The sequence below is a fragment of the Leisingera methylohalidivorans DSM 14336 genome, from assembly GCF_000511355.1.
Taxonomy (GTDB): domain Bacteria; phylum Pseudomonadota; class Alphaproteobacteria; order Rhodobacterales; family Rhodobacteraceae; genus Leisingera; species Leisingera methylohalidivorans.
This window is the reverse complement of the sequence record NC_023135.1, coordinates 1,632,706-1,858,280: the sequence shown is the minus strand read 5'-3', so window position 1 is coordinate 1,858,280 and position 225,575 is coordinate 1,632,706. Positions and strand designations below refer to the sequence as shown.

Sequence of the window (225,575 nt, the reverse complement as noted above, 5' to 3'; positions counted from 1 at the left end):
GTTCCAGCGCCGCCCGGGCCATGGCAATCATCCCGGGGTTCATGAACGGTTCGCCGCCAGTAAAGCCGATTTCCCGGATTGGCCAGTTGCGTTCCCCGATCTGGCTGAGATAACTTTGCACTTCGGCCTCGGACAGGTAGACCAGCGCGTCATTGGCGGGAGAGCTGAGAATATAGCAGTTTGTGCATTCGATATTGCACAGTGTGCCAGTGTTGAACCAAAGGGTCTCCGGATCGCTGAGCGGCACCGAAGCGCGTGTCTGACCACTTGCCGTCACAAAGGCGTCTTGAAACTTGCCCAGGTTCGCAACTGGTTTTTGCAGGTCTTTCATGCGGATATCCTTTGGGGCAGTTCCTTTCGCGGGAAGCTACCTTATACTATGCCGGAATTGAAAGCAGCCGGGCGGGCACATGACAGGGATGTGAGCGGCAGTGTGCTGCGCCTGCACCGGCTTAGACAGGAAGAATAAGAATGGTTTCGCGTGTGATACCGGTCGACCCGTTTGACCTGGTGATTTTTGGCGGCACAGGCGATCTTGCGCAGCGCAAGATCCTGCCGGCCCTGTTCCGCCGGCATTGCGCCGGCCAGCTGACAGGGGCTGAGCGGATCATCGGGGCGGCGCGCACTGATTTGTCCAATGCTGAATACCGCACAATCGTGGCCGAAGCGGTGCGCGTGAACGCAGGGGCCAAGGCGTGCAGCGGCGGGGCGCTGGCGGCTTTTCTCGAGCGGATCAGTTATGTCGCGCTGGACGCTCTGGGGGAGGCGGGCTGGCAGGAGTTGAGCCGCCAGTTGCGGCCGGCCGGTGAGGCGCCGGTCCGCATGTTCTACTTCTCGGTTGGGCCAGGCTTGTTCGGGCCGCTGGCAGAGAAGCTGCACAGCCATGGGCTGGCCAATGCGGATACGCGGATTGTTGTCGAAAAACCGTTCGGCCGGGACCTGGTCTCTGCGCGGGAGCTGAACCGGACGCTCGCCAGCCATTTCGATGAAGGCCAGATCTACCGGATCGACCATTATCTGGGCAAGGAAACGGTTCAGAACCTGATGGCTGTCCGTTTTGGAAACATGCTGTTCGAACCGTTATGGAACAGCCAGTATGTCGATCACATCCAGATCACAGTGGCGGAAACGGTCGGCGTCGAAGGGCGCGAGGAATACTATGAACGGGCCGGCGCCATGCGCGACATGATGCAGAACCACCTGATGCAGTTGCTGTGCCTGATCGCTATGGAACCGCCGGCCAAGTTTGACCCTGATGCGGTACGCGACGAAAAGCTGAAAGTGATCCGCGCGCTGGATCCGGTAGAGCCGCACCACATCGTGCGCGGCCAGTATCAGGCGCGCCTGGACCCGTCAGATCCGCATCCCTCCTACCGCGGGCTGGTTTGCAATCCGCGCAGCAGCACCGAAAGCTATGTCGCGCTGAAGGCGCATATCAGCAACTGGCGGTGGGCAGGCACGCCGTTTTATCTGCGCACCGGCAAGCGGCTGGTAAACCGGTCCTCGGTGATTAACGTGATGTTCAAGGACGCGCCGCACTCCATTTTCGGGGCCGAGGCCGGGCGCCATGCCAACCACCTGAAAATCCGCCTGCAGCCCAACGAAGGCATCACTTTGAGCGTGACAATCAAAGAACCGGGGCAGGGCGGAATGCGGCTGGTCGACGTGCCGCTGGACATGAGCTTTGCGGAGGCGCTGGGGCCTGAAGGCGGCGATCCGCCTGACGCTTATGAACGGCTGATCATGGATGTTGTGCGCGGCAACCAGACGTTGTTTATGAGGGGGGACGAGGTTGAGGCGGCCTGGGCCTGGACGGATCCGCTGATTGCGGGCTGGAAGTCCCGCGGCGATGTGCCTAAACCCTATGAGAGCGGCAGCACCGGACCTGGCGATGCCGATTTGCTTATGCGCCGCGACGGGCGTGAATGGAGAGGGATAAACCCATGAAATTCAACGAATACCCTGATCAGGATATGCTTGCGATCGAAGTCGCAAATGAAATTGCCGGCGATCTGAAAACCCATCTGCTCACCCATGATGCGGCCTCTTTCGCGGTGCCCGGCGGCACCTCCCCGGGGTTGATCTTCGACGCCCTTTGCGCAGCCGATATTGAGTGGGGCCGGGTACAGGTGATGGCCACTGATGAGCGCTGGGTGCCTGCAGACAGCGCGCGTTCCAATGCCAGGATGATCCGCGCTCGGCTGCTGCAAAACCGGGCGGCTGCGGCGCACTTGCTGCCGTTTCATGTGCCGGAGGGGCAGCCCGAAGAGGTGCTTGCGGAATTGGAAGCCCAGGTTGTTCCGCAACTGCCGCTGTCCGTGCTGCTGTTGGGCATGGGCGAGGACATGCACACCGCCTCGCTGTTTCCCGGCACCGATGGGATCGAGGCCGCGCTCGCTGCCGATGCGCCTGCTCTTATCGTCATGCGGCCGGACAGCCAGCCTGAAGCACGCATCAGCCTGACAGCACGGGTGCTGGATTCCGCCATAGCCAAACATTTGGTGATTTTCGGCGACGCCAAACGGCGGGCGCTTGAACAGGCGATGACATTGCCGCCGGAAACTGCACCGGTCCAGGCCGTAATGTCCGAGGTAACCGTGCATTGGGCGCCTTGAATTCAGGAAAGATTGATATGTTCAAGGACTTGAAGTCGCTGCGTTCCCAGCAATGCAGTGAGAGTATTTCCGAGTTATTTGAAGACGACCCGAACCGCGCTGACATGTTCAGCGTGCGGTTTGAAACACTTCTGTTCGACTACTCCAAGACACAGATCACTGCCGCGGTGCGCGACGGGCTGATAGAATTGTGCAACCGGCAGAATGTAGCCGGGCGGCGTGAAGCCATGTTTGAAGGCGGAAAGGTTAATGAAACTGAGCAGCGTGCTGTGCTGCATACAGCGCTGCGGGACCCCGGCGGTCCTGAGCTGATCGTCGACGGAGAGGACATCCGCGTACCTCTGCGCGCGACGCTCGGGCGGATGGAGCGTTTGGCACGGCATGTGCGTTCAGGCAAACTGGCAGGCCCTGGCGGCCCGTTCACCGATGTTGTGAACATCGGCATCGGCGGTTCTGACCTGGGGCCGGTCATGGCGGCGCTGGCGCTGGCACCGTATCACGATGGGCCGCGGTGCCATTTCGTGTCCAACGTCGACGGCGCTCACATTCACGATATTCTGCAACGGATTGATCCAAAAACTACTTTGGTGATTGTCGCCTCCAAAACTTTTACCACGGTTGAAACTATGACCAATGCCGCGACCGCGCGGCGCTGGGTCGAGTCCGGCGGCGGTGACCCTGCGCGCCAGTTCCTGGCGTTGTCGACATCCGAGGAGGAAACCGCGGATTTCGGCATTCCGCGGGAACATGTGTTTGGATTTGAGGACTGGGTTGGCGGGCGTTATTCGGTTTGGGGCCCGATCGGGCTGAGCTTGATGCTGGCGGTCGGCCCGGATCATTTCCGCGCCTTCCTGGCAGGCGGTAAGTCGATGGATAATCATTTCCGTGCAGCGCCTTGGGAACAGAACATGCCGGTGATGCTGGCCTTGACCGGAGTGTGGCACAATCAGGTTTGCGGCTATCCGACCCGCGCCGTGCTGCCCTACGACCAGCGGCTGCGGCGCCTGCCGGCCTATCTGCAGCAGCTGGAAATGGAATCAAACGGTAAATCTGTAGCGATGGACGGCTCGCCTTTGCCCCACCCGTCAGGGCCTGTCGTATGGGGCGAGCCGGGCACCAACGGGCAGCATGCCTTCTATCAACTGCTGCATCAGGGCACCTCCGTCGTGCCTGCGGAATTCCTGGTTGCAGCCAAGGGGCATGAGCCGGAACTGGAGCAGCATCACCGGTTGCTGGTGGTAAACTGCCTGGCCCAATCCGAAGCTTTGATGCGCGGACGCAGCCTGGATGAGGCCTGTGCGCTGATGCGGGCTGCCGGGTTTGCGGGCACCGAACTGGAGCGCCAGGCGCGCCACCGGGTTTTCCCGGGCAACCGGCCGTCGACCACGCTGATCTATCCGCAGCTGACGCCTTATGTGCTGGGCCAGATCATTGCGCTCTATGAACACCGTGTGTTCGTCGAAGGCGTGATTCTCGGCATCAACTCCTTCGATCAATGGGGTGTAGAGCTGGGCAAGGAACTGGCGAACTCTCTTTTGCCGCTTCTGGCGGGGGTGAACGGTGACGCGGGAAAGGACGGGTCCACCCGGGCCCTGCTGGACTTCGTGCGCAAGTTCAAGGCCTGAGGCAAGTGTATGTGCAGGCGGGGCCGGCCAAGCCCCGCCGTCAGTTCAGGGCATTGTCACACTGCTGGTAATGGTGTTGACGAATTTGCCGGTTTCCGGATCTGTCAATGAGGAGAAGCGGCCGCCGCCGTCAGCATCAGACCAGTGCCCGGTGCCGCCAGTCAGTTTCCAGCTGCCGGTCAGGGCTCCGGACGGATCCATCGACTCAGCGGTCCAATGCAGCACAACCTTGTCACCGGCGCTGTCGGTGAAGGCGCAAATGCCACCGCCGCCAACGCTCCCGGACGCAACCTCGACCGCTCCGAAACACGGCCCTGCCGCCCCGTTCATCGGGTGGCCGGCATCTGCCATTTCCACATTCTCATAGGAGCTGCTGATTTGCATCACCAAGTGCCCGGCGGCAATTTCTGTGACAGAGCTGGTTGAGATGCCCGTTCCAGTGCCTGCCTGATCCCAGGTCGTGCCCGCAATTCCGTTTCCTGCGCTGAAGGCGCAAAACAGTGCCATTAACAAACAATGCCGTGTCATTCTGGTACCCTCGCAAAACTGTCCGCCTGCACCGCGCAGACGCGCCGCGTCAGGCTAGCACAATTCTGCGAAATCGCACGCTGGTGGCTGGAGAGGGGCGGGGCCATCTTGGCATTGCAACTTTCAGCGCGTGAATGCGGCCGGAAATGCCGCCGCATTCAGAATATCAGATCCCGTGCTCCGCACACATCCTGACCATCGAAATCAATTCTCATTTCAGCAGCCGGATCCACGTCCAGGTTGATTTTCAAGAGTGAACGGGAGGAATCGAAACTGACTTCACCCGTGCCGGAGAATTCGGGTTCCCGTCCTACCCACAGGAGCTCCTGAACCCCGGACGCATCCCGGTCGCCGCCGATTTCGCTGAGATCGACCCTATCACCCTGCTTGCGGCTGAAATTGAGCCTCCCCCAGAGAAGCGGTCCGCGCCTATGATTGGGAAATCGGAGGGCCATAGATGGCGATTAAGAGACCCAAGCCAGAAGAGATTGTCGTGAAGTTGCGGCAGGTTGAAGTCCTGATGGGACAAAGCATGCCCCGGATTGATGCAATCCGTCAGACCGGCGTGACGGAGCAAACTTATTATTGCTGGAAGAAAACGTACGGCGGAATGGGCGCAGAACAACTGAAGGGCCTGAAGCGGCTTCAGCAAGCGAACCAGCGTCTCCGCCGGGCTGTCCCGGATCTGACGCTGGGCAAGCTGATCCTGCCGGAAGCCGCACGGGGAAACTTCTGAGCTCCTCGCGTCGCCGTTCCTGCATCACTCATGCGCGCAGCCGGATGCCGGTTTCAGAGCCTCGCGTTGGCCGCGTCCCGGGCCGGCACCGGTCCACACAGCGGCGATTGCCTCAGGGGCGTGAAGACGCGGGGCGGCGCTGACCGACCTGTTCCTTCTACGCGGCGTGGCTGCCTGCATCCGGTCGGACACCGGCCCGGAGTCTATCGCTGAGGCTGTCAGAGATTGGATCAAAGCTGCGGGGGAAAGACCGCCTGCATCGAGCCAGGATCGCCGCGGGAGAACGGATTTTGCGAGAGCTTCAACGGGCGGATGCGCCCCGCTCGGCAGCATGCTTTGCATGCGCCTGACGGGTAATGGACGATCTGCTGACCGGGGAGGTCTTCTACGCGCTGCGGGAAGCCCAGATCATCATCGAAAGCTGGAGAAAGCACCGCAACACCAAGCGACCGCACAGGGCCCTGGTCTGCCGCCCGCCGGCCCCGGAAACCGTCCTCCCGATGGAGCAACGGCCAATCATGCACTAACTTTCAATTTGGACCACTCAAGTGGGGCTGCTCATAGCGACCTGCAAACATAATCGGTTCGACCTGCAATCACCGTGATTTTCGGCCCGAATTATTTGCATCTATTGAAGGGGCCAAACCCGGTTTATTTGCGAATGAGCCCAGGTTATTTGCAACCAGCTTGCAATCATCGGACTGAGCGCAGATTACCTGCGAACGATAGGCCGATTGGAGAACACGGCCTCTGCCGACTGGACGAATGCCAGTGTCAACGGCGGCGCAAAATCCTGCCATTGGTGCGGAGCAAAGTAAGGCTCCGGAGGCGGCCGTCTGATCGCGGCGACGATCCGATGATCAGTCCGGCTGTATCTCCGGCTTGAATTACTACCCGCAAATCGAGGTGCTTTCCACCGCTGATGGTGTTCGCCGCCGGAACGGGGGCGGTTTGTCTGGCCTGCTGTTAAAGACGGCAAGGTCAGCCTGACGCCTGCGCAGCGTTCAATGCTGCTGGAACGGATCGACTGGCGGGTGCGGCAGAAGACCTGGAAGCCGCTGACCGCCGGGAGTAATCCCGCAATTGCAGAGCCGTAGGATTCCCATCCCTCCATAGCCGGGGTATATTCCGGTCCATGCTAGATGCGCCCAATACACTGCCTTCCGATCCTGGCGAACTCCACGAGACAGCGGAAGGTTCGCTTGACCTGGTGAAGGCGCATGCACTTAGGGTCGCCAAGCTGGAACGCCAGCTTGCGGGGCATAACCGGCTCCGGTTCGGATCAAAGCCGGAAAGTCTGGATCAGCTTCTGCTCAGGCTGGAGGAAGAAGAGACGGCGGCAGCGCAGGTTGCCGGCGAAGATGCTCCTGACGGCGATGCTGAGGGGCAGGAGGCCAAACCCAAGCGCAAACCGCCGCCGCCGCCGCCGGAGATGCCCCGGATTGATCAGATTCTGACGCCAGGCGAAGACTGCAAATGCGGCGGCAAGCTCCGAACCATTGGCGGCGATGTGACGGAAGAACTGGAATATGCGCCTGGCCGATTTGTGGTCAACCGCATTTTCCGACCGCGCATGGCTTGCCGGGATTGCGAGCGGACCGTTCAATCAGCACTGCCATCACGCCCGATTAAGCGTGATCGGCCCGGGCCGGGCCTCTTGGACCATGTGCTGGTCAGCACATATGCGGATCATTGTCCGCTGTACCGGAAGTCGCAAATCTACGGGCGGGAAGGGATCGACCTGGACCGCTGCACGCCGGCGGATTGGGGTGGCCGGTCTGCGGCGCTGCCGGCACCAATGGCTGATGCCATCGGCCGTCATGTGCGTGCTGGCCAGACCATCTTTGCGGATGACATCCCGAACAAAATGCGGGCCAAAGGCACTTGCACCACGGCGCGCATCCGGACCTATGTCCGTGTGGATGCCAAAGGGACAAAAGGGGCGGAACTCTCCGCCCCAAGGTGAACGAGGGAATGGCGGCCCGCGTCAGAAGCCGTAGACCAGAGACACGCCTAGCTTGTTGTCGGTGCTTTTCAGGCCCGGCAGCGGGTCGCTGTCCCATTCGGTCCGGTAGGAAACACGGGTGGACAGGCGGTCGGTCATCCTGAAGTTAACGCCCAGATCGTTGGTCACCACAGTGTCCTCGTCCGAGAAAAGCACGTCCGTGTCCATGGTTAGATAGGTGTTTTCGCTGAAAGCGAAGTAGTAGCGCGACGCGGCAATGCCTGCCACTTCCGTGCTGTCATTGCGCAACTGGTCCTCGATATAGCGCACGCCGGGGCCAGCCTGAACCCGCCAAGTCTGGGTGGGGGTGTTGATCACCCGGTAGCCGGGGCCGAAGCCCAGGAAGCCGTCCAGCCTGTTGGAGTCGAAATCGTCGTAGCGAACCGAACCCAAGCCAAAAAGGTAGAACTCCTCTGTCATGTATCGGTTAACTTCATAGGTCAGGAAGATCTCTTCCTTGTTGCGCACGTCGTTGTCTTCCGAGAACTCGCCGGCAAATCCCAGTGTATGGTTCCAAGGGCCGTTGCCGTAGCGCAGGCGTCCGGCAAAGTTTAGATCGGCTGTATCGGTGTTGCCGCTGGTGCCGGAGAAGCCGAGTGCGGCGCTTCCGGTCCAGCCCTGGGCGTACTGGTTGATGCCGAAGCGGTCTTTGTCGCTGCCTTCTGCCAGATCGTCGCCGGCATCTTCTTGAATGTCGTCGATGCGGTCGTCCAGATCTTCAATCCCGACGATTGCCCCCTGCGCGAAAACAGGAGCGGCCACGAGCAGAGCCAAGATCGATACGGCCAGAATGTTGCGTGCTTGCATGGGTCTATCCTTTCCCAATCAAGTGATCCGTCCCGGATGGTCGGGGGGCATCACTGCATGGACAGCAGATAGGAACTGCTGATGTATTGGAAAAATTTAGAATAATTGTAGATAAAGCGAATATTATTCACTTTAAAAGCTGTTCTCAGTGTTTCCAAGCACTTCGACAATGTCATTGGTGCTGATGTCGCGCAGTTCGGCGATGACGGCGTGCTGTTCGGCCTCAATGCGTGACTTTAGTACCACAAGTGTGGCTTCGGCGTTGGCCCGGACCTCGGGATCCAGGTCATCGCGCCAGATGGACCACACCGGATAGGGAAACCGCGGCGTGTCGGCAACCAGGTGGAGGCGGCCCTCATCGAGGTATTTCTTGATATAGCGCGCGGGCAGATAGGCGGCGGCCCGGCGCGACACGATGTACTCCGCAGCAAGGGCACCTAGCGACAGGCTCAGCCCGGGGTTGGTCAGCTCGGGCAGTTCCAGCGCGTGGGCGTGGACGAACTCCGGCCCCCAGTCGACAAAGACATAGTGGGGGACAATCTCCTCAAAGGAGGCCGGCCAGGAGGCCGCCAGCACCAGATCCTCCTCGATCACCTTGCGGGCGGTGAGACCGGGCCGCAGCTGCGGGCTGTACATCAGGCCGATCTGCACCACGCCTTCGATCAGGAAGCGCACGATGCGGTCCGGCATGCCCAGCTCGGCCCGGATGTTCAGCGACGGCATTTCCTGCTGCATAGAGTCGATCCAGCGAAATCCCAGCCGCGGCCACAGCGAATACTGTGCGCCGATCGTAAGCGATTTGGTATAGCCTTCGGGCACTCCGACCTGCTGGCGCGCCTCCTCCCAGATCTTGATTAGCGACAGCGCGTAGCGTTCAAACTCGCGCCCCGCCGGCGTCAGCTCAGCACCGGCCTTGGAGCGGGTGAACAGCTGCTTGCCCAGGGCTTCCTCCAGCCGCTGCACCCGCAGGCTGACCGCTGACTGGGTCACGAACAGCCGCTCGCTTGCATTCACGAAAGACCCGGCGGAAGCAACTTCGAGGAAGGTTCGGATCAGGGAAATGTCCATCAGGTCAATCCATAAAGTTTTCTTGCCTCAAGCACATTTTATATTCGCATTCTGCCTGAAAAGCTCTCCCCGATTAGAAACTATGGAGGCGGATCGTGGCAACAGATGCCCCGCTGAAGACTGTTATAGCAGCGATGCTCCGACACAGCGGCCCCGGGGCTATCCAAGCCCAGGACTGCGGCGCAGTACTGTTCCTCAAGCACCTGGCTGCGCCCACCGATGGGCGGGCTAATCCGTAGCTGCAAAGCTGATGGGGATTGGTTCGTGCATGTGATGTTCCGGCCACAATTTCGAACCCTTTCGGTGAAGAATAACAACACATTAAAGCGCCGTGCTCCGGCTTCATTGCAGGCCGGGCAGTGATGGCAATTGCCAACGAGGGGATGCTGTTTTTTGTTTCGGCCGGGTCAGGCCGCTGGGTCAAGCCGAAGATGCCGTGGAGGATCTGAGAACGCAATTTATGGATGATCTGATGTTATGTGGAGATGAAACCATCTGACGTGCCGGTGTTGCGCGTTTGTTAAAGCTGACAGTTGCGCTCCCGTGTCAGACCAAGCACCCGGATCAAAGATCTGCCACCGGACCAAAGGCAACAAACGCAAAAAGCAGCCAATGGGAAAAAGCGTGCGATTTGAATGCCTGCATTCTGCGCCTCGCTGTCACCGGTGCAGAACACAGTATCAACCGCGGCTGCCACGACTTTCTGGATGTCCGGTTCCGGGAAAGTGGCTTTGGCGATGCGCAGCCGCAGAAGAATGGACCGCCACCGAGACGACGCCCGTTTCAACAGCTCCACCGCATCCGGCCGGTCCTGCAATGAGAGGCTCACATCCTGTCCTTGGCCGCCGCGCTTGTGCGCCGCAGGCAGGGTGCCGGGGCGGAGGGTCCAGACATCTTCGGGCAGGGCCGGGCTGGTGACAGGGGCGAGGGTAGTGCTCTCGGATGCAATCGCCTCGGCATCTCTGATCTGCTTCTCGCCGAAGATCAGCAAACTGCAGATCGCAGCTTATGCCCGTGTCCGGGTTTCGGGGGCGGGCTGCACGGCACGGCATACCCCGCTACGAGTTCTTCTTTGCCCCGACATTCACCACAGTCTTGCCCTTGGTGAAGTCGGCTGTCGCGACGATCTTCTCCTTAATTTTCTTGGGCTTCTTCGCTTCACGGTTGCCGCGTTTCTTATCACCTTTTGACATTTGATTTCCTTTCAAGGTCCGTTGGTTGCGGTTGTGTCCCAGAAGTGATCCTGCTGCTCCCGGTTCTGATCAGCCCGCCAGCCGGATGAGCTTGACTGCTGAACCTCGCGTTTGGTCCGAAACTGGCGATCCCATCGCGGCGGTTGTCCGGGGCTGTAATTGTCATTGGCCAAGCTGCATCACGGTCGCCGGACCGAGTTCCCGCCTGCGATAATCTGATTGATCAGGGCGGCGACTGTCCGGTGCATATCGGCGTCAGAGTCAGAACCGGCAGCGTTCTCGTGGCTCGCGGCGGCGTCGCGTAGAACACCGACGACCTCATGCTTTGGCAATAGATCGTGGTCGCTTATGGCAAGCAGCAGTGCCTCGCAAATTGTTAGAGCCGCGATGCCAGCGTATTCAGTTTGCTCGGGCATATTGGGCCCTCCTTCTTTGCCTCGCTCATCAAACCGCAGGAGGAGGCCGATGAACTTGGTCATCCTCGCAGAAATTGCGCTATGCTGGACTGATAGAAAGCAGTCCCTGGCCGGTTTTGTGAAGAAAGCCGTGCCGCGCCGGTTCGGGAGGGGCCATGAACGCCATCGAAAACAGCCCGCTCGCCAGAAAGCTGATGGCCTTCGTCGCGCTGTCGGCGGGCGAGCTTGCGGTTCTGGAGCGCTTGCACCAGCGCCGCAGAACCTTTGCGGCGGGACGTGACCTTGTGCATCAGGGGCAGCCGGAGCAGGCTGCCTACATTCTGTCGGAGGGCTGGGTCTGCTCCTACAAGATCCAGCCGGACGGGTCGCGCCAGATTGTCGATTTCCAGATCCCGGGCGACTTCCTGGGCCTGCGCAGCGTTCTGCTTCAGGCCTCGGACCACAGCATCGAGCCGATCATGCAGATAGAAGCCGCAGAAGTTCTGGCAGACGACCTGATAACGGCTTTTGCTGAAACCCCGCGGCTGGCGATGGCCATTCTTTGGGCCGCTTCACGGGATGAGGCGATGGTGGTCGAGCATCTTGTCGGACTTGGGCGGCGGGACGCGGATGAGCGCATGGCGCATTTCCTGCTGGAACTCGGTGCTAGGCTTGAGCTGGTTGGGATGGGAAGCAAATCGGGATATGACTGCCCTCTGACACAATACCATCTTGCCGACGCGCTGGGATTGAGTGCGGTCCATGTGAACCGCGTCCTGCGGCAGCTGCGTGAGGACGGCCTTGCCACTTTCCGCGCGGGCAAAGTGACCTTCGACAACTATGACCGTCTGGTTGCATTGGCCGAATTCGACCCCGCCTATCTGGATCAGGCCAGGCCTTTTTTGAAATGAGACGGGCCGCGCGGCATAGCACGGCCCGCCCGGCGCTTAGGCCTGATCGCAGGAGTTACCCGAGCGCGAGCTTCGCGGCGCCGAGCTCTTTGTTCATCTGGGTATGGTTCTTGGCCGTCTGCGCCTTTTCAGCGGCCCGGAAATGCTTCAGGGCAGTGTCCTTTTTGGGCCCGGCAGGTGCCTTGTCGCAGGCGGCCTTGACCGAAGTCATCGTCAAGGCAGGTCTGTTTACTTCGGTTGTCATTCGGTTGTCCTTTCATTGTCTCCCGAGAAACAGAAGCGCGGATTGCGGGCAGCCCTTCTGAGAGCCGGCAGGCCCTCCGCGCTTCTCTGCTACTCGGAAAAAACACACCGGCGCGAGTTTGGCCGGCAGGGATCACCTAGCCTGTTTCCTGGCCTCTCCGCACTGACGCAAGTTAGCGCGGACTTCCGCTGCAGGCCGGTATCCGCCTGCGTCTCAGCTCACCGGGGTCTGCTGGTGCGACATGCGGATCCATGTTCCGTTGTCGCGCAGATAAGCGGAGGCACATAGTGCCGTAAGAATCGGCGCTGCCGCTTTTTCAGCTGAGACCCGGTAAGCAAGAACGGCAAGATCGCCACGCCGACGCAGGCTTCGGCCAGTCATCTCAACCGAGCGCCAGGGCGTTTTCCGTTTCAGGCGTTCCCAGATCTCACCGCCCTGAAGAATGCCTTCAGGGTAGGGGAATATCATGACGGCGTCCTGCGCGGTTGCGGCGCGCGCACCGTCCAATCCTCCGGTCCAGAACCGTTCTTCCAGGTCCCATAGAGCTGCTTCATCGCGCATGGCTGGTTTCCTCTTGGATCAATAAGCGACACAGGCCTGAACGCTGGGAAACGCCCGCGCCGGACCCACCGATGTCCTTTCCAGTTCAGGCGCCCGGCTATCCGGATCCCGCGGCCTGCTGCATAAGGCGAAACACCTGCCGTCCGGCCGCATTCAGACTGCGGACTGCCCAATCATACTATGGCTGAACAAAGACTTTGCTTATGCAGATCAGCATCGGAGCGGCGGTGTCTCTGGCGGGCAGTTTCAAGCGCCAGCAACGGCCTCCATGCTCAAAATATTCTGCAAGCGCTAACATCGGTCAGCGCAGGCCTTCTGCTGAGGGCTTAGAGTTATTCTAAACGCTAGGCCTTAACGGGACCTCGCTGCGGAGTGTCCTGCCGCGGGTAGCGCGGGCCAAGACACGCAATGAATACAGGACCAAATGAACATGCGCTCGTCAAGAACGGTAGTGACATTCTTCCATGCATTCACTCTGCCGGGGTACACGGACTGTCTTCCGGCCGGGCAGTACCAAGTTGTCGCCGAGGAAGAGCTGATCCAAGGGCTTAGCTTCGAAGCCTACCGAAGGACGGCAACCTATCTGGAGATCCGCAACAGGGGCGGGCAAGCGGGCCGGACCGAGCTGCGCCCGGTCTCCGAAAGCGGCCTGGAACTGGCGCTTAGGCGCGACCGGGACTTGACCCGGAACAGCAATGACAGCGATGCGGAGCTTTCTCCGCAGGAGGACTTGAGATGAACACACCCAAATGGTTGAAACCCGGCATTTACGGCGCTCTGGCCGGTGCGGTTATGATTGCTGTCGCAGGCTTTTCCTGGGGCGGCTGGGTGACCGGCAGCAGCGCGACCCAAATGGCCAGCTCCCTGTCCCATGACAAAGTGATTGAGGCGCTGGTACCGGTCTGCCTCGACATTGCCAGAACCGACACCAACCGCGTTGCAAGACTGACGGAAATCCGAGAGGCCTCCTCCTACAAGCGGAGAGAAATTGTCATGGCTGCGGGCTGGGCTACAGTTCCGGGTTCCCAATCACCTGACCGTGACCTCGCGCAGGCGTGCATGGGCCATCTGGACCTGGATGCATCGTAACCCATTGAATAAATGCCCCGCTGAAAGGTGTTCCGCGTCTGCGGCGGGAAATGCGCCGCTTCGTTCCGGCACCTGCGTCCTGAGCCTTATGTTTGCTGCTTTGATGGCGGTTTCCTCTCACAGCTCCATGCTGCCGGCCTCTCAGATCAGACCCGGAAATGCCCATGCCAAAGGGTTCGGAGGCGGCTGGGACTGCGACCCGTCTTACCGGCTTGAGGATGGCAAATGCGTTGCCGTTCCGGGGCCCCGCAACCGGTATCGGGCGAACCGGAGCTGTGGCGCGGGGTGGGGGGCTGACACAATAGAAATAGTGGCGGAAGCCACTTTCCGGGGAAGCCCGGAGTAACGCGGGCAGCTTTTGAACAGAAACAGCCGCAAGCTGATTTCCTGCCTCATCACTGGCTTGAATCTGTTGCGGGCAACCAAAGGAGAAAACCATGTCTTTCAGAGAATTTCTGGCCAAAATAGCGGCCTTGCTGAAATTGAAACCCGCTGCGAAGCAAAAGAATAAACCCGGAAGCAACGAGCCCGCGATGAGCCCGCAAGAGCCCAGGCCGGCCCCCCGAAAGAACAAAAAGGTCCGTCCGGAGGGGTGATCTTTCCTCGCAAACGGCAGGGATGAGGTTGCGCCAGCAAATGTGGAAGGCGCTCATGGACAATCTGACAAGCAAGACCATCGCGGTGTTCTTGCGGCCCTTCACCGTGCCGGGGTTTGACGAAACCCTCCCGGCAGGAGAGTATGACATCGAAACCGAGCTTAGTGCGCCTCCTGGCCACCTTGATCCTCAGGCTTGGAAGGCCTCGGTCCAGATACATCTGCACCCGCGCACCTCCTACCCCGGGCTGGAGCGGAGCCTGACCGTTTCGCTGGCCGAACTCGAAGCCGCGCGCGCGAAAGACAAGCTCTCCGGAATGGATCTTTCAAAGTTCTTCCTGGAAGAAATGCTGGCTGACCCGATGGTGCGCCTTGTGATGGAAGCCGACGGTGTGTCCGAAACGCAGATCCGCCAGTTGTATTCCGGTTTGCATATCGCAGAGTCAGCCAGCGGATTTCCGGACCATGACGCAGCGCGGGAACCGCAGAGCGATCTTCAGGAAAGGCTGTCAATCCAAGCGGCCGAAAACGAAGGCATGCCCAGCCGGGCGGAGCGCCCCTCCCGAAAGCATGGCAGTCCGCCAACAGAGCCGCCCAGAGCGAGGCAACCCTGCCATGAACGATGATCCGGTCGGCCTCGACAGCCGGCGCAGCAATGAAAGCAGGATGGCAACCGGTTTCCGGCGCCATTCCCTCAAGACTTTCGCAGCCGATCAGAAAGCGCTTCACAGGCGGCAGGACAAATTAGAGGCCCAGTTTGCCGCGGAACCTGCTGCCAGCTGGCATCAGGCGGCAATCAAAGCGCAGCACCCGACCGGATCATGTTCCCAGCAAGTTCGACCTGATCGGCCTTAACCGCTGGCAGAAAATCCCGCCGTGAAAAGTGTGACGCCATCGGCAACCTCCTTCAGAGCTTGTCGAAATATAGCGTGAAGCACGTCAGCGCTGCACCAATTCTGCGCCGGACCCAATTTCGCATGCCGGTTCACAGGTCAGTAAAAGAGTACCGCTCTACAGCGGCATCTCCGTACTCCGTCCACAAACTCATCATTCAAGTCGGTTGCCGCTCCACAATGAAAATGATACTTTTTGCCAATAGCCAAAAACATGCGGAAAATTGGAGATGCCCGACTTCGACGGATGCGGCCGAAGTTCTCGCCAGGCTCTATGTCCGCGGCTTCGGCGGCAAAGCCTCCGGCCGCTACAGGATCCCGCGAAAACTGCTCCAGAAACTTTGCGGAAAGCGTCGGCTTTATGAGGAAGACATCATGTCGCTGGCGCGTGTGCTGCTGGAGAAAGGCTATGTCCTGATTGATATGGACAGTTTTTTTCGTGATTATGAGCGCCAATTCCTTCGCAAACTTCCGGCGGGCCGGCAATGAAGTGCTGCCGTCACTGGCCGCGGCAGAGTAACTTCCGACCCGCGGCGGGCTGCGCTGAGTGTCCGGATGGGGGTGACATGGATAGAGAACAGCTCATTGCCTGCCCCGTTTGCGACGTGCTGCACCACTATCAGGATGTGGCGGCGCACACGGTGGCCAGATGCGCCCGCTGCGGCACTGTGCTGGCGGCCCCCAGATCCGGCGCCATGACCCGGATCGCGATGCTGTCGCTGACTGCGCTGATCCTTCTAACCGCCGCAGCCGGTTTCCCCTTTCTGGAGCTCAAGGCCCAGGGCTTGTCGCACCGGGCCTCGGTGATGGATGCAATGATGGCCTTTTCGCGCGGGCCGATGGCGCCCTTGTCGCTGGCAACCGGTTTCTTGATCGTGCTGCTGCCTGCTGCGCGCTACAGCGCGCTGATCTACACCTTGGCGCCGATGGCCCTGGGCTGGCGCCCTGCGCCGCGGGCCGCCGCCGTCTACCGCTGGGCGGAGAAACTGAAGCCCTGGGCCATGGCCGAGATTTTCATCATTGGCGTGGCGGTGGCCCTTGTCAAAGTGTCCGGCCTCGCGCAGGTCGGGCTCGGGCCTGCCTTCTGGGCCTTTGCGGCGCTTCTGGTGGTGACAATTCTGACCGACAACTCGATTTGCAGGCTGACTGTATGGAAAACCCTGAAGACGCGCAGCGCTTCCTGACCGCCGCCGCGGCCGGGTTGGCTGGCTGCCGCGCCTGCGGCACCGCGAACCCGGGCGGCGCGCGGGCCTGCACCTGCTGTGGCAGCACCCTGGCCCCTGCCGGGGTGGCCAGCCTGCAGCGGGTCTGGGCTTGGCTGGCTGCCGGGATGATCACCTATGTTCCCGCCAATCTCTACCCGATGCTGCGCACCACCACCTTCGGCCGCAGCTCGGAGAACACGCTGATCGGCGGCATTGCCGAATTGTTCAGCCATGGCTCCTATGGGGTCGCATTCATCGTGTTCTTTGCCAGCATCGTAATCCCGGTCGCCAAATTCCTGGCCATCGCCTATCTGGCGGTCTCTGTCGGCAGGCCCGCGGCCCTTGGCAGCCATGGCAGGCTGGTGCTCTATGAGATAGTCGAATTTATCGGGCGGTGGTCAATGATTGACGTCTTTGTCGTGGCAATCCTGACCGCCCTGGTTCAGCTGGATTTTGCCGCTGCCGTCACGCCGGGGATTGCGGCGGTCAGTTTTGCATTGTCGGTTGCCTTCACCATGATGGCAGCCCAAAGTTTCGATCCGCGTCTGATTTGGAAAGCGGCAAAGCGAGAAACAGAATGAGCACGCCTGAACCCGCCCAGATGGACATCTCTGCGCAGCGCCCATCGCCCTGGCGCAACCTTTCCTTGGTCTGGCTGGTGCCCCTCGCGGCACTGGCAGTTTCGCTCGGTGTCGCCTGGAAAGCCTATTCCGACCGGGGCGTTCTGATCAGCATCACATTTAAAAACGCCTCTGGCATTGCCGCCAATGAAACGACGGTGCGCTACCGCGACGTGGTGATCGGCCAGGTCGAAAACGTGGGGTTTGCCGAGGACCTGAGCAAGGTTTTGGTCTGGGTCCGCATTGACAAGAAGATTGCCCCCTTCCTGGATCAGGATGCCGTCTTCTGGGTTGTGCGTCCCGAAGTGAGCACGCGCGGCATCTCGGGCCTTAGCACCGTTTTGTCCGGCGTTTACATCGAAGGCGCCTGGGATCAGGATCGGGGGAGCCCCGAAACCAGCTTTGAAGGCGCTGACCGGCCGCCGCTGGTGCAGCCGGGCCGCGGCGGGCAGCGGATCACATTGCGCACCAACGACGGACGGATGATCTCTGAGGGCGCTCCGGTGCTTTTCCGCGGGATTGAGGTTGGCCGTCTGGAACGCCCGCGGCTGACAGTCAGCGGCGACAGTATTGTTGTTGATGCCTTCATCGAGGCCCCGCACGACCGGCGGATCAATTCCGCTACGCGTTTCTGGGACAGCTCCGGCTTCTCAGTTTCAATTGGCGCCAGCGGACTGTCGCTTGACGTGGACAGCATCGCCTCGCTGGTGGCCGGCGGGATTGAGTTTGACAATGTGTTCGATGGTGGCCGCCCGGTCAGCTCTGGCGCCGTTTTTGATATCCATACCGACGAGGCCGCAGCTCGCCGCACCGCCTTTGCCCGCGCGCTGACCGGCGGCGTCGCCGTTTCGGTTGCCTTCGGCGAGTCGGTCGCGGGCCTGACCAGCGGTGCTGCGGTCCAGCTGGGCGGTGTCAAAGTCGGCGAGGTCAGCAGCCTGAACGCTGCTATTCAGAGCGGCAGTAATGAGGCGGAGGTGCGGCTGATTGCCGAACTGCAGCTTGACCCGTCGCTGATGGGCCTTCCGCCCGGGGCGGGGGAGGCTGAAGTACTGGACTTTCTGGAACAGGCGGCAGCGGGCGGGCTGCGGGCCCGGCTGGCTGCTGCCGGGCTGTTCAGCTCTGAGTTGATTGTGGAACTGGTTACCTTGGAGGATGCTGAACCTGCACAGTTCAACCGCGATGCGGAACCCTTCCCCGAACTGCCCAGTGCGCCCTCCGATCTGCCCGATTTCACAGCCACCGCCGAAGGCGCATTGGAACGCATCAGCGAGCTGCCGGTCGAAGAGCTGATGGCGCAGGCCATCGCCACTCTGGCCAGCATCGAAGCCCTCGCCTCCGCTGACAGCACCCGCCAGACGCCTGTGGCGGCGGTGGCCTTGCTGGAGGACACCCGGGCGCTGGTCGCGGATCCGGAGACCCGGGCGCTGCCCGGCGAGCTGCGTTCAGCAGTGGCTGACCTCCGCGCAATTCTGTCAGAGCTGGAGCAAGGCAGAGCGGTGGCCAACCTGACAACAGCACTGGAGCAGGGCGGCCGGGCTGCTTCCAGCCTCGCTGCGGCATCGGAGGAGTTGCCCGCGCTGGTCAGCGACTTCCGCTCCCTGGCGGACAAAGCCAATGCACTGGAGACCGAAGAGCTGATCCGTTCCGCCAGCCAGCTGATGAAAAGCGCAGACAGCATGATCGATTCGGAGGGCGCCCGGGCGCTGCCCCCGGCCCTGACCAGTGCGCTGGATGAAATCCGCCTCACCCTGGCGGAGCTGCGCAGCGGCGGGCTGGTGAGCAACGCCAATGCAACAATGGCCTCTGCCCGCGGCGCTGCCGACGCTGTGGCGGCGGCAGCTGAAGGGTTGCCGGCTCTCTCCGCCCGGCTGGAAAGGCTGGTCGCACAATCTGAGGCCTTGATCACAGCCTACGGCGCCCGCTCGAACTTCAGCTCCGAAACGCTGGATGCCTTGCGGGAAATCAAATCGGCTGCACGTGCGGTCTCCCAGCTTGCCCGAAAGATCGAAAGGCAGCCAAATTCCCTTCTGTTTGGAAAGTAAGATGATAAAAGCCCTGTCTTTGACGTTGCCCCTTGCTGTGTTGGCGGCTTGCGCTCCGGCCAATGATGCCCGCTATCTGATCACTGCGGACCCCGGCGAGAAGGTAGCCAACCTGCGCTCCCGGACGATCGAGGTGCGGCTGATCTCACTCCCTTCCTATGCCGCAGCGTCTGATATCGTCGCCGAAGGCGGCGGCGGAGCCCTGTTTGCGCTTGGCGGCGCACAATGGGCCGATGACCCGGCCCGCGGCATGGCCGCGGCCCTGGCCCGCGGGCTGGCTGAACGAACCGGCGCCTCTGCTGCGATAGAACCCTGGCCGCTGAACACCGGCCCCGACGCGCGCCTGGATGTGCGAGTGGACCAGGCCTACGCGCGCGCCGACGGAGTTTTCGAACTGACAGGCCAGTTCGCGGTTTCCTCGCCCGAAGGCACAGTGCGGGAATTTGTGAAGCGTTTCGACATCCGGACACCGGTCAGCGGTCAAGGGCCATCCGCCACCGCAGATGCGCTCGCCAAGGCCCTGGCAGAGCTCGCCCGGCAGATTGCGCTGGCAATGTAACAACCTCCTGCGCTCCGGTTACATGGAGGCCACCTCAGCGATCTGCCAAGGTTCCATTACCAGCGGCCCGGCCGGGAGGGGCTGCTTCTTTTCCAATCGGGCTGAAAAACTTTGGCACACTTTATCCAAAGCAGTCTTCCGGAGGTGATCGTCAGACTGCCGAATAACCGCTGGAGAGCCATAGCAAACAGGATCGCGGCCTCCTTGCTGAACGATAATCAGTTTTGAGGGGAGCGAACGTATGTTTGATGCCGGTCGCCTCTGTCAACTTCAAAAAAGGCGCTGCTCAGGCCGGTCAAATGATTTCATCTTCGTAGAACATCGGATCATCCGTAAGCTGCGTGTTCAGGTCCTCCACGGCATCTTCCGCTTGAACCATAGAGCTGACCCGGCCCAGGTGGAAAACAGCGTCTCCCTCATTGACATTCGGCATCACCGCCCGGCCGGCAATGATGCCGGAAAATGGCGCCTCAATGTGCTTCTCCACTTCACCGAATGGGTCTGAAATCGTAGCCAGCAGCTCGCCTGTACGAACCAGTTCGCCGTCAGCTTTGTAACTGCGGATCAGCCCACCCATCGGGGCACGCAGCCAGTTGCTTGAGGCGCAGAATTGCGCCGCAGCCTTGGGCTTGGATACCCCCTTGGCCGAGATCATTCCCATGTGGTGCATGACCCGAAGGATGCCTGCAACGCCAGCCCGGACCGAAAACTCGTCAAATCTCAGCCCTTCGCCAGCTTCAAACAAAAGAATGTCTTTTCCGGTGCCTTTCGCTGCCTGCCGCAAGGATCCGTCCCGCAGAACCGATCGCATGACAATCGGCGCACCGAAAACCTGGGCCAGGCTTTCCATTTTGGTGTCGTCAGGCGAGATCCGCACCTGCGGGTAGTTTGTGCGGTGTATGGCTGCCGAGTGGAGGTCAATGCCCAGATCTGATTTTTCCACAATTTCAGACATGAACCGTTGGGCCAGCCGCGAGGCAAGCGAACCACCGGAACTGCCTGGGAAAACCCTGTTCAGATCCCGGCGGTCAGGCAGATAGCGTGAGTGATTGATGAAGCCGAAGGTGTTCACGATCGGCACCGCCAGAAGGGTGCCTTTGAGCTTGGCAAGGCCCGGCATGTTCAAAACACGCCGGATGATTTCCACTCCGATCACCTCATCGCCATGAATGCCGCCGCTCACAAACAGGGTGGGCCCTGCGCGTCTGCCGTGCAGAACATGCACCGACATGGTGACCGGGGTATGGTCCGACAGCACGCTGACAGTAAGGTCAACCGTTTGGCGGCTGCCTGCAGCGATCCGGCAGTCTTCGATGCAGAAATCAGCGCGTGGCATCATCCCTTTCCTTTGGTTTTAGTTGCTCCTTTTTTCGCATTCTTCTCGAGATATTCTATCATCATACCTGCAATATCCAGGCCGGTGGCTTTCTCCACGCCTTCCAGACCAGGAGACGAGTTGACCTCCATGATTACCGGACCGTGATTTGCCCGGAGCATGTCCACGCCGCAAGCATTGAGCCCCATGGTTTTGGCGGCCCGGACTGCTATTGCGCGTTCTTCGGCCGACAGTTTCACCAGTTGCGCGGACCCGCCGCGATGCAGGTTTGACCGGAACTCGCCCTCGGCACCTGTCCGCTTCATTGCCGCGACAACTTTGCCGCCCACGACGATGGCGCGGATGTCTGTGCCGCCGGCTTCCTTGATGAATTCCTGCAACAGGATGTTCACGCCCGCCCCGCGGAATGCTTCCACCACTGATTTGGCAGAACGATCGGTGTCGGCCAGAACCACGCCAATTCCCTGGGTGCCTTCAAGGAGCTTGATGACGATAGGAGCCCCGCCTGCCAAGGCAAGCACCTCCTCTGTCTGTTTCGGGTCATGGGCAAAAGTGGTGACCGGAAGCCCGATCCCGTCGCGTGCCATCAGCTGCATCGAGCGGAGCTTGTCCCGCGACCTTCCGATGGCGACACTTTCATTCAACGGGTAAACCCCCATCATCTCGAACTGGCGCAGAACCGCCGTTCCGTAAAACGTGACGGATGCCCCGATCCTCGGGATGACTGCGTCATAGCCAGTAAGATTTTCACCGTTGTGGTAGACTTCAGGCTTGCGTGAGGCGATGTTCATATAGCAGCGCAGAGTATCAATGATGTCGAGTGTGTGGCCGCGCGTTTCAGCCGCTTCTTTAAGGCGCTGATGGGAATACAATTTGGGATTGCGCGCCAGCATTGCGATTTTCATTCTGTGTACTCCTTGTTGTTACTCCGAGGGGTGGATCAGGAAAAAGCGGCGGATCAGCCTTCCTGACCGCGCGGCAACCCGCGCCCGGAGATCATGCCCAGGCTTGCCCAGGCTCGGAGCACCCGGTGGCAGCTGCGTCTGATGACCCTCCCATCAGCTTGCTCTGCATCTGAGAACGGCAGCACGAGAGTCCGGTCGATTTCTCCCGAGGCCAATACTGAAGGTAGAACGCTCAGCAGGTTGTCCAAGGCTTCGATCCGGATCAGCACCAGGATTCCCCGTATCCAGGACAATGTTGGGATCGCCAGCAGCCTGTCGAACACATGCTCGGACGCTGGGCAAATGCCCGCGACGACAACTTGCGGGCCTGATGATGCGCCGACTAGCCGGTAGCCAACCACCGCTCCATCCGCTGTTGCGGTCAAGGCCTCGACATAGCCGTGACCTGCTTCCGCCAGTTTCTTCCAATTGGACATGGGTAAGCGCTTGCGTATTGGAAGTGCTGAAAAACCGTCACGGGCCTCGGCCCGCCTGCCATCGCACGGAACGAAGCTGTACGGGCCGCACAATACCTGGGCCGCGCCTTATGGCGACGGTTGACTGGATACCAGCGCCGGCGCCGCGCCGGGATATGACGAGGGTCTGAAAATGATCCGGGGGAACATTTTCCCGGCGATTGGATGCACTGTATCAAACGCTCGCCCAAAGCCTCATGGCGCGGGGCTTCGACAGGCAGGTCGCGGAGCTTCAGCTCCGCATCGCAATGCTCAACCGGTACACAGCTCTCGGCATACCAGATACCTTGGCCGTAGGTTAAGTCTGTCCAGGCAAAGGGGTGGCACGGCCTGCAGCAGATTTATGCAACAAAGCCGGCAGGCATATCCGCTGAATGGGATGTTTGGGCGGCCTGGGGTCATCTGCCACGCAGACTGCAACCGTCCAGACTGGTGGCCGGCGCGCTGCAGTGCCGCAAGGCAGCAGTGAGCTCAGAGGCGGCTTAGCTATCCTCGGCTTCTAAACTTCAGCGCCTTCTCGGTTGGAGCCTGCGATACATCAGACGAAGCCCGAGGAGCTGTTCGCTTGATCTGCATCAACGAAGCCGAGCACTGAATCCCTTACTATCTATCTGGATTTGAAGGGGGATCGGAGTATGATTACGAATATCTTGGTCGCAACAGACGGCTCTGACACGGCGGGCCGCGCTGTTGATCTGGCGGCAGAAATTGCCTCCAAGCTCGGCGTTCCACTAACTGTGGGCCACGTGTTGCAACACGGTGCCCGGGCGGAGGAGCTGAACCGGATGGCTGAGGCAGAGCACCTGGTTCGTCACACTGCCACTGAGGCAAGACTGAATATAGCCAACATCCCGTCGAACATGGACGCTCTATTCACCGGCACGCTCTCCGGTGCCGATAAGGAGCGCGCAATTGCAGTTATGGGCGAAGAAATCGTGGCCTGCGCTGCGCACCGCGCGACAGACAAGGGCGCGAAGGATGTCTCAACCCGTGTAGTAAACGGAGATTATGACAAAGGCATTCTAGAAATGGCCAAGGATGCCGGAGCAGATACGATTGTGATCGGCCATCGGGGTCTTGGCAGACTGCAACAGATTTTCCAGGGAAGTGTTTCCCAGAAGGTCAATCAGCAGGCTGAATCTACGGTCGTAACTGTGCGGTGACCGGCTGTGTTGCAGCGGTTTTCAAGACCGGTTTCCAAGGCTGAGCTTGCGGCGTGACTGACGCGTGTCACCTGAAGAAGACTGGCTGAGCGATGAAAAAGTCACGGTCGGCCGGTCATGTTAATCTTAGCCACGTCACTTGCAGCGAACCCCGGCTGCCACCTAATGGCCATTGAAAAGGAGAGCTTGCATGGAAGACCTTGTAAAACTGGGGCATGAATTTGTTCAGGCGATGCGGAATCGTCGTGGCATAGCGCATGTTGACGGGATCTATTCCGAAAACGCGCAATCAGTAGAGGCGGTTGTGCCACCCGGGCGCGATGTGCGGATCGCCAAGGGGCGGGCCGCAATAAGGGGGAAGCGTGAGGATTGGGCAGCAAACCATGACATCAAACGCCTCGACGCGGACGGGCCTTATGTCCATCCACCCAACCGGTTCGCTGTCCGCTTCCAAGCCGAGGTGACGCAGAAAGCCACCGGACGGCAGATGATCCTGAGCGAGATCGCGCTTTATACAGTCGAAAATGGCAAGATCGTCCATGAAGAGTTCTTCATGCTGCCGAAATAGGCAAAACGCGCGTGGTAGAGTTGCAAGCCATCCACTGACAGCCGCCTTGGAAAGCAGGGGCTGAAGTGAAGGACACTGAAAGCGCTTCCAGTAAAAAACGTGTCGGCTCTGGGGGGATATTCTCTGCCGATGACTGCTCGGTCCCGCAGTGTGTGCGTTTACTGGGGGTGGAGCCTCGCAGTCGCGGCAAACGGCAGGAACGGCGGGCTGCGCCGCAGTATATCGGCGCCGGAGATCCGGAAGATCAGTAGCCCAGCCGTGCCTTTGCAAAAGTCGCAACCCGCAGCACAACTGACTTAAGATGATGGTTAGACTGCATCTGCAGCGAAAAGGGAGCTCTTGCCCGCGTAACTGCCCTTCGTGAATAGTGGTTTTCGGGTGCTTCGCCCCGCGATCTGAATAATGGAGGCAAGGTCGAAGTTGAAGCGCGACAAAAAAGGGACCGTGAAGACCAGGATCGGTGATGCAGTAATTCTCTTGGCCGGGCTTGGCGTCTTGGTTCTGTTGTTAAGGAGCGTCTACCGTTTCGCCTTGCCTTTGATCCAATGAAGGAGTGCGCAGGATGGCTGAGCCGAAACCTGATATTGTTGAAATGCTAAGACGCCGCTCGCTGCTTACAAACGTGGCTGGTGGCTCGCCGCTGGATGATCCTCACCTTACAAGCGAAGCCGCTGATGAGATTGAGCGGTTACGCGCAGCGCTTGCTGTTGTACGCAAAGAGCTTGAGCTTCTGACGGGTGAGAACCCGGAATTGCGGGAAAATGCGCGGACTGTTGTCGAGGCGGCAATCAAGGGCAAATAAAGAGCAAGCGATCCGAAGAAGGAGGGGGCGGAGTTACCTGAGCGCCTTGCTGGCTGCAGCCCACCAGTTCTGGGCATAGCGGGGCCTGCTGTTGCCGCGCATGTTGCCGGGTGTCACCCGTTCCTCCTGGCAGTCTGCAACGATAACGCCAAGTGCCTGCGGCAGGTCCGTCCCGCCGCCGGCTATCTTCACAAACCTTTCCTTCTTATAGCGCCCGCAGCGGCTGCAATAGCTGCAGAAGACTTCGACCGTTGGCAGAGGGCAGTCTTCGGCGCGCATTTTATCAGCTGATGTTTGTACACCGTTTGTTCCGCTTTGCGCTTTCACGTTTCGTTCTGGCAATGTCCTTTGAAATTTCCTGGCTAAGCGCCATGAAATCATTGATTGTTCGTTGGTTTTGGATTCTGGCGCCGCAAGGCGTGGGGGGGCAAGTCCCTTCATCCGCACCATTCACATCTTCAGCGATCAAACGCGAGTGCTTCCGCTTATAGGCGGGAGAACCTGACTGCGGTCCTATTGCGCTTCCCGTCAGGGATTTCCCCCGGTTCGGAAGGGAATGTTATATACTTGCTCCGGGCAGGCCGCGGGCAACGGCTGCTGTGTGTGTTCACCAGTTGTCAGATGCAAAGGAGGATAGTCGTGAGACGTCTTCTTTCAATTTCAGCAGCGGCTGCGGCCGGGCTGTACGTCCCGGGGCAGCCGGTTTCAGCGGAACTGAAATACTCCAACAATTCCGGCGGCTCCGTCGAGATTTACGGTCATTTGAACCCGGCCATCATTTCTGTCGACGACGGCCGGCAGACCGAAACAAATGTGCTGGACAATGATCTGTCCCGCTCCAGGATCGGGTTGCGGCTGATGCAGCCGTTCGGCAGCAATACCTTCGGGGTCCGGTTCGAAACCGGGCTGGGCTTTCCGAATTCAACGGAAGTCAACCAGTTCGGATCGAACTGCAGCGGCTGGACCCGGGCCGGCCTGCGCCACGTGGATTTCTGGCTGGAAGGGATCTGGGGCAGGTTTTCCGCAGGGCAGGGCAGCATGGTCGCCGACGGGGCGGCTGAGACGGACCTGTCTTATGCCGGCACTGCGCTGTACTCTTATACCGCTGATGCCAATGCCGGGTTTATGATCCGGGATACAGCCGGAGCGCTGAGCGGGCCGGCCGCGGCCAGCGCTTATGACAATCTCGATGGGTCCCGCCGGGGCCGGATCGGCTATGACACACCGGACTTCAACGGCTTCTCTGCCGGGGTTGCCTGGGGGAAGAATGTTCTCTCTTCAGCGGATGATGCGGATTATTATGACATTGGCCTGTTGTACGGGCAGGATTACGGCTCAGCCGCCTTCAGCGCCTCATTGGCGTATCAGGTGCGCGACAATGCCGGGGCTGAACGGTCGGATGTGCTGGGCGCGGCCTCGGTGCTTCTGGTCAATGGCCTCAGCTTCACAGTTGCGGGCGGCACCCGGGAGAATGACGCAGCGGGCGCCAGCGACCCAAGCTATTACTACGCCAAGACCGGCTGTGAAAACCAGTGGTTCAACTGGGGCAAAACCGGTGTCGGCGTGCATTACCATGACGGCGAAGATTTCAATGTCACCGGGTCCAGCGCCAAGGGCTGGGGGGGCGGGGCGGTCCAGAAGGTCGAGAACCTTAATACCGATATCTACCTCACCTATCAGGTGTATGAATATGAGGACGCGGCAGCGACCTATCAGGATCTGACCACCTGGGTTCTGGGCGCGCTGGAAATTCTGACCCTGCGCGGCGCTGCGCATTGAAACACCGCAGTTGACCGCGGCGTTTCTGCCGGTGTCGGCCGCGTCGGCCTGTGCAAAAATGACTGTACTGCTGAGCGTATGCGCAGGGTTGCGGAAATTGCATGGCCCCTCTGAGTCCGGCGCGCGGCTGAATGTGATCTTTTTCACCTAACACATTGTCCGTAAGCGGCTTCTTGCAACCCCTCAATGTGATCAGGCGGAAATCCGCCTATTCTTTTTCCCTGGTCTGAGCTTGAGTTTTCAACCCTGAATAGCCGAAAAAACCCGTGATAGCCCCTGGTTCAGGCAGCGGTCTCAGGGATGGAGAGGCGTGCTGCAGACGGAACAGGAGACTCGAGGATTATGAGCACAAAAATTGCAGCGTGCGCAGGTGCGGCCACTTTGGCAGCAGCGCTGGCAGCCCCGGCATTTGCGGGGCCGGCTTACACCAATGACACCGGCGGCAGCTTCCGCTGGTACGGGCAGTTCAACCCGTCGTTCCAATCTTTTGACGACGGGCAGGAAGACTTCAACCGCCTGACCGACAACGCCGCGTCGAACTCGCGGATCGGCTTCTGGCTGGAGCAGGCCTATGGCGAGAACACCCTGCGCTTCAACTTCGAAACCGCCTTCGGATTCCGCAGCTCGGACGGCGTGAACCAGCTGTCCACCGGCGACAACGTCAGCTGGGACCGCACCAACATCCGGCATGTTGATTTCCAGTTCGACACCGCCCGTTACGGCCGCTTCTCGGCAGGCCAGGGCTCGATGGCAACTGATGGCATCACCGGCGCCGACTTCTCGGGCACCGGCCTCGGCGCGTCCAACGCCGTTGCGGATTCCGCCGGCGGCTACGCGTTCCGCACCAGCGCGGGCGCACTCAGCGGTGTTGATATCGGCGATGCCTTCTCCGATCTGGACGGCGGCCGCCTGGGCCGGGTCCGCTATGACACGCCGGAGCTCGCGGGCTTTACCCTGTCGACCTCTTACGGCACTGACGTCTTGAAGGATGCAAACGACCGGGAAAGCTATGACATTGCCGTGCGTTGGGCCAATGAAGACGCTGCCGGATTTGCGCTCGACAGCGGCATCGGCGCCTCCTGGACCGAAGAAACCGGCAAGGCCGACCAGCGTGACATCTCCGGCTCCTTTGCGGTGCTGCACAAGGCGACCGGCCTGTCGCTGAACCTGGCCGCGGGCGAGCGCGACATCGCGGGCACCTATGCCTATGCCAAGCTGGGTTATAAGGCGGATCTGATCGCGGCCGGCTCCACTGCGTTCTCGGTCGACTACTACGACGGCTCGGACATGGTCACCGCAGGTGACAGCGCCGAGTCCTGGGGGGTGGCCGCGGTCCAGAAGATCGACGCGCTGAACGTCGAAACCTATCTGGCTTACCGCGACTATTCCTATGCTGATACCAGCGCTGCAACCTATCAGGATGCCAATGTGATCCTGGCCGGCGCACGCTGGAAGTTCTGACCCTCCCTCTCTCGGTTTCAGAACGGAAACACGCCCCATTGCGGGCGTGTTTTTCTTTGCGCGGGCCGGAAATCCGCGCGATTGCGTGCGAAACCGGCAATGCCTCTTGCGCCGGGGCGCCGGGGGAAATAGAAGACCGCAAATTGTCTGGGGGCGCCTGCGCGCACGCGCCCCGAATCTCTATGGGGTATAGGATGCAGGTCACCGAGACGCTGAACGAAGGTCTGAAACGCGGCTACGCCATCACCGTCACGGCTGCCGAGCTGGACGAGAAGGTCAACGAAAAGCTCGTCGAAGCGCAGCCGGAAGTCGAAATGAAAGGTTTCCGCAAGGGCAAGGTGCCGATGGCACTGCTGAAAAAGCAGTTCGGCCAGCGCCTGATCGGCGAAGCCATGCAGGAAGCCGTCGACGGCGCCATGAACAAGCACTTCGAGGACAGCGGCGACCGCCCGGCGCTGCAGCCCGACGTGAAGATGACCAACGACGAATGGAAAGAAGGCGACGACGTTAACGTCGAGATGTCCTATGAGGCACTGCCGGAAATCCCCGAAGTCGACTTCTCCGGCGTTGAGCTGGAAAAGCTGGTTGTGAAGGCTGAAGAAGAAGCCGTCACCGAAGCGCTGACCAACCTGGCCGACACCGCCAAGGAATTCGAAGCCCGCGAAGACGGTGCGGCTGCGGAAGACGGCGACCAGGTTGTGATCGACTTTGTCGGCCGGATCGACGGCGAAGCCTTTGAAGGCGGCGCAGGCGACGACTACCCTCTGACCCTCGGCTCCAACTCCTTCATCCCCGGCTTTGAAGAGCAGCTGATCGGCGCCAAAGCCGGTGAAGAAAAAGACGTGACCGTGTCCTTCCCGGAAGAATACGGCGCCGAGCACCTGGCCGGTAAGGAAGCCGTGTTCTCCTGCACCGTGAAAGAGGTGAAAGCCCCGAAAGCGGCCGAGATCAACGACGAGCTGGCCACCAAATTCGGTGCGGACGACCTGGACGCGCTGAAAGCCCAGATCACCGAGCGTCTGGAAGCCGAATACGCCGGTGCTGCCCGCGCAGTGATGAAGCGTGCGCTGCTGGACAAGCTGGACACTCTGGTTTCTTTCGATCTGCCGCCGTCGCTGGTCGAAGCGGAAGCAAAGCAGATCGCACATCAGCTGTGGCACGAGGAAAACCCGGAAGTCGAAGGCCACGATCACCCCGAGATCGAAACCACCGACGAGCACAACGCCCTGGCCGAGCGCCGGGTGCGCCTGGGCCTGCTGCTGGCCGAGCTGGGCCAGAAAGCCGAAGTCGAAGTGACCGACGCCGAGATGACCCAGGCGATCATGGCGCAGGCGCGTCAGTATCCGGGCCAGGAACGTCAGTTCTTTGAGTTCATCCAGCAGAACGCCCAGATGCAGCAGCAGCTGCGCGCGCCGCTGTTCGAGGACAAGGTTGTCGACCACATCATCGAACAGGCGAAAGTCACGGAGAAAGAAATCTCCAAGGACGATCTGCAGAAAGCTGTCGAGGCGCTGGACGAGGAATAATCCTCTCTGCTCTTAACGTTACAAAAAGGCCGCCCTTGGGGCGGCCTTTTTTGTTCGGCCCGGCGCTAGAGCACACTCCGTTCCAGCGGCCATAAAAGAACGGATAGACGGCCAGCCGGATCCAGAAGAACAGGTTCAACCCGAACAGGCAGGCCTTGGCCGGATGAAACAGCGCAGCGCCGGAACCAGCGCCTCTTGGCTGACCGGATAGACAGAGAAGCGGACCACATCCTGCAAGGCGCGGCCAGGGCGCCGCACCGGTTTCACGCTCCGCGTCCGTCCGGCATAGACGCCGCAAATCACCAGATGCCCGGCGGGACAGGCAATCGCCTGTTCCTGGCTGGGTTCCGGTGGCAGCCATCCCGCTGCGGGAGGTGCAGCAGGGACAGCATGATATCAGGAGAACGGCGGTCCGCCAGAGTTCTGCGAAAGCCCCGGCTGTTTCACGGCGGCAGGCTCCCGCCCGTCCTTGAGGCCTGTCTGCGGCAGGCACCGCGTCCCGTTGGGCCGGGCAGCGCCCTGCCGGGCGCTGCGACCGCCTGCAGCGCCCGGAAATCAGGGCCGCAGGCCGGTTTCCTTGAGCATGCCGCGGCGCTTGGCCTCGTAGTAATAGCCGCGGGAATAATGTTTGACGGCCTGGGTCTGGCTGCCGTCCGCGATCAGCCAGGCGCCGCGCAGATATTTGACGGAGTATTGCAGGTTGGTGTCAGCATTCAGCAATTCCTTGGGCTTGCCCCGGAAACCCATCGAGCGCGCGGTGGCAGGGAGGATCTGCAGAAGCCCGTAATAGGGCCGGTTCACCGCATGCGGCCGGTGGGTGCTTTCGCGCACCGCCAGCCGGTGCACCAGGCTGCGCGGCACCTCGTAATGATCGGCCCAATAATTGATCTTCTGCCGAAGTTCGGGCGTTTCATTGGGGTAGAGCGGCGGCGCCTGCCGGGCCACCTCGGGCGGCGATACCGTGCCTGCGCAAGCCGTCAGCACCGCGGCGGCCAAAATTGATATCAGAATGTTACGGCGCGTCATGCGGCCTCCGAAGGTGGTTGCTCGACCGCAGCTTACCCGCATCGCCGCGGGCTGCAACGGCGCCGCGCTGCCGCCGCACCGCCACCGGCAGGGAACCGCCAATCCCATTGGATTTCTGCCGCGCAACCGGGCCCGCGCTGCCCGCATCCGACTGGATCCAACTTTAATCATTCGACATTTGTTAAATATGGTTCCCTACAACATATTGGGTATGTCCATTGAGGCAGCAACCATCCTCAGGGCAGTTAGCCCCTTACGCCTGCGGGGCTGCTGACCAAATCGGGCAGAGGGGGCCGCGGCTGTTTCCCAACTTTTCCGCGGTCCCTATAATCTCCGGACTATCAATGTGCCCCCCCTGCACCCGCCGGTAACGCACAGGGTGCCGGACCCGCAGATCACCGGGCGGCCGCAGTTCTGCAGGCAGTTGAGGACCATCGGGCTATGGCTGCCCGCACCCTCGATCGTTCCGGATAACCGGCCGGTGACAGCGCCTGCAGCAGATCCTTAATTGCCCGGGTGCTTTGCCGTACTACGGTGGTTCCTGGCGGCTTAGGGCCAGCTCCGCGCCGCAGCGCGTTACAACCGGCCTGTCGAAAGGCGCGCAGTTTGCAGCCCTTGAAACAGTCTGCCGGTTTCCGGACTTTCAGCCCAGAGGCTGTCCGGCATATGTCGCGCAGGACCGCGGTTCCTCCTGCGAGGGGCTGCGCCCGGCAGAACCCGCCGGCGCGAATAGCCCGTTTCCAGGTTTGATCATCCCCTGCGGAACCAGATCGGAAATCGCCTCGGTTTTGAAGGCGGGCGTGTCGAATCTGTGCCCGCGCAGCAGCCGGAACAACAGCCGGCGCCGCAAGGCCAGCTCTTCCTGCTCCAATGCATTGTCCATATCACGTCCCCATTTTGGTCCTTCTCCCGGAACCATTCTGCCAAAGGAGGGCAAACGGGAGGTTTATGGGGCAGGTGTATGTGCCTACAACTTAGATCACCTTTTCAAACTTTTCAGGCAAAAAAGAAAAAGGCCGCTCAATCGAGCGGCCTTTTCCGGGTTTCCCTGATCCGGCTGGATCAGTTGGTTTCTTCGCCGGCGGCGTCAGCAACCGGCGCGCCGTCTTCGTCGTCAGACGCAGCGGAACCGATATCGTCGAACAGTTCGGAGATCTCGAATTCAGCAGCGGCTTCCTCTTCGGCGGCCAGCTCCTGGATCGATTTACCCGATGCCTGCAGTTCAGCTTCTTCAGCCGAGCGGGCAACGTTCAGGTTGATAACGGCTTCGACTTCCGGGTGCAGTTTCACGGAGACAGTGTGCAGGCCGAGGTATTTGATCGGAGCGATCAGGGCGACCTGTTTCTTGTCAACGGAGAAACCGTCCGCGGTTGCAGCATCGGCTGCGTCGCGCGGGGTGACCGAGCCGTACAGCGCGCCCGCGTCCGATGCGGAGCGAATCACGATGAACTGCTGGCCGTCCAGCTTTGCTGCCAGAGCCTCGGCCTCTTTCTTGGTTTCCAGGTTGCGCGCTTCCAGCTGCGCTTTCTGGTCCTCGAAAGATGCGATGTTGGCTTCGGAAGCGGTTTTCGCCTTGCCCTGCGGCAGCAGGAAGTTGCGGGCGAACCCGGGCTTCACGTCAACGACGTCGCCCATCTGGCCCAGCTTTGCAACGCGTTCAAGAAGGATAACTTGCATGTGCTTATCTCCTTACTTCACGGCGTAGGGCAGCAGGGCGAGGAAGCGGGCGCGCTTGATCGCACGGGCCAGCTCACGCTGCTTCTTGGCCGAAACGGCGGTGATGCGCGAAGGCACGATCTTGCCGCGCTCAGAAATGTAGCGCTGCAGCAGACGGGTGTCTTTGTAGTCGATCTTCGGCGCGTTGTCGCCCGAGAACGGGCAAACCTTGCGGCGGCGGAAAAACGGTTTGGCTGCCATGATTTAGCGTCCTTTTCTCAAGCTAGGATCAGCGGCGTTCGCGACGGGTGTCGCGTTCGTCGCGCTTCTGCATCTGGACCGAAGGGCCCTCGCCATGCTCGTCGACCTTGATGGTCAGGACGCGCATCACGTCGTCATGCAGACGCATCAGGCGTTCCATTTCCTGGATGGCGCCGGCAGGGGCGTCCGTCTTCAGGAAGGAGTAGTGCCCCTTGCGGTTCTTGTTGATCTTGTAGGCCATCGTCTTGACGCCCCAGTACTCCTGCTCGACCAGCTTGCCGCCGTTGTCGGACAGAACAGCACCGAAATGTTCGATGAGGCCTTCAGCTTGCGAGTTGGACAGGTCCTGACGCGCAATCATGACATGCTCATAGAGTGGCATGCGAACTCCTGTTTGTGTCTAGGCGCATTTCATAGAACGGGCATCAAAGCTTCCGCTGCCCGGTCACGAGAGGCTGCGCGGATCGAAAATGTCGCGGAAGCAGGGCCTCCTATACAGGCTGCGGCCGAAAGAGCAAGGCAAAAGGGCGGTTCCACGCCTCCGCCCGCCGCGGCCGCCGCAGTTCCGCAAGGCCGCCGCATTGAGGCCCCGAAACAGGTCCTTGCCTCTTAACGAAGCCTGAACGCGGCGAACAGCCGCAGCGCCGGATCGTCCGGAACGGGCCGGTTCAGAAAGGCCAGCTTCAGAAAGGCCAGCTTTAGAAAGGGCAGTCTTATGGCAGTGACATATCAAACCCCGCCGCAGGTGACCCGCGCCCCGGTGGCCGATGCCCTTGATGCCGTGGCACGCGCGGTGCCGCTGCGCCTGCGGCGGGAAGCAAACTGGACGCTGCGTTTGGCCCTTCTGCGGATGCTGGGGGCGGCAATGATCCTCAGCTCCACCGGGCTGTGGCTGGTTCCGGTTGCCGGCGCTGATCCAGAAGTGAACCTGATCCGGTTCGGCATCTCGGTGGTGTTTCTTCTGACCGGGCTGGTGCTGATGACGGCGCATGATCCCGGCAACCGGTCCGAGGCGTGCTTTGACCCGGTGCGCTGCGAGCTGCGGGTGCTGCAGACCGGCAGCCGGGGCCGTCCCCGCACCGTCTTGCGCCGGAGCTATGACACCCTGGGCGGGGCGCGGCTGACAGCGGTGTCGGTGCAATGGCATAAGACCGGCGGCAGCCTGCTGATCGAGCTGCCCATCGGCTCCGCCGCAATGCGCAGCCAGCTGCGCGACCAGCTCAGCGGTGCGGTGCGGATCCTGACCTGACCCGCATTCACGATTGCGCGAGGCACTTCGGCCGGCCGGTCCGGCGGGTTTAGTGTTCGCCCGTTCACAGGTAGTGTTGGTTTTTGCGGGCTTCCCTTCCGGGGGCATGCGCCGCATCTTTTGCCCCATGATTTATTCTGACGGAGCCTTCCTCATGAAAACGACCCTTTTCGCTGCTGCCCTGGTTGCTGCTGCCGCAACCGGCGCTGCCGCCGCCCCAGAAAAATACGTGCTGGATGCCGCCCACAGCCAGATCCTGTTTGATTACAATCACCTGGGCTATTCTACCACTTACGGCATGTTCGCAGGCTTCGAGGGCGAGATCATGTTCGACCAGGAAGATCCGGCGGCCTCCAGCGTGTCGGTGACCCTGCCGCTCAGCATGATGTTCACCGGCTGGCAGGCCCGGTTCGACCACTTCATGACCAAGGATTTCTTCGAGGCAACCGAGGACGAGACCGTCAGCTTCACCTCCACCGCGATCGAGGTGACCGGCGATAACACCGCGAATATCACCGGTGATCTGACCCTCAACGGCGTAACCAAATCCGTGGTGCTGGATGCCAAGCTGAACAAGGCCGGCGAGCACCCGATGGCGAAAAAGCCCTGGGCCGGGTTCGATGCCACCACCACGGTGCTGCGCTCGGACTACAACCTGGGCCAGTTCGCGCCCTTCGTCAGCGACGAGGTGAACATCAAAATCTCGGTCGAAGCGATGAAGGCCGACAGCTAAAGCGCAACCGCCGCTTTGAAAGACGTGCCGCCAGCTCCCCCGGAGCTGGCGGTTTTTTGTTGCCCGGCCACCAAACCTGCCACCAAACCTGCCGTCAGCCCGGCCGCCAGCCCTTCCAACAGGCCTTTCGCCAGCCCGGCCATGGGTCCGGTGCGGCGCCTCCCCAAAGCGTGACCTGAGTTCATTGGTGTTTTCCCGGCCGCTGCGGCAGGCTTAAACCGGCCCCTCCGGCCGCCTATGAAAGGAGGCATCATGTTTCGCCTAGGCCACTTCGTGTCAGCCTGTGCGGCATTGGCCCTCGCTGCCAATCTGGCGTTCGCAAGGCCGGCTGCCGCCCATGATTCAGGCCGCGATGCGGCCCGCACCATTGCCGGGCTGATCGCTCTCGGTCTCATCGTCAAAAATCTGAATGACCGCAATGACCGCCACCGCGGCTATACCCAGTCGTACCAGCCGCGCAGCTATTACCGGCCTTATCGGGGCCACGGCCATTACGCGGGCCGCCACCGGAACCATGACCGCGGCATCCACCGCCACCGTTCCCGCCACGGCGGCTATTACCGGCATCGTCACTGACACTGACTGTGACAACCGGATGCGGCAAAAGCTGTTGAGCAGCACCAGGCCGCCCCGAAACGGCACAGCGCCGCGCGTCAGCGCGGCGCCCGGCCCAAGGCTGGAAAGGGGATCAGCCCGCTGATCACCGCCAGGCGCGGGAGCGCGCCGGCGGTGCGGATCAGTCCGCCCGTACCGCCTCCAGCTCCACCGGCACGTCCACGGCAAACCCCAGCGAGCTTTCATCCGGCAGGCTTTTGCCAATGCCGAAATCAAGCCGGTTCAGGGTCAGCGTTCCAGCCATCTTTGCGGTGTTCCCCTCCAGCTCCAGATCAAAGGGCAGGGTGACCGGCACTGTCTGGCCCTTGATGGTCAGGGTGCCCGCCGCCTGATACCCCTCAGCCAGCTTTTCGATATCCGCCTTGAACAGGGCGGTCGGGAAGTTGGCGCTGTCAAAATAATCCGCCCCCATCGCCTGACCGGCAACAGACCCCAGTTCCAGCGAGGCGATCGCCACGGTCACTTCCACATTTCCCGCCGGACCCGGCGCGGCAGGTTCTTCAAAGCTGATCACCGCATCCCACTCGCCGAAGCTTCCGGAAACGACGCTGCCCATCTGGGTGACGGACAGGCCCAGGGTGCCGGACTGCACAGCCCAGCCGCCCCCGGCCGCAGGGCCTGCAGCCACGACAGGGGCAACGGTGCCGTCCGCCCCCGATTCCCGTTCCTTGGCCTGGCGTTGATCCTGGCCGCCATAGACACCGATCATTGCACCGCCGCTCAAGGCACCGGCCCAGACCGCCAGCGCCGCCAGCAAAGGCACCAGGCTGTGGGTTTGCGCGGGCGGCTGCGGCAGGTCCGCGCGGCCCGGCAGCATCCGGTGCAGCGTGGCGTCGCGGTCGATCACATGATGCTTCAGCGCCCCGGCAATATGCAGCGCCAGCGAGGCCCCCAGCGTCCAGACCAGCACCCAGTGCACGCCGCCGAAGAAAGAGGCCGCCACCTCGGACTTCGGCACAAACGGCAGGCTTTGCCCGAACGGCCACCAGATCGGCGCAAAGCCCGTGGTCGCGGCGTGATGGATCCAGCCCGACAGCGGCACCGCCACCAGCGAGCCGTACAGCAGCCAATGCACCATCTCCGCTGCCAGCGCTTCGGCCTTGCGGTCCGGGTGCAGCAGGCCGGGCTTCGGCTGGCTCAGCGCCCACAGGATCCGCAACAGTGCGGTAAAGAACACGGTGACGCCCAGCGTCTTGTGCAGCGAAAACAGCAGCGTGGCCCGTGCGATCACCGCCTGGCTGCCGTCAAACCCCGGGCTCTGGATCTCCTGCGCCAGCCCGTTGGCGAAATACCCCAGCGGAAAGGCCGAGAAGATCAGCAGCGCGGTCAGCCAGTGGAAGGTCTTGGCGATGCTGCCGTATGAGGAAAACGAGTTGGCACGGGGCATTGGGGGCATTTCCTGGTCAGGTTCCGGTTGCCATATACCTAGCGAAGGCAGGCGCTGATGCAACGCACGCCTCTGTCATGCCGCGCACAGCATTGGTGCGCAAAATGCGGCTTTGCTTGTACGCAGGGGAAAGGCCCGCTAAATCAGGCAAAACGTTAAAACAGACGAGGTCTTCAATGACGATCGCATTTGTGTTCCCGGGACAGGGTGCCCAGACCATCGGTATGGGCAGGGCGCTGGCCGATGCCTATCCGGCTGCCAAAGCCATCTTTGACGAGGTGGATGACGCATTGGGCGAAAGCCTGAGCCGGCTGATCTGGGAGGGGGACATTGAAACCCTGACCCTGACCCAGAACGCCCAGCCCGCCCTGATGGCCGCTTCAATGGCCGCCATGCGCGCCTTGGAGGCCGAAGGCGTCACCATTGAAAAGGCATCCTTCGTGGCCGGCCATTCCCTGGGCGAATATTCGGCGCTGGCGGCTGCGGGGTCGATTTCGGTGGCCGACACCGCGCGCCTTCTGCGCACCCGCGGCCTGGCGATGCAAAGTGCTGTGCCGGTGGGCGAGGGCGCCATGGCCGCGATCCTCGGCCTGGACCTTGAAACTGTGCGCGCCGTGGCGGATGAGGCCGCGCAGGGGGACGTCTGCCAGGCGGCGAACGACAATGACCCTACCCAGGTGGTGGTTTCCGGCACCAAGGCCGCGGTTGAGCGCGCCGCGGTGATCGCCAAGGAAAAGGGCGCCAAACGCGCGGTGATGCTGCCGGTCAGCGCCCCGTTCCACTGCGCCCTGATGCAGCCCGCTGCCGACGCCATGGCCGAAGCGCTGGGTGGTGTCGAGATCAAATCCCCCGCAGTGCCGCTGATCGCCAATGTGCGCGCGGATGCGGTGACCAGCCCGGATGAAATCCGCGCCTTGCTGGTGGAGCAGGTGACCGGCTCGGTGCGCTGGCGCGAAAGCGTGCAGGCAATGGCCGCCAAAGGCGTGACCGAATTCTGGGAGATCGGCGCAGGCAAGGCGCTGTCCGGCATGATCCGCAAGATCGACCGGGCGCTGGCCAGCCGTCAGGTGGGCACCCCCGAAGACGCCAAGGCTGCCGCCGAAGCATAAAGGGATTTAGCCGGCGCGCCTGTGCCGCGCCGGCCTCTGATATAAAGGACAAGAAAATGTTTGATCTGACTGGCAAGAACGCCCTTGTGACCGGCGCTTCGGGCGGCATCGGCGGCGACATCGCCCGCGCCCTGCACGCCGCAGGCGCCACCGTTGCCCTCTCCGGCACCCGCGAAGAACCCCTGAAGGCATTGGCCGATGAACTGGGCGAGCGCGCCCATGTGCTGCCCTGCAACCTGTCGGATGCGGACTCGGTCGAGGCATTGCCGAAACAGGCGGCTGCGGCGATGGGCTCGGTTGATATCCTGGTCAACAATGCCGGCATCACCCGCGACAACCTGTTCATGCGCATGAAGGACGAAGAATGGGAAAGCGTGCTGAACGTCAACCTGACCTCCACCATGCGCCTGTGCCGCGGCGTGCTGCGCGGCATGATGAAGGCGCGCTGGGGCCGTATCATCAACATCTCCTCCGTTGTCGGCACCACCGGCAACCCCGGCCAGGGCAACTATGCCGCCTCCAAGGCCGGCATGGTGGGCATGTCGAAATCGCTGGCCTATGAGGTCGCCAACCGCGGCATCACGGTGAACGCGGTTGCGCCGGGCTTCATCGCCACCGCAATGACCGAAAAGCTGAACGATACCCAGAAAGATGCGATCCTGACCCAGATCCCGGCCGGCCGCATGGGGGAATCGAAGGAAATCGCCTCAGCCGTGCTGTATCTGGCCAGCCAGGAAGCGGGCTATGTCACCGGCACCACGCTGCATGTGAATGGCGGCATGGCGATGATCTGACCGCAGCGCCAGCCTCTGCAGCACCAGGCCCCGCAGCACGTCTGCGGGGCTTTTGCGTGGAGGCCGCGGGCGGGCGCCTGATCAGCTTTCCCCGGCAAGCATCTGAAAAACATCCTAATTGCGAAAAATATCCTGCCGCGCCCTTGCAAGCTCTTGATTGCGGCGCCATCTGCACGCTTCATAGCCGTGCGATGCCGGCCGCCGCCGCCGCCGTGACCAAGCGAAACCGTTTGCCTTGGCCGCGGTCTATGCTATAGGCGGCCCATATCCGCGCTGGTTTTTCCTAACGGAAACGCCGCACTGTCCCCGCCTGCCGGGGACTACACCGCCCGCTCCGGGCAAAAACCACGCCGCCCGCACGGGCAAGGGCAGAACTGGGCAGAGTGCCCTGAAAGACGAGGAATAGACATGAGCGACGTCGCAGACCGCGTAAAAAAGATCGTTGTTGAGCACCTGGGTGTAGAAGAAGACAAGGTCACCGAAAACGCCTCCTTCATCGACGATCTGGGCGCAGACAGCCTGGACACCGTGGAACTGGTGATGGCGTTTGAAGAAGAGTTCGGCATCGAGATCCCGGACGACGCTGCCGAAACCATCCAGACCTTCGGCGACGCGGTCAAATTCATCTCCGAAGCGTCCTAAGCCACGCTTCCGGGATACCGGACCAGGCGGCGTCTTCCCATCGGGGAAGGCGCCGTTTCCGTTTGCCGGGCCGGCCTTCGATTCCCGTGTTGCGGTGAGACGGGCCAGATCTTTGTTTGCGCTACCAAAAAGCGGCTCCGCTGCGCCGCAATTGTTCCATAAATCGTCATGAAACGTCGTTCCGGCCGCGGCGATCCGTGCTAATCTCTCCGTAAGAGGCAAAACTTAGGAGATGGGCATCATGATGATTTACCCCACAATGGAGATTCTGAACGGCCGCTGCGTGAGCCTCGAAAAGGGCCGCCTGGATGAGCCTTTGATCTGGCATGTGGATCCGGTGGAAACGGCCAAAGGCTTTGCCGCCGCCGGGGCGGAATGGATGCATGTCACCGACTTCAACGCGATTGAAGGCGATCACAGCAACGAAGAGCTGATCAGCGACATCATCCGCGGCGCCGGCATTCCGGTGCAGCTGGGCGGCGGCATCCGCTCGCGCGAGCATGCCGAGCATTGGATCGACAAAGGGGCAGGGCGCGTCGTCATCGGCACCCTGGCCGCGCGGGATCCGCAGCTGGTTCAGGAACTGGCCAAACACCACCCGGACCAGATCGTGCTGGCAGTGGATGTCTATCAGGGCCAGGTGATGACCGACGGCTGGCGCCAGTCCGGTGCAATTTCGCCCGAGGATTTCATCGCGGCGTTCGATTCCGTGCCGCTTGCGGGAATCATTGTCACCGATATCGACAGCGACATGTCGGATGTCGAAGCCCAGCTTGGCCTGATTTCCGCCCTCGCGGAAAAGTCGCGCACGCCGGTGATCGCCAGCGGTGTTGTGCGCAGCTCGGATGACGTCTCGCGTCTGAAATACATCTACAACATTTCCGGCGCGATGGTTGGCCGTGCCTTGTTCCGCAAGACGGTGACCGTCCAGGAAATTCTGGAAGTGGCCCGGCCGGAACCCGAACCGGTAGCCGAGTTTCAGTAAAGGAAATGACTGCCTGCGGGCTGTTGCCCGCAGGCATAGGTGCTCCGGCCTGGGCCGGCTTGCCGGCCCGTTGCCAGCAGGACGGGGCGCAGCATCCGGCGGTCAGGCCGGTTTGACAGCCTGCGTCTGCCGCAGCGGTTTGGCGGGCGGCCAGGCAAGCAGGATCTGCAGCTCTTCCCCCGTCAGCGGAGTGGTGAATTCAAGGCCCAGGTAGTCGGTGTTTTTCCACGTGATCTGCGCGCCGGCTGATCCGATTCCGGGCAGGGCTGCTGTGAGATCCCTGGAAAGGCCGGTCAGGGCCTTGTCCTGGTTTTTCCAGACTCTCACTTTGGCGCCCAGCTGGCTGATATCGACCAGTTTCGCCTGCAGCAGCGTCTGACCGGAGTGCAAATTGCACGGCAGCGAGCAGGGGTGACGGTACCGCCGGCGCCGGTGCCTGCGGGCGAACCGCTCTGCCAGGAACAGGCCGGCCCCGCTGAGCATAATGAAAAGCAGCGCACTTATCACCGTGGTTTCCGGCGTCAGGGCCGGCAACCGGCCCATGCCGGCCGCAGTGCTGCCCTCCACGTCCTGTTGCGGATCATAGTTGCACGGCAGCGGGATGATCCGGTTGGCATATTCGTCCAGCAGGGCGGATGTGCCAAACCGCAGCGCGCTGACCCCCGCTTTTTTCTGGCCGTGCAGCCGGTACTCTGCCAGAAGACTTTCTTGCTGAGTAATCAGCCGCATGGTCAGCAGTTCAAAAGATTGCAGGCCCAGCCGCCGCATCCGTGTCCGCAATGCCACCGCCGGATGATCTTCCATCCACTGCAGCAGCCGCATGGGCTGATGCGGGTTCCGCCCTGTTTGCAGATGCTCCAGAAATCCGCGGACCTCATGCTGGAAATTCATCAGATCGGATTGCAGCTGGCAGGTCTCCCTGGAAGATGCTGCTGCCGTGACTGCACTGCCGCAGACCGCAGCCGGGGCAATCAGTGCCGCTATCATCAATGGCCAGTACCTCAATACAGGACCTTTCCGATCAGGAGGGGACGCGGTGCCGCGCTTCCGAAATCTGAATCTGCCTAGAGAGCAATATGGTACTGTTGATGCACCCTATGCGGGTAGTGAAATCAGCGTAAAACCAGCATCCGCTGCCAGCGGCAGCGCTCCCCGGCAGTTGGACCTATTCCTGACTCTGATGGTGTCAAATGGGCGCACGCAGCCAGGCAAGGCGGCTCAGAACACGCAAGGTTTGCCCGCCCTGTGCAGGCCGTTGGCATCCGAAGCGGCTTATGACGCCCAATTCAGCTGTTCTGGATCAGCTTGACCGCACAACGTGCACGCCGGGCTGTTAAACCCCGAGCCGCGCCTCTTCGCGCACCCCTTTGCCTTCAAGCGGGAAAGCCTCCAGCAGGCGGTGCAATTGTATGAAGTTGAAATCCTTGGAAAACTGGACGCCGAAATAGCCGGCGGTTTGCCAGCGGACTTGGGCATCCACGGTATATCCGCCAAAACTAAGGGTCACCCGCCCCGGGATTTCACAAGGGCCGTCGGGGCGCACCTTGGCGCCGGCACGGCTCAGATCGACCAGATGGGCTTGAACTGTCCGCCCGTCTGTCTGCAAGACGCAGGGAACCGCGCAGGGATAGCGTTTGGTGCGGCGGATTTTGCGGATGCCGATCCGGTCGAGAAAATACAGCGCACTGCCGCCCAGAACCAAAAAGGACACCCAGGCAATTGCGGCATTGCGGATCTGCTGCCGCTGCCGTTCATCTGCCGCGGCCACCGCAACCAGCTTGCTGCCGTTTCCGCTTTCCTTCACCTCGTCGCAGGGCAAGGCTTCGACATGCGTGCCGAAATCCGCCGCCAGCGCCGGGGTTCCCATATGGCGCGCGGTTTCCAGCGCCGTGGCCCGGCCCTGGCTGGAGAGGATCTTCAGCAGCACCTGCTGCTGCTGCAAAAGCTCGTCCATGCTGGCAGCGACGGACTGAATGCCAACCGCTCTCATCCGCTGCCGCATCGGCGCGGGCGGGTTTGTGCTGATCCAGCTCCGCAGATGCTGCACATAATATGCGCCCTGACCGGAGCTGAGATAGGAGAGGAACCCCTTGGAGGCCCGGTGCAGGTTCGACAGATCCTGATGCACAGCGCAACTGGCCGCCGCGCGTTCCGGCAGCAGGCCAGTCGCCAGTAAAAGTGCAATTATCGGAAGCCATTGACGCATGGCGAAGCCGTTCCTTCATACCTTTGGATTGAAATTATGACGTAAAGATGCAAATGCGCCGTTAACGCAGGCTGATTTATATGCCGGCCAAGCAGCCAGGGCGCCTGGCCCCCGGCGCAGTCAGCAGCCGCGGGCCTGTTCTGAAGAACTCGGGCGCATGGCAGCCTGGACCGGGTCCGCCAGCCTTGGCTCCGGTGTTTCCCCATTGCGGGAAACAGACTGTGTCCGGCGGCTGGCCGGCGCCCGGATCTGATCAACAGCCGGCCGCGCCGGGCGCCGCAATCTGCAACCCGGCCAGGCGGGGCCGCTTTGAGGGCCAGGGAACGGAGGGTCTCTGAAGTCAGCACCCGCAAGGGCGCTTAGCAATCCTCTGTCTGGATCGCGGGGATAAAAAGGCGGGCTGGAGGCAATTTTGCCCAAACCTCCAGCCCGGTTCTGGCAATCCAAGAGGACGGATGCCGAGTTCAGTTGTTCTCTCCAACATCAACCTAAAGTATTATCATTAACAATTAACACCACTTTCGCAATTTCCCCGTAAAACCCGCATTGCGCCTGGCGGCACTGCGGATCAGCCCGCTCTTGCACCCAGCCGCCTTTCCAAGCTATTTGAACGGACGGATTGCCGAGGCAAAGGAGAGCAAGGAATGCGTCGAGTAGTTGTCACCGGACTGGGCCTGGTTACACCGCTGGCCAGCGGAGTCGAAGAATCCTGGTCCCGGTTGCTGGACGGCCAGTCGGGTGCAGGCCCCATCACCCTGTTTGATGCCGAAGCAAGCGGCGTCACCACCACCTATGCCTGCGAAGTTCCGCGCGGCGATGGCTCCGGGGGGACGTTCAACCCGGATGACTGGGTGATCAAGAAAGACCAGAAGAAGATTGATGACTTCATCCTCTATGGCATCGCCGCCGCCGATATGGCCGTGCGCGACGCCGGCTGGACGCCCGAGGACGAGGAAAGCCGCCTGCGCACCGGCGTGATGATCGGCTCCGGCATCGGCGGCCTGTCGTCGATCGCGGACACCGCCGTGATGATCAAGGAAAAAGGCCCCCGCCGGGTGTCTCCCTTCTTTATCCCCGGCGCGCTGATCAACCTGATCTCGGGCCAGGTCTCGATCCGCTTTGGCTTCAAGGGCCCGAACCACTCGGTGGTGACCGCCTGCTCGACCGGCGCCCACGCCATTGGCGACGCGGCGCGGCTGATCAAATCCGGCGACGCCGACGTGATGATCGCAGGCGGCGCCGAAGCGGCCATCTGCGAGATCGGCATTGCCGGTTTCAACGCCTGCAAGGCGCTGTCGACCAAACGCGCCGATGACCCCAAGTCAGCGTCGCGCCCCTATGACACCGACCGCGACGGGTTTGTGATGGGCGAGGGCGCCGGCATCGTGGTGCTGGAGGACTATGAGCACGCCAAGGCCCGCGGCGCCAGAATTTACGCCGAGGTGCTGGGCTACGGCCTGTCGGGCGACGCCTATCACATCACCGCCCCGTCCGACGACGGCGAAGGCGGCGAACGCTCGATGAAGGCGGCGCTGGCCAATGCCGGTCTTGAGCCTTCGGCGATCGACTACATCAATGCCCATGGCACCTCGACCATGGCCGACACCATCGAACTGGGCGCTGTCGAACGGCTGCTGGGCGATCACGCCGCCAATGTCACCATGTCCTCGACCAAATCGGCCACCGGGCATCTTCTGGGCGCGGCCGGCGCGATCGAGGCGATCTTCTCGATCCTGGCGATCCGCGATCAGGTTGCACCGCCGACCATCAATCTGGACAACCCCGCCGTTGAGACCCCGATCGACCTGGCCCCCAACGCCAAACGGGCGCGCAAGGTTGAGGTGGCACTGTCGAACTCCTTTGGGTTCGGCGGCACCAACGCCTCGGTGATCTTCGGAAAGGCCGGCTGATGTGGCGCAGCCTCGCCTCCAACATGCTGACAGTGCTCATTGCGGTTTTGTTCCTGCTGGGCGGTCTGATCCTGTGGGGCAAATCGCAATACACCGCTGAAGGCCCGCTGGAGACGGCGATCTGCCTGCGTGTCGAGCGGGGCTCGAACATGGCGCGGGTCAGCCGCGACCTGGAAGACCAGGGCGCGGTTGCGTCCGGCACCATCTTCCGTCTCGGCGCCAAATACAGCGAGAAGACCGGCCAGCTGAAGGCCGGCAGCTTTCTGGTGGAGCCGGGATCCTCGATGGAGGAGATCATCGACCGGGTCACCACCTCCGGTGCCTCCACCTGCGGCACCGAGATCGTCTACCGCGTCGGCGTGACCCGCACCAATACTGTGGTGCGGGAGCTGGACCCGGCCACCAGCACGTTCGAGGAAAAGGCGGAATTCATCCTCGGCGAGGATGAGGTCCCGGCCGCGTACACCGAAACCCGCCAGGAGGCCGACACCCGCTACCGCATCGCGCTGGCCGAAGGGGTGACCAGCTGGCAGGTGGTCGAGGCGCTGAAATCCATCGATGTGCTCGAGGGCGACCCCGGCGAACGCCCGGGCGAGGGCCTGCTTGCGCCCGACAGCTACGAGGTCACACCGGGCACAGCGCGCGCCGCCGTTCTGGGGGAGATGCAGCAGCGCCAGCAGCTGCGCATCAACGCCGCCTGGGAAGGCCGCGCCGCGGATGCTGCTGTTGCCAGCCCCGAGGAAATGCTGATCCTTGCCTCGATCATCGAGAAGGAAACCGGCATTGCCGGGGAACGCGGCCTGGTCGCTTCGGTCTTCACCAACCGCCTGAACCGCGGCATGCGGCTGCAGACGGACCCGACGGTGATCTATGGCGTCACCAAGGGCGAAGGCGTTCTGGGCCGCGGCCTGCGCCAAAGCGAGCTGCGCAAGGCCACGCCCTGGAATACCTATGTGATCGAGGGCCTGCCGCCGACCCCCATCGCCAATCCGGGGATGGCCAGCCTGGAGGCCGCGGTGAACCCGGAGACCACGGATTACGTGTTCTTTGTGGCTGACGGCACCGGCGGCCACGCCTTTGCCGAGACGCTGGACGAACACAACCGGAACGTCGCCAAATGGCGCGAAATCGAAGCCCAGCAGCAGAACAACTGACGCTGCGGGGCAGGAGGGAAACTGCGAAGGGCGCCGCTTGGCGCCCTTTTTTATGCGCCCCGCACAGCCGTTGGAAATCCGATCCGCTGGGGACACTGCGGTGCATTCGGGCATAATCAGCCCTGCACTGCCAGCAGCGCGCCCGCGCCCAGTCGGACCCTGTGCCAATCCGGCCCGGAAACGGGCAGCAGGATATACCGGATATTGATCTGCGTTTTCTGGTCCAAGGCTCCCGTCTTCCCTGGCTGCACTCCCGGGTTCACGGCTGTGCGGGCGGGTCCGGATAAAATTTCCAGTGCAGGTCTTGACAGAGAAAATGCTGATCCCACATCGGTTGCGGGGATGCCGTAGGCGGGTCCCCAGGTAGTGGAAACCGGGCGGTTGGCTTGACTTGCGATCGTCCATTTGACTGCCATTCCGGTGCGCGGGCTCAGGCGCCGCGCCGGTAGTGCATGCAGCGTTCCGGCCTGCGACCTGCCTTTCCAGCCTCTCCACACATGCCAGCCGTCTGTCCGCCGGTTTCACACGGGCTATCCTCGCTTGCCCTGCCAAAAAGGCGGACAGCCGGCTTTCGCCGAGCTTTGGAAAGGAGGACTGCAATGCTTTACACACCCTTCGCAGCCCACGGCACTTCGGATCCCTTTTCCGATATGCGCCGTGCGCAGACCGAAATGAACCGTCTGTTCGACGGGTTCGGCCCGTCCCCTCGTGCAACTGTCTATCCGCCGGTGAACTTCTGGGCCGGTCAGGACAGCATCGTGATGACGGCCGAACTGCCGGGCCTGTCCGAGAACGACATCGAACTGACAGTCAAGGACACGCTGGTTTCGATCAAGGGGACCTTTCCCCGGCACGACGAGGGCGAGGAGGCGGCCTGGTACCGGAGCGAACGCCCAACCGGATCGTTCTCGCGCACCATCGAACTGCCGTTCCGGATCGATTCCGGCAGTATCGAGGCCCGGTTCCGGAACGGTGTGCTGACAGTCGAGATGCAGCGGCCGGAGGACGACAAGCCAAAGCGTATCGAAATCAAGGCGTCCTGACACCCGAAGGAAAGGAGGAAAATCATGGCACAGGAACTGACACCCCAAGGCGGCCGCGGCATGGCTGGGCGCAACCAGTCCAATGGATCGGCCGGAACGGCATTCATGCCGATGGTCGACATCTTCGAACGGGACGAGACCACGGTCATCCTGGCCGACATGCCCGGTGTAGCGCCTGACGGCATCGACGTGACGCTTGAACGGCAGGTTCTGACCCTGAAAGGCAGCGTTGAACCGCATTCGCCCGAGGGCTACCGCCGCATTTCATCCGAATACCGCGAAGGCGACTACATGCGTGTGTTCACCCTGTCGGACGCGGTCGACCAGAACAACATCAAGGCTGATTTCAAGAATGGCGTGTTACGTCTGGAACTGCCCCGCGCGGTTGGGGCGAAGCCCAGAAAGATTTCAGTCAAGTCAGCGTAACATCACGATAGCAAAGGAGGAAACATCATGCAGATCAGCGATCTCATCCCCTGGGGTCGTGACAGGAACAAGACCCCGGCGTCCGGCGATGACCGGCCGGACAACCCGCTCGCCGCACTTCAACGTGATATCAACCACGTGTTCGAGGACTTCTGGCAGCGGCTGGAGAATGGCTGGAACGGCCGGACCAACCCGGCCGGAGGGTTCGGCCCAAGCACCGATATTTCGGAATCCGGCGACAGTGTCGAGGTGGCAGTCGAGCTCCCCGGCATGAGCGAAGATGATATCGGCATCTCGCTGTCGGGCGACGCCATGACGATCCGCGGCGAAAAGAAGATCGCGCACGAGGAAAAGCGCAAGGGCGTTTACATGTCCGAACGGTCCTACGGCGCGTTCTACCGCACGATCCCGCTTCCGCCGGGGGCCGATACCGGCAAGGCAGACGCGCAATTCCGCAACGGTGTGCTCACCGTGACCCTGCCGAAATCGCCTGAGGCACAGGCGAAGGTCAAGCGGATCAAGGTGAAATCCTCTTGAGCCGGAAAAGGGGGCATGGGGTTTTGCCCATGTCCCTTTCTCATCCGATCCCGAAGGGTCTGTCTCCCGCTGCCGCTGCCGCTGCCGCGGGCGCCAGGCCGGCCCGGCTGCCGGGTTCTCGCGAATGTTTTGAAAGGATGGTACCATGTCCAAGACCGGCAAGAAAACCGGGGCTGCCGCACACACGGAGGACATCACGCCTGAGGTCACAGATCCCGCGGTGACGCCGGAAGCAGAAACAACGCATCGGGACGCCGGAGCCGCGCGGAAACGGGCCGGCAAATGGCGCGCCGGGGGGGCGGGCTTGGTATCGCGGCGGCGGCCGGGGCTCTGGCCCCGCCCTCGGCGCCAGCCCCATCGCGTCCGGGAATACGCCAATTGCTCCGGCACTTCATGAAGCCATGCAAGTGCCGGAAACCACCGATGCCATGCCCGGCGCAGGCCGGGCTGGTGCTAAGTCCGGCGCTGGCCGGCCGAATGATCCGTACGGGAACAAAAAAATATGAGCGACAGTCCATATGACATCCTCGGCGTCTCCAAAGATGCCACGCAGGCAGAAATCAAGAAGGCCTATCGCAAGCTGGCAAAAGCCCTGCACCCCGATCTGTCGCCCGGCGACAAGGACAAAGCCGCCGAGTTTCAGAAGGTGGGCGCGGCTTATGACATCCTGGGCGACGAGGAAAAGCGCCGCCGCTACGACGGGGGCGAAATCGACGCCAGCGGTCAGGACAGGCCGGAGCGACAATTCTATCGCCAATATGCCGGTGCGGACCCCGAAGGCCGGTATCAATCCTCGGCGGCTTTCAACGATTTCGAGGATGTGTCGGACATTTTCGCAGATCTCTTCGGGCGGCAGGGGCAGGGGCAGGGGCGGGCGGGCCCCGGTTCGGCGCAGGGCTTCGCGGCGCGCGGGGCCGACCTGCGCTATCATCTCGACGTCGATTTTCTCGATGCTGCCCGCGGTGCAAAACGGACGGTGCCGCTGCCGGATGGCCAGACCATCGATCTGACGATCCCTGCCGGTGTCCGCGACGGTCAGACCCTGCGCCTGCGCGGCAAGGGGCAGCCGGGCATTGGCGGCGGCCCGGCGGGCGATGCCTATGTCGGGATTTCCGTCAAGCCGCACCCGCTCTTCACACGCGACGGCAACGATATCGGGATCGACCTGCCGATCACCTTCGATGAGGCTGTTCTGGGCGGCAGGATCGAGGTTCCGACGCTTTCGGGGCCGGTGTCGATGAACTTGCCCAAGGGAGCGTCCAGCGGCCAGAGGCTGCGGCTGAAGGGCAAGGGGGTCCGGCCCGGTAAAGGACCGGCGGGCGACCAATATGTCCGATTGATGATCATGCTGCCGGACAAGATCGGCAGCGGGATGGAAGACCTCGCCCGCCGCTGGCGTGAAACCGCCGGGCAGGATCCGCGCAAGAACATGGGGAGTGTGTGATGCGGCTGAGAGAACATGACGTGGTTGCCACGGTTCGCAGGCTTCAGCTCCGGGAGCTTCGCTCATGGGTGCGGGCGGGTTGGATCAAACCGGCACGCGGCGACGGCGGCCCGTTTTTCGATGAACTCGACATCGCCCGGATCCGGCTGATCTGCGACCTGCGCAAGGAAATGTCGCTGTCCGCGGATACAGTACCGACTATCTTGTCCCTGCTGGACCAGCTGCACGGGCTGCGTCACCAACTGCACCGCCTTGCCGAGGCGGTCAATCAGCAGCCGGAAGAAACACGAATAGCGGTTCTGAAGGCATACCGGCGCTTGGAAGGGCGCGATTGACGACTGCGCGGTTGCTGAGCCGCTGATCGCACCAGCCGCCGTGAATGATTGTCTTGCACCTATCCCCGGATCGGTCCGATGGCTGGCATGGGCGGGGACGTGCTGACCGGATGCAAAAACATACTGTGTCCTGATAAATAAGGCCCCGATAGCCAAGCAGGTGCGCCAGCCTGCAAACCCCGCGGCGGACAGATTAAAGCGTATCACCCGCCATGCCCGCCTGCGGCGGCAAAGCTTTACACAGCAATCCGGACCGACCTACAGAAGGGAACGAAAGACTTAAACTGAGGCCCCGCCCTGCCGGGGCCGCTCCCGCGGCATCAGGACATCCCATGACCCCTTCGATTATCATCCACAACGGCGCCCTTATGACCTTTGACGACGCGATGCCGACCGCACAGGCGCTTGCGATTGCAGGCAGCAGGATCACGGCTGTCGGGGCTGATGCCGCCATTCTATCCCTGGCCGGCCCTGAGACCCGGATGATCGACGCGGGCGGTGCGACTGTGCTTCCCGGGTTCATCGACAGCCATGTCCATCTGTTTGGCGGATCGGTTGAGCTGGATTGCCTGAACCTTTACGGCGTCACAGGTTTGCCCGCGATGCGGGCCGGCATCCGCCCCTACGCGCAGGCCAATCCGGACGATGCCCTGGTGTTCTGCGTCATGGCGGACTACGGCATTCTGGGCACGGGAAAGACGCCCACCCGCCACGACCTCGACCGGATTCTCAGCGACCGCCCGCTGGCCATGTTCGCGCCGGACCACCACACGATCTGGGCAAACACGGCCGCCCTGAAAGCCGCAGGCCTTCTGCAAGGCGGACCAACCGATGCAGGCTCCGAGATCGTGATGGGCGAGGACGGTCTGGCCACTGGCGAGCTGCTGGAGCCCGGCGCCTATGAGCCGGTGCTGCGCCTCACGCGCCACGGCGGCCGGGACATGCTGGGCCTGACAACGGGCAAGGACCCGGTGCCCCCCGCAACGGCGGATCAGCGCCGGATGGACAAGGACGTTCTCGCCAAGGGGCTTGCGCATTGCGCCGCGCAAGGCATTACAGGCCTGCATCTGATGGACGGCAACAGGTATCAGCTGGAGCTTTTGTCCGAACTGGAAGCCGAAGGCCGCCTGCTTTGCCGCTGCCGTGTGCCGTTTCATATGAAAGGAACCGATCCGCTGCAACGGATGACCGCGGAAGCGCCCGCGATGCGGGATGATTTCCGAAGCGGCAAGATCGCATGCAGCCACGTCAAGATGTTCATTGACGGTGTGATCGAGAGCGGCACTGCGCTGATGCTGCGCCCTTACCCCGGTGAGCTGGGCGCAAACGGCAATTCAGGCGATGAGGTTTTCACACAGGAGCACTTTGTTGCCTGCTGTTCCGAAGCGGACCGGTTGGGGTTCCAGATCGCCGTTCACGCCATCGGCGATGCTGGTGTCAGGCGCACGATCGACGCTTTCGAGATGGCTGCAAAGACCAATGGGAGGCGCGACAGCCGTCACCGGATCGAACATATCGAAGTGATCCATCCAGACGATATACCACGGCTTGCGGCGTTGGGCATCGTTGCCTCCCTGCAACCGGGCCACGCTCCGATGGGGCATATCTTTCCGCCCGGCGGCGCGGCGCAGTATCTGCACGCGGACCAGATTGCCGGGGCCTATGCCTGGCAGACCATACGTGACGCAGGCGCACAGGTCATCTTTTCGACAGACTGGCCCGTGATCCCGGTCAACGTGATGGCAAATGTCAAAGCCGCAATCGCACCGCTGGATCTGGGCGAGGGGTGGGCCGACCAGACCCAGACGCTGCACGACACGCTGGCCAGCTATACGCGCGGCAATGCCTGGTCCGAATTCAACGAGGATACAAAAGGAAAGCTGGCAATCGGCATGGCGGCCGACGTTGCAATTATGAGCCATGACCTGACGCAGCTTGCGCCCGGGAACGTGACGGCGGCGATGGCGATGACGACGATCTGCGACGGAATGGTGACCTATCAGCATGGGGTTTGACCGGGTTACCGGAAAATGACACGCCTCCGACAGACCGGTTGGCCCCCCGCAAACCGGACATCGCTCTGGCAGAGGGCCGGATCAGTATGATCCAAGGTTTGCGGCTGCTGCCACCGCGCGATGCAGCGGCGGCAAACCTGAAAGAAAGAACGACGTGCAAGATGCTTAGCGGAAAGCGCGCCTCTTTGACCGGCTTCTGTCGTCAGCAAGCCTTTGGGCCGCCCTTATCGGCAGGCCGTTGCCTTTCCACCGTGCGCTGCTGCGGCCGGAATTCTTGACAAACGCAACATTTTCACGTATAAGTTGCATTGCAGCTGGAAAGAACATGGACGGCCCCGGATCCCTCCGCCGGTGGCCGTCGTTCTTTCTCTTGTGCGGACAAAAAACGCATGAGGCAGACAAATTCATGACAGATCATCCAACAGACCAGGACGGCGCCGCCGTCCTGACCCGGCAGGTGCATTACACCGCCGATCTTCTGCGATCCCTGCAGGAGAGCATTCACCGGCTGCGAAACGAGGCAGAGGCGCTGCGGGAGCAGCTCGAAACCACCGGCGCCGGCGCCAAGGGACAGGTCGGCAAACTGGAACAGCTGATCCGCGATTGCCAGAAAGTGGAGAGACTCCTTGCAGAACAAAGCACCGAATTCGCCCGCATGCTCAAATCCGAACACGAACTCGATCTCGTCGCGGCGCGCGCAGCTGTCGAGCGCGGACTTTCTGGCCTGCGCGCCGCCCTCGCTCCAGAGCTGGTTCTTGAATGAGCTGGACCGCAAGGCGCTGTGCGCGCTGCCGCATCTGTTCGGCATCTGGGCATTGGACCACCAGCGCCCGCCGCCGGGCGGCTGGCGTGCCTGGGTGATCCTGGGCGGCCGCGGCGCAGGCAAGACGCGGGCAGGGGCCGAATGGATCCGGTCGCTCGCCGAAGGGCCGCGCCCGCAGGATCCCGGCACCGCCCGCCGCATCGCGCTGGTGGCCGAAACCTATGACCAGGTGCGCGACGTGATGATCCACGGCGACAGCGGCATCCTGGCCTGCTCGCCGCCCGACCGCCGCCCCAAGTGGAAAGCCTCCGAGCGCAAGCTGATCTGGCCCAACGGCGCCGAGGCGCAGGCGTTTTCCGCCCACGACCCCGAGGCCCTGCGCGGCCCCCAGTTCGACGCCGCCTGGGCGGATGAGCTGGCCAAATGGCGCAAAGGCCAGGAATGCTGGGACATGCTGCAATTCGCCCTGCGGCTGGGCCGGGACCCGCGCGTCTGCGTCACCACCACGCCGCGCAATGCACCGGTTCTGAAACACCTGCTGGCCTCTCCCAGCACGGTGCAGACCCACGCCCCGACCGAGGCCAACCGCGCCAACCTCGCGCCGTCGTTCCTAGAGGAGATGCGGGCGCGCTACGCCGGCACCCGTCTGGGCCGGCAGGAGCTGGACGGGGTGATGCTGGCCGATGTGCCGGGCGCGCTCTGGTCCACTGCCGCGCTGGCGGCGGCGCAAGTGACCGGCGCGCCGCCGCTCGACCGGGTGGTGGTGGCGGTGGATCCCGCGGTCAGTTCCGGAAAATCCTCGGACGCCTGCGGCATCGTGGCGGCGGGCGCCGTCACCCAGGGCAAACCGCAGGACTGGCGCGCCTATGTGCTGGCCGACCGCACCGTTCAGGGCGCCGGGCCGCTGGCCTGGGCGCAGGCGGTGATTGCCGCCCGCGATGCCTTTGGCGCCGAACGGGTGGTGGCCGAGGTCAATCAGGGCGGCGCTCTGGTGGAGACGGTGCTGCGCCAGGCCGACCCGCTGGTGCCGTTCCGGGCCTTGCATGCGCGCAAGGGCAAATCCGCCCGCGCCGAACCCGTCGCCGCCCTTTATGAGCAGGGCCGCGTCAAACATTTGCCGGGGCTGGGAGAGCTGGAGGACCAGATGTGCCTGATGACCCCGCAAGGCTATCAGGGCAGCGGCTCTCCCGACCGGCTGGATGCGCTGGTCTGGGCCCTGCATGAGCTGATCATCCAGCCGGCAGCCAGCCTGAGGATGCCGCAGATCAGGGTGCTGTAATGCGCCCAGGGCAGCGCCCGCCCGGAGGGGGGCGGACGGGCGCTGCCCGGCCTTCGGCCAGACGGTGCATCAGAAAATGAAGATGGGAGAATGGCAGCGCGCAACGCTGCTATTTCCTTTTATTACAGTCGCTTAACCTGGGGTGTTGCGCCCCCTGCGTACGCACCGCTGGCCAAATCTTCAGGCCTCTCTGTCACTAATGACCCTCAGCAAAGGCGCATCGGCCCCAGCGGCAGGCAGCGCCCCACACAGCAACTTGAGGAGCGGACAATGGTCTTTGACCTGCTGCGGCGCAACAAGCCCGAACCCCCGGAAACCGCCCTGGAACAGAAGGCCAGCCAGACCGCCCGCGTGGTCTCCTGGCAGGGGGCCGGCCGCACCGCCTGGAGCCCGCGCGACAGCGTGTCCCTGACCCGCAGCGGTTTTGCCGGCAATCCGGTCGGCCACCGGGTGATCCGGATGATCGCCGAGGCCGCCGCGGCCGTGCCGCTGGTGCTGCAGGACAGCCGCCGGCGCTTTGACAGCCACCCCTGGCTGGCGCTGCTGGCCCGCCCCAATCCGGCGCAGGGCCAGGCCGAACTGCTGGAGGCGCTCTATGGCCACCTGCTGCTCTCCGGCAATGCCTATATCGAGGCGGTCGCGGCAGACGCAGGCACGCCTGCGGAATTGCATGTGCTGCGGTCCGACCGGATGCGCGTTGTGCCCGGCCCGGACGGCTGGCCGGCCGGGTTCGAATATTCGGTTGCCGGACGCAAGCACCGCTTCACCGCGGAGGGCGCGCAATCACCGGTCTGCCACATCAAAAGCTTCCACCCGCAGGACGACCACTACGGGTTGTCATCGCTGCAGGCGGCGGCAATGGCGATTGATGTGCACAACGCGGCCTCCCGCTGGTCCAAGGCGCTTTTGGACAACGCCGCCCGCCCCTCCGGCGCGCTGGTCTGGAACGGGTCCGACGGCCACGGCCGCATGTCCGAGGAACAATTCCGCATTCTAAGCGACGAGATTCAATCAAACTTTCAGGGCGCCAAGAACGCCGGCCGGCCGATGGTGCTGGAGGGCGGGCTGGACTGGAAGCCAATGGGGTTCTCGCCCTCTGATATGGAGTTTCAGAAAACCAAGGACACCGCCGCCCGCGAAATTGCGCTGGCCTTCGGGGTGCCGCCGATGCTGCTCGGCATTCCCGGCGATGCAACTTACGCCAATTACCAGGAGGCCCACCGCGCCTTTTACCGGCTGACCGTGCTGCCGCTGGCGGCCAAGGCCGCCGCCGCGCTTGCCGACTGGCTGGCCGGCTGGACCGGCGAGGCGCTGACGCTGAAACCCGACCTCGACCAGCTGCCTGCCTTGGCCGCCGAGCGCGAGGCGCAGTGGCGCCGGGTCTCTGCGGCCGATTTCCTGACACCCGCGGAAAAGCGGCGCCTGCTGGGGTTGCCCGCAGAAGCCCCCGCCGCGCCGCAGCGGGAGGGCGGACAGGATGACTGAGCACCCGATGCACGCTTTCGACTGTTCACCGGGTTTGCGCCTGTCCGCCCATGAGCGGGTGGCCCAGATCCAGCACGAGGCGGTGAACCGCCGTCTCGACCGGATCGAACAGATGATGGAACGGCTGGAAAAACGTCTCTGGCTCACCGTCTACGGCGTCGCCGCGGTGATCCTGGCACAGGCCTTTCAATCCTTCCTGACGGTGCAATTGCCGTAACAACAATAACTTGCGAGGCAGATATCATGCAGGGACCTCCCCAGCTTGAACATAAATTCGCGCGTTTCGGCGAGGATCTCTCGCTGCAGCACGCAAGCCAGATCACCGGCTACGCCAGCCTGTTCGGCCAGACCGATCAGGGCGGCGATGCGGTGATACGCGGCGCCTATGCCGCCTCGCTGAAGGCGCTTCAGGATCAGGGCCGCACCGTCAAGATGCTGTGGCAGCACGACCCCGCCCAGCCGATCGGCGTCTGGGACGAGGTGCGCGAGGATCAGCGTGGCCTGTTCGTCAAGGGCCGGATCCTGACCGCGACCCCCAAAGGCGCCGAAGCCGCGGCGCTGATCGAGGCCGGCGCCATTGACGGCCTGTCAATCGGCTACCGGACATTGAAATCCACCCGCACCCCGGACGGCAGCCGCCATCTGACCCAGCTGGAACTGTGGGAGGTGTCGCTGGTCACCTTCCCGATGCTGCCCGCGGCGCGGGTGGCGGGTAAATCCTCCGCCCTCGCGGCCGAGGCAGACGCGCTGCGCGCATTGGCCGCCGGCCTGCGCCGGATCACCCAGGAGCTCAAGGCCGGCCAGACTTAAAACAGGCCCGGCTTAAAACCGGCCCGGCTTAAAACAGGACAGACATCATGAGCAATCAAGACCTCCCGGACCCCTCCGGGACCACAGCGCCCCTGGCGCATGAAGTGACCCAGGCCATCACCGGCTTTCTTCATGAAATCAAGGGGTTTCGAACCGACGTGCAATCAAGGCTGAAACAGGCAGAAGAGCGAGTGAACATGCTGGACCGTAAAACAATCTCACAGAACCGCCCCCATCTGGCAGCCGGCCAGGACGCGGGCGCGCCGCATCAGAAGGCGTTCAACGCCTACCTGCGCAGCGGCGACGACGACAGCCTGCGCGGGCTGGAACTGGAAGGCAAGGCGATGTCCACCGCCGTGGGCGGCGATGGCGGCTACCTGGTCGACCCGCAGACCGCCGAGACCGTGAAATCGGTGCTGAACTCCTCCGCTTCGATCCGCGCGGTGGCCTCGGTGGTGCATGTGGAGGCGTCTTCCTATGACGTGCTGATCGACCACAGCGAAATGGGGGCCGGCTGGGCGACCGAGGCCGGCCCGGCCGCAGAAACCGGCACCGGCAGCATCGACCGCATCACCATTGCGCTGCATGAACTCAGCGCGCTGCCCAAGGCGTCGCAACGGCTGCTGGACGACAGCGCCTTTGATATCGAGGGCTGGCTGGCGGGCCGCATCGCCGACAAATTCGCCCGCTCCGAGGCCGAGGCCTTTATCAATGGTGACGGCATCGACAAGCCCAAGGGCTTCCTGTTCCACCCGGTTGTCAGCAACGGCAGCTGGAGCTGGGGCAACCTTGGCTATGTCACCTCCGGCACCGACGCCGAGGTTGGCAGCGGCGATGCGATCATTGATCTGGTCTATGCGCTGGGGGCGGAATACCGCGCCAATGCGACTTTCATTCTGAACTCCAAGACCGCAGGAATGCTCAGGAAATTGAAAGACGCAGATGGCCGGTTCCTGTGGTCTGACGGTCTGGCCGCAGGCGAACCCGCACGGCTGATGGGCTACCCGGTGCTGATCGCCGAGGACATGCCGGACCCGGGTTCCAACAGCTATTCCATCGCTTTCGGCGACTTCCGCGCCGGCTATACCATCGCCGAACGCCCGGACCTGCGGGTGCTGCGCGACCCGTTCAGCGCCAAGCCGCATGTGCTGTTCTACGCCACCAAGCGGGTCGGCGGCGATGTCAGCGACTTTGCCGCGATCAAGCTGATGAAATTCGGCGTGACCTGACGCGTTGCGCTGATGGCGGACCGGCAGACCGGTCCGCCGGCGGGTATGCACCCCACAATCCTTTGCCGTCCAGCTGCTCCCCTCCGTCCGAGCGGCAAGGGATGGTGCATGCCCGCCGAACCCCACCCGGACAGCAGATCAGGGCCGCAGCAGGGGATGGCCCGCAGGAGTGAGATGATGATGCTGAGCGAACTGACCCCCGTGCCCGAGGCCGCCCTGCCGCTGGCCCCGTTCAAGGCGCATCTGCGCCTGGGCAGCGGTTTTGGCGAGGACAGCCTGCAGGACGAGGTGCTGATTGGCTTTCTGCGCGCGGCCCTGGCTGCGATTGAAGGAAGGACCGGCAAAGCTCTGATAATACGAGATTTTGAGATGGAGATCCGGCACTGGCGCGACCGTGCCCGGATGATCCTGCCGATCGCCCCGGTGCAAGCGGTGACCGCAGTTGCGATGCGCGGCGCAGGCGGCGATGAGACGGTTCTGGACGCCTCCCTCTATCACCTGGAGCCCGACAGCCAGCGCCCGCGCCTGTGCCCGGCCGGCAGCCTGCTGCCGCCGATTCCCACCGGCGGTCTGGCGCGGATTTCACTGCAGGCCGGGATGGCCTCTGATTGGGGCGGCCTGCCTGCCGATCTGGGCCAGGCGGTGATGCTGCTGGCCGCGCATTATTACGAATACCGGGCCGACACCGGCCTGCACGGCGGCTGCATGCCCTTTGGCGTCACCAGCCTGATCGAACGCTACCGCAGCCTGCGGCTGACCCTGGGAGGCCTGGCATGAAAACCCCCCCGAAACTCACCCGCAAACTGGTGCTGGAAGACCCCCAGCGCCAGGCCGACGGGGCCGGAGGCTATTCTGAGACCTGGGTGGCGCTTGGCACCTTTTGGGCCGAGGTGACATCGCTTACCGGGCGTCTGACCGGCGACAGCCTGTCTTTGCAGAAATACCGGATCACCCTGCGCGCTGCACCAGAAGGCTTTGCATCACGACCCCGTCCTGATCAGCGCTTCCGCGACAGCAACAGGCTTTACCGTATTGACGCAGTTGCAGAATCCGATCCCGACGCCCGCTACCTCACCTGTTTCGCGGTTGAGGAGGTGAGCGGATGACCTATGCCATCGCAGGCGGGTTGCAGTCCGCCGTCTACACCCATCTGACCGGCGATGCGGGGCTCACCGCTCTGGTCGGCAGCGCGATCTATGACGCGATCCCCGCAGGCCCCTTGCCGCAGACCTATGTGGCGCTGGGATCGGAGGAGGTGCTGGACCGCTCCGACAAGACAGCAGGCGGCGCCGAGCACCGGTTTTTCATCACCGTCACCACCGACATGGCCGGATTTGCCGGCGCCAAGGCTGCCGCCGCGGCGGTCTGCGACGCGCTGGTCGGTGCCGCGGTGCCGCTGCCCCGCGGCCGGCTGACCGGCCTGTGGTTCGACCGCGCCAAGGCTGAACGGCTGAAGACCGGCGGCAGGCAGATCATCCTGCGCTTCAGGGCGCGGGTGGATGACGTCTAGGCCGCAGGACATCGCTCAACCCCATTGAAAAGCAGGGAGAAACCCCATGACAATTCAAAACGGCAAGGACCTTTTGGTCAAAGTGGACATGAACGGCGCCGGCCTGTTCGAGACCATCGCGGGCCTGCGCGCCACACGGATCAGCTTCAACGCTGAAAGCGTCGATGTGACCAGCCTCGAAAGCCAGGGCGGCTGGCGCGAGCTGCTGGCCGGCGCCGGGGTGCGCTCGGCCAGTATCTCCGGTTCCGGCATTTTCCGGGACGAGGCGACGGACGAACGCGCAAGGCAGCTGTTCTTTGAAGGGCTGACACCGGACTTCCAGATCATCATTCCCGATTTCGGCATCGTGCAGGGCGCCTTTCAGGTGACCGCGCTGGAATATGCCGGCAGCCACAATGGCGAAGCCACCTATGAGCTGTCACTGGCCAGCGCCGGTGCTCTCAGCTTTACGGCGGTTTGAACGATGGTGAACCCGCAGGCCGGAGAGGCGGAATTGATCGTGAATGGAACCCCTTACGCGCTGAAGCTGACCCTTGGCGCGCTGGCGGGGCTTGAGGATTCGCTGGAGGAAGGCACGCTGGTGGATCTGGTGCAGCGGTTCGAACAGGGCCGGTTTTCGGCCCGCGACGTGCTGGCGCTGCTTGCGGCCGGCCTGCAGGGCGGCGGCCATGAGCTGAGCCGTGAAGCCTTGGCATCTGCTGCAATCACCGGCGGTCCGATGCAGGCGGCGAAGGTGGCGGCAGACCTGCTGGTGCGCAGCTTCACCGTGCCGGACAGCCTGTGAGCACGCTCGACTGGCCCGCCCTGATGCGCGCCGGGATGGCCGGGCTGAAATTGCTGCCGCGCGATTTCTGGCAGCTCACCCCGGCAGAACTGCGGCTGATGCTGGGCGAAGCCGCAGCGCCGCAACCTCTGGGCCGCGACCGGATGGCGGCGCTGATGCAGGCCTTCCCGGACATCGCGCCGCCACAGGACAAGGAGACGACAGGTGACTGATTCAACATCAATGGCAGAACTGGAATTGCAGGGCGAGGCGTTGGGGGAAGCGCTTGACGGCGCCTCCGGCATGGCCGCGGCCTTTGCCGAGGTGCTGGGGCGGGTGAAGGAAGGATTTTCCGAAACCGGACGCGACGCGCAGGTCCTGGACCGCAGTCTTTCCAAGGGCTTGCGCCGCGCTTTTGACGGGCTGGTGTTCGACGGCGACAGCCTGTCCGCGTCGATGGACAGGCTCGCCCGCTCAATGATCCGCACCACCTATAACGCCGCGATGAAGCCGGTGGCGAACCATGCGGGCGGGCTGATCTCCGATGGCATCGGCAGCCTGATCGGCAGCATCCTGCCCTTTGCTGGCGGCGCCGCCTTCAGCCAGGGCAAGGTGATGCCTTTTGCCAAGGGCGGCGTTGTCACCGGGCCGGTCAGTTTTCCGATGCGCGGTGCCACCGGGCTGATGGGCGAAGCAGGGCCGGAGGCGATCCTGCCGCTGACCCGCGGCGCTGATGGGTCGCTGGGCGTGCGCAGCCAGGGCGGCGGCGGGGTCAATGTGGTGATGAATGTCACTACCCCCGACGTCAAAGGCTTTGAACGCAGCCGCAGCCAGATCGCCGCACAGCTGTCCCGCGCGCTGAGCCGCGGCGGAAGAAACCGTTAAGGACGGAGGGTAAGTCCATGAATTTTCACGAAGTCCGATTTCCCGCCTCTCTCAGTTTCGGCTCGGTCGGCGGTCCGGAACGGCGCACCGATGTGGTGACCCTGGCCAACGGGTTCGAGGAGCGCAACACCCCCTGGGCGCACTCCCGCCGCCGCTATGACGCCGGTCTCGGCCTGCGCGCGCTGGAGGATATCGAGGTGCTGATCGCCTTTTTCGAGGCCCGCCAGGGGCAGCTTTACGGCTTCCGCTGGAAGGACTGGAGCGATTACAAATCCGCCCGGCCCAGCGCCGATCCGGATTTCCGCGATCAGGTGATTGCCACCGGCGACGGCAGCACCGTGACGTTCCAGCTGGCCAAGAGCTACCGCTCGGGTGAGTTCACCTATCAGCGCCCGATTGCCAAGCCGGTGGCGGGCTCCGTTCGGGTCGGCATTGAGCAGGACGAGCTGCGCGAAGGCGTGGATTACGAGCTGGACACCGTCACCGGGATGATCACCCTGGCGCATCCGCCGGAGATCGGCCTGAGCATCCGGGCGGGGTTCGAATTCGACGTGCCGGTGCGGTTTGACACCGGCAGCATCCAGACCAGCGTGGCGTCCTTTCAGGCCGGTGAAGCGCCCGCGGTGCCGGTGGTGGAGGTGCGGGTATGAGCCGTCTTTCCAACAGCTTGCACGGCCATCTTAAAAGCGGGATCACCACGCTCTGCCGGGCCTGGGCGCTGGAACGGCGCGACGGCACCATGCTGGGATTTACTGATCATGACTGTGCTTTGTCCTTTGACGGGCTGGCGTTTCAGCCCGGCAGCGGGCTGACGGCGCGGGCGGTGCAGCAGACCACCGGCCTGTCGGTCGACAACACCGAGGCGCTGGGGGTGCTGAGCGACGCCGCCCTGCGCGCAGAGGATATCGAGGCCGGCCGGTTCGATGGCGCCGGGGTGCGCTGCTGGCTGGTCAACTGGCGCGATGTTTCGATGCGCTGGCTGCAGTTCCGCGGCTCGATCGGTGAAATCCGCCGCGCGGGCGGCGCGTTTGAGGCAGAGCTGCGCGGGCTTGCCGAGGCGCTGAACCAGCCGCTGGGGCGGATTTATCAGAAACCCTGCACCGCGGTGCTGGGCGATGCGGCCTGCCGGTTCGACCTGCAGACGCCGGGTTATGCCGTCGAGCTGGAAGCGGTGGAGGTCGCGCGCTGCGAGGTGTTCGGCTGGGAGGCTTTGCCGGGGTTTGAGGCGGATTGGTTCACCGGCGGGCGGCTGACGGTGCTGAGCGGAGCCGCAGAGGGCCTGTGGGCCGCCGTGAAGGCGGACCAGAGCAGCACTGACGGGCGCCGGATCACCCTGTGGGAACCGGTCCGTGCGGCGGTGAGTCCGGGCGACAGGGTCCGGCTTGAGGCAGGCTGCGACAAGCGCATGGAAACCTGCCGGCTGAAATTCAACAACCTGCTGAACTTTCAGGGCTTCCCGGATATTCCGGGCGAAGACTGGCTGATCGCGGTGCCGCGGCAGTCCGGTGTGAACACCGGGGGAAGCCGCAGGTGAGCCGGGTGGTTTCCGCAGCGCGGGGCTGGATCGGCACGCCCTATGTGCATCAGGCCGCGTGCAAGGGCGCGGGCTGCGATTGCCTGGGCCTGATCCGGGGCCTGTGGCGCGAGCTGTACGGGGCTGAGCCCGAGGCACCGCCTGCCTATACGATGGACTGGTCCGAACCGCAGGGAGCGGAGGCGCTGTGGCAGGCCGCGGCGCGGCATTTGCTGGCGAAACCTCTGGGCGATGCCGCCCCCGGCGATGTGATCCTGTTCCGGATGCGCGACGGCTCGGTGGCCAAGCACCTGGGGGTTCAGTCTGAAGTTTCTTTTCAAAGCGGTGCGGGCCGTGCCCGGCCGCGGGGGGGCGGGAAGCGCCGGCCCGGGCGGGCGGACGGGCGCTGCCCGGCCTTCGGCCAGGTGGAACACAAAGGCAATGTTCCGTCCTTCATCCACGCCTATGCCGGCCGCGGGGTTGTCGAAAGCCCGCTGAGCCCGCCCTGGCAGCGCCGGATCGTGGCGCGGTTTCAATTCCCGAAGGAGCTGATCTGATGGCAACCATTCTTCTTTCTGCTGCCGGTGCTGCCATCGGCGGCACAATCGGCGGCTCCGTGGCGGGGCTGTCTTCGGCCGTCATTGGCCGCGCCGTGGGCGCAACCTTGGGCCGGATGATCGACGAACGGCTCCTGGGCAGCGGCGCCGACCCGGTGGAGACCGGCAAGGTCGACCGTTTCCGCCTGACCCAGGCCAGCGAAGGCGCGCCGGTGGCGCAGGTCTATGGCCGGATGCGGCTGGGCGGCCAGGTGATCTGGGCCTCGCAGTTTCTGGAAACCTCATCGGTCAGCGGCGGCGGCGGCAAGGGGCGGCCCAGCCAGCCGCAGGTGACCAGCTACAGCTATTCCGTGTCGCTGGCGATTGCGCTGTGCGAAGGCGAGGTCGCCCATGTCTCCCGCGTCTGGGCCGATGGCGAGGAAGTGGCGCCGAAGGATCTGAACATGACCGTCTACACCGGCGGCATGGACCAGCTGCCCGATCCGGTGATGGAAGCGGTCGAAGGCGCCGGCCGGGTGCCGGCCTACCGCGGCACCGCCTATGTGGTGATGGAAAACCTCGACCTTGCGCGCTTTGGCAACCGGGTGCCGCAGTTCTCCTTCGATGTGCTGCGGCCCGAACAGCCCGCCAGCAGCACCCACGCGCAGGACCTGGGCCGCTTGGTGCAGGGGGTGGCACTGATGCCGGGCACCGGTGAATACGCGCTGGCGGCGGATCCGGTGTTCTATGGCGGCGGGCCGGGATCGTCGAAACCGGCGAACCAGCATACGCCCTCGGGGCTGAGCGACCTCAAGACCTCGCTGAACGCGCTGGAGGCCGAGCTGCCGTCCTGCGGTGCCGCCTCGCTGATTGTGTCCTGGTTCGGCGATGATCTGCGCTGCGGCAGTTGCAGGCTGAAACCGAAGGTGGAACATAAGACCGCCGAAGGAGATATGCCGTGGACAGTCAGCGGGCTTGACCGGAACACCGCAGATGAAGTGCTGAAGCAGGACGGCGAACCGCTTTATGGCGGCACGCCGGCGGATGCCGCGGTGGTTCAGTCGATCCGCGAGATGCAGGCGCGCGGCCTCAGGGTGATGTTTTACCCTTTCATCCTGATGGATCAGGCAGAGGGCAACGCATTGCCCGATCCCTGGACCGGCGGCGCCAGCCAGCCGCATCTGCCCTGGCGCGGGCGGATTACCCTGTCAGCGGCGCCCGGCCGGCCCGGCTCCGCTGATGGCACCGCGGCTGCGGATGCCGAGGTGGCGGACTTCTTTGGCAGTGTCACCGCGGCGGATTTTGCGGTGGGCGGCGGCAGCGTTGCCTATACCGGGCCGGACGAGTGGAGCCTCAGCCGGTTTATCCTGCACAATGCGGCGCTCTGTGCGGCGGCGGGCGGGGTAGAGGCCTTTTGCATCAGCTCGGAAATGCGGGCGCTGACGCAGATCCGCGGCGCCGGCGGCTTTCCGGCGGTGGCCGCCCTGCGGGCGCTGGCGGCTGAGGTGCGCATCCTGCTGGGGGCGGAGACCAAGATCGGCTATGCCGCCGACTGGTCCGAGTACTGGGGCTATCAATCGCCCGAAGGCGACCGGTATTTTCATCTGGATCCGCTGTGGGCGGACGCCAATATCGATTTCATCGGCATCGACAATTACATGCCGCTGTCCGACTGGCGCGAGGGCGAGGACCATCTGGATGCGCAATCCGGCGTGCCGGCGGTCTATGACCGCGACTACCTGCGCAGCAATGTGGAGGGCGGCGAGGGGTTTGACTGGTATTATCATTCAGCCGAAGCCCGGGACGCGCAGATCCGCACCCCGATCACCGACGGCGCCCATGAGGAACCCTGGATCTGGCGCTACAAGGATATCCGCAGCTGGTGGGCGCACGCGCATCACGAGCGGATCGGCGGGGTGCGGCAGGCGGTGCCGACCGGTTGGGTGCCGCAGTCAAAGCCTGTTTGGTTCACCGAACTGGGCTGCGCCGCCATCGACAAGGGCAGCAACCAGCCGAACAAGTTTCTGGACCCGAAAAGCTCGGAATCAAAACTGCCGCGTCATTCCAAAGGGTTGCGGGATGATCTTATGCAGATCGCCTATCTGCGCGCGATTCTCGGATATTGGGGGGAGGCCGCCAACAACCCGCTGTCGGAGGAATACGAGGGTCGGATGCTGGACATGGCCAACGCCTATGTCTGGGCCTGGGACGCGCGGCCGTTTCCGGCCTTCCCGAGCCGCGTGGAGATCTGGAACGACGGTGAAAACTACCTGCGCGGCCATTGGCTGAACGGGCGCGCCGGGCAGCGCACCCTGGCTTCGGTGGTGGAGGAGGTCTGCCACCGGGCCGGCCTTTATGACATTGATGTGTCGCAGCTTTACGGCGTGGTGCACGGGCTTGTGACCCCGGATGTCGCGGAGGCCCGCACGGTACTGCAGCCCCTGATGCTGCGGCACGGGTTCGATGCGGTGGAACGCGGCGGGCTTCTGATGTTCCGGATGCGCAAGGGCAGCGGCGCCGAAAGGCTGGCGCTGGAGCATCTGGCAGAGAGCGATGAGCTGGGCGGCACCACCGAGCTGAGCCGGGCCGGCGCGGCGGAACTGGCAGGCCGGGTGCGGCTGCGGTTCACCGAATGGGGCGGCGATCATGCGGTAGGCTCGGTTGAGGCGGTGCTGCCGGATGAGGCCACGCATTCTGTCAGCCAGAACGAGCTGCCGCTGGCGCTGACCCGTGCCGAGGCGCGGCAGGTGGTCAGCCGCTGGCTGGCCGAGTCTCGGATTTCGCGCGACATTGCGCGGTTCTCGCTGCCGCCCTCGATGCTGCATCTGGGGGCGGGGGATGTGGTCGCCTTGCCGTTGGAGGGCGGGGAGCAGCTGTACCGGATTGACCGGGTGGAGCAGGCCGAGGCGCAGATGGTGGAGGCGGTGCGGATCGAGCCCGGCGTCTATGACCTGGCCGCGGTGGCGGAGGAGCTGCCGGGGGGCAAGGCCTTTGCCGCCCCCGGGCCGGTGCTGCCCTTGTTCATGGATCTGCCCTTGATGCGCGGCAACGAGGTGCCGCATGCGCCGCATCTGGCGGTGACGGCGGAAGCCTGGCCCGGCAGCGTGGCGGTTTACGGATCCGGCGAGGATGAGAATTACGCGCTGGAACAGGTGGTTGCCGCACGTCAGGTGGTCGGGGTGACACAAACGCCGCTGCTGGCCGCGGCTGCGGGCCGCTGGGATCTGGGGGCGGATCTGCAGGTAAAGCTGATCTCGGGCGCGCTGGAGAGCCGCACCGCGGAGGCGGTCCTGAATGGCGCCAATGCCGCCGCCATCGGCGATGGCACACCAGGCAATTGGGAGCTGTTCCAGTTCCGCGAGGCCGAGCTGATCGCGCCGCAGACCTACCTTCTGCGCGGCCGTTTGCGCGGCCAGCAGGGCACGGATGCGCTGATGCCGGATGCCTGGCCTGCCGGGTCTTATGCGGTGCTGCTGGATGGTTCGCCGGTGCAGATGGAACTGGCGCCGGAACAGCGCCGCAGGCTGCGGCATTACCGGATCGGCCCGGCCCGGCGGGCGCTGGAGGATCCGTCTTATGTGCATTTGCAGGAGAGCTTTGACGGCATCGGGCTGCGTCCCTATGCGCCGGTGCATTTGCGGCTGGACGGGGCCCTGGGGGCGGACATCAGTGCCGCCTGGATCCGCCGCACAAGGATCGAGGGCGACAGCTGGGAGCTGGAGGACGTGCCGCTGGGCGAGGAGGTCGAATCCTACCGCATCCGGGTGATGCGCGGCGGCACGGTGCTGCGGGAGGCGGCGGCTGCGACGCCGGAGTGGTCCTATCCTGCGGCAGCGCAAGCCGAGGACGGCGTGCTGGCCGGTGACATTCTGGAAGTGGCGCAGCGGTCGGCGCGGTTCGGAGCAGGGCCGGCGGCGCGGGCTGTGCTGGGATGATGCAGCCGGTTCTGCCTGGCGATGTTGCAGCGGTGGCCCGGGCCCTGCTGGCGGCTGGGGACGCGGAGCGCCTGCGCCTGTGCCGCCGCATCTTTGGCGGCGCGGCAGAGGCTGCGGCGCATACGGCGCTGTTTTGCCGGCTGCATCCGCGCTGGGGCGACGGGAGCCTGAGTGCGGCAGCGCGCCGGTTTGATTTGGCGGATGAGGTGTGTCTGGAGGATCCGGAGTATCTGCGCTGCACCCGGCTGGTGCTGCGCGAACTGGCGGCGCATCTGGAGACTGGCGGGGAGGCTCCCGCCCGCTGACCCGGGCAGAAACCTGCCCGGCCGGCCGTTGGGCGCGGCGCCGCCTGCCTGCGGCAGCGGCGCGGGTGCGCGCCCATGCAGACCGCCGGGATCAAGCAGGACCGGAAGGCCCGGCGCCCTTGGCCGCGGCTTGCCGTTGCGGCTGTCAGGCTGGTTCTCAAAACCGGGAAGGCGGCGGGGGCGCAGGCGCGCGGCGCCGGTCGTTTCGGGCAAGGCCCGGGGCGAAATCCCTCCGCGCGGACCTAGCCCGAGGCGCAGGACATGCACTTGAGCGCTGCCGGATACAGCTGGAGCCGTTTCGGGGCGATGTCCTCGCCGCAGTTCTCGCAATAGCCATACTCCTTTGCGTCCATGCGGGCGAGGGCGGACTGCAGGCGCTGTGCTTCGACCGCGCGGCGGGCGGCCTGGGCCCTGGCCATGGCCTGCATCTGCAGCGCATCCATGCGCGACAGGCGGCCCACCATCTGCTGGTCCAGCTCCACCACGCCCCGCGCCTTTTCCCCAAGGGTATCCTCGGCTGCCAGCGCCTTGAGCCGGGCGGTGATCTGCAGCTTCAGCGCCGCCTGAGCGGACTCATTCATTTCGAAAATATCCTCCATCACGGGTTTGCGTTTGCTGAAAAGCATCTTAGATGGGTAATCTGAGCGGAGAAAGGATCTTGACCCATGGCAAAAACACAGCAAGCCGTTACTCCGGTGGATCCCGTATGGGACCGCATCACCCGCGAAGCTGAGGAGGCTGTTGCCACCCAGCCGCTGATGGGCGGGCTGGTCCATGCCTGTATCCTGCATCACAAAACCTTGGAAAAAGCGCTGTCCTACCGGATTGCCGCCAAGCTGTCCTCGAACGAGATGTCGATGACAATCCTGCGGGAAATTGTCGATGACGCCTATGCGGACTGCCCGGAACTGGTGGAGGCCGCCCGCGCCGACCTGATGGCGATCAACGAGCGCGATCCGGCCAGCCACCGGCTGCTGCAGCCGATCCTCTATTTCAAGGGGTTCCAGGCGGTGCAGGCCTACCGGGTCAGCCATTACCTGATGGAGCAGGGGCAGAAGGATCTGGCCTATTTCATTCAGATGCGCACATCCGAGATCTTTGGCATCGACATCCACCCAGGCGCCCGGATCGGCAAGGGGATCATGATCGACCATGCCCATTCCATCGTGATCGGTGAAACCGCGGTGGTGGGCGACAATGTGTCAATGCTGCATTCGGTGACCCTGGGCGGCACCGGCAAGGAAGAGCAGGACCGCCATCCCAAGATCGGCGACGGCGTGCTGATCGGGGCCGGCGCCAAGGTTCTGGGCAATATCAAGGTCGGACATTGCAGCCGGATTGCCGCCGGGTCGGTGGTGCTGGAGGAGGTGCCGCCCTGCACCACAGTGGCGGGCGTGCCGGCCAGGATTGTCGGCGAAGCGGGGTGTGATCAGCCCTCGGTCAATATGGACCAGGTGGTGCCGGCGGGGTCGTCTCCCGCGGAGTGAGCCGCCCGGTTCCGGCCCGGGAATTTGAATATTTCCGGAAAGATAGAGCGGCTGTTTGAAGGCTCCTCCTTCGGACGGCCCGGCGGGTGGCTGCGGGCCGCAGGCTGATACAGAACAGGCTTAATCAGAACAGGCCGATACAGAAAAAGCCCCGGCGCTGAGCCGGGGCTTTTTCCTGTTTTGCAGTGGACGCGGATCAGGCCAGCATCACCATCGGGTTTTCCAGGTTGTCCTTGATCGCGTTCAGGAGTTCTGCGCCAAGAGCACCGTCGATCACCCGGTGGTCGACCGACAGGGTCACCGACATCACGGTGGCCACGGCCAGTTCGCCATCCTTGCCGACGATGGGCTTTTTGACGCCGGCGCCTACGGCCAGGATGCCGGCATGCGGCGGGTTCACGATGGCATCGAAATTGTCGATGCCGAACATGCCGAGGTTGGAGATCGCGAAGGAGCCGCCCTGGTATTCATGCGGCGCAAGCTTGCGGTCGCGGGCGCGTTTGGCCAGATCCTTCATTTCTGTCGACAGCGCCGACAGCGATTTCATGTCGCTGTCCTGCAGAACCGGGGTGAACAGCCCGCCTTCGATGGCGACAGCAACGGCCACATCCGAGGCTTTCATTTTCAGCACCCGGTCGCCGGCCCAGACGGCATTGGCATCCGGCACCGATTGCAGCGCCAGGGCGCAGGCCTTGATGATGAAGTCGTTGACCGAAAGCTTCACACCGCGGCCTTCAAGCTGCTTGTTCAGCTCACCGCGGAATTTCAGCAGCGCATCCAGCTGGATGTCGCGGCGCAGGTAGAAATGCGGCACCGTCTGCTTGGCCTCGGTGAGGCGGGCAGCGATGGTTTTGCGCATGCCGTCCAGTTTGACTTCCTCAAACTCGCGGCCTTCGTACATCCGCGCAACCATGTCTGCCGAGGGGCCGGTTGCCGGTGCTGCGGCAGCCGGGGCTGCGGCGGCGGGTGCGGCACCGGCTTTTGCGGCAGCGGCTGCAGCCTGCGGTTTGGCGCTTTCGACGTCGGCCTTAACGATGCGGCCTTTGGGACCGGAGCCCGTGATCTGGCTCAGGTCCAGCCCCTTGTCCGCGGCAATGCGGCGGGCCAAGGGCGAGGCAAAGATCCGGCTGCCGTCGGCGCCCTGCGGCGCGGCGGGGGCGGCATTGACTGCTTCCTTGGGGGCGGAGGCGGAGGCTTCGGATGCCGCCGGGGCGTCTGCCTTGGCCGGGGCAGCATCGCCGCCGGATGTCCCGGAGGCCTGGATGTCATCGGCGCTTTCGCCGTCTTCCAGCAGCACCGCGATGGGGGTGTTCACCTTCACCCCCTCGGAGCCTTCGGAGATCAGGATCTTGCCGACCACGCCTTCGTCCACGGCTTCGAACTCCATGGTGGCCTTGTCGGTTTCAATCTCGGCCAGCAGGTCGCCGGAGGAGACGGTATCGCCTTCCTTGACCAGCCATTTGGCAAGGGTGCCTTCCTCCATCGTGGGGGACAGAGCGGGCATCAGGATTTCAGTGGGCATCTTGAGGCTCCTTACCGGTAGGTCACTTGCTTCACGGCTTCGACCACCTCGTCCGTGGTGATCAGCGCGTGGCGTTCCAGGTTGGCGGCATAGGGCATGGGCACGTCCTTGCCGGTGCAGGTGATGACCGGCGCATCGAGGTAATCGAAGGCCTGCTGCATCACTTCCGAGGCGATGTAGCTGCCGACCGAACCCTGCGGCCAGCCTTCTTCGACCGTGACCAGGCGGTTTGTCTTCTGCACCGAAGCGATCACCGTGGGCAGGTCCATCGGGCGGATGGTGCGCAGGTCGATGACCTCGGCCGAGATGCCGTCCTGAGCCAGTTTGTCAGCCGCTTCCAGCGCATAGGTCATGCCGATGCCGAAGGAGACGATGGTCGCGTCGGTGCCTTCCCGCCAGATCCGGGCCTTGCCGAGGGGAACGGTGTAATCATCCAGCTTGGGCACGTCGAAGGCGCGGCCATAGAGGATCTCGTTCTCGAGGAAGATCACCGGGTTGGGATCGCGGATCGCGGATTTCATCAGGCCCTTGGCGTCAGACGCGGAGTAGGGCATCACCACCTTCAGCCCCGGGATCTGCATGTACCAGGCGGCATAGTCCTGGGAGTGCTGGGCGCCAACGCGGGCGGCCGCGCCGTTGGGGCCGCGGAACACCATCGGAGCGCCCATCTGGCCGCCGGACATATACAGCGTCTTGGCCGCCGAGTTGATGATCTGGTCAATCGCCTGCATGGCGAAGTTGAAGGTCATGAATTCGACAATCGGGCGCAAACCCGCGAAAGCCGCGCCGGTGGCGATGCCGGCAAAGCCGTGTTCGGTGATCGGCGTGTCGATGACGCGCTTGGCGCCGAATTCATCCAGCAGGCCCTGGGAGATCTTATAGGCGCCCTGATATTCGGCGACTTCCTCGCCCATCAGGAACACGTCCTCGTCGCGGCGCATTTCCTCGGCCATGGCGTCGCGCAGGGCTTCGCGGACCGTGGTCTGCACCATTTCAGTGCCTTCCGGGTAGTCCGGTTCCAGCACACGGGCGGGAACGGCGGGTTCCTTCTGCGGTGCGGCGGCGGCGGGTTCGCCGGCCGGCGCTTCCGCGGCGGGGGCCTCTTCCTTGGCGCTGCCGGCCTCGTAGTCATCGGCGCTTTCGCCATCCTCGACCAGCACTGCGATCGGGGTGTTCACCTTGACGCCTTCGGTGCCTTCACCGATCAGGATCTTGCCGACGATGCCTTCGTCGACAGCTTCGAACTCCATCGTGGCCTTGTCGGTTTCGATTTCGGCCATGATATCGCCGGAGTTCACGGTATCGCCTTCCTTGACCAGCCATTTGGCCAGCGTGCCTTCTTCCATGGTCGGCGACAGGGCGGGCATAAGAATTTCGGTTGCCATATTCTGTTCTTCCCCTCAGGCGGTCTCTTGCGGGACTTCGTCGGCGTAAATGTCGGTCCAAAGCTCGTCGAGCGCGGGTTCCGGGCTGTCCTTGGCAAAATCCGCGGACTTGCTGACGATCTCCTTGATCTCCTTGTCGATCGCCTTGAGGTCGTCCTCGGTGGCGTGCTTGCCGGTCAGCAGCATTTCGCGGACCTGCTCGATCGGGTCGCGCTCCTCGCGCATCTTCTGGACTTCCTCGCGGGTGCGGTACTTGGCCGGGTCCGACATCGAGTGGCCGCGGTAGCGGTAGGTTTTGACTTCCAGGATATAGGGGCCGTCGCCGTTGCGGCAGTGGGAGACGGCGCGTTCGCCGGCCTCTTTGACCGACAGCACGTTCATGCCGTCGACCGCCTCGCCCGGAATCCCGAACGCCTTGCCGCGTTCCCAGATTTCAGCGCTGGAGGTGGAGCGCTGCTGCGAGGTGCCCATGGCGTACTGGTTGTTCTCGATCACGAAGACCACCGGCAGTTTCCACAGGGCGGCCATGTTGAAGGTCTCGTAGACCTGGCCCTGGTTGGCCGCACCGTCGCCGAAATAGGTGAAGGTGACGCGGCCGTTGCCCTTGTATTTGTCGGCAAAGGCGAGGCCGGCGCCGAGCGGCACCTGGGCGCCGACGATGCCGTGGCCGCCATAGAAATGCTTCTCTTTCGAGAACATGTGCATGGAGCCGCCCTTGCCCTTGGAATAGCCGCCTTCGCGGCCGGTCAGCTCGGCCATGACGCCATCGGGATCCATGCCGCAGGCCAGCATATGGCCGTGGTCGCGGTAGGAGGTGATGCGTTTGTCGCCTTCTTCGGCGGCGGCCTCAAGGCCGACAACAACAGCTTCCTGGCCGATGTAGAGGTGGCAGAAGCCACCGATCAGGCCCATGCCGTATAGCTGGCCCGATTTTTCCTCGAATCGGCGGATCAGCAGCATCTCACGATAGTACTTGGTCAGCTCTTCGGCAGAAACGTTTGGTTTCTTTGCGCTTTTCCTAGCGGCCATGGTGGTAGGCTCCCCCTGCAGGCTAGATAGTTTAGTGTTAAACCAGTTAGTATCCGGTTTTGGCCCGGCTGGATAGTGTTATTCTGCTGCGGGGTTTCCGCGGCGTGAAAATCCGCCCGGGCAACGCAAAAATGCCACGCCGCCCTTGGCGTGGGCGGTGTTCCGGCGAAACAGCCGCAACGCGGCAGGCCGGGCGCCTTGGCCGGGCAGGCGTAGCGGAAGTCTGCAAAATTATACCGGTCAGGAAAAGCGGTAATTTCACTAGCCGCATTCTTGCCGGAGAAGGGGCGCGCCGAGGAGGGAGGGCTGCTGTGCCGGAGGCGCCGGGGAGGGCCGTGCGTCCTTAGCGGATGACAATCTCGTCCGCACGGACAAGGCCAAGCACCGAGCGGGCCTGCTCATCCAGGAGGTCAAGGTCAAGATAGTCGTCGGACAGGCGGCTGGTCAGGTTTTCCATGCTGCCGATCCGGGACTGAAGGCGGTCGAGATCCAGCCGCAGTTCTTCTGCTTCGGCTTGAATCTCGACCCTCCGGAACAGACCGAAGTCGCCCTGCACGGCCGCAAAGGTAAAATACGCGCTGAGCGCGAAAGCGGTGGCAAAAAAGGCGATGGCGCCCAGCGACGGGCGATTGCTTCGGGTCACTTTGGAGGTGCCTGTATGTTACTGCTCAAGTTTTTGATTTTGCGCCGTTTCCCGGCGTCTGCCCCTGTTATGCCACAACCGAATCGGCTTGTGAATCCCAAAACTGTCCACAGGGGGATTTTTCTGAGCGCGGCGTGGAAAGGGCGGTGTGGAACGGGCGGAGCGGGAGGGCTGTGCCGCGCGCCGGGGGAAACGCGCGTTGCCGGGCCTGGAACATCCCGATGGCCCCCGCCCGGCTGACCGGGCGGGCCTTCTTTTTTACTGGTTCAGCGCTGCGACGCCGGGAAGCTCCTTGCCTTCCATCCATTCCAGGAAGGCGCCGCCGGCGGTGGAGATATAGGTGAAATCGCCTGCAGCGCCGGAGGCGTTCAGGGCGGCCACGGTGTCGCCGCCGCCGGCAACCGAGGTCAGCCGGCCCGCGCGGGTCAGCGCGGCGGCTTTCAGTGCAGCGGCGTTGGTGGCCGTGTCGAAGGGTTCCAGCTCAAACGCGCCAAGGGGGCCGTTCCAGATCAGCGTCTTGCTGGCTTCGAACACCGCGTTGATGCGGGCCAGGCTGTCGGGGCCTGCATCCAGGATCATGCCATCCTCGGGGCATTCATCGGCGGGCAGCACCTGATGCTCGGCGTGGGCTTCGAATTTCTTCGCCACCACGACGTCGGAGGGCAGGATGATCTCGCAGCCCGCGGCCTCGGCCTTGGCGAGGATCCCGGCTGCGGTGTCCTTCATGATGCGTTCGGCCAGCGAGATGCCGACCGGCAGGCCCTTGGCCACCAGGAAGGTGTTGGCCATGCCGCCGCCGATCACCAAATGGTCGACCTTTTCGATCAGGTTGCCCAGCAGTTCCAGCTTGGTCGAGACCTTGGCGCCGCCGACAACCGCGGTGACCGGGCGCTGCGGCTGGCCCAGGGCGCTTTCCAGCGCCTGCAGCTCGGCCTGCATCAGACGGCCGGCGCAGGCGGGCAGCAGCCGGGCGATGGCTTCGGTAGAGGAATGCGCGCGGTGGGCGGCAGAGAAGGCGTCGTTGCAGTAAACCTCGCCCAGACGCGCCATGCCGGCGGCCAGTTCGGGGTCGTTCTTGGTCTCGGCGGCGTGGAAGCGGGTGTTTTCCAGCAGCAGCACCTCACCCGGCTGCAGCGCGTCTGCGGCGGCCTCGGCGCCAGCACCGATGCAGTCGGCGGCAAACAGAACCCGGGTTTCAAAAGCGCGTTCCAGCGTCGGCACCAGCTGGTTCAGCGACAGGTTCTCGCGGCGCTCGCCGCCGGGACGGCCGAAGTGGGCCAGCAGGATCGGCTTGCCGCCGGCGGCCAGAATATCGCGCACCGAGGGGGCGATGCGGCGGATGCGGGTGGAGTCGGTGACAACCCCGTCGACGATCGGCACGTTGATGTCGACGCGCAGCAGCACGCGCTTGCCGTTCAGATCCATGTCGTCGAGTGTTTTCCAGCCCATCAGCGAGACCCCTTATGGTGAAAATGCAGGTAAATCCGGCCGCTGTTTCGGGGGTTTTTGCGCATCAGTCAATGCTCCCTTGGCATTTCCGGGCGCTGCCCTTAATTATCGTTGCAAATTTCGACGACAGGAGGGCCTCATGGCCGAGATTAAAGATCCCGAAAACACCGTCATCATCGAACTGAAGGACGGCAATGTTGTGATTGAGCTGCTGCCCGACGTGGCGCCGAAGCATGCCGAGCGGATGAAAGAGCTGGCGCGGGCCGGCGAATACGACAACGTCTGCTTTCACCGGGTGATCGACGGGTTCATGGCGCAGACCGGCGACGTGGCCAATGGCGATATGGAAGACGGGTTCAACATCCGCATGGCGGGCACCGGCGGCTCCGACCTGCCGAACCTGCCGGCCGAGTTTTCCAAGCTGCCGCATGACCGCGGCACCCTGGGCGCGGCGCGGTCCGCGAACCCGGATTCTGCCAACTCGCAGTTCTTCATCAACTTCAAGGACAACCACTTCCTGAACGGCCAGTACACCGTTTACGGCCGTGTCATCGAGGGCATGGAGCATGTGGACGCGATCACCAAGGGCGAGCCGCCTGCGAACCCGGACCGGATGATCTCGGTCAAGGTTGCTGCGGATGCGTAAGGCGCTGACAGCGCTGGCCCTGCTGGCGGCTGGGCCTGCCTTTGCCACCGGTCTTGAGGTTCAGGTCGAGGGCGAAGCCAACGGCACCATCAAGATCGACCTGTTCGAGGACGTGGCACCCAAGCATGTGGAACAGATCACCGCGCTGGCTGCCGAAGGCCAGTATGACGGCGTGGTGTTTCACCGGGTGATCGAAGGCTTCATGGCGCAGACCGGCGATGTCGAGTTCGGCAAGGCCGGCGGCGACATGAGCGCGGCCGGGCGCGGCGGTTCCAGCCGACCGGACCTGCCGGCCGAGTTTTCGGACCTGCCGTTTGACCGCGGCGTGGTGGGCATGGCCCGCTCGCAAAACCCGAACAGCGCCAATTCGCAGTTCTTCATCATGTTTGATGCGGGCCATTTCCTGAACGGCCAGTACACGGTTGTCGGCAAGGTGACCGAAGGCATGGATGTGGTTGACGCGATCAAGCGCGGCACAGGGCAGAACGGGTCGGTGACCGGTAAGCCCGACGCCATGTCCAAGGTGACTGTGACCGAATAAGGATCGCCGGTTTTCCGGAAAACCGCAGGCCCGCTCCCGGTATCCGGGGGCGGGCCTGTGCCGTTTCAGCCCTGCGCTGTGCCAAGTTCCTGACATCAGGTCACAAGCCTGTGTCTGCCTCTGGTCAGTCCCGGCCAGACGCGAATACTGGGGCCCGGCGGGGAGTTTGTTATGCTGAGACGTTTTTTGTTGAGCGCGGCTGTGTTGCTGCCCTGGATGGCGCAGGCGGACCCCGCGCAGTGGCAGCGGGAATGGCCGGAAACCGATTTCAACCGGACAAAGATCGCGGATTGGGGCCAGATCCGTTCCGGCGGGGTGCCCAAGGACGGCATTCCGGCGCTGGATGCGCCGCAGTTCACAGCGGCGGCCAAGGACCGGCGGCTGCAGCCGCGGGAGCCGGTGATCGCGCTGGAGATAGACGGCGCCCGGGCGCGGGCCTATCCGCTGCGCTATCTGACCTGGCATGAGATCGTGAACGACGAGGTGGCCGGGGTGCCGGTGGCGGTGACCTACTGCCCCTTGTGCAATTCCGCGATGACATTCGACCGCCGGACCCGGGCCGGGGTGCTGAGCTTCGGGGTCACCGGCAAGCTGCGCTATTCCGACATGGTGATGTATGACCGCGAAACCCAAAGCTGGTGGCAGCAGGCGGTCGGCGCCGGCATTGTCGGCGAGATGAGCGGCCAGCGGCTGGCCAGCCTGCCCAGCTGGGTCGAAAGCTGGGAAGAGTTCAAAGCGCGCAACCCGGATGGGCTGGTGATGGCGCAGCCGGCCTATAACCGGCGCTACGGGCAGAACCCCTACCGGGGGTATGACACGTCGGACTGGCCGTTCCTGTATGATGGCACCCCGCCGCCGCACGGGCTGGCGCCGCTGGACCGGGTGGTGCGGGTCGGCAGCCGGGCCTGGCCGCTGGCGCGGCTGGCCGAGGCGGGAGAGATCCGCGAGGCGGGTGCGGTGCTGAGCTGGCGGGCCGGGCAGGCGTCGGCGCTGGATGCGGGCGCGCTGGCCCAGGGCCGGGACATCGGATCGGTGCGGGTCCGGGACGGCGCCGGGCGCGATGTGGCGCATGACGTGATGTTCGCCTTTGCCTTTCACGCCTTCTGGCCGGACGGGCGGTGGATGCTGAAGTGAAATAGGCGCGCCACCGGGGCGCGCCTTGAACCGGTCGTCGATTGCGCTGGTCAGAACAGCAAGTTGTCCGCGTCCTGCAGCTGCGCCACGGTAATGTCTTCCACCAGAATGGTGACATTGGCAAAGGAGACCAGGACGTCATCGCCCTGGCTGTCGAACTCCAGCCGGCTCAGGCGGTCGGCACCGCGGCCGATCGCGATGTGGTCCTCTCCGGCGGTGAAATCACTGATGGTGTCGTTGCCGTGGCCCTTGTGGAAGAGGAAGGTATCCGCCTGGCTGCCGCCGGTCAGCAGGTCGTCGCCCTTGTGGCCCAGCAGCGTGTCGCGGCCGGACTCGCCCCGCAGGGTATCGCCGCCGCCGCCGCCGACCAGCAGGTCGTTGCCCGAATTGCCGATAAGGATGTCCTTGCCGCTGCCGCCCTGCAGCGTGTCATTGCCGCCTTCGCCCAGCAGCCTGTCGCCGTGTCTGCCGCCATCCAAAAGGTCATTGCCGTTGCCGCCGATCAGCTGGTCGCGCCCGCTGCCGCCCAGGAGGGAGTCATCGCCATCGCCGCCGTTGAGAGTGTCCCGGCCGGCCCCGCCCAGCAGGCGGTCACTGTCATCTTCGCCCAGCAACAGATCGCCGCCGGACAGTCCGGACAGGGTGTCATTGCCGGCCCCGCCCAAAATCAGGTCGCTGGACAGCCCGGCGGAACGGTCTCCGGTCAGGGAATTGCCGCTGTAGCTGCCGCCAGTCAGGGCAAAGGTCCGGTTGGAAAACTCCAGCTGTTCGATCGACGACAGGATGTCGCGGCCATCGCCCGAGTCGATGGTGACCGTGCTGTAGCCGGAAGACAGCGACGCATTGCCGAAGGTGTCCGCAATAATCAGCCGGTCCGTGCCGCTGCCGCCATAAAGCGTGTCGTCGCCGGTTCCGAGTTTGATTGTATCGTTGCCGCCATGCGTCAGCCAGCGCTGACCCTCGGCCATGTTGGAGGTGATTGTATCGCTGCCGGAAAGCAGCGACTCTTCGAGACGCGCGCCGCTGGTTGACGCGAAAGTATAGAAGTTCATCGAAAAACCGGAGAACGAAAGAACCTGCGCGCCGTTGGATGTGATGCTGAGCGACCGTAGCGTCCAGGCGTAGGGCGAGGCGGCGGAAAAATCGCCGGTCAAGCTGAAACCAGCGCCGTTTGTGCCGGTAAAGACAATCAGGTTCGAGGTTTGCGTTGTGATGCTTGCGTTGGCAAAATCCGGCGAGTTCAGGTCGTTGAGCGACCATGTTCCGCTTGGATCATTGAGAATAACTGTTGCCATTTAAAAAGTGTCCTGAGTTCTGAGCCGCGGGCTGGTCTGGCAGCTGGAAGGTTGAGCATTCCTTACAGTCAGCAACTTTTGGCTGCAAGGTAAGGAATACAGGACACCTGAGCGGGAGAGAGGCATGGCAACAGCGCTCCCGGAAACGGAAAAAGCCGCAGGCGTCGGCCCGCGGCTTTTGAAGCTTGCTGCCGGATCCGGCAGGGAAGGCGGCTCAGCCCTCGGCTTTATGCGCAGCGGTTGCGGCCTGCACGGCGGCGGAGGGGGACGGAGCGGCAGCAGGGGACGCGGCGGAAGGGGCGGATTTGCGGCCGCCCGGGTTCAGCGGGTCGTCCTGGCGCTGCACCGAGCCTTCGAAATGGGCGCCGGACTCAATCGCGATGGTCTTGTGGATGATGTCGCCTTCGACGCGGGCGGTGGCGGTCAGGCGCACCTTGAGACCGCGCACGCGGCCAACGATGCGGCCGTTGATGACGACGTCATCGGCGGTCACTTCCCCCTTGATGGTGGCGGTTTCGCCAACCGTCAGAAGATGGGCGCGGATGTCGCCTTCGACGGTGCCTTCGACCTGGATGTCGCCGGTGGTTTTCACATTGCCGGTGATGTGCAGGTCCGAGCTCAGCAGCGATGCGGCGGGCTTGGCCTTGGGCGCGCTGGCCTTGTAGTCGCTGACCGGAGCCGCCGGCGCAGCAGAAGGTGCCGGGGTTGCTTCGGCCTGCTTCGGCCCGGGCTCGTTGATTTTGCTCTTAGAAAACATTTCTCGCAGCCTTGATGTAGATCATGGGGTTTACTGGTTGCCCGTTGACCCTGACCTCGTAATGGAGGTGGGTCCCGGTGGACCGTCCGGTGTTACCCATATCAGCAATGTGATCCCCGCGCGAGACCCTTTGGCCGACCTTCACGCGGAGTTTCGAGTTATGGGCATATTTCGTTTCAATGCCAAAGGCATGGCGGATGGTGACCAGCCGGCCATAGCCGGATTGCCAGCCTGCATGGGTGACCACGCCATCGGCGGTGGCAAAGATATCGGTGCCGGTGCTGCCGGCGAAATCCGATCCCTTGTGCAGGCGGCGGCCGCCGGTCTTGGGATCGCGGCGGTAGCCGAAGCCCGAGGACTGCCGGACCTGGCCCAGGTTCACCGGCGTGGCAAACGGCGCCTGCTGGGCGGCCAGGCGGTAGAGGTTCAGCTGATCCAGTTTGGCCAGGATGCTGTTGGCCCGCAGCGCCTCGGCTGTGGGTTCCTCACCGCGCGTCGACATCGCCAAAGGGGACAGCGGACCGCCCTGGCCGTTGTAGCCGCGGCGCACCTGTTCCAGGATGCGCTCGGGCGGCATGCCGGCATTGCGGAACATCTTGTCGAGCGGGGTGACGGAGACCGTGACGGCCTCTTCCAGCTGGCGGAAGATCTGGCTGTTGCGCTCGTCCATCAGCTGCAGTTCCAGTTCCAGTTCGTCGCGCTGGCCGATGGCGTCGCGGGCATCGGCCATGATCCGGTCGCGTTCCTCTGCGGTGTCCGACAGCACCCCGGCCAGCATGTCCATTTGCGCCGAGGCGCTGGCCATCGCCGCATGGGCCGTGTTTTCGTCCCGGGTGTCTGCCTTGAGCTGGGCCAGCGATTTGCGGGCGGTATCGCGTTCGCGCATGGTGTCGCGCAGGGTGGACTGGATCACTTCGATGCCGGTTTCCAGCTCGCGGCGGCGGGTTTCCGAGGCCAGCAGTTCGGACTGCATCATCGAAATCTGTGTCAGCGCGGCATTAAAGCGTTCCTGCGCCGCCAGGGCCTCTTCGGCGCGGTTGTCGCGTTCGGCAGAGATCGCGTTGAGCCGCTCGCGGTAGGTCTGCTGATCGCGGTAGGTCTGCTGATCGCGCTTGGCCAGTTCGCGGAAGTTGCCGGCGCCGATGGTGTCCATCAGAACGATGGCCGTGGCAACGATGGTCCAGGCGACAAACAGGGTGATGCCGGCCACGGCAACCAGCTGGGTTTCGGACCGCAGCCGGATGAAGCGGGTGTCACTGTCGGATTTCAGGAACACCCGCCGCTCGGGGAAGCGGCGTTCAAGAAAACTGTGAATTCTGATCGCAAGCCGTGTGCGCAATGTCCGTTCCCTGTCCAGCCCTGTCCCGGTCCCGCCCCGGCGCCGCGGGGCGTTCGGGGACCTTGGGCGAAGTGAATAGACAGGGCGGGCCGGTTGGGCAAGCCTGTTGACCCATCGGGCCCCGAACGCGCCGGTCCGGGGGAAAGATAGGCGGAAATTTGCCGAAGCGGAGCCGGGCCGAAGCAGGCCGGGAGCCGCGGCACGGCCGCGCCCGGCGGTCAGCCCTGGCGGTCCTCCTGCGCTTCGGTCCAGCCGCTTTCCCAGGCCTGATGATCCGCGTTATCAAAGGCATAGGGGTTGGCGGTGAAGGGCTGGCCTTTCATGCAGGCCTGAAAGCCCTCGTCAAACCGGTCCTGCCGCGGGTCCATGCCGCAGGCGTGGTGGGCGGTGTCGCGCAGGTGGGCGGCAAATTCCGGATATCTGGCAAGGTCGGTCTGATCGAGGCCTTCGGGGTGCTGCCGCAGCGCTTGCCTGCCGCGGCGGGTCAGCTGCCAGCTGCCGTTCTGCGCCGGTTCAAGAATGCGGGCGGTCTCCAGGTCCGACAGATGGCCGGCCAGCCGGCCGCGCAGCTCTTCCGGCGGCAGGCCCGGTTTCTCATCGGCCTGCTGAAACAGGGCGGCAAGGGCGGCATCGCAACTGTCGAGGGAGACCGGACCGGCGGCGGCCTTGTGCAGGATCAGCGCAACCAGGCTGGCGGTGCTCAGCAGTGGAAAGTCGTTTTCGAACATGGGTCCATCCGGGTTTCCGGGACTTTCCAGTCTAGGCCCCTGCGGCGCTCAGGTAAAGGCTGCCCTGCGCTCCGGCCGTCAAGGGCGGGCCGTGATTTACCAGCCCGGCAGCGGTTTCACCTGATCGGCGAGCGGCCAGTAGAAATCCGGCGGCAGGCCGGCATCGGCGCGTTTTTCCTCGTTGAACGGCGGTTTGAGATGGCCATGGAAATACTTGCGCACCAGTGCGTGGAACACCTCCTTGGGGTCCAGATTGTCCCGGCCGCACAGGAAGTTGAACCATTTGGACCCATATGCGACATGGCTGACTTCCTCGGCATAGATCACCTCCAGAGCCTCCACGGCCTGGGTGATGCCGGCCTTGCGGAACACCCCGATCATGCCGGGGGTGACATCCAGTCCGCGCGCCTCCAGCACCATCGGGACCACGGCCAGGCGGCCCATCAGGTCGCCTGCTGTGTCTTCGGCAGCGCGCCACATGCCGGCATGGGCAGGCAGGGCGCCGTAGTGGCTGCCAAGGGATTCAAGGCAGTCGCACATCAAGTTGAAATGTTTGGATTCTTCATCCGCGGCCCGGACCCAGTCGTCAAAGAACCCCATCGGCATCGGCACATGTGAAAACCGCGCGATGAGGTCCCAGTGCAGGTCCACGGCATTGAGTTCGATATGGGCGACGGCATGCAGCAGGGCAATCCGCCCGGCTTCGGAGCCGGGTTTGCGTTTGGGCACATCGCGCGGATGCAGCAGCGCCGGCCGGTCCGGGCGGGCCGGGTGCAGGGGCGGCGATGCGGTGCCGACAGGGATTTCCGGCGCGGTGCCGGCGCGCCAGGCGGCCCATGCGGCTGCATGGCGGCGCGACAAAGCGGTCTTTTCCCGCCCGTCCGCGGTGGTCAGAACCTCGGCGGCGCGTTCGGCAAGCGACAGGGGCTGATCGGTCATGCGGGTCTCCTCACTCGGCGGGTACTGCCGGGTTCACCTGATTTGGCCGCGGGAGTCCAGAGCGCAATGCAGGCGCGCTCCCGTCCCCGCGGCGGATCAGCGGGCTGATCCCCCTGGCGGCGTTGGGCACGGCAGCGCGCGGACCGCGCGCTGCGCGCCGCCCCGCCGGGGCGGCGCCGGGCCCAACCGGGACGGCAGCTGTTGCAAACGAGCTGCCGGAGCGGGCGGGAGGGCCGGATCAGAGCGCCCGGACGGCGGCCAGCACCTCGCCGGCGTGACCATCGACCTTGACCTTGCGCCAGATGCGGGCAATGCGGCCATCGGCGCCGATCAGAAAGGTGGAGCGTTCAATGCCCCAATGCGTCTTGCCGTACATGTTCTTCTCCTTCCAGACGCCGTAGTCCTCGCAGACAGTGCTGCCGGCATCGGACAGGAGCGGCGTGGTCAGGCCATGTTTGGCGGTGAAATTCTCATGCTTCTTCAGGCTGTCCTTGGAAATCCCGAAAACGTGAGCGCCTGCATCGGCAAAGGCCTGCAATGCCTCGGAAAAGCCGATGGATTCTTTGGTGCAGCCGGGGGTATTATCGCGGGGATAGAAAAACAACACCACGGGCGCGCCCTGGAGGCTGGACAAAGTGACCTCACCGCCGCCGCCGCGGGGCAGGGTAAAGGAAGGGGCGGGATCTGATACGTCGAGCATTGGCCTGTCTCCGGTCATTTGCGCAAATCACTGCGCGGCAAACATAACCCATGAGCAGCAAAGGGAAAGCTGAGATCAAACCTGCCGGCGACAATAACAGCGCTGCCGCCAAGGCGGTGCCGGTGCCCGGGCCCGGAGCGGCTGCTGAAGTGCTGCCTGCGCGCGGGCCGGCGCCAGGCGCGGAACCGGGCGCGGAACCGGGTCAGGCGGCGGCGCGGCCTGTGCGCCGCCGCTGGCGGCTGCTGCGCGGTTGCATCCGGATGCTGGCGCTGCTGAGCTTTCTGGCCGCCGGTGCGGTCTATTTCGGGATCGGCACCCGGCTGGATGCGCCGGAGTGGGTGCGGAGCCGGGTGGAAACCCGGATCGAGCAGCATCTGAACGGGCTGCAGATTGAATTCGGCGCCATTCATGTGGTGGTGAACGAGGGGTTGCGGCCGCGGGTGAGCCTGAAGGATGTGGTGCTGCGGCACCCGGATGGCAGCCTGTTTGCGCAGCTGGCCGATGCCCAGGCCAGCCTGGCGATGCGGCCGCTGCTGCGCGGCAAGCTGCAGCCCAAGCGGATTTCACTCAGCGGGTTGTTCGCGGCCCTGCGGCGCAACAAGGACGGCTCTTTTGCGATCAGTTTTGCCAGCGGCGGGCCGCCGTCTCGGCAGGCGGGCACTCTGCCGGAGCTGATCGAGCAATGGGACAGCCAGTTGCAAAAGCCGGTGCTGGCCGCGCTTTCCGGCATCGAGACCAGCGCCCTGACACTGTCCTACACCGATGACCGGCTGGGCCGCGGCTGGACGTTGGACGGCGGCCGGATCGGATTGAAGCGCGCCGGCAGCACGGTGTCCCTGTCGGCGGTGTTCTCGGTCCTGAGCGGGCGCGGCGATGTCGGCACGGTGGAGGCGAATTACACCTCGGAGATCGGCAGCCCGGGCGCGGAGTTCGGGGTTCTGGTGTCGGACATCGCCAGCGAGGATATCGCCTTGCAAAGCCCGGCGCTTGGCTGGCTGGGGGTGCTGCGGGCGCCGATTTCGGGGTCGCTGCGCGGCGAGGTGTTCAGCGATGGCGGGATTGCTCCGGTGCAGGCCAGCCTGCGCATCGGCGAAGGCGCGATCCAGCCGGCCGCCCAGACCCGGCCGGTGCCGATCACCGGCGCGCGCAGCTATTTCACCTATTACCCGGCGCAGCAGCTGCTGAAGTTCTCGGAACTCAGCGTGCAGAGCGGCTGGGGTTCCGGGGTGATGCAGGGGCAGGCGCGGCTGGCCGGGGTGCAGAACGGGCAGCTGACCGGTCTGGTGGGGCAGCTGCGGTTTTCCGATCTGGAGCTGAACCCGCGCCGCCTGTTTGAAGCGCCTGTCAAATTTCCCGGCGTTGATGCGGATTTTGATCTGACCCTCAACCCGTTCCGGCTGCGGCTGGGCGAGATGCTGGTGCGCGACGGGGACAGCCGCATTCATTTCGACGGGGATATCGGCGTTGGCCCCGAGGGCTGGGACTATGATCTGAACGGCAGCGTCGATCAGGTTTCCGTTCAGCGGGTCAAGGAGCTGTGGCCGGAGCCGCTGGCGCCGAAGCCGCGTCTTTGGGTGCGGGAAAACCTGCGGGACGGAATGCTGCGCAATGCCGGGTTCCACATGCGCGGGCGCGGCAGCGGCAAGCCCTTTGTCAGCCTCGACCTGGCCTTTGACGGCGCCGAGGTGGTGTTTCAGAAGTTCATGCCGCCGGTGCGCAGGGCCGCGGGGCAGCTCAGCTTGTACGGGGAGCGCTTTGTGGTGACGGCCTCTGGCGGCACGGTGACGGCAGAGCAGGGCGGCGCGGTGGAGGTTGCCGGAACCTCCTTCATCATTCCGGATGTGTCGGCCAAGGACGGCACCCCCGGCATTGCCCGGATCATGGCACGCGGCTCGGCCACGGCGGCGCTGTCGCTGCTGAACCGGGAACCGCTGCGGGTGATGGACAAGGCCAGCCTGCCGGTGGATCTGGCCGAGGGGCAGGTGGAGGCGACGGGCACGCTGGCGCTGCCGCTGCAAAAGCGGGTGCCGGTGGACGAGATCCTGTATCACTACCAGGGCAGGATCCGCGCGGTGGAAAGCCGCAAGCTGGTCCCCGGCCATGTGGCGGCTGCAGCAGAGCTGGAGGTGACCGGCGATCAGGGCCAGGTCCGGATCAGCGGCAAGGGCAGCCTGTCGGGGGTGCCGCTGACGCTCGCCTGGCAGCAGCGGATCGGCAAGGACGCGCCGCCGGACAGCCGGGTGGAGGGCACCATCGAACTGTCGGCGCAGGCGGTGGAGGCGTTCAATCTCGGCCTGCCGCGCGGGGCGGTCTTTGGCAGCGGCCAGGGATGGTATTCGGTGGATCTGTCCCCGGGGGCGCCGCCGCGGCTGGAGCTGCGGTCGGATCTGGCCGGGCTTGGCCTGCGGATCCCGGAGATCAGCTGGCGCAAGGGCGAGGCGGCAAAGGGCGAACTGTCGGTGACGGCGCGGCTGGGCGAGACCGCCACGGTGGAGCAGCTGCAGTTGCAGGCGCCGGGGCTGGCCGCTGCCGGCCAGGTGTCCACGCGCAAGGGCGGCGGGCTGGATCAGGCGGTGTTCTCCTCAGCCCGGGCGGGAGACTGGTTCCGCGGGTCTGTGACGTTCCGGGGACGCGGCGCAGCTCCGCCCGCGATCGAGGTGACCGGCGGCCGGCTGGATCTGAACCGCTCGCCGTTCTCGGCAGGTTCAGCCAGCGGCGGCAGCAGCGGCGGCAGCGGCGGTTCGGGCCCGATAGCCCTGCGGCTGCAGAACCTGCAGGTGACAGACGGTATCGGGCTGCAGAATTTCCAGGGCCGGTTTTCAACACAGGGCGGCATCAACGGCGAATTCACCGCCCGGCTGAACGGCCAGACCCCGGTGGCGGGCACCGTGGTGCCGCAGAACGGCGGCACGGCGGCCCGGATCCGGGCCAATGACGCGGGCGGTGTGTTCCGCTCGGCCGGCATGTTCGAGCATGGCCGCGGCGGCAGTTTTGACATGACGCTGATCCCGGCGGACAAGCCGGGCGAATATGACGGCAAGGTCACTGTGCGCAATATCCGGGTGCAGAACGCGCCGTCGATGGCGGCGATCCTGAATGCGATCAGCCTGATCGGGCTGCTGGATGAGATGACCGGCCAGGGCATCCTGTTCACCAGCATGCAAGGGCGGTTCCGGCTGGGCGGCACGCATCTGATCCTGCATCAAAGCAGTGCGGTGGGCCCGTCGATGGGGCTGTCGCTGGACGGCAATTATGATCTGAACAGCAGCCGCCTGAACATGCGCGGGGTGATATCTCCGGTGTATCTGCTTAACGCGATCGGGCGGGTGCTGTCGCCGCGCGACGGCGAGGGGCTGATCGGTTTTACCTTCACCCTGCGCGGCACGGCCGATGACCCCGCGGTCTCGGTCAACCCGCTGGCGGGGCTGGCGCCGGGGTTCCTGCGCGAGATTTTCCGCGGGCCGGCGCCGAAGGTGCCAGGCCAGCAGCGCGCCTTCACGGCTGAAGAAGACGCCGCGCAAGAAGAGCGCAGGCAGAACCAGACACCGCGGGGCGCCGACAAGTGACCCTGACAAACGGCGAAAAACACCGTAGATTTCCCCTGCAGCACAGCCTATAGCGCGCGACATGAAACTGAGTGATTTCGACTTCGACCTGCCCGACGATCTGATTGCCACCCGGCCTGCCAGCCCGCGCAGCGCCGCGCGGCTGCTGGTGGCTGCCGGCGGGGATTTGCATGACGGGCAGGTGACGGATCTGGTGCGCTGGCTGAACCCCGGCGACCGGCTGGTGCTGAACGACACCAAGGTGATTCCGGCGCGGCTGAGCGGGCTGCGCCACCGGGACAGCGCGCAAGGGGCTGTGGCGGCCAGGATCGAGGCGACGCTGCTGGAGCCGCGCGCCGATGGCACCTGGGCTGCTTTGCTGAAACCGCTGAAGAAGATCAAGCCGGGGGAAGAGATTGTGTTCTCCGCTGATCTGAGCGCCACGCTGGAGGCGGTTTCCGAAGGCCAGGGGCATCTGCGTTTCAATCTGAGCGGCACCGGGTTCGATGCGGCGCTGGCCGAGGCCGGCGCGATGCCGCTGCCGCCCTATATTGCGGCGAAACGCGCGGCGGATGAGCAGGACAAAACCGATTACCAGACCGTCTGGGCCCGCAACAGCGGGGCGGTGGCGGCCCCGACCGCGTCGCTGCATTTCGATGCGCCGCTGCTGGCGGCGCTGAAGGCGCGCGGGGTGGAGATATCTTATGTCACCCTGCATGTGGGCGCTGGCACCTTCCTGCCGGTCAAGGTCGAGGATGTGACCACCCACCGGATGCACGCCGAATGGGGCAGGGTGAGCGAACAGGCGGCGGCGGAGATTGCTGCCACCAAGGCCGCTGGCGGGCGGGTGATCCCGGTCGGCACCACCGCGCTGCGGCTGATCGAAAGTGCGGCCAAGGACGGGCAGATCCACCCCTGGGAAGGCGATACCGACATCTTCATCTATCCGGGGTTCGGATTTCAGGTGGCGGATGCGCTGATGACCAATTTCCACCTGCCGAAATCGACCCTTTTGATGCTGGTGTCGGCGCTGATGGGGCAGGAGGAGATCCGGCGGATCTATGACCACGCCGTCGGGAACCGCTACCGGTTCTTTTCTTATGGCGACGCGTCGCTTTTGATCCCGGCGAAGGCGGATACACTTCAGAAAAGCGGCAAGAAGTCGTAGACAAGCGCCGCAGCCATGGCCCCGGATCGTGCAATCCGGGTCATGAAATTGAAATCAGAATCAGCGATACCGGCCAAGCGAGCCTTGATCGCCCGGACATAACATTCAAATGTGATGGCAGCCCGTCCCTTGTGGAGGGCTGCTTTGCTTTCAAAGGAGGCATGAAATGCTGCAGGTGCTGTCGAGCGCATGGGCGCTGCTCTTGGGTATGATGCTGCTGATGGTCGGCAACGGGCTGCAGGGCACCATGCTGGGTGTGCGCGGCGAGCTGGAAGGGTTTTCCACCTTCGAGATGTCGATCGTGATGGCGGCCTATTTCGTCGGCTTCCTGGGCGGCTCGCGGCTGGCGCCGGAGATGATCCGCCGGGTCGGCCATGTGCGGGTGTTCGCGGCGCTGGCGTCGTTCATATCGGCCGTGATGATCCTGTATCCGGTGCTGCCCAGCACCGTTGCCTGGGGCCTGGGCCGCGTGATCATCGGCTTCTGCTTTTCCGGGGTGTATGTGACCGCGGAAAGCTGGCTGAACAATTCCGCCGACAACTCCAACCGCGGCAAGGCGCTGTCGCTGTACATGATCGTGCAGATGGTCGGCATCATTGCCGCGCAGGGGCTGATTCAGGTCGGCGATCCAGCCGGTTACGAGGCATTCATCATTGCCTCGATCCTGGTTTCGATCTCCTTTGCACCGATTCTGTTGTCGATCTCGCCGACCCCGGCGTTCGATACCACCAAGCCCATGACCCTGCGCGAGATCATGCGGATTTCGCCGTTGGGCTGTGTCGGCATGTTCATTCTGGGCGGCGTGTTTTCCGCCCAGTTCGGGATGAGCGCGGTCTACGGCGCAGCCGCGGGCCTGAGCCTGGGCAACCTGTCGCTGTTCATCGCAACCTTCTATATCGGCGCCACCATCCTGCAGTATCCGCTGGGCTGGATTTCGGACCGGATGGACCGGCGGCTGCTGATCCTGGTGGTGGCTGCCGCGGGCGGCTGCGGCGCTGTCGTGGGCTTTATCTATGGCACGGACTTCAAGATGCTGCTGGTTGCCGCCTTTATCATCGGCGGGCTGTCCAACCCGCTTTATTCTCTGCTGATCGCCTATACCAACGACTACCTCGAGCATGAGGACATGGCTGCGGCATCAGGCGGGCTGGTGTTCATCAACGGGCTGGGCGCCATTGCCGGCCCGATGATCACCGGCTGGCTGATGAGCGACGCGGTGTTCGGCCCGGCAGGCTTTTTCGTGCTGATTGCGGCGCTGATGTTCCTGATGGCGGCCTATGCGGCCTACCGCATGACGCAGCGCGCCGCGACGCCGGTTGACGAGACCGGGAGCTTTGCGCCGATGTACCCGAGCTCGACGCCTGTGGCGGTCGAGTTTGCCCAGGAATATGCCATCGAGACCGAGCTGGAAGAGCAGGAAACCGCCGCCGAGGAGAATTGATTGCGCTAACCAGCCGGAATTGTGAGGATTATTTCACACAGAGGGCTTGCCTGTCGCAATTTGTGACCCAAGGTTACTTGTAAAGGGTATGTAAAATGGCCTGAAGTTAGGGTCAGGAAAAACTTGGAGTTACGACCGATGACTGGTCCCGAAGAGATACTTGCGTTCTGGCTCGACAAGGTTGGGGAAAAAGGATGGTATCTGCAGGATGACGCGCTGGATCAGGAGATCCGCACGAAGTTTCAAAAGACCTGGGAGGCGGCCTGCGAAGGCAGGTTTTCGCTCTGGCTGACCTACCCCAGCGGCACCCTGGCCTATATCCTCCTGATGGACCAGTTTCCCCGCAATATGTTCCGCGGCGAAGGCAAGGCATTCGCCAGCGACCGGGCGGCGCTGTCGGCGGCCAAGGTGGCGATCAACAAGAATTGGGACAAGAAGATCGACGAGCCGGCACGCCAGTTCTTCTATCTGCCGCTGATGCATTCCGAGAACCTTTGCGACCAGGAGCGCTGCATCCGGCTGATGCTGGAGCGGATGCCCAGGACCGGCACCAGCAACCTGCTGCACGCCCGCGCCCACCGCGAGGTGATCCGCCAGTTCGGCCGCTTCCCCTACCGCAACGAGGCGCTGCGCCGCGCCAGCACCGCGCCGGAGCTGGATTACGTGATGGCGGGCGGCTACCGCGAAACCGTGCGGCGGGTGCAGGCTGCAGGCTGAGCCCCCGTCAGACCTGAACCGATCAGATTGGCAGCGCCGCGCCCTGAAAGGGGGGCGGCGTTTTCCATTGTACTGCGCCGGCTTCTGCCGGGCGGGCGCCGGCCGCAGCGTTTTCCCGGAAAATGAAAAAATACACTGGCGGGATCTGTGCCTGCGGCATAGCCTGATCAGGCGGCGCTGCGCTGTTTTTTGCAATGCCGCTTCGCCGCAGCAAAGGATGATTGCAGTGCGGAAATAATTAGTTTAATGGTAAACTAGTTTTTGATCCAGTTTGGCGAGGAACAACCATGGCCGCAGAAACCTATGACGTGATCGTAATCGGCGCCGGACCGGGAGGCTATGTTGCCGCCATCCGTGCAGCACAGCTGGGGCTGAAGACCTGTATTGTCGAACGCGAACACATGGGTGGCATCTGCCTGAACTGGGGCTGTATCCCGACCAAGGCGCTGCTGCGCTCCTCCGAGGTGTTCCATCTGATGGAGCGGGCCAAGGATTTCGGCCTGAAGGCCGAGAACATCGGCTATGACCTCGACGCGGTGGTGAAACGCTCGCGCGGGGTGGCCAAGCAACTGTCCTCGGGCATCGGCCACCTGATGAAGAAGAACAAGATTGCCGTAGTGATGGGCGAGGCGTCGATCCCGGCCAAGGGCAAGGTGTCGGTGAAAACCGACAAGGGCACGCAGGAGCTGGCAGGCAAGCACATCGTGCTGGCCACCGGCGCGCGGGCGCGCGAACTGCCGGGGCTGGAGGCGGATGGAGATCTGGTCTGGACCTACAAACACGCACTGCAGCCGGTGCGGATGCCGAAAAAGCTGCTGGTCATCGGATCTGGTGCGATCGGCATCGAATTTGCCAGCTTTTACAACACGCTGGGCGCCGACACCACAGTGGTCGAGGTGATGGACCGGGTGCTGCCGGTGGAAGACGCGGAGATCTCGGCCTTTGCCAAGAAGGCCTTTGTCAAACAGGGCATGAAGATCATGGAGAAAGCCATGGTCAAACAGCTGGACCGCGGCAAGGGCAAGGTCACCGCCCATATCGAGGTCGGCGGCAAGGTGGAGAAGCAGGAGTTCGACACCGTGATCTCGGCCGTGGGCATTGTCGGCAATGTCGAGGGTCTGGGCCTGGAAGAGCTGGGCGTCAAGGTCGACCGCACCCATGTGGTGACGGATGAATTCTGCCGCACAGGGGTTGATGGGCTTTATGCGATCGGCGATATCGCCGGCGCGCCCTGGCTGGCGCATAAGGCGTCGCATGAAGGCGTGATGGTGGCCGAGCTGATCGCGGGCAAACACGCGCATCCGGTCAAACCCGAGAGCATTGCCGGCTGCACCTACTGCCAGCCGCAAGTCGCAAGCGTCGGCTATACCGAGGCCAAGGCCAAGGAACTGGGCTACGATATCAAGGTCGGCCGGTTCCCCTTCATCGGCAATGGCAAGGCGATTGCGCTGGGAGAGGCCGAGGGCATGGTGAAAACCATCTTTGACGCCAAAACCGGCGAGCTGCTGGGCGCCCATATGGTCGGTGCCGAGGTGACCGAGCTGATCCAGGGCTATGTGGTGGGCCGTCAGCTGGAAACCACCGAGGAAGACCTGATGAACACCGTATTCCCGCATCCGACGCTGTCGGAAATGATGCATGAATCGGTGCTGGATGCCTATGACCGGGTGATCCATATGTAAGCTGCCCGCGCAGCGGAAGTTTGACAGGCGGCCTGTGACGGGCCGCCTTTTTCTTTGGCGGCCGGGCTCTGGTCTGCGGGCGTGGTCCGGGGTAACCAGATACGGAACAAGGGAAACAACAGGGGCAGCTGCCATGACGGCATCCGGAAGCACCCGCTGGGGGCTGATCCTGGCGGTCTGGGGCGCGGGGCTGGGGGCGGCTGCGCAATACGGCAAGATCTCGGTGATCTTCGGCCGGATGGGCGAGCTGTATCCGCAGGCGGGCACTGCGCTCAGCTTTTCGGTGTCGCTGGTCGGGACGCTGGGTATTTTGCTGGGGGCGGTTGCGGGGCTTTATGTGGCCGCTTTCGGCTACCGCCGCACGCTGGTCTGGGCGCTGTGGACGGGGGCGGCGGTGTCTGTCCTGCAGGCGCTGCATCTGCCGTTCGGCCTGTTTCTGGCGTCCCGGGTGGCCGAGGGGCTGTCGCATCTGGGCATCGTGGTGGCCGGACCGGTGCTGATTGCGCAGCTGAGTTCGGACCGGAGGCGGGGGCTGGCCATGACCCTGTGGAGCACCTTCTTTGCCGTGGCCTTTACCCTGCTGGCCTGGATCGGTCTGCCGCTGGCCCGTGCCTGGGGGTTGCAGGCGCTGTTTGGCGCCCATGCGGCGGTAATGGCGGGGCTGGCGCTGCTGCTGGGCTTTGCCTTGCGCGATGTGCCGGTGCCGCAACGCGCGCCGCTGCCGCGGCTGCGGGAATTGCCGGGGCTGCATCTGCCGGTCTACCGCTCGCCGTGGATTTCGGCGCCGGCCGCGGGCTGGCTGTTTTACACCTGCTGTTTTGTGGCGGTGCTGACGGTGATCCCGCCTTATATCGCCGAGGACATGCGCGCCTTTGTGCTGGGAGCAATGCCGCTGGCCAGCATTGCAGTGTCGATGACTCTGGGGGTGTATCTGCTGCGGCTGCTGCCGGCGGTGCGGCTGGCGCAGCTGGGGTTCCTGGCCTGCGCCGCCGCCGCCCTGTGGCTGTGGGCCATGCCCGGCGCGCCGGCCGCCTGCATCGCCATGGCGGGGGGCATGGGGCTGGTGCAGGGCGGATCCTTTGCCGCGGTGCCGCAGCTGAACGAAAGTGCCGCCGCGCGGGCGCAATCCAGCGGCGCGATTGCGCAGATGGGCAATCTGGGCAACACAATCGGCACCCCGCTGATGGTGCTGGCCCTGGCCGGCGGCGGCTTCGGCGGCATGATGGCTGTGCTGCTGGTGCTGTTCCTGAGCGGTGCCGGGGTGCATGGCCTGCTGTCAGCGCGGCGGCGCGCCATGGCGTAAGGGAGCCTCTCCCGCCCGTCACCGGTCCCCGTTGCGGGGACCGCCTCCCGTTGGGCATGGCGCCGCAAGCGGCGCGCCGGATTCATTGTGGAATCCGGACCGGGCAACGCGGGGTTTCCGGTTAGATCCGGGTCCGGCGCCGCCTGCTGCCAGCTGCTGTCAGCAAAGTTCAACCTGTTCGCGCTATGTTCTCTTTAGGGGCTTGGCGTTTCCCGGTGCATTCCCTATCTGTAGGGCTGGCGTTTGCCGCTGGATTGGCAGGCGCGGGTACGGGGGCATTATGGCTGAGCTGAAATCCATCGAAGTGCGCGGCGCGCGCGAGCATAATCTGAAGAGCATCGACGTGGATATTCCGCGCGATGAACTGGTGGTGATCACCGGACTTTCGGGCTCGGGCAAGTCCAGCCTGGCGTTTGACACCATCTATGCCGAAGGCCAGCGCCGCTATGTGGAATCGCTCAGCGCCTATGCGCGGCAGTTCCTGGACATGATGGAAAAGCCGGATGTGGACCATATCAGCGGTCTGTCCCCGGCAATCTCGATTGAGCAGAAAACCACCTCGAAGAACCCGCGCTCGACCGTTGGCACGGTGACCGAGATCTATGACTATATGCGGCTGCTGTTCGCCCGGGCAGGCACGCCCTATTCTCCGGCCACCGGCAAGCCGATCGAGGCGCAGCAGGTGCAGGACATGGTCGACCGGATCATGGAGATGGAGGCGGGCACCCGCGGCTATCTGCTGGCGCCGATCGTCCGCGACCGCAAGGGCGAGTACAAGAAAGAATTCCTGGAACTGCGCAAGCAGGGCTTTCAGCGGGTGAAGGTGGACGGGGCGTTTTATGAGCTCGACGAGCCGCCCGTGCTGGACAAGAAGTTCCGCCATGACATCGACGTTGTTGTTGACCGGCTGGTGGTGCGCGAGGGCATGGAGACCCGGCTGGCGGATTCCCTGCGCACGGCGCTGGATCTGGCCGATGGCATCGCCATTCTGGAAACCGCGCCGCGGGAAGGCGATCCGGAGCGGATCACCTTTTCCGAAAACTTTGCCTGTCCGGTCAGCGGTTTCACCATTCCCGAGATCGAGCCGCGGCTGTTTTCCTTCAACGCGCCGTTCGGGGCCTGTCCGGAATGCGATGGCCTGGGGGTGGAGCTGTTCTTTGATGAACGTCTGGTGGTGCCGGATCAGTCCTTGAAAGTTTATGACGGGGCGCTGGCGCCCTGGCGCAAGGGCAAATCCCCCTATTTCCTGCAGACCATCGAGGCCATCGCCAAGCATTACCAGTTCGATAAGAACACGGTCTGGAAGGATCTGCCGGAGAAGGTGCAGCAGGTGTTCCTTTATGGCTCCGGCGAGGAAGAGATCATGTTCCGCTATGATGAGGGCGGGCGGGTATATCAGGTGGAGCGCACCTTTGAGGGCGTGATCCCGAATATGGAGCGGCGTTACCGCGAGACGGATTCGAACTGGATCCGCGAGGAATTCGAGCGCTATCAGAACAACCGCCATTGCCACCACTGCGAGGGCTACCGGCTGCGTGACGAAGCGCTGGCGGTGAAGATCGCGGGTGTGCATGTGGGGCAGGTGGTGCAGCTGTCGATCCGCGAGGCGCTGACCTGGATCGAGGATGTGCCGAACCATCTGAGCCCGCAAAAACAAGAGATCGCGCGGGCCATCGTCAAGGAGATCCGCGAACGTCTTGGATTTCTGAACAACGTCGGGCTGGAGTATCTGACGCTGAGCCGCAATTCCGGAACCCTGTCCGGCGGCGAAAGCCAGCGGATCCGGCTGGCGTCGCAGATCGGCTCGGGCCTGACCGGGGTTCTGTATGTGCTGGATGAGCCGTCCATCGGCTTGCATCAGCGCGACAACGACCGGCTGATCGGCACCCTGAAGAACCTGCGCGATCAGGGCAATACGGTGATCGTGGTGGAGCATGACGAGGACATGATCCGGCAGGCGGATTACGTGTTCGACATCGGCCCCGGTGCCGGGGTGCATGGCGGCGAGGTGGTCAGCCACGGCACGCCGCAGGCGATTGCCGCCGATGCCGGCTCGATCACCGGGCAGTATTTGTCAGGCACCCGCGAGATTGCGGTGCCGGCCAAGCGGCGCAAGGGCAACAAGAAGAAGATCAAGGTGGTGAAGGCCACCGGCAACAACCTGAAAGAAGTGACGGCGGAGTTCCCGCTGGGCAAGTTTGTCTGCGTGACAGGCGTGTCCGGCGGCGGCAAGTCGACGCTGACCATCGAGACGCTGTTCAAGACCGCCTCGATGCGGCTGAACGGCGCGCGGCAGACCCCGGCACCCTGCGAAAGCATCAAGGGGCTGGAGCATCTGGACAAGGTGATCGACATCGACCAGCGCCCGATCGGGCGCACGCCGCGGTCGAACCCGGCGACCTATACCGGCGCCTTCACCCCGATCCGCGACTGGTTCGCCGGTCTGCCGGAGGCCAAGACGCGGGGGTACAAGCCGGGGCGGTTCTCGTTCAACGTCAAGGGCGGCCGCTGCGAGGCCTGCCAGGGCGATGGCGTCATCAAGATCGAGATGCATTTCCTGCCCGACGTCTATGTGACCTGCGAGACCTGCAAGGGCGCGCGCTATAACCGCGAGACGCTGGAGATCAAGTTCAAGGGCAAGAGCATTGCCGATGTGCTGGATATGACGGTGGAGGATGCGCAGGAGTTCTTCCAGGCGGTGCCGTCGATCCGCGACAAGATGGATGCGCTGATGCGGGTCGGGCTGGGCTATATCAAGGTCGGCCAGCAGGCGACAACCCTGTCGGGCGGCGAAGCGCAGCGGGTGAAACTGTCGAAGGAGCTGGCGAAACGCTCGACCGGGCGGACGCTGTATATTCTGGACGAGCCGACCACGGGGCTGCATTTCGAAGATGTGAAGAAGCTGCTGGAAGTGCTGCATGAGCTGGTCGAGCAGGGCAACTCGGTGGTGGTGATCGAACACAATCTGGATGTGGTCAAGACGTCCGACTGGATTATCGACATCGGCCCCGAAGGCGGTGACGGCGGCGGCGAGATTGTTGCCGCGGGCACGCCCGAAGCCGTGGCGGATGAGCCGCGCAGCCACACCGGGCGCTATCTGAAGGACATGCTGCAGACACGGAAAGTGGCGGCGGAATAAGCGGCAGGGGCGCTGCGCCGCCGGATAGAGGGCCGGATTGAGGGACGAGGGGCGCTGCTCCGCCGGTTGGGAGGGAGACGGGCGCTGCCCCCTTTTGGCTTTCGGCCGATTGACACCGGAGTATTTCCGGCCAGAAAGAAACCGCGGAGACGCCGGTGCCGCCCTGTTCGGGCGGTCCGGGCTGCGACGGCCGCTTCGGGCTGCCGTCAGCAGACGGCGCAACCGGTCAGTCTGCCAGTTTTGCCACCGCGCCGATCAGGCGCAGCACCTTCTGGGTCTCGCGGTTCACCTGGTAGACATAGCCGCCGGCCCGGACATAGCTGCCGTAGGGGTCCGGGGCCCATTCGCCGGGATCCCCGATCCAGATATATTCATCCAGAATATGGTCGCCGCGGCGGTAGAACTTCTTGGCATGGCCCGGCGGCACGCAACGCGAGGAGGTCTTGGCCAGACCCGCCGGGCAGTGCAGGAGTGCCTGTTCCGGCTTGTCCTGGCCATTGCCGGCTGCAAGCGGAATTGCCACTGCGCAGGCGGCGGCGAGAACAACGATAGAAACAATATAACGGCGTACCATTTACGGCGGGTCCTTTCCTGGTCGCCTTCGACATAACGGGACGGACGCAAAATCCAAGAGTGATATAAACCCGGCGGCGGCGGCCCGCCTGCGGCCGCTCAGGCGGCGGCAAGAACCCGCGCTTCATGGCTGCGCAGGGCCAGCCGCACGGCATTTCCGTATCCGCGCCCGGTGTCGGTGCAGAGTTCCGGAAACAAATCGCGGATTTCCGCCAGCGTTCCGGAATCAAAATCTGCGGCTGTTTGCGGGCCGGGCTGGTAGCTTTCGCTGAGGGCGCCGTCGGCCCAGAGAATCTGGTGGCGGCCGAACAGCAGGTGGACATACTGCGCTTCCCGGATGTCCAGCGCGGGGCGGATGGTGCTGTCGTTCACCAGGTCCTTGGCCTTGATCAGAACCTCGTCCGCGCCGAACAGCAGCTCAGCCTTCTGGCCGCGGACCAGCATCCGGTGCTGCGGGGACACATAGAGGTCGCGGGTGTTGCCGCAGCTGCCCCTGGCAAAACGGATCGGAGCGGTTTGCGGCGTGCATGCAACCTTACGGCTGCCGGTCCATTGCAGGGTCTGAGGCCCGTTGTCGTAGGTCAGAACCTCCATGCCGGGGCGCAGTTCCTCAACCGGGATCTCGCCGCCGGGCACCCGGATCAGGGTGCCGCGCAGGAAACAGGGCACGGTCTGATTGATCTCGACCAGTCCGGTGTCCGAATGGCCCAGGCCAGTGTCCGCCGTGTAATTGAAATAAACGGTTTCCAGGTCGCCGTCCGTGGCCACGGTCAGTGTTCCATCGGCATTGAGGGTGATCTGCTGGCCGGTGGCCAGGGTGACGGTGCCGCCGGCTGAAACCGCCTGTTCGTTGATATGGGTGATCGTCAGCGTGCCGCCGGTGGCGGTGCTGTCATTGTCCAGAACATCCACCACACGGGTCTTGTTGATGGCGATGTCTTCCTGGTCATCCTGCGCGACCACGGCTGTCTGCACCGACCCGCCGGCAATCAGCAGGTTGGTATCATAGCTGCTGTCCAAAGTATCGGCGACGCCGATCTTTAGGGTGTTGATCTCCCCTGCATTCACCGGGGCGGCAAAGGTCAGGGTGATGGTGAACCCGTCCATTTCGGTGTTGTACTGATCACCGGTGTTGTCGACATAGATGTTTTCGGTGCCATCGTTGATATTGCCGATCGAGGCAGTGCCGTCGCCGATGGAGACCTGGGCCTCGGCCCCGTTCACCCAGACACCGACCACGTCATTGTATTGCGAGGTGGCGAACTCGGGGTATTCCTCGGAGGACAGCACAAAGTCGATGGTCAGCAGATCGCCGTCCGGGGTGAAATCGATTTCCAGGAATGAGGCGTCGCGGGTGGCGGCCCCGGCCAAGGCGTTGAAATCGGCGTCATTGTTGACGCCGGTGGTATTGGTGCTGGTGTTGCTGCGGACGTTCGTGTCGGCGGTGCCGCTGCTGTTGGTAAAGTCGCGCGCATAGCCGGTTGACAGGATCACGCCGGAGTCCGCGGGCGCCACGCCGGGGGTGCTGGTACCGGCGCCGGAATAGATGCCGGAGGACAGAGCGTCGCCGCTGTAGCTGGCGCTGGTCACGGTGACGCCGTCGCCAAAGATTTCCTCCGCCATCTGGGTGGCGGTCGCGGAGGAGTTGATGTTCAGTTCCGTTGCCGTGGCCATGTCGTACAGCGCGCCCCCAGTGTGTAAAGATTAACAATCCCTTAACGGAATGCTGGGGAACTGAGACGGAACTGTGGCAAGCTGGTGCAGAAATCCTGAATTTTAATCAAATTTTAAGGGGGAGTGACGGGAGTCATGCGCGGGAGACGGCCCGGGGCGGGCCGCCTGAGAGGTGCTGGAAGCAAGCGCGGTGAGGGCGCAGGTCTCAGCCGTCGCGGCTGCGCTTCTCAAACCGGGGCAGCATGGCGGAGAAATCCATTCCCTTGCCGTCTTCCTCTTCGACGAAGCGTTTGTAAAGCGCCATCGCCAGTTCGCCCATCGGCGTGTCGGCATCTGCACTTTCTGCTGCCTGCTGGCTGAGGCCCAGGTCCTTCAGCATCAGTTCAGCCGCGAACCCAGGCTGGTAGCTGTTGTCTGCAGGCGACTGCGGGCCGACACCGGGGGCTGGGCAATAGGCGTTCATTGTCCAGCTGTAGCCGGAGGAGGTGGAGACCACATCGAACATCTTCTGGCGGTCCAGACCCAGCTTGTCAGCCAGTGCAAAGGCCTCGCAGGTGGCAATCATGGTGACGCCGAGGATCATGTTGTTGCAGATCTTGGCAGCCTGGCCGGCGCCGGCCTCGCCGCAATGCACGGCCTTCTGGCCCATGATAGCAAACAGCGGTTCCGCGGCAGCGAAGGCGTCTGCCGAACCGCCGGCCATGAAGGTGAGCGTGCCGCCGGCCGCGCCGCCGATGCCGCCGGAGACGGGCGCGTCGACGGACAGAAGACCTGCGGCTTCGGCTTGTTCGGCCACTGCGCGGGCGGAGTCCACATCAACGGTGGAGCAGTCGATGAAGGCAGCACCCTTGGTCATCGCCGGAATGACTTCAGCGGCGACAAGGCGCAGGATGGCGCCGTTGGGCAGCATGGTGATGACGGCATCGGCGCCTGCGGCGGCCTCGGGGCCGGACGCGGCCATGGTGACGCCGCCGATGCTGACGTCGGCCATGTCAAAGCCGGTGACCTGATGGCCGGCCTTCGCCAGGTTGGCAGCCATCGGCCCGCCCATGTTGCCAAGTCCGATAAATCCGATTTTCATGCGAGTTCCTCCTCAAATGTCAGCGCATCCGCGCCGAGCGGCGCCAGCATGTCCGCAACCGCCTGTGCCGGCACCGGCTGGCCCGCGTATTGCCACTGCGGATTGCGGTCCTTGTCAATGATCTGGGCCCGGATACCTTCCAGGAAGTCGCCCTTGTCCATCGCCCGGTACGTATAGCGGTATTCCAGGTCCAGCGACCGGCGGATGGCCGGGCCATCGGCACGCAGGCGGCGCAGCATTTCCAATGTGCAGGCCATCGACAGCGGCGAATTGCGGCTGAGCGATTTCAGCGCGCCCTGTGCAAAGTCTCCGCCATCGGCCTCAAGGCCCGCCAGAATCTCTTCAAGGCTGTCCTTGCCGAAATGTGCTGCCGTCTGCTGGCGCAGGTCGCGCAGTTTGCCCTTGGGGGCCGGTTCGGCGGCCGCTTCGACCAGGGCTGCGCTGCCGCCCTGTTCAAGCGCGGTCATCAAGGCCGGCCAGTTGTCCTGCGGCACAAAATGGTCGGCAAAGCCCGCGAGGATTGCATCTTCCGCTCCCATGCGGGCCGCGGTCATGCCAAGGTATTCGCCCAGGTGGTCCGGCGCCAGCGCCAGCATCAGCGAGCCGCCCACATCCGGCACCAGGCCGATGCCCACCTCGGGCATGGCGATCTGGCTGGTCTCTCCCACAACCCGGTGGGTGCCGTGGCAGCCGATGCCGACCCCGCCGCCCATGGTAAAACCCTGCATGAAGCTGATCACCGGCTTCTTGTATTCAAAAATCAGCGCGTTCAGCCGGTATTCATCGCGCCAGAACCTGCGGCCATAGGAATAGTCGCCCCTGGTGCCGGTGTCATAAAGCTCGGCAATGTCACCGCCGGCGCAAAACGCCTTATCGCCTTCGGCGTTGATCACCACCAGCTTGACGCTGTCATCCGTTGCCCAGTTGCGCATGGCGGCGCCGATCGCCATGCACATCTCATAGCTCATCGCGTTCAGCGCCTTGGGGCGGGTGAAGGTGATGCGGCCGGCCTGGCCGGATTTGCGGATATGGATTTCACTCATCCTAGGGGCTCCATCAGGTTTATGCGCATCGGCAAGGCAGCTGCGTACAGGTTACTCTGCAATCAGCTGGCGCGCGACTATCAGGCGCATGATCTCGTTGGTGCCTTCCAGGATCTGATGCACCCGCAGGTCGCGGACGATCTTCTCGACGCCGTAGTCAGCCAGATAGCCATAGCCGCCGTGCAGCTGCAGGCAGCCGTTGGCAACGTCAAAGGCGGTGTCGGTGACCATCAGCTTGGCCATGGCGCAGAACTTGCCGGCGTCATGGGCGCCGGTGTCCAGTTTCCACGCCGCCTGGCGCAGAAAGGTGCGGGCGGCCTGCAGGCGGGTTTCATATTCCGCCAGCCGGAACTGCAGCGCCTGGAACTGGTTGATGGATTTGCCGAACGCCTTGCGCTCGGACATGTATTGCACGGTCTGGTCCAGCGCTGTCTGGGCGCCGCCCAGGGCACCTGCCGAAATGTTCAGCCGTCCGCCGTCGAGGCCTGCCATCGCGTAGGAAAAACCGCGGCCTTCCTCGCCGATCAGGTTGTCCGCCGGGATATGGCAATCGTCGAACTGCACCTGCGATGTCGGCTGCGCCTTCCAGCCCATCTTTTCCTCCAGCGCACCGAACGACAGACCCGGGGCGCCGTCCTCGACCACCACGGTGGAGATCCCCTTGGGGCCGTCCTCGCCGGTGCGGCACATCACGACATAGGCGTCGGAGTAGGAACCGCCGGAGATGAACGCCTTGGTGCCGTTCAGCGTGTAGCCGTCATTGGTCCGCTCGGCGCGGGTTTTAAGGGCTGCAGCATCCGAGCCGGAACCGGGTTCGGTCAGGCAATAGGAGAAGATCTTGTCCATTGAACAGAGCGCGGGCAGCCACTTCTGTTTGGTCTCCTCCGAGCCGAACTTGTCGATCATGCCGCCGCACATGTTGTGGATCGACAGGAACGAGCCGATCGCCGGGTCCGCCATCGCCAGGGCCTCGAACACAAGGGTGGCATCAAGACGGCTGAGGCCGGAGCCGCCGTATTCCTCGGAGACATACAGCCCGCCGAAGCCAAGCTCCGCCAGCCGCGGCCACAGGGATTTGGGGATTGTGCCGTCTTTTTCCCACTGCCGGGAATGCGGCGCGATATTTTCCTGGCCGAACGCATGGGCCATGTCGAAAATGGCCTGCTGTTCCTCAGTCAGTGCGAAATCCATAAGCAGCTCCTCCCGTCGCTCAGATGAATTGAACAGTTGTTTATTTAATAGCGGGCGCGCGGAGCTGAGGCAAGCTGCGCAAATGCAAAGCCGCCGTGCAGGATTGCTGCCGGGCGGCGGAGGGCCGGCGGCGCAGATGAGGCGAAAAGCAGGAAACTTCGGCGATACTCTGTCTCAAACAGCCAGCGTGCAGGTGAACCTGCAGGACGCATCCAAAAGGAGGCCGATCAGTGCCGAATTCAGGCGCTCAGCGATTTCTTGCTTCCGACGCTACTGCTAAAACGGAGGAATATCCCTCCTGCGGTTCTGTCCGGCAACGCGCGTGCGGGCCTTGCCCTGGGCCTGCGGCACGGAATGGTTCGCCAAAAGACGGGAACACCTCCAGAGCAGGCCTTGGTGCTTCACGCCCGGGCACGGAATCTTGTTCTGAAACGGCAGTACACAGATGCCGAGTATCTGCTGCGTCAGGCGTTGGAGCTGGATGACCAACCGGGACAAAAGGCTGAAGCTGTTCAAAGAAACAGAAGTGGTTGTCGATCCGTTTGCTTTTATGTCTGCCGCGGACGATCCCGAACTGCAGAAGAAATTTTCCATCAAGGCCGCGCAAACGCACAATACAACTGCGGCAGAAGTGGAGTTTTCCCGGCTTCGGGCAATCGACAGAAAGATACGGCTCGGGTATTTTTTGAACGGCTTTTTCAATCATGGCACGATGATCCTGATGGAATCTCAGCTGAAGATGCATGACCGTGACCAATTTGAAGTCTTTATCTGCGACTATGGTCAGGCAAATGACCAGAAAGGGCGCCAGAGGGCTGAAGTCGCGGCGGATGTCTACAAGCCGGTCGCTGACAAGGAAATTGTCGGGATCGCTGCAATCGCGCACACCACAGCAAGCGGCGCGCTGCGGGCCGGGGTGCCGGTTGTCACCAAGATCGGCAAACAATTTGCCGCACGCGTTGCCTCCAGCCTGCTGCACAATGTCGGCATGGAGGAACTTGTCGCCAGCACGCCGCAGAAATACCAGGCGCTAGCACTTAAGCCGGCGCGCGATCCGGCGTATCTGGCCGGCGTGCAGGCGCGGGTGAAAAACGGCATCGCAACCGGTCCGCTGTATGACACGTAAAAATTCACCCGGAATTTTGAAGCGCTGATGGAAAAGACTGTTGAGCGCTTCAGCGCGGGTCTGATGCCGGATCACATAAGCCTGACCTGATACCAGGTTTCAGAACGCAACGGAGCGCAGCTGGATCTGCGCTCCGTTTGTTTTGCAGGTTTTGAACCGGGTCTTCCGGTTGCAGCTGCCGTACCTGGCTTTGAGTTACAGCAGCCGCACCTGGGTGCCGATTTGCACCAGCTCATACAGTTCTTCGACGTGCTGGTTATAGAGGCCGATACAGCCGGAGGAGCTTTGCCGTCCGATCTTGCGGGTGTCATGGGTGCCATGCACCAGATAGGCCGGCCAGTCCAGATACATCGCGCGGGTGCCCAGCGGGTTGCCCGGCACGCCGCCCTCAATGCGCTGGGGCAGGCTGGGGTCGCGTTCGCGCATGTTCTGGGTCGGTGTCCAGCTTGGGTTTTCCCGTTTGCGCACCACTTTGGTGTAGCCGCGTTTGGTCAGATCCTCGGTCATCGGGACAGACGAGGGGAACAGCCGGTAGGTTTCCCCGTCCGGCCCCCAGTAGTGCAGCGCGCGGGAGCTGATATCGGCCAGCAGGCAGCCGCTGCCGAGCGTATCGAAATGGTCCTGCCAGTTCTGCTGCGAGAAGGCGGATACATTGCGCTGCACCGGCCGTTCTTCGCGGATGGCCGGTTCGTCCTGCGGAAAGGCGTCCGTGGATTGGGCCCGCAGGAGGGACGGAGCGGCCAAAGAGGCGCCAAGGCCCATCAGGGTGGTGCGGCGGGTGATCTTTAATCGGGTCATTTTTCCTCAACCGTTCTGCTCGGAAACTCTGCGCAAAGATATGCAAATGCACAGGGTTTGCTAGGGGCTGGAAGGCGGAATCGCGGCGCCTCACAAGCTTGTGAGCGGTGAGCGGCGGAAGGCCGCCGCCCGCACCACGGTCCTAAGCGGCGTCAGGAATAAAGCGGCCGGGCCTGGGCGAAAGACAGCAGGCGCTTGCTGTCTTCGTCCCACAGATGCAGCCGTGCATTGGCCAGGCTTTCCCGGATCGTCATCCGGTTGCCTTCAGCCAGTTCCGCATGGTCGCGCAGCACTTGCGGAAGCCGGTAGAACGGGATGCGGCTGTACAAGTGGTGCACATGGTGAATGCCGATATTGGCGCTGAGCCATTGCAGCACCGGCGGCAGGACATAATGCGAGCTGCCGTGCAAAGCGGCGTCATGCAGCTGCCACTCTTCCTCACTTTCCCATTGGGTGGTTTCAAACTGGTGCTGCACATAGAACAGCCACAGCCCGGCGGTGGCGGCAATGAGGGTCGCAGGCAGGAAGATCAGCAGCAGCGGCATCAGCCCGCCGAAATACCAGATCACTGCAAGCGCCGCCACGATGGTCAGATTGGTTCCCATGGCGCTGATCCAGTAGCGGCTCTGATTCATCAGCCCATAGGGCAGGCGGTTCTGGAAAAAGAACAGATAGCCGGGCCCGATCGCAAACAGGGTGACCGGATGGCGGTACAGCCGGTACATCAGCCGGCCCCAGCGCCCCTCGGCGCGGTATTCGGCCACCGTCATGGTGTGAATGTCGCCCATGCCGCGCTTGCCCAGGTTGCCATGGGTGCTGTGGTGGATCGAGTGGGTGCGGCGCCAGACATCATAGGGCGTCAGCGTCAGCACCCCGATGATCCGCCCCACCCAGTCGCTGACATGGCGGTTGGCGAAGAAAGAGCCATGGCCGCAGTCGTGCTGGATTGTGAACAGCCGCAGCAGAAAGGCCGCAATCAGCACCGAGATTGCCAGCGTCAGCCAGTAGCTGACCGACAGCGCCCACCAGGCCAGCCCCCACAATAGGACAAAAGGCACCACCGTGACCGCCAGTTCAAAAGCGCTGCGCCAGGGGTTCGGGTCCCGGTATTGAGCCAGGATCTTGACCCAATCACGTGCTGATTTCGTGGCCGTCGCAGCCTGCTCGGTGGAATTGGGAATGCTCATTCGCCTGCCGTTATAGTTCTGTTATCGACCGGATAGACTACCAGCCGCGCGGAGCAAGTAAAAAAGGACGATTTCAAACAAAAGCCCAGCCGCCGTGGGGCTTTGGCAGCAGTCGGCTTGGGGGCGGCAAAGGCCGTTCTGCAGCTGGAAACGACAAGACCCCGGCGATGCCGGGGTCTTGAAAGTGTTTTTAGAGCAACTGGTTAGTCCATCGCCTTGAAGTTGAACTCGCCGCCTTCCTTGATGCCCGAGGGCCAGCGGGAGGTCACCGTCTTGGTGCGGGTGTAGAACTTGAAGCTGTCGGGGCCGTGCTGGTTCAGGTCGCCGAACATGGATTTCTTCCAGCCGCCGAAGGTGTGATAGGCCAGCGGAACCGGAATCGGCACGTTGATGCCCACCATGCCGATGTTCACGCGGCTGGCGAAGTCGCGGGCAGTGTCGCCGTCACGGGTGAAAATCGCAGTGCCGTTGCCGTATTCGTGATCCATCGCCAGCTTCAAGGCTTCCTCGTAAGTGCCTGCACGGACTGTGGAAAGCACCGGGCCGAAGATCTCCTGCTTGTAGATGTCCATGTCGGGGGTGACATGGTCGAACAGATGCGCGCCGACAAAGAAGCCGTCCTCGTAGCCCTGCAGTTTGAAGTCGCGGTTGTCGACCACCAGCTTAGCGCCCTGATCAACGCCGGACTGGATCAGGCCCAGGATCCGCTCTTTGGAGGCCGCGGTCACGACCGGGCCCAGATCGACGTCGTCGCCGGCGGTGTAGGGGCCGACCTTGAGGGTTTCGATGCGCGGGATCAGCTTTTCGATCAGCTTGTCGGCGGTTTCCTCACCCACCGGAACCGCAACCGAAATTGCCATGCAGCGTTCGCCGGCCGCGCCGAAGCCTGCACCGACCAGCGCGTCTGCGGCCTGGTCCAGATCGGCGTCGGGCATGATGATCATGTGGTTCTTGGCGCCGCCGAAGCACTGGGCGCGCTTGCCGTTGGCGGTGGCACGGGAATAGATGTACTGGGCGATCGGGGTGGAGCCCACGAAAGACACGCCCTGAATGATCTCGCTGTCCAGAATGGTGTCAACCGCTTCGCGGTCGCCGTTCACCACCTGGAACACGCCTTCGGGCAGGCCGGCCTCGACAAACAGCTCGGCCAGCATCAGCGGGACAGAGGGGTCGCGCTCGGACGGTTTCAGCACCACGGCGTTGCCGCAAGCCAGGGCGGGGCCGACGTGCCACAGCGGCATCATCGCGGGGAAGTTGAACGGCATGATCGAGCCGACAACACCCAGCGGCTGGCGCATGGAATACATGTCGATGCCGGGGCCGGCGCTGTCGGTGAATTCACCCTTCAGCATCTGCGGCGCGCCAACGCAGTATTCGATCACTTCCAGGCCGCGCTGCAGGTCGCCCTTGGCGTCGGGGATGGTCTTGCCGTGCTCGCGGCTCAGCGCCTCGGCCAGCTTGTCCATGTCGCGGTTCATCAGCGCGACCATTTTCATCATCACGCGGGCGCGTTTCTGCGGGTTGGTGGCGCCCCATGCAGGCTGCGCCGCCGCTGCCTTTTCAATGGCGTCGGTGGTTTCCGCAGCGCTGGCCATCGGGCACAGATACTGCACTTCGCCGGTTGCGGGGTTGAAGATATCGTCGAAGCGGCCCGAGGTGCCGGAGACCAGTGCGCCGTTGATAAAGTGGCCGAGTTCTTTCATCGGATCCTCCTCTGTTCAAGTTGCATCCATCCTAGGCTTGCAAAAAACACTGGAAAAGAGGAAAGATTTCAAAGAGGCTTTGCAAGAACGCAAAAGGTTAACGCTACGTTAATGGCAAGACGGAGGACCCGGGCCGATGGATCCGCAGTGGGATGATATGAAGGTGTTTTTGGCGGTGGCCCGGGAGGCGAGCCTGTCGGGCGCCGGCCGCACCCTGAAAATGGACCCCGCAACGGTGGGGCGGCGGGTCGCACGGTTCGAGGCAGCACTGGAAACGCCGCTGTTCGTGAAGTCGCCGCAGGGCTATGCGCTGAGCGCGGCTGGCGACCGGCTGCTGGCCCATGCCGAGGCGGCGGAACAGGCGATGCGGGCAGGCACCGAGGCGCTGAGCGGCCCGAGCGACACGATGTCCGGCCAGATCCGCATCGGCGCGCCGGACGGGGCGGCCAACTACCTGCTGCCGCAGGTCTGTGCCCAGATTGCCGAAGACAACCCCGATCTGGATATCCAGATCGTGGCTCTGCCGCGGGTGATCAACCTTAGCCGCCGCGAAGCGGATATGGCGGTGACGGTCAGCGCGCCGACAGCGGGCAAGCTGCTGGTGCAGAAGATCTGCGATTACCGCCTGCATCTGGTCGCCTCGCGCCATTACCTGAAAGAACACCCGCCGATCGAAAAGCTGGAGGATCTGAAAGGCCACAAGATGATCGGCTATATCCCGGACATGATCTTCGACAAGGAGCTGGATTACCTCAATGACATCGGGGTGGAGCGGGTGGCGCTGGCGTCGAATTCCGTGTCGGTGCAGATCAAGATGGCGGCGCAGGGCACGGCGGTCTGCATCGCCCATGATTTCAGCCTGCCGGCCCACCGGATGCTGCGCAAGATCCTGACCGGCAAGGTCAGCCTCAGCCGCAGTTTCCATCTGGTGCGGCATCAGGGCGACCAGCGCAGCGAGCGGCTGAACCGGTTTGCCCATGCGTTGTCTAAAGGCATCCGCGACGAGGTCGCACGGCTGGAAGCCTTGACTTGAAGCTGCGTTGCGGCACACTTAATTATACCGCAATAAAATTACGGAGGTGCGCAGCATGCTTGTTCAGGAGATTTTGAAGTCCAAGGCCGGTTCCGGTGTGGTCACCGTCTCGCTGCATGCTAGCGTTGCCGAAGCTGCAAAAGTCATGTCGGAGAACCGTTTCGGCACCGTGGTGGTTTCAGCTGACGGCGAATATCCGGACGGCATCCTCTCCGAACGCGACATTGTGCGGGAATTGGCCAAGGCGGGGTCCAGCTGCCTGGATCAGCCGGTCAGCGGCTATATGACGCGTGAGCTGGTCACCTGCACCAGCCAATCCAACGTGGGGAAAATCCTGCAGCAGATGACGGACGGGCGGTTCCGCCACATGCCGGTGGTCGAGGATGGGAAACTTATTGGAATCATTACCCTCGGGGATGCAGTGAAAGCACAGCTTTCACAGGTGGCGATGGAGAAGAACGCCTTGCAGGACATGATCATGGGGCACTGAGCCGCAGGGGCGGGATCCGTATTTCTGCGCTCTTGCAATGAGGGCCGCAAATATGTTTGCCTGTGCAGAAATTTTGACAAGGCAGGAGACCGCCGATGCGTGTGGGTCTGTATCCCGGCACCTTTGACCCGATCACCATCGGGCATATAGACATTATCCGCCGCGCCAGTGCGATGGTGGACAAGCTGGTCATCGGCGTGGCGATAAACCGCGACAAGGGGCCATTGTTCAACCTGGAAGAACGGGTTGAAATGATTGAAGCGGAATGCGCCAAGCTGAGCACCGAAACCGGGACCGAGATTGTTGCGCATCCGTTTGAAAACCTGCTGATCAACTGCGCCCGCGACGTCGGCGCCCAGATCATCGTGCGCGGTTTGCGGGCGGTTGCCGATTTTGAGTATGAGTTTCAGATGGTCGGCATGAACCGGGCGTTGGACAGCTCGATTGAAACCGTGTTCCTGATGGCCGAGGCGCGGCACCAGGCGATTGCCTCGAAACTGGTTAAGGAAATTGCCCGGCTGGACGGCGACGTGTCGAAATTCGTCACCCCGCTGGTCAAGGCCAAGCTGATGGAGCGTCTGGGCAAAACCGCCTGAGGCGCGATGCGGATTTGAATGCCAGCAAAGCCGGGCCCTGCGCCCGGCTTTGTGCTGCCGGCGGCGTGCTGCGCGCGGATCGCGGCTGGTGCCGCCGCTGTATTTCAAGAGAAAGATTTGAAACCCACTGGCGCAGCAGGTGCGGGGGCGGGGCTCAGCGCCAGAAAGCGATCCAGTCGATCAGGGCAAACAGTTTCTTGCCCAGGAAGATCATGTGCAGATCGCCGAACATGGCGATGTCGATCACCGCGGCGGCGATCAGGAACACCCCGAGGGAAATGGCAATCCGGTTGGTCATCGGGGCTCCGCCGCAATTGAAAACGCCCGCCCAGATAACCTGAGCGGGCGTGAAGTCTCAAGAGGTCAGGCCGCGGGCAGCCCCGGTTTGCCTCAGCCCAGTTTACCCATGGCAACGGCGACATCGGCCATGCGGACCGAGAAGCCCCATTCGTTGTCGTACCAGGCCAGCACCCGGACCAGGCGGCCGTCCAGAACCCGGGTCTGGTCCGGTGCAAAGATCGAGCTTTCCGGCGAATGGTTGAAGTCGACGGAGACCAGCGGCGCAGGCTCATAGCCCAGCACACCCTTCATCGGGCCTTCGGCGGCTTCCTTGACGGCGGCGTTGATCTGCTCGGCGGTCACCTCGCGGCCGGCGCGGAAGGTCAGGTCCACGGCGGAGACATTCGGGGTCGGCACGCGGATCGCGGAGCCGTCCAGACGGCCTTTCAGGTTCGGCAGCACTTCACCCAGGGCCTTGGCGGCGCCGGTCGAGGTCGGGATCATCGACATCGCCGCGGCGCGGGCGCGGTACAGGTCCTTGTGGCGGCGGTCCAGGGTCGGCTGGTCGCCGGTGTAGGCGTGGATGGTAGTCATGATGCCGTGCTCGATGCCGAACGACTCGTCCAGCACTTTGGCCAGCGGCGCCAGGCAGTTGGTGGTGCAGGAGCCGTTGGAGATCATGGTGTCCGCAGCGGTCAGCTGGTCGTCATTGACGCCGAACACGATGGTCTTGTCGACGTTCTTGCCGGGGGCGGACAGCAGCACTTTCTTCGCGCCGCGCTCCAGGTGCGCCTTGGCCTTTTCGCCGTCGTTGAACTTGCCGGTGCATTCCAGAACCACGTCGCAGCCGGACCAGTCCAGCTCACCCATGTCGTAGGTCGAGAACATCTGCATGTCGCCGCGGCCCAGGTTCATGGTGCCGTCGCCGATTGTGACCTCGCCGGGGAAACGGCCATGCACAGAGTCGTATTTGATCAGATGCGCTGCGGTGTCCAGCGGGCCGGTGGCGTTCACCTTGATCACTTCGATGTCGTCGCGGCCCGAGGCTGCGATATGCGACAGGGTGCAGCGGCCGATGCGGCCAAAACCGTTGATCCCGACTTTGATGGTCATGAGTTACGTCTCCAAGCGAGCAAAAACCTTTGCCCGCCATATAGACCGGTGCAGATGTGGTCTAAAGAGGTAAAAGCGGCATTAAATGAAACTGTTAGCGCAAAATTCCCCCGATGGCGCTAACGGTTCCTTCCGGTGGCGTTAACGGAAAACCGGCCGCGGACGCGGTGGCGCTAACGCTTGCGGCGGGCGCCGGAAGCGGGCAGATTGCCAGCCATAGGCGGACAGGGATTAAGGGATTTGGCATGAGCGGTTTGCTGGCGCTACTGGATGACGTTGCGGGGATCGCCAAGGTGGCGGCGGCCTCGGTCGATGATGTGGCGGCGGCGGCTGGCAAGGCCGGAGCCAAGACGGCCGGCGTGATCATCGACGATGCCGCGGTGACACCCAAATACCTGCAGGGCTTTGCGCCTGCGCGGGAGCTGCCGATCATCTGGCGCATCACCCGCGGCTCGCTGTTCAACAAGCTGATCCTGCTGATGCCGGTGGCGATGCTGCTGGCGAACTTTGCCCCCTGGCTGATCACGCCGCTGTTGATGCTGGGCGGGTGCTATCTGTGTTTTGAAGGGGCCGAGAAGATCTTTCACGTGCTGTTTCCGCATGTCAGCCACGCCATTGACGAAGATATGAGCATCAAGGATCCCGGCCATCTGGAAGAGCAGAAGATCAAGGGCGCCATCAAGACCGACTTCATTCTGTCCGCCGAGATCATGACCATCGCGCTGGCCGCCATCGAGGCGCCGAATGTCTGGATGCAGGCGGCGACCCTGGCGGTGGTGGCCATCGGGGTGACGCTGGCGGTTTACGGCTCGGTCGCGCTGATCGTGAAAATGGATGATGTGGGCCTTTATCTGGCGCAGAACGCCTATACCTCAACCGGCCGCGGGCTGGGGCGCGGGCTGGTGAAGTTCATGCCGGTGCTGATGAAGATCCTGTCCGTGGTCGGCACCGCGGCGATGCTGTGGGTGGGCGGCTCCATCATTATCCACGGGCTGGAGGTTCTGGGCTTTGGCTGGCTGGGGCACCACATCCACGATTGGGCTTATGCAATCGGCCACGCGGTGCCTGCGGGCTGGTCCGGCTTTGCCGAGTGGACGGCTAAGGCAACGATGGACGGGGTGTTCGGTGTGGCACTGGGGCTGCTGCTGATCCCGCTGGCAACCAAGGTGGTTGCCCCTGCATGGCGGGGTATTGCAGGCCAAAAGACTGACCGTTCTTAAACCGAATCCGGCTCGGCGTTTACCCTCTCGTAACCCTTGCGGGATCAAATAACAGACAGACAGCGGGTCATACCGGAGGCGGTTAGCCGCCTGATCCGCTGCTTTTCTGCTATCTGTGTCTGGAGAGGGTCTGCTGTGAAAAATTTGATGCTGAGTGTTTTTGTCTTTAGCGCCAGCGCCAGCGCCTTGCCGGCGCTAGCCGCCGGGCCCTGCGGGGTTCTGTGCGATGCGGAGTTTTACGAGACTGCAACTCCGGCCTCGGTTGAGCAGCTGGTTGCCGAAGGTGAAGATGTGAACGGCAAGGATCCAATGGGGCGGTCGCCATTGCATTTCGCTGGCGCTGCCAGCGCGGACACGATCCGCGCCCTTATCGCCGCGGGCGCTGTTGTTTCGGCACCTGACAGTCTTGACCGTAAACCGATCCACTTTGTCACCGCCGCCGGCAGTCCTGAGAATGTTGTCGTATTGCTAAAGGCTGGCGCTGATCCGAATGCACGGACCGCCAACAACTGGACACCGCTGCATGGAGTCGCAAAATGGGGACGGCCCGAAATCATCCGCGTTCTGCTGGAGGCCGGCGCTGATCCAGGCGCCACAAATGACATGGGGGAAACGCCTTTTGACCTGGTGGGAAACAATACCCAGGTTTTGGAGTCACCTGAATTTCACGTGCTGAAGGAAGCCAAAACCCAATAGACGGCGAAATGAAAATGGGCGCCCGGGGGCGCCCATGAAGAATTTCTTTCGTTGCGGGAAGTGCGTTTGCCTTAGCCCAGCAGCTCTTTCACCTTGGCGACGGTACCCTCGGCGGTGATGCCGAAGCGCTCGAACAGCTCGCCTGCCGGGGCTGAGGCGCCGAAGCGGTCCATGCCGACAAAACCGGCCTTTTTCTCCTGGCCGCGCTCGCCCAGCAGCCAGCGGTCCCAGCCGCCGTCACGGACAGCGGCCTCGATGCCGACGCGGATCGGGCCTGCGGGCAGCACCTTGCGGCGGTAGGCTTCGTCCTGCTCGGCAAACAGCTCCATGCAGGGCATGGAGACCACACGGGTGCCGATGCCCTCGGCTTCCAGCTTGGCCTTGGCGTCCATTGCGACAGAGACTTCAGAACCGGTGGCGATCAGGATCACCTGGCGCTTGTTCTCGGCCTCGGCCAGCACATAGGCGCCTTTTTCGACCATGTTGCTGAGCTTGTGCTCGGTCCGGACGGTCGGCAGGTTCTGACGGGTCAGCGCCAGCACCGACGGGGTCTCCTTGGAGGTGAGGGCAATTTCCCAGGCCTCGGCGGTTTCCACGGTGTCGGCGGGGCGGAACACATAGGTGTTCGGGGTGGCGCGGCAGATCGCCAGGTGTTCGACCGGCTGGTGGGTCGGGCCGTCTTCGCCGACACCGATTGAATCGTGGGTCATCACGAACACGGTCGGGATCTTCGACAGGGCGGCCAGGCGCATTGCCGGGCGGGCATAGTCGGTGAAGCAGAAGAAGGTGCCGCCGTAAGCGCGCACGCCGCCGTGCAGCACCATGCCGTTCATCGCCGCGGCCATGCCATGCTCGCGGATACCCCAATAGACGTAACGCCCTTTGCGGTTGTCGGTGTCGAACATGCCCAGATCGCCGGTCTTGGTGTTGTTGGATCCGGTCAGGTCAGCAGAGCCGCCCACGGTTTCCGGCATGATCGGGTTGATCACTTCCAGCGCCATTTCCGAAGACTTGCGGGTGGCAACCTTGGGCTGGGTCTCGGACGCCTGCTTTTTCAGCGCCTTGATGGTGGCGGACAGCTTCTTGGGGGCGTCCAGGCTGTAGGCGCGGTTGAAACGGTCCTGTTTTTGCGAGGACAGCTCGGCAAAGCGGGCTTCCCAGGCTTCGCGCTCGGTCTTGCCGCGGGCGCCGATTTCTTCCCACTGGGATTTGATATCCGCCGGCACTTCGAAGGGGCCGCTGGTCCAGCCATAGGCATCCTTGGCCGCCTGCAGCTGGTCCTGGTCGGTCAGCGCGCCGTGGCCTTTGGAGGTGTCCTGCGCGGCATGGCCCAGGGCAATATGGGTCTTGCAGGCAATCATCGAGGGTTTCTTGGACTTCTTGGCGGCGGTGATCGCCTCGTCGATGGCCTTGGGGTCGTGGCCGTCGATTTCCAGCACCTGCCAGCCGGAGGCCTTGAAGCGCTGCACCTGGTTGGTGCGGTCGCTGAGCTCAACCGTGCCGTCGATGGTGATGTTGTTATTGTCCCAGAACACGATCAGCTTGCCCAGCTGGTGGCGGCCGGCCAGGCCGATGGCCTCCTGGCTGATGCCTTCCATCAGGCAGCCGTCGCCTGCGATCACATAGGTGTGGTGATCGACGACCTTCTTGCCGTAATGGGCGCGCTGCATTTCCTCGGCCATGGCAAAGCCGACAGCGTTGGAGAGGCCCTGGCCGAGCGGCCCGGTGGTGACCTCGACCGCGTCGATCAGGAAGTTTTCCGGATGGCCCGCGGTGATCGCGCCGGTCTGGCGGAAGTTCTTGATCTGATCAAGCGTCACCTGTTTGTCGCCGGACAGATAGAGCAGCGCATAAATCAGCATCGAGCCGTGGCCCGCCGACAGGATGAAGCGGTCGCGGTCCGGCCACTTCGGGTTGGAGGCATCGAATTTGAGGTGCTTTTCAAACAGCACGGTCGCCACGTCGGCCATGCCGATCGGCATGCCGGTGTGGCCGGAATTGGCGGCGGCGACGGCGTCCAGTGCCAGCGCGCGAATGGCGGCGGCCTTGTTCCAATGGTCGGGATTGGCGGTGCGCAGGGCTGTCAGGTCCACTTGGATCGTCCTTTGGCGTTAACAGGCAATTGCTGCGCTCAATAACAGCGATGCCGCAAAGATCAAGCATGGTTGCGCGCATGTCTGCTATGTTGCGCGAAGTTGGCGCGGCAAGTGGTTGAAAGACAAGGGGGGGTGTTTTATCCCTGAAAGGGAAGAACTGGCCCATGTCGGCGGCAGATGCGCGATTCGCGCGGGCGCCGGAAAGAATATGGCACTGATGTGGACGGGTGAGGGACAGGCATGAACCAGATTGAAGAATTGCAAGGCCGCATTCAGGCCGCGCTTGAGCGTATCAGCGCCGGCTCGGCCGCACTGCAGGACGCGCGCGAAGCGGATAAGGTCAAGGCCGTTGAGGCCGCGGCAGAGGCCGCCAGAGCGGCGGAGGCGGCGGCGGCTGGTGCGGCAACAGCTGAAATTGAACAGGCGCTGGAAGAAGAAAAGCTTGCCAATGCGCAGCTGGAAGAGCGGGTAAGGGTGCTGCGCGCACGTCTGCAGGAGGCTGAAAACCAGGCGCCCGCCGGAAGCGAAGATGTGGCGGCGATGGAAGCCGAACTGCAGCTGTTGCGCAACGAAGCCGGAGATCCGGCGGAAAAGGAAGCCCTGCGCAGCGAAATTGCGCGTCTTAAGGGCGAGCTGGAGGCCGCGGCCAATACCGCCGCCAGCGACAAGGAAGCGCTGGAGGAGCAGCTTGCGGAGGCCCGGGCGGCCAATGACAGCCTGAAGGCCCAGCTGGAAGACGCATCGCTTTCTGCGGCAGCACCGGCGGATGCGGCCCCGGCCCAGGACATGGGCGCGGAGATTGAACGCCAGAATGAAACCCTGCTGCGGCTCGATGCCGAACTGCAGCAGTTGCGCCAGGCCAACGAGGAGCTGCGGGCCTTGAACAGCGCGCTGCGCGACGCAAATGCCCAGAGCCTGGGTGATGCCGGGCTGATCAACACTGCAATGGAAGCCGAGATCGAAGGCCTGCGTGCAGCCCAGGCCAGTGACCAGGCCCAGGTCAACGCGGTGCTGGCCAGGCTGGAGCCGCTGTTGGCCAATGCCCGCAACCTGCCGGAAGGGGAGGAAGTCTGATGCCGGAAGTGACCATAATGATCGGCGGCCGCGGCTTTGAGGTCTCCTGCCAGGAAGGCGAGGAAAGCTATCTGCATTCTGCTGCCAAGATGCTGGATGACGAGGCGCAGGTGCTGTCGGACCAGATCGGCCGGATGCCCGAAGCGCGGATGCTGCTGATGGCCGGCCTGATGCTGGCCGACAAGACCGCCGCGGTCGAAGACCGGATCAGGGAGGTTGAGGCCGTGCTGGCCGAACGCGACCAGGAACTGGCGGATCTGCGCGCCATGCCGGCACCGGAGCCCGAGCGGATCGAAGTTCCGATCGTGCCGCCGCAGGTCACCGAGAGCCTGGCCGAACTGGCCGCCCGGACCGAGGCGCTGGCGCAGGAAATCGAAGAAAAGGCCCAGCCGGCCGTTTGAGATTGGCCCGTTTGAGATTGGCCGGCGCCTGCGCAGGGGCGAGGGAAATCGGCAGAATCTTGTTGGTTTTCCGGTCTTTGCCGGCGCCGCGGAAACACTGTTATTGCTGCAGCCGGGCTGCCGGGCGCGCGTCCGCGGCGGCCGTCTGCGATAATTTCACCGCCAGGGAAGAAGTCCTGACGCAGTGGAGCAGCGCAGAATGTACGAAGCATTGATCCTGGCAGTTTTGCTGCTGGCAGGGGCCTCGGCGAGCGCGTGTGACATCGGCCTGCCGCAGCCGGAAGAGGACCTGCCGGAGACGGAGCCCAGGGAAAAGTCCGACCGCCTGCAGCTTGGCGATGAAGCCGGCAGCATCAATGCAGGCAGCGGCAAGGACCTGTTCGAACTGCATCGCGATCCGGATGCATCCGCAACTGCGGGCTGACCCCGCCGGAAGCACCGCCGGTTCGTGCACACAAGCGGAGGCCTGATGGCCATTGTTTCCCTCCGGGGGATAAACCGTTTACGGCAAATTTTTGGCAAAATCACAACAAAATCTGGACCAATTTCAAGAATCCCCCCCCCAGTCAGGTTGTGTTGAATTTAAGATTTCTACCTTTGGGGGATTAAATGATTGGTGCACTTGTTCTGAGCACATTGGCAATTGCCGGCCTGGCGATCAGCCTTGATGACGGCGATGATAACGCGCCCGAGCCTGATCCCATTGATGAAAGCCCTGAACCTGAACTGCCGGGAAACCTTGCAACGGACGGGCCGGATGATCTGGTCCTGGGGGATGAAGACGATTTTCTGGACGCAGGGACCGGGGCCGACCGGGTGCAGTCCGGTGGCGGCAATGATCAGATCTCGGGCGGCGAGGGCAAAGACACCGTCCTGGCAGGCGACGGCAACGACACCGTCTCTGGCGGCGCGTTCCATGACCTGATTTACGGCGGCAACGGCAATGACCTCCTGTCCGGCGAAGGCGGCCTCGACACGGTTTTTGGTGAAGGCGGCAACGATACGCTGGACGGCGGTGATTGGGACGACATGCTGGTTGGCGGCCTGGGTTATGACAGCCTGACCGGCGGCATCGGAAACGACATGCTGATTGCCGGCTCAGGAAAAGACGTGGCCTTTGGCGGCGACGGCAATGACACTGTCTCTGGCGGCGAATTTCACGACATAGCCTATGGCGGTGCCGGGAATGACTCGCTGGCTGGCGATGGCGGCATTGACGTTCTGTTCGGCGACGATGGCGACGATACGCTGGACGGCGGCGCCTGGGATGACGATCTGATTGGCGGCGATGGCGCGGATGTTCTGAACGGCGGCGACGGCAATGATGCCCTCAGCGGCGTGAACCTGACGCGGGACCTGACGCCGGAAGAGGTTGCCAGCCTGCGTGACCAGGAGGAGGGTGCAACGCTCGAGGGGGTTGGCTTCTCCACCGCGGACGACGGCGCGGATACGCTGGATGGCGGCGCTGGCAATGACTTCCTGCTGATGGGGGCCGGCGATACCGGGACCGGTGGCGAAGGTCAGGATGACTTTGGTCTGTATGTGTCGCAGGAGGCAGACGGTGTGATCACCATTACCGACTACACACCGGGCGAAGACCTGGTTCAGCTGGTTATTGATAATGGCAGTGAAACCGTAGATGCGGACGACTACAGCGTTGAAGATGATGCGGAAACCGGCGATGCGCTGATCCTGCACCAAGGTGAAGTGGTGGCCCGCCTGCAGGGGGCCGGCGGAAGTTTTACCGCCGATGATCTGATGTTGATCGACGCGGCGTAAAATCCCGCACCCTTCACCAAACATAAAAGGCCTGCCGCAACAGAATGCGGCAGGCCTTTGTGATGAAAAGAGCCTTCAGCTTTTAGCCGTTGGCTTCGCGGATCTTGTCGGCGGCCTCTTTGTTGAAGGCAATGCCGTTCTGATCGAACATGCCGTCCAGCTCGCCTGACAGGGTCATCTCGGTGATGATGTCGCAGCCGCCCACAAACTCACCCTTGATGTAGAGCTGCGGGATTGTCGGCCAGTCGGAGTATTCCTTGATGCCGGAGCGGATGTCCTCATCCGCCAGCACGTTCACATCGGTGTAGTCCACGCCGATGTAGTTCAGAACCCCGGCCACGCGTGAGGAGAAGCCGCACTGGGGCATTTCCTTGGTGCCTTTCATGAAGAGCACTACGTCGCTGGCTTTGACGGTTTCGTCGATGCGGGTTTTTACGTCGGTCATTGGTTCATGTCCTTTTGGTCGTGCCGCCGTGGGGGTCCGGCAGAAAGTCGTTGAGCGCGAGATATGCCACAATGGGCAGCAATAAAAGGGCCGCAGCCGGAGAAACTTGATTTCCTGCCAACCCAAGCAGCCAGCCCAAACAGTTTATTCCGGCGCTTTTGTGGTCAGCGCCAGCGCGTGCAGCTCGCCGTCGGGGCCGTCCATCTTGCCTTTCAGCGCGGCATAGACAGCGCGCTGCTGCTGGACGCGGTTCTTGCCGCGGAAGCTTTCATCGACGACCATCGCCGACATATGCACGCCGTCGGTGCCGGCCACCTGGATTTCAGCGTCGGGAAAGCTTTCGCGCAGCAGTTCTTCGATTTCGTGGGCTTGCATGGGCATCCGGAGAAGTCCTTTGTCTTGTTTGGTAAAAATGTAGGTGGCTGCCGGGGCCTCTGCAAGCAGGATTAACTGCCGCCTTGCGCAAAGGGCGCCAGACTTTCCACAAAATCCGGCAGGGCGGCAAGGGCGTTCTGCACGCTGTCTTCCTCAAAGTCCCGGACCGAGGCCGGGTTTTCGGGGCAAAGCGATGCGGCCAGGTCTGCGCAGCGGGTTTGCAGCGTCACTGGCAGGGGCAGGGCGGCGGCCTCCTGCAGCACCAGAAGGGCTTCGTGGATGGGGCGCAGCACCCGCAGGGCATAGGCCATATGCGGCAGCAGGTCTGGATCATCGCGCCAGGTTTCGCCGCCGAACAACTCTTGCGTCACCCGCTGGCCGGCGCCGGCGCAGGAATAGGCCACGCAGCCGCCAAAGCCGCGCAGCTTCAGATCATCGTGGATCGTGCAGCGGAAATCCGGGCCAAGGTTGGGGCAGGGCGTGTCGGCGTCTTTGAGCAGGCCAAAGTCTTCATGCGCCCTAAAAGGATAGGCGAGGCAGCACAGGGCGGCGCAGCGGCTGCAATCCTCAGTCAGCTCAGGAAGGGTCAAAAAGCGGTCCCCGGTTTAGAAGAAAGGGCGGGACGGCTGCGCCATCCCACCCTTGCGCTTCACTTTGCCGCGGCGCCCGGCAAGAGCGGCGCGGCGCGTTATGATCAGGCGACCGCAGCGGCAAAGCTGGAGCGGAAGATCTCCTTCAGCTCGGCCAGCGGCGCCTCGGAACCGCCGATCTTGACCGTATCACCGCCGAATTTGCCGACAGTGGCCAGCGCCACGCCGGCCTGGCCTGCGGCCAGCATCAGCGCTTCGGCCTGGTCAAAGTTGCAGGCGACCAGGTAGCGGGCCTGATCCTCGCCAAACACGGTCGGGGTGTCGCCCGCATCGATCTGCACGCCAACGCCGGCCTCTTCGGCCATCTCAAACGCCGCCAGCGCCAGGCCGCCATCGGCCAGATCGGTGCAGGCTTTGATCAGCTCGCGGTTGGCGCGGATAAATTCGCCGTTGCGCTTTTCGGCTTCCAGATCAACCGCCGGAGCGTCGCCGTCCTCGCGGTTGAAGACCTCGGCCAGCAGAGCCGACTGGCCCAGATGGCCAATGGTTTCACCGACCAGCAGGGCGACATGGCCGTCGCGGACCTCGCCGGTGATCGGCTCTTCGCCCGCGGCGATCAGGCCCACGGCGCCGATGGTCGGGGTCGGCAGGATGCCTTTGCCGTCGGTTTCATTGTAGAGCGAGACATTGCCGGAAACGATCGGCATGTCCAGCGCGGCCACGGCCTCGCCGATGCCTTTGATGGCGCCGACGAACTGGCCCATGATCTCGGGCTTTTCGGGGTTGCCGAAGTTCAGGTTGTCGGTTGTTGCCAAGGGCTTGGCGCCGACAGCTGTCAGGTTGCGATAGGCCTCGGCCACCGCCTGTTTGCCGCCCTCGAAGGGGTTCGCCTTGACGTAGCGCGGGGTCACGTCGGAGGTGAAGGCCAGTTTCTTGTCCGTGCCATGCACCCGGACGATGCCGGAGCCGGTGCCCGGACGGCGCTGGGTGTCGCCCATCACGGTGGTGTCGTACTGCTCGTAAACCCACTGCTTGCCGGCGTAGTTCGGCGAGGTGAGCAGCGCCTTCAGCCCGTCGATCGGATCAATGGTGGGGACGTCGGCGTCGGTCAGCGGTTCCGCCGCCGGGGTCGGCACCCAGGGGCGGTCGTATTCCGGCGCGGTGGAGGCCAGTTTCGACAGCACCAGATCCGCTTTCACGTCACCGTTGTGCAGGATCAGGAAGCGGTCCTCGGCAATGGTTTCGCCAACGATGGCAAAATCCAGGTCCCATTTTTCAAACACGGCGCGGGCGTCTGCTTCCAGCTCGGGCTTCAGCACCATCAGCATGCGTTCCTGAGATTCCGACAGCATCATCTCATAGGCTGTCATATTCTCTTCGCGCTGCGGCACGTCTTCGAGGTTCAGCTTGACGCCCAGCTTGCCCTTGTCGCCCATTTCCACGGCCGAGCAGGTGAGGCCGGCAGCGCCCATGTCCTGGATCGAGATCACGGCACCGGTCTGCATCAGCTCCAGCGTGGCTTCCATCAGACGCTTTTCGGTGAACGGGTCGCCGACCTGCACGGTGGGGCGTTTTTCCTCGATAGTGTCATCGAATTCGGCAGACGCCATGGTGGCGCCGCCGACGCCGTCACGGCCGGTTTTGGCGCCCAGGTACACCACCGGCATGCCTACGCCCGATGCTGCCGAGTAGAAAATGCTATCGGTCTTGGCCAGGCCTGCCGCAAATGCATTGACCAGGCAGTTGCCGTTGTAGGCCGGATGGAAGCGGACTTCGCCGCCGGCGCAAGGAACGCCGAAACAATTGCCGTAGCCGCCGATGCCCTCGACCACGCCATTGACCAGCTGGCGGGTCTTGTGGTGGCCGGGCTCGCCGAAGGAAAGGGAGTTCATCGAGGCGATGGGCCGCGCGCCCATGGTGAAGACGTCGCGCAGAATGCCGCCAACCCCGGTTGCCGCCCCCTGGTAGGGTTCGATGTAAGAGGGGTGATTGTGGCTTTCCATCTTGAACACCACGGCGTCGCCGTCGCCGATATCCACGATGCCGGCGTTTTCACCGGGGCCGCAGATCACCTGCGGGCCGTCGGTCGGCAGGGTGCGCAGCCATTTCTTGGATGACTTATAAGAGCAGTGCTCGTTCCACATCGCCGAGAAGATGCCCAACTCGGTGAACGTCGGCTCGCGCCCGATGATTTCCAGGATCAGATCGTATTCCTCGGGCTTCAGCCCGTGATTGGCAATCAGTTCAGGCGTGATGGCGGGTTCCTGCATCCGTAAACGTCCCCAATGGCTGCGATTGCGCGCCTTTTAGGGCAACGAGGGGCGCGGGGGAAGCGGAATTAGTGGAATCCCGGCCAGATGCCGGCAGAGGCGTCCTTGCGCCGCAGCGGCCGTGGCGCGTGCCCCGGTTAAGATTCAGTCTTTTCAAAGCGGTAGATTTGCGGGCACGCGGTCAGTCTGACGCTGAAATTACAAGCATGGCGAAAGTCCGCGGCGGTTCGGATAAGAAAAAACGGGCTTTGTTTTTCCCTCATTGCTATCCAACGGCAAGGGCGGACCAGCCGGGAGAGAGCCGCAAGCAGCAAAGCACAAGAGCCAGGGATCCGGATTGACTGATGCTTAATAACCCTTCGGGGCCAATGGGTTATGGCCAAAAAAAAGGCCGAGCACTAAGCTCGGCCGAAGTCCAACAGGGAGGTATGAAGGGGGGCGAAGCCGCCGCCTCCATGACCTTCATTTAGGGCCCCAAGCCTGCCCCTTCAAGGGGATTGACGCCAAACAAAGATCAAAGCTGCTATGCGGAAATTGCATGGCTTTGGCTGCTGCACCGGTTCGCACTATCCAAAACGGGTCAAACCCCTGCCATGCGGTGAAAATCCGTCCCGCTGATGCGCTGGCGCGGGTCAGAGTTTGCCCAGCTCTTTCATATGTTTCCGATGCGCCATGATTTCGGATTGCACGAAGTCGCGGAACGCGCCGACACGCTGCGAATGGCGCAGTTCTTCGGGATAGGCGAGGTAGACTGGAACGCTGTGCTGATCCTCTTCCGGCAGCAATTCGATCAGCTGCGGGAATTCCTCGGTCACATAGTCCGGCAGAATGCCGACACCCAGATTGTACAGAACGCTTTGCAACACGCCGAAATAGTTGTTGACGGTCAGCAGCGACCCCGGGTTTAGCGCCATCAGCTTTTTGCCCAGCACGGCAGCGGAGCTTACTTGGGCAGAGCGCTGGTTCTGGCAGATCAGCCGGTGCTGGGAGATGTCTTCAGCGGCTTCCAGGGGGCCGCGCTTTTTCAGATAGGCCGGCGAGGCATACAGCCCCATCCGCACGGTCATCAGCCGCTTGCGCACCAGATCGGCCTGGCTGGGTTCCTTCATGCGGATGGCCACATCAGCCTCGCGCATGGGCAGGTCCAGAACCCGTTCCTCCAGCATCAGGTCGATTTTCAGATTGGGGTATTGCTCATACAGTTTGGTCAGCCGCGGCGCCAGCCACAGGGTGCCGAACCCGACAGTGGTGGTGACCCGCAGTTCGCCGAACACTTCCTCTTCGCTGTCACGGATGCGGGCAGAGGCGGCTTCAAGCCGTGTGGACATGGATTGGGTGGCGTCAAACAGCAGCTCTCCCTGTTCGGTGAGAATCAGTCCGCGCGCATGACGGTGGAACAGCGTCGTATTCAAGGTCTCCTCCAGCGCCCGGATCTGGCGGCTGACCGCTGATTGCGACAGATTCAGCCTGTCACCGGCATGGGTGAGGCTGCCCGCATCGGCCACCGCGTGAAATATTCTAAGCTTATCCCAATCCATATGCGTTACTTTCTGTGCGTTTGGGGCCGACCGTATGAAATCTTAGTTATGTATCAGTTTCCGTGACGCAAGCGAGCAAAAACGAAAAAAAAGCGGCTATTCAGGTCAGCAATTATGACCTATTCTTCGGGTCATAAAGTGCAAGCTAATCCCGGTTGAGGAGGCCATGATGAGCACGCCGAAAATCTCACTCAATGACAAGTACGACCTGACGAAATCGCCGGTGCTGCTGAACGGCACCCAGGCTCTGGTGCGGCTGATGCTGATGCAAAAGCACCGCGATCAGGCGGCAGGTCTGAATACCGCCGGACTTGTCACCGGCTACCGCGGTTCGCCCCTGGGGGCAGTCGACCTGCAAATGAGCAAGGCCGAGAAACATCTGAAGGCGGCGGATGTCACCTTTCAGTACGGTCTGAACGAGGACCTGGCGGTAACCGCCCTGTGGGGCGCGCAGCAGGCCGAGGTCCGCGGCGAAGGCAAATACGACGGCGTGTTCGGCCTGTGGTACGGCAAAGGGCCGGGCGTGGACCGCTCGGGCGATGCGATCCGCCATGCCAATATGGCCGGCTCGTCCAAGCACGGCGGCGTTCTGCTGGCCATGGGCGACGACCACACCGGCGAAAGCTCCACCGTGCTGCACCAGTCGGAATGGTCGCTGCTGGACTGCTACCTGCCCATCGTCAGCCCGGCCGGCGTGCAGGAAATCCTGGATTACGGCATTTACGGCTACGCGCTCAGCCGGTTCTCTGGCCTGTGGACCGGTCTCAAGACCATGAAGGACACCATCGAGGTGACCTCGGTTGTCGATGCCCGCCCGGAGCGGATGCAGCTGGTGACCCCGGAATTCGACATGCCGGCAGACGGGTTGAACATCCGCCTGGACGACGACCGTTTCCGCCAGGAAGACCGCATCATCGACTACAAGCGCTTTGCGGCTGAGGCGTTTTCCCACGCCAACAAGATGGACAAGCGCATGTGGGGCAAGCCCGGTGCCAAGATCGGGTTTGTTGCCGCCGGCAAGAACTGGCTCGACCTGGTGCACGCGCTGAAACTGCTGAACATCGACGAGACCATGGCCGAACGCCTCGGGCTGACCACCTATAAGGTGGGCCAGACCTGGCCGATGGACATGAAGGGCTTTCACGACTGGGCCGAAGACCTGGACCTGATTGTCGTGGTCGAGGAAAAACGCAAACTGATCGAGATCCAGATCAAGGAAGCGATCTTTGACGACCGCCGGGGCCGCCGGGTCTATGGCTGGTACAAGGGCGGCGCCGGCAGCCTGCACCGCGAGGAGCTGTTCCCGACACGCTATGCGCTTGACCCGATCATGATTGCCGAAAAACTGGGCGGCATCCTGATCGAGGAAGGCCGCGAGACTGAGGCTATCCGCGCAGGCCTGGAAGGTCTGTCCGAAGCGCGCCGCGCCGACAATGCCGAGGAAATCGCCACCCGTCTGCCCTACTTCTGCTCGGGCTGCCCGCACAATTCCTCCACCAAACTGCCGGAGGGCTCGCGCGCCTATGCCGGCATCGGCTGCCACTTCATGGTGCAGTGGATGGACCGCGAGACAACCGGCTTTACCCATATGGGCGGCGAGGGCGTCAACTGGGTCGGCGAGGCGCCGTTCTCCAAGCGCAAGCATGTGTTCCAGAACCTTGGCGACGGCACCTATAACCACTCCGGCGTGCAGGCGATCCGTGCCGCGCTCGCCGAAGGCACCAACATCACTTACAAGATCCTTTATAATGATGCGGTTGCGATGACCGGCGGGCAAGCTGCCGAGGGCGGCCTGACCGCGCAGCAGATCGCGCATGAGCTGACCGCGATGGGCGTCAAGACCATCGCCGTGGTCTATGACGAAAAAGAGGATGTGAACGCCGCGCTGTTCCCGGCGGGCATGCGGATGCACGAACGCGCCGAGATGATGAAGATCCAGCGCGAGTTCGAACAGGTCGAGGGCGTCTCTGCCATCATCTACATCCAGACCTGCGCTGCCGAGAAACGCCGCCGCCGCAAGAAGGGCCAATTCCCCGATCCGGACCAGCGGGTGTTCATCAACACCGATGTCTGCGAGGGCTGCGGTGATTGCGGGGTGCAGTCGAACTGTGTGTCCATCGTTCCCAAGGATACCGAACTGGGCCGCAAACGGGCGATCGACCAGTCCTCCTGCAACAAGGATTTCTCCTGCGTGAACGGTTTCTGCCCGTCCTTCGTGACGGTGGAAGGCGCCAGGATCCGCAAGGAGGCGACGGCGGATATCGACCTGCCGCATCTGCCCAAGCCGCAGCTGCCCGCCATTGACGGCACCCATAACGTGGTGATCACCGGTGTCGGCGGCACCGGTGTTGTGACCATCGGTGCGGTGCTGGCACAGGCGGCGCAGATCGACGGGCTGGGCGCCGGGCTGATGGAAATGGCAGGCCTCGCCCAAAAGGGCGGTGCGGTGCATATCCACTGCCGGATTGCACAGAAACCCGAGGATATTTCGGCGATCCGCGTTGCCACCGGCGAGGCGCATGCGCTGATCGGCGGTGACCTGGTGGTCAGCGCCGGCGCCAAGACCCTGGGTCTGACCTCCACCGGCCGCACCGGCGCGGTGGTGAACAGCCACGAGATCATCACCGGCGATTTCACCCGCGACACCGAGTTTGCGATTCCCACAGACCGGCTGCAGGTGGCGCTGCAGGCGCGGCTGCGCGACCGGGTGGATCTGTTCGATGCCTCGGAGCTGGCGCGCGCCACCATGGGCGACTCGATCTTCTCCAACATGATGGTGTTCGGGGGCGCCTGGCAGCGCGGCCTGGTGCCGGTCAGCCACGCGGCCATCGAACAGGCGATCGAAATGAACGGCGCCGCGGTAGACCGGAACAAACGTGCCTTTGACATCGGCCGCTGGGCGGTGCTGCATCCGGAAGAGGCCGCCCGGCTGATGCAGCCGGAAACGGTGGATAAGCCCAAGTCTTTGGAAGAAAAAATCGCGTTCCGCGCGGATCAGCTGGTGGCCTATCAGGGCAACGGCCTGGCCAGGCGTTATACCAGCCTGGTGGAGGGCATCAGTGATCCGGCGCTCAAGGAAGCGGTGGCAAAAGGCTACCACAAGCTGTTGTCCTACAAGGACGAATACGAGGTTGCCCGCCTGCTGCTGGACAGCCGCGCCAAGGCGGAAGCAGAGTTTGAGGGCGATCTGAAACTCTCTTACCACCTGGCGCCGCCGATGCTGAGCGGCACCGATCCGAACGGCCGCCCGAAAAAGCGCAAGTTCGGCGCCGGCATGGAGCGCGGGTTCCGCCTGCTGGCCAAGCTGAAACGCTTGCGCGGCACGCCGCTCGACATCTTCGGCTATACCGCCGAGCGCAAGATGGAGCGCGCGCTGATCAAGCAGTTTGAGGCTGACATGAAGGAATGGCTGCCCAAAGCCGCGCCCGCGATCATGGAGCCGCTGACGGCATTGGCTGAACTGCCGCTTTCGATCCGCGGTTTCGGCCCGGTAAAGATGGCGAATGAGCAGAAGGCCGCAAAACGCCGCGAGGAGCTGCTGGCAGCGTTGCGCCAGGGCGGCGTGCCGATGAAAGAGGCCGCCGAGTAACAGAGGGGCCGGCGGGGCTCCCGCCGGTTTCGATCCATTCCCGGAATGGCCCGGCTCCGTTGGTCCCGGCGCCGCGCATCAGCGCGGCGCTGTTGCGTTCCGGTCTGTCCCGCGCGGATTGGGGCTTCTTTCTGGTTTAAAACACTCCCGGGTCCGGGGCAGAGCCCCGGCCATTGCCGCGAAAACCGACACCCTGCTGTGATGATCTCCCGGAACAAGCCGCTGCCCCTGATCGCCCGCCATCTGCACGCCGCACTCCGGATGGAACTGCTGATCAGGGAGTTCAGGAAACGCATTGTTGCGCCGGGCGGAACGGTGATTGGAGATCCGGTCTGCCGCGGAACATCGGACCCTCTGTGCAAACACACGAAAGCAATGATGGATTTCCTGCGCAAAGCCACGTATGAGCTGTCTGCAGTACCGCTCGAGCCCGATGCATTAGGGTTTGAGTGCGAGAAAAAACACTGCGTGTGAGAGAGCTTTATGGCTGTTGGCATCTTTGATTCAGGCCTGGGCGGGCTGACCGTCCTTGACGCGGCGCAAAAGCGCCTGCCGGATGTGGATTTTCTGTATTACGGCGACAATGCCCGCGCGCCTTATGGTGTGCGCGACGCCGAGGATGTCTTTCAGCTGACGCAGGCCGCCGTTCAGGACATGTGGGACAAGGGCTGCGATCTGGTGATTCTGGCCTGCAACACCGCCTCGGCCGCCGCCTTGCGCCGGATGCAGGAGGGCGGCCTGCCCAAAGGCAAGCGGGTGCTGGGTGTCTTTGTGCCCTTGATCGAGGCCATGACTGAGCGGCAGTGGGGCGACAACTCGCCGCCGCGCGAGGTTGCGGTTCAGCATGTGGCGCTGTTTGCCACGCCTGCCACTGTCGCCAGCCGCGCCTTTCAGCGGGAGCTGGCCTTCCGCGCCATCGGCGTCGATGTCGAGGCGCAAAGCTGCGGCGGCGTGGTCGACGCGATCGAGGACGGCGACATGATCCTGTCCGAAGCGCTGGTGCGCAGCCATGTGGATGCGCTGAAACGCAAGATGCCCCACCCCGAGGCGGCGATCCTCGGGTGCACCCATTATCCGCTGATGGAAGAGACCTTCCAGGCCGCGCTGGGGCAGGAGGTCAAGGTGTACAGCCAGGGCAATCTGGTGGCCGACAGCCTGGCCGATTACCTGCAGCGCCACCCGGACATGTACGGTGCCGGCACGGGCGGCTATTTCACCACCGGAGACCCGGCCCGCGTCAGCGACCGCGCAACCCAGTTTCTCCGACGGGAAATCACCTTTCAGTCGGCCTGACCGCAATCGCCCCGGAACCTTGTTCCAGGTCATAGTGCGCGGGCGCATTTCCCCCTATCCCTCTCCGCAGATGGCTGCGGATCCGGCATATCATATTGAAAGACGAGGTCTGACATGACCCATAAAGTGGCTATCCTTGGCGCTTCCGGCTACACCGGCGCTGAACTGGTGCGGCTGATTGACCAGCACCCGAACATCGACATCGCGGCGCTCTCGGCCGACCGCAAGGCCGGCATGACCATGGCTCAGGTCTTTCCGCATCTGCGCCATATGGAGCTGCCGGCGCTGTGCAAGATCGGCGAGATCGATTTCTCTGACATCGACCTGTGTTTCTGCGCCCTGCCGCACAAGACCAGCCAGGAAGTCATTGCAGCGCTGCCCAAGACCCTGAAGATCGTCGATCTGTCAGCGGACTTCCGGCTGCGCGATCCGGCGGAATATGAGAAATGGTACGGCAATCCGCATGCGGCGCTGGAGCAGCAGGCGGAAGCCGTCTACGGCCTCACCGAGTTCTACCGGGATGAGATCAAATCGGCCCGTCTGGTGGCCGGCACCGGCTGCAACGCGGCCACCGGCCAGTTTGCCCTGCGCCCGCTGATCGAAGGCGGCGTCATTGATCTGGACGATATCATTCTGGACCTGCAATGCGCTGTGTCGGGCGCGGGCCGGTCGCTCAAGGAAAATCTGTTGCATGCGGAGCTGAGCGAAGGCTGCAATGCCTATGCCATCGGCGGCACCCACCGGCATCTCGGCGAATTCGATCAGGAATTCAGCAAAATTGCGGGCCGCCCGGTGAAGGTGCAGTTCACACCCCATCTGCTGCCTGCCAACCGGGGCATTCTGGCGACCGTCTATGTGAAGGGCGATGCCAAGGCGATTCATGATAGCTTTGCCAAGGCTTACGCCGATGAACCCTTTATCACACTGCTGCCGTTCGGCGAGGCGCCCAGCACCCATCATGTGCGCGGGTCCAACTTCTGCCATATCGGCGTGGCGCAGGACCGGATCGAGGGCCGGGCGATTGTGATCGCCGCGCTGGATAATCTGACAAAAGGCAGCAGCGGGCAGGCCTTGCAGAACGCAAACCTGATGTTAGGTGAGACGGAGACCGAAGGGCTGATGATGGCGCCGCTGTTCCCCTGATCCGGGGGGCGCGCGCAATCAAGGGCCCTGAAACGAGGACGCCATGAAGAACCTGAAGAAACAGCGCCGGATCCAGGTCATTGCCGTTGCCGCAGTGGCGCTGGTGGTTGCAACTGTCCTGATCGGCTATGCCATGCGCGACGGGATCAACTATTTCCGCTCGCCCAGCCAGGTGGCCGAGGCGCCGCCGGACCCCTCCGAAGTGTTCCGTATCGGCGGCCTGGTCGAGGAAGGGAGCCTGCTGCGCGGCCAGGGCGAAACCGTGCGCTTTGCCGTCACTGATGGCGGCGCGACGGTGCAGGTCGCCTATACCGGTGTGCTGCCGGACCTGTTTGAAGAGAACCAGGGCATGGTCGGAACCGGACGTTACGTGAACGGTGTCTTTGAAGCCTCTGAAATTCTGGCAAAACATGACGAAACCTATATGCCCAAGGAAGTCATGGATGCGTTGAAGGCGCAGGGGGTCTATCAGGAGCCTGAAACCTGATACCGGTACCGAACCAAAACGCTCCCGCCCCAAAGGCGCCTCCCCGCGGGGAGGCGTTTTGCGTTGGGCCGGGCGCCGCGCGATGCGCGGCGCGGCAGCGCCCCTGAGGCGGTGTTGCGCATTGTGCGTACGCTGCTGTCAGGAGATCTTTCCGCATTTGCACGATGATTGCCCTGGATTGACCCGGCAGAAAAAGGGTGAGGTGCGATGCAGACTGTACTGGAAATCGCTGCGCAGATCGTGGCGCGTGAAGGCGGCTTTGTGAATGATCCGGAGGATCCCGGAGGTGCCACCAAATACGGGGTCACCATCGGCACCCTGCGGCGGCTGGGGCTGGATCTGACCGGCGATGGCACCGTTGATCCGGCCGATGTGCGGGCGCTAAGCCGGGCGCAGGCAATTGAAATCTTCATCCGCCATTATTTCGAAGCGCCCCGGATCGCCGCCCTGCCGGAGTGTCTGCAGGCCACGGTGTTTGACATGTATGTGAATGCCGGCAGCAACGCGGTGCGCATCCTGCAGCGTTTGCTGTGCGAGATGGGCTACAGCGTTGCGGTGGACGGCACGGTCGGGCCGCAGACAGCAGGCGCCGCCGCCGATGCTGCCGCCATTGGCGCAACCGCGCTGCGCGATGCTTACGGGGTGGCGCGCCGGAATTATTACTTTCGTCTGGCGGACCGCCGCCCGTCCAGCCGCAAATACGCCCGCACCCGCGCAGGCGGCAAGGGCGGCTGGATCAAACGGGCCGAGGAATTCATCTCGCCGGGCTACCGCCTGAACCGGCAGGCCTTTCAGGAAAGGATCGCGGCATGGGGCTGATCGCTGACATTCTGGGATTTGTGTTCGGCAGCCAGCGCAATGTCCTGCGGGAAACTGCCGAAGTCTTTCGCGAAAACGCCGAAACCGGTGCCGTCCGCGCGCATGAGGTGCGGATTGCAGCGCTTGGCCAGTTCGGCAGCGAATTTCAGCGGCCCGCGAAAGGCTGGTTCGACCGGTTCATGGACGGGCTGAACCGGCTGCCGCGTCCGATGCTGGCACTGGGAACGCTGGCGCTGATGGTGTCAGCGCTGAGCGACCCGGTATGGTTTGCCGCCCGGATGCAGGGGCTGGCGCTGGTGCCGGAACCGATGTGGTGGCTGCTGGGAGTCATCGTCTCCTTTTATTTCGGAGCGCGGCATCAGGTGAAGGCACAGGAATTTCAGCACGGGCTGGCCGCCAGCATGGCCCGGGTGCCGCAGGCCGTCGAGAACATCGCCGCGCTGGACAGGCTGCGGGCAGACTCCCCTGCAGCGGCCGCCACCGGCACTGACGCCGCGGCCCGGCTTCAGGCCACGGCTGCGGACGCAAATCCGGCGCTGGAAGCCTGGAAAGCCCGCCGCGGCTGATCACAATTTACCCGCTGCGGCGGCATGGCGCGGCGAATGCCATTGGCCCGCCCGGCGGACAGGCGTATAGGAAAACACATGATTACAGAGCTTGGCCACTTCGCCCTTATCCTCGCCTTCATGATTGCGATCGTGCAGGCTGTCATCCCCTTGATCGGCGCCCATAAACGCTGGCCCGGCTGGATGGCCGTGGCGGAACCGGCGGCGCAGGCGCAGTTCCTGTTCACCGCCTTTGCCTTCGGGGCGCTGACCTGGGCCTTCATCACGTCGGATTTCTCGCTGAAGCTGGTGACGCTGAACAGCCATTCGGCCAAGCCGATGCTCTATAAGATCTCCGGAACCTGGGGCAACCACGAGGGCTCGATGCTGCTGTGGGTGCTGATTGTCGCTCTGTTCGGCGCGATGGCCTCGGTCTTTGGCGGCGGTCTGCCGCCGACATTGAAGGCCCGTGTGCTGGCGGTGCAGGCGGCGATTGGCGTGGCGTTTTATGCCTTTATCCTGTTCACGTCGAACCCGTTCCTGCGTTTGACTGTACCGCCGTTCGACGGCCAGGATCTGAACCCGCTGCTGCAGGACCCGGGTCTCGCCTTCCATCCGCCGTTCCTTTACCTTGGCTATGTCGGGCTGAGCATGACATTCTCCTTTGCCGTCGCCGCCCTGATCGAAGGCCGCGTCGATGCCGCCTGGGGCCGCTGGGTGCGGCCCTGGACGCTGGCAGCCTGGATCTTTCTGACCATCGGTATCGGGCTGGGCTCCTGGTGGGCCTATTACGAGCTGGGCTGGGGCGGGTTCTGGTTTTGGGACCCGGTTGAAAACGCCTCCTTCATGCCCTGGCTGCTGGCCGCTGCGCTGCTGCATTCCGCCATCGTGGTCGAGAAACGCGAAGCGCTGAAAAGCTGGACCATCCTGCTGGCGATCCTGGCCTTTGGCTTCTCGCTGATCGGCACCTTCATCGTGCGGTCCGGGATCATCACCAGCGTGCATGCCTTTGCCAATGACCCGGAACGGGGCGTCTTTATTCTGTTTATCCTGGCCGTTTTCACCGGCGGCGCGCTGACGCTGTTTGCGGCCCGCGCCCAGGCGATGGAGGCCAAGGGCGTGTTTGGCGTGGTCAGCCGCGAAAGCGCGCTGGTGGCCAATAATATCCTGCTGGCGGTCAGCTGCTTTGTGGTTTTCTTCGGCACCGTCTGGCCGATTGTCGCGGAGATGGTCTTTGCCCGCAAGCTAAGCGTCGGCCCGCCATTCTTCAATTCGGCCTTCACCCCCTTCATGGTGGTGCTGGGGCTGATCATGCCGATTGGCGCCATGCTGCCGTGGAAACGCGGGCGGATCGGGCGCACAGCCTGGCAGCTGCGCTATGTCTTTGTGCTGGCGGTATCGCTGGGTGTGCTGGCCTGGGCGCTGCAGACCGGCAAGTCCGCGCTGGGGCCGGTTGGCTTGTTCCTGGGCTCCTGGATGGTGTTCGGGGCGCTGGCCGATCTGTGGCTGCGCAGCGGCAAATCGGGCCGCCTGCAGCGGATGCTGCGGCTGCCGCGGGCCGATTGGGGCAAGGCCGTGGCCCATGGCGGTTTGGGCATCACCATCTTTGCCATCGCGGGCCTGACTGCCTGGGAGCAGGAGGATATCCGTGTTGCCCGGATCGGAGAACCTTTTGATGTCGGCGCCTTCACGCTGGTGCTGAAGGACGTCAGCCGCGAGCAGGGACCGAACTATTTTTCCAGCAAGGGCCGGGTGGAGGTCACGCGCAACGGGCGGCCCGAGGCGCTGTTGTTCCCGGAAAAACGCGACTATCCCGTGGCGCGGATGCCGACCACCGAGGCCGCGATTGATTACCGTGTCGCACGCGACCTTTATGTGGTGCTGGGCGACCAGCAGGCCGATGGCAGCTGGACCATGCGCACCTACATCAAGCCTTTGGCCAACTGGATCTGGGGCGGCTCGATCCTGATGGCGCTTGGCGGGCTGCTGAGCCTCAGCGACCGGCGCTTCCGTGTTGCCGCCGGTGCGCGCAAATCGCCATCTGCAGGAGTGCCCGCAGAATGAATTTGCGAATTCTGATCCTGGCCCTGGCGGCGCTGCTGGCTGTCTCTGTGCTTGCGCCTGCGCCGGTATCAGCAGTGGAACCGGATGAGGTTCTGGCCGATCCCATGCTGGAAGCCCGCGCGCGGGACTTGTCCAAGGACCTGCGCTGCCTCGTCTGCCGCAATGAGAGCATTGACGAATCCAATGCCGAACTGGCCCGCGACCTGCGCCTTTTGCTGCGCGAGCGGCTGGCGGCTGGTGACAGCGACCGCGACGCCATGGCCTTTATCGTGGATCGCTATGGCGAATATGTGCTGCTGAGGCCCACCGCCAGCGGCGCCAATTGGCTGCTGTGGGCTGCGGGGCCGCTGATGCTGCTGGCCGCCCTTGTGATCGCCGTCTTCTATGTGCGGGGACGCGCCCGCGCGCCCAAAGCCGCCGAGCAGGGGCTGAGCGCCGAGGAGCAGGAGCGGCTGCGGAAAATCCTCGAGGATTGACGCCGGGTCCGGCTTTCCGGCAGCCCGGCTTTCCGTCACCATACCGGCAAACGGCCAGGCGGAACCGTCTTTGGCCCCTGAACGCAAGCGAGGCGAGGCACTTCGATGGACTATAAGGAAATCCTGTTTTCCCAGCAGGACGGGCTGGCGGTTGTCACCCTGAACCGCGAAGCGCGCAAGAATGCGCTGAACAGCCGGATGCGGTCCGAGATCACCCATGCGATGCGGATGGCGGCAGGTGAAGCGCGGGCCGTGGTGCTGACAGGGGCGGGCGATGCCTTTTGCTCGGGCCAGGACCTGAGCGATGCGGGCAGCAGCGGCAAGCTGGATCTGGAGCGCACGCTGCGCGACGAATACCTGCCGATGCTGCAGGCGATTTATGACTGCCCGGTGCCGGTCGTGGCGGCGGTCAACGGTGCCGCTGCCGGGGCAGGGGCCAATCTGGCGCTGGCCGCCGATGTGGTGATCGCTACCGAAAGCGCGTTTTTCATGCAGGCCTTCAGCAAGATCGGCCTGATCCCCGACGCCGGCGGCACCTGGTTCCTGCCGCGCCAGATCGGCCTGGCGAAATCAATGGGGGCAGCGCTGTTTGCCGACCGCGTCAGCGCCCGGCAGGCCAGCGACTGGGGCATGATCTGGGAAGCGGTGCCGGATGCGGAGTTCGACGCCCATTGGCGCGCCCGGGCGGCGTTTCTGGCCAGCGGCCCCAGCAAAGCCTTTGCCGCCACCAAATCCGCCCTGCGCGAAAGCTTTGGCCGCAGTTTGGCCGAGCAGCTGTCCGAAGAGGCGCATCTGCAGGGCCAATGCGGCAAGACCCGGGATTTTCTGGAGGGCGTGACGGCGTTTATGGAAAAGCGCCCCGCGGAATTCGAAGGGCGCTGAAGCCGCGCAGCCGGCTAACGGGAAAGCTGTTCAGAGGCCGAGGACCGGGTCGTTCTGCGTCCGGTCCACGATGCTGACATCATCCAGCGTCATCAACCCGCCCGCGCCCTCGATCCGCGCCACCAGCACGCCATTGGCATACAGCAGGGCGTCATCCGGGTCGCCGAATTGGTCCTGGGTTTCCTCCAGCGTCAGTTCCGGCTCCCCGCCTCCGCCGTCGTGGGAATAGACGATGATGTCTTCAAGCTTGCTGAAGTCGGTGAAAATAACCGGATCATCGCCCGCCTCGATCCAGTCCCCGATCCCCAGCGTGTCTTCCCCTTCGCCAAGCGACACAGTGTCGCCGCTGCCAGCCAGAACGACGTCATTGCCAAGGCCTGCCTGGATGCTGTCGGCATCGTCGTCAGTATCGGTGTCCGGTGTCAGCAATGCGTCAAAACCGTCCAGTTCGGTGATCGAGCCATTTGCCACGCCTCTCGCAAAGGCGGCAATCTCCTCGCCATCCATGGCGCTGGTGGCAACGATGGTATCGTCGCCAAGATCTCCGAAAACCGTGTCGGCCCCTTCGTGGTCGAGGATCGCGTCATTGCCATCACCGCCGCGCATCCAGTCGTCACCGGCCCCGCCGGTGATAAAGTCGTTGCCATCCTGACCGAAAAGCCTGTCATCGCCGCCGCGGCCCTCGACCACATCGTCTCCGCCGCGGGCAAAAATGCTGTCATCATGATGGCTGCCGATGATGTCGTCATCAGCGTCAGTCCTTGCCGCGCCGTTTCCACTATCCTGCGGTTCTTGCGATGATGTCTCGTGGCTTTCGCTCCCGTCATCATCGTCGAGTATGGCAAAGGTTCCAACAGCCATGGTCAGACCCAGCAGTACCAATAGTTCCATTCCGTGAATCCCGTTTTTTTTGGAAAATGCCCGAACAAGAAATTTCCTGCAGGGCGTCTCTGCCAGCAGGCGGCAGTAATGGGGATTAACTAATTAGCTGATTGAATTTAGTCAAATTTTACCTTGCGTTGAGCGGCGGGCGCGAACGATGCCCGAAATACTGAAGGATTGTTGGCCGGTTCAGCTTCAATTCCGCTCAGCAAAGATTGCCGGAAATTGGCAGCCAGGCGATGCGGGTCATGGCACCGGAAAAAAACGCCCCGCGGGATGCGGGGCGTTCGGACATTCAGTGCGACTGGCAATCAGCGCTTTTCGATATCGACGTAGTCGCGCAGGGTTTCGCCCAGGTACAGCTGACGCGGGCGGCCGATTTTGTTTTGCGGATCGGCGATCATCTCTTTCCACTGCGAGATCCAGCCGACGGTGCGCGACAGCGCAAAGATCGGGGTGAACATCGAGGTCGGGAAGCCCATCGCCTCCAGAATGATGCCGGAGTAGAAATCGACGTTCGGGAACAGTTTCTTCTCGATGAAGTAGGGGTCGTTCAGCGCGGTCTGCTCCAGCTCCTTGGCAACTTGCAGCAGCGGGTTGTCTTCGACACCGAGCAGATCCAGGACCTCGTCCGCGGATTGCTTCAGCACGGTCGCACGCGGGTCGGTGTTCTTGTACACGCGGTGGCCGAAACCCATCAGGCGGAACGGATCGTTCTTGTCCTTGGCGCGTGCGATATACTCGGGGATGCGGTCGACCGAGCCGATTTCCTTGAGCATTTCCAGGCAGGCCTGATTGGCGCCGCCGTGGGCCGGACCCCAAAGGCAGGCAATGCCGGCGGCGATACAGGCAAACGGGTTTGCGCCCGAGGAGGACGCCAGACGCACGGTGGAGGTGGAGGCGTTCTGCTCGTGATCCGCGTGCAGGGTGAGGATACGGTCCATTGCCCGGCTCAGGATCGGGTTCACGTGGTATTCCTCAGCCGGAACCGAGAAGCACATGTGCAGGAAGTTGGCCGCGTAATCCAGATCGTTCTTCGGATACACAAACGGCTGGCCGATGGAGTATTTATAGGCCATCGCGGCAATCGTCGGGAGTTTGGCGATCAGACGGACTGCCGCGACCTCGCGCTGCCACGGATCGGTGACGTCCAGCGAGTCGTGGTAGAAGGCCGACATCGCGCCGACCACGCCAACCAGGGTCGCCATCGGGTGCGCATCGCGGCGGAAGCCGCGGAAGAAGTTGTGCATCTGCTCATGCACCATGGTGTGACGGGTCACACGGGTCTCGAAATCCTCCAGCTGGTTCACCGTCGGCAGTTCACCGTAGAGCAGCAGGTAGCAGACCTCGAGGTAATGGGACTTCGATGCCAGCTGGTCGATCGGATAGCCGCGGTGCAGCAGCTCGCCTTTGTCGCCATCGATGTAGGTGATGGTGCTGTCGCAGCTGGCGGTCGAGGTAAAGCCCGGGTCGTAGGTGAACACACCTGCCTTCGCGTAGAGCTTGCGGATGTCGAGAACATCGGGCCCGGCCGTTGGAGAGAAAATGGGCAGCTCGTAGGTTTCGCCATTCAGGCTGAGCGTGGCAGATTTCTGTGTCTCGGTCATTGGTGTCCCTTCCTGTTGCGGGCACGAGAGCGGCCGTGCAGGCGTCCTCATGCGGGGCAGCGCCTGCGCTGTTCCGCGCAGGGGTTGTCGTATCTAAACAGGCTTAACCGGGAGTAAAGGACCGGTCTCAGCCTGTTGCGTCTTTGAGCCGGGCGAGGGTTTCCTCACGGCCCAGAATCAGCATCATGTCGAACACCGAAGGCGTTACCGCCCGGCCCGCCAGCGCCGCCCGCAAAGGGCCTGCCAGCTTGCCGAACTTGGTATCATGGGCTTCTGCAAATGCGTTCAGAAGCGCCTCCAGATCGTCACGGACCCAGCTAGCATTTTGCAGCTGCGGCGTCAATTCTCCCAGTATACCATCGGATACTGAAGATAGCGCTTTTTCCGCTTTCGCGTCCCGTTCAATTGGCCGTGAGACAAGGACAAAATGAGCTTTTTCAAGCAGTTCAGGGAAGGTGCGCGCTCGATCCTTCAGGCAATACATCGCCGCCTCCAAACCCTGTGACTGCGCGTCAGTCAGGGCCGTTTTTCCGGCCGCCGCCAGATAGGCGCAGATTTCGTGCCGCAGCGCAGCGTCGTCGCTGACGGCGATATGCTGACCGCTGAGATTCTCCAGCTTCTTGGTGTCGAACCGGGCCGGGCTTTTACCGATACCGTCGAAATTAAACCACTCTTTAGCCTGATCGTCTGTAAAAAATTCGTCATCACCGTGCGACCAGCCCAAACGGGCCAGATAGTTGCGCATGCCAGCGGCCGGATAGCCCATCGCCTGGTATTCCTGTGCCCCCAAGGCGCCATGGCGTTTGCTCAGCTTTTTGCCGTCCGGCCCGTGGATCAGCGGGATATGCGCCCAGACCGGCACGTCCCAGCCCATCGCTTCATAGATCATCATCTGGCGGGCGGCGTTGTTCAGGTGGTCATCGCCGCGGATCACATGGGTGACGCCCATATCGTGGTCGTCCACGACCACCGCCAGCATGTAGACCGGCGTGCCGTCGGAGCGCAGCAGGATCATGTCATCAAGCTGATCGTTCCGGATGGTGACGTCGCCCTGCACCTCATCCTTGATAACGGTAACACCGCTTTGCGGCGCCTTGATGCGGATGACAAAGGGCGCGTCAGGGTGGCTGGCCGGATCGGCGTCGCGCCAGGGAGAGCGGTAGAGGGTCGATTTGCCCTCAGCCTTGGCCTGCTCGCGGAAAGCGGCGATCTCATCCTGGGTGGCAAAACATTTATAGGCCTTGCCCTCGGCCAGCAGCTGCCTGGCCACTTCGGCGTGGCGGCTGGCGCCTTCAAACTGGCTGATCACCTCGCCGTCGTGGTCCAGACCCAGCCATTCCATGCCCTGCAGGATGGCCTTGGTTGCCTCAGGCGTGGAGCGTTCGCGGTCGGTGTCTTCAATGCGCAGCAGGAACTTGCCGCCGCGGCCGCGGGCGTAAAGCCAGTTGAACAGCGCAGTGCGGGCGCCGCCGATGTGCAGGAAGCCGGTGGGAGAAGGCGCGAAACGGGTGACAACCGGTTGGGTCATGAGCAGGATTTACCTTTTGGAAACCAAGTGAGGTTTAGAGTTTCCGCCTGTCTACCGGGCCAGAAGGCGGGGGGCAAGCATGCGGCTGAGCGCAGCCATCGCAGACCTGCTGCACGCGCAGCGGGGACATCTGTTCCCCTGGACGCCGGTTTTCCTCGGAGCCGGGATCGGGGCCTATTTTTCATTGAAGTCGGAGCCTGGCGCCGCCGAGTTTTCCGCCCTGGCGCTATGTGCGCTGCTGATGGCTGCCGGCGCCGTGGGCCGGCGGCAGCTGGCCTTTCTGCTGTGGGGGCCCGCTTTGGCGGCGGCGGGGCTTTGCCTTGCGGGGGCACGGGCGCATCTGGTGTCGGCACCGGTCCTGGATTTCCGCTATTACGGGGCGGTGGAGGGGCGGGTTGCCGGGGTTGACCGCTCTCCGACCGATGCCCTACGGCTGACCCTGGATCAGGTGCGGCTGGACCGGGTGGCGCCCGACGACACGCCTGCCCGTGTCCGCATTTCGTTGAAAGCGCTGGAACAGGTGCCGCCGCCAGGCGCGCGGGTCATGACCACCGCGCATCTGCTGCCGCCGCAAGGTCCAGCAGAGCCCGGCGGGTTCGATTTCCGCCGCCACGCCTGGTTCAAGCAATTGGGCGGCCTGGGCTACACGAGGGTTCCGGTGCTGCTGGCAGAACAGCCGGGCCAAAGCCTGGCTGTGGAACGGCTGCGCCGGGGTGTGGCGCAGGGTCTGCAAGACCGCATAGCAGGGGAAACAGGCGGGTTTGCAGCCGCAATCACCACCGGCGACCGCAGCGGCGTGGGGCAGCAGACCCTGACCGCGCTGCGGCAAAGCAATCTGGCGCATCTGCTGGCAATCTCCGGCTTGCACATGGGCCTGCTGACCGGTTTTGTCTTTGCGGCGATTAGGATCTTGTTCAACCTGATCCCGCCGCTGGCCCTGCGCTGGCCGGTCAAGAAGCTGGCGGCCGTGGCGGCGCTGACGGCCGGCGCCGGGTATCTTGCGCTGTCAGGCGGCAATGTGGCAACGGAGCGGGCCTTTGTGATGGTGGCGGTGATGTTTGCTGCCGTGCTGTTGAACCGGCGTGCGATTACCCTGCGGGCGGTGGCGGTTGCCGCTTGGATTGTTCTGCTGCGGCGGCCGGAAAGCCTGCTCAGCCCTGGTTTTCAGATGAGTTTTGCCGCGACCGCAGCGCTGGTTGCGGTTTTTGCAGCGCTGAGGGACAGGGAAGTGCCGCTGGGGCCGCGATGGCTGCGGCCGGTTCTGGCGGTGGTGATTTCCTCTGCGGTGGCCGGGGCGGCAACAGCCCCCTTTGCAGCGGCGCATTTCAACACGGTGCCGCATTACGGGCTGCTGGCGAACCTGTTGTCTGTGCCGGTCATGGGCTCGGTGGTCATTCCGGCTGCGGTGCTAGCGCTGTGCCTGGCGCCGGTTGGCCTGGAAATGGCCGGGCTGACTGTCATGCAATGGGGGCTGGATTGGATCCTGGCAGTTGCCGGGGTTGTCTCGGGGTTCGACGGGGCGCTGTCGCATGTGCCCGCGCCGGGGGCCTGGGTTCTGCCGCTGTTTGCTGCGGGCATGCTGTTTGCGGTGATCTGGCAAGGGCGGCTGCGGCTGGCTGGGCTGTTGCCGGCCGCATGTGCGCTGCTGATGTGGAGCACGGCAGAGCGTCCCGTTGTCCTGATTGCTGACTCCGGAGGGCTGATTGGCGTGATGGCGCCGGAAGGCCGGGCCTTGTCGCGGGCCAAGGGGCAGGGGTTCACTGCGAAAATCTGGCTTGAGAATGACGGCGACCCGGCAGGACAGATCGCCGCTGCGGCGCGATGGGCGGATGACGCAGACGCTTTGCCGGTCTGGCAGGGACCGGGCTTCCGGCTGCTCCATGCGCTTGGAAGACGTAAGCTTTCACAGGTAAGCCGCTGTAAAGAAGGTGATATTGTCGTTTCTACGGTTGCGGCGCAGTCGCCGGGAAACTGTTTGCTGCTGACACCGGCAGTGATGCGGCAAACGGGCAGCATCGCCGTGACCGCAACGGGCGGCCTGCAGACATCCCGCAGCGCATCGGGACAGAGGTTGTGGACAGCATGGCGGCCGGAAGGGGCTGAAGTCAGCCGCCTCCGGAAGCTTCTTGGCCGGCAAAACCCTCAGTAAGTGCGGATCAACCCAACCAGCTGGCCTTGGATCTGAACCTGGTCTTCCGGGTAGCGCCGGGTTTCATAGGCCGGGTTGGCGGCTTCCAGCGCGATCATGCTGCCCTGGCGCTGATAGCGTTTCAGCGTGGCCTCGTGCCCCTCGACCAATGCGACAACGATATCGCCGTTGTCTGCAGCGCCGGTTTCGCGGATCACCACGATGTCGCCGTCATTGATGCCGGCTTCGATCATCGAGTCGCCTTTTACCTCCAGCGCGAAATGCTGGCCGTTTGGTGCGATCATGCCGCCGGGAACCACTACCTGATGCGACACCTGGCTGATCGCCTCGATCGGGACACCGGCGGCGATGCGGCCCATCACCGGCAGTTCCACTGCGGCATGGCGCACCGGGTCTGCTGCGGCAGCTGCGGGCTGCGGGCGGCCGCCGTCAATCACCGTTGGCGCAAAGGCTTGCGGCTCCAGCACACCGCCCAGGCTTTCCGGCAGGCGGATGATCTCAATCGCGCGCGCGCGGTGCGGCAGGCGGCGGATGAAGCCGCGCTCCTCCAGAGCGGTGATCAGCCGGTGGATGCCCGATTTCGACCGCAGGTCCAGTTCAACCTTCATTTCATCGAAACTGGGTGGCACGCCGTCCCGCTGCAGACGTTTATGAATGAATTCCAGCAGTTGAAGTTGCTTTTTCGTGAGCATCGCCGCTCCCTCCGCGCCTCAGGTTTTCTTTTGTTCTACGCATGTTCACGTTTTGTGTCAACATGGCAGTAACTGACAGCAAGAAAAGAAAACGCGCCTGTGCCGCGTGACACCCCTACGGCAGCATAACCGTCCGAAGGGCAATGGGATGGGGGCATTTTTGCAAAGAAGGTGCGGGGTCAGAGAGGCAGGTATTGCACGGTATCGCCTGCGCTGCGCGCGCCGTCCTTCGGCGGGCGGATCAGCAGGGCGTTGGCATCAGCCAGAATGCTAAGCAGCGAGCTGTCCTGATTGTCAAAGGCGCTGAGCCTGCCGCCATCGACCCTGGCCCGCATGTAATGTTCCCGCGGGCCGTTTTCAGCCAGAGGCGCCGCAAGGGCGGCGGTCTGCAGCTGCTGCGCTTCTGGCGGGAGTCCAAGCATGGTCCGGATCATCGGCGTCAGGAAGACATGGCCGCAGACCATCGCGGAAACCGGGTTGCCGGGCAGGCCAACCATGGCGGCGCCGTTCATGCGGCCCGCCATCAGCGGTTTACCGGGCCGCATGGCGACCTTGTAAAAGCTGCGCTCCATGCCGAGGTCCTGCGCAACTTTGCCGACCAGATCGTGATCGCCGACCGAGGCGCCGCCGATGGTGACGACCAGATCGGCGCCTGCAGCCAGTTCAAAGGCAGTCCGCAGCGAGCTTTCGGTGTCGCGGGCGATCGGCAGGATGCGGGCATGGGCGCCGAGCCCCTCCAGCATCGCCTTGAGGCCAAAGGTGTTGGAGGCGATGATCTGATCCGGGCCGGGCGTGCCGCCGGGCATCACCAGCTCGTCGCCTGTAGAGATCAGCGCGACCTCGGGGCGGCGGGTGACGGGGACCGAGGGAATATTCATCGCCGCCAGCAGGGCGATGTCCGCGGGCGCCAGCAGCCTGGGTGCGCTGACGGTCTGGCCATCGGTGAAATCGCCGCCGCGGGGGCGGATATTGGGGTTGGCACCGGGGGTATCTGTGATGGTGATGAGGTTGCCGCTGCGGGTGACATCCTCTTGAATAACAACGAAACTTGCGCCTTCTGGCACCGGCGCGCCGGTAAAGATGCGCACGGCCTGGCCAGCCCCGGTGCGGCCATTGAAGGCATGGCCGGCAGCTGCTTCGCCAATCACCTTGAACATGGCGTGCAGTTCGACTTCTGCCGCGTTCACGGCGTAACCGTCCATGGCCGAGGCGGTAAACGGCGGCTGGTCGCGGCGCGCCTGCACATCGCGGGCCAGCACCCGGCCTGCGGCCTCCGCCAGCGGAACCTCTTCGGTTTCCAGCTGGGAGACCAGTGACAGAAGATGCCCGCGGGCTTCGCTGACCGGGATCATTTATGCCTCGTACCTGCCTGATTTTCCGCCATCTTTCAGCGTCACGCGGATGCCGCCGATCTCCATCGCCTTGTCCACGGCCTTGGCCATGTCATAGACGGTGAGCGCGGCAGTGGAGACGGCAGTGAGCGCCTCCATTTCAACCCCGGTCTGGCCGGTGGTCTTGACCGTCGCCTCAACCCGCACGCCGGGCAGGTCCGGGTCCAGGGTCAGTTCGACGGCGACCTTGGTCACCGGCAGCGGATGGCACAGCGGGATCAGATCCGGCGTTTTCTTGGCTCCCATAATTCCGGCCAGGCGGGCGACTGACAGAACATCGCCCTTTTTAGCGCGGCCTTCGGCAATGATATCAAAGGTTTCCTGCGCCATGGTGATGCGGCCTTCGGCGGTGGCGACGCGCGAGGTTACCGCCTTGTCCGAGACGTCGACCATATGGGCGTCGCCCTTGGTATCGAAATGAGTGAGGCTCATGGCGCTGCTCCTTACATCATGCCGGGCATCAGCGGGTTGGCGAGCAGCGCACGGGTTGCGCCGGCCACATCGTCCTGGCGCATCAGGCTTTCCCCGATCAGGAAGGTCCGTGCGCCGTAGCGGGCCATATCGCTGAGATCCTCCGGCGTAAACAGCCCGCTTTCGCAGACGATGGTTCGGTCCGGAGGCACCAGGCGCGACAGTTCGCGGGTGGTGTCCAGGGTGGTTTCAAACGTCTTGAGATTGCGGTTGTTGATGCCCATCAGGGGCGACTTCAGATTGCAGGCGCGCTCAAGCTCCTCGGCGTCATGCACCTCCAGGAGCACATCCATGCCCCAGTCAAAGGCGCTTTGCTCCAGCTCCTGCGCTTGCGCGTCCGAGACGGAGGCCAGAATGATCAGAATGCAATCAGCACCCAGCGCGCGGGCTTCGGCCACCTGATAGGTGTCGTACATGAAATCCTTGCGCAGCGCGGGCAGGGAACAGGCGCCGCGGGCCTGGGTCAGGAAGTCCTTGGCTCCCTGGAAGCTGGGCGTGTCGGTCAGCACCGACAGGCAGGTGGCACCGCCGTCTTCATACGCCCTGGCCAGTTCAGCCGGTTCAAAATCCGGGCGGATCAGACCCTTGGAGGGGCTTGCTTTCTTGATTTCGGCAATCAGGCCATAGCCGCTGCGGTTGGCCTGCATCAGGCTGTCGGCAAAACCGCGCACCGGGGAAGCTTCGCGCGCCTCAGCCTCGACCGCCTCCAGCGGTTTGGCGGCCTTGTCGGCGGCCACTTCCTCAAGCTTGTAGGCCTTGATCTTGTCCAGCACGTTTTGGGTCATATCAGTGCCTCCGTTTATGCGTTCCAGTCTATGCCGCTTTCACCGCGGGCAGCGAGCCAATTATTCACTTTTGAAAAGGGCCGGGACCCGAAGAAGCCGCGCCGCGCCGACAGGGGCGAGGGATGGGCAGTTTTCAGGATCAGGTGATCGCCCGGTTTGATATGTTTTTCAAGCTTTTGTGCTGCATTTCCCCATAGAATGTAAGCCGTGGGGCGTTCTGAGGTCCGGTCCAGCACCTGATGCACCAGATACTGCCAGCCCAGGTGCTTGTGGCCGTTCGCCTCGCCTGCGGGCACGGTAAGGGCGGTGTTCAGGAGCAGAACGCCCTGGCTTGCCCATCCACGCAGGTCTGCATTTGGGCGGGTTACGCCAAGATCGTCTTCCAGCTCTTTGTAAATGTTAGACAAAGAGCGCGGAAGCGGGTGGACATGCGGTTCAGCGGAAAAGGCCAGGCCATGGGCGTGACCCGGCGTCGGATAAGGATCCTGGCCCAGGATCACCACGCGGGTGTGCTGCGGCTGGGTCAGTTCCAGTGCGGCAAACCGCAGATGCGCGGGCGGAAGGATTTCGCGCGGATCCCCGGCAATTGCGGCTGAGAGTCCGGGCCAATGGCCGGTGAAAAAAGGCAGGCTGGACCAGGCGCCCAGCCCCGCTGGCAAGCGGGTCATGCGGCTGAGGTGATGCGGGCCAGCGCCTCGACCTTGGATTTCGCAGCACCGCTGTCGATGGAGGCGGTGGCTTTGGCGACGCCTTCCTTCAGATCCGCGGCGTGGCCTGCGACCACCAAAGCAGAAGCAGCATTCAGCAGCACGGCGTCGCGGTAGGCAGACGGCGCGCCATCCAGCAGCGCCCGGAAGGCCTGGGCGTTCTCCTCGGGCGTGCCGCCGACGATGGCCTCAAACGGGTGCACCGGCAGGCCGGCCTCTTCGGGGTGCAGTTCGATATCGCGGATATCGCCGTTTTCCTCCAGCGCCGAAACCCAGCTGATGCCGGTGATGGTCAGCTCATCCGTGCCGTCAGAGCCATGCACCAGCCAGGCGCGTTCAGACCCGAGAGTCTTCAGCGTTTCCGCCATCGGGCGGATCATCTCGCGGCTGAAGGCGCCGGTGAGCTGGCGTTTGACGCCGGCCGGATTGGTGAGGGGGCCGAGAATGTTGAAGATGGTGCGGGTGCCAAGCTCCGTGCGGGTCGGCATCACGTGGCGCGTCGCGGGATGGTGCATGGGCGCCATCATAAAGCCGATTCCGGCTTCATTGATTGCCTTCTCAACCACTTCCGGCCCAACCATCACCTTAATGCCCATCTGGGACTGCAGGTCCGCAGTGCCGGATTTGGAGCTGAGATTGCGGTTGCCGTGTTTGGCAACCACCACGCCCGCGCCGGCCGTCACAAAGGCGGTCGCGGTGGAGATGTTAAGGGTGTTCTTGCCGTCACCGCCAGTCCCGACAATGTCGATCGCGCCCGCAGGCGCCTTTACCGGATTGCATTTGGAACGCATCACGGCAGCGGCAGCGGCGTATTCATCGACGCTTTCGCCGCGGGTGCGCATCGCCATCAGCAAGCCGCCGATCTGGCTGGGCGTGGCTTCGCCCTCAAACAGCAGGGTGAAAGCGGTTTCAGCCTCATCGCGGGTCAGCGACCGTTCCGCCGCGGCGCCGATAAGCGGTTTCAGGCGGTCGCTCATGCGGGCACCTTCATCACGTCGAGAAAGTTCTTCAACAGCGCGTGGCCATGTTCCGAAGCGATCGATTCCGGGTGGAACTGGACGCCGTGGATCGGCAGGTCTTTGTGCTGCAGGCCCATGATGGTGCCGTCTTCCAGTTCAGCGGTGATTTCCAGGCAATCCGGCAGGCTGTCGCGCTCCACCACCAGGGAATGGTAGCGGGTTGCCTCAAAAGGTGACGGCAAGCCATTGAAAACACCAATATCCTTGTGGTGCATTTTGCCCATCTTACCGTGCACGATCTCGTGGCAGCGGATCACCTTGCCGCCGAATGCCTGGCCGATGGTCTGATGGCCCAGGCACACGCCCAGGAGCGGCGTGCCGGTTTCGGCCGCGGCTTCGGTCAGCGCCAGGCAGATGCCGGCCTGATCCGGGTCGCAGGGGCCGGGCGACAGCAGGATACCAGAAGGCTTCATTGCCATCGCTTCCTGCACGTTGATGGCGTCGTTGCGGCGGACTTCCATTTCCGCGCCCAGCTCACCCAGATAATGGACGAGGTTGTAGGTAAAGGAATCGTAGTTGTCTATCAGCAGCAGCATCGTAGCGGGCTCTTTTAAGGGTGGCGGGCCGGGGCCGCGCCGCAGTATAGTGGTCGAAACATACATGTTCAGGGATACGGGGCAGCGTCAAGGGCAGGATAGGCGATTGCCGGGGGAACAGAAACAGGGTTCGCTCAGGCACGCTGGAACGGCGCAGCACGGAAAAACGGATTGAGAGGCAAAACAGGCATGCGTGGATTTCTGGGCGGCGTGAGTGTCGGGGCATTGCTGGCCGCGGGCGGGCTGGCGATGCTGTCTTTGTCGGTGCCTTTGCCCGTGACTTTGCCCGGCACCGGAAGCGGTACGGCAGCAGTGCCGCAGTCCGCGGAACAGCCTGCCGTTGCGGCGCCGGCGCCTGCCGCGCATGATCCGGGCGATGCGCCGCAAATGCCGAATGACGGCAGCAAGGCCGCCGAGGCGCCCGCCAGCAGCCAGGGGCGCGATGCGGATCTTGTCGAGGCGCAGCCGGCCGCGCCGGCCGAAACCGGTGGCGGCGATGACCTGAACGCGCTGGCAGGCGCGGATACCGCTCCCGCCGCCAAGCCTGAGGTCGGGCTGACAACTGCGGTCGCGGGCTCCGGCGGCCTGGATACGTCTGAGGCGCCCGGTGTGACGCCACAAACCGATGCGCCGCAGCTGCAGGCAGTTCAGCCGCCAGTGCCGCAGGCCCCGGGTGCCGAGGCTGCCGTTATTGCAGCCACTGAACCTGCGCCGGAACCCGCGCCCGAAGCGCCCGCAGAAGCCCAGGAAGAGGCCTCAGCCCCTGTGCAGGCTGAGGCTGAGGCGGGAACGCCTGGAACCTCTGCGGTTCTGGCCCCGGATATCGGCAGCGCGCCGCAGGCAACCACGCTGCCGGTCATCGGTGCGGCACCGGTGCTGCCGGAGGCCGGCGAAGACGGCGGCGGCAGCCGCTCTGACAGCGAAACAGAGCTGGAAACTGCGGCGGCGGATCAAGAGCTTCTGACCCCAAGTATCGGCACGCCGGTTGTTCCGCTTACGGACCGGGACAAGCCGCAGGAAGCCGGGTTTGCCTCTGCGGCGGTTTCGGACGAGCCGCCGTTTACCGCCCATTCGGAAGCGTTTGACAATCCGGAGAACCGCCCGTTGATGTCGATTGTGCTGATCGATGAAGAAGGAGCCTTTGGCGCCGAAGCGCTGGCGGAGTTCCCCTATCCGTTAAGTTTTGCAATTGATCCGGAGGATCCGCAGGCAGCCTCCAAGATGGCCGCGCGCCGGGCGGCGGGGTTTGAGGTTCTGATGCTGGCGGATCTGCCGCGCGCGGCCTCGCCGCAGGATGCGGAGACGGCGCTGGAAATCTGGCGCAGCAAGCTGCCGGAGGCCATGGGGATCCTTGAAGGCATCGAAACCGGGGTGCAGGGCAACCGGGCGCTGGCAAATCAGGTTGCAGCAGTTGCGGCCTCGGCAGGCTACGGGCTGGTGACCCAGGACAGCGGGTTGAACACGGTGCAGAAACTGGCGCTGCGCGACGGTGTGCCGGCCGGTGTTGTGTTCCGCGACTTTGACGGCGCCGGTCAGAACCCGCGGGCCATCCGGCGGTTCCTGGATCAGGCGGCGTTCCGGGCCGGGCAGGAGGGCGCGGTGATCATGCTGGGACGGTTGCGCCCCGATACGATTTCGGCGCTGCTGATCTGGGGGCTGCAGGACCGGGCCGCCCGGATTGCGCTGGCGCCGGTCTCGGCCAGTCTGGAAGAGAACCTGCCGGCAAAGTGAAACGGCGCCCAAGGCGGGCGCCGTTGCCTCCGGCCGGAGTATTTTCACAAAGATGAAGCTGCAGGCGGCTGCGTCTGTATTCTTAACGGTTGCCGTTGCCGGTAAAACGGGCTGCGTCTGCTGCCGCGCGCCGGATCGCATTGGATTTATGGACGGTCTCCATATATTCCGCCTCGGGGTCGCTGTCATAAACAACGCCGCCGCCGGCCTGGATATAGAGGTTCTGATCCTTGACGATGGCGGTGCGCAGGGCAATGCACATGTCCATGTCGCCGCCGGCAGAGAAATAGCCGACACCGCCGCCGTAGACACCGCGTTTTTCCGGTTCCAGCTCGTCAATGATTTCCATCGCCCGGACCTTGGGGGCACCGGAGACGGTGCCTGCGGGCATGCCGGCAAAGAAGGCATCCAGCGCGTCCTTGTCCTCGGCCAGCTCGCCGACGACGTTTGAGACGATGTGCATCACGTGGCTGTAACGCTCGATGATGAATTGTTCAGTCGGGCGCACGGTGCCGATCTTGGTCACCCGGCCGGTGTCGTTGCGGCCCAGATCCAACAGCATCAGATGCTCGGCGAGCTCCTTTTTGTCCGCCAGCAGGTCGGCCTCCAGCGCCTTGTCCTCTTCCGGCGTGGCGCCGCGGGGGCGGGTGCCTGCAATGGGGCGGATGGTGACCTCCTGCCCGAAGACGCGGACCAGGATTTCGGGCGAAGCGCCGACCACCTGAAAGCCGCCGAAGTTGAAGTAGAACATGAAAGGCGAGGGGTTGGTGCGGCGCAAGCTGCGGTAGAGCGCGAATGGCGGCTGGCGGAACTCCTGGGTCCAGCGCTGAGCCGGCACTACCTGGAAGATGTCGCCTGCGCGGATGTAGTCTTTGGCCTTCTCCACCGCCGCCATGTAGCCGTCTTTGGTGAAGTTGGAAACCGGCGGCGCCACCTCATCGGCGTCGCCCAGATCGCGGCTCTCGGCGGGCATCGCGCGTTCCAGGTCGCGCACCGCGTCCATCACCCGTTCAGCGGCCTGGGCATAGGCGGCCTTGGCGGTCTGGCCGTCGCTGGACCAGACGGGGGAGACCACCGTGACCTCGCCCTTGACCCCGTCCAGAACCGCAATCACCGAGGGGCGCAGCATCAGCGCGTCGGGCAGGCCGAGCGGGTCCGGGTTCACGTCCGGCAGATGTTCGACCAGGCGGATCATGTCATAGCCGAGATAGCCGAACAGACCGGCGGCGGCCTGCGGCAGATCGTCGGGCAGATCGATTTTGCTTTCGGCAATCAGCGCCCGCAGGTTGTCCATCGGGTTGCCGTCCTGCGGGGTGAAATCATCCGCATCAAACCGGGCCGAGCGGTTGAGGCTGGAGTGCTCCCCGTGGCAGCGCCAGACCAGATCCGGCTTCATGCCGATGATCGAATAGCGCCCGCGCACCTCGCCGCCGGTGACAGATTCCAGCATGAAGGCGTCCTTTTGGGCGCCGGTCAGCTTGAGCATCAGCGACACTGGCGTGTCGAGGTCGGCGGCAAGGCGGGTATAGACGACCTGGTTCTCGCCGGCCTCGTAAGCCTGGGAGAATGTGTCGAAATCTGGAGTCAGAGCCATGGATGCTTGCCTTGATTACTGGAAATTCGCCTGCGCTGCGTTCAGCGCCTGCTGGTCGACACGGGGTTCGGCACGGGCCTGTACGTCCTGCAGGTAGGCCTGGAACAGCTCCTGGGCCAGGGCCTGGTTCAGCTGCGCCTGCAGCGCCTGGGTGAGGAGGTTCATGTCATCGCTGGCTTCCGGCGGCAGGATACCGTCGAGGCGGACGACCACCGCCGAGTCCGCATCCTGAACCAGGCGGAAGCTGCCGATGTCCATCCCGAATACCCGGGTGATCAGATCTGCGGGCACCGTGTCGATGTAGGCTGTGCGGGTCAGGCCGGCTTCGGATTTGACTTCGGCCCCTTCGGCAAAGCTGCCGGCGGCTTCTGCCTGGGCCAGCAGCGCCTCGCCCTGCTCGCGCAGCGCGGTGGCCAGGCGGTCGGCCTGCCACGCCGCCAGGACCTTGTCCCTGGCATCGGCAAAGGGTTCCGGCCGTTCCGGCAGAACCTCGTCCAGGCGCAGGGCAAACAGGCTGCCATCGTCGAGGAAGTCCACCGCCGGGAAATCCTCGGCGGTGACGGCGGCGGCGGCGGTGCGGAAACCTTCGTAAGCCGCGATGCCGTCGCTGGTATTTTCCGTCCAATGGATCTGAACCAGCTCCAGCCCGCTTTCGGTTGCCAGTTCTTCCAGCGTGGCGCCGCCGGCCAGAAGATCGTCGATGTCTTCGGCCTGCGCCTCCACCAGACGGCGGGTGCGGTCGGAAGCGAGTTCCTCGCGCAGGTCCGGCATCGCCTGTTCAAAGCTGGTGGTCCGCGCTTCGAGGCGGCCGTTCACACGGTACAGGGCCGGGCCGAGATCAGAGGGCAGGGGGCCGACCACGTCGCCGGTCTGGGCCGCAAACACATCCGTGCCCGCAGCCCCCAGATCGCCGATGGTCACGTCGCCCAGATCGATGTCCTGCAGCGACAGGCCGCGGGCATCGACCAGGCTTTCGAATGTCGCACCGCCGGTTTCCAGCTGTGCCTTGGCGCTGGCAGCAGCATCGTCATCGGCAAACACCAGGCGTTCCACCAGACGGCGCTCGGGCACTTGGTACTGGCTGGCGCGGTCATCGTACAGCTGGCGCAATGCAGCCTCGTCGATCTCCACTTCATCCAGCAGCATCGAAGGGCGCAGCGCCGCGTAGGTGATCACTTTGGTCTCCGGCAGCATGAACTGGTCCTGTGCGGCCTCGTAGAAGGCTTGCAGCTCGGCGTCCGCAGGAACCCCGGCGGTCAGGGCAATGTCTTCGGCATTGATCTGCACATAGGAAAAGCTGCGGCGCGCGCCGATGAAACCGGTCAGGGTTTCGGTCAGGACCTGTGGCATTTCCGTACCGGACAGTATCGCGTTCTGGACGATGGTGCGGGCGGCTTCGCGGCGCAGATCGTCTTCGAATTCCTTTTCCGACAGGCCGGCATTCCGCAGTGCAAAACTATAGGCTTCGCGGTCGAAGGCGCCGTTCACGCCCTGAAAGGCATCAATGGCGCCCAGCTCTTCGATCAGGTTTTCGTCGCCGATCGACAGGCCCAGGTTCCTGGCTTCGTGATCCAGAGCTGCCAGCGAGATCAGGCGGCCGAGCACCACCCGGTCAAGACCAAAGGCGCTGAGCTGCGCCATGGAAACGGCCTGGCCGGTTTGCGCCTGCAGGCCGCGCTGCTCGCGCTGCAATTCCCGCACATAAGTGCCGATGCTGACTTCCTCGTCGCCGACACTGGCAACCGAGGAGGCGGAGCTGGTGAAATTCACCGCGCCAAATCCGGCAAGGCCGACAATCAGCATCCCCATCAGGATCCAGACAAAGGTTTTGGATAGCTTCTTGATGCCTGCGGCCATGATGCCCTCTTTATTGTTTTGCCGTGCAAGGGGTCGCCTTGCAGCGGGAAATGCCGCTGACTGAATACGCGGCTGCCCGCAGAGGGGCAAGATGGTTGCGGATCAAACTGCTGCGTGATCAGGGATTAAAGGCCGCCAGCCTGTCAAACAGCGTCCGGATGCCGGTCCGGTCCACATTGGCAAAGGCAATGCGGAACTGGCGCGCGCCGGCGGGATCGTCTGCGGGCATGAACATGGAGCCCGGCAGCATCAGGACGGAAGCCTCCGCCACCAGCCGTTTGGCGATCTCCTCTGACGGCAGGTCGAACGGATGCTCGGCATAGGCAAAGTAGGCGCCGCATCCGAGCAGCTTCCAGCCCTTGCCGGCCAGCACCGGAAACCCGTCTTCAATTGCTGCGCGGCGGTCGAGGATTTCCTGCCGTTCCCCTGCCAGCCAGCCCTGCAGGTTTTCAATGCCCCAAAGGGCGCCGGCCTGGCCCAATTGCGACGGGCAGATGGTGACAGTGTCCAAAAACTTCTCCATTTCGAACATCCTGTCCGGCGAAGCTGCAACAGCGCCGACCCGATGGCCGGTCAGCCGGTAAGCCTTGGAAAAGGAATAAAGGTGGATCAGGGTCCGATCCCAGCCGTCCAGCTGGAAAAGCCCGTGCGGAGCGCCTTCGCGGCTGTCGAAGTCGCGGTAGGTTTCGTCCGCGATCAGGGCAATGCCCCTGGCACGGGCCAGATCAAAGAAGGCCTGCACCAGCCCGGCAGGGTACTCCACGCCGCAGGGATTGTTGGGGGTGACCAGCACGATGGCGCGGGTGCGGGGGGTAATCAGCGCCTCAGCGGCAGCAAGGTCCGGCAGCATTCCGTCCCCGGCGTGCAGCGGCACGGCGGTGACCCCGGCCATGTCCAGCCACATCTTGTGATTGAAGTACCAGGGCACCGGGATGATCACCTCATCCCCCTCGCCGCACAGGGCTGCAATCGCAGCCGCAAAGGCCTGGTTGCAGCCCGAGGTGATGCCAACCTGCTCTGCCCGCACATCGGCCTGGTAGTGGCCGGAGATCTGCCGCGCCAGCGCCCGGCGCAACGGGTCATTGCCCAGCACCGGCCCGTATAAATGCGCGTTCACATCATTGAGCGCAGCATCCGCGAGTGCCTGGCGCAACCCATGGGGCGGCGCTTCTGCCGGCGCGGCCTGGCTGACGTTCAGCAGCGGGCGTTCTGGCGGGAAATCAACGCCGGCCACCCAGCGGCGTGATTCGACGATCGGCGAGACAAAGGTGGCTTGGGTGCGGGGAAGGGGCATGAAAGGCTCCAGGCGCCGGGACAGGAAGATGCACGGGCGCAGCGGGCCCCGCACCGGACCATGTCTGGCACGGTGTTTCCGGCTTCTCAAGCGGTTATGCTTGCCCAACGGGTGCGGCTGGGCGAGCCGCAGGTCCGCAAACAAAGACAGGCGCGCTTTGCAGCGCGCCTGTCCGGGGATTTCCGGTCACGGCGGATCAGTCCTTGCCGCGGTAGGGCTCCACATATTGCAGCGCCATGTCCCAGGGGAAGAAAATCCAGGTGTCCTGGCTGACTTCGGTGATGAAAGTGTCCACCATCGGCCGGCCCTTGGGCTTGGCATAGACGGTGGCAAAATGCGCCTTGGGGTACATGTCGCGCACCAGTTCCAGGGTTTTGCCGCTGTCGACCAGATCGTCGATGATCAGAATGCCCTCGCCATCGCCCATCAGACCGGCATCCGGAGCTTTCAGCACTTCGGCTTCGCCCTGGGATTGATGGTGGTAGGACCGCACCGAGATGGTGTCCACGGTACGGATGTCCAGCTCGCGGCTGACAATCATCGCCGGCGCCATGCCGCCGCGGGTGATCGCCACCACGGCACGCCAGGCGCCTTCATCGGGGCCTTGCCCGTCCAGCCGCCAGGCCAAGGCGCGGCTGTCCCGGTGGATCTGGTCCCAGCTGATGTGGAAGCCTTTTTCGTGCGGCAGACGATCGGTCATGTTACTTGCTCCCCGCGAAGTCGCGTCAGCTTGCAGAAACCCAAGTTGCACCTGGGTTTCTTTCTGTATTCAGTTACTTGGAGATGTCCGGTGCATCCACCGCCTTCATGCCGACGACGTGGTAGCCGGCATCGACATGCAGATTCTCGCCGGTCACGCCCGAGCTGAGGTCGGACAGCAGGTACAGCGCGGACTTGCCGACATCATCGATGGTCACGTTGCGGCGCAGCGGCGAATTGTACTCGTTCCACTTCATGATGTAGCGGAAATCGCCGATTCCGGAGGCGGCCAGGGTCTTGATCGGGCCGGCCGAGATCGCGTTGACGCGGATGCCGTCCTTGCCCAGATCCTCGGCCAGGTATTTGACCGAGGCTTCCAGTGCCGCCTTGGCAACGCCCATGACGTTATAGTGCGGCATCACCTGCTCGGCACCGTAATAGGTCAGGGTCAGCAGCGAGCCGCCGTCGCTCATCATCTTTTCGGCGCGGTTGGCCACCGCGGTGAACGAGAAGACCGAGATGTCCATGGTCATCTGGAAATTGCTGCGGCTGGTGTCGACATAGCGGCCGCGCAGCTCGTTCTTGTCGGAAAAGCCGATGGCGTGAACGACAAAGTCCAGCTTGCCCCATTTGGCTTCCAGCCCGGCAAACAGGGCATCAATCGACGCCTCGTCCGAGACGTCGCAGGGCAGGACGATATCGCTGCCCAGTTGCGCCGCCAGCGGATCGACCCGCTTCTTCAATGCGTCGCCCTGATAGGAAAAGGCAAGCTCGGCGCCGGCATCGGCGCAGGCCTTGGCAATCCCCCAAGCGATGGATTTGTCATTGGCCAGGCCCATGATGAGGCCGCGCTTACCGGCCATCAGGTGATTAGACATGCAGGTTCTCCGCCTGTGATCTGTTAATTACGCGGTGTTTAATATGCCAAGCGGGCGGCGACAAGGGTGCTCGCCCTTGCCGCGCGGCAGGAAGGTGCATAGGTTGCCGCCAAATCCGCAAAGAGGTGCCCGATGTCCGACCGTACAGGTATATTTGCAGGCAACGATCCGTTTGTCATCGCCCGGTCCTGGCTGGGGGAGGCAGAACAGACCGAACCCAACGATCCCAACGCCATTGCCCTGGCCACTGTGGATGAGACCGGATTGCCGAACAGCCGCATGGTCCTGCTCAAGGAAATCGAAGACGGCGCCTTTGTGTTCTACACCAATTACGAGAGCACCAAGGCGCAAGAGCTGGATCAGGCTGGCAAAGCCGCCTTTGTCATGCATTGGAAGTCGCTGCGCCGCCAGATCCGGGTGCGCGGCACGGTTACCCGCGAAGACGGGCCGAAAGCGGATGAATACTACAAGTCCCGTTCGCTCAAAAGCCGGCTGGGGGCCTGGGCCTCAAAGCAATCACAGCCGCTGGACAGCCGCGGCACGCTGATGGCCGAGGTGGCCAAGGTAACTGCGATGAAAGGTCCGAATCCAGACCGGCCGCCGTTCTGGGGCGGCTTCCGCCTGGTGCCGGTGGAAATAGAATTTTGGGCAGATGGCGCATTCCGGCTGCATGACCGGTTTCGCTGGCGCCGCACGAATGCAGCTGCAGAATGGGAGATTCTGCGGCTCAATCCTTAAGTGGAAAAGGAAATGACTTACCAAGGGTCAATAGCGGATTCGTGACAATCTCAAATCTTTTTAGCTTGAAATCCAAGGTCAGAATGGCGCATCAGGGCACCAGCAAAATTAAAACGCGGTGGGGAAAGTTTGTGGCAGAAGATCTCAGCAGCTTGCAGCAAATTCAGGGGCAAGTGAAGTGGTTCGATCCAGCCAAAGGGTACGGATTTGTCGTATCTGACGAGGGCGGTGCGGACATTCTGCTCCATGTGAATGTTTTGCGTAATTTCGGCCAGAGCTCTGTCGCGGACGGCGCCAGGATCGAAATCGTGACCCACCAGACAGGCCGCGGTGTTCAAGCCGTTGAAGTGATCTCCATTCAGCCGCCCGAACGGGATGATACCCCGGTGCTGAGCGATTTTGCCGAACTGGACATGACCAGCCTGAAAAACGAACCGCTGGAGCCTGCGCGGGTCAAATGGTTCGACAAGGGCAAAGGGTTCGGATTTGCCAATGTCTTTGGCCGCAGCGAGGATGTTTTCCTGCATGTCGAAGTGCTGCGTCAGTCCGGGCTGGCGGATCTGCAGCCGGGGGAAGCCTTGGCAATGCGGGTGATCGATGGCAAACGCGGCCGTATGGCGGTTGAAGTGCTGGCCTGGGAGGCTGCAATGCTCCCCGGCGGTGAGATCTGAGGCCTTGCCTCGGCGCCTGCTTCAATGGAGCTTGGGCGCCTGCATGTCTGTTGCCGCCGGCACCGCGCTGGCGTCTGAGTGCCAGCTTGCGCGCGCTGATCTGCGCGGCGACTGGGGGCAGGCGGGGTTTGCCGTCGAAATTGCTGATACAGAGGCGGAGCGCGCCCAGGGGCTGATGTTCCGCGAAGAGCTGCCGCGCGGGGCAGGGATGCTGTTTGTCTATGACAGCCCGCAGCCCGCGGCGTTCTGGATGAAGAACACCCTGATCCCCCTCGATATCATTTTTCTGAATGAACACGGGCTGGTGACCTCGGTGCACGAGAACGCCGTTCCTGGCGATCTGACCCCGATTCCAGGCGGCGGCGCCGTCTTTGCGGTGCTGGAAATCAACGGCGGTCTTGCCCGCGCCTACGGTATCGCTGCGGGTTCACAGATGCGCCACGAAGTTTTTTCCCGCAGCGGGGCAGTTTGGCCCTGTTAGGGCTTTTCAAATCAGTTTGGCAGAGATAGGAAGGCGCACGGTCCGGGGCGTGGCGCAGTCTGGTAGCGCACCTGTTTTGGGTACAGGGGGTCGTGAGTTCGAATCTCGCCGCCCCGACCATACTTCTTCAAAAATTTCAGCGAATCTTAGCCGGATACCTCCGGTTCAAGATTCGTTTTCCGCTTTTGGCGGCTGACAACCGAATGCAGAAATTTGCGGCTTCGTTACATCTCCAGCACGCTATAAAGACAGTTTTAACCATTTTCCGCTGAGAGGCATCAAAAGGTTAACTGCACAATGTGTGCCAGCCGGCTCACGGCGCTGAACCACATAAAGTCCGCTTTCAGCCTGCGCAGCGCGGCAGGCCCTGATCCTGCGCTATGTTTTTTTTCATCCGGTTTCAGACTCCCGGATATCCTCTGCTTCTCTGCAAAGCAGCAAGTCATTTTACCGTAAAAGGAAATTCAACCATGCAGCGGCGCCGTCCGAAGACGCTGAACCTGACGTGGCCTGTGGATGAATCAATGGCAGTCTGCGCAGGCTGCAATCGTCTGAAAGCGTCAACAGCAAAGATAGTCGCGAAGATGTAAATTTTACGTTGACCCTTTGTGTCCGAATACGCCAAATAGTGGACACCGGTTGCGACGGCACTAGATCTGGTGGATCATCAGGCCGAAGCAACAACGCTGAAAACAGCAAACAGTCCTGTGAGAATGGCCGGCGAGGGCCGCAAGTGCGCTGTTTGCGGCGTGCGACGGGTGTTTGTGGGTTCCGTGGCCGGGCCTGACGGGTGCATAGGGCACCGCGACAATTGAACGACGAATGCTTAAAAAGGGGCTGAGCATGAAGATCGAACGGAAGTTCACAAAACCCGGACAGGATGCCTATGCTGATCTGGCCTTTGTCTCGGCCACATCGGAAATCCGCAACCCGGACGGGACCATTGTTTTCCGGCTCGACAATATTGAAATCCCCGCATCCTGGAGCCAGGTCGCCAGCGATGTCATTGCGCAGAAGTATTTCCGCAAGGCGGGCGTGCCGTCGCGGCTGAAAAAGGTCCGCGAAAAAGGTGTTCCCGAGTTTCTGTGGCGTTCGGTCCCCGCGGACGGCGCGGTGCTGGGCGGCGAAGTCTCCTCCAAGCAGGTGTTCGACCGTCTGGCCGGCGCTTGGACCTATTGGGGATGGAAGGGCGGCTATTTCTCCTCCGAGGACGACGCCCGCGCCTATTACGACGAGATGCGCTATATGCTGGCAACCCAGCGTTCCGCTCCCAATTCCCCCCAGTGGTTCAACACCGGCCTGCATTGGGCCTATGGCATCGACGGCCCGGCCCAGGGCCATCACTATGTCGACTATAAGACCGGCAAGCTGACCAAATCCGACAGCGCTTATGAGCATCCTCAGCCGCACGCCTGTTTCATCCAGTCGGTCTCGGATGATCTGGTCAAGGACGGCGGCATCATGGATCTGTGGGTGCGCGAGGCACGCCTGTTCAAATACGGCTCCGGCACCGGCACCAACTTCAGCCACCTGCGCGCCGAGGGCGAGCCGCTGTCCGGCGGCGGCAAATCTTCGGGCCTGATGGGCTTTCTCAAAATCGGCGACCGTGCAGCGGGCGCCATAAAATCAGGCGGCACAACCCGCCGGGCAGCAAAAATGGTGATCGTCGATGCCGATCACCCTGATATCGAGCAGTTCATCGAGTGGAAGGTGCTGGAGGAGCAGAAAGTCGCCTCCATCGTGGCCGGCTCCAAGATGCACGAGAAGATGCTGAACGGCATTTTCGAAGCGATCCGCAGCTGGGACGGCGCCGAAGCGGATGCCTATGACCCTGCCGTCAACACCGGGCTGAAGGGTGCGATCCGCGAAGCCAAGAAGGTGGCGATCCCGGAAACCTACGTCAAGCGGGTGCTGGATTACGCCAAGCAAGGCCATACGTCGATCGAGTTCCCGACCTATGACACCGACTGGGATTCCGAGGCCTACAGCTCTGTCTCGGGTCAGAACTCCAACAACTCGATCCGGGTTACCAATGCTTTCTTGCATGCGGTGGAAAAGGATGCCGGCTGGCAGCTGGTCAACCGCACCGATGGCAAGGTCGCCAAGGTGGTCAAAGCCCGCGACCTGTGGGAGAAAGTGGGCCATGCGGCCTGGGCCTGCGCTGATCCCGGCATCCAGTTCCACGACACCGTGAACGAATGGCACACCTGCCCGGAAGACGGTGAGATTCGCGGCTCAAACCCTTGTTCTGAATACATGTTCCTGGACGACACAGCCTGCAACCTGGCGTCGCTGAACCTGCTGAGTTTCCTCAAGGACGGGCAGTTTCAGGCCGATGATTATATGCACGCCTGCCGCCTGTGGACGCTGACGCTGGAAATCTCGGTGATGATGGCGCAGTTCCCCTCCAAGGAAATCGCGCAGCGGTCTTATGACTTCCGCACCCTGGGTCTGGGCTATGCCAATATCGGCGGCCTGTTGATGAACATGGGCTATAGCTATGACTCGGACGAGGGCAGGGCGCTGTGCGGCGCGCTGACCGCGCTGATGACCGGCGTGTCCTACGCCACCTCGGCCGAAATTGCCGCGGAGCTGGGGCCCTTCCCGGGTTATGCAAAAAACACAGACCACATGCTGCGTGTGATCCGCAATCACCGAAACGCTGCAAAGGGAAATGCGGGCGGGTACGAGGCGCTGTCGGTTGCGCCGGTGCCGCTGGACATCGCCAACTGCCCCGACGTGCTGCTGACCGATCTGGCCGCCAGCGCTTGGGACGAGGCGCTGGATCTGGGTGAAAAGCACGGCTACCGCAACGCGCAAACCACAGTGATTGCACCCACTGGCACCATCGGCCTGGTGATGGACTGCGACACCACCGGCATCGAGCCTGACTTTGCCTTGGTGAAGTTCAAGAAGCTGGCCGGCGGCGGTTACTTCAAAATCATCAACCGGTCAGTGCCGTCGGCGCTGGAGGGGCTGGGCTACAGCTCTGCCCAGATCCAGGAAATTGTGTCTTACGCAGTTGGCCATGGCTCCATCGGCAACGCGCCGGGCATCAACCACACCTCGCTGGCCGGCCACGGTTTCGGCCCCAATGAACTTGCCAAGGTGGATGCCGCGCTGGAATCGGCCTTTGACATCCGCTTCGTGTTCAATCAGTGGACCCTGGGCGAGGATTTCTGCACCGGCGTGCTGGGCATTCCGGCGCCAAAGCTGAATGATCCGACATTCGACCTGCTGCGCCACCTGGGATTTACCAAGGCGGACATTGACGCGGCCAACGACCATGTTTGCGGCACCATGACGCTGGAAGGCGCACCGCATCTGCAGGAAGAGCATTATGCGATCTTTGACTGTGCAAACCCCTGTGGCAAAAAAGGTAAGCGTTTCCTGAGCGTTGACAGCCATATCTACATGATGGCGGCGGCCCAAAGCTTCATCTCCGGCGCGATTTCCAAAACCATCAACATGCCGAATTCGGCCACCATCGAGGACTGCCAGAAAGCCTATGAGCTGAGCTGGAGCCTGGGGGTGAAAGCCAACGCGCTGTACCGCGATGGCTCCAAGCTGAGCCAGCCGCTGGCAGCGGCGCTGGTCGAGGATGACGATGAGGCAGCAGAGGTGCTGGAAAGCGGCTCCACCCAGGAAAAGGCCGCGGTTCTGGCCGAAAAGATCATCGAGAAAGTGGTGGTCAAGGAGCTGGTCCGCAGCCACCGCGAGAAGATGCCCCAGCGCCGCAAGGGCTATACGCAGAAGGCGGTTGTCGGCGGTCACAAAGTGTACCTGCGCACCGGTGAATACTCTGACGGAACCTTGGGCGAAATCTTCATCGACATGCACAAGGAAGGTGCGGGCTTCCGCGCGATGATGAACAATTTCGCCATCGCGGTATCGGTCGGCCTGCAATACGGCGTGCCGCTGGAAGAATTTGTGGATGCGTTCACCTTCACCAAGTTTGAGCCCGCCGGCATGGTTCAGGGCAACGACTCGATCAAGAACGCGACCTCGATCCTCGATTACGTGTTCCGAGAACTGGCCGTCAGCTATCTGGACCGGACAGATCTGGCGCATGTAAAGCCCGAAGGCGCAAGTTTCGACGACCTGGGGCGCGGCGAGGAAGACGGCGTGTCGAACCTGTCCGAGCTGAGTGAAAACGCCGCCTCGCGGTCGCTGGAAGTGTTGAAGCAGATCTCGTCGACCGGCTATCTGCGCAAGCGGCTGCCGCAGGAACTGGTGGTCTTGCAGGGCGGCCAGACCGAGGCAAGCACCGCTGCAACCGGAACCGATCCCGTCGCGGCGCTGCAGACGCTGGTGCCAGAGACCGGGGACACGAGCGCGCATTCCGGCGGAGGCATGGACGCGCGCGCCAAGGCAAAGATGCAAGGCTACGAGGGCGAAGCCTGCGGCGAATGCGGCAACTACACATTGGTGCGCAACGGCACCTGCATGAAGTGCAACACCTGCGGCGGAACTTCCGGCTGCAGCTGAAGGAAACTGTCTGCGTCTCTGAATTTCACTCGGCGGCGCAGACGGATGCTGGAAGCATTGATACTGCATCCAACGCTATCAGGAACGGGTGCGCCCGTTCTGAACACCGGGAAGGCCCAGGTAAGAAAACTTTCGGGCAGTCAATGAAGGAGCCTGACCGGTGATAACTGGCTTCCTCTGTTCTCAGGGGAAGCCATTTTCTTGACGGCGGGCGGAACTGCTTACCGCATTATAGTGTTGCAACCAGGTTGAACTGTCACTGGTTGTGCAAAGCAGGAATGTCTCACCACGCACCGATGGCAGCAAGGCTTGGCAGCCCGCAGCCCCCAAATATCGAAAGGCTGAAAAGCCTTGCGGGATTAGTCGTCGGAACTGTCGCGGAACCGGGCCGTAAGCCCTTTCCAAACTTCTGTATTGTCGGTGAGCTGGTTCAGAATCTCGGATATTTGAGCGTCCAAGTCACAAGGTTCCAGGCGCTCTGCCCTCAATCGCCAACCGCCTGTTCGGGTTATTCTCTTTCTGTGAACTCACGCTGAAGCGCAACTTCTGATATGTCTTTTTATTCCAATCGGTTCTGGATTTCCATCAGCTTGCTTTCAAAGACTTCTGCTGGCGTCTTGTAGCCGAGGCACTTGCGCGGGGTGGAATTGAGGCGGTGGCAAACCGACCTTAAATATCGGTTTGTCAGCGTCGTCGGCTCGGTCGAGCGAGGCAGGTATTTTCTCAGCCTGTTGCTGGTGTTCTCCACGGTGCCTTTCTGCCACGGAGCTTTCGGGTCACAGAACCAGCTGTCCGCGCCGATCCCGTCCTTGAGACGCCGCCAGGCCGAGAATTCCGTGCCGCGGTCGAAGGTGATTGATTGGCGCGCATCGGCGGGCAGGGAAGCCAGACCGCTGATCAGCGCCTCCATGATCGGTTTGGAGTGCCGGTCCTCGTTGCGCATGACCACGGCATAGCGGCTGACGCGCTCGACCAAAGAGGTCAGGTTCACCTTTCCATGTTCCTTGCGGAACATCATCAGATCGCATTCCCAGTGTCCGAATTCGTGGCGATCCGAGACTTGGGAAGGTCTTTGAAAATAGTATCCGTTCAGCTCTGGCAGTTCCTTGTCGTGAAAGAAATTGCGCTTCAGTTCGCGATAGATCGTCGACGCTGCGCGGCCCAGCCGGTCTGCGATCTCAGGCACTGGCATTTTGGCTTCACGCCACTAGGCAATCTTCCGGCGTTCTTCCAAACTCAGGTGAGGGTAGCTGCGTCCCATTCAATAGCCTCCATGCAAACATCTGTTTTGATACAGAATTTGCACTTCGGATGTGAATCCACCCTGCGGGGTATGGAAGTCTCATAATAGGGATTATGTTGAGTTTGTTTATTTAAAGCACTGTGACGCTGCAGATTAAAGTCTCAATTTTCAACCGCTTACCGGGCGAAGCAAACCCTCCTGGGCAACGCTGGCGATCAGTTGACCGGCCTCTGTGTATATAGACCCGCGATTGAAACCACGGCCGTTGCCCGTAAACGGTGCGTCCATTGTGTAAAGATGCCAGTTCTCAAAATGGACTGCTGCGTGAAACCACATTGCATGATCCAAGCTGGCGGTCATGGCGGCGGGTTTGTGAAACGTCAGCCCATGCGGCCGCATCGATGATCCGAGCAAGCCAAAGTCCGAGGCATAAGCCATCAGGATATGCTGCAGCTCGGGTCCGGCATCTTTGGCCGCTTCCATTCTGATCCACATATGATTGATATCGGTTGTTTCTTCCGGCTCCAGTGGGTCGCGCGGCGCAACTTCGCGGATCTCGAAAGGCCGCGGTCTTGTGAATTCTCCGCGTTTGGCCGGGTCGACCCGGAACGCCTCGCGCAAGAGAATTTTGTCACGCGGCTCCAGCGCGGCCGGCGCTGGAACATCCGGCATTTGGTGCTGATGCTCCCAGCCGGGTTCCGGCGCATGAAAGGAACATGCCAGGTTCAGGATCTGCTTGCCGTTCTGCATCGCCACCACCCGCCGGGTGGTAAAGCTGCGGCCGTCCCGGGCCGGGTCAACCTCGTAGATAACCGGTCTGGACGGATCGCCCGGACGAATGAAATACGCATGAAGAGAATGGCATAAACGTCCGGAAACAGTCGCATATGCAGCCGTCAGCGCCTGCGCGATCACCTGACCGCCATAGATGCGGGTCGGCGTTTCGCCGCCGGAACCGGATCCGCGGTACAGATTAGTATCGAGTGCTTCCAGATCCAGCAGATCAAGGAGGACTTTGGCGGTATCCGGCATTTGCAGCGCTTTCATTGGTCTTTTCTGATGCAGAACGGCCATCTTACCTGGAACCGCTGCAGTTGGAAGTTATTCGGCAATGGCGCCGTGGACCAGCGCTTTGAGTTCCGGCCGTGCCGGATACGAACTGGAGGGCGCCAGTTGGGTGAAAAACACCACCGACACATCAAACTGCCGGTCCACCCAGAAGAACGTAGACGCAATGCCGCCCCAGCTGAAATCGCCGGCGGATCCGGGGCAGCGCGCCCGTGCCGGATTCAGGACAACCGCGCCGCCAAGACCAAAGCCCATACCCTCCATCGGCTGTTCGGCAAAGCTTTGCGGTCCCATCGAAGCAATATCGCCTACCAGGTGGTTTTGCATCATGAAATCAGCTGTTTGCGGGCTGATTATAAAGCCGTCTTGACTTCGGCCGCGGCACCGGAGCATTTCGGTGAATGCCATGTAGTCGTCAATTGTGCCGATCAATCCACCGCCGCCGGAGTGCATTTCACTCTGCCAGAAGGGAGACTGCGGGTAACTGTCGGTCAGGCGCAGGCTGCCGGTGCCGGTCTCTGCGGAATTCAGTGCCATGGCGTCACCCGCCAGCGGCGTATAGAGAGAGGCAAACCGGTTCCCTGCCCCGCTGGTCGGCTGGAACCCGGTCTCCGCCATTCCCAGCGGTTCAAAGATCACCTCTTGCAAAAGCCGGCCCAATGGCTTGCCCGAAACAACTTCGGCAACGCGCCCCAGCACATCGGTCGACACGGAATATTCCCAGCGGGACCCCGGTTCGAACGCCAGCGGCAGCCCGGCAAGCCGGGTCACCATCGCGGCCAGTGTTCCATGGTCCGGCTTGAACAGCAGATCCTCCTTGGCCATGGCTTCCGGCAGGACGCCCGGGTTGAATGGGTAACTCAGCCCGCTGGTGTGAGTCAGCAGCTGATGCAGTGTCGGAGCAGTGCAAGGCCGGGTCTGGCTGATCCGGACGGCTCCGGGCACCAGCGCCTGCATATCCTTGAATTCCGGCAGGAAATCACTGACGGGGGCATCCAGATGGAACAGCCCCTGTTCCAGAAGATACATCACCGCCACAGAGGTCACCGGCTTGGTCATCGAATAAAGGCGCACCAGCGTGTCACGGGTGAACGGCAGATCCTCCTCGATGTTGCGCAAACCAGCCGCGTGGAAATACTGTTCCTCGCCGCGGCGGCGGATCAAAAGAGAGCTTCCTGGATATTTCCCTTCATCCACATAGCGTTGCTGCCACCGCCTCATGCGTTCCAGCCGGTCTGATTTCATCGCCGTGCCCTCCCTTCGCTGTGTCTCATTGACCCGGACCATGTATTCAACCGGACTGTATACAGTGTTTCAAAAGGAGACGAGCCGGGTGACGGTGAGGTTCAGGTTCCGGGGCGCCGGTGCCGGATTATTGTCCAGCAAAGACTTCACCGCGCCAATGGGTTTTCTGGCTGAAAATGACTGCGCCCCGTTGTTGAAAGGGCCCGGAATAGAAGGCCCCTGACTGTGCCGGGGAACCGCTTGCCTCAGCGGGTTCTGTAAATTCCAAAATTCGAATTTTTCCAAATCTTGCGCGTTTGCATGATCGCATTTGCTGAAAATTTGTCTTAGTACTTCAAAGGGAAGGACGAAAAGGAAACAGATCCGATGACGAGCATTCTGGTATTGAACGGCCCCAACCTCAACCTGCTTGGCACCCGGCAGCCGGACGTCTATGGCTCGGTCACCCTGGCGATGGTCGAGCAGGCCTGTGCCGAACATGGTCAGAAGCTTGGCGTCTCGGTCAGCTGCTTCCAGTCGAACCACGAAGGGGCGCTGATTGATGCCATTCATGCGGCCAAGGGGCAGCATCAGGGGATCATTCTGAACGCCGGCGCCTATACGCACACGTCTATTGCACTGATGGATGCCATGATTTCCGTAGAGATCCCGGCCGTTGAAGTGCATCTCTCCAACATTCACGCACGCGAGCCGTTCCGGCACACCTCCTATATCTCCAAGGCGGCACTGGGGCAGATTTGCGGTTTTGGCGCGCAGGGATACCTGCTGGCGCTGGACGCATTGAAGGCACATTTGGAAAAGGCCGTAAGTTTATGAACGTAAAGGAATACCTGAACTTTCTTTGCGGCGCTCAAAGCCTGGAAGAGCTGTGGGACGGGCATGTCCGGCAAATGTACAGGTTCGGGTTCGACCGGCTGATTTACGGCTATACCCGCTACAAGACGGCAACCTCGCTGGGGGATCCGGACGATTTTGTTATCCTGTCCAATCATGACAGCGAATATCTGAACGGCTTTTTGCACAAGGGGCTGTATTTCCACGCGCCGATGCTTCGCTGGGCATTGGAGAATGAAGGCGCTGGCAGCTGGCGTATCGTGCAGGACATGATTGCCGGCGGTACACTTGGGCCTGAAGCCCGGCGGGTGCATGAGTTCAATCAGAAGCTTGACATGAATGCCGGTTACACCGTCAGTTTCTACTCAGCGTCTCCGCGGTACAAGGGCGCGATATCACTGGCTGCAAAACCCGGCATGTCTCAGGATGCGGTGGATGCGCTGTGGCAGGAATCGGGCGAGGACATCGTGCTGATGAACAATGTGGCCCATCTGAAAATCCTCACCCTGCCCTATACAGCGCCGAACCGCTGCCTTACCAAACGGCAGCGGGAGGTTTTGCAATGGGTTGGCGATGGCAAAACCACGCAGGACATTGCACTTCTGATGGGGCTTACACCTGCGACGATTGAAAAACACCTGCGCCTTGCCAGAGAATCGCTGTCGGTAGAGACAACCGCCCAGGCCGTTCTGAAGGCGGCGCTGCACAATCAGATGTATATCATGGATGCCTAAGGCAGCTGCGCGGGTGCCGGCGATCCGGGCTGTACCGCTGCCCCTTGGCGTATTACCGGTTTTCCTAATTTGCCGCGCCTCTTCTATGCTCCAGGAAGTATGGAATCCTATACTACCATTTTAGGTTGATTTTCTGCATGTTGCCCCTGTTCCGTGAGTGGTGGCTTTGGCCAAGGAACTAATGGGTAACGACCCTTGTGATTTCAAGGCTCTCCTACCTGGTCAGGGATAGGCGCGTATTGTTCCGCGTCTATTCCGGATACAGAGGGGCCTCGCCCATCCCCATCAGTGGGGTCCCTCAGATCCCTGCTGCAGGTCTCCTGTTCCCAGAAACGCATAGGCCGTGTCAGCCGCCGGGCATTCAGCGCCCGGCAGCGCTGTCGCCGGACCGGGGCGATACGACGGAAAAAACCGGCAGGGATGACCCTGCCGGTTCCTGAGATTTATCGTGAAAGCTGATCCGCCCGGATCAGCCCAAATCAGCCCTGTGCTGCCTTGGCAACTTCAGCGGCAAAGTCTTCTTTTTCGACTTCGATGCCTTCGCCGACTTCGACGCGGGCGAAACCGGTGATGGTTGCGCCTGCCTCTTTGGCTGCGGCTTCAACGGTCAGGTCCGGGTTCACAACGAACTGCTGGTTCAGCAAGGTCGATTCCGCGACGAATTTCTTCATCCGGCCGACGATCATCTTTTCAATCACCTGCTCCGGCTTGCCGGATTCGCGGGCGATGTCCATCTGAACCTGCTTTTCCTTCTCAACCACGGCGGCGTCCATGTCCGCTTCGGACAGTGCCGCGGGGTTGGCAGCTGCAATGTGCATTGCAATCTGCTTGCCGATCGCTGCGTCGCCGCCGGTCATGGCAACCAGAACACCGATCTTGCCCATGCCTGCAGCGGCGGCATTGTGCACGTAGGACACAACGGTTTCGCCTTCCAGCACGGCCATGCGGCGGACCGACATGTTTTCGCCAATGGTGGCGATCTTGTCGGTGATGGTCTCGGCAACGGTCTTGCCGCCCATGTCGGCAGCTTTCAGCGCTTCAACATCGGAAACACCCAGGGCTGCTTTGGCGATGCCGCCGACCATTTCCTGGAATTCGGCGTTCTTGCCGACAAAGTCGGTTTCCGAGTTCACTTCGACGGCAACACCTTTGTTGCCTTCGACGATCACGGCAACCAGGCCTTCTGCGGCGGTACGGCCGGATTTCTTGGCAGCCTTGGCGAGGCCTTTGGTGCGCAGCCAATCAACCGCGGCTTCCATGTCGCCGTTGTTTTCGACCAGGGCTTTCTTCGCGTCCATCATGCCTGCGCCGGTGGATTCGCGCAGTTCTTTCACCATAGCAGCAGTGATTGCCATCTTAGGCTCTCCTCATTTCAAAAACAGATTTGGGGCAGGTGATACCCTGCCCCGCATGTCAGTTCCGTGACGGGACGGATCAGGCGTCAGCAGCGGCGGCTTCTTCAGTCACAGCTTCTTCGGCCGGCGCTTCTTCCAGCGCGCCCAGGTCAACACCTGCGGCACCCAGCTGAGCGGACATGCCGTCCAGTGCTGCACGGGCAACCAGGTCGCAGTACAGCGAAATGGCGCGCGATGCGTCGTCGTTGCCCGGAATGATGAAGTCCACGCCGTCGGGGGAGCAGTTGGTGTCGACAACAGCCACAACCGGAATGCCCAGTTTCTTGGCTTCGGCGATGGCCAGCGCTTCTTTTTTCACGTCGATGACGAACAGCAGGTCCGGCACGCCGCCCATTTCACGGATGCCGCCCAGAGACGCTTCCAGCTTCTCCTGATCGCGTTCCATGCCCAGACGCTCTTTCTTGGTCAGGCCTTCGGCGCCGGAGGACATCTTCTCGTCGATTTCCTTCAGGCGGTTGATCGACTGGGAAACGGTTTTCCAGTTGGTCAGGGTGCCGCCGAGCCAGCGGTGGTTCATGAAGTACTGAGCCGACTTATCAGCCGCTTCGGCAATCGGGCCGGCTGCCTGGCGCTTGGTGCCGACGAACAGGACGCGGCCGCCTTTGGCAACGGTGTCACGGACAACCTGCAGCGCCTGGTCCAGCATCGGAACAGTCTGGGTCAGGTCCATGATGTGGATGCCGTTGCGCGCACCGTAGATGAACGGTGCCATGCGCGGGTTCCAGCGCTGGGTCTGGTGGCCGAAGTGAACGCCAGCTTCAAGCAGCTGACGCATGGTGAACTCAGGAAGAGCCATGCTATTATATCCTTTCCGGTTTCTATCCTCGGCGGGGGTTCAGAGCGGATGCTCCAACCGGGGGTCCGTCAGGGATGTCTCCCCTGATCAGGCCAAACCCCGCCTGCGGGTTCGTAGGCGCGCTCATAGAGCAGAAATTGTCAGCTGACAATAGCGAAACAGGCGGAATCGGTTTCCCGCCACAATTTTCAGCCGCCCAAGGCGCGGCGGTGGCCGTCTTTCACCATCGCCCCAGCCGCCGCGGCCAGGGCTTTGCGGTCTGCAAAACCGGCAACCTTCAAGGGCTGGTGGTAAATCAGCTCCACCTGGCCCTGCCGCGGGGCTGCCAGGATTTTGAGAAGATGAGGCCCGAAATCCATATCCCCCCACCAGCCGTAAAACCGGGCCGGGGCGCCGTCAGGCGCATGATAGCGGACTGAAACAGGCTGGATGTGCAGATCCTCGCGCAGTTGTTCCGAAAAGAACGCCGCAAAGAGCGTTGTTTTAAAGGGTAAAACCCTCAAACCATCGGTCGAGGTGCCCTCGGGGAAAAACAGCAGCTTGTGACCGGCCAGCAGGCGCTGTTCAAACAGGACTGCCTGTTCCCTGGCCTTTTTGGGGTCGCGTTCGATGAAAACTGTTCCGGTGGCCCGCGCGAGCCAGCCAATCCCCGGCCATTTTGCGACTTCCGCCTTGGAGACAAAGTAGATCCGCTTGCGCGCATTGAGGGCAAAGATGTCCAGCCAGGAGGCGTGATTGGCCACCACGGCGCCTTTCTGACGCATCAGCGCCCCACGGGTATTGAAGCTGATACCAAGAATGCGAAAGGCGTTGCGGCAGACAAACTGCGTGATGAACGGCGTCACCGGCCGCTGCACGCCGAAAACCGGCCGTTCGATCAGCCGCAAGGCCAGCAGAACCAGCAAACCGCCAAAAACCAGCATCGCCAGCGGCAGTCCGCGCACCAGCACCAGCAGCCAGCCCAGGGCACCGATCCGGACCGGATCCGGCGCCTCTTCGCTTTGCCAGCTGACGCTCATCCCCGGTCCTTGCCTCCGGTATAAATCCTGCGCTGGCGGTCGTTCATGCGCGCAGTGTCGAGGATCAGGCATACGTCGGTGGTGTTGAAAGCCTGATCGATATAGGCGCCGTCGCCGACAAATCCGCCTAGCCGCAGATACGCTTTGATCAGTGCCGGGGTTTGCACCATGGCCCGTTTGCGGTCGAGATCATCTACGGCCACCAAACCCATGGTTTGAAACGCTTTTGATCGTACGCGAAGTTCGGGCGGGGCGAGATGATTGTGCTGCAGCAAGGCCAGCGGATCGGCCAGCGCAGCTGGGTCGGTGCCGTGAAAGCTTGCGACCCCGAAAAGGACTTCGATATTGTGGGCCTCCACATAGCCGGCCAGTCCGGACCAGAGGTGAAACATCGCCATGCCGCCGCGGTAATCCGGATGCAGGCAAGAGCGTCCCAGCTCCAGCAGCCTGCGGCCCGAAGACTTCAGCACGGTCAGGTCATATTCGTCCTCGGAATAAAACTGTCCGGCCTTGGCGGCCTGATCATCTCGCAGCAGACGGTAGACACCGGCCACGGTGCCCGTGGTGTCATCGATCACCAGCATATGGTCAAAGAACGGGTCGAACCTGTCCCGCTCCAGCCCCGCATCATGGTCCACCATCGCGCCGCCGCCGCCAAGCTCCCGAACAAATACGTCATAGCGCAGGGCCTGTGCCGCGCGCAGTTCCGCGTCTGTTTCTGCGATCTTGACGGAAAATTCCGGGGGGCAGTCTTGCATTCGGTCACCATTGCGTCGATCAGGCTTGAGCGCATGCTTCTATTAAGGCAAAGAACGCGCAGCTTTTAAGGCGAGTTAGACGGGGTTCGTTAACTCTTCATAAACCGTTATGGATCAAAGACGGGAATAAGGGAGACGCGCACTCCGTCAATCACAAGCTTGCCTTGATCGGGGAAATTCACGGTGATCTTGCCGCCCGCATTCGATTGCACCTGCCCAACACCCCATTCAGGGTGATCCGGGTGCCGGACGAACAAGCCGGGGGCTAAAATAGCGTTGAGGTCATTCATTGGCGGGTGGCCCAGTTCGGAGGAAGTTGAAGTTATGGGTGTAGATAACGCCAATTTGGCCGCTTTGGTAGGGTCCCGGATCTGTCATGATCTGATCAGCCCCGTCGGTGCCATAAACAACGGTTTGGAACTGCTTGGAATGGCGGGCAGCATGTCCGGACCTGAACTGGAACTGATCTCTGACAGTGTGGCCAATGCCAATGCCCGCATCCGTTTTTTCCGTATTGCCTTTGGCGCCGCAGGCGACCAGCAGATGAGCCGGGCCGAATTGGTTTCGGTGCTGGAGGACATCAGCAAGGGCGGCCGGATCAAATACCAATGGTCTCCGCTGGAGGGCTGCACCCGCAGCGAGGCGCGCCTGTCCCTGTTGGCGGCGCTGTGCCTGGAATCCGCCTTGCCCTATGGCGGAACGATCAAGATTTTCTGTGCCGGCGGCAAATGGACGGTGACGGGCGAAGGCCGCAAGCTGAACGTGGATGATGAGCTGTGGGCGCGGGTCAGCGGCGGCAATTCAAGTGCAGAAATCACGCCTGCCTTGGTGCAATTTGCCCTGCTGCCCGAGGCCGCCAAGGAGGCTGACCGCACTGTCCGCCTGGAGCAAAGCCTGGAAAAGATCACGCTGCAGTTCTGATCTGCAGTATCATGCGCAAAGAAACGCCGGGAGTTTTCCCGGCGTTTTGCATTTTTCACCGCTTAAGCCCGGGTGGCCCCGTCGCCGCGCACCAGGTATTTGAAGCTGGTCAGCTGGGTAGCCCCCACCGGGCCGCGCGCATGCATCTTGCCGGTGGCAATACCGATTTCCGCGCCCATGCCGAACTCTCCGCCGTCGGCGAACTGGGTGGAGGCGTTGTGCATCAGGATCGCGCTGTCGAGTTCAGCAAAGAATTTCTGAACTGCGGATTCATCCTCGGTGATGATGCAATCGGTGTGCTGCGAGTGATGTGTGCGGATGTGCTGGATTGCTTCGTCAATGTCTGCGACCTGTTTCGCCGCGATGATGGAATCCAGATATTCCTTGCCCCAATCCTCGTCACTGGCGGTGACCATGCTGTCCGGTCCCGGCAGCCCCGATTCGGCACGGACTTCCACGCCGGCAGATGCCAGCGCCTCCAGTACCGCCTTGCCAAGCGTCGGCGCAATGTCCTGGTGAATCAGCAGGCATTCCGCGGCGCCGCAGATACCGGTGCGGCGGGTCTTGGCGTTCAGCACCACGTCCAGCGCTTTTTGCGGATCGGCGGTCTTATCCAGATAGATGTGCACGATGCCTTCCAGATGGGCAAAGACAGGCACCCGCGCCTCGCGCTGAACCAGGCCGACCAGCCCTTTGCCGCCGCGGGGCACGATGACGTCGACATAATCGGTCATGGTCAGCAGCTGCTGCACCGCCGCCCGGTCGCGGGTCGGCACCAGCTGAACAGCGTCTTCGGGCAGACCGGCGGATTTAAGGCCTTCGGCCAGGCAGGCATGAATGGCCTGGGAGGAATGAAAGCTTTCCGAGCCGCCGCGCAGAATGACGGCATTGCCTGATTTCAGGCACAGCGCGCCGGCGTCCGCCGTCACATTCGGGCGGCTTTCGTAGATCACGCCGATCACCCCCAGCGGCGTGCGCACGCGCTGGATCCTGAGGCCGGTGGGCTGTTCCCACTCCTCCATCACCTCACCTACAGGATCGCGCTGTTCTGCCACCGCGCGCAGACCGTCAACGATGCCTTGGATGCGGGGCTCGTCCAGCATCAGCCGGTCCATCATCGCGCCGGACAGTCCCTTGCCGCGGCCGAACTCCAAGTCCTTGGCGTTCTCAGTAATGATTTCGGCCCGGCGGTTCCAAACCGCTTCGGCGGCAGCGATCAAAGCGGCATGTTTGCGCTCCGCGCTGGCTGTTGCCAGGATTTGCGCCGCTTGCTTTGCACGTTTGCCAAGTTCCGCCATCACAGCGGGGATGTTTTCATTGTCTTTCATGTGTCTCGCGCCCTTGCCGGTCCTTCTGTGGCACGTCGGGTGCCTGCCGGCTGGAATAGAATATCAGATGGTCGGCTCAAAGCGCCATATCATCGCGGTGGATCAATGCGGCGCGGCCGGGATAGCCCAGCGTGGCCTCGATTTCCTGCGATTGGCGCCCTTGGATGGCGCGGGCCTCGTCCGCTGTATAGCGTGACAGTCCCTGCCCCAGTTTGCGCCCGTCTGGGCCAAGGATGGCCAGCGGATCGCCGCGGCCAAAGTCACCCTCCACATGACGTACACCTGCAGGCAGCAGGCTTTTACCGGACATCAGCGCGCGTGCGGCGCCTTCGTCGATTGTCAGAACACCGCGGGTCTTCATCGCGCTGATCCAGCGCTTGCGCGCGGTTTGCGGGTCGCCCTGCCCGGTGAACCAAGTGCACGCCGCGCCATCTTCGAGTGTTTTCAGAGGGTTCAAAGGCGAACCTTCGGTGATCGCCATGGCGCAGCCAGCAGCAGTGGCCATTTTGGCCGCCAGCAATTTGGTGATCATCCCGCCTTTGGACAGGCCAGAGATGCCATCGCCGGCCATCGCCTCAATCTCCGGTGTGATCCGGTCAATCCGGTCATAGCGTTCGGCCGCGGGGTCCAGCGCCGGATTGGCGCTGTAGAAACCGTCAACATCGGACAGGAGGATCAAGGCATCAGCCCCGACCGTTACTGCCACCTGCGCCGCCAGCCGGTCGTTGTCGCCGTAGCGGATTTCATCGGTGGCGATGGTGTCATTCTCGTTGACGATCGGCACCGCGCCCATCCCCAGAAGCGTTTCCAAAGTGGCGCGTGAATTGAGGTAGCGGCGGCGGTTTTCGCTGTCTTCCAGCGTTACCAGAACCTGTGCCGTGGTGATCCGGTGCGGCGCCAACGCCTCCTCATAAGCGCGGGCCAGACGGATCTGGCCAACCGCCGCGGCCGCCTGGGATTGTTCCAGCGGCAGGTCCGCGCGCGGCAGACCCAGCACCCCCCGGCCCAAGGCAATCGAGCCGGAAGACACCAGCACCACGTCGGTGCCGCCCGCCTTCAGCCAGGCGACATCATTGGCCAGGGAATGCAGCCAGCCTGCGCGCAGATCGCCTGTGGCGCGGTCAACCAGCAGCGCCGAGCCGATCTTGACGACAATCCGTTTCGCCGACTTCAGGGCCGCCAAGGCGCTTCCTCCTCGGCGGGTTTCATGCGGACCCGGTCATCGTCGATCTCTGCCCGTACCGCACGGAGCACTTCGTTAAGCCCTTCGCGGCTGACGCCGGACATCATCATCACCGGGCCGCCAACAGCCTGTTCCAGCGCAGCGCGTTTTTCGTCGCGCTCCTCCGGGTCGATCGCATCCACTTTGTTCAGCGCAGTGATCCGGGTCTTGGTGGCGAGAACGCCGCCATAGGCCTCCAGCTCGCCGATGATGGTCTGGTAATCCTCGACCACGGTGTCGGAAGTACCGTCGACCAGATGCAGCAGCACCGCGCAGCGTTCCACATGGCCCAGGAACCGGTCGCCGATCCCTTTGCCTTCATGTGCGCCTGCGATCAGGCCGGGAATGTCGGCAACCACAAATTCGGTGTTGTCGATGCCGACCACGCCGAGGTTCGGGTGCAACGTGGTGAAGGGGTAATCCGCAATCTTGGGGCGCGCGTTGGAGGTTGCCGACAAGAAGGTCGACTTGCCCGCGTTGGGCAGACCCAGGAGACCCGCGTCGGCAATCAGCTTGAGGCGCAGCCAGATGGTGCGCTCGACGCCCTCCTGGCCGGGGTTGGCGCGGCGCGGCGCCTGGTTGGTGGCCGATTTGAAATGCAGGTTGCCAAAGCCGCCATTGCCGCCCTTGGCCAGAAGCACGCGTTCACCAACCACGGTCAGGTCAGCGAGAACGGTTTCCTGGTCCTCGTCCATGATCTCGGTCCCCACGGGGACACGCAGAACAATGTCGTCGCCATCTTTACCGGTGCGCTGGCGGCCCATGCCGGACTGGCCGTTTTTGGCAAAGAAATGCTGCTGATAGCGGAAATCGATGAGGGTGTTCAGCCCGTCGGTCACCTCGGCCCAGACCGAACCGCCTTTGCCGCCATCGCCCCCGTCCGGCCCGCCGTATTCAATATACTTTTCGCGCCGGAAGCTGACACAGCCGTTTCCGCCGGCGCCTGAGCGGATATAGACCTTTGTCAGATCGAGGAATTTCATGACAGCTCCTTAATGCGGCGGGATCCTGTGCCCGCCCGCGCAATACACGTGTCCCGCCAAAGCCCCGGGGCTCTGGCGGGAATGTTTCGTTTGCCTTACCGCAAAGCGCGCGCCGCGCCAATCACAGTTTTCGGCTGTAAGTCCAGGTCGGGACCGAGGCATCGCGGGCGACTGAATAGCTCTCGGCGTCGCCGAGATATTCAAAGCCGCAATGGATCAGCACCCGGGCCGAAGCCGGGTTGTCCTGAAACACCGATGCAAACATCGCCGCGTTGCCTTGCGGATTTGCATCCACCAAAGCCTTGACCGCGGCGGAGGCAAGCCCGGTATTCCAAAACGGCGGTGCGGTCCAGTAAGAGACCTCCGACTGGTTGCGGTCCATCCGCTTGAGTCCGATCACGCCTTTCAGTTCAGCGTCACCTTCGGCGGTGCCATCAATCGCCCAGACATCCTCGTCCCGCTCTTCGGCCATGGCGCGGGCGACAAAGGCCTCGGCGGCGCCCGGCGGCAGCGGATGCGGCACCGAGCGGGTCATGCGGGCAACGCGCGCATCGCTGACGTAGTGTTCAATCAGGCCGGCATCGGATTTTCGCAAGGGCCGCAGAATAAAGCGGTCCGTTTCGATTACCTGCTGGCACACAATCTGTTCCAAGTTCATGGATGTGCTCCTCCTCTGCCAAAGACTTTCTGGCTGTAACAGCCCTTGTTGTTGCGGCGGCCATCTTCAAATGTGCATGCCCTGCCCCGGCGGCAAGGCACAGGCGCTTCAATTGTCGTAAAACTTTCTGTTGGCCGGACGTGAGCGGCACTGCGGCTTTCAGCAGAAATCCCGCCCATGGTCATTCTTGGGAACATCATTTACCCGGACCCTTAAAACAGAAAAGGGGACCGGCCCTGAAGCCGGTCCCTCTAAAGATGTCTTCACCCTTCGGGTCGGCTTACTCAGCGGCCTCCGCCACTGGCAGAACCGATACAAAGGTGCGGCCTTTCAGGCCTTTGCGGAAGGTAACAGCACCTTCGGACGTGGCAAACAGAGTATGGTCTTTGCCAATGCCTACGTTTTCGCCCGGCCAGAACTTGGTGCCGCGCTGACGCACGATGATGTTGCCTGCGATGGCCGCCTGGCCACCGAAGAGTTTCACGCCAAGACGGCGGCCCGCGGAGTCGCGGCCGTTACGTGAGGAACCGCCAGCTTTTTTATGTGCCATTCTCTCTCTCCTTAGCCTTTAGCCAGCTCTTTGGCCTGCTCAACCCACTCGGGCTTCACTTTGACCGCTTCGATAGCAGCAATACCGTCTTCGGACAAGGCTGCGATCTGGGCAAAGCTGGTCAGACCGGCTTCGTTCAGCTTCTTGGCGGCGGCAGGGCCAACGCCGGTCAGCTGGGTCAGGTCGTCCGAACCGGCGGCGTCAGCGGCAGGAGCAGCTTTTGCAGCGGCTTTCGGAGCAGCTTTGGTTGCGCCCGATGCCAGGATCTCGGTGATCCGGACCAGAGTCAGCTTCTGACGGTGGCCCTTGGTGCGCTTGGAGGAGTGCTTCCGGCGGCGCTTGACGAAGTTGATCAGCTTTTCGCCTTTGATCTGATCGATCACTTCCGCCTTGACGGCAGCGCCGTCCACCAGCGGGGCGCCGACAACAGGTGCGTCGCCGCCAAGCATCAGGATTTCGTCGAACTGGATGGTGTCGCCAGCGTCTGCAGCAAGTTTTTCAACGCGGAGGATATCGCCCGCCTGAACCTTGTACTGCTTGCCGCCGGTCTTGAGGACCGCAAACATGTGCGTCATTCCTTTTCTACCCGCGTCCTACGGCCCCCTTGCGGGCGTTCCGGCCAAAGCCGCCTCGAACAGCGCGCCCGTGTGATGGGCGTATTGCAAATAAACCCCGGCGCACGGATTCCGGGCCGGGATGCGGGCTTATGGTTCGGAACTCCTGAGGTGTCAACAGTTTTCCACAACCCGCACCGCAAGTGTGTTGCAGGTTCAGATATCCTGCCCGGGTGTCAGGTCGGCCATCCGGTGCGCCAGCTCTTCAAACCGGTTGGCCGTGATCTCATACTGCACGGCATTCAGCAGTTCATAAACCCGCTGCATCGGCGCCTCTTCCAGGGCTATAACATAGGCCTCAACCTCTGCATCGCTGAATTCCTGGTAGGTATAGGCAGAGGCTGCCAGACTGGAGGCCTGCATGCTGAGGCGCAGTTCGCCCTCCTGCGCCTGCATCAGAGCGCGCAGGCCGTCAGCATCCAGCTCCAGTTCGATTACCCCGGCAGCAGCGGCAGCCATAAGGAAGCGGAACTGAATCTGCTGCAGCGCTTTCACACCTGTTCCAGCGGCATCAATTGCAGATACCATCCGCTGATACATCGCAATCCGTTCACTGCCGGCTTTGACCAGGTCGGAAATAATACGGTTGCCCGCCAATTGCTTCACCGCGTCGTCTTCGACCGTATGCGAGGCGTTTTCCGCACGCACCAGGCGCTGCCCTAAATCGCTGGCGTAAAAGTCTGCCGCATGATCCAGGGCTTCTTCGTCCAGAGTGCTTTCGAGGATCTCCAGCGCCAGGCTGCGCATTTCAGCGGTATCAAAGACATCCTCGGACAATTCGGTCCATTGATTGCCAAAGGCGCCTGCATCCACGCCCAGCATGTCCGGTGCGCTGGACGCAGATAAGGCAATGCTATCGAGTGCAACGTCAAAGCCGGTGACTTCCAGAAACGCCTCGACCCTTTCGCGGTCTGCGGCCAGGCCGGTTTGCGGCAATCCCGCGGCGGCGAAACACAGCAAAGCCAGGAGGCGCAAAAGCACGGCGGGGGGTTTGAGGGTCAACTGCATAATCCAAATTTAGGCAAAAACCCTTGGCAGGCAACGGGAAATCGGCTTTTTTCTCCAAAGCCGCATTTCCCACTTGCGCCAGCCCGGAATCAACCTTAAACGCTGCCCCACCAGACCCCCGCGGAGAGGTGCCGGAGTGGTCGAACGGGGCGGTCTCGAAAACCGTTGAGCCTTCACGGGTTCCCAGGGTTCGAATCCCTGTCTCTCCGCCAATATCCCCCTGAAATCGCTGCAAAATTCGCCCTACTTAGGGCCAAGGAAACCCTTATCTGTTTTCTGTGTTTCGGGCCAGTAGTGTCATACTATGACACCTTTTGTGGCTTCCGGGTATGCCGACTATGCCCCCTTAGGCCGGTATCTATGCCCCTTTTCAAGACTGACAGCCCCCTGAGCATGAAAAAAGGGGACCCCGCAATCGCGGGATCCCCTTTTCATTTCACCGGGCATTTCTTAGCGAAACCCGTTATCGCCATCTGCGGACACTCGAGCCTTCTGTTCCGCGGTAAGATACCTGAGATAGTAGCGCTCTGTGGTCAGCACCGATCCATGGCCGATGTATTTCTGAACGCGATAGATGGACCAACCCTCCTTGAGGCGTTCAATGGCGAACTTGTGCCGAAGATCATGCAGCCGGGCATCGAACCCTGTTTCTTGTCCGTATTCCCAGAAGAGGTTCGACGGGTCCTTATAATAGCCGTGTTCGGTAGAATTCCAGAAAATATAGGGTGAGACATTTGATCGAGGGATCTTCAACAGGATGTCGATTGCTTGTTGCCGCAACTCAATCGCGCGAACCTTCTTCCCTTTCGTATTCCGCAGGATCGCCTGAACGTTCCCTTCAATAGGGTTTTCGAGGCCCGAGATATCGGACCAAGGTAGCATCGCCATCTCAGTAACACGGCCGCCAGTAGCGTCGAGAAATTTGGGAAAGTAATTCAAAGTGCCTGGAGCCCGCGCCGACAGCTTTTGGATGCTGGCTTCCGAAGGCAGAACGATATCGGGCAAGACCTCTTTCATGCCTTGCTTTTCGTAGTTTTGGACCGGGTTTGTTTCAATCCATCCGTCATTCTTGATGGATTTCATGAGATTTGAGAATGCCGTCAGGTCCCTGTTGATGGTAGAGACCGTCACCCCGCTCGCACGTCTGCGTTCGACAAACTCGGAAACAACCGGCGTCGTGACTTCTACCGCCATCAGGTCCTCAATATCGCTTCCGATGTCGGTGCAATACTCGTCTATGGTGCGCAGGATCTGCCGCAGACTGCACTTATACCGTTTCCGCGTTTCGACGCTCCATGAACTACTATCGCTATCCAGCGCGTCATACAATTTGGCCAATCCAGTGCCGAACCGCCAGTCCAGTTCACCGGCCTCTTCCTGCCCTCGCAGCTCGTCTATGCGGCGTTTGGCTTTACTTGCCGCTGCTCTTTTAGAAGTTGTACGAAGCGTTTCCCGGTGGGTGACGCCGTTGATTTTGACCCGGAGCCACCAATACTTGCTGTTGTTCGGCTTGAAGATGTTTTTTGGTTTTTCTTCTTTGTTAGACATTTGCTGCCCTCATTTATCCAAAGTAGGGCCAGGTCGTGATCGAACGTCCAGACACCGCCGAGTTTGACGGCACCTGGGATCTCCTCGTTTGCCGCGTGCTGAGTAATAGCCCTTCGTGACTTGCTACTCAGCCTTGCGACATCCGACGACCTGAGCCTCGGTTTCATCGTTTCGAGGACATTGGCTGCTTCCTCAGAAACCGAAATTTTGGTTTGTTTGGTTTGAATGGTCATCGTGATGCCTCCGGTACGGGTTAGAGCTTGCGTACCCGGGAGCTGTGGTCGGCTCGGAAAAGCCGAAAACTGGTTTGACTGGGGGTTTGATTGCAGAGCGAATAGAGGACGCCCCCTCACTCGTTCGACCCCGCATAGCTCTCTCTGCTTAGTTCCGCTGTGCTTGCCGCTGCCTCCAACAAAGCCAGAAGCAGCAGAAACTTCATTTCACCCAAACCTATCGGCTATTTTCCGCGCCTGCCGGAGATCGAGGACGTGTTGGCGCGCATGCTTGAAGCATTTCCATTGCTCGATGAGATAACGGCCCTCTCGAAGCGTCGGGCAAAGAATATCATCGCCGCTGACATCCAATCGAATGGCCCGGCTGCCATACCCTTCCCGAATGTCATTCACGTGCCGGACAATGGTCTTTTCGAGAATTTCCAGAACAGACACGTCCTGAAAATCGAAGAGGACACCGTCCTCGAGGCGTTCGAGCGTCGGCGCGATCTGGCGGAGCTTCAACTCCGGGATCTCAACTGAAGCTTCTCGCCATTCCGATACGAAGTGCCTCGCATACCGAATGGCTCGAAGAGCAGCCCGCTCCTGAGGAGATTCCGGCTCGCAACCTGTGTCGTATTGCATCTGAACCTCCCTCATGCAGCGATGTCGAAATCGAAGACTGGCAGATCAGACGCAGCATCGATGGCGCGCATGTGATCTTCCAGGCGGTCTGTCAAAAGACAGATCTCCTCAACCATCGGATCCATGGGATCGATTTCTGCGAAGAGCGCGGTTTCGAGGCGCAGCGGGTCACCAACGTATTTCAGGGTGAACAGCTCGTGCAGGGCGACGAGATCGAGACGGGCACGACGGGTCAGTTGCCGGGCCGCTCCCAGATGATCCAGCAGATGTTGAACGCGATTCAGGGCCTTTCCGCCCCCCAAAACGAGGGCAGCATTCTGCAGGCCCTCATTGTTCTCGGAAAGAAAGAGAAAAAGGGCCTGAACGGCAGGTGAAGGGGATGTGTGCATAGCGCAACTCCTTGTTAGTGGTTTGCTGCCGCTCAGGGCAGCTCAAGAAGGGGGCGGAGCGTCGCTGTGTTGTTCCTTTTCATATTTCGAATGACTTTGTTTTCTGCGCGGTCTCAGCCTGAGGACTGTGCGGAAAACAAAGGTCTTCGATCTCTTCGTGATTGCGGTTTCGGCCAGATAATCAAATTCTCCCTTGGCATCATCACCGATGCATGCCTCATTCTCTGCTTTCCCTGATCCCTGCCAGCCATGCCCGGGCAAGTTTGGCGGCATCGTCACTTGCGCGATGTACCGTCGTTTCATTCGCCAGATGGCTGTACACGTCGTGCAGACGTCCTGGAGCAACCTGACCGTCCATTTCCGAAAAGGCCCACCAGACCGCACGATCAAAGTCGTCGAGCGTGATATCCGGTGCTCCACCGATGGATTGCATCAGACGGTCGAGCCAACGCTGATCGAATTCCGGCGCATCGCTGACAACGTGTTTTCCTTGGAGCTTGCCCCGAAGCCACATCGCTACGCTTCCCGCCGTTTCCGCCTCATTCAGGGCACTCCTGGGGATGCCGTGCACCTTCTCGCTTGCCGGATGCCAGTCATCCATCGACCAGGACGGCTCCGGACGGATGAGTTTCGCCTCGACAGCAACCCGACCGTTGTCCACCCAAGCGATACCAACCTCGATGGGCCAGCTTTTGGGCGCCAGACTTGACGCTTCGAAATCAATGAAAACAGGTTCCATGGTTCTTCCTTTTCTCAGGGTTGGAGGACGCTTTTCAGCGCATTCTCACCTCGAGGGATGCGCTGAAAAGCGCGCCTCCAAGCCCGTTTCAGGTGAATTCAAAGAGCTTCAAGCTTACGCCGCCGGCCATATCCTCAAAGGCTTTCTGTCCTTGCAGACGCTGTGCTTTTGCAACCATTTGGTCCTGGTAATCCGCGGCTGTCCGGGGTGATTTCTGGCCGTTGGCCGCCAGGGCCATGTCCGTTCCGGCAGCCCCCAATTCCACACCCAGAAAGGTGTGCAGGATGGTCCGGGCAATATGCTCGCCGGTTCCGAAAACACTGCGCCAGCAATCAGAGATATAGTTGTAGCCCACACCAACCCCGTCGTTTCGAACGAAGAGCGGCCGATTGGACGTCAGGCAGCCGTTGCGCATCTGGTCGAGCCAGGCCGCGTCACACCCCCTGAGGATCAGTGCATCAATGAATACATTCAGCCGGGGATCAATTTCCGCGTCATAAGTCTCATCATCCTTGGACAGGGTGATGTGCAGCTCATATCGCCCTTGCCGCCACGACAGGTGCTCCCCGAATACAAGCCGTGTATCCGCCAAGCGGACCGGCAGTACAGAAAACAGCGCCAAAGCAGCGGCGGTGTTTCTCAACGCCTGGCGCGAGCGTGCGCATGTCAGGCTTTCCGCCTCCTTCAGAAAGTCCTCCGCGCGGCCGATGATCGCTACCGGCGAGTATCCGGTTTTCTGCAGCTTTTCATACTTCTTCTTTGGAGCTTTGCGGGCTTGATCCTCAGCCTTTCGCAGGAGCTGCGACAATAGCTCCTGCGCCTCCTGGTCGGCGCCGACATAACGGGCACATTTCTTCAATGCAGAGAAAGAGGCCAGCTGTGTCGCGGCGGCCAGCCTGCGTCCACGCATGTCGCGGGTGAAGGCCTTCACTGCCTCAACCGAGATTTCCTCCGGCACCCCGGCCTTTCTGGCCGAACAGGCCAGCTGCCTCAGCTTCATTCTGTATGTCGGGATCATTTTGGGAGACGGTGCGATGACACCGTACCCATCAAAGCCTGCCGCCATGTCTGCCAGCGCGCTTTTCCAATGCTCTGGCAATTCCTCCTCCGGAATCGATACCCTGAGCGTGCGCTGCCTTGGCGCCGTGGCCGCCGGTTTCCGGGTTTGCGCCTCTTTCCGGCGGATGGCGTCAGTCAGGACGAGGATGGCGGGCTGGGCCGGGAAGACAGCCTGCATCGCCTTTTTCAAGGCGCGCAAGCGGTTGGCGGACCGATACCCGGCATCGAATGACAGGCAGTCCGAAACAGAAAGTTCCCATATCGAAGCAATCTGCCTGTCTTCAATGAAGGCGAGGAAATCATCGAGGACACGCAATTGCGGCGCGGTCACAGCCCTCATGTTCAGCGTTGCGGCCAAGGGATCCCATCGCGGGTGCTGCAGGATTTCCGGAACGGTCCGGCGATCAGGTTTCTTCATGCCTTCAGCCTCGTCAGATCGAGCACGTATTTCTGCACCTCGGAGCGCTGCACGCGTTTGTTGACCCAGCCATAGTTTTTCCTGGCAGTGCCGACTGTATCATCGAGGAGGCGCTCGAGCAGGTCCCACCTTCCCGGGTTGGCTTCGATCAGCAGCGAGGCCAACCCGTGGCGGAAATTATGCGGAGTCATCGGCAGGCCGGCAGCACGGGTTTCGCGCTTGAACCAGCCGAGAAAGGTCTCGTAGGGAAGATTGCCCTCCGCAATAATCCCCGGGAACAGGAAATCGCTGCTATCCGCACCCGGATACAACGGACGGATCGTTTCCATGTACCATTCGATCACTTCGAGCCCGTTCAGGTTGCCGCGTTCGATCGGCGCCCAAATCTCACTGTCGTTCTTGGTGTGCTCCGGCGACAGCGTGATTGTCGCGTGATCCGTCATCCTGCCCGGCAGATGGAAGGTGATGGTATCGCCGCGGATTGCCAGCGCCAGCGCGTTTTCGATGCGGATCGGTGCGCCGCGGGTTTCGAGAGCGCAGACGGCCGCCACCGAACCGATGGAACGCACCTCCTCGATCTCTCTCGAGGTCATTGCCCGCCCGTCCCCCGTGAAGTTGTTGAGGAGCTCTTGGGCCCGGTTGCGCAGCTGCACGTGCAGGGAAAGGAAGGTCAGGGTCAGTTTCTGCGATCCCAGCAGAGTTTCACAGAATGTTCGCGCGCCGGGTGACATATCGCCTCCCTGCTTCTTGCCCTGTTTCAAAAACCGGTTGTTTGCCAGCTGCGCCTTCATCGCATCCGGGGGCAGGCCGTTGCGCGCCATCACGACGTAGATGGACTTAAGGTAGCCATGTGCCGTCCCGGCGGTGATCTTGCCGGCCCCATCCATGTTGGACGACCACCTGCGCACAACCTGCACTGCATTATCAGGAGAAATAAGTTCCCTCAGCCCAAGGTTGGCCTCCAGACCAGCGCATTCCGACAAAGTGCTGATAAACTTCCGCAGCGCCGCGGTCTTGGATGACTTGTCATTCTCAGAGGTCCCTTCCTCGAAACTATCCTCGACCGGATCGTATTCTCCACGTGTCGCGTTGAGCACCCAGTCATTGATCTCAGCTGCGACGTGAGCCGGAACACCCGGCAGGAGTTTGGCACGCAGAACCGCGGGTTCGGCAAACGGCTCCGGCGGAAGCAGCGGCCGGACCGACGACAGGTACCGGAAATGATTCAGTTGCCGAAAAGCGGATTGCAGGGATTTCCATTCATTTGATCCCAAACGTGGCCGCAGCCCGCACAGCCACTCTTGGGAAATTTGGCTGGGGTCTTTGCCATGCTGCCGGGCAAGATCGGCCAGCTTCCGGATTGGGATCAGCACTTGGTGCGGATACATTGCCTCTTCGGGCATACCGGTGAGCGGCTCCAGAGCATCGATCAGCTCCGCCCAGGCGTCTTGCCGCGCCCGGCGCTCTTGTTCTTCCTGCAGCTGCCCGGTGGCCCCTTTGATGGCGGCGGACACTTTCCGGCGCCAGGCCTTGTAGGCATTCTCGGTCTTGAAATGCCGGGGATCGAAACCGCCCAGCGGAAAGCGTCGCTTAAATTCATCCAGATCGGCCGGAATGTCTTGCAGGTGCCGGTTCTTGTACAACTCACTGCACCGCTTGACCGGGGAGACGTAGTCTCTCTTGTCTTGCGCGATGGTCCAGTCCAGCACGTTCTGGAATGTCATCGGCGCGATGGGTTTGAAAAAGCTCATGAAGGCCTCTTTTCTTGTCCGCTGAATGACAAATTGGCCATTATTCCCCAAACCGAAGCCGAAAATGACAAATAATCCTCCACTTGCCGCTCCCGAAATTTCGGGGGCGTTTGTCATTTTGTCCGCTCGGCCTGTCATCTGTCCGTTGCTCGGCCAATTTCCTGCCCAGGTGTCATTTTCGCGGGAGTGTTGCTGATGAAATGGGCATGGCGGCACCCTGCCGACAGACAAAAGAAAACCTCCTTTCCGGGTGCGGAAAGGAGGTAGGTCCCGGGAGGAGTTTCAGGAAATCCCGGTTCTGGTTCAGCCTGATTTGCGCGGCGCCATGAACAAGGCAGCTGCTGAGGGCGACGGAGACAATGTGACCTCGGCCTCTCTGCGTGCTGCTTTGGGCGCTCCAGTTCTTTTTGCCTGTCCTGGGATGAACGACAGGTTCTTCTGTTCTCGGCTGAAGGGAAGCGGTTCACCCAATATCCAGGATTGAACCTCGCCGGAAAAAAACAGCCGTTTCCGGGGACCAAGGTCGATATACGCCGGAATGGATCTATCCCGGTGTTCACCATTGCTGCGGCGGCGCGTTGTCTTTGCACTCTCTCCCAGCTTTGCGGCCACCTGTTTCAGGTTCAGCAACGGTATTTTGAGATCCTCCAGATTTTCTGCAGTCTTGAGATCAAAACCAAGCGCGCGCCAGATCCTGATCCAAGGATAACCCCCGCCCCGCCTCGGGACACCCATTTCGCTCATGACATCCGGCACAGCAGTGCGCTCTACCTGGAAGAACTTGGCAAGGTCCTTGACCGTCGCCAAGTCCGGCTTTTCAATTTTTCGGTCTGAATGTGACATCTGCCCTCCAATTCTGAAGAGAAGATGGGGGTTAGGTTTGAGATCGAAAAATCGAATTTAGAATATGTCGATGGCCTCCGATTGGGAAGAAAGGGCGTATTTTGTTGAAAAACTCCTCCTTGATTGCGGCCTGAACTACTGATTCAATTCCCGCATTGGGCGGGAGGATTTGCGATGATGGGACCAAGGCAGGAGGCGCAGCCGTCGCTGTTCTACGAGTTCTCGCTGGAAGATCATGTCCCTCAGGATCACCTTCTTCGGTCCATCGACCGCTTCGTCGATTTGACTGACGTCCGCGCCTATCTGGCGGATTTCTACAGCCACACGGGCCGCCCCTCCGTCGATCCCGAGTTGCTGATCCGCATGCTCCTGGTCGGCTATTGCTTCGGCATCCGGTCGGAACGGCGGCTTTGCGAAGAGGTGCATCTGAACCTCGCCTATCGGTGGTTTTGTCGGCTTGATCTGAGCGACCGGGTTCCGGATCACTCGACTTTCTCCAAGAACCGGCACGGGCGCTTCCGTGACAGCGAACTGCTGCGGCACCTGTTCGAGACGACTGTCGCCCGGTGTATCCAAGAAGGTCTGGTGAGCGGACAGCGCATGGCCGTCGATGCCAGCCTGATCGAGGCGGATGCCAACAAGCAGAACTCGACGCCGAAGGAAGAATGGGATGCGGGACAAATCGATCCCGCCGATGCGCCCCGCGCCGTGCGCGAGTATCTCGACACCCTGGACGAGGCCGCTTTTGGCGCCGCCAGCGAGGTGCAACCCAAGTTCACCTCGCATTCTGATCCCGCCAGCCAATGGACAGCGGCCCGTAAAGGCCCTGCATTCTTCAGCTATTCCGACAATTATCTCATCGACACAGATCATGGTGTCATCTTGGATGTGGAACCCACCCGCTCCATCCGGCAAGCAGAGGTCGGGTCAACAAAGACCATGTTGAAGCGGGTCAAAGAGAAGTTCGACCTGCATCCCGAACGCCTGATTGCCGACACGGCCTATGGCACCGGACCGATGCTGGGTTGGCTGGTTGAACGCAAGATTAACCCGCACATCCCCGTCTTCGACAAATCTGGCCGCAGCGACGGCACCTGGAGCCGGGCGGACTTCGAGTGGGACGCCGAGAACGACCAATACGTCTGCCCCGAGGGCCAAGAGCTGAAGCAGTTCCGGCGGAACTATTCCGATCCGAACCGGGGGCCGACCGGACAGGGCAGAACCAAATACCGTGCCCTGAAACTGACCTGCCAGGCCTGCCCGTCCAAGGCGAAATGCTGCCCGAACGCAGATGCCAGATCAATCACCCGCGAAGAACACGAAGACGCCCGCCAGGTCGCCCGAGACATCGCAAAGACCAAGCAATACGACATCTCCATGAAGCTCCGAAAGAAGGTCGAGATGCTCTTCGCGCACCTCAAGCGCATCCTCGGCCTCGGAAGGCTCCGATTACGTGGCCCATGCGGTGCAAATGACGAATTCCTCCTCGCCGCAACCGCCCAAAACATCCGCAAATTGGCCAAGATCTTTCCTGCACCGCAGCAGACGCGCACAGCCTGATAGGAAAGGCGCTTGCGCCCAACTCAAGCAACGAAATTCTGCACCCGCGAACGGGTGTTTTTCCACGGAATCGGCGGACAGCTGCCGTTCGCCGCGTGCCCGCAATCGTCAGGCTTCATCTCGGAAAGCGGACCTTGGGCCCTCCAACCACCAGGGTAAAGCTATCTCAGGCCGGAAGAGTGCAAAAACGAAGTTCGCAGCGAGCACCGGCCATGATGCACTTGTAGTTTATTGTCGCATCCACGCTTGAACCAACGTAGTCTTGGGTCGAATGTGGTTTCTAAGATGAGCGTCCCAATGCCAGGTCTTGCAAGTGAAGTTGTCGACACGATCGACTGGGAAAAAGCGGCGCGAAATATAGAAGTGGACTCACGCAGCGACTTCATTTTAGCGCCTCACTTGGATATCGTTTTCCGGGACAAGTCTGCTGATCTTATCAATCAACTGAAATCCAAGCTCGCGGCTGGAACATACGAGCCACAGTTACCCGTAACAATCAGCGCCCCCAAGCAAGGCGTATTGACCCGCCCGGGCTCAATTCTTCTGCCTCAGGATCGGTTGCTTTATCAAGGGCTTTTGGAAAACATGTTGCCCGAGATTGAAGCTCAGTTCGATAGAACCCGTTCCTTTAGTCATATACCATCCACAGAAGCGGATCGCTTGTTTGACCCGTCTTTCGAGGGTTGGAACAAGTTTCAGCGAAGAGTCGAAGCCATTTGCGGGGATATGGATTTTGTTCTTCAGTGTGATGTTGCCAATTACTTCGAAACTCTTCCTCAGCATAATCTTGTTAATGCCTTGGAAGGATGTGGCTGCCGCGCAGAAAGCGTTCGGCTCATGGAAAAGCTTTTGCTGGCGTTCCGTCAGAAAAGTTCCCAAGGGATCATTCAAGGCGTTTTTCCTTCGGATGTTCTTGGGAATTTTTACCTGACAGATTTTGACGCAAATTGCAGCCTGTTTGATCATCCATCTGCGCGTTATGTTGATGACTTTTATATTGGGTTCTCGACGGAGCTCGATGCGAAGCTATTTCTGGCAGAGATGATAGAGAGCATGCGAAAAGTCGGTTTGGCTTTGAATCCGACAAAGACGCGAATCCTCGCGTCCAATGAATTGCTCTTTGAACAGCGGGAGGTTGATCGACTTTTCGAAGAGGCCAGAGATGAAGTCGAGGCAGCTCGGGACCTTGTGGAAAACGGTGGCTATGGTTTCCAAGGTGACTGGGTGAATTCTGATGAGGTGGAGGAGGCAATATCGGATGGCTTGGACGAAGAATTGCTCGCTGTCCGTGCCCTATTGGACTATCATGATGACACCCCAGAAATATCTGAAAAAATTGATAGATTCGCGTTGCCCTACCTGAGAGCTGCAGGCGACGACTATGGTGTTGAACGGGCATTCGATGGCTTGGCGCGACGCCCCCATCTTACGAGGCATTACTTTTCTTACCTCAATCATTTTGCAAGGATAAATCAGGACGTTAGAGAGCGGATAGAAGCTTTGATATGTGCAAATGGCTTTTACCTTGACTACCAAAGGATGTATCATGCGGCTGGCGTTATGACTTGTGATGCGGTCTCTGCGGAAACCGTTGCCCATGTAATGTCTTGGTTTCGTAATCGTAGCATCGGGAGCCATACTCGGGCAATTTCAGCAATTTTTGCGTGCAAGTTTGGAACTGCGCGTGAGAGACGCGAAGTTCGAGCGGCTTATGATGAGGAGCCCCCGTATGTTCAAGCAGCGATTCTTTACAGCTCTCAATTTTTTACGGTGGCGGAGAAGCGGACCATGAAAGCTGCTTGGAAAGGACACTCGGACCTTAACGCACTAATATCGGCTGCAGTCTGATAAAGAAGGTAGACGCCCGCTGATGTTCATCCGCCGAAGGGGTTCCACACTATCAACGATACCATCAAGATCTAAAGGCTCAACGGGTTTGACATATCGAGTGTGGCTGATCTATTTCGCGGACTGGTTCAGATCGGGCAACCGAAAGGGCACAGAGAAGCATCTCGGATAGAGTGAGGTGGATGAGGGCAATCGGGCTTCGCCGAATGCAAAAGTTCGCTTCCTCGTGCCTGCGCTTTTATGATTTCAACCCCACCCGGATGAAGAAGTTGCAGTAACTTCCGTTTTGAAGAACTGCGTCGTAGCAATTGCAGTGGTCGATGAACGGCAGGTCCGGGCCGAGATTGCCGTTCATATCCATCGGCGATAGCCGTCGTGTCTACTGCCGAAATGCCCCGGATATCTCGTACTTCCTTAGTTTTTGATGAGGGTAGGCCCAAGGTTTCTACCTGGAAATGTTCTTGCCGTTCTTGCAAATTCGTCGGCGCGTCATATGTTCTATCCTTCAGGGCCGATGCAAAATACCGCATCGCAAAAAGAGCCGCCTGTACATTCAGGAGCCGAACCGTCGGATCAACCGATGGCCGCTGACCCAACCCCCGCTTTTTGCGGAGGAGGTCTTCGGCATGCGGCTCACGAGATCTCCGTCGTCATCATGAGCCGCAGGAGAAGACACATGCCAAATATGATTGACCACACTGCTCGTGCCCGACGTGCTTACAGGATACTGCGCCGATGCGCTCGGAAGGGGCAGCGGATCACTTACAAGGACCTCACCGATCCGCTTGGACTTCACCATCGCAGCGCCCGCTGGTTTCTTGGAGTGATGCAGACTTGGTTCAGAGAGAACGGCTATCCGCCGATGCAGGCACTCGTATACGCAAAACACACCGGTGTTCCTGGGACCGGATACGTAGCCAGTTCGAGGGGGGGCGAGCCATATGATCACGCGCTTCGTGAGGTCTGGAGCTTCCCTTGGCCTAAGAAGCCGCCCTTCTGACATCGTGAAGTCTGAGATCGCCGTGACCGCGAAGAAACTCAATGACCACGATGCAATGTGCGGTCGCGGCGAATGGCCGGTTTGGTGAAAGCTACGCTGCAGCGATTGATAGCTTCGGGAACGGCCGGTTTGGGCCGGTATCGCATGTGAGGTTCCTGGTGTTCTAAGAAACCGGCCCCAACCTCACCTCGAACCCATCGATGACTTGGAAGGGGTAACCCATCTCGCGCGCCACTTCCTGCATCGCATTTGCGTAGCGCAACCAATACGCAGAGCCCGTGGATCGTTTATCAAGATCATCGAGAAATGCCACGATCGTGCTCGTATGGAAATCCAACGGAAGGTCCTGGGTGACTGCCAAATCAATAAACCTGAACATTCCATTGAGAGCAGGTTTATGGAGGTATCCATTCAGACCGGTTTCCCCAGATTCAATCGCCCTGGCCTGAGTTACAAACTTCTCTGGTGCTTCCATCGCGGCGAGCCGTTCGCTGATCCGCCCGGTACGCACGAATTTCCCCGTCTGTTTATCTTTCATCTTTATCTTTCTTTCTCCTTCCCTGGTTGCACCAGCTGTGGATTCCATTGGTGGAGGAAGGGTAGGACTTTAGAAAAGTATTCCTTTTTCATACCCGGTTTGAGCTGAAGACCTTTTGTCTTGTCCGCGATCTCGGAGATTTCCTCCAACACGAGCTGGCGTGCGAGTTTGGCAGTTTCCGGGTTTAATTGGTCTGGGAACGCAACAGCAAAGCAACGCCAATACCAGGCGATCGCAAACCGGTACTGGCGCAGAGTCGCCTCCGCTACGGGTTTACGCCGCCGCCCCCGGAACCCGATGGGCTCCCCAGCAGCCAGAAGACCAACCCATTCCTCAAAGTCCGCCTTGAAGCGCGGCGGCAAGGGCTGTTCTTCGTTAGGTGAAGGTTTGAACTGGAGCTGTCCAATCTGTGTTTCAGTCAGACCGAACTCCCCACGAATTTCAGGATGAGCGCGAGCTTTTTCAAAAGCGCCGACACCAGACCTGAACAAGGCGCGCTGAGACTGCTCCAAGCCTTGTTGCACCTGCTCTGCCCAGTCTTGGGTCACTCCTGCAGGTTCGATATCAAGCCTAAGGGCAATCCGGCGCAGCGCCAGAAGGTTGTTCTCATGCACGTAACCAAACTCCCGTTCCCTGCACCAGTCACGCAGCCGTAGCCAATCGTCCTTCGCCTCTTCTTGAACTGCTGACTTTCGGGAAATTTGGCCGGAACACGCTTCCAACCCGGAAATCAGAATATTCCGCCAGGCTTGGTACTGTGCCGGATTGCTGAAGTGCTCTGGCACATCCTTCAGATCGTGAGGCCAGGCGTCCTCGAAATCATGGGGATGAACGATGTTCGCAAGATCGCCATTGCGTACGAAGGTTTCCTGGAATTCAATCGCGGCCTTCAGTCTTGGCCAGTTCCCTTCGGGAAGTCCGTTAGCCTCGCCCCAGGATTTCAGTTGTTGAAACATCGTTCCGCCACTCCTTTATCAAGAAGATTGGCCGGTTTTGGGTTGTCCAAAGGAATTTTCTGACGATATTGTTGTCAGGCCTTCATTTACAAGGGTTGTTGGGCTGCGCCAGCTTCCGGGACCAGAGAGAATTGCCTTGTCCGGGGTGGAAACTTATAAATGCGCCTGGATGGCCATTTCGTCTTTTCGTGCTGGATGCGAATGGCCACCGAGGTGTACCCCGGCGCTTTGCCTTCCTGCAGGTAGCCGACGACGAAACGGTAACCGGTGAGATCCGCCGGACGCTGCAAACTGCTTTTAAGCTTTCGATCGACATCCTTGAGTTTGAACGGTACGGGTTCTTCACCCCGGCCTTGAAAACCCTAAGCGAGCATCCGGAATTCCGGGCGCTGCATTCTATGATGCAGTAGGCCTGGAGAAGGACATCCAGATCCAAATCTGTCCGGGCGGTTTTTAGTCTTTCTGCAATCAGCAAAGCGTATCTGTCCATCTCGGACATGAGCTCGAAGCTGAACTTCGAAAACCGCCATCTGACATACCGGTGATCCTTCGTCAAAGCGATGTTATCAAACAGCACCCGTTCCTCCTGCCATAACTCTGTCGCCAGCTGAAAATGCCTGGGATCGTTGGATCTGGGAGCGCAGCCAAGGCTGCGATAGGCCTTCAATGGCATTCAGTGTTCCTGATTGCGGGCTACAACCCAATCGATACTCGGCAAGGGCAAAATGATGTGCAACTTCGGCGGTTGTAAGCATGGGATTGTCCCTCTTGGTTTGGGAAGGAGATGCGGTCGTTTGCCGAAACTTTGAAAATACGGGGCCAATTTCTTCTTGCCGACAGAATGAAGGTGTTTGGATGAGATCAGTGAAGCTGTATCGCCGACCCGCCCAGGGTTTCCAGGCCGGACGTCATGGTGGTGCGCTGCCATCTCGGGACGAATTGCCTGAGGGAGAGCCTGATCCTTCAATCTGAACAGGATATTTTCCCCGGCACGCGGCACTGCGGTCGCCATCGGCCCGTCAATCAACACGTGTCAGATGTGCCCGAGAGGTTGGCGCAGGTGTGGTGCCATCCACTCAAAACAAAAAACGGCCTCACCAGAGGCCTTTCTACTCTTTCTGGGGTTTCTCTTCTTTCGGGAGGACGGTTTATAGCTTGGTTTCAACGCCTTGACGGGGGGCGGATGCAAATTTCGCAGATGGATATGCAAGTTTGTCAGCCGAAGATGCAGAAATTTCAGCTCGGTGTGCAGGTTTTGCAGATGTCAATGCAGATTTCGCAGGTCCTATTTTCTGACACGGTTGTCAGGGTTCTTCCGTGCATGAAACACGAGAGTTTCCGCGGGCCGTGAACCTCACCGCGCTATGCGAGACCAAGGTTTTTCCGACTTCCAGACCGGGTTTGTTTCTCAAAATTTGAATCGAACGCAACTCCTAATCACGAAGAGGCAACACGTGCCTCGGCCTGCACGTGCAGGCAATTTGTCAAATCTGATTTGTCAAATGATAGGACAAATCAAAACATGAGGAGCATCCCGATGGCTGCAAGTTCCAACTCCGGGCGCAAGAAGTCGTATAACGAGGGACAGGTTTCCAGGGCACTGGCCGATCTCAAAATTCGCGGACTGGAACCTTCCGTCGAAAATGTTGCCCGACACATGATCGAAGAGCAGTATTTGACGGCCAAGCCCCGCCCGGAGGGTTTGCGGCAAATGATCCAGGAAGTTCAAGACGCCAAAGAGGAACAGCGTGTTTTGAAATTGATCGCCGCCCTCCCGAGGTCGGCAACGGATTTCATCGATCAGGCCATCGACAAGTCTCGCCGTCAACTCGTCGCCGGGATCGCCGAGAGCTTCAGTGAGTTGAAGGAACAAAGCACTCTTCCACTTCAGGAAGCGCAAGAACGGTTACAATCAATGCGTGACGAGCTCCGTAGGAAGCGAGAAGAACAGGATGAGTTCAAGAACCGCCTATCCGCCGAGGAAGAAAGGGTTGCTGTCCTGGAAGCCGAGGTGCAGCGCAAAGACTTGGAACTCGATGATGCGGTTAAGCAGATCATTGCGTTGCGCGCGCAGCTTGAGGCAAAGGATGCCGTGTTGGAAATGTTGCGCCCGCCGGGGCACCAGTAATCCCATCCAGTGGATATGGCCTAATCTCTCAGCGACTAATTTTTCCGACGTGTGACAGTCATGAGTTCGTGGCACAGGCTGTTCCGGACCGGATTGCTGCCGTTAACTAATCTCGTCGACGATCAGCATAGACACCCAGGCATAAAAGCGGATCTTGTCGGCCAGCCGACCCTCCCGCTCAGCCTGGCTCAACGCTGCAATCGGTTCGGCCAGGGTTGCACGATGGACGCTCTTGCCCGACTTGACCGCGAACACGCCGAGCGCCTTGGCCAGATGTGATTTTCCCGTGCCTGGCATCCGGAAAAGCATGTTCTACCCTTGGTATGCCCGCTATGAGGCGTTCGGTGAAGCCGGGCTCGAGGACCGCCGTCCACACCCCGGCCGGGTTTGGAACCGCATCCCCGACGAGATCCGGAAGGCTCTCGTTAACCTCGCCCTGAATGAGCCGGAACTACCACCGCGTGATCTGGTATTTAGCAAGATTCTCGGTACTGTTGATAGCAGACATTGACGTTCGGCAAATCGACAGATCAGACTGTTTGGATAACCTCGTTGCGACGCAACATCTGCGCAATGGCGGCAAAATCCACCGGAAAAACCGGCCCAAGCCAGACCACTGTTGTCAGCTTTCGCGCCGCATCTCAGCTTCCCCAAACCGGTCATTCAGTGCGCCGTGCAGCCCTTTTTGAAGAACCAACTTCAGTAGAGATCGACAAAGCGGGCGTTTGCGGTGCGGCTTTCAACTGCCCCCGGATATTTTGCTTGGAATTCAACATTTCGGCCTATTACATGGGGACACATTCAAGCAACAGGCCATTAAAATGACGACGTCGCACCCTCCATATTCCCCCGATCCAGACCTTCTGAAGGACCTGAACCTTGCGCTCCCCCTTCGGAAGTTGACGGCGTACATCGACCAGCTTGACGTGTCGGCGGACTTCAAAGCGGTGCTTTGTGATCTGGCCAAAGTGACCTGGTCGGTCGGATCGACCGTCGTTGCGATCGGTCGCAAAATCCTTTCGGTTGCTCTCGAGATCGTGACGACCTTTCCTGGCACAATGTTTGGCGTCGTCGTGGCCTCGATCGTCACATTGATTGTCGGGACCCTTCCGTTGGTCGGGCCACTCCTCGCCTCATTTGTAGGCCCGATCCTGCTCGCGACAGGTTTGACGATGGGCGCTTTGTCCGATTTTCGGTCCTCGGCCTGGTCGACGAAAGTCACTGCCCTGCAAGAGCAGCTCGTGGCCGTGAAGGCGTGATTGTCGATCATGGAAAACTATGACGAAACCGGCAGGTTCGAGGGCGTCGGCCGGGTGGTCGCCGAACCGATGAAGTTCAAGGCGAAGCTCGACATTGGCGAAGAGGCCTTTGCGTCGTTGCAGGCCGCGCGGCTGGTCGGGGATCTCTGGCAAGTCGGAACAGCCGCGACGGCGGGCGGGCTGGCGGCCAGCTCCTCCGCCGTTGCGGGCACGTTTTTCGGTGGCGGCTGGCTCGCGGCCCTCGGGGTTGGAGCGGCGGTGACGCCCGTCGGTTGGGTCGTCGGGGCCGCAGTCGCCAGCGGCGCCGCCTGCTACGGTGTTCTGCGCCTTTACCGCGGCTACGAGGAGGCGCGCGTCAAGAAAGTGCCGGCTTTCATCAACACGCCCGTCGATGTGCTCGGCGCGGCGCTGTTTGACCTGATGGGCTCGCTGGCGATCCGGGTCGCACGGGAAGCCGAAGAGGTTGACGATGCAGAGCGGGCAGCCATCGCAGATTATTTCACCGCCGAATGGGGGCTTGATCCCGCCTATGTCGCAGCAGCCTTGCCCGTGATCGAACAGAGCGCAGAAGGCCACAGCGTAGACGAGATCGCCGAGGCCCTCGCCCTCTATAAGCGCGACAACCCGGACTGCAATTTCGACACCCTAAGGGCGGAGCTGCTGGCTTTTCTGACCGAGATCGCCGCGGCGGATGGCGTGCTTCACGATGCCGAACTCGCTGCAATCGCCCGGACAGACCGGATTTTCCAAAAGGCCGCGGGCGGCTGGTCCGAGACGGCGCGCTCGGCGCTCGGCTATGTGACGGCCGCGCCCTCCTATCTCTGGTCCAGCGTGACGGAGGGCGTGGCCGCGTTTTGGGACAGCGAGACGAAGGCGCCCGACAGTCCAGCCCCGGTGGATCGCTCGATCCCGGTGCTGTGGCTTTTGGGGAAGACCGGCGCCGGTAAATCATCGCTCGTGCAGGCGATAACGGGCAAGGACGCGGCAGAGGTTGGAAATGGCTTTGCCTCCTGCACTCGGACGGCGGATGCCTATGATTACCCCGAAGGGGACCCGGTCCTGCGCTTTCTCGACACCCGTGGGCTGGGTGAAGCAGGCTATCGCCCGGATGCGGATCTTGCCTCCAACGGTGACGCCTCGCAAATGGTCCTCGTGCTCACGCGGCTCGACGATCCGGTTCAGGGTAACGTCGCTGAGGCCTTGGCGCAGGTGGTGCGCAAAAAGCCCGACCTGCCTGTGGTCGTTCTCCACACCGCTGCAGATAAGGTCCCCGATCCGCTTGAACGTCGACGGGTTCAAACCGCGAACCAGTCGCAGTTTGAGGAAGCCGCCAAGCGCGATCTGCCCTGGCTGGAACTGGATATGTCGGTGCCATCACAGGCCGATATGTCCGAGCTGAAACAGATCTTGGCCAATACGTTACCCTCCGTCGTGCTGCTTATGGACCGGCGAAAGGCCAGCGACGCCGAGGAGGCAGCCTTTCTCGAGCGCCGCGGAACCGTTCTGCGATATGCGGGGATGGCGACCGCCTCGGGGGCCGTGCCTGTGGTTGGGGCAACCACCGCGCCCGCTTTGCAACTCGCTTTGGTCACGGCGCTGGCGAACAGTTACGGTCTGCCCTGGGACCGCGACCGCTTGATCGCCTTTATCTCCGCGCTTGGGGCGGGCGTGGTGAGTGGGACGCTGGTCGGCATCCTTGGCCGCAGCCTTGCTGGGTTGATCCCCGTCGTCGGTCAAACAGCAGTGCCGGTCCTGACCGCAGGCTATGGCTTTGCATCGACCTATGCGGTGGGGCGCGCTGCGGCGTATTGGATGTATCACACCAAGGCTGGCCGGACGGTCGATGAACAGTCGCTGCGGGACCACTACCTTGCCGCATTCTCGCGGGCCGAGGTGAAGGAGCGCGACAGTGCCGCCGGTTAAGGTGATCTTAAAACGTATCGCGCGCAGTCCCGCACTGCTGACGGCCATCCTATATGCCTTGCCTTGGGTGGTTTTGGTTATCCTCGGTGTCCTCTGGTTGGCCGAGCATGACTGGCTGCTGCCCTTTGTCGCGATCACCTTGGGTCTGGTCCTTCTGCTTCGGCTTAGCCTTCTGCTGCTGAAACACCTGCGACAGACGCAGAGTGCCGCGCCCGTCGATGCTGACCCAGCCCCGATCGTGACGGCGAACCCGGAATGGTCCGCGCGGGAACTGGCGGTGTTCAACAGCCTATGCACAGAAATCGCCCGGGAACCCCGCCCTTGGGGAGATATGCGACAGCTTTCCTTCGATCTGGTCGAGAAAGCAGCGCAGCAGCTGTCCGCAGGTCAAAAAGGCGCCCTCGATTTTTCGATCCCCGAGGCGCTGCTGCTGGCCGACCGCGTTATGATCCGCCTCCGCCGCAACCTGCATGACATGGTGCCATTTTCCGACCGGATCAGCCTCAAGACGATCCTCTGGATCTGGGAGAACAAGGCTTGGGTCCAGCGCGGTGCCACGGTGGTCGGCTGGGCATGGCGCGCGAAACGCATGATAACCAACCCGCCGGCCGCCATCATGCAGGAAATCCAGGGGGCGGTGACCAGCAGTGCAGATGGCGGCGAGATGAAAAATTTCAGCCTGGCCCTCGTACAGCAGATCATTCTGGAAGAGGTCGCGCGCGCCGCAGTGGACCTGCATTCCGGCTACCTGCGGTTTACGGATGAAGAACTCTTGAATATTGAGCTCGGCTCCGCCGACTTTGATAAACAGATCCTCGCTCAGCCGAACGAACCGATACGTCTCCTTGTGATTGGTCAGGTGTCGGCAGGAAAATCGACAATCGTTAACCGTCTGGCAGGAGGTGAGGTCGCCGAGACGGACATGGCACCCACAACCCCCGACCTGACCCGCCACGCGCTGGACATCGACGGGATTGCCTATTCAGTGATCGACACACAGGGCATCGACGGCAGCGAAAAGGTTGCCGAGACCCTGCTCGCGCAGGTACTGGACTGTGACCAAGTGTTATGGATCCTCCGCGCCAACCGCCCCGCACGGGCCCCGGATGTCGCGCTGCTCCGACAGATCGAGGCCGCCTTCGCCGCCCGCCCCCTGCGGCGGATGCCGCCCGTTACCATCGTGGCAAACGCTGTCGACCAACTGCTTCCGGACTGGCCCTTTCCCGAACACCTCCTCCCGCGCGAGGCACAGGCGACCATTGCCGCAGCGAGCGCCGCCATCTGTGCGGATCTGACCTGCCGCGAGGCAATTCCTGTCGTCTCTGAAGGGGCGGTCTGGAACCTCGATCAACTGATCTCCACCGTCGCGCACAGCGCATCGGACGCCTTGGCGACGCAGCGCAATCGCCGACGCAGCACAGGGGCCGAGGCCAGCGCTACCTTCTCGCAGGAAATGTCGCGAGGCGCGTCCGGGCTTTGGGAAACAGGGCGTTTGGTTACCGGGAAGCTGTTCGGACGGTGAAATCAGGTAAAGGTAGCCGAGAACAGCTTTCTGTCTTGTTGACGACCTCAAGGTCTTTTGGAGCGCCATGATGCTCCCGGCCCAGAGCGGCCATTTGAGCATTGAGCAGCGAAGGTCGGAAGCTTTACCGCAGCAGCGCGTGATGCCAAGGTCAGTATGACGCTCATGCCAGCCTAAAATACCGGCAAGGAATGAGATAGATAGCTCGTTGAGCTGAAGGAGGTAAGCGCACAAAGGCGCGAAGCCGCAAGCCAGTCCCGATCCGTCTGCGGAGAACTGTATCTTCCCTGCTTGCAAGTGCTATGCAACTAAGGTTACCTGCGGTGATCTCTGTTTTTTTCTTGCGGCTTTTGGGAGCAAAAATGGTGAAACTCAATGAAGTCTTTGGCGTAAGCTCAAAAGCTGTAAGATCATATATCCCGAGAGACCAGATCGACGGCCTGTTTAATGACGCAATAGGTTCTGACAAACATGTCGTAGTCTATGGTGCCTCCAAGCAGGGGAAAACTGCGCTTGTGTCGCGTTATCTTTCTTACCAGGAAAACATTGTAGTTCGGCTTGCGCCGAAATCCACGATCGAGGATGTTTACGCCAGTATTCTTAGACAGGCTGGAGTTTTAATTGAGGTAAGTTCCACATCAGAAAGTGCGAGCAAGGTTGGTGGAAGCGCAGGTGCGAAGTTCAAAGCAAAGATTCCTCTATTCGGCGAAGCGGAACTAAAAGGAGGCGGCTCGGGAGAGGCTTCTGAGCGGGAGGCAACGCAATACGAAACTATCCCTTTCAATATTTCAGTCCCTCAGGACGTGTCGGAACTTCTTAAAAAAGTTGGATTTAATCAGCGAATTATACTGGAAAATTTTCATTACTTAGATGAATTGCTTCAGAAACAAATCTCCTTTGATCTTCGCCTCTTTCAGGAGATGGGGATACTCTTTGTTGTCTTGGGTGTCTGGAGACAAAAAGATAAGCTTCGTATATATTGCTCGGATTTGACAGATCGCGTCATTGATGTGCCGGTCGAGCCATGGGAGGAGGAAGATTTTCGGCAAGTTGCGGCACTCGGCGCAGAAGAATTGAACGCAGAGATAGACCCGAAAATCGTTGAGATATGCATTCAAAACTCCTTCGGAAGCATTGGCGTTTTTCAAGAGCTCATGCGGGAAGCATGCGATACAGCTGGCCTCAAATCGCGTGGTGATGTCGTTTTCGGAGTGTACGGGGAAGAGTTTGCAGAAAAGGCGATCCAAGAAAAATCTCATCAGTATGGCGCCACACATCGGCAAGCTCTCGAGCTAATCGCATCCGGAAATATCACCCACTCAAAAGAAAAGGCTCTTCAGCCGCTTCATCTGCCCTATTACCTTGTGCGAGCAATACTTGATCTTGGATACGATGGGTTTGAACATGGCGTAGATCGATCCGATATTACTGAACGAATCAAGAGTGAGCATCATAGAAAGAATGATGTTCGCCCCGGCGATATGACCAATCTTCTTCATAACTTGAGTAGCACACAGTACAAGAAAGGTATTAATCCACCGCTTATTGACTATGATCAGAGCAAGCGCCGTCTTTTTGCTATCGATTCGACATTTTTCTTCTTTTTGAAGAATTGCGATCTTGCTGAGTTTTCTGAAGAACTTCCTTCTCCATTGATGCAAGAGTGAGGCGTATAGGATTTGGCGGTTGCTCGCTGCGCCTTACCGTTGGGCCAAGTAGGCGTATATCTCCAGCCCGTTTATTTCTCGCCATTGCTGACATTAGAGTCAAATGCGGCGAAGGTCAGCTAACCGCCCATTCTTTGGAGCGCACATCCGTTCACCAGCGCAGCGTTTTGACGCTCGTGATTGGCGCAACCGCCTTTTCTGTAAAGCCGGTCGTTCGGTTGGGGGGAATTTAGTATTTGCTGCTCTACCAAGTGAGCTTTCCCAAACCGCCTGTTGTCTTCATGGCAAAATGCAGAGATTCGAGAAAGGGAAGCGCTGTGACGAGAATTTTTTCTTAGCGGTCATTCAAAGTGAATGAAAAATTCGATCAACGAAGATGATGAAGGTGTAATTTTGACTAAAGCCGAAATTTTTGACTCTTGGGCGACGCGTTTTGGCGCCCTTGCGATACTTACAGCTGCGCAGAAGGTTTTTGAAAGCTTGGAGGCGGCAAAGGCAGGCATCCTATTTGGAGTATTTGTTTTGTCGGCGTCTTGTTTCGTGCGGATATTCTCGTGGAGCCGGGTTGCCCTGCGTGATATGTGGTCCGCAAGCCCAGTTAAATTCTTTTCTGTTGGTTTGATAGATTTTTCAATTTCCCTTTCCCTTCTTTTGTCGACAATCGCTATTACCTTCTATAATTTTCCTGACGTTGCCAACCTGATCACACATATCACAATTTCAACGGGTGCGACGATAGCGGATGCGGCTCGCGTCTTCATGAACTTTGTAGTCCTCCCGTCCCTTTTGTTCATTGGCATAGTGTACGCTGTTGTGAAGTGGTGGAGGTCAGAGTAGTCCACACGTCATAGGCTGAGAGAGAAAGTCGCCGTTGCGCACATTTCGGTCTGAAATGTGTGCGTGCGATACACCTCTGCCGGCAGTCAATTGCATCGAAATCGCAACGCCGAATGTTAGTTTCCTGTGCAATGCTGCCATCTGACCGAGGCACAGCGAAGGTCAACTATCCGCCAATTCAGAAAGACTCCGCCCTATAGAGCGAGCGCTCAATAGGCGCATCCAACTCCGCTTACTGTGACACTTTTCTATGACACCCCTACCCTCTTTCTATGCCGAGGTTGCTCAATCCGCCGTTACAGAACCCTTATTTTATTGGTGTGAACCTTCTGGGAATGAACTCGAAAACGGTCTCGAAAACCGTTGAGCCTTCACGGGTTCCCAGGGTTCGAATCCCTGTCTCTCCGCCATTTTACCTTTGAAAACAAGAATAACCCACTCTTGATCCCAGGATGTGTTTCCGGGTGGATGACAGAGATGACGGCATAGGGTGCCGCCTTGCTGCCTCGCCCACTGTACCCACCCGACCTCCAGAGCGACGCAGTGAACCTTATTATTCGCCGGGCCGGGCCCATGGTGAAGACCGCGGCTTGGCCCGACAAGGACACAGCAACTTCTCCGATGACTCCCCAGCAAGGAAGGCACCTGCGGTGTTCCCCGGTGGCTCCCGTCTTAATTCCGAAGTACCCCGAGGTTCCCGAGGCGAAATCGTCATTTAATTCAGTTGGCTACGGAAGTTCCCACGCGCATTTGCGGGATGATTTCAGTTTTCACGGCGCCTTGGGCCAGCAGCACGCACGCCAGGCGGGTCCCTTTAAAATGCCTATACCGGGTCCCCATAGCGCGCCGCCAGAAGCTCATATGCCCTGTTCTATTTGTATGAAAGGGACTGCCCGCTGCATCGCGTCAAACGTCAGGCAGAAAAATTCGACGCCCTAGCCTGGAATATATACGTCAGCGCAAGATTGGCAGCGGCACGGGGATGGCTGAACAGATCTCTGATGGCATTTCCAACCTCCGGCCTCGCCTGGCCTGTTGGCCGCCATGTAAACCGAAGCGTTTCCCGACACTTCAGTACATAAAAAAATGGCCGGGCATCCCTGCCCGGCCATTCCGCTATTATACAGCCCGGTTCAGGCGCGGCGGCGGCGGCCGCCGCCAGCCCGGCCGCCACGGCCACGGCCTTCTTCGCCTTCTTTGGCAGGCTCTTTGTTGAACTTGATCCACTCGCCGCCATGCGGGTCGTTGTTGGTCAGGAAGTTGGCAGCGCGGATGGCCTCCATTTCCTTACCGGCGCGCGGCTTGGTGGAGCCGAGCCCGAACATCTGAACAAATGCTTCGTCTTCCATGCCTTCGGGCAGGACGATGCCGGCGGCTTCAACTTCAGCCTTCTTTTCGGCGATCTTTTTCTGCGTAATTGGCAGCGCCACCGGGTTCATAATCGCCGAGGTCATGCCAGCGCCCATTGCCATCGGCAGGAAGGCGTTGTTGATGCCGTGGCGGTTCGGCAGGCCGAAGGAGATGTTGGATGCACCGCAAGTGGTGTTCACACCCAGCTCTTCGCGCAGACGGCGGACCAGGGCAAACACCTGCAAGCCGGCCGTGGCCATGGCGCCGACCGGCATCACCAGCGGGTCAACCACGATGTCATGCGCGGGAATGCCAAAATCGGCGGCGCGCTCAACGATCTTCTTGGCGACGGCGAACCGGACGTCGGGGTCTTCCGAGATGCCGGTGTCGTCGTTGGAAATCGCAACAACCGGAACGTTGTACTTTTTGACCAGCGGCAGGATCTGTTCCAGACGCTCTTCTTCGCCGGTGACCGAGTTCAGCAGCGGACGGCCTTCGCAGATTTCCAGGCCGGCTTCCAGCGCGCCCGGCACCGAAGAGTCGATGCACAGCGGCACGTCAACCAGGCCCTGCACCAGCTCGACGATCTTTTTCATCAGCGGCGGCTCGGTCTCGTTCGGATTCGGGTTCGAGTTGTAGACCACGCCTGCGTTGATATCGAGCACTGTCGCACCGGCCAGAACCTGAGCGACGGCATCTTTCTCGACGGTGGAAAAATCGCCGGCTTCCAGCTCGGCCGCCAGTTTTTTACGGCCGGTCGGATTGATGCGCTCTCCAATGACGCAGAACGGCTCGTCAAAGCCCAGGATCGCGGTTTTAGTTTTTGATTCTACGACTGTACGGGTCATTGTTGATCCTTAGGAGTTGACCGGCTTCGCCGAGGCGCCGCCGTTGTTGATGGCCCAGGTGGCATTGGTCTTGATGCCGCCCAGCGGGAAGAAGTGGACCTTCTCGATTGCGAAATCCGGATTGGCTGCCTTGTGCGCCGCCAGATCCGCAAGCACTTCGCCCGGCTCATGCGGGAGCAGCAGCTTGGAGACGTCCTTAGCACGTTTCTGCAGAACTTTCAGCGACGGGCCGACGCCGCAGGCGATGGCGAATTTGATCATGGTCTGCAGCTTGGCCGGGCCGGCGATGCCGATGTGGACCGGCAGGTTCATGCCGCGCTCGGTCAGTTCGTTCACCCAGTCGATCACCGGCTGCGCTTCAAAGCAGAACTGGGTTGCCAGCGCCATTTCGGCGTCGGTGCGCTTGGAGAATTCCTGTTTCCAGTCCAGCGCCGCATAGGTGTTGGCACGGCCGCCCTTGGGGTCGATGTCCAGGTTGGGCTCAGGGTGGCCAGCAACATGCAGATTGGTAAAGCCTGCCTCGTCGAACAGACCGGTTTCCAGGAGCTGCATCGAGGAGTCGAACTCGCCCTGCGGCTTGGCAACACCGCCGGCCAGGATCAGGCCCTGCTTGACGCCGGCTTCGCCCTGGTAACGGGCGATCCAGTCGCCAAGCGTTGCTTTGTCTTTAATGATACGCGCCGGGAAGTGCGGCATCACATCATAGCCTTCGCCGGCAATGCGCTTGGCGGTGTCGACCATGTCTTCAATCGGGGTGCCTTCGATATGCGCGACATAGACACGGGTGCCGGCCGGCAGAAGGTCGCGGAAGTCGTCGACCTTGGCCGCGGTACGCGGCATCACCTCAATGGAATAGCCTTTCAGAAAGGCTTCCATTTCGGGGGTGACAGACTGGCCAGCACCAGAATCGCGTTTCTTAAAGTTCAGCAAAGCCATCGCGGCCTCCCATAGTGGTATTCAGGCTCACGCCCATCCGTCATTTGCAATCAGAGTTTTCAGGCGGTCCTGATCGTATTCCGTTTCCAGGCGGGTTGCCTCGGCTTCGGCGATCTCAGCCGCTTCACCTTCGGCGGTATATGGCGCGGCCTTGCGCCACTCGGCAAGATAGGCGTCCGCGTCTTTGGCGTTCACCTTCATGGCTGCGCGGTCGATGGCCTGCTCGAACCGTTCTTCGAGCTGGCGCTTGGCCCCGCGGCGGCCTTTGCCAACGATGACCTGCGCCGGGATATCGCGCCAGTAAACGATCGTTACGTCGGGCATGCCTTACATTCCTCCTAGCCTGGATAGACCACGTTCTAGAGCGGCGGCCGCCCGCACGTTGGTCGATTTTCGACAACACGATGGGATTGAGCGACGTTTTGCTGCCGGGACACTAGCTTTGTGCCCTTGCGAAAGCTACAGGGGTTTCTTGCCAAAATATTCATGTGGATTATGAGATTTCCTCGAAGCAGCGGAAATCGCGCTACTTCTGCCGTCTGGCGCTTGCGCCGCTGCACCGGCGCACCTATTGTTGTCGTTAACACGATAATCGGAGGGCGTGAATCATGGCGCCCAGGCGCTCGAAAGGTGCGGGCGCGTTTCCCAAAGCGGTTGAAACCCCTGCACCGGCCCGGCCCGATCCAGATGCGCTGTATGCTGCGCTGGATCTGGGTACAAATAGCTGCCGCATGCTGATCGCCCAGCCCAAGGGCAGCGGCATCCATGTGGTCGACAGTTTCTCCAAGTCGGTGCAGCTCGGCGCCGGACTGGAGCGGACCGGACGCTTGTCGCGGTCGTCGATGGCGCGCACCATTCAGGCATTGCGGATTTGCCAGCAGAAACTGAAACGCAACAAGGTCAGGCGGATGCGGCTGGTGGCGACCGAGGCCTGCCGCCGGGCAAAGAACGCCCGCGAATTCATCCGCCAGGTGAAGCGGGAAACCGGTCTGACGCTTGAAATCATCCAGCCGGAAGAAGAAGCGCGTCTGGCAGTGATTTCCTGCGCGCCGCTGGTCTCGACCAAAACCGATCAGCTGCTGGTGGTCGATATCGGCGGCGGCTCGACCGAATTGGTGTGGATCGACATCTCGTCAGTCCCGCGGCGCGACCGCCCCTCTGCGATCATGCGGTTGCATAACGGGTTCAATTCTACAGAAAGCCCGTTTCCCACGGCAAAGGTGGTGGATTGGATTTCCGTGCCTCTGGGGGTCGCCACTTTGCGCGATCAGTTCAACGATGTGGAGGACGACGCCGCCCGCTTTGCGCTGATGAGCTGGTTTTTTGAGGAAAACCTGGCTGACTTTGCGCCTTACAAGGATGAGCAGACCCGGGCCGGTTTTCAGATCGTCGGCACATCGGGCACTGTCACAACAGTCGCGGCGTCGCATTTGGGGCTGAAACGGTATGACCGGACCAAGGTGGACGGGTTGCGGATGACCAGCGATCAGATTGACAAAGTGATCCGGAGTTATCTAGAACTCGGGCCTCTGGGCCGCCGCCGTGATCCCCGCATCGGCGAGGACCGGCAGGCCCTGATCATGTCTGGTTCAGCTATCCTGCAGGCATTGCTGCGCTGCTGGCCGACCGACCGGCTGTCAGTTGCGGACCGCGGCCTGCGTGAGGGTCTGCTTTATGCACAGATGAGTGCGGATGGCGTTCTGGAGGACGGCCCCTATTAGGCGGGGCCGGAGAAATTGGATTTTTCCGGGCCGGAGTTTTCTTAGGATTCCGCGCACCGGCGCAAATGGTGACGATGATGGCAAAGACGCCGACAGGTAAGAATACATCCGGACGCGGTCAGCGCGATCTGAAGGTCAAGGTGAAATCCGCGCGCGGGCGTAAGCTCAGCTCGACGCTTTGGCTGCAGCGCCAGTTGAATGATCCCTATGTCAAGCGGGCCCAGGCCGAAGGCTACCGCGGGCGCGCGGCCTACAAGATCATGGAACTGGACGACAAATACCGCTTTCTGGTGCCCGGCGCCCGGATCGTCGATCTGGGCTGTGCGCCTGGCGGCTGGGCGCAGGTGGCAGTGAAGCGCATCAATGCCTTGGGCGAGAAACAGGGCAAGGCCGTGGGCCGCATTATCGGCGTCGACCTGCAGGAGGTCGAACCGCTGGCCGGTGCTGAGTTCCATCAGCTCGATTTCATGGATGACGGCGCCGATGATCAGGTCAAGGAATGGCTGGGCGGCCGGGCCGATGTGGTGATGTCCGACATGGCGGCGGCCAGTTCCGGTCACAAGCAGACCGATCACATGCGGATCATCTCGCTGTGTGAAACCGCGGCCTACTTTGCCTTTGACGTGCTGGAAGAGGGCGGCACCTTTGTGGCCAAGGTCCTGGCCGGCGGTGCCGAAGGAGAACTGCAGAAGCTGTTGAAGCAGAAGTTCACCAAGGTGACCAACATGAAGCCGCCGTCCTCAAGGTCGGACAGCTCCGAAAAATTTGTGGTTGCAACCGGGTTCCGGGGCTAAGGCCCCGTTAAATTCGGCGGCTGTGCGGTGCGGTCAGAGACCGGGTCGCAAGGTCGCGCAGCAGGATAGCCTCATCTCCCTCGCCATCGGTCAGCCGGGACACCCGCAGCTTACGGCTGGCATCACGGGCCATTTCACGCTGGCGCATCAGATCAAACAGGCGCGTGTGGCGAAGTTTGCTTTGCAGTTTCGTCATGATGGCCCCTTCTGGAATCGCTGTGTCCTGCAGATCTAAAAGGTAATTTGGCCGCAAGATGGGCTCAAATGGGGCAGATCTGCCTTATTGTTGAAGAAACGGAAACAGTTGCTGGAAATCCGCAGGCTTCACGACCGGCCCATCCCGTTGGCAATCTCGATCAGTGCACCGTTGAATTCGGCCCCCAGGATCAGGATGGCCGAATTCAGATAGAGGAAGATCATTGCGGCCATAGCTCCGGCAAGCCCGGCGTATGTGGCCGAGTATTGCGCGAAAGAACCAACGTAAAACGCAAAGCCGCTGCCGCAGGCGAGCCATAGCAGAAGCGTCAGGATCGCCCCCGGCAGGATCCGCCGCAATCGGTGCACCCGGCCCGGCAACAGCACATGAAACGCGAGCACCGCACCAGTAGGAAGGGCCAGTGCCAGAGCGCCTCTCAAGCCTTTCTCCCAACCGTTTGGAACGTTGTCGAAGGGCAGCAATTGCGCGATGTGCCTGACATAGAGCGGCACTATCACTTCAAACACTGTGACGGCCAGGATACCTGCACCGCCCAGAATGACCAGCCCGATACACAGCGCCCTCGACCGCCAGAACGGTCTTGTATCTGTATCATGGTAGGCCTGCACCATGGCTGTGCGGACAGCATCGACGCCATTCGACGCAAAATAGAGCGCTAACAGTCCGCCAAAGGTGACAAGCTGGGTATTCGATGTCTGCAACACCGCCTCCAGCTCGGTCAGAATCGGCCGTGCCACCGCGTCCGGCCAAACGCTGAACAGCTGTTCCATCATGGTTTTCATGGCAAATTCCTGCGACAGTAAACCGGCGACTGTCCCCGCCAGCGCCACTGTAAACAGAACAAATGGAAACAACGCCAGCATCATCGACATGGCGATATGGCTGCTCATCACCCAGCCGTTTTTCCGGTTGAAACGGCGGGCGGCGTCCAGCAGGGCTGCAGGCCAGCAGCGAAAGGGCGGCAGGATCGGCATAGCGGCAAGGTTCCATAACCATTGGGAAATTGCCAGCGGCAAAGATCATAGGCCTTGATTTCCGCCCGCCGCGGCCCGGCCGGGTATAGCAGGCACCGCCATTCAGTACTAACTTGAAATCAAAGCGCTATCTTAGGACCTTCAGATGTTTTGGATTGTTCTCAGCACCGTGGCTATTGCCGCAACCTGGGCGGCTGCCGGGCTTGCAGCCCTTCAAGCAGCCCGCACCGCGCGCACGCCGCAAGGGGCCATTGGCTGGGCCGTCTTTCTGCTGGCTGCGCCGATAGCCGCCCTGCCCGCCTATATGATTTTCGGCCACCATCGGTTCAAAGGATATTGGACGGCCCGCCGCGCCGCGGAACAGGCTGTTGTTGCTACCCGGAAGTATACCAGTGCCCGATCCGGAAAGTCGCGGACATTGCCGGTGAACGCAGCGCCCTTTGAAGCCATTGCCGGCATGAACATTTGCCACGGAAACGGATTGGAACTGTTGGTCGATGGTGAAAATACGTTCAACTCCATCTTCGAAGCGATTGATGAAGCGCAAGAATATATCCTGGTTCAATACTATATTCTGCGTGCGGACACTGTCGGAAGGAAGCTTCAGGCCAAGCTGATAGAAGCCGCTGAACGCGGTGTGACGGTTTGGTTTATGACAGACAGCATCGGCAGCCGGAAGCTGACCCGCGGCTTTGCCCGCGCGCTGGAAACAGCCGGTGTGAACATGATTGATCCCGCAGTTCAACGGCCGCCTTGGCACCGGCTGCGCATCAATTTCCGGAACCACCGTAAGACCGTCATTGTGGATGGCCGGACCGGCTTTACCGGCGGCCTGAATGCCGGCGAGGAGTACATGGGGCTGAACCCTGTAATGGGACCATGGCGGGACACGCATGTGCGGCTTACCGGGCCGGTTGTTCAGCAGTTGCAGCTCTCCTTTGCCGAGGATTGGCACTGGCACACGCAAGAGCCAATCCTGGACCTGTTGAACTGGAAGGCTGAACTGTCACCGCAAGACCGGACGGGCTTGATTGTCTCAACCGGACCCGGCGATACCGACGGCAACGGATCCATGCTGTTTTTCTCGGTGATCACCGCAGCACAGGAACGGGTGTGGATGGCGTCCCCTTACCTGGTCCCGGATCAGGAGGTGCTTGCCGCTTTGAAACATGCTGCGCTACGCGGGCTGGATGTCCGGATTCTATTACCGGATTCCATTGATCACCACCTGCCTTGGCTTGCAGGTTTTGCATTCTTTGATGAACTGCGGGAGGCAGGCGTCCATATCCTGCGCTATCAGGGCGGTTTCATGCATCAGAAATGTTTTGTCATCGATGACAGGATTTCGGGTGCGGGAACGGCCAACCTTGATTACCGGTCGTTCCGGCTGAATTTTGAAACCATGGCGTTGTTTTTCGACCCGCGGTCGGCGCGTGAAATGTCCGAAATGCTGGCCAGGGATTTCCAGCGTTCTATTGAGCTTACACAGCCGCTGGACCAGCAGGCATGGCCCATACGATTGCTGGCCCCCGTGACACGCCTGCTGGCCCCTGTGCTTTAATCTTTTTCGCTATGTGCTTCACCGTTCAAGGAAAACAGCCGTCCCATTGCGCTGACCAGAAAGGCCGTGCTGATTCCAAACGCGAATAATCCGGTGACAGCACCAAAAGCGGCAAAAATCCGCAGCGCTGGACCCAGCACAACGTCGCCGTAGCCAAGCGTTGTATAGGTTGTCAGCGAGAAATACACTGATGTGTTCCAGTCGCCGAGCGCACCGACCAGGACAAAAGCGGCGGACCAAATCCAGATCTGCGCCGTATGACCGCCCAGAATGATGAAGATAGCCACCACAAGCATGAGCCCGACCTGCCAAGGCTTAAAAGGTTTGGCAAATCCTGCCGACAGCCTGTTCAGCACAGCCGAGCAAAAAACCAGAACCGAGATTTCGAGTATCATACAGACACTCAGATTGATCGAACCCAACAGCAACTGGTTCCATAGCGTCATTCCCGCACTCCCGTCGGTGAGAAGCTTTGTTGAGGCTTCGCGGTACCTTATAAAGGCGATCCGCTACGCTTAACCATAAGAATGCCGGGTGGGCCAGCCTTTGTGCCGCACTGGACATCTTCCTGGCGGAGGTATTGAGTGCCGTTGCAGGAATTGAAGACCAAAGCGCAGGAGGGTGCCGCAGGATGGTTTTGAAGATCCGCAACGTGACCAAAACCTATCCGGGACAGACACCGGAAACCGCTGTGTTACGCGGGGTGTCACTGGATCTGGCCGCCGGCAGCAGCCTGGCGCTGACTGGCGACAGCGGCTCCGGCAAAAGCACATTGCTGCACTTGGCCGGGGCATTGGATCACTTTGACAGCGGCGAAATTGAAATTGCGGGCACCCGGCTTTCCAATCTCAGGGACCGGCAGCGCGCTGCCCTCAGGAGGCGCGATGTTTCACTTGTTTTTCAGCAGTTTAATTTAATTCCTTCACTCAGCATCCGGCAGAATATCTCGTTGCATGCACGGTTGGGAAACCGGTGGGATCCGGATTGGGGGCGAGTGCTGGCGGAGCGCCTTGGCCTGACCGGATTTCTCGATCGCTACCCCGAGCAGCTCTCGGGCGGGCAGCAACAGCGGGTTGCCATTGGCCGCGCCCTGGCCCTGCGCCCCAAATTGCTGCTGGCGGATGAGCCGACCGGGAACCTGGATGAAACTGCCAGTGCGGCGGTGATGGACCTCATGCTGGAGCTGGTTCAGGAAAGCGGAGCGGCCCTGTTTCTGGTCACGCATTCCACCGCCATTGCCGGTATGCTGGACCAGCGTCTTCATCTGCAGCTTGGCCAAACCGCATGATCCGCTCCGCGCTGAGTGCAATCCTGTCGCACTGGCGCCGGCATCCTCTGCAACTGGCGACGCTGATGGCCGGGCTGGCCCTGGCAACAGGGCTTTGGTCTGCAGTTCAGGCAATCAACGGCGAAGCCCGTGCCAGCTACGCCCGGGCCGCGGAGCAGCTTGGCACAACGGCGGCGGACCGGCTGGCACCGGAAGATGGCACAATCACGCTGCAGCAATACGCCCGCTTGCGCCGGGCGGGCTGGCAGCTGACACCGGTGCTGGAGGGCACTGTCAGGTTCAAACGACAAAGCTTTGATATCATGGGTATTGATCTGCTAAGCCATCCGCTGGTTCCAGCCCTGGCCGAGGCGGCTGAGCAGGACCGCGCACCTGCATTGGATGCATTATTGCCGCCCGGCCGGTTCTTTGCGCATCCAGAAACTGCGCGGGTGCTTGCTGCGGCGCAGAGCGAGCACCCGGTAACCGAAACGGACAGATTGCCGCCCGGCATGCTGATTTCTGACATCAGTTTGGCCAGCCGCCTGCTGCGTCAGCCGGACAGTCTCAGCTACCTGCTCATTCTGCCGGATCAGATTTCCGGCCTGACACCACTTCAACATCTTGCGCCCGGCCTGATCCGCATTCCAGCCCGCAGTGCAGCGGCAGACACGGCCCGGCTTACTGACAGTTTCCACCTCAACCTGACGGCCTTCGGCCTGTTATCCTTTGCTGTCGGGCTGTTCATCGTTCAAGGGACCATCGGTCTCAGCCTGGAGCAGCGCCGGGGCATGATCCGGACCCTGCGCGGGCTGGGTGTTCCTATGCGGGTTCTGGTAGCGCTGATTGCAGCAGAGCTTGCGGTTGTCGCGTTGATTTCCGGTACTGCCGGGCTGGCCGGCGGCTATCTGGTCGCTGCGGCGCTGCTGCCGGATGTTCAGGCCACTCTGTCCGGGCTGTACGGCGCCGCGGTGGACGGCGGCCTCGGCTTGCGCCTGGAGTGGGTGTTGTCCGGGCTGGCAATGGCCTGCGGCGGCACATTTCTGGCCGGGGCGCAGGCGCTTTATGCCTTATGGCGGATGCCCTTGCTGGCCGCACCCGCACCCCAAGCACGCGGGCAGCAAGCAAACAGGTCGCATACGGCGGCGGCATGCGCAGGTGCCCTGTGCATACTCGCCGGGCTTGCGATCATCGCTCTCTTTCAAGGGCTTATTGCAGGGTTTGTTTTCTTATCCGGGCTTATGCTGGGGTCGGCACTCATGCTGCCGTTGCTGATCGCCACAGGTCTGCGGATCGGGGCGCGGCTGTGCACACGTCCCTTTGCCGAATGGCTTTGGGCCGATACCCGGGCACAACTGCCCGGGATGTCGCTTGCCCTGATGGCCCTGCTTTTGGCGTTGGCGACGAATATTGGCGTCGGAACAATGGTTTCCAGCTTCAGGCTCACCTTCATTGGCTGGCTGGACCAACGCCTGCCGGCCGAGGTCTATGTGACTGCAGTCAGCGATCAGCAAGGCACGGGGCTGACGCAGTGGCTGGAGGATCAGGGCATAACAGTTCTGCCAATCCGGCGCAGTGATATCCGCTACAAGGGCGCGCCGCTGCGGATTTACGGCGTTGCGGATGATGAAACCTACCGTCAGAATTGGCCGCTGCTGGAGGCACTGCCCGGCGTCTGGGACCGTGTCGCCGCTGGAAAAGCTCTGCTGGTCAATGAACAATTCGCCCGCCGTCATGACCTTAGCCCCGGGCTTTCCTTGGCCCTGGCACCGGATTGGGAGATGACCATTGCCGGGATCTATTCAGATTATGGCAACCCGAATGGCCAGGTGATCACTTCCCTGGCTGCATTGCTGGACCGCGAACCGGATATCCCCAACCGGCAGTTCGGGCTGCGGCTGCCTGCCGAAGATGTGCCGGAAATTGTCAGCTCCATTCGTCAAGCATTCGAAATACCTCAGGAAAACATCGTCGACCAGGCGGGCATCAAGGCCCGGTCCCTCAGTATATTTGATCGGACTTTTACCATAACCTCCGCGCTGAACCTGTTGACGCTGGGGGTGGCCGGGTTTGCCATGCTGACCAGCCTGCTTACCTTGTGGAGCCAGCGTTTGCCGCAGCTTGCGCCGGTTTGGGCGATGGGGCTCAGCCGCCGCCAGCTGGCCGGTGCCGAAGTCCTGCGCAGCCTTCTTCTGGCCGCGATCACCGCGGTTCTGGCCCTGCCGCTTGGGCTTGTTCTGGCCTGGGCGCTGCTGGCCGTTATCAATGTTGAAGCTTTTGGCTGGAAGCTGCCGATGCATCTGTTTCCAGGCGACTGGCTTCGGCTTATCCTTCTGGCGCTGCTGGCCGCGGTGGTGGCGGCCGCCCTGCCCGCCCGCCGGCTCAGCCGCCTGGATCCGGCGGAATTGCTCAAGGTGTTTGCCAATGAACGTTAGATCCGTTTTGACGATCTTCATCGCAGGCTGGGCCACTACGGCCCTGCCGCAAGGTTACGCCGGGCTGGGAACTGAGGCTGACGGATTTGCAGTTCCAGAGCTTGGCCGCCAGCTGACTTTTCCTCAGGATCATGGCGCCCATCCGGATTTCCGCATTGAGTGGTGGTACTTAACCGCCAACCTTACAGACGCCGGCGGCAACAATTACGGCATCCAGTGGACGTTGTTCCGTTCCGCCCTGGCGCCGGGAGAGGCCGAGGGCTGGCAAAGCCCTCAAATCTGGATGGCCCATGCTGCCGTGACGGCGCCGGATCAGCACCTGTTCGCCGAACGCATAGCCCGCGGAGGTGTGGGTCAGGCTGGGGTTTCGGCTGATCCTTTCGATGCCTGGATCGGCGATTGGCAGATGCGCTCCACGGGAGAGGCTATTGAAAGGATGGAGATAACCGCTTCAGCGCAAGAGTTTTCTTATGAGTTGCAGCTCATCGCTGACGGTCCGCTCGCGCTGCATGGAGAGGATGGGTATTCCGTGAAATCCGCAAGCGGCCAAGCGAGCTATTATTACTCTCAACCGCATTATCAGGTGTCTGGAATGCTTGATCTGCCTGGCGGGCCTATTGCCGTGGCCGGGCACGGCTGGCTGGACCGGGAATGGTCAAGCCAGCCTCTGGCCGAGGATCAAAGCGGCTGGGACTGGTTCTCTCTCAGCTTTGACAGCGGAGATAAGCTGATGGGGTTTGTGCTGCGTGGCGAACGCGGTGATTTCACGTCAGGCACATGGATAACCGCAGATGGAAAAGCAGAGCCGCTGGCGCCTGGAGCCTTTCATGCCGAGGCGCTGGCTGCGAGCGATGTTCAGGGCCGGAAAATTCCCACACGCTGGCATGCAAGCCTGCCAGAAAAAGGTGTTTCCATTGAAGTTCAAGCACTTAATCCGCAAAGCTGGATGGGAACAACATTTTCTTACTGGGAGGGGCCGGTGTCGGTCAGCGGCAGCCATTCCGGAATGGGCTACCTTGAGATGACCGGCTACGACTAAGGGCGCCCGCAGGCGCCCTTAGTATCTTCAGCGAACCACAAAGACCGAGCAGTCCGAATGCCGGATCACCCGAGCCGCATTCGGACCAAGCAGGTAATCCTTGAGATCCGGCTTGTGGGCCCCGATTACAATCAGCCCGCTGCCCGCCGTTTCAGCTACCTTCAGGATTTCCTGATACGCTTTGCCGGTGGCCACCAGGTGGCGAACCTTGGCGTTGCCATCCTTTCCCAGCACCTTGGTGCAAAGATCGCGCAGCCGCTGGGTGGTGTCCTTGACCGCTTTTTGATGGTGGTGCTCCTCAAAGAAGCCCGACACCCAGCTTTCGCCAAAATCAGGCAGCACATTGACGACGTCCAGCTGGGCACCGTCCAGCTCCGCCAGCCGGGCAGCCTGAGACAGAACCTTTTCGTCGGACGCTTGGTCACTCAATTCCAGGGCGCATAGGACGGGTTTGTTCATGCCGGGACTCCTTTTTGTTCACGCGAACGGCCGCGCTGCATCAGCGCAACAAGCGCGACCAGCAGCAGCGCCGGTATAAAGATCAGCTCCTTGGGCAGTTGGCTGGCCGGGGCCTGGATCGTTGCGACCTGCACCGGTTCATCGGCATAGAAATCAAAACTCTCCAAACTGGGCGCCGCCGGGGTGCCGAACATCGGTTCGTCCAGCTTCACAACGCCGTCTTCCTCCAGCAGCAACAGGCCATAGGCATCCACTGCCTGCTGACCGCCAGAGCCATCGGCCGTCAGGATCATCGTAGTGCTTTTGATCTCGGAGGTATCGAAATCAGGGCCTTCGACCGTGATCCTGAACTCCGCACCCGCCTCAGCCTCATCCAAGGCCTGAACCAGCTGAGCCGGCGGCACTTCGGCATAGGGCGGCATCATCCGGTCCATGAAGAAGTCCGGCCGGAACAGCGCGAAGGCTGCAAAGATCAGTAGGACACTCTCATAAATCCGGCTGCGGCTGACGAAGTAGCCCATGGTGCCGGCCGTGAAGACAAGGATGGCGATGGTGGCTGATATGGCGACAAGAATGCCTTGTATCCAGTTCACATCGATCAGCAGAAGGTCGGTGTTGAAGATGAACACAAACGGCAGTGCCACGGTCCGCAAGGAGTAGAAGAAGGCGGTGAAGCCGGTGCGGATTGCATCGCCGCCGGACACAGCCGCTGCAGCAAAGCTGGCAAGGCCAACAGGCGGCGTCACATCGGCCATGATCCCGAAGTAGAACACAAACAGATGCACGGCAATCAGCGGCACGATCAGACCGGACTGGGCGCCAAGTTCAACAACCACACCGGCCATCAGCGAGCTGACAACAATGTAGTTCGCCGTTGTCGGCAGCCCCATGCCCAGAACCAGCGACAAGATACCAACCATCACCAGCATCAAAATCAGGTTGCCGCCCGAGACAAACTCAACCAGTTCGGACATCACCTGCCCGACACCGGTCAGTGTCACGGTGCCCACGATCACACCAGCCGTGGCCGTGGCCAGCGCGATGCCGATCATGTTGCGGGCACCGTCGATCAGCCCGTTCCACAAGTCGTGGACGCCTTCCATAAAGGAATTGGCCATATTGCTTTGGCCGCGGAAAATCGCCTTGAGCGGTTTCTGGGTCAGCAGGATCACAAACAGCAGCGCGGTGGCCCAGAAGGCAGACAAGCCCGGCGACTTCTGTTCGATCATCAAAAAGTAGACCAGCACGATGATCGGCAGCAAGTAATGCAGGCCAGCCTTATAGATCTCGCCCACTACAGGTAATTCGACCTCCTTGGCGTTCGGGTCATCCGGCACCAGGTCATCGACGCCGGAGGCAAGCCACAGCAGAGCTACGTAAGCCGCGAACACCAGCGCCGCCAGTGTCAGCCCGGAGGCGCCCGGCATCGCTGAGGTGATCCACTTGACCGGATACTGCACGCCATAGCAAAGGGCAGCAAAGCCGGCAAAGAACAGCGCCATGCCGCCGATGGTCCGGCCCATGGAAACCACCCGGTTGCCCAGCGTCGGCATGTTCCGCTTCACCGCTTCCAGATGCACGATATAGACCAGCGCAATGTAGGAGATCGCGGCCGGCAGGAAGGCGTGGGTGATCACCTCGACATAGGAGATGCCCACGTATTCCACCATCAGGAAGGCGGCAGCGCCCATCACCGGCGGCATGATCTGGCCGTTGACCGAGGACGCCACTTCGACCGAGCCGGCCTGTTCGCTGGTGAAACCCACCCGTTTCATCAGCGGGATGGTGAAAGTGCCGGTGGTGACCACGTTGGCAATCGACGAGCCGGAGATCAGACCGGTTGCGGCAGAACCAACAACCGCCGCCTTGGCCGGGCCGCCACGCAGGTGGCCAAGGGCGCCGAAGGCCATCTTGATGAAATAATTGCCTGCCCCAGCCTTATCCAGCAGCGCGCCGAACAGCACGAACAGGAAGACAAATTTTGTGGAAACACCCAGGGCGATGCCAAACACGCCCTCGGACGTGATCCACATATGGCTCATAGCCTTTTTGAGGCTGGCGCCCTTCCAGCGTATGACTTCCGGCACCCATTCGGAGGAGCCAAAAAACACATAGGCCAGGAAGATGGTTGCGATAATCGCCATTGCCGGGCCAAGCGCGCGGCGCGCGGCCTCAAACAGCAGAATCAGGCCTGCCAGTGCGAACCACTTGTCCATATCATCGGCAAGCCCGCCGGAATCGACGATCTTCTGGTAAAAAATATAGCCGTACATCGCGATCACGGTTCCGGCCAGCGCGAAGATCCAATCCTGAATAGGAATGTAACTCCGCGGGCTGGACTTCAGCGCGGGATAGGCGGCGTAGGCCAGGAAAATGGCAAAGGCCAAATGGATTTGCCGGGAATTGTTCACCACACTGCCGGGCAACAGCAGGTTGGAAACGGGTGAAGCCAGAACGACTTGGAATACCGACCAGATGACTGCGACGATTGCCAGGAACAGCCCCACGCTTCCTACCGGATTGCGGGCGCCTGCGTCTGAGGACGCGACAAGTTCCTGAAGCTCTTCTTCGCTGAGCGGCCGATTTCCCTGTGCATCGGATGCCATGGATAATCTCCCCTAAGGCCGCCGTTTCCCGGGGCCTGAATTTTTCAAGCCTGGGCAGCGGCCTCAGGCAAAACGGGGCGCCAAATGCGCCCCGTTCCTTTTGTTGGGTGGATTACTCGATCCAGCCCTTTTCTTTGTAGTACTTTGCCGCACCGGCATGCAGCGGTGCCGACAAACCGTCCGCGATCATCTCTTCCGGCTTCAGGTTGGCGAAGGCCGGGTGCAGCTTCTGAAACGCCTCGAAGTTTTCGAACACCGAGCTGACAACCGCATAAACCGCATCTTCGGAGACGTCTGCCGAGGTCACAAAAGTCGCGCCCACGCCAAAGGTCTTCACGTCCTCGTCGGAGCCGCGGTACATGCCGCCGGGGATGGTTGCGGTGCGGTAGAAGGAGTTGTCGCCTACCAGCTTTTCCACGGCCTCGCCGTCCACGGTGACCAGAACCGAGTCACAGGCGGTAGAGGCTTCCTGGATCGAACCGGAGGGGTGGCCAACGGTGTAGATCATGGCGTCGATCTGGTTATCGCATAGCGCTGCGGACTGTTCCGCCGCCTTCAGCTCGGTTGCCAGCGCGAAATCTTCCATGCCCCAGCCCTTGGCTTCCATCAGCACTTCCATGGTTGCACGCTGGCCGGACCCGGGGTTGCCGATGTTGACACGCTTTCCCTTCAGATCCTCAAAGCTGCTGATGCCGGCATCGGCACGGGCGACAACGGTGAACGGCTCCGGATGGACGGAAAAAACGGCCCGCAAGCCTTCGAACGGCTTGCCTTCGAATTGCACGACACCGTTGTAGGCATTGTACTGGATGTCGGATTGGGCCACGCCGAACTGCAGCTCGCCTTCCTGGATGGTGTTCACATTGTAGACGGAACCGCCGGTGGATTCGACGGCGCATTTGAAGCCATGCTCCTTGCGGCCCTTGTTCACCAGACGGCAGATGGCGCCGCCGGTCGGATAATAAACACCGGTCACGCCGCCAGTGCCGATGGTGATGTATTCCTGAGCAAATGCTGCGGGCGCCGAAAAGGCCGCCGCCACCAATGCACCGATAGCCAACTTGGTGTGTTTCATGATCAAGTCTCTCCCACTTGTCTTATGATTTGCAGCCCGGCGCGGAAGGCAGAGAAAGCGTTTCTACTGTCACTGCACAGCCACATAAATCGGCCCGCCGGGCTGGGCGTGTGCGGATTATTTTGCACGTGCAGAAGCGTTTCATTGGCACTCTATCAAGTCAAGGGTGCTATCTATTGACGCACCCCTCAAATCCGCATTTTTCTCTTAATTGACGACGGTTAGGTAATTTTCCCCATCAAGGACCTGGTGTGACACTTCACCTGTGCAGGAATTTTTTTCTTGCGGTGAAAGTAGAGAGCGAAGCGATTCTTCCGGCAGGCAGGACACAGCGCCCATTACCTTAACCTGCTATGCCGGGTAGTTTTTTACAGTTTTGCGGCAGCCTGAAAAACATCCTGGTGACAAGTCATCCGGATGACGCTAATACGCACCACATTAAAATTGATCCGCCGTACCAAAATTTGCAGGGCGACAGCATTAACGGGGAGCTTGCGGCAATGCTGCTGAGCCAAGTGATTTCTGACAACCCGTCTTTGACGGATTTCTGGGCATTGGAACGCTGCGTTTCCGCCGCGGCCAGAAAGATACCCAGCGAGGCAAATGCGCCGTTGACCTGCGACGTTGAGCCGGAGTTCCGCTGCACGCCGCGGAAATGGGATCTGATCCTGTCGGCGGCCCATGACCGCGGCCTGCGGGCGCGCCGCGCCTGATAACCGGCTAATCACCGCCAGCCCTGCCGGACCAGCCGATGGCACGCTGGCTGGCCGCGCCGGCACCCGAAGCAACCAGCAATGGCACCCACCCCCAGCAGGAAGGACAGCGCTGTCATCATCACCGCGCGGAAACGCTGTTTGGCGGCTTCCTGTGCGGCATCGCGGATTGAGATTCCGCGGCGCGTTGCTCCATCGCGGACTCGACAATCAGAATGGCGTTTTTCGACGCCAGGCCGATCAGCATGATCACCCCGATTTGCGTGTAGAGGTTGATGTCGTTACCGGCGATTGCCACCGCCGCAATCGCTCCGAACAGGGCCAGGATCACCAAAAGCAGGATTGCGCGACCAGGGAACAGATCGCCGAACAGTACTGCCATTGCCAGAATCACTGTGACCAGACCCGCCGCGTCCAGCTGCTGCTGTCAGATAGTCATTGTCTTCGGCTGGCAGGAATACTTTGGAGGTGGCAGTGAAGATACTGCCGGAGCCAAAGGCAACCGCCGTGATGATGGCAAGCCCGTTCACCGGCAGGCGCAGCACCCGGGTGGCGATACTCAAATACCCTCTGCGTACGCCGCCGATCATGCTTTCGAACAGGGCCAACAGACCTTTTGGCGGGCCGGAGCGCGCCTTGAGCATAATGGAACAGGGGCCGGTGACAGGGTCAGCGCGTTGACTGAGGAGATCACAACCGCAACGGAAATGGTCTCCGCAGACTGCGAATAAACCTTGCCGGTGATTCCTGGCATGAAGGTGCCCGGCACAAACACTCCCAGCAGCACCAGTGTGGTTGCAATCACCGGGCCGTTAATCTGCTCCATCGCCTTGCGGGCGGCCTCAGCCGGGGGCAGCCCCCTCCTCGGCAATGATCCGTTCGACGTTCTCCACCACCACGATGGCGTCATCCACCACGATGCTGACCGCCAGCACCAGGGCAAACAGCGAAATGGTGTTGAGCGACATGCCAAGCACCAGCAGGGCAAATGTCCCGATAAGGGAAACCGGGATGGCCACCGCCGGTATAGTAGTCGCCCGGAAGGAGCCGAGGAAGATGAAGACCACCCAGATCACCGGCGCGAAGGTCATCATCAGGGTGGGAATCACGTCATTCAGCGACTGTTCTGCAAAGTCCGTGGTGTTGAATGGCACCGAATAGGCGACGTCGTCCGGGAAGTCCGCCGATAACCGGTCCAACTCTGCCAGCACAGCCTCGGACACCGCCAGCGCATTGGCGCCGGGAGACTGGTAGACGGCCAGGATGGTCGCCGGCACGCAGCCGAGGTAACCCGAGGAATTGTAATTGGAGGCCCCGGTTCCACCTTGGCAATATCTCTCAGCCGGACAGTGCTGCCGCCGTCACCGGTTCGGATGACGATGTCCTCAAACTCGCTGACTTCGGTCAGGCGGCCCTTGGAGTTGATGCTGTATTGAAAGACTTGATCACCGGCACTGGCGGCGCGCCCACCTGCCCGGCGGAGACTTCGATATTCTGTTCACGCACCGTGTTGATCACGTCACCGGGCGCAATGCCTAGGCCGGCCATCTTGTTCGGATCCAGCTATACCTGCATGGCGTATTCAAAGTTGGTCGGGAATCGTGTCTTGCCCAAACCATCGACCCGCGCCAGAGCATCCTTGATATTGATCGCGGCATAGTTCGCTAAAAAATGCGTTGTCATACGAGCTGCCGGGGGATGTCAGGGCCGCGGCCAGCAGCATGTTGGAAGAACCTTTCTGAGACACCACACCGTGTGCCGTGACTTCAGCAGGAAGGGCCGCCGTTGCCAGCGCCCCCTGGTACTGCACGTTGACCAACGTGCGATATCGGCATCAGTTCCAACCTCAAAGGTCAAAACGAGAGAATAGCTGCCGCTGTCAGCTGAAGTGGAGGACATATAAAGCATCCCGTCCCCCCCGCTGACCTGTACCTCGATCGGCGCAGCGACACTCTTTGCAACGGTTTCAGCATTGGCGCCGGGACAATTTGCGCTGACGTTCACCACCGGCGGGGTGATTTCAGGGAACTGCGCCACAGACAGCACGAAGTAGCCGATCACCCCATGACCGTCAGCACCTGGGAGATGACAATCGCAAACTTCGGCCGCGAGATGAAGATTGAGGAAAACATCGCTTATTCTCCTGCCCGCCCGGCCAGCACCGGATCCACTTCCACACCGGGACGGATTTTTTGCAGGCCTTCGACCACAACGGTTTCCCCGTCTGTCAGCCGATCCAGCATAACGATGCCGGTACCCTGCACATCGCCGGTGACGATGTAGCGCTGGGCCACCTCGTTCTGATCATCCGCTGCCAGAACAAACGGCCCCTGCTGATCGCGCTGGATCCCGGCCTGACAGATGATGATCCGGTCGACTGCCGCTTGCGATTGCAGGCCGACGGTCAGAAAGGCGCCGTCCAAGATCAACCGGTGATCGTTTTGAAACTGCGCCCGCACAGAGACGGCGCGGGTGGCCGGATCAACCTGGTTGCCGGCAAAGGCGATCCTGCTGGGCGGGTGCAGGACCTGCGAGCATCAGGCCTGCTGCCGCTATCATTGCAAGTCCGGCCCCCCAGACAGGCCCCAATCCAGAGTCGTGCCATGCTGTGCCCCTTCCAATTTTGAAACTATGTAAGAAATGACTGCGCGGACGCGCGCAGACTGCTATCGGCGCCGATGTGAATCTCCTTTCATTGATTAAGCTGCTCACCATATCCGCAAGGCTGTTGGTGTGATTGGGCTGTGAGCGGAACCTTTGGCGCGCAACAGGGGTTGTCCTGATAGAGACCGGTCGGACTGCCCCGCCTGCGCAGCATTCATTGATAGCCGCTTAGGCACCGCTAACTGATCCCGAGATGCCGATAGGCCTGAAACCCAGGAGGATGACATGCGATGGAGAGGGCGCCGTGGAAGCCGGAATATCGAGGACCGGCGCGGCCGGGGGCTTACAGGCAGGACCGCGGGGATCGGCGGTGCGGGGGCAGTATTGATCGTTGTCGTCGGGGCCTTTCTGGGCGTCGACCTCACGCCGCTGCTGCAAGGGTCAGCGCCGCAAAGCCGCCAGTCCGCGCCGGTCACCGAAGCCGACCAGGAGGCCGCGGAATTTGTCAGCGTGGCCCTGGCCGACACTGAGGAGATCTGGACCGCGATTTTTGAGCAGCAGCTGGAGCGGTCCTACGACCCGGCGGTGCTGGTCTTGTTCAAGGGCGTGACGCAATCGCCCTGCGGCGGGGCGTCCGGCGCCTCCGGCCCGTTTTATTGCCCGCTGGATGAGAAAGTCTATCTCGACACGGCCTTTTTCACCACGCTCAGCCAGCGGCTGGGTGCCGGCGGCGATTTTGCCGCCGCCTATGTTGTCGCCCATGAGGTTGCCCATCATGTGCAGAATGAACTCGGCATCCTGGGCGAAACCCAACGGATCCGCGCGCAGGTGAGCGAAGTGGAATCCAATGCGATTTCCGTGCGCACAGAGCTGCAGGCCGACTGCTTCTCCGGGGTCTGGGCCCGCTACGCACGTGATGACTTGGGCACGCTGGAGCCGGGGGACATCAGCGAAGCGATGAACGCCGCCAAACAGATCGGCGACGATACGCTGCAGCGTAACGCAGGCCAGGCGCCGCAACCGCACACCTTCTCGCACGGCACCAGCGCGCAGCGGCAGGCTTGGTTTTCCCGCGGGTATGAGACCGGGGCAGTGGACGCCTGCGATACATTCAAGACCGCCTCACTCTGACCCGGCTGCCGACTGATCATTGAATTCTCCCCGTGCAGATGGTTGTCTAATCCCGCAGGCGGCGCTAGGCCGGACCCGTAAAACGGGTCGATTCCGGCACCTCGTGCTGAGCCGCCGGACTAGGGAGACAGCCAGATGAAAGTAGATGGTAGGCATTACCGGTCCCTGTGGTGGGATCATGACAAGGACGCGCTGCAGATCATTGATCAGCGCTGGCTGCCGCATGACTTCCGCATCCAGCAAGTGAACACACTGCAGGAATTTGCCGAAGCAATTGTCGAAATGCGGGTCCGCGGCGCACCGCTGATCGGGGCCACTGCGGCTTATGCCATGGCGCTGGCAATGCGGCTGGATCCGTCGGATGCGGCGATGGATCAGGCTTGGAGCTTTCTGAACGCCACCCGCCCCACTGCCATCAACCTGCGCTGGGCGCTGGACCGGTGCCGCAACCGCCTGCGGCCGCTGGCAGCGGCTGAGCGCGCTGCCGCCGCGCTGGCCCTGGCCCATGAGATCGCAGACGAAGATGTGGAAATCAACCGCAGCATCGGCGCGCACGGATTGGAGCTGATCAAGCAAATTGCCGCACAGAAACCCGCGGGCGAACCGGTCCGGCTGCTGACCCATTGCAACGCCGGCTGGATTGCAACCGTCGATTGGGGCACTGCCACCAGCCCGATGTACCAGGCGCATGACGCGGGCATCCCGATCCATGTCTGGGTAGATGAGACCCGTCCGCGCAATCAGGGCGCGCTGACATCCTGGGAACTGGGCAGTCACGGCATCAGCCACAGCTATATTACTGACAATGCCGGGGGCCACCTTATGCAGCACGGCCAAGTAGATCTGGTGATCACTGGCACCGACCGCACTACCCGCCGCGGCGATGTCTGCAACAAGATCGGCACCTATCTGAAGGCGCTGGCGGCCAAGGATAATGGCGTGCCCTTCTATGTCGCCCTGCCCTCGCCGACCATCGACTGGACGGTCTCGGACGGAGTTGCCGAGATTCCGATCGAAGAACGCAGCGAACGTGAAATCACCCATGTGCAAGGCAAGGCCGGAGATGGTGCGATCGATGTGGTTCAGGTAACCCCGGATGGCACACCAGGCGGCAACCCGGCCTTTGACGTGACCCCGAACCGGCTGGTCACCGGCCTGATTACCGAACGCGGGATCTGCGAAGCCACCGAAGACGGCCTTGCCGGGTTGTTTCCGGACATGGCCGCCGCCAGATCCGCCTGAGACCGGAGGATCCTCCGTGAAGCCTCCGTATCAAGACAGCCCCGAGCTGCGGCAGGCCGTGATCGACGCCTGCCTGGAGATGAATGCCACAGGCATCAATCAGGGAACCTCCGGCAATATCTCGGTGCGCACGGGCGAGATGATGCTGATCACGCCCTCCGGCGTGCCCTACGAGAAGATGGCGCCCAAGGATCTGGTGAAGATCCCTTTGGACGCTGGCCGATGGCCGGAGGGGCAATTGAAACCATCGACTGAATGGCCTTTCCACCTTGCCATTCTGCGGGCCAAGCCCGCTGTCAACGCAGTGGTTCACGCCCACCCCGTCTATTGCAGCGCACTGGCGATAAACCGTCAGCCTATCCCTGCCTGCCACTATATGGTCGCCGCCTTTGGCGGCAACGATGTGCCGGTGGCAGATTATGCGCTGTTCGGCAGCCAGCAGCTGTCTGATAATATCACCCGGTCATTGGAAAACCGCAGCGCTTGCCTGATGGCGAACCATGGCGCTGTAGCCACCGGCGAAAGCCTGCCGCGCGCGCTATGGCGCCTAGGGGAATTGGAAACCTTGGCAAAGGGTTATGCGACGAGCCTTACAATAGGTGAGCCGCACATCCTGTCTGAAACCGAAATGCAGGAGGTGATCGCTGCCTTCGCGGATTACGGCCTGAAAGACAGCCGCTGATCTTACACAGGCTTAAGGCAAGAGCAGTGCGTGATTGCGAGAGCTTTCAGTTGACTCGGATAATCAAAGAAACAAAGGCCTGCAGCAAGAACTTGCTGCAGGCCTTTGTTTTTATTGGTACCCAAGGCCGGACTCGAACCGGCACGCTGTCACCAGCGGGGGATTTTGAATCCCCTGCGTCTACCATTCCGCCACTTGGGCCACGTCCTGTTCCTAGCCAAGCCAGACGCCAAGGTCCAGAGGCAAAAATGCTCTTCCCTGCCGAAAAAACAGCCTGTGGCGCATTCCCCTGCAGCAAAGGTTGACGGAACGCAGCGCGCATGCCACCTCATCTTGCAAAACCCGTTGAGGATGCAGGGCACTGAATGCTGAAACCGCTGTACAACCGGACGATGGCCCTGGCCGATCACCCCAAGGCGCTTTGGTGTTTGGCCATTGTCGCCTTTGTCGAAAGCTCCGTCTTTCCGATTCCGCCGGATGTGCTGATGATCCCGATGATCCTGGCCCGCCCGTCCCGCGCCTGGCTGGTTGCGCTGGTCGCGCTGGCGGCCTCGGTTGCGGGCGGCGTGCTTGGCTATGCGATCGGAGCGTTCTTCTACGAGGGCATCGGCCAGCCTGTGCTGGAGGCAATGGGCAAAGGCGATGCCATCGCGGAGTTCAACACGCGTTTTAATGATTTCGGGTTCTGGGCTGTGCTGGGCGCCGGCATCACACCGTTCCCCTATAAAGTCATAACCATTATGTCGGGGTGGACGGGCATGCCGATCGGCACCTTCATTGCCACCTCTATCCTTGCACGCGCATTGCGTTTTTTCATCGTCGCCGGGTTGCTCTGGAAGTTCGGAGCCCCGATCCGCGATTTTATTGAACACCGCCTGGGCCTGGTTTTCACAGCCTTCATGGTTGTCCTGTTTGGCGGCTTCCTGCTGGTAAGGTTCATCTGATCATGCATCGTTTTCTGATCATCCTCGCGGCTGGCGGCTCTGCCGCTCTTTTGTTGGGCGCGCTGGGGTTCCAGTACATTGGCGAGATGGCGCCCTGTAAACTTTGCTATTGGCAGCGCTACCCGCATGCCGCCGCCGCAGGCATCGGCGTATTGGCTCTGATCATTCCAGGAACGCTGCTGCCTTATCTGGGGGCGCTGGCGGCACTGGCCACCGCAGGTGTTGGCGCATTTCATACCGGGGTTGAACGCGGCTGGTGGGAAGGTCCCTCCACTTGCACGTCCGGTCCGATTGGCGGCTTATCTCCGGATCAATTGCTGGACCAGATCATGGCCGCCCCCTTGGTACGTTGTGATGAGGCGCCATGGGAAATGCTGTCGCTGTCTATGGCCAGCTGGAACGCCATTGCATCTTTTGGTTTGGCGCTGCTTTGGTTTGCAGCGGCCAACCATGCCCGCAAACAGGGTTAACCGGCAGGTAAGCTGAAGTGAAGTCGACAACCATCTGGTATGACTGCGATATTTCCAGTATCTCAGCTATCTTTTTTTGTCGCCAGCAGCAGGTTCGTCTCGCTGCTCACAATCCCCTCGAAGGTTCGGATCTTTGCCAAAGCTGTGTCTAAGGTTTCCAGTGTTTCGGTGCCAAGCTCCACAATCAAATCCCAGCGTCCATTGGTGGTATGAATTGCCCGGACTTCGGGAAGGCCCTGCAGCTGCCGGGTGATCCGGTTGGTGCCACGGCCTTCGATCCCGATCAGCATCAATCCACGGACCGGATCCCGCAGCACGTCTTCTTTCAGCACCACGGTAAACCCCAGAATATCACCACGCGCCTGCAACCGCTCAATCCGGGCCCGCACCGTGGTGCGCGACAGGTTCAGCTCAAGTGCCAGATCCGACAGCGACGCCCGCGCGTTATGCCGAAGCGCTGACACCAGCCGCTCATCCGTTTTGTCCATTTTGAACCTCAATTCGATCAGTCACTGTCCTTTATGAGCAAAATGCCCGCTGGAATCCATCGCATATCGGAGCTTTCTAGGAAGAAAGTATATTTCTTCGAGAGGCCAAAACGGTGACTTCACAACATTGCATCCTAATTGGCGCGCCGGTGGACAGTGGTAAACGCCGGGCCGGCTGCCTGATGGGGCCCGACGCATTCCGGACTGCCGGGCTAGCCGCCGCGCTGGAAAGTCTTGGGCATACGGTTGAGGACTTGGGAAACCTGACACCAGCCCCCTATGCGCCCGATAGCAACGACGGGCTGGTTTTTGCCCGCAATGAGACCATCGGCTGGACTTCGCGCCTGGCACAGGCAGCTGAAGGTGCTCTGGAGGGCGGCCTTCCCGTTTTCCTGGGCGGGGATCACTCGCTCTCGCTCGGCTCCGTCGCCGGTGCTGCGAATTATGCTGCCAAGGCCGGCCGCCCGCTGTTTGTTCTGTGGCTGGACGCGCATACCGATTTCCACACGCCGGATACGTCGGACAGTGGTAACCTGCATGGCACGCCAGTTGGATATTTCACAGGCCGTAACGGGTTCGAGGGCTTTCCTGAAGTTGCCAACCCGGTGCCGCAGGAGAACGTCTGCATGATCGGATTGCGATCTGTCGACGCCCAGGAGCGGCTTGCCCTGGAGGGCAGCTCGATCCGCACCCATGACATGCGCCATATCGATGAAAACGGTATCGCCGGCCCTTTGAACCGGTTCCTGGAACAAGTCGCCCAGGCCAACGGCATGCTGCATGTCTCGCTGGACGTGGATTTCCTGGACCCCTCTGTCGCCCCGGCAGTTGGCACCACGGTTCCGGGCGGCGCCACAGTCCGCGAAGCGCATCTGGTTTGCGAAATCCTGCATGACTCCGGGCTGATGACCTCATTGGATTTGGTTGAACTGAACCCGTTTCTGGATGAAAGGGGCCGCACAGCGCATTTGATGGTGGATCTCTGTGCCTCGGCTTTGGGCCGCCGCGTCTTTGACCGCCCGACACGGAGCTATCAGTGACCAGCCTGCAAGCCCCCGCTGCGGTGGTCATGGTCCGGCCGCACCAGTTCCGCTCAAATCCGGAAACGCAGGGCGACAACGCCTTTCAAATACTGGCAAACGGTTCAAGCGGAACAATCTCGGCACAGGCACTGGCTGAGTTCGACAGTGCGGTGGAAACACTGCGGGGCGCAGGTGTATTGGTGCATGTGTTCGACGACATGTCGGAAGATACCCCGGACAGCGTGTTTCCGAACAATTGGTTTTCCACTCATGCCGGCGGGCATGTCGCAGTTTATCCGATGTTCGCGGGCAACCGGCGCAAGGAACGGCGCTGGGATGTGATCGAACTGCTGAAACGGAACTACCGGGTTCAGGATGTGATCGATTACTCCGGTCTGGAACAGGACGGGCTGTCACTGGAAGGCACCGGCGCCATGGTGCTCGATCACATTGGCCGCATTGCCTATACGGTGAAATCCAATCGCGCCGACCCGGTCCTGCTGGAACGTTTCTGCACGCATTTCAATTTTGAACCCATGGTCTTCGAAGCCAAAGATGCCGCAGGGCGCGATATCTATCACACCAATGTTCTGATGGGAATCGGCACCGAATACGCGCTGATCTGCTTGGATATGATCGTCGATCCATGCCGCCGTGCAGACGTCGCTGAGCGGCTGGAAGAGACTGGCCGCCGGGTGATTGATCTGACCCGGGAACAGATCGCTGATTTCGCCGGAAACGCGCTGGAGCTTACTGGCGATAAACGCATTCTTGCACTTTCGGCCAAGGCGCTGGACGCACTGCGTCCGGACCAGATTGCAGAAATCGAGCAAAGCGCCGAGCCGCTGCCCTTGACCATTCCCACCATCGAAACCGCAGGCGGGTCGGTGCGCTGCATGCTGGCAGGTATCCACCTCAGCCCCCGTGAAAGGACTTCCGCATGACACAGCCTTCAGAAAAAGCATTGGTGCCTTTTGTCAGTGTCGACAATATGATGCGCCTCGTTCATCACATCGG

Annotated in this window: 221 protein-coding genes, 3 tRNA genes and 5 pseudogenes (2 of these 229 only partly in view); 124 read left to right on the top strand and 105 right to left on the bottom strand. The window is 61.7% G+C overall.

What is annotated here, in order from left to right; translation table 11 throughout:
• Positions 1–331 carry the beginning of a radical SAM protein gene (locus tag METH_RS09260; RefSeq protein WP_024090190.1) on the bottom strand. 623 nt of this gene lie to the left of the window's left edge, so 331 of the gene's 954 nt are visible here — the first part of the coding sequence; its start codon is at positions 329–331; the stop codon falls past the left edge of the window.
• Positions 332–471: 140 nt separating this feature from the next.
• Here METH_RS09260 and zwf point away from each other — a divergent pair, with 140 nt between their 5' ends.
• From zwf to pgi, 3 genes are read left to right on the top strand one after another with little or no spacing between them, the layout of a single operon-like run.
• Positions 472–1,947: a glucose-6-phosphate dehydrogenase gene (gene zwf / locus METH_RS09255; RefSeq protein ID WP_024090189.1), complete on the top strand. Its 1,476-nt coding sequence runs from the start codon at positions 472–474 to the stop codon at positions 1,945–1,947.
• Positions 1,944–2,615, top strand: a complete 672-nt coding sequence (gene pgl, locus METH_RS09250; RefSeq protein ID WP_024090188.1) for a 6-phosphogluconolactonase — start codon at positions 1,944–1,946, stop codon at positions 2,613–2,615. Before zwf ends, pgl begins: the two co-directional genes overlap by 4 nt.
• A gap of 17 nt (positions 2,616–2,632) precedes the next feature.
• The gene (gene pgi, locus METH_RS09245) at positions 2,633–4,240 is read left to right on the top strand and encodes a glucose-6-phosphate isomerase (protein ID WP_024090187.1); all 1,608 of its coding nucleotides are present in this window, start codon (positions 2,633–2,635) and stop codon (positions 4,238–4,240) included.
• A gap of 45 nt (positions 4,241–4,285) precedes the next feature.
• Here the strand turns inward: pgi and METH_RS09240 are convergent, their stop codons facing one another.
• Both METH_RS09240 and METH_RS23895 read right to left on the bottom strand, forming a co-directional pair.
• The gene (locus METH_RS09240) at positions 4,286–4,624 is read right to left on the bottom strand and encodes a hypothetical protein (protein ID WP_245602974.1); all 339 of its coding nucleotides are present in this window, start codon (positions 4,622–4,624) and stop codon (positions 4,286–4,288) included.
• A 302-nt stretch (positions 4,625–4,926) separates the two neighbouring features.
• A complete protein-coding gene (locus METH_RS23895; RefSeq protein ID WP_156927474.1) occupies positions 4,927–5,223 on the bottom strand; it encodes a hypothetical protein in 297 nt (98 codons plus the stop codon).
• A 2-nt stretch (positions 5,224–5,225) separates the two neighbouring features.
• On the opposite strand from METH_RS23895, the pseudogene METH_RS23100 reads away from it, so the two are divergent.
• From METH_RS23100 to METH_RS09220, 3 genes and pseudogenes are all read left to right on the top strand, one after another.
• Positions 5,226–6,031: pseudogene (locus tag METH_RS23100) on the top strand (integrase core domain-containing protein).
• 411 nt (positions 6,032–6,442) lie between these two features.
• A pseudogene (locus METH_RS24800) lies at positions 6,443–6,601 on the top strand (transposase family protein); the annotation flags it as partial.
• Between the two features lie 38 nt (positions 6,602–6,639).
• A complete protein-coding gene (locus METH_RS09220; protein ID WP_024090182.1) occupies positions 6,640–7,470 on the top strand; it encodes an IS66 family transposase in 831 nt (276 codons plus the stop codon).
• Between the two features lie 21 nt (positions 7,471–7,491).
• Here METH_RS09220 and METH_RS09215 read toward each other — a convergent pair whose 3' ends face one another.
• From METH_RS09215 to METH_RS09200, 5 genes are all read right to left on the bottom strand, one after another.
• Complete coding sequence (locus METH_RS09215) at positions 7,492–8,316, bottom strand: DUF481 domain-containing protein (RefSeq protein ID WP_024090181.1); 825 nt, start codon at positions 8,314–8,316, stop codon at positions 7,492–7,494.
• 132 nt (positions 8,317–8,448) lie between these two features.
• Positions 8,449–9,384: a LysR family transcriptional regulator gene (locus METH_RS09210; protein WP_024090180.1), complete on the bottom strand. Its 936-nt coding sequence runs from the start codon at positions 9,382–9,384 to the stop codon at positions 8,449–8,451.
• Between the two features lie 520 nt (positions 9,385–9,904).
• Positions 9,905–10,375, bottom strand: a complete 471-nt coding sequence (locus METH_RS24480) for a hypothetical protein (RefSeq protein ID WP_024090179.1) — start codon at positions 10,373–10,375, stop codon at positions 9,905–9,907.
• A 67-nt stretch (positions 10,376–10,442) separates the two neighbouring features.
• Positions 10,443–10,577, bottom strand: a complete 135-nt coding sequence (locus METH_RS25155; RefSeq protein ID WP_024090178.1) for a hypothetical protein — start codon at positions 10,575–10,577, stop codon at positions 10,443–10,445.
• 179 nt (positions 10,578–10,756) lie between these two features.
• A complete protein-coding gene (locus METH_RS09200; protein ID WP_024090177.1) occupies positions 10,757–10,993 on the bottom strand; it encodes a hypothetical protein in 237 nt (78 codons plus the stop codon).
• Positions 10,994–11,148: 155 nt separating this feature from the next.
• On the opposite strand from METH_RS09200, the gene METH_RS09195 reads away from it, so the two are divergent.
• A complete protein-coding gene (locus tag METH_RS09195; protein ID WP_024090176.1) occupies positions 11,149–11,883 on the top strand; it encodes a Crp/Fnr family transcriptional regulator in 735 nt (244 codons plus the stop codon).
• A gap of 55 nt (positions 11,884–11,938) precedes the next feature.
• Here the strand turns inward: METH_RS09195 and METH_RS09190 are convergent, their stop codons facing one another.
• Complete coding sequence (locus METH_RS09190; RefSeq protein ID WP_245602973.1) at positions 11,939–12,094, bottom strand: hypothetical protein; 156 nt, start codon at positions 12,092–12,094, stop codon at positions 11,939–11,941.
• Between the two features lie 246 nt (positions 12,095–12,340).
• Positions 12,341–12,688 carry a DUF4440 domain-containing protein gene (locus tag METH_RS09185; RefSeq protein WP_024090174.1) on the bottom strand — a complete coding sequence of 116 codons (348 nt, stop codon included), beginning with the start codon at positions 12,686–12,688 and terminating at the stop codon, positions 12,341–12,343.
• A 451-nt stretch (positions 12,689–13,139) separates the two neighbouring features.
• Here METH_RS09185 and METH_RS09180 point away from each other — a divergent pair, with 451 nt between their 5' ends.
• The 9 genes from METH_RS09180 to METH_RS09145 all read left to right on the top strand — a co-directional run bounded on the left by METH_RS09180 (position 13,140) and on the right by METH_RS09145 (position 19,691).
• Entirely contained in the window at positions 13,140–13,427 is a 288-nt protein-coding gene (locus METH_RS09180) for a hypothetical protein (protein ID WP_245602972.1), read from the top strand.
• A complete protein-coding gene (locus tag METH_RS09175) occupies positions 13,424–13,777 on the top strand; it encodes a hypothetical protein (RefSeq protein ID WP_024090172.1) in 354 nt (117 codons plus the stop codon). The genes METH_RS09180 and METH_RS09175 overlap by 4 nt, the downstream gene beginning before the upstream one ends.
• A gap of 651 nt (positions 13,778–14,428) precedes the next feature.
• Complete coding sequence (locus METH_RS09170) at positions 14,429–14,998, top strand: hypothetical protein (RefSeq protein ID WP_024090170.1); 570 nt, start codon at positions 14,429–14,431, stop codon at positions 14,996–14,998.
• Positions 14,988–15,227, top strand: a complete 240-nt coding sequence (locus METH_RS23885; protein ID WP_024090169.1) for a hypothetical protein — start codon at positions 14,988–14,990, stop codon at positions 15,225–15,227. The genes METH_RS09170 and METH_RS23885 overlap by 11 nt, the downstream gene beginning before the upstream one ends.
• Before the next feature lie 218 nt (positions 15,228–15,445).
• Positions 15,446–15,754: a hypothetical protein gene (locus METH_RS09165; protein WP_024090168.1), complete on the top strand. Its 309-nt coding sequence runs from the start codon at positions 15,446–15,448 to the stop codon at positions 15,752–15,754.
• Between the two features lie 77 nt (positions 15,755–15,831).
• Positions 15,832–16,449: a paraquat-inducible protein A gene (locus tag METH_RS09160; RefSeq protein WP_024090167.1), complete on the top strand. Its 618-nt coding sequence runs from the start codon at positions 15,832–15,834 to the stop codon at positions 16,447–16,449.
• A complete protein-coding gene (locus METH_RS09155) occupies positions 16,416–17,051 on the top strand; it encodes a paraquat-inducible protein A (RefSeq protein WP_024090166.1) in 636 nt (211 codons plus the stop codon). The genes METH_RS09160 and METH_RS09155 overlap by 34 nt, the downstream gene beginning before the upstream one ends.
• Positions 17,048–19,132, top strand: coding sequence for a PqiB family protein (locus METH_RS09150; RefSeq protein WP_024090165.1), 2,085 nt, complete (start codon positions 17,048–17,050; stop codon positions 19,130–19,132). The genes METH_RS09155 and METH_RS09150 overlap by 4 nt, the downstream gene beginning before the upstream one ends.
• A gap of 25 nt (positions 19,133–19,157) precedes the next feature.
• Positions 19,158–19,691, top strand: a complete 534-nt coding sequence (locus METH_RS09145) for a PqiC family protein (RefSeq protein WP_245602971.1) — start codon at positions 19,158–19,160, stop codon at positions 19,689–19,691.
• 295 nt (positions 19,692–19,986) lie between these two features.
• Here METH_RS09145 and METH_RS09140 read toward each other — a convergent pair whose 3' ends face one another.
• From METH_RS09140 to METH_RS09130, 3 genes are read right to left on the bottom strand one after another with little or no spacing between them, the layout of a single operon-like run.
• Entirely contained in the window at positions 19,987–21,030 is a 1,044-nt protein-coding gene (locus tag METH_RS09140; protein ID WP_024090163.1) for a succinylglutamate desuccinylase/aspartoacylase family protein, read from the bottom strand.
• The gene (rimK, locus tag METH_RS09135; RefSeq protein WP_024090162.1) at positions 21,027–21,932 is read right to left on the bottom strand and encodes a 30S ribosomal protein S6--L-glutamate ligase; all 906 of its coding nucleotides are present in this window, start codon (positions 21,930–21,932) and stop codon (positions 21,027–21,029) included. Before rimK ends, METH_RS09140 begins: the two co-directional genes overlap by 4 nt.
• 53 nt (positions 21,933–21,985) lie before the next feature.
• Positions 21,986–22,408, bottom strand: a complete 423-nt coding sequence (locus METH_RS09130) for a hypothetical protein (protein ID WP_024090161.1) — start codon at positions 22,406–22,408, stop codon at positions 21,986–21,988.
• Between the two features lie 57 nt (positions 22,409–22,465).
• Between METH_RS09130 and METH_RS23880 the strand changes: the two are divergent.
• From METH_RS23880 to METH_RS09110, 4 genes and pseudogenes are all read left to right on the top strand, one after another.
• Positions 22,466–22,749, top strand: a pseudogene (locus tag METH_RS23880) (hypothetical protein); the annotation flags it as partial.
• Between the two features lie 333 nt (positions 22,750–23,082).
• On the top strand, positions 23,083–23,610 hold the full coding sequence (locus tag METH_RS09120; RefSeq protein WP_024090159.1) for a universal stress protein: 528 nt from the start codon (positions 23,083–23,085) through the stop codon (positions 23,608–23,610).
• Between the two features lie 190 nt (positions 23,611–23,800).
• Complete coding sequence (locus METH_RS09115) at positions 23,801–24,178, top strand: nuclear transport factor 2 family protein (RefSeq protein WP_052348691.1); 378 nt, start codon at positions 23,801–23,803, stop codon at positions 24,176–24,178.
• Positions 24,179–24,740: 562 nt separating this feature from the next.
• Entirely contained in the window at positions 24,741–24,980 is a 240-nt protein-coding gene (locus METH_RS09110; protein ID WP_024090156.1) for a hypothetical protein, read from the top strand.
• A gap of 33 nt (positions 24,981–25,013) precedes the next feature.
• On the opposite strand, the gene METH_RS09105 is transcribed toward METH_RS09110, so the two are convergent.
• Entirely contained in the window at positions 25,014–25,361 is a 348-nt protein-coding gene (locus METH_RS09105) for a hypothetical protein (RefSeq protein ID WP_156927473.1), read from the bottom strand.
• 258 nt (positions 25,362–25,619) lie between these two features.
• Here METH_RS09105 and METH_RS09100 point away from each other — a divergent pair, with 258 nt between their 5' ends.
• From METH_RS09100 to tig, 3 genes are all read left to right on the top strand, one after another.
• Positions 25,620–26,759 (top strand): porin, encoded by a 1,140-nt coding sequence (locus METH_RS09100; RefSeq protein ID WP_024090154.1) that lies wholly within the window; start codon positions 25,620–25,622, stop codon positions 26,757–26,759.
• A gap of 342 nt (positions 26,760–27,101) precedes the next feature.
• Positions 27,102–28,220: a hypothetical protein gene (locus METH_RS09095; protein ID WP_024090152.1), complete on the top strand. Its 1,119-nt coding sequence runs from the start codon at positions 27,102–27,104 to the stop codon at positions 28,218–28,220.
• Positions 28,221–28,414: 194 nt separating this feature from the next.
• On the top strand, positions 28,415–29,746 hold the full coding sequence (gene tig, locus METH_RS09090; protein ID WP_024090151.1) for a trigger factor: 1,332 nt from the start codon (positions 28,415–28,417) through the stop codon (positions 29,744–29,746).
• A 555-nt stretch (positions 29,747–30,301) separates the two neighbouring features.
• Here tig and METH_RS09085 read toward each other — a convergent pair.
• The 5 genes from METH_RS09085 to rpsF form a co-directional block, all read right to left on the bottom strand.
• Positions 30,302–30,772: a lytic transglycosylase domain-containing protein gene (locus METH_RS09085; protein WP_024090150.1), complete on the bottom strand. Its 471-nt coding sequence runs from the start codon at positions 30,770–30,772 to the stop codon at positions 30,302–30,304.
• A 643-nt stretch (positions 30,773–31,415) separates the two neighbouring features.
• Positions 31,416–31,655, bottom strand: a complete 240-nt coding sequence (locus tag METH_RS09080) for a hypothetical protein (RefSeq protein ID WP_024090149.1) — start codon at positions 31,653–31,655, stop codon at positions 31,416–31,418.
• A gap of 179 nt (positions 31,656–31,834) precedes the next feature.
• Positions 31,835–32,449: a 50S ribosomal protein L9 gene (gene rplI / locus METH_RS09075; protein WP_024090148.1), complete on the bottom strand. Its 615-nt coding sequence runs from the start codon at positions 32,447–32,449 to the stop codon at positions 31,835–31,837.
• Positions 32,450–32,461: 12 nt separating this feature from the next.
• The gene (gene rpsR / locus METH_RS09070) at positions 32,462–32,689 is read right to left on the bottom strand and encodes a 30S ribosomal protein S18 (protein ID WP_005982441.1); all 228 of its coding nucleotides are present in this window, start codon (positions 32,687–32,689) and stop codon (positions 32,462–32,464) included.
• A gap of 28 nt (positions 32,690–32,717) precedes the next feature.
• Entirely contained in the window at positions 32,718–33,071 is a 354-nt protein-coding gene (gene rpsF / locus METH_RS09065) for a 30S ribosomal protein S6 (protein WP_024090147.1), read from the bottom strand.
• A gap of 333 nt (positions 33,072–33,404) precedes the next feature.
• Between rpsF and METH_RS09060 the strand changes: the two genes are divergently transcribed.
• The 3 genes from METH_RS09060 to METH_RS09050 all read left to right on the top strand — a co-directional run bounded on the left by METH_RS09060 (position 33,405) and on the right by METH_RS09050 (position 35,247).
• Complete coding sequence (locus tag METH_RS09060) at positions 33,405–33,938, top strand: hypothetical protein (protein ID WP_024090146.1); 534 nt, start codon at positions 33,405–33,407, stop codon at positions 33,936–33,938.
• Between the two features lie 154 nt (positions 33,939–34,092).
• Positions 34,093–34,671 (top strand): YceI family protein, encoded by a 579-nt coding sequence (locus METH_RS09055; RefSeq protein ID WP_024090145.1) that lies wholly within the window; start codon positions 34,093–34,095, stop codon positions 34,669–34,671.
• 252 nt (positions 34,672–34,923) lie between these two features.
• On the top strand, positions 34,924–35,247 hold the full coding sequence (locus METH_RS09050; protein ID WP_044008612.1) for a hypothetical protein: 324 nt from the start codon (positions 34,924–34,926) through the stop codon (positions 35,245–35,247).
• Between the two features lie 160 nt (positions 35,248–35,407).
• Here METH_RS09050 and METH_RS09045 read toward each other — a convergent pair whose 3' ends face one another.
• Positions 35,408–36,673, bottom strand: a complete 1,266-nt coding sequence (locus METH_RS09045; RefSeq protein WP_024090142.1) for a cytochrome b/b6 domain-containing protein — start codon at positions 36,671–36,673, stop codon at positions 35,408–35,410.
• A gap of 176 nt (positions 36,674–36,849) precedes the next feature.
• Here METH_RS09045 and fabD point away from each other — a divergent pair, with 176 nt between their 5' ends.
• From fabD to METH_RS09025, 4 genes are all read left to right on the top strand, one after another.
• A complete protein-coding gene (gene fabD / locus METH_RS09040; RefSeq protein ID WP_024090141.1) occupies positions 36,850–37,782 on the top strand; it encodes an ACP S-malonyltransferase in 933 nt (310 codons plus the stop codon).
• A gap of 56 nt (positions 37,783–37,838) precedes the next feature.
• Entirely contained in the window at positions 37,839–38,576 is a 738-nt protein-coding gene (fabG, locus tag METH_RS09035; RefSeq protein ID WP_024090140.1) for a 3-oxoacyl-ACP reductase FabG, read from the top strand.
• Positions 38,577–38,984: 408 nt separating this feature from the next.
• Entirely contained in the window at positions 38,985–39,218 is a 234-nt protein-coding gene (locus tag METH_RS09030) for an acyl carrier protein (RefSeq protein WP_005982462.1), read from the top strand.
• Between the two features lie 241 nt (positions 39,219–39,459).
• On the top strand, positions 39,460–40,203 hold the full coding sequence (locus METH_RS09025) for a 1-(5-phosphoribosyl)-5-[(5-phosphoribosylamino)methylideneamino]imidazole-4-carboxamide isomerase (protein WP_024090139.1): 744 nt from the start codon (positions 39,460–39,462) through the stop codon (positions 40,201–40,203).
• Between the two features lie 102 nt (positions 40,204–40,305).
• On the opposite strand, the gene METH_RS09020 is transcribed toward METH_RS09025, so the two are convergent.
• Positions 40,306–41,190: a PilZ domain-containing protein gene (locus METH_RS09020; protein WP_024090138.1), complete on the bottom strand. Its 885-nt coding sequence runs from the start codon at positions 41,188–41,190 to the stop codon at positions 40,306–40,308.
• Positions 41,191–41,536: 346 nt separating this feature from the next.
• The gene (locus tag METH_RS09015; protein WP_024090137.1) at positions 41,537–42,409 is read right to left on the bottom strand and encodes a PilZ domain-containing protein; all 873 of its coding nucleotides are present in this window, start codon (positions 42,407–42,409) and stop codon (positions 41,537–41,539) included.
• Positions 42,410–43,053: 644 nt separating this feature from the next.
• Between METH_RS09015 and fabF the strand changes: the two genes are divergently transcribed.
• The 26 genes from fabF to METH_RS08880 all read left to right on the top strand — a co-directional run bounded on the left by fabF (position 43,054) and on the right by METH_RS08880 (position 66,286).
• Entirely contained in the window at positions 43,054–44,319 is a 1,266-nt protein-coding gene (fabF, locus tag METH_RS09005) for a beta-ketoacyl-ACP synthase II (RefSeq protein WP_024090135.1), read from the top strand.
• Positions 44,319–45,473: an endolytic transglycosylase MltG gene (gene mltG, locus METH_RS09000; RefSeq protein ID WP_024090134.1), complete on the top strand. Its 1,155-nt coding sequence runs from the start codon at positions 44,319–44,321 to the stop codon at positions 45,471–45,473. Before fabF ends, mltG begins: the two co-directional genes overlap by 1 nt.
• 599 nt (positions 45,474–46,072) lie before the next feature.
• The gene (locus METH_RS08995) at positions 46,073–46,516 is read left to right on the top strand and encodes an Hsp20/alpha crystallin family protein (RefSeq protein ID WP_024090132.1); all 444 of its coding nucleotides are present in this window, start codon (positions 46,073–46,075) and stop codon (positions 46,514–46,516) included.
• 24 nt (positions 46,517–46,540) lie between these two features.
• Complete coding sequence (locus METH_RS08990; RefSeq protein ID WP_024090131.1) at positions 46,541–46,942, top strand: Hsp20/alpha crystallin family protein; 402 nt, start codon at positions 46,541–46,543, stop codon at positions 46,940–46,942.
• A gap of 27 nt (positions 46,943–46,969) precedes the next feature.
• Entirely contained in the window at positions 46,970–47,479 is a 510-nt protein-coding gene (locus METH_RS08985) for an Hsp20/alpha crystallin family protein (protein WP_024090130.1), read from the top strand.
• Positions 47,480–47,981: 502 nt separating this feature from the next.
• Positions 47,982–48,923: a DnaJ C-terminal domain-containing protein gene (locus tag METH_RS08980; RefSeq protein WP_024090129.1), complete on the top strand. Its 942-nt coding sequence runs from the start codon at positions 47,982–47,984 to the stop codon at positions 48,921–48,923.
• Positions 48,923–49,258, top strand: a complete 336-nt coding sequence (locus METH_RS08975) for a chaperone modulator CbpM (protein ID WP_024090128.1) — start codon at positions 48,923–48,925, stop codon at positions 49,256–49,258. Before METH_RS08980 ends, METH_RS08975 begins: the two co-directional genes overlap by 1 nt.
• Before the next feature lie 332 nt (positions 49,259–49,590).
• Positions 49,591–51,273 carry an amidohydrolase gene (locus METH_RS08970; RefSeq protein ID WP_024090127.1) on the top strand — a complete coding sequence of 561 codons (1,683 nt, stop codon included), beginning with the start codon at positions 49,591–49,593 and terminating at the stop codon, positions 51,271–51,273.
• A 325-nt stretch (positions 51,274–51,598) separates the two neighbouring features.
• Positions 51,599–52,036 (top strand): hypothetical protein, encoded by a 438-nt coding sequence (locus METH_RS08965; RefSeq protein WP_024090126.1) that lies wholly within the window; start codon positions 51,599–51,601, stop codon positions 52,034–52,036.
• On the top strand, positions 52,029–53,315 hold the full coding sequence (locus METH_RS08960) for a DNA-packaging protein (RefSeq protein ID WP_044008374.1): 1,287 nt from the start codon (positions 52,029–52,031) through the stop codon (positions 53,313–53,315). The genes METH_RS08965 and METH_RS08960 overlap by 8 nt, the downstream gene beginning before the upstream one ends.
• Before the next feature lie 270 nt (positions 53,316–53,585).
• The gene (locus METH_RS08955; protein WP_024090124.1) at positions 53,586–54,800 is read left to right on the top strand and encodes a phage portal protein; all 1,215 of its coding nucleotides are present in this window, start codon (positions 53,586–53,588) and stop codon (positions 54,798–54,800) included.
• On the top strand, positions 54,793–55,017 hold the full coding sequence (locus tag METH_RS08950; protein WP_024090123.1) for a GTA head formation protein, RCAP_rcc01685 family: 225 nt from the start codon (positions 54,793–54,795) through the stop codon (positions 55,015–55,017). Before METH_RS08955 ends, METH_RS08950 begins: the two co-directional genes overlap by 8 nt.
• 26 nt (positions 55,018–55,043) lie before the next feature.
• Positions 55,044–55,610, top strand: a complete 567-nt coding sequence (locus tag METH_RS08945) for an HK97 family phage prohead protease (RefSeq protein ID WP_024090122.1) — start codon at positions 55,044–55,046, stop codon at positions 55,608–55,610.
• Between the two features lie 47 nt (positions 55,611–55,657).
• Entirely contained in the window at positions 55,658–56,839 is a 1,182-nt protein-coding gene (locus METH_RS08940) for a phage major capsid protein (RefSeq protein WP_024090121.1), read from the top strand.
• Positions 56,840–57,016: 177 nt separating this feature from the next.
• Positions 57,017–57,616 (top strand): head-tail connector protein, encoded by a 600-nt coding sequence (locus tag METH_RS08935; RefSeq protein WP_024090120.1) that lies wholly within the window; start codon positions 57,017–57,019, stop codon positions 57,614–57,616.
• Positions 57,613–57,945 (top strand): head-tail adaptor protein, encoded by a 333-nt coding sequence (locus tag METH_RS08930; protein WP_024090119.1) that lies wholly within the window; start codon positions 57,613–57,615, stop codon positions 57,943–57,945. The genes METH_RS08935 and METH_RS08930 overlap by 4 nt, the downstream gene beginning before the upstream one ends.
• Positions 57,942–58,349, top strand: coding sequence for a DUF3168 domain-containing protein (locus tag METH_RS08925; protein WP_024090118.1), 408 nt, complete (start codon positions 57,942–57,944; stop codon positions 58,347–58,349). Before METH_RS08930 ends, METH_RS08925 begins: the two co-directional genes overlap by 4 nt.
• Positions 58,350–58,395: 46 nt before the next feature.
• Entirely contained in the window at positions 58,396–58,809 is a 414-nt protein-coding gene (locus tag METH_RS08920; RefSeq protein WP_024090117.1) for a phage major tail protein, TP901-1 family, read from the top strand.
• 3 nt (positions 58,810–58,812) lie between these two features.
• The gene (locus METH_RS08915; protein ID WP_024090116.1) at positions 58,813–59,133 is read left to right on the top strand and encodes a gene transfer agent family protein; all 321 of its coding nucleotides are present in this window, start codon (positions 58,813–58,815) and stop codon (positions 59,131–59,133) included.
• Complete coding sequence (locus tag METH_RS08910) at positions 59,130–59,345, top strand: rcc01693 family protein (protein ID WP_024090115.1); 216 nt, start codon at positions 59,130–59,132, stop codon at positions 59,343–59,345. Before METH_RS08915 ends, METH_RS08910 begins: the two co-directional genes overlap by 4 nt.
• A complete protein-coding gene (locus tag METH_RS08905) occupies positions 59,338–59,997 on the top strand; it encodes a phage tail tape measure protein (RefSeq protein WP_024090114.1) in 660 nt (219 codons plus the stop codon). The genes METH_RS08910 and METH_RS08905 overlap by 8 nt, the downstream gene beginning before the upstream one ends.
• Before the next feature lie 17 nt (positions 59,998–60,014).
• Positions 60,015–60,647, top strand: coding sequence for a DUF2460 domain-containing protein (locus METH_RS08900; RefSeq protein ID WP_024090113.1), 633 nt, complete (start codon positions 60,015–60,017; stop codon positions 60,645–60,647).
• Positions 60,644–61,531: a DUF2163 domain-containing protein gene (locus tag METH_RS08895; protein ID WP_024090112.1), complete on the top strand. Its 888-nt coding sequence runs from the start codon at positions 60,644–60,646 to the stop codon at positions 61,529–61,531. The genes METH_RS08900 and METH_RS08895 overlap by 4 nt, the downstream gene beginning before the upstream one ends.
• Entirely contained in the window at positions 61,528–62,067 is a 540-nt protein-coding gene (locus tag METH_RS08890; RefSeq protein ID WP_044008373.1) for a C40 family peptidase, read from the top strand. The genes METH_RS08895 and METH_RS08890 overlap by 4 nt, the downstream gene beginning before the upstream one ends.
• On the top strand, positions 62,067–65,981 hold the full coding sequence (locus METH_RS08885) for a baseplate multidomain protein megatron (protein WP_024090110.1): 3,915 nt from the start codon (positions 62,067–62,069) through the stop codon (positions 65,979–65,981). Before METH_RS08890 ends, METH_RS08885 begins: the two co-directional genes overlap by 1 nt.
• Positions 65,978–66,286 (top strand): DUF7742 family protein, encoded by a 309-nt coding sequence (locus tag METH_RS08880; RefSeq protein WP_044008372.1) that lies wholly within the window; start codon positions 65,978–65,980, stop codon positions 66,284–66,286. The genes METH_RS08885 and METH_RS08880 overlap by 4 nt, the downstream gene beginning before the upstream one ends.
• Before the next feature lie 242 nt (positions 66,287–66,528).
• Here the strand turns inward: METH_RS08880 and METH_RS08875 are convergent, their stop codons facing one another.
• Complete coding sequence (locus tag METH_RS08875) at positions 66,529–66,867, bottom strand: TraR/DksA family transcriptional regulator (protein WP_024090107.1); 339 nt, start codon at positions 66,865–66,867, stop codon at positions 66,529–66,531.
• 84 nt (positions 66,868–66,951) lie between these two features.
• Between METH_RS08875 and cysE the strand changes: the two genes are divergently transcribed.
• Positions 66,952–67,773: a serine O-acetyltransferase gene (gene cysE, locus METH_RS08870; RefSeq protein ID WP_024090106.1), complete on the top strand. Its 822-nt coding sequence runs from the start codon at positions 66,952–66,954 to the stop codon at positions 67,771–67,773.
• A 196-nt stretch (positions 67,774–67,969) separates the two neighbouring features.
• Here cysE and METH_RS08865 read toward each other — a convergent pair whose 3' ends face one another.
• The 5 genes from METH_RS08865 to METH_RS08845 form a co-directional block, all read right to left on the bottom strand.
• The gene (locus METH_RS08865) at positions 67,970–69,295 is read right to left on the bottom strand and encodes a pyruvate dehydrogenase complex dihydrolipoamide acetyltransferase (protein WP_024090105.1); all 1,326 of its coding nucleotides are present in this window, start codon (positions 69,293–69,295) and stop codon (positions 67,970–67,972) included.
• Positions 69,296–69,306: 11 nt separating this feature from the next.
• Positions 69,307–70,680 (bottom strand): pyruvate dehydrogenase complex E1 component subunit beta, encoded by a 1,374-nt coding sequence (locus METH_RS08860; RefSeq protein WP_024090104.1) that lies wholly within the window; start codon positions 70,678–70,680, stop codon positions 69,307–69,309.
• Positions 70,681–70,695: 15 nt separating this feature from the next.
• Entirely contained in the window at positions 70,696–71,709 is a 1,014-nt protein-coding gene (gene pdhA, locus METH_RS08855; RefSeq protein ID WP_024090103.1) for a pyruvate dehydrogenase (acetyl-transferring) E1 component subunit alpha, read from the bottom strand.
• 343 nt (positions 71,710–72,052) lie between these two features.
• The gene (locus METH_RS08850) at positions 72,053–72,352 is read right to left on the bottom strand and encodes an FtsB family cell division protein (RefSeq protein WP_024090102.1); all 300 of its coding nucleotides are present in this window, start codon (positions 72,350–72,352) and stop codon (positions 72,053–72,055) included.
• A 258-nt stretch (positions 72,353–72,610) separates the two neighbouring features.
• Entirely contained in the window at positions 72,611–73,801 is a 1,191-nt protein-coding gene (locus METH_RS08845) for a phosphoglycerate kinase (RefSeq protein ID WP_024090101.1), read from the bottom strand.
• Between the two features lie 139 nt (positions 73,802–73,940).
• On the opposite strand from METH_RS08845, the gene METH_RS08840 reads away from it, so the two are divergent.
• From METH_RS08840 to METH_RS08830, 3 genes are all read left to right on the top strand, one after another.
• Positions 73,941–74,447, top strand: coding sequence for a peptidylprolyl isomerase (locus METH_RS08840; RefSeq protein WP_024090100.1), 507 nt, complete (start codon positions 73,941–73,943; stop codon positions 74,445–74,447).
• Entirely contained in the window at positions 74,440–74,988 is a 549-nt protein-coding gene (locus tag METH_RS08835) for a peptidylprolyl isomerase (RefSeq protein WP_024090099.1), read from the top strand. The genes METH_RS08840 and METH_RS08835 overlap by 8 nt, the downstream gene beginning before the upstream one ends.
• A gap of 171 nt (positions 74,989–75,159) precedes the next feature.
• Positions 75,160–76,122: a DUF3179 domain-containing protein gene (locus tag METH_RS08830; protein ID WP_044008371.1), complete on the top strand. Its 963-nt coding sequence runs from the start codon at positions 75,160–75,162 to the stop codon at positions 76,120–76,122.
• 50 nt (positions 76,123–76,172) lie between these two features.
• Here the strand turns inward: METH_RS08830 and METH_RS08825 are convergent, their stop codons facing one another.
• The 6 genes from METH_RS08825 to METH_RS08800 all read right to left on the bottom strand — a co-directional run bounded on the left by METH_RS08825 (position 76,173) and on the right by METH_RS08800 (position 81,880).
• Positions 76,173–77,417: a calcium-binding protein gene (locus tag METH_RS08825; RefSeq protein ID WP_024090097.1), complete on the bottom strand. Its 1,245-nt coding sequence runs from the start codon at positions 77,415–77,417 to the stop codon at positions 76,173–76,175.
• A gap of 214 nt (positions 77,418–77,631) precedes the next feature.
• Positions 77,632–78,174, bottom strand: coding sequence for a bactofilin family protein (locus METH_RS08820; RefSeq protein WP_024090096.1), 543 nt, complete (start codon positions 78,172–78,174; stop codon positions 77,632–77,634).
• The gene (locus METH_RS08815; protein ID WP_024090095.1) at positions 78,164–79,513 is read right to left on the bottom strand and encodes a M23 family metallopeptidase; all 1,350 of its coding nucleotides are present in this window, start codon (positions 79,511–79,513) and stop codon (positions 78,164–78,166) included. Before METH_RS08815 ends, METH_RS08820 begins: the two co-directional genes overlap by 11 nt.
• Before the next feature lie 218 nt (positions 79,514–79,731).
• Positions 79,732–80,241, bottom strand: coding sequence for a ribosome modulation factor (locus tag METH_RS08810; RefSeq protein WP_024090094.1), 510 nt, complete (start codon positions 80,239–80,241; stop codon positions 79,732–79,734).
• 96 nt (positions 80,242–80,337) lie between these two features.
• Positions 80,338–81,180: a ferritin-like domain-containing protein gene (locus tag METH_RS08805; protein ID WP_024090093.1), complete on the bottom strand. Its 843-nt coding sequence runs from the start codon at positions 81,178–81,180 to the stop codon at positions 80,338–80,340.
• A 238-nt stretch (positions 81,181–81,418) separates the two neighbouring features.
• Complete coding sequence (locus METH_RS08800; protein WP_024090092.1) at positions 81,419–81,880, bottom strand: peroxiredoxin; 462 nt, start codon at positions 81,878–81,880, stop codon at positions 81,419–81,421.
• Positions 81,881–81,930: 50 nt separating this feature from the next.
• Between METH_RS08800 and METH_RS25150 the strand changes: the two genes are divergently transcribed.
• The 7 genes from METH_RS25150 to uvrA all read left to right on the top strand — a co-directional run bounded on the left by METH_RS25150 (position 81,931) and on the right by uvrA (position 94,875).
• Positions 81,931–85,446, top strand: coding sequence for a YhdP family protein (locus METH_RS25150; RefSeq protein ID WP_044008370.1), 3,516 nt, complete (start codon positions 81,931–81,933; stop codon positions 85,444–85,446).
• Between the two features lie 61 nt (positions 85,447–85,507).
• The gene (gene queA / locus METH_RS08790; protein WP_024090090.1) at positions 85,508–86,593 is read left to right on the top strand and encodes a tRNA preQ1(34) S-adenosylmethionine ribosyltransferase-isomerase QueA; all 1,086 of its coding nucleotides are present in this window, start codon (positions 85,508–85,510) and stop codon (positions 86,591–86,593) included.
• Positions 86,594–86,759: 166 nt separating this feature from the next.
• Entirely contained in the window at positions 86,760–88,034 is a 1,275-nt protein-coding gene (locus METH_RS08785; RefSeq protein WP_024090089.1) for an MFS transporter, read from the top strand.
• Positions 88,035–88,172: 138 nt separating this feature from the next.
• The gene (locus METH_RS08780; protein ID WP_024090088.1) at positions 88,173–88,751 is read left to right on the top strand and encodes a DUF924 family protein; all 579 of its coding nucleotides are present in this window, start codon (positions 88,173–88,175) and stop codon (positions 88,749–88,751) included.
• A gap of 287 nt (positions 88,752–89,038) precedes the next feature.
• The gene (gene lpdA, locus METH_RS08770) at positions 89,039–90,433 is read left to right on the top strand and encodes a dihydrolipoyl dehydrogenase (protein WP_024090086.1); all 1,395 of its coding nucleotides are present in this window, start codon (positions 89,039–89,041) and stop codon (positions 90,431–90,433) included.
• Positions 90,434–90,566: 133 nt separating this feature from the next.
• On the top strand, positions 90,567–91,736 hold the full coding sequence (locus METH_RS08765) for an MFS transporter (protein WP_024090085.1): 1,170 nt from the start codon (positions 90,567–90,569) through the stop codon (positions 91,734–91,736).
• A gap of 280 nt (positions 91,737–92,016) precedes the next feature.
• Positions 92,017–94,875, top strand: a complete 2,859-nt coding sequence (gene uvrA, locus METH_RS08760; RefSeq protein WP_024090084.1) for an excinuclease ABC subunit UvrA — start codon at positions 92,017–92,019, stop codon at positions 94,873–94,875.
• A gap of 226 nt (positions 94,876–95,101) precedes the next feature.
• Here the strand turns inward: uvrA and METH_RS08755 are convergent, their stop codons facing one another.
• The 6 genes from METH_RS08755 to METH_RS24475 all read right to left on the bottom strand — a co-directional run bounded on the left by METH_RS08755 (position 95,102) and on the right by METH_RS24475 (position 101,143).
• On the bottom strand, positions 95,102–95,449 hold the full coding sequence (locus METH_RS08755; protein WP_024090083.1) for a hypothetical protein: 348 nt from the start codon (positions 95,447–95,449) through the stop codon (positions 95,102–95,104).
• A 98-nt stretch (positions 95,450–95,547) separates the two neighbouring features.
• On the bottom strand, positions 95,548–97,122 hold the full coding sequence (locus tag METH_RS08750; protein WP_024090082.1) for a Hint domain-containing protein: 1,575 nt from the start codon (positions 97,120–97,122) through the stop codon (positions 95,548–95,550).
• Positions 97,123–97,327: 205 nt separating this feature from the next.
• The gene (gene mmsB, locus METH_RS08745; protein ID WP_024090081.1) at positions 97,328–98,203 is read right to left on the bottom strand and encodes a 3-hydroxyisobutyrate dehydrogenase; all 876 of its coding nucleotides are present in this window, start codon (positions 98,201–98,203) and stop codon (positions 97,328–97,330) included.
• Positions 98,200–99,246, bottom strand: coding sequence for an enoyl-CoA hydratase/isomerase family protein (locus tag METH_RS08740; RefSeq protein ID WP_024090080.1), 1,047 nt, complete (start codon positions 99,244–99,246; stop codon positions 98,200–98,202). The genes mmsB and METH_RS08740 overlap by 4 nt, the downstream gene beginning before the upstream one ends.
• Positions 99,247–99,297: 51 nt before the next feature.
• A complete protein-coding gene (locus METH_RS08735; protein WP_024090079.1) occupies positions 99,298–100,437 on the bottom strand; it encodes an acyl-CoA dehydrogenase family protein in 1,140 nt (379 codons plus the stop codon).
• A 247-nt stretch (positions 100,438–100,684) separates the two neighbouring features.
• The gene (locus METH_RS24475; protein ID WP_197538830.1) at positions 100,685–101,143 is read right to left on the bottom strand and encodes a hypothetical protein; all 459 of its coding nucleotides are present in this window, start codon (positions 101,141–101,143) and stop codon (positions 100,685–100,687) included.
• Here METH_RS24475 and METH_RS24470 point away from each other — a divergent pair.
• The gene (locus METH_RS24470; protein ID WP_245602987.1) at positions 101,069–101,563 is read left to right on the top strand and encodes an O-linked N-acetylglucosamine transferase family protein; all 495 of its coding nucleotides are present in this window, start codon (positions 101,069–101,071) and stop codon (positions 101,561–101,563) included. The two genes, METH_RS24475 and METH_RS24470, sit on opposite strands and share 75 nt — an antisense overlap.
• 195 nt (positions 101,564–101,758) lie before the next feature.
• Here the strand turns inward: METH_RS24470 and METH_RS08720 are convergent, their stop codons facing one another.
• The 3 genes from METH_RS08720 to METH_RS08710 all read right to left on the bottom strand — a co-directional run bounded on the left by METH_RS08720 (position 101,759) and on the right by METH_RS08710 (position 105,251).
• Positions 101,759–102,361 (bottom strand): L,D-transpeptidase, encoded by a 603-nt coding sequence (locus METH_RS08720; protein ID WP_024090076.1) that lies wholly within the window; start codon positions 102,359–102,361, stop codon positions 101,759–101,761.
• 152 nt (positions 102,362–102,513) lie between these two features.
• Positions 102,514–103,548 carry a fatty acid desaturase gene (locus tag METH_RS08715; RefSeq protein WP_024090075.1) on the bottom strand — a complete coding sequence of 345 codons (1,035 nt, stop codon included), beginning with the start codon at positions 103,546–103,548 and terminating at the stop codon, positions 102,514–102,516.
• A 203-nt stretch (positions 103,549–103,751) separates the two neighbouring features.
• A complete protein-coding gene (locus METH_RS08710; RefSeq protein ID WP_024090074.1) occupies positions 103,752–105,251 on the bottom strand; it encodes a CoA-acylating methylmalonate-semialdehyde dehydrogenase in 1,500 nt (499 codons plus the stop codon).
• Positions 105,252–105,387: 136 nt separating this feature from the next.
• Between METH_RS08710 and METH_RS08705 the strand changes: the two genes are divergently transcribed.
• The 3 genes from METH_RS08705 (at position 105,388) to coaD (ending at position 107,370) form a co-directional block, all read left to right on the top strand.
• Positions 105,388–106,284 carry a LysR family transcriptional regulator gene (locus METH_RS08705; RefSeq protein WP_024090073.1) on the top strand — a complete coding sequence of 299 codons (897 nt, stop codon included), beginning with the start codon at positions 105,388–105,390 and terminating at the stop codon, positions 106,282–106,284.
• Positions 106,285–106,339: 55 nt separating this feature from the next.
• Positions 106,340–106,774, top strand: coding sequence for a CBS domain-containing protein (locus METH_RS08700; RefSeq protein WP_024090072.1), 435 nt, complete (start codon positions 106,340–106,342; stop codon positions 106,772–106,774).
• Between the two features lie 95 nt (positions 106,775–106,869).
• Positions 106,870–107,370 (top strand): pantetheine-phosphate adenylyltransferase, encoded by a 501-nt coding sequence (gene coaD / locus METH_RS08695; RefSeq protein WP_024090071.1) that lies wholly within the window; start codon positions 106,870–106,872, stop codon positions 107,368–107,370.
• Positions 107,371–107,524: 154 nt separating this feature from the next.
• On the opposite strand, the gene METH_RS24305 is transcribed toward coaD, so the two are convergent.
• Together METH_RS24305 and gap are read right to left on the bottom strand one after the other, a co-directional pair.
• On the bottom strand, positions 107,525–107,668 hold the full coding sequence (locus tag METH_RS24305) for a hypothetical protein (protein ID WP_024090070.1): 144 nt from the start codon (positions 107,666–107,668) through the stop codon (positions 107,525–107,527).
• A gap of 92 nt (positions 107,669–107,760) precedes the next feature.
• Complete coding sequence (gap, locus tag METH_RS08685) at positions 107,761–108,762, bottom strand: type I glyceraldehyde-3-phosphate dehydrogenase (RefSeq protein WP_024090069.1); 1,002 nt, start codon at positions 108,760–108,762, stop codon at positions 107,761–107,763.
• Between the two features lie 245 nt (positions 108,763–109,007).
• Between gap and METH_RS08680 the strand changes: the two genes are divergently transcribed.
• Both METH_RS08680 and METH_RS08675 read left to right on the top strand, forming a co-directional pair.
• Positions 109,008–109,982, top strand: coding sequence for a DUF808 domain-containing protein (locus tag METH_RS08680; protein WP_024090068.1), 975 nt, complete (start codon positions 109,008–109,010; stop codon positions 109,980–109,982).
• 147 nt (positions 109,983–110,129) lie between these two features.
• Complete coding sequence (locus tag METH_RS08675) at positions 110,130–110,678, top strand: ankyrin repeat domain-containing protein (RefSeq protein WP_024090067.1); 549 nt, start codon at positions 110,130–110,132, stop codon at positions 110,676–110,678.
• Between the two features lie 71 nt (positions 110,679–110,749).
• On the opposite strand, the gene tkt is transcribed toward METH_RS08675, so the two are convergent.
• Positions 110,750–112,771 carry a transketolase gene (gene tkt, locus METH_RS08670; protein ID WP_024090066.1) on the bottom strand — a complete coding sequence of 674 codons (2,022 nt, stop codon included), beginning with the start codon at positions 112,769–112,771 and terminating at the stop codon, positions 110,750–110,752.
• 243 nt (positions 112,772–113,014) lie between these two features.
• On the opposite strand from tkt, the gene METH_RS08665 reads away from it, so the two are divergent.
• From METH_RS08665 to METH_RS25145, 4 genes are all read left to right on the top strand, one after another.
• Positions 113,015–113,848 (top strand): coiled-coil domain-containing protein, encoded by an 834-nt coding sequence (locus METH_RS08665; RefSeq protein WP_024090065.1) that lies wholly within the window; start codon positions 113,015–113,017, stop codon positions 113,846–113,848.
• A complete protein-coding gene (locus METH_RS08660; protein ID WP_024090064.1) occupies positions 113,848–114,249 on the top strand; it encodes a cell division protein ZapA in 402 nt (133 codons plus the stop codon). Before METH_RS08665 ends, METH_RS08660 begins: the two co-directional genes overlap by 1 nt.
• A 199-nt stretch (positions 114,250–114,448) precedes the next feature.
• Entirely contained in the window at positions 114,449–114,673 is a 225-nt protein-coding gene (locus METH_RS08655) for a hypothetical protein (protein WP_024090063.1), read from the top strand.
• 185 nt (positions 114,674–114,858) lie between these two features.
• Positions 114,859–116,028, top strand: a complete 1,170-nt coding sequence (locus METH_RS25145; RefSeq protein ID WP_052348690.1) for a calcium-binding protein — start codon at positions 114,859–114,861, stop codon at positions 116,026–116,028.
• Positions 116,029–116,110: 82 nt separating this feature from the next.
• On the opposite strand, the gene grxD is transcribed toward METH_RS25145, so the two are convergent.
• From grxD to METH_RS08625, 5 genes are all read right to left on the bottom strand, one after another.
• On the bottom strand, positions 116,111–116,473 hold the full coding sequence (grxD, locus tag METH_RS08645; protein WP_024090061.1) for a Grx4 family monothiol glutaredoxin: 363 nt from the start codon (positions 116,471–116,473) through the stop codon (positions 116,111–116,113).
• 144 nt (positions 116,474–116,617) lie between these two features.
• Positions 116,618–116,854, bottom strand: a complete 237-nt coding sequence (locus METH_RS08640) for a BolA/IbaG family iron-sulfur metabolism protein (RefSeq protein WP_019297755.1) — start codon at positions 116,852–116,854, stop codon at positions 116,618–116,620.
• 65 nt (positions 116,855–116,919) lie between these two features.
• On the bottom strand, positions 116,920–117,438 hold the full coding sequence (locus METH_RS08635; RefSeq protein ID WP_024090060.1) for a hypothetical protein: 519 nt from the start codon (positions 117,436–117,438) through the stop codon (positions 116,920–116,922).
• A gap of 104 nt (positions 117,439–117,542) precedes the next feature.
• Positions 117,543–119,708 carry a phosphoribosylformylglycinamidine synthase subunit PurL gene (purL, locus tag METH_RS08630; protein WP_024090059.1) on the bottom strand — a complete coding sequence of 722 codons (2,166 nt, stop codon included), beginning with the start codon at positions 119,706–119,708 and terminating at the stop codon, positions 117,543–117,545.
• Positions 119,709–120,340: 632 nt separating this feature from the next.
• The gene (locus tag METH_RS08625; RefSeq protein ID WP_024090058.1) at positions 120,341–121,246 is read right to left on the bottom strand and encodes a LysR family transcriptional regulator; all 906 of its coding nucleotides are present in this window, start codon (positions 121,244–121,246) and stop codon (positions 120,341–120,343) included.
• Positions 121,247–121,415: 169 nt separating this feature from the next.
• Between METH_RS08625 and METH_RS08620 the strand changes: the two genes are divergently transcribed.
• From METH_RS08620 to METH_RS08575, 10 genes are all read left to right on the top strand, one after another.
• Positions 121,416–124,835, top strand: a complete 3,420-nt coding sequence (locus METH_RS08620) for an indolepyruvate ferredoxin oxidoreductase family protein (RefSeq protein WP_024090057.1) — start codon at positions 121,416–121,418, stop codon at positions 124,833–124,835.
• 201 nt (positions 124,836–125,036) lie between these two features.
• Positions 125,037–125,309 (top strand): lysophospholipid acyltransferase family protein, encoded by a 273-nt coding sequence (locus METH_RS08615; protein WP_024090056.1) that lies wholly within the window; start codon positions 125,037–125,039, stop codon positions 125,307–125,309.
• Positions 125,310–125,318: 9 nt separating this feature from the next.
• Positions 125,319–126,128 (top strand): glutamate racemase, encoded by an 810-nt coding sequence (locus METH_RS08610; protein WP_024090055.1) that lies wholly within the window; start codon positions 125,319–125,321, stop codon positions 126,126–126,128.
• A 114-nt stretch (positions 126,129–126,242) separates the two neighbouring features.
• A complete protein-coding gene (gene argC, locus METH_RS08605; RefSeq protein ID WP_024090054.1) occupies positions 126,243–127,271 on the top strand; it encodes an N-acetyl-gamma-glutamyl-phosphate reductase in 1,029 nt (342 codons plus the stop codon).
• A 43-nt stretch (positions 127,272–127,314) separates the two neighbouring features.
• Entirely contained in the window at positions 127,315–127,758 is a 444-nt protein-coding gene (gene ccmE, locus METH_RS08600; RefSeq protein ID WP_024090053.1) for a cytochrome c maturation protein CcmE, read from the top strand.
• A gap of 207 nt (positions 127,759–127,965) precedes the next feature.
• Positions 127,966–128,577: a holin-associated N-acetylmuramidase gene (locus METH_RS08595; protein WP_024090052.1), complete on the top strand. Its 612-nt coding sequence runs from the start codon at positions 127,966–127,968 to the stop codon at positions 128,575–128,577.
• On the top strand, positions 128,568–129,143 hold the full coding sequence (locus METH_RS08590) for a holin family protein (protein ID WP_024090051.1): 576 nt from the start codon (positions 128,568–128,570) through the stop codon (positions 129,141–129,143). Before METH_RS08595 ends, METH_RS08590 begins: the two co-directional genes overlap by 10 nt.
• A gap of 78 nt (positions 129,144–129,221) precedes the next feature.
• The gene (locus METH_RS08585) at positions 129,222–131,186 is read left to right on the top strand and encodes a heme lyase CcmF/NrfE family subunit (RefSeq protein WP_024090050.1); all 1,965 of its coding nucleotides are present in this window, start codon (positions 129,222–129,224) and stop codon (positions 131,184–131,186) included.
• Positions 131,183–131,662, top strand: a complete 480-nt coding sequence (locus METH_RS08580) for a cytochrome c-type biogenesis protein (protein WP_197538828.1) — start codon at positions 131,183–131,185, stop codon at positions 131,660–131,662. The genes METH_RS08585 and METH_RS08580 overlap by 4 nt, the downstream gene beginning before the upstream one ends.
• Positions 131,663–131,767: 105 nt before the next feature.
• Positions 131,768–132,544 (top strand): enoyl-CoA hydratase-related protein, encoded by a 777-nt coding sequence (locus METH_RS08575; protein WP_024090048.1) that lies wholly within the window; start codon positions 131,768–131,770, stop codon positions 132,542–132,544.
• 30 nt (positions 132,545–132,574) lie between these two features.
• On the opposite strand, the gene METH_RS08570 is transcribed toward METH_RS08575, so the two are convergent.
• From METH_RS08570 to gltX, 3 genes are all read right to left on the bottom strand, one after another.
• Positions 132,575–133,435 (bottom strand): calcium-binding protein, encoded by an 861-nt coding sequence (locus METH_RS08570; protein ID WP_024090047.1) that lies wholly within the window; start codon positions 133,433–133,435, stop codon positions 132,575–132,577.
• 302 nt (positions 133,436–133,737) lie between these two features.
• Positions 133,738–135,033, bottom strand: coding sequence for a citrate synthase (locus METH_RS08565; RefSeq protein ID WP_024090046.1), 1,296 nt, complete (start codon positions 135,031–135,033; stop codon positions 133,738–133,740).
• 127 nt (positions 135,034–135,160) lie between these two features.
• Entirely contained in the window at positions 135,161–136,561 is a 1,401-nt protein-coding gene (gene gltX, locus METH_RS08560) for a glutamate--tRNA ligase (protein WP_024090045.1), read from the bottom strand.
• Between the two features lie 79 nt (positions 136,562–136,640).
• Here gltX and METH_RS08555 point away from each other — a divergent pair, with 79 nt between their 5' ends.
• Complete coding sequence (locus METH_RS08555; protein WP_024090044.1) at positions 136,641–138,710, top strand: ComEC/Rec2 family competence protein; 2,070 nt, start codon at positions 136,641–136,643, stop codon at positions 138,708–138,710.
• On the opposite strand, the gene lexA is transcribed toward METH_RS08555, so the two are convergent.
• The 7 genes from lexA to METH_RS08520 form a co-directional block, all read right to left on the bottom strand.
• Entirely contained in the window at positions 138,704–139,402 is a 699-nt protein-coding gene (gene lexA / locus METH_RS08550) for a transcriptional repressor LexA (RefSeq protein WP_024090043.1), read from the bottom strand. The genes METH_RS08555 and lexA overlap by 7 nt on opposite strands.
• 179 nt (positions 139,403–139,581) lie before the next feature.
• The gene (locus tag METH_RS08545) at positions 139,582–140,754 is read right to left on the bottom strand and encodes a molybdopterin molybdotransferase MoeA (protein WP_024090042.1); all 1,173 of its coding nucleotides are present in this window, start codon (positions 140,752–140,754) and stop codon (positions 139,582–139,584) included.
• Positions 140,755–141,225, bottom strand: a complete 471-nt coding sequence (gene moaC, locus METH_RS08540; RefSeq protein ID WP_024090041.1) for a cyclic pyranopterin monophosphate synthase MoaC — start codon at positions 141,223–141,225, stop codon at positions 140,755–140,757. It abuts the gene before it with no gap.
• A gap of 11 nt (positions 141,226–141,236) precedes the next feature.
• The gene (gene trpC, locus METH_RS08535) at positions 141,237–142,049 is read right to left on the bottom strand and encodes an indole-3-glycerol phosphate synthase TrpC (protein ID WP_024090040.1); all 813 of its coding nucleotides are present in this window, start codon (positions 142,047–142,049) and stop codon (positions 141,237–141,239) included.
• 14 nt (positions 142,050–142,063) lie between these two features.
• Positions 142,064–142,717, bottom strand: coding sequence for a uracil-DNA glycosylase (locus tag METH_RS08530; RefSeq protein ID WP_024090039.1), 654 nt, complete (start codon positions 142,715–142,717; stop codon positions 142,064–142,066).
• The gene (gene trpD / locus METH_RS08525) at positions 142,714–143,733 is read right to left on the bottom strand and encodes an anthranilate phosphoribosyltransferase (RefSeq protein WP_024090038.1); all 1,020 of its coding nucleotides are present in this window, start codon (positions 143,731–143,733) and stop codon (positions 142,714–142,716) included. Before trpD ends, METH_RS08530 begins: the two co-directional genes overlap by 4 nt.
• Positions 143,730–144,311 (bottom strand): anthranilate synthase component II, encoded by a 582-nt coding sequence (locus METH_RS08520; RefSeq protein ID WP_024090037.1) that lies wholly within the window; start codon positions 144,309–144,311, stop codon positions 143,730–143,732. Before METH_RS08520 ends, trpD begins: the two co-directional genes overlap by 4 nt.
• Before the next feature lie 189 nt (positions 144,312–144,500).
• Between METH_RS08520 and METH_RS08515 the strand changes: the two genes are divergently transcribed.
• Positions 144,501–146,042: a polysaccharide deacteylase family 2 protein gene (locus METH_RS08515; RefSeq protein WP_024090036.1), complete on the top strand. Its 1,542-nt coding sequence runs from the start codon at positions 144,501–144,503 to the stop codon at positions 146,040–146,042.
• Positions 146,043–146,124: 82 nt separating this feature from the next.
• Here METH_RS08515 and trpE read toward each other — a convergent pair whose 3' ends face one another.
• The 5 genes from trpE to fabI form a co-directional block, all read right to left on the bottom strand.
• Positions 146,125–147,636 (bottom strand): anthranilate synthase component I, encoded by a 1,512-nt coding sequence (trpE, locus tag METH_RS08510; RefSeq protein ID WP_024090035.1) that lies wholly within the window; start codon positions 147,634–147,636, stop codon positions 146,125–146,127.
• 15 nt (positions 147,637–147,651) lie between these two features.
• On the bottom strand, positions 147,652–149,493 hold the full coding sequence (locus METH_RS08505; protein WP_024090034.1) for a peptidylprolyl isomerase: 1,842 nt from the start codon (positions 149,491–149,493) through the stop codon (positions 147,652–147,654).
• A 118-nt stretch (positions 149,494–149,611) separates the two neighbouring features.
• Positions 149,612–150,787 (bottom strand): aminotransferase, encoded by a 1,176-nt coding sequence (locus METH_RS08500; RefSeq protein WP_024090033.1) that lies wholly within the window; start codon positions 150,785–150,787, stop codon positions 149,612–149,614.
• A gap of 196 nt (positions 150,788–150,983) precedes the next feature.
• Positions 150,984–151,487, bottom strand: coding sequence for a xanthine phosphoribosyltransferase (gene gpt, locus METH_RS08495; RefSeq protein WP_024090032.1), 504 nt, complete (start codon positions 151,485–151,487; stop codon positions 150,984–150,986).
• A 73-nt stretch (positions 151,488–151,560) separates the two neighbouring features.
• Positions 151,561–152,364 carry an enoyl-ACP reductase FabI gene (gene fabI, locus METH_RS08490; protein WP_024090031.1) on the bottom strand — a complete coding sequence of 268 codons (804 nt, stop codon included), beginning with the start codon at positions 152,362–152,364 and terminating at the stop codon, positions 151,561–151,563.
• A 132-nt stretch (positions 152,365–152,496) separates the two neighbouring features.
• On the opposite strand from fabI, the gene pdxH reads away from it, so the two are divergent.
• From pdxH to METH_RS08465, 5 genes are all read left to right on the top strand, one after another.
• Positions 152,497–153,102 carry a pyridoxamine 5'-phosphate oxidase gene (pdxH, locus tag METH_RS08485; protein WP_024090030.1) on the top strand — a complete coding sequence of 202 codons (606 nt, stop codon included), beginning with the start codon at positions 152,497–152,499 and terminating at the stop codon, positions 153,100–153,102.
• 131 nt (positions 153,103–153,233) lie between these two features.
• On the top strand, positions 153,234–153,773 hold the full coding sequence (locus METH_RS08480) for a cold-shock protein (protein WP_024090029.1): 540 nt from the start codon (positions 153,234–153,236) through the stop codon (positions 153,771–153,773).
• 43 nt (positions 153,774–153,816) lie between these two features.
• Positions 153,817–154,254 carry a DUF192 domain-containing protein gene (locus METH_RS08475; RefSeq protein ID WP_044008366.1) on the top strand — a complete coding sequence of 146 codons (438 nt, stop codon included), beginning with the start codon at positions 153,817–153,819 and terminating at the stop codon, positions 154,252–154,254.
• Between the two features lie 43 nt (positions 154,255–154,297).
• Positions 154,298–154,374 (top strand) — tRNA-Pro (locus METH_RS08470).
• Between the two features lie 723 nt (positions 154,375–155,097).
• Entirely contained in the window at positions 155,098–158,742 is a 3,645-nt protein-coding gene (locus METH_RS08465) for a vitamin B12-dependent ribonucleotide reductase (protein ID WP_024090027.1), read from the top strand.
• A 559-nt stretch (positions 158,743–159,301) separates the two neighbouring features.
• Here METH_RS08465 and METH_RS08460 read toward each other — a convergent pair.
• From METH_RS08460 to METH_RS23875, 4 genes and pseudogenes are all read right to left on the bottom strand, one after another.
• Positions 159,302–160,003: pseudogene (locus METH_RS08460) on the bottom strand (IS30 family transposase).
• A gap of 150 nt (positions 160,004–160,153) precedes the next feature.
• Entirely contained in the window at positions 160,154–161,017 is an 864-nt protein-coding gene (locus tag METH_RS08455) for an acyl-CoA thioesterase (RefSeq protein WP_024090026.1), read from the bottom strand.
• Positions 161,018–161,086: 69 nt separating this feature from the next.
• Positions 161,087–162,298 carry a serine hydrolase domain-containing protein gene (locus METH_RS08450; protein WP_024090025.1) on the bottom strand — a complete coding sequence of 404 codons (1,212 nt, stop codon included), beginning with the start codon at positions 162,296–162,298 and terminating at the stop codon, positions 161,087–161,089.
• A gap of 69 nt (positions 162,299–162,367) precedes the next feature.
• Positions 162,368–162,583, bottom strand: a complete 216-nt coding sequence (locus METH_RS23875) for a hypothetical protein (RefSeq protein WP_156927472.1) — start codon at positions 162,581–162,583, stop codon at positions 162,368–162,370.
• Positions 162,584–162,664: 81 nt separating this feature from the next.
• On the opposite strand from METH_RS23875, the gene aroQ reads away from it, so the two are divergent.
• Both aroQ and METH_RS08435 read left to right on the top strand, forming a co-directional pair.
• Positions 162,665–163,114, top strand: coding sequence for a type II 3-dehydroquinate dehydratase (gene aroQ / locus METH_RS08440; protein ID WP_024090024.1), 450 nt, complete (start codon positions 162,665–162,667; stop codon positions 163,112–163,114).
• The gene (locus METH_RS08435; protein ID WP_024090023.1) at positions 163,111–163,866 is read left to right on the top strand and encodes a helix-turn-helix transcriptional regulator; all 756 of its coding nucleotides are present in this window, start codon (positions 163,111–163,113) and stop codon (positions 163,864–163,866) included. The genes aroQ and METH_RS08435 overlap by 4 nt, the downstream gene beginning before the upstream one ends.
• A gap of 479 nt (positions 163,867–164,345) precedes the next feature.
• On the opposite strand, the gene tsf is transcribed toward METH_RS08435, so the two are convergent.
• From tsf to METH_RS08410, 5 genes are all read right to left on the bottom strand, one after another.
• The gene (gene tsf, locus METH_RS08430) at positions 164,346–165,221 is read right to left on the bottom strand and encodes a translation elongation factor Ts (RefSeq protein ID WP_024090022.1); all 876 of its coding nucleotides are present in this window, start codon (positions 165,219–165,221) and stop codon (positions 164,346–164,348) included.
• 79 nt (positions 165,222–165,300) lie between these two features.
• Complete coding sequence (gene rpsB, locus METH_RS08425; RefSeq protein ID WP_044008364.1) at positions 165,301–166,077, bottom strand: 30S ribosomal protein S2; 777 nt, start codon at positions 166,075–166,077, stop codon at positions 165,301–165,303.
• 188 nt (positions 166,078–166,265) lie between these two features.
• Positions 166,266–167,096, bottom strand: a complete 831-nt coding sequence (olsA, locus tag METH_RS08420; RefSeq protein WP_024090021.1) for a lyso-ornithine lipid O-acyltransferase — start codon at positions 167,094–167,096, stop codon at positions 166,266–166,268.
• Entirely contained in the window at positions 167,093–167,854 is a 762-nt protein-coding gene (gene olsB / locus METH_RS08415) for an L-ornithine N(alpha)-acyltransferase (RefSeq protein WP_024090020.1), read from the bottom strand. Before olsB ends, olsA begins: the two co-directional genes overlap by 4 nt.
• 107 nt (positions 167,855–167,961) lie before the next feature.
• Entirely contained in the window at positions 167,962–168,144 is a 183-nt protein-coding gene (locus METH_RS08410; protein ID WP_024090019.1) for a DUF3553 domain-containing protein, read from the bottom strand.
• A gap of 34 nt (positions 168,145–168,178) precedes the next feature.
• Here METH_RS08410 and METH_RS08405 point away from each other — a divergent pair, with 34 nt between their 5' ends.
• Positions 168,179–168,775: a histidine phosphotransferase family protein gene (locus METH_RS08405; RefSeq protein WP_024090018.1), complete on the top strand. Its 597-nt coding sequence runs from the start codon at positions 168,179–168,181 to the stop codon at positions 168,773–168,775.
• Positions 168,776–168,837: 62 nt separating this feature from the next.
• Here the strand turns inward: METH_RS08405 and METH_RS08400 are convergent, their stop codons facing one another.
• The 7 genes from METH_RS08400 to METH_RS08370 all read right to left on the bottom strand — a co-directional run bounded on the left by METH_RS08400 (position 168,838) and on the right by METH_RS08370 (position 175,138).
• Positions 168,838–170,103 carry a glutamate-5-semialdehyde dehydrogenase gene (locus METH_RS08400; protein WP_024090017.1) on the bottom strand — a complete coding sequence of 422 codons (1,266 nt, stop codon included), beginning with the start codon at positions 170,101–170,103 and terminating at the stop codon, positions 168,838–168,840.
• 76 nt (positions 170,104–170,179) lie between these two features.
• Positions 170,180–171,286: a glutamate 5-kinase gene (gene proB / locus METH_RS08395; RefSeq protein ID WP_024090016.1), complete on the bottom strand. Its 1,107-nt coding sequence runs from the start codon at positions 171,284–171,286 to the stop codon at positions 170,180–170,182.
• On the bottom strand, positions 171,274–172,308 hold the full coding sequence (obgE, locus tag METH_RS08390; protein ID WP_024090015.1) for a GTPase ObgE: 1,035 nt from the start codon (positions 172,306–172,308) through the stop codon (positions 171,274–171,276). The genes proB and obgE overlap by 13 nt, the downstream gene beginning before the upstream one ends.
• Before the next feature lie 121 nt (positions 172,309–172,429).
• Positions 172,430–172,966, bottom strand: coding sequence for a GNAT family N-acetyltransferase (locus METH_RS08385; RefSeq protein WP_024090014.1), 537 nt, complete (start codon positions 172,964–172,966; stop codon positions 172,430–172,432).
• Positions 172,967–173,246: 280 nt separating this feature from the next.
• Complete coding sequence (gene rpmA, locus METH_RS08380) at positions 173,247–173,516, bottom strand: 50S ribosomal protein L27 (protein WP_024090013.1); 270 nt, start codon at positions 173,514–173,516, stop codon at positions 173,247–173,249.
• Positions 173,517–173,527: 11 nt separating this feature from the next.
• Positions 173,528–174,082: a 50S ribosomal protein L21 gene (gene rplU / locus METH_RS08375; RefSeq protein ID WP_024090012.1), complete on the bottom strand. Its 555-nt coding sequence runs from the start codon at positions 174,080–174,082 to the stop codon at positions 173,528–173,530.
• A 204-nt stretch (positions 174,083–174,286) separates the two neighbouring features.
• Positions 174,287–175,138: a DUF2059 domain-containing protein gene (locus METH_RS08370; protein ID WP_024090011.1), complete on the bottom strand. Its 852-nt coding sequence runs from the start codon at positions 175,136–175,138 to the stop codon at positions 174,287–174,289.
• 122 nt (positions 175,139–175,260) lie between these two features.
• Here METH_RS08370 and METH_RS08365 point away from each other — a divergent pair.
• A tRNA-Ser gene (locus METH_RS08365) sits at positions 175,261–175,350 on the top strand.
• A 238-nt stretch (positions 175,351–175,588) separates the two neighbouring features.
• On the opposite strand, the gene METH_RS08360 is transcribed toward METH_RS08365, so the two are convergent.
• The 7 genes from METH_RS08360 to METH_RS08330 all read right to left on the bottom strand — a co-directional run bounded on the left by METH_RS08360 (position 175,589) and on the right by METH_RS08330 (position 182,742).
• Positions 175,589–176,686, bottom strand: coding sequence for a tyrosine-type recombinase/integrase (locus tag METH_RS08360; protein WP_024090010.1), 1,098 nt, complete (start codon positions 176,684–176,686; stop codon positions 175,589–175,591).
• 440 nt (positions 176,687–177,126) lie between these two features.
• A complete protein-coding gene (locus tag METH_RS08355; protein ID WP_156927471.1) occupies positions 177,127–177,543 on the bottom strand; it encodes a hypothetical protein in 417 nt (138 codons plus the stop codon).
• Positions 177,544–177,554: 11 nt separating this feature from the next.
• Positions 177,555–177,932 carry a hypothetical protein gene (locus METH_RS23870; protein WP_024090007.1) on the bottom strand — a complete coding sequence of 126 codons (378 nt, stop codon included), beginning with the start codon at positions 177,930–177,932 and terminating at the stop codon, positions 177,555–177,557.
• A gap of 217 nt (positions 177,933–178,149) precedes the next feature.
• Positions 178,150–178,671, bottom strand: a complete 522-nt coding sequence (locus METH_RS22655) for a 3'-5' exonuclease (RefSeq protein ID WP_024090006.1) — start codon at positions 178,669–178,671, stop codon at positions 178,150–178,152.
• A gap of 88 nt (positions 178,672–178,759) precedes the next feature.
• Positions 178,760–180,148 (bottom strand): hypothetical protein, encoded by a 1,389-nt coding sequence (locus METH_RS08340; RefSeq protein WP_024090005.1) that lies wholly within the window; start codon positions 180,146–180,148, stop codon positions 178,760–178,762.
• The gene (locus tag METH_RS08335; protein ID WP_024090004.1) at positions 180,145–181,899 is read right to left on the bottom strand and encodes a site-specific integrase; all 1,755 of its coding nucleotides are present in this window, start codon (positions 181,897–181,899) and stop codon (positions 180,145–180,147) included. Before METH_RS08335 ends, METH_RS08340 begins: the two co-directional genes overlap by 4 nt.
• Before the next feature lie 303 nt (positions 181,900–182,202).
• Complete coding sequence (locus METH_RS08330) at positions 182,203–182,742, bottom strand: helix-turn-helix transcriptional regulator (RefSeq protein WP_024090003.1); 540 nt, start codon at positions 182,740–182,742, stop codon at positions 182,203–182,205.
• 174 nt (positions 182,743–182,916) lie between these two features.
• On the opposite strand from METH_RS08330, the gene METH_RS08325 reads away from it, so the two are divergent.
• Both METH_RS08325 and METH_RS08320 read left to right on the top strand, forming a co-directional pair.
• On the top strand, positions 182,917–184,302 hold the full coding sequence (locus METH_RS08325) for an IS1182 family transposase (protein WP_024089601.1): 1,386 nt from the start codon (positions 182,917–182,919) through the stop codon (positions 184,300–184,302).
• 273 nt (positions 184,303–184,575) lie between these two features.
• Positions 184,576–186,150, top strand: coding sequence for an RNA-directed DNA polymerase (locus METH_RS08320; protein WP_156927470.1), 1,575 nt, complete (start codon positions 184,576–184,578; stop codon positions 186,148–186,150).
• A gap of 1,163 nt (positions 186,151–187,313) precedes the next feature.
• Here METH_RS08320 and METH_RS08315 read toward each other — a convergent pair.
• Complete coding sequence (locus METH_RS08315; RefSeq protein ID WP_024090000.1) at positions 187,314–187,688, bottom strand: hypothetical protein; 375 nt, start codon at positions 187,686–187,688, stop codon at positions 187,314–187,316.
• Positions 187,689–187,690: 2 nt separating this feature from the next.
• Positions 187,691–188,644, bottom strand: coding sequence for a hypothetical protein (locus METH_RS08310; protein WP_024089999.1), 954 nt, complete (start codon positions 188,642–188,644; stop codon positions 187,691–187,693).
• Between the two features lie 188 nt (positions 188,645–188,832).
• Between METH_RS08310 and METH_RS08305 the strand changes: the two genes are divergently transcribed.
• On the top strand, positions 188,833–189,054 hold the full coding sequence (locus tag METH_RS08305; protein WP_024089998.1) for a hypothetical protein: 222 nt from the start codon (positions 188,833–188,835) through the stop codon (positions 189,052–189,054).
• Between the two features lie 1,127 nt (positions 189,055–190,181).
• Entirely contained in the window at positions 190,182–190,772 is a 591-nt protein-coding gene (locus METH_RS08300; protein WP_156927468.1) for a hypothetical protein, read from the top strand.
• Positions 190,773–190,874: 102 nt separating this feature from the next.
• Here the strand turns inward: METH_RS08300 and METH_RS22650 are convergent, their stop codons facing one another.
• Positions 190,875–191,081, bottom strand: a complete 207-nt coding sequence (locus METH_RS22650; protein WP_084013777.1) for an ATP-binding protein — start codon at positions 191,079–191,081, stop codon at positions 190,875–190,877.
• Here METH_RS22650 and METH_RS25280 point away from each other — a divergent pair.
• From METH_RS25280 to METH_RS08260, 7 genes are all read left to right on the top strand, one after another.
• Positions 191,080–191,283, top strand: a complete 204-nt coding sequence (locus METH_RS25280; protein ID WP_052348688.1) for a helix-turn-helix domain-containing protein — start codon at positions 191,080–191,082, stop codon at positions 191,281–191,283. The two genes, METH_RS22650 and METH_RS25280, sit on opposite strands and share 2 nt — an antisense overlap.
• On the top strand, positions 191,280–191,597 hold the full coding sequence (locus tag METH_RS23860) for a hypothetical protein (protein WP_156927467.1): 318 nt from the start codon (positions 191,280–191,282) through the stop codon (positions 191,595–191,597). The genes METH_RS25280 and METH_RS23860 overlap by 4 nt, the downstream gene beginning before the upstream one ends.
• Positions 191,594–192,031: a hypothetical protein gene (locus tag METH_RS08290; protein ID WP_156927466.1), complete on the top strand. Its 438-nt coding sequence runs from the start codon at positions 191,594–191,596 to the stop codon at positions 192,029–192,031. The genes METH_RS23860 and METH_RS08290 overlap by 4 nt, the downstream gene beginning before the upstream one ends.
• 9 nt (positions 192,032–192,040) lie before the next feature.
• Entirely contained in the window at positions 192,041–193,954 is a 1,914-nt protein-coding gene (locus METH_RS22645) for a TerB family tellurite resistance protein (protein WP_156927465.1), read from the top strand.
• Positions 193,941–195,476, top strand: a complete 1,536-nt coding sequence (locus METH_RS08275; protein ID WP_024089992.1) for a GTPase — start codon at positions 193,941–193,943, stop codon at positions 195,474–195,476. The genes METH_RS22645 and METH_RS08275 overlap by 14 nt, the downstream gene beginning before the upstream one ends.
• Positions 195,477–195,841: 365 nt before the next feature.
• Entirely contained in the window at positions 195,842–197,143 is a 1,302-nt protein-coding gene (locus METH_RS23855; protein ID WP_156927464.1) for a P-loop NTPase family protein, read from the top strand.
• Between the two features lie 354 nt (positions 197,144–197,497).
• On the top strand, positions 197,498–197,980 hold the full coding sequence (locus METH_RS08260; protein WP_024089989.1) for a hypothetical protein: 483 nt from the start codon (positions 197,498–197,500) through the stop codon (positions 197,978–197,980).
• 1,133 nt (positions 197,981–199,113) lie between these two features.
• On the opposite strand, the gene METH_RS08255 is transcribed toward METH_RS08260, so the two are convergent.
• From METH_RS08255 to METH_RS08245, 3 genes are read right to left on the bottom strand one after another with little or no spacing between them, the layout of a single operon-like run.
• The gene (locus tag METH_RS08255; protein ID WP_024089988.1) at positions 199,114–200,178 is read right to left on the bottom strand and encodes a methyltetrahydrofolate cobalamin methyltransferase; all 1,065 of its coding nucleotides are present in this window, start codon (positions 200,176–200,178) and stop codon (positions 199,114–199,116) included.
• A 9-nt stretch (positions 200,179–200,187) separates the two neighbouring features.
• On the bottom strand, positions 200,188–201,114 hold the full coding sequence (locus tag METH_RS08250) for a methylenetetrahydrofolate reductase (protein ID WP_024089987.1): 927 nt from the start codon (positions 201,112–201,114) through the stop codon (positions 200,188–200,190).
• 27 nt (positions 201,115–201,141) lie between these two features.
• On the bottom strand, positions 201,142–201,438 hold the full coding sequence (locus tag METH_RS08245) for a virulence factor (RefSeq protein ID WP_024089986.1): 297 nt from the start codon (positions 201,436–201,438) through the stop codon (positions 201,142–201,144).
• Between the two features lie 284 nt (positions 201,439–201,722).
• On the opposite strand from METH_RS08245, the gene METH_RS08240 reads away from it, so the two are divergent.
• Together METH_RS08240 and METH_RS08235 are read left to right on the top strand one after the other, a co-directional pair.
• Positions 201,723–202,835 carry a Ppx/GppA phosphatase family protein gene (locus METH_RS08240; protein ID WP_024089985.1) on the top strand — a complete coding sequence of 371 codons (1,113 nt, stop codon included), beginning with the start codon at positions 201,723–201,725 and terminating at the stop codon, positions 202,833–202,835.
• 77 nt (positions 202,836–202,912) lie between these two features.
• Positions 202,913–203,629, top strand: a complete 717-nt coding sequence (locus tag METH_RS08235) for an RlmE family RNA methyltransferase (RefSeq protein WP_024089984.1) — start codon at positions 202,913–202,915, stop codon at positions 203,627–203,629.
• Between the two features lie 7 nt (positions 203,630–203,636).
• Here METH_RS08235 and METH_RS08230 read toward each other — a convergent pair whose 3' ends face one another.
• Together METH_RS08230 and METH_RS08225 are read right to left on the bottom strand one after the other, a co-directional pair.
• Positions 203,637–203,825, bottom strand: coding sequence for a hypothetical protein (locus METH_RS08230; protein ID WP_024089983.1), 189 nt, complete (start codon positions 203,823–203,825; stop codon positions 203,637–203,639).
• Between the two features lie 128 nt (positions 203,826–203,953).
• Complete coding sequence (locus METH_RS08225) at positions 203,954–204,820, bottom strand: YihY/virulence factor BrkB family protein (RefSeq protein ID WP_024089982.1); 867 nt, start codon at positions 204,818–204,820, stop codon at positions 203,954–203,956.
• 145 nt (positions 204,821–204,965) lie between these two features.
• On the opposite strand from METH_RS08225, the gene cls reads away from it, so the two are divergent.
• Positions 204,966–206,381 (top strand): cardiolipin synthase, encoded by a 1,416-nt coding sequence (gene cls, locus METH_RS08220; RefSeq protein WP_024089981.1) that lies wholly within the window; start codon positions 204,966–204,968, stop codon positions 206,379–206,381.
• Here cls and METH_RS08215 read toward each other — a convergent pair.
• Positions 206,378–206,827 (bottom strand): potassium channel family protein, encoded by a 450-nt coding sequence (locus METH_RS08215; protein WP_024089980.1) that lies wholly within the window; start codon positions 206,825–206,827, stop codon positions 206,378–206,380. The two genes, cls and METH_RS08215, sit on opposite strands and share 4 nt — an antisense overlap.
• Positions 206,828–207,012: 185 nt before the next feature.
• On the opposite strand from METH_RS08215, the gene METH_RS08210 reads away from it, so the two are divergent.
• The 3 genes from METH_RS08210 to METH_RS08200 are packed head-to-tail and all read left to right on the top strand — an operon-like array spanning position 207,013 to position 211,122.
• Entirely contained in the window at positions 207,013–207,669 is a 657-nt protein-coding gene (locus tag METH_RS08210; protein ID WP_024089979.1) for an ABC transporter ATP-binding protein, read from the top strand.
• Positions 207,666–210,083 (top strand): FtsX-like permease family protein, encoded by a 2,418-nt coding sequence (locus tag METH_RS08205; RefSeq protein WP_024089978.1) that lies wholly within the window; start codon positions 207,666–207,668, stop codon positions 210,081–210,083. The genes METH_RS08210 and METH_RS08205 overlap by 4 nt, the downstream gene beginning before the upstream one ends.
• A complete protein-coding gene (locus tag METH_RS08200) occupies positions 210,073–211,122 on the top strand; it encodes a lipocalin-like domain-containing protein (RefSeq protein ID WP_024089977.1) in 1,050 nt (349 codons plus the stop codon). The genes METH_RS08205 and METH_RS08200 overlap by 11 nt, the downstream gene beginning before the upstream one ends.
• A 27-nt stretch (positions 211,123–211,149) precedes the next feature.
• Here METH_RS08200 and METH_RS08195 read toward each other — a convergent pair whose 3' ends face one another.
• From METH_RS08195 to METH_RS08185, 3 genes are all read right to left on the bottom strand, one after another.
• Positions 211,150–211,581: a universal stress protein gene (locus tag METH_RS08195; RefSeq protein ID WP_024089976.1), complete on the bottom strand. Its 432-nt coding sequence runs from the start codon at positions 211,579–211,581 to the stop codon at positions 211,150–211,152.
• The gene (locus METH_RS08190; RefSeq protein WP_024089975.1) at positions 211,578–214,187 is read right to left on the bottom strand and encodes a TRAP transporter permease; all 2,610 of its coding nucleotides are present in this window, start codon (positions 214,185–214,187) and stop codon (positions 211,578–211,580) included. The genes METH_RS08195 and METH_RS08190 overlap by 4 nt, the downstream gene beginning before the upstream one ends.
• A 112-nt stretch (positions 214,188–214,299) precedes the next feature.
• Positions 214,300–215,262, bottom strand: a complete 963-nt coding sequence (locus tag METH_RS08185; protein WP_024089974.1) for a TAXI family TRAP transporter solute-binding subunit — start codon at positions 215,260–215,262, stop codon at positions 214,300–214,302.
• A gap of 353 nt (positions 215,263–215,615) precedes the next feature.
• Between METH_RS08185 and METH_RS24770 the strand changes: the two genes are divergently transcribed.
• Positions 215,616–215,975: a hypothetical protein gene (locus tag METH_RS24770; protein ID WP_245602970.1), complete on the top strand. Its 360-nt coding sequence runs from the start codon at positions 215,616–215,618 to the stop codon at positions 215,973–215,975.
• 34 nt (positions 215,976–216,009) lie between these two features.
• On the opposite strand, the pseudogene METH_RS25370 reads toward METH_RS24770, so the two are convergent.
• Together METH_RS25370 and METH_RS08170 are read right to left on the bottom strand one after the other, a co-directional pair.
• Positions 216,010–218,107, bottom strand: a pseudogene (locus METH_RS25370) (efflux RND transporter permease subunit); the annotation flags it as partial.
• Between the two features lie 3 nt (positions 218,108–218,110).
• Entirely contained in the window at positions 218,111–218,398 is a 288-nt protein-coding gene (locus METH_RS08170) for a permuted SH3 domain-containing protein (RefSeq protein ID WP_245602969.1), read from the bottom strand.
• Positions 218,399–218,864: 466 nt separating this feature from the next.
• On the opposite strand from METH_RS08170, the gene ypfJ reads away from it, so the two are divergent.
• From ypfJ to METH_RS08155, 3 genes are all read left to right on the top strand, one after another.
• Complete coding sequence (ypfJ, locus tag METH_RS08165) at positions 218,865–219,710, top strand: KPN_02809 family neutral zinc metallopeptidase (protein ID WP_024089966.1); 846 nt, start codon at positions 218,865–218,867, stop codon at positions 219,708–219,710.
• A gap of 135 nt (positions 219,711–219,845) precedes the next feature.
• On the top strand, positions 219,846–220,952 hold the full coding sequence (mtnA, locus tag METH_RS08160; protein ID WP_024089965.1) for an S-methyl-5-thioribose-1-phosphate isomerase: 1,107 nt from the start codon (positions 219,846–219,848) through the stop codon (positions 220,950–220,952).
• Positions 220,953–220,968: 16 nt separating this feature from the next.
• Complete coding sequence (locus tag METH_RS08155) at positions 220,969–221,634, top strand: class II aldolase/adducin family protein (RefSeq protein ID WP_024089964.1); 666 nt, start codon at positions 220,969–220,971, stop codon at positions 221,632–221,634.
• A 115-nt stretch (positions 221,635–221,749) separates the two neighbouring features.
• Here the strand turns inward: METH_RS08155 and METH_RS08150 are convergent.
• Positions 221,750–221,835: transfer RNA gene (locus tag METH_RS08150), tRNA-Leu, on the bottom strand.
• 164 nt (positions 221,836–221,999) lie between these two features.
• On the opposite strand from METH_RS08150, the gene METH_RS08145 reads away from it, so the two are divergent.
• The gene (locus METH_RS08145) at positions 222,000–222,578 is read left to right on the top strand and encodes a YqaA family protein (RefSeq protein WP_024089963.1); all 579 of its coding nucleotides are present in this window, start codon (positions 222,000–222,002) and stop codon (positions 222,576–222,578) included.
• Positions 222,579–222,580: 2 nt separating this feature from the next.
• The gene (locus METH_RS08140; RefSeq protein ID WP_024089962.1) at positions 222,581–223,048 is read left to right on the top strand and encodes a disulfide bond formation protein B; all 468 of its coding nucleotides are present in this window, start codon (positions 222,581–222,583) and stop codon (positions 223,046–223,048) included.
• Between the two features lie 62 nt (positions 223,049–223,110).
• On the opposite strand, the gene METH_RS08135 is transcribed toward METH_RS08140, so the two are convergent.
• Positions 223,111–223,536, bottom strand: a complete 426-nt coding sequence (locus METH_RS08135; protein WP_024089961.1) for an Lrp/AsnC family transcriptional regulator — start codon at positions 223,534–223,536, stop codon at positions 223,111–223,113.
• Between the two features lie 113 nt (positions 223,537–223,649).
• On the opposite strand from METH_RS08135, the gene rocF reads away from it, so the two are divergent.
• The 3 genes in view from rocF to METH_RS08120 are tightly spaced (each overlapping or abutting the next) and all read left to right on the top strand, a layout consistent with a single transcriptional unit that may run on beyond the window.
• The gene (rocF, locus tag METH_RS08130; RefSeq protein ID WP_024089960.1) at positions 223,650–224,576 is read left to right on the top strand and encodes an arginase; all 927 of its coding nucleotides are present in this window, start codon (positions 223,650–223,652) and stop codon (positions 224,574–224,576) included.
• On the top strand, positions 224,573–225,502 hold the full coding sequence (gene ctlX / locus METH_RS08125; RefSeq protein WP_024089959.1) for a citrulline utilization hydrolase CtlX: 930 nt from the start codon (positions 224,573–224,575) through the stop codon (positions 225,500–225,502). Before rocF ends, ctlX begins: the two co-directional genes overlap by 4 nt.
• A protein-coding gene (locus METH_RS08120) for an ornithine cyclodeaminase (RefSeq protein WP_024089958.1) crosses the window boundary here: on the top strand, positions 225,499–225,575 show its beginning. It continues 970 nt past the right edge of the window; the window shows 77 of its 1,047 coding nt (coding positions 1–77); its start codon is at positions 225,499–225,501; its stop codon lies beyond the right edge, outside the window. Before ctlX ends, METH_RS08120 begins: the two co-directional genes overlap by 4 nt.

Coding starts and splice junctions, on each gene's coding strand:
- METH_RS08465 (WP_024090027.1), top strand. CDS start 155,098: ATGAAGATCGAACGGAAGTTCACAAAACCCGGACAGGATGCCTATGCT.
- METH_RS24770 (WP_245602970.1), top strand. CDS start 215,616: ATGCCGGGTAGTTTTTTACAGTTTTGCGGCAGCCTGAAAAACATCCTG.
- METH_RS08925 (WP_024090118.1), top strand. CDS start 57,942: ATGACCTATGCCATCGCAGGCGGGTTGCAGTCCGCCGTCTACACCCAT.
- trpE (WP_024090035.1), bottom strand. CDS start 147,636: ATGGCTCTGACTCCAGATTTCGACACATTCTCCCAGGCTTACGAGGCC.
- METH_RS09095 (WP_024090152.1), top strand. CDS start 27,102: ATGAGCACAAAAATTGCAGCGTGCGCAGGTGCGGCCACTTTGGCAGCA.
- METH_RS08515 (WP_024090036.1), top strand. CDS start 144,501: ATGCGTGGATTTCTGGGCGGCGTGAGTGTCGGGGCATTGCTGGCCGCG.
- pdxH (WP_024090030.1), top strand. CDS start 152,497: ATGTCCGACCGTACAGGTATATTTGCAGGCAACGATCCGTTTGTCATC.
- METH_RS08810 (WP_024090094.1), bottom strand. CDS start 80,241: ATGTTCGAAAACGACTTTCCACTGCTGAGCACCGCCAGCCTGGTTGCG.
- METH_RS08400 (WP_024090017.1), bottom strand. CDS start 170,103: ATGAAAGACAATGAAAACATCCCCGCTGTGATGGCGGAACTTGGCAAA.
- METH_RS09210 (WP_024090180.1), bottom strand. CDS start 9,384: ATGGACATTTCCCTGATCCGAACCTTCCTCGAAGTTGCTTCCGCCGGG.
- METH_RS08710 (WP_024090074.1), bottom strand. CDS start 105,251: ATGAAAGAACTCGGCCACTTTATCAACGGCGCACTGGTCTCCGGCACC.
- METH_RS08825 (WP_024090097.1), bottom strand. CDS start 77,417: ATGGCAACAGTTATTCTCAATGATCCAAGCGGAACATGGTCGCTCAAC.
- METH_RS08900 (WP_024090113.1), top strand. CDS start 60,015: ATGAATTTTCACGAAGTCCGATTTCCCGCCTCTCTCAGTTTCGGCTCG.
- METH_RS08185 (WP_024089974.1), bottom strand. CDS start 215,262: ATGAAACACACCAAGTTGGCTATCGGTGCATTGGTGGCGGCGGCCTTT.
- METH_RS08475 (WP_044008366.1), top strand. CDS start 153,817: ATGTCTGTTGCCGCCGGCACCGCGCTGGCGTCTGAGTGCCAGCTTGCG.
- METH_RS08595 (WP_024090052.1), top strand. CDS start 127,966: ATGCAGACTGTACTGGAAATCGCTGCGCAGATCGTGGCGCGTGAAGGC.
- METH_RS08980 (WP_024090129.1), top strand. CDS start 47,982: ATGAGCGACAGTCCATATGACATCCTCGGCGTCTCCAAAGATGCCACG.
- ccmE (WP_024090053.1), top strand. CDS start 127,315: ATGAAGAACCTGAAGAAACAGCGCCGGATCCAGGTCATTGCCGTTGCC.
- METH_RS09165 (WP_024090168.1), top strand. CDS start 15,446: ATGAAAATGATACTTTTTGCCAATAGCCAAAAACATGCGGAAAATTGG.
- aroQ (WP_024090024.1), top strand. CDS start 162,665: ATGACGAGCATTCTGGTATTGAACGGCCCCAACCTCAACCTGCTTGGC.
- METH_RS08570 (WP_024090047.1), bottom strand. CDS start 133,435: ATGGAACTATTGGTACTGCTGGGTCTGACCATGGCTGTTGGAACCTTT.
- METH_RS08195 (WP_024089976.1), bottom strand. CDS start 211,581: ATGAACAAACCCGTCCTATGCGCCCTGGAATTGAGTGACCAAGCGTCC.
- METH_RS08935 (WP_024090120.1), top strand. CDS start 57,017: ATGATGCTGAGCGAACTGACCCCCGTGCCCGAGGCCGCCCTGCCGCTG.
- METH_RS08610 (WP_024090055.1), top strand. CDS start 125,319: ATGGCTGTTGGCATCTTTGATTCAGGCCTGGGCGGGCTGACCGTCCTT.
- METH_RS09045 (WP_024090142.1), bottom strand. CDS start 36,673: ATGCCCCGTGCCAACTCGTTTTCCTCATACGGCAGCATCGCCAAGACC.
- METH_RS08620 (WP_024090057.1), top strand. CDS start 121,416: ATGAGCACGCCGAAAATCTCACTCAATGACAAGTACGACCTGACGAAA.
- METH_RS08205 (WP_024089978.1), top strand. CDS start 207,666: ATGATCCGCTCCGCGCTGAGTGCAATCCTGTCGCACTGGCGCCGGCAT.
- METH_RS09085 (WP_024090150.1), bottom strand. CDS start 30,772: ATGACGCGCCGTAACATTCTGATATCAATTTTGGCCGCCGCGGTGCTG.
- METH_RS08820 (WP_024090096.1), bottom strand. CDS start 78,174: ATGTTTTCTAAGAGCAAAATCAACGAGCCCGGGCCGAAGCAGGCCGAA.
- METH_RS23870 (WP_024090007.1), bottom strand. CDS start 177,932: ATGCACACATCCCCTTCACCTGCCGTTCAGGCCCTTTTTCTCTTTCTT.
- METH_RS08940 (WP_024090121.1), top strand. CDS start 55,658: ATGAGCAATCAAGACCTCCCGGACCCCTCCGGGACCACAGCGCCCCTG.
- trpD (WP_024090038.1), bottom strand. CDS start 143,733: ATGAGCGACCGCCTGAAACCGCTTATCGGCGCCGCGGCGGAACGGTCG.
- METH_RS08970 (WP_024090127.1), top strand. CDS start 49,591: ATGACCCCTTCGATTATCATCCACAACGGCGCCCTTATGACCTTTGAC.
- METH_RS08895 (WP_024090112.1), top strand. CDS start 60,644: ATGAGCCGTCTTTCCAACAGCTTGCACGGCCATCTTAAAAGCGGGATC.
- METH_RS09190 (WP_245602973.1), bottom strand. CDS start 12,094: ATGACTTCGGTCAAGGCCGCCTGCGACAAGGCACCTGCCGGGCCCAAA.
- METH_RS08995 (WP_024090132.1), top strand. CDS start 46,073: ATGCTTTACACACCCTTCGCAGCCCACGGCACTTCGGATCCCTTTTCC.
- cysE (WP_024090106.1), top strand. CDS start 66,952: ATGGCAAAAACACAGCAAGCCGTTACTCCGGTGGATCCCGTATGGGAC.
- METH_RS08845 (WP_024090101.1), bottom strand. CDS start 73,801: ATGGGCTGGAAAACACTCGACGACATGGATCTGAACGGCAAGCGCGTG.
- METH_RS08225 (WP_024089982.1), bottom strand. CDS start 204,820: ATGCCGATCCTGCCGCCCTTTCGCTGCTGGCCTGCAGCCCTGCTGGAC.
- olsA (WP_024090021.1), bottom strand. CDS start 167,096: ATGAGCGTCAGCTGGCAAAGCGAAGAGGCGCCGGATCCGGTCCGGATC.
- METH_RS09155 (WP_024090166.1), top strand. CDS start 16,416: ATGGAAAACCCTGAAGACGCGCAGCGCTTCCTGACCGCCGCCGCGGCC.
- METH_RS08585 (WP_024090050.1), top strand. CDS start 129,222: ATGATTACAGAGCTTGGCCACTTCGCCCTTATCCTCGCCTTCATGATT.
- fabG (WP_024090140.1), top strand. CDS start 37,839: ATGTTTGATCTGACTGGCAAGAACGCCCTTGTGACCGGCGCTTCGGGC.
- METH_RS08785 (WP_024090089.1), top strand. CDS start 86,760: ATGCTGCAGGTGCTGTCGAGCGCATGGGCGCTGCTCTTGGGTATGATG.
- rimK (WP_024090162.1), bottom strand. CDS start 21,932: ATGAAAATCGCAATGCTGGCGCGCAATCCCAAATTGTATTCCCATCAG.
- METH_RS08580 (WP_197538828.1), top strand. CDS start 131,183: ATGAATTTGCGAATTCTGATCCTGGCCCTGGCGGCGCTGCTGGCTGTC.
- METH_RS09170 (WP_024090170.1), top strand. CDS start 14,429: ATGGACAATCTGACAAGCAAGACCATCGCGGTGTTCTTGCGGCCCTTC.
- METH_RS22655 (WP_024090006.1), bottom strand. CDS start 178,671: ATGGAACCTGTTTTCATTGATTTCGAAGCGTCAAGTCTGGCGCCCAAA.
- METH_RS08590 (WP_024090051.1), top strand. CDS start 128,568: ATGGGGCTGATCGCTGACATTCTGGGATTTGTGTTCGGCAGCCAGCGC.
- METH_RS08500 (WP_024090033.1), bottom strand. CDS start 150,787: ATGCCCCTTCCCCGCACCCAAGCCACCTTTGTCTCGCCGATCGTCGAA.
- cls (WP_024089981.1), top strand. CDS start 204,966: ATGTTTTGGATTGTTCTCAGCACCGTGGCTATTGCCGCAACCTGGGCG.
- METH_RS25150 (WP_044008370.1), top strand. CDS start 81,931: ATGAGCAGCAAAGGGAAAGCTGAGATCAAACCTGCCGGCGACAATAAC.
- METH_RS08135 (WP_024089961.1), bottom strand. CDS start 223,536: ATGGACAAAACGGATGAGCGGCTGGTGTCAGCGCTTCGGCATAACGCG.
- obgE (WP_024090015.1), bottom strand. CDS start 172,308: ATGAAATTCCTCGATCTGACAAAGGTCTATATCCGCTCAGGCGCCGGC.
- METH_RS09015 (WP_024090137.1), bottom strand. CDS start 42,409: ATGCGTCAATGGCTTCCGATAATTGCACTTTTACTGGCGACTGGCCTG.
- METH_RS08325 (WP_024089601.1), top strand. CDS start 182,917: ATGATGGGACCAAGGCAGGAGGCGCAGCCGTCGCTGTTCTACGAGTTC.
- METH_RS08385 (WP_024090014.1), bottom strand. CDS start 172,966: ATGAACTTGGAACAGATTGTGTGCCAGCAGGTAATCGAAACGGACCGC.
- trpC (WP_024090040.1), bottom strand. CDS start 142,049: ATGACCCAAAACGTGCTGGACAAGATCAAGGCCTACAAGCTTGAGGAA.
- METH_RS08435 (WP_024090023.1), top strand. CDS start 163,111: ATGAACGTAAAGGAATACCTGAACTTTCTTTGCGGCGCTCAAAGCCTG.
- METH_RS09115 (WP_052348691.1), top strand. CDS start 23,801: ATGGAAGACCTTGTAAAACTGGGGCATGAATTTGTTCAGGCGATGCGG.
- fabD (WP_024090141.1), top strand. CDS start 36,850: ATGACGATCGCATTTGTGTTCCCGGGACAGGGTGCCCAGACCATCGGT.
- METH_RS08245 (WP_024089986.1), bottom strand. CDS start 201,438: ATGCCCGACGTAACGATCGTTTACTGGCGCGATATCCCGGCGCAGGTC.
- METH_RS08190 (WP_024089975.1), bottom strand. CDS start 214,187: ATGGCATCCGATGCACAGGGAAATCGGCCGCTCAGCGAAGAAGAGCTT.
- METH_RS08840 (WP_024090100.1), top strand. CDS start 73,941: ATGGCCGAGATTAAAGATCCCGAAAACACCGTCATCATCGAACTGAAG.
- METH_RS09140 (WP_024090163.1), bottom strand. CDS start 21,030: ATGATGCCACGCGCTGATTTCTGCATCGAAGACTGCCGGATCGCTGCA.
- METH_RS08410 (WP_024090019.1), bottom strand. CDS start 168,144: ATGAATGACCTCAACGCTATTTTAGCCCCCGGCTTGTTCGTCCGGCAC.
- METH_RS23895 (WP_156927474.1), bottom strand. CDS start 5,223: ATGGCCCTCCGATTTCCCAATCATAGGCGCGGACCGCTTCTCTGGGGG.
- zwf (WP_024090189.1), top strand. CDS start 472: ATGGTTTCGCGTGTGATACCGGTCGACCCGTTTGACCTGGTGATTTTT.
- uvrA (WP_024090084.1), top strand. CDS start 92,017: ATGGCTGAGCTGAAATCCATCGAAGTGCGCGGCGCGCGCGAGCATAAT.
- METH_RS08880 (WP_044008372.1), top strand. CDS start 65,978: ATGATGCAGCCGGTTCTGCCTGGCGATGTTGCAGCGGTGGCCCGGGCC.
- METH_RS08210 (WP_024089979.1), top strand. CDS start 207,013: ATGGTTTTGAAGATCCGCAACGTGACCAAAACCTATCCGGGACAGACA.
- METH_RS08765 (WP_024090085.1), top strand. CDS start 90,567: ATGACGGCATCCGGAAGCACCCGCTGGGGGCTGATCCTGGCGGTCTGG.
- METH_RS09120 (WP_024090159.1), top strand. CDS start 23,083: ATGATTACGAATATCTTGGTCGCAACAGACGGCTCTGACACGGCGGGC.
- METH_RS09130 (WP_024090161.1), bottom strand. CDS start 22,408: ATGTCCAATTGGAAGAAACTGGCGGAAGCAGGTCACGGCTATGTCGAG.
- lexA (WP_024090043.1), bottom strand. CDS start 139,402: ATGCTCACGAAAAAGCAACTTCAACTGCTGGAATTCATTCATAAACGT.
- METH_RS09055 (WP_024090145.1), top strand. CDS start 34,093: ATGAAAACGACCCTTTTCGCTGCTGCCCTGGTTGCTGCTGCCGCAACC.
- METH_RS08340 (WP_024090005.1), bottom strand. CDS start 180,148: ATGAAGAAACCTGATCGCCGGACCGTTCCGGAAATCCTGCAGCACCCG.
- mtnA (WP_024089965.1), top strand. CDS start 219,846: ATGAAAGTAGATGGTAGGCATTACCGGTCCCTGTGGTGGGATCATGAC.
- METH_RS22650 (WP_084013777.1), bottom strand. CDS start 191,081: ATGCTTTTCCGGATGCCAGGCACGGGAAAATCACATCTGGCCAAGGCG.
- METH_RS08405 (WP_024090018.1), top strand. CDS start 168,179: ATGGGTGTAGATAACGCCAATTTGGCCGCTTTGGTAGGGTCCCGGATC.
- METH_RS09110 (WP_024090156.1), top strand. CDS start 24,741: ATGGCTGAGCCGAAACCTGATATTGTTGAAATGCTAAGACGCCGCTCG.
- METH_RS08830 (WP_044008371.1), top strand. CDS start 75,160: ATGCTGAGACGTTTTTTGTTGAGCGCGGCTGTGTTGCTGCCCTGGATG.
- METH_RS08885 (WP_024090110.1), top strand. CDS start 62,067: ATGGCAACCATTCTTCTTTCTGCTGCCGGTGCTGCCATCGGCGGCACA.
- METH_RS08985 (WP_024090130.1), top strand. CDS start 46,970: ATGCAGATCAGCGATCTCATCCCCTGGGGTCGTGACAGGAACAAGACC.
- rpsR (WP_005982441.1), bottom strand. CDS start 32,689: ATGGCAGCCAAACCGTTTTTCCGCCGCCGCAAGGTTTGCCCGTTCTCG.
- METH_RS08930 (WP_024090119.1), top strand. CDS start 57,613: ATGAAAACCCCCCCGAAACTCACCCGCAAACTGGTGCTGGAAGACCCC.
- gpt (WP_024090032.1), bottom strand. CDS start 151,487: ATGACCGATCGTCTGCCGCACGAAAAAGGCTTCCACATCAGCTGGGAC.
- METH_RS08290 (WP_156927466.1), top strand. CDS start 191,594: ATGACGACGTCGCACCCTCCATATTCCCCCGATCCAGACCTTCTGAAG.
- METH_RS08200 (WP_024089977.1), top strand. CDS start 210,073: ATGAACGTTAGATCCGTTTTGACGATCTTCATCGCAGGCTGGGCCACT.
- METH_RS08660 (WP_024090064.1), top strand. CDS start 113,848: ATGCCGGAAGTGACCATAATGATCGGCGGCCGCGGCTTTGAGGTCTCC.
- olsB (WP_024090020.1), bottom strand. CDS start 167,854: ATGCAAGACTGCCCCCCGGAATTTTCCGTCAAGATCGCAGAAACAGAC.
- METH_RS08370 (WP_024090011.1), bottom strand. CDS start 175,138: ATGCAGTTGACCCTCAAACCCCCCGCCGTGCTTTTGCGCCTCCTGGCT.
- METH_RS08640 (WP_019297755.1), bottom strand. CDS start 116,854: ATGCCCATGCAAGCCCACGAAATCGAAGAACTGCTGCGCGAAAGCTTT.
- METH_RS08315 (WP_024090000.1), bottom strand. CDS start 187,688: ATGAAAGATAAACAGACGGGGAAATTCGTGCGTACCGGGCGGATCAGC.
- METH_RS08250 (WP_024089987.1), bottom strand. CDS start 201,114: ATGGCTTTGCTGAACTTTAAGAAACGCGATTCTGGTGCTGGCCAGTCT.
- METH_RS08945 (WP_024090122.1), top strand. CDS start 55,044: ATGCAGGGACCTCCCCAGCTTGAACATAAATTCGCGCGTTTCGGCGAG.
- METH_RS08625 (WP_024090058.1), bottom strand. CDS start 121,246: ATGGATTGGGATAAGCTTAGAATATTTCACGCGGTGGCCGATGCGGGC.
- METH_RS09105 (WP_156927473.1), bottom strand. CDS start 25,361: ATGATTTCATGGCGCTTAGCCAGGAAATTTCAAAGGACATTGCCAGAA.
- METH_RS09175 (WP_024090172.1), top strand. CDS start 13,424: ATGAACACACCCAAATGGTTGAAACCCGGCATTTACGGCGCTCTGGCC.
- METH_RS09050 (WP_044008612.1), top strand. CDS start 34,924: ATGTTTCGCCTAGGCCACTTCGTGTCAGCCTGTGCGGCATTGGCCCTC.
- METH_RS08915 (WP_024090116.1), top strand. CDS start 58,813: ATGGTGAACCCGCAGGCCGGAGAGGCGGAATTGATCGTGAATGGAACC.
- METH_RS09195 (WP_024090176.1), top strand. CDS start 11,149: ATGAACGCCATCGAAAACAGCCCGCTCGCCAGAAAGCTGATGGCCTTC.
- METH_RS08555 (WP_024090044.1), top strand. CDS start 136,641: ATGCGGCTGAGCGCAGCCATCGCAGACCTGCTGCACGCGCAGCGGGGA.
- METH_RS08335 (WP_024090004.1), bottom strand. CDS start 181,899: ATGAGCTTTTTCAAACCCATCGCGCCGATGACATTCCAGAACGTGCTG.
- METH_RS08240 (WP_024089985.1), top strand. CDS start 201,723: ATGGCGCCCAGGCGCTCGAAAGGTGCGGGCGCGTTTCCCAAAGCGGTT.
- METH_RS08720 (WP_024090076.1), bottom strand. CDS start 102,361: ATGACCCGATTAAAGATCACCCGCCGCACCACCCTGATGGGCCTTGGC.
- METH_RS08805 (WP_024090093.1), bottom strand. CDS start 81,180: ATGACCGATCAGCCCCTGTCGCTTGCCGAACGCGCCGCCGAGGTTCTG.
- METH_RS08520 (WP_024090037.1), bottom strand. CDS start 144,311: ATGCTGCTGCTGATAGACAACTACGATTCCTTTACCTACAACCTCGTC.
- METH_RS08530 (WP_024090039.1), bottom strand. CDS start 142,717: ATGACCCGCTTGCCAGCGGGGCTGGGCGCCTGGTCCAGCCTGCCTTTT.
- METH_RS08875 (WP_024090107.1), bottom strand. CDS start 66,867: ATGAATGAGTCCGCTCAGGCGGCGCTGAAGCTGCAGATCACCGCCCGG.
- grxD (WP_024090061.1), bottom strand. CDS start 116,473: ATGACCGACGTAAAAACCCGCATCGACGAAACCGTCAAAGCCAGCGAC.
- METH_RS08235 (WP_024089984.1), top strand. CDS start 202,913: ATGGCAAAGACGCCGACAGGTAAGAATACATCCGGACGCGGTCAGCGC.
- METH_RS08675 (WP_024090067.1), top strand. CDS start 110,130: ATGCTGAGTGTTTTTGTCTTTAGCGCCAGCGCCAGCGCCTTGCCGGCG.
- METH_RS08655 (WP_024090063.1), top strand. CDS start 114,449: ATGTACGAAGCATTGATCCTGGCAGTTTTGCTGCTGGCAGGGGCCTCG.
- METH_RS08975 (WP_024090128.1), top strand. CDS start 48,923: ATGCGGCTGAGAGAACATGACGTGGTTGCCACGGTTCGCAGGCTTCAG.
- METH_RS08800 (WP_024090092.1), bottom strand. CDS start 81,880: ATGCTCGACGTATCAGATCCCGCCCCTTCCTTTACCCTGCCCCGCGGC.
- pgi (WP_024090187.1), top strand. CDS start 2,633: ATGTTCAAGGACTTGAAGTCGCTGCGTTCCCAGCAATGCAGTGAGAGT.
- tsf (WP_024090022.1), bottom strand. CDS start 165,221: ATGGCAATCACTGCTGCTATGGTGAAAGAACTGCGCGAATCCACCGGC.
- METH_RS09020 (WP_024090138.1), bottom strand. CDS start 41,190: ATGATAGCGGCACTGATTGCCCCGGCTGCGGTCTGCGGCAGTGCAGTC.
- METH_RS08545 (WP_024090042.1), bottom strand. CDS start 140,754: ATGATCCCGGTCAGCGAAGCCCGCGGGCATCTTCTGTCACTGGTCTCC.
- METH_RS08215 (WP_024089980.1), bottom strand. CDS start 206,827: ATGACGCTATGGAACCAGTTGCTGTTGGGTTCGATCAATCTGAGTGTC.
- METH_RS25280 (WP_052348688.1), top strand. CDS start 191,080: ATGTTCTACCCTTGGTATGCCCGCTATGAGGCGTTCGGTGAAGCCGGG.
- fabF (WP_024090135.1), top strand. CDS start 43,054: ATGCGTCGAGTAGTTGTCACCGGACTGGGCCTGGTTACACCGCTGGCC.
- METH_RS08575 (WP_024090048.1), top strand. CDS start 131,768: ATGGACTATAAGGAAATCCTGTTTTCCCAGCAGGACGGGCTGGCGGTT.
- METH_RS08740 (WP_024090080.1), bottom strand. CDS start 99,246: ATGAGTGAAATCCATATCCGCAAATCCGGCCAGGCCGGCCGCATCACC.
- METH_RS08565 (WP_024090046.1), bottom strand. CDS start 135,033: ATGACCGAGACACAGAAATCTGCCACGCTCAGCCTGAATGGCGAAACC.
- argC (WP_024090054.1), top strand. CDS start 126,243: ATGACCCATAAAGTGGCTATCCTTGGCGCTTCCGGCTACACCGGCGCT.
- METH_RS08715 (WP_024090075.1), bottom strand. CDS start 103,548: ATGAGCATTCCCAATTCCACCGAGCAGGCTGCGACGGCCACGAAATCA.
- lpdA (WP_024090086.1), top strand. CDS start 89,039: ATGGCCGCAGAAACCTATGACGTGATCGTAATCGGCGCCGGACCGGGA.
- moaC (WP_024090041.1), bottom strand. CDS start 141,225: ATGAGCCTCACTCATTTCGATACCAAGGGCGACGCCCATATGGTCGAC.
- rpsB (WP_044008364.1), bottom strand. CDS start 166,077: ATGGCTCTTCCTGAGTTCACCATGCGTCAGCTGCTTGAAGCTGGCGTT.
- METH_RS22645 (WP_156927465.1), top strand. CDS start 192,041: ATGGAAAACTATGACGAAACCGGCAGGTTCGAGGGCGTCGGCCGGGTG.
- METH_RS08780 (WP_024090088.1), top strand. CDS start 88,173: ATGACTGGTCCCGAAGAGATACTTGCGTTCTGGCTCGACAAGGTTGGG.
- METH_RS08330 (WP_024090003.1), bottom strand. CDS start 182,742: ATGTCACATTCAGACCGAAAAATTGAAAAGCCGGACTTGGCGACGGTC.
- METH_RS08310 (WP_024089999.1), bottom strand. CDS start 188,644: ATGTTTCAACAACTGAAATCCTGGGGCGAGGCTAACGGACTTCCCGAA.
- METH_RS08735 (WP_024090079.1), bottom strand. CDS start 100,437: ATGGATTTCGCACTGACTGAGGAACAGCAGGCCATTTTCGACATGGCC.
- METH_RS08615 (WP_024090056.1), top strand. CDS start 125,037: ATGATCTCCCGGAACAAGCCGCTGCCCCTGATCGCCCGCCATCTGCAC.
- METH_RS08455 (WP_024090026.1), bottom strand. CDS start 161,017: ATGCCGGATACCGCCAAAGTCCTCCTTGATCTGCTGGATCTGGAAGCA.
- METH_RS08355 (WP_156927471.1), bottom strand. CDS start 177,543: ATGCAATACGACACAGGTTGCGAGCCGGAATCTCCTCAGGAGCGGGCT.
- METH_RS08260 (WP_024089989.1), top strand. CDS start 197,498: ATGAAAAATTCGATCAACGAAGATGATGAAGGTGTAATTTTGACTAAA.
- METH_RS08665 (WP_024090065.1), top strand. CDS start 113,015: ATGAACCAGATTGAAGAATTGCAAGGCCGCATTCAGGCCGCGCTTGAG.
- METH_RS09025 (WP_024090139.1), top strand. CDS start 39,460: ATGATGATTTACCCCACAATGGAGATTCTGAACGGCCGCTGCGTGAGC.
- METH_RS08360 (WP_024090010.1), bottom strand. CDS start 176,686: ATGTCTAACAAAGAAGAAAAACCAAAAAACATCTTCAAGCCGAACAAC.
- METH_RS08965 (WP_024090126.1), top strand. CDS start 51,599: ATGGACGGCCCCGGATCCCTCCGCCGGTGGCCGTCGTTCTTTCTCTTG.
- gltX (WP_024090045.1), bottom strand. CDS start 136,561: ATGACCCAACCGGTTGTCACCCGTTTCGCGCCTTCTCCCACCGGCTTC.
- METH_RS08835 (WP_024090099.1), top strand. CDS start 74,440: ATGCGTAAGGCGCTGACAGCGCTGGCCCTGCTGGCGGCTGGGCCTGCC.
- rpmA (WP_024090013.1), bottom strand. CDS start 173,516: ATGGCACATAAAAAAGCTGGCGGTTCCTCACGTAACGGCCGCGACTCC.
- METH_RS09160 (WP_024090167.1), top strand. CDS start 15,832: ATGGATAGAGAACAGCTCATTGCCTGCCCCGTTTGCGACGTGCTGCAC.
- METH_RS23885 (WP_024090169.1), top strand. CDS start 14,988: ATGAACGATGATCCGGTCGGCCTCGACAGCCGGCGCAGCAATGAAAGC.
- rplI (WP_024090148.1), bottom strand. CDS start 32,449: ATGCAAGTTATCCTTCTTGAACGCGTTGCAAAGCTGGGCCAGATGGGC.
- METH_RS25145 (WP_052348690.1), top strand. CDS start 114,859: ATGATTGGTGCACTTGTTCTGAGCACATTGGCAATTGCCGGCCTGGCG.
- METH_RS08450 (WP_024090025.1), bottom strand. CDS start 162,298: ATGAAATCAGACCGGCTGGAACGCATGAGGCGGTGGCAGCAACGCTAT.
- METH_RS08255 (WP_024089988.1), bottom strand. CDS start 200,178: ATGACCCGTACAGTCGTAGAATCAAAAACTAAAACCGCGATCCTGGGC.
- purL (WP_024090059.1), bottom strand. CDS start 119,708: ATGCAGGAACCCGCCATCACGCCTGAACTGATTGCCAATCACGGGCTG.
- METH_RS08920 (WP_024090117.1), top strand. CDS start 58,396: ATGACAATTCAAAACGGCAAGGACCTTTTGGTCAAAGTGGACATGAAC.
- METH_RS08700 (WP_024090072.1), top strand. CDS start 106,340: ATGCTTGTTCAGGAGATTTTGAAGTCCAAGGCCGGTTCCGGTGTGGTC.
- ypfJ (WP_024089966.1), top strand. CDS start 218,865: ATGCGATGGAGAGGGCGCCGTGGAAGCCGGAATATCGAGGACCGGCGC.
- METH_RS08145 (WP_024089963.1), top strand. CDS start 222,000: ATGCTGAAACCGCTGTACAACCGGACGATGGCCCTGGCCGATCACCCC.
- fabI (WP_024090031.1), bottom strand. CDS start 152,364: ATGTCTAATCACCTGATGGCCGGTAAGCGCGGCCTCATCATGGGCCTG.
- METH_RS08680 (WP_024090068.1), top strand. CDS start 109,008: ATGAGCGGTTTGCTGGCGCTACTGGATGACGTTGCGGGGATCGCCAAG.
- METH_RS09030 (WP_005982462.1), top strand. CDS start 38,985: ATGAGCGACGTCGCAGACCGCGTAAAAAAGATCGTTGTTGAGCACCTG.
- METH_RS08950 (WP_024090123.1), top strand. CDS start 54,793: ATGACTGAGCACCCGATGCACGCTTTCGACTGTTCACCGGGTTTGCGC.
- METH_RS08140 (WP_024089962.1), top strand. CDS start 222,581: ATGCATCGTTTTCTGATCATCCTCGCGGCTGGCGGCTCTGCCGCTCTT.
- METH_RS08755 (WP_024090083.1), bottom strand. CDS start 95,449: ATGGTACGCCGTTATATTGTTTCTATCGTTGTTCTCGCCGCCGCCTGC.
- gap (WP_024090069.1), bottom strand. CDS start 108,762: ATGACCATCAAAGTCGGGATCAACGGTTTTGGCCGCATCGGCCGCTGC.
- METH_RS09240 (WP_245602974.1), bottom strand. CDS start 4,624: ATGCAAATCAGCAGCTCCTATGAGAATGTGGAAATGGCAGATGCCGGC.
- METH_RS24305 (WP_024090070.1), bottom strand. CDS start 107,668: ATGACCAACCGGATTGCCATTTCCCTCGGGGTGTTCCTGATCGCCGCC.
- METH_RS08865 (WP_024090105.1), bottom strand. CDS start 69,295: ATGCCCACTGAAATCCTGATGCCCGCTCTGTCCCCCACGATGGAGGAA.
- mmsB (WP_024090081.1), bottom strand. CDS start 98,203: ATGAAAATCGGATTTATCGGACTTGGCAACATGGGCGGGCCGATGGCT.
- mltG (WP_024090134.1), top strand. CDS start 44,319: ATGTGGCGCAGCCTCGCCTCCAACATGCTGACAGTGCTCATTGCGGTT.
- METH_RS09150 (WP_024090165.1), top strand. CDS start 17,048: ATGAGCACGCCTGAACCCGCCCAGATGGACATCTCTGCGCAGCGCCCA.
- METH_RS08860 (WP_024090104.1), bottom strand. CDS start 70,680: ATGGCAACCGAAATTCTTATGCCCGCCCTGTCGCCGACCATGGAAGAA.
- METH_RS08505 (WP_024090034.1), bottom strand. CDS start 149,493: ATGGCCGCAGGCATCAAGAAGCTATCCAAAACCTTTGTCTGGATCCTG.
- METH_RS09060 (WP_024090146.1), top strand. CDS start 33,405: ATGGCAGTGACATATCAAACCCCGCCGCAGGTGACCCGCGCCCCGGTG.
- METH_RS08300 (WP_156927468.1), top strand. CDS start 190,182: ATGGCTGCAAGTTCCAACTCCGGGCGCAAGAAGTCGTATAACGAGGGA.
- METH_RS09215 (WP_024090181.1), bottom strand. CDS start 8,316: ATGCAAGCACGCAACATTCTGGCCGTATCGATCTTGGCTCTGCTCGTG.
- METH_RS08230 (WP_024089983.1), bottom strand. CDS start 203,825: ATGACGAAACTGCAAAGCAAACTTCGCCACACGCGCCTGTTTGATCTG.
- METH_RS24475 (WP_197538830.1), bottom strand. CDS start 101,143: ATGATTGAAAAAGCCGTTCAAAAAATACCCGAGCCGTATCTTTCTGTC.
- METH_RS08750 (WP_024090082.1), bottom strand. CDS start 97,122: ATGGCCACGGCAACGGAACTGAACATCAACTCCTCCGCGACCGCCACC.
- METH_RS08955 (WP_024090124.1), top strand. CDS start 53,586: ATGGTCTTTGACCTGCTGCGGCGCAACAAGCCCGAACCCCCGGAAACC.
- pdhA (WP_024090103.1), bottom strand. CDS start 71,709: ATGGCCGCTAGGAAAAGCGCAAAGAAACCAAACGTTTCTGCCGAAGAG.
- METH_RS09185 (WP_024090174.1), bottom strand. CDS start 12,688: ATGCGCGATGAAGCAGCTCTATGGGACCTGGAAGAACGGTTCTGGACC.
- METH_RS08705 (WP_024090073.1), top strand. CDS start 105,388: ATGGATCCGCAGTGGGATGATATGAAGGTGTTTTTGGCGGTGGCCCGG.
- METH_RS25155 (WP_024090178.1), bottom strand. CDS start 10,577: ATGTCAAAAGGTGATAAGAAACGCGGCAACCGTGAAGCGAAGAAGCCC.
- METH_RS09200 (WP_024090177.1), bottom strand. CDS start 10,993: ATGCCCGAGCAAACTGAATACGCTGGCATCGCGGCTCTAACAATTTGC.
- queA (WP_024090090.1), top strand. CDS start 85,508: ATGAAACTGAGTGATTTCGACTTCGACCTGCCCGACGATCTGATTGCC.
- tig (WP_024090151.1), top strand. CDS start 28,415: ATGCAGGTCACCGAGACGCTGAACGAAGGTCTGAAACGCGGCTACGCC.
- METH_RS09220 (WP_024090182.1), top strand. CDS start 6,640: ATGCTAGATGCGCCCAATACACTGCCTTCCGATCCTGGCGAACTCCAC.
- METH_RS09080 (WP_024090149.1), bottom strand. CDS start 31,655: ATGGACAATGCATTGGAGCAGGAAGAGCTGGCCTTGCGGCGCCGGCTG.
- METH_RS08990 (WP_024090131.1), top strand. CDS start 46,541: ATGGCACAGGAACTGACACCCCAAGGCGGCCGCGGCATGGCTGGGCGC.
- pgl (WP_024090188.1), top strand. CDS start 1,944: ATGAAATTCAACGAATACCCTGATCAGGATATGCTTGCGATCGAAGTC.
- coaD (WP_024090071.1), top strand. CDS start 106,870: ATGCGTGTGGGTCTGTATCCCGGCACCTTTGACCCGATCACCATCGGG.
- rplU (WP_024090012.1), bottom strand. CDS start 174,082: ATGTTTGCGGTCCTCAAGACCGGCGGCAAGCAGTACAAGGTTCAGGCG.
- rpsF (WP_024090147.1), bottom strand. CDS start 33,071: ATGCCACTCTATGAGCATGTCATGATTGCGCGTCAGGACCTGTCCAAC.